Annotated in this window: 195 protein-coding genes and 2 pseudogenes (2 of these 197 running past the window's edge); 81 read left to right on the forward strand and 116 right to left on the reverse strand. The window is 64.7% G+C overall.

Going from position 1 to position 230,123, the window contains the following annotated elements:
• The 12 genes from E1N52_RS02740 to E1N52_RS02795 all read right to left on the reverse strand — a co-directional run.
• Positions 1-860: the 5' portion of an NAD(P)/FAD-dependent oxidoreductase gene (locus E1N52_RS02740; protein WP_133179967.1), read on the reverse strand. Its footprint begins 430 nt before the window's first position; only the first 860 of its 1,290 coding nucleotides appear in the window; its start codon is at positions 858-860; its stop codon lies beyond the left edge, outside the window.
• Positions 857-1,873 (reverse strand): 4-hydroxyproline epimerase, encoded by a 1,017-nt coding sequence (locus E1N52_RS02745; RefSeq protein WP_133179969.1) that lies wholly within the window; start codon positions 1,871-1,873, stop codon positions 857-859. Before E1N52_RS02745 ends, E1N52_RS02740 begins: the two co-directional genes overlap by 4 nt.
• Positions 1,874-1,929: 56 nt before the next feature.
• Positions 1,930-2,808 (reverse strand): dihydrodipicolinate synthase family protein, encoded by an 879-nt coding sequence (locus E1N52_RS02750; protein WP_133179971.1) that lies wholly within the window; start codon positions 2,806-2,808, stop codon positions 1,930-1,932.
• A 34-nt stretch (positions 2,809-2,842) separates the two neighbouring features.
• On the reverse strand, positions 2,843-3,508 hold the full coding sequence (locus tag E1N52_RS02755; RefSeq protein ID WP_133179973.1) for an amino acid ABC transporter permease: 666 nt from the start codon (positions 3,506-3,508) through the stop codon (positions 2,843-2,845).
• 10 nt (positions 3,509-3,518) lie between these two features.
• The gene (locus E1N52_RS02760; RefSeq protein WP_133179975.1) at positions 3,519-4,190 is read right to left on the reverse strand and encodes an amino acid ABC transporter permease; all 672 of its coding nucleotides are present in this window, start codon (positions 4,188-4,190) and stop codon (positions 3,519-3,521) included.
• Between the two features lie 8 nt (positions 4,191-4,198).
• The gene (locus E1N52_RS02765) at positions 4,199-5,032 is read right to left on the reverse strand and encodes an amino acid ABC transporter ATP-binding protein (protein WP_133179977.1); all 834 of its coding nucleotides are present in this window, start codon (positions 5,030-5,032) and stop codon (positions 4,199-4,201) included.
• A 363-nt stretch (positions 5,033-5,395) separates the two neighbouring features.
• Entirely contained in the window at positions 5,396-6,229 is an 834-nt protein-coding gene (locus E1N52_RS02770; protein WP_133179978.1) for a substrate-binding periplasmic protein, read from the reverse strand.
• Positions 6,230-6,344: 115 nt separating this feature from the next.
• Entirely contained in the window at positions 6,345-6,695 is a 351-nt protein-coding gene (locus E1N52_RS02775; RefSeq protein ID WP_246088955.1) for a hypothetical protein, read from the reverse strand.
• A 172-nt stretch (positions 6,696-6,867) separates the two neighbouring features.
• Entirely contained in the window at positions 6,868-8,088 is a 1,221-nt protein-coding gene (locus tag E1N52_RS02780) for an aminotransferase-like domain-containing protein (protein ID WP_133179980.1), read from the reverse strand.
• Between the two features lie 192 nt (positions 8,089-8,280).
• A complete protein-coding gene (locus tag E1N52_RS02785; RefSeq protein WP_133179982.1) occupies positions 8,281-9,453 on the reverse strand; it encodes an NAD(P)/FAD-dependent oxidoreductase in 1,173 nt (390 codons plus the stop codon).
• A gap of 106 nt (positions 9,454-9,559) precedes the next feature.
• Entirely contained in the window at positions 9,560-11,059 is a 1,500-nt protein-coding gene (gene amaB, locus E1N52_RS02790) for an L-piperidine-6-carboxylate dehydrogenase (RefSeq protein ID WP_133179984.1), read from the reverse strand.
• A 250-nt stretch (positions 11,060-11,309) separates the two neighbouring features.
• Positions 11,310-12,461, reverse strand: a complete 1,152-nt coding sequence (locus tag E1N52_RS02795; protein WP_133179986.1) for a branched-chain amino acid ABC transporter substrate-binding protein — start codon at positions 12,459-12,461, stop codon at positions 11,310-11,312.
• A 474-nt stretch (positions 12,462-12,935) separates the two neighbouring features.
• Here E1N52_RS02795 and E1N52_RS02800 point away from each other — a divergent pair, with 474 nt between their 5' ends.
• The gene (locus E1N52_RS02800) at positions 12,936-13,559 is read left to right on the forward strand and encodes a helix-turn-helix domain-containing protein (RefSeq protein WP_133179988.1); all 624 of its coding nucleotides are present in this window, start codon (positions 12,936-12,938) and stop codon (positions 13,557-13,559) included.
• Positions 13,560-13,569: 10 nt separating this feature from the next.
• Here the strand turns inward: E1N52_RS02800 and E1N52_RS02805 are convergent, their stop codons facing one another.
• The gene (locus tag E1N52_RS02805; protein WP_133179990.1) at positions 13,570-14,595 is read right to left on the reverse strand and encodes a DUF1338 domain-containing protein; all 1,026 of its coding nucleotides are present in this window, start codon (positions 14,593-14,595) and stop codon (positions 13,570-13,572) included.
• Positions 14,596-14,750: 155 nt separating this feature from the next.
• Here E1N52_RS02805 and E1N52_RS02810 point away from each other — a divergent pair, with 155 nt between their 5' ends.
• The 4 genes from E1N52_RS02810 (at position 14,751) to E1N52_RS02825 (ending at position 19,137) form a co-directional block, all read left to right on the forward strand.
• Positions 14,751-15,662, forward strand: a complete 912-nt coding sequence (locus E1N52_RS02810) for a LysR family transcriptional regulator (protein WP_133179991.1) — start codon at positions 14,751-14,753, stop codon at positions 15,660-15,662.
• Positions 15,663-15,764: 102 nt separating this feature from the next.
• Positions 15,765-17,006 (forward strand): NAD(P)/FAD-dependent oxidoreductase, encoded by a 1,242-nt coding sequence (locus tag E1N52_RS02815; RefSeq protein WP_133179993.1) that lies wholly within the window; start codon positions 15,765-15,767, stop codon positions 17,004-17,006.
• A gap of 60 nt (positions 17,007-17,066) precedes the next feature.
• A complete protein-coding gene (gene lhpI / locus E1N52_RS02820; protein WP_133179995.1) occupies positions 17,067-17,975 on the forward strand; it encodes a bifunctional Delta(1)-pyrroline-2-carboxylate/Delta(1)-piperideine-2-carboxylate reductase in 909 nt (302 codons plus the stop codon).
• A 73-nt stretch (positions 17,976-18,048) separates the two neighbouring features.
• Positions 18,049-19,137 (forward strand): asparaginase, encoded by a 1,089-nt coding sequence (locus E1N52_RS02825; protein ID WP_133179997.1) that lies wholly within the window; start codon positions 18,049-18,051, stop codon positions 19,135-19,137.
• 42 nt (positions 19,138-19,179) lie between these two features.
• Here the strand turns inward: E1N52_RS02825 and E1N52_RS02830 are convergent, their stop codons facing one another.
• Together E1N52_RS02830 and gltA are read right to left on the reverse strand one after the other, a co-directional pair.
• Positions 19,180-21,459: an amylo-alpha-1,6-glucosidase gene (locus tag E1N52_RS02830; RefSeq protein WP_133179999.1), complete on the reverse strand. Its 2,280-nt coding sequence runs from the start codon at positions 21,457-21,459 to the stop codon at positions 19,180-19,182.
• A gap of 249 nt (positions 21,460-21,708) precedes the next feature.
• Complete coding sequence (gltA, locus tag E1N52_RS02835; protein WP_133180001.1) at positions 21,709-23,010, reverse strand: citrate synthase; 1,302 nt, start codon at positions 23,008-23,010, stop codon at positions 21,709-21,711.
• A gap of 373 nt (positions 23,011-23,383) precedes the next feature.
• Between gltA and E1N52_RS02840 the strand changes: the two genes are divergently transcribed.
• Entirely contained in the window at positions 23,384-23,785 is a 402-nt protein-coding gene (locus tag E1N52_RS02840) for a hypothetical protein (protein ID WP_133180003.1), read from the forward strand.
• Between the two features lie 86 nt (positions 23,786-23,871).
• On the opposite strand, the gene E1N52_RS02845 is transcribed toward E1N52_RS02840, so the two are convergent.
• The 3 genes from E1N52_RS02845 to E1N52_RS02855 all read right to left on the reverse strand — a co-directional run bounded on the left by E1N52_RS02845 (position 23,872) and on the right by E1N52_RS02855 (position 26,959).
• The gene (locus E1N52_RS02845) at positions 23,872-24,657 is read right to left on the reverse strand and encodes an alpha/beta fold hydrolase (RefSeq protein WP_133180527.1); all 786 of its coding nucleotides are present in this window, start codon (positions 24,655-24,657) and stop codon (positions 23,872-23,874) included.
• A 235-nt stretch (positions 24,658-24,892) separates the two neighbouring features.
• Complete coding sequence (gene mreB / locus E1N52_RS02850; protein ID WP_133180005.1) at positions 24,893-25,948, reverse strand: rod shape-determining protein; 1,056 nt, start codon at positions 25,946-25,948, stop codon at positions 24,893-24,895.
• A gap of 360 nt (positions 25,949-26,308) precedes the next feature.
• Positions 26,309-26,959, reverse strand: a complete 651-nt coding sequence (locus tag E1N52_RS02855) for an alpha/beta hydrolase (protein WP_133180007.1) — start codon at positions 26,957-26,959, stop codon at positions 26,309-26,311.
• 276 nt (positions 26,960-27,235) lie between these two features.
• Here E1N52_RS02855 and E1N52_RS02860 point away from each other — a divergent pair, with 276 nt between their 5' ends.
• Together E1N52_RS02860 and E1N52_RS02865 are read left to right on the forward strand one after the other, a co-directional pair.
• Positions 27,236-28,807, forward strand: coding sequence for a DHA2 family efflux MFS transporter permease subunit (locus tag E1N52_RS02860; protein WP_133180009.1), 1,572 nt, complete (start codon positions 27,236-27,238; stop codon positions 28,805-28,807).
• A 108-nt stretch (positions 28,808-28,915) separates the two neighbouring features.
• A complete protein-coding gene (locus tag E1N52_RS02865) occupies positions 28,916-29,842 on the forward strand; it encodes a glutaminase (RefSeq protein WP_133180011.1) in 927 nt (308 codons plus the stop codon).
• Between the two features lie 56 nt (positions 29,843-29,898).
• On the opposite strand, the gene yfcF is transcribed toward E1N52_RS02865, so the two are convergent.
• The 4 genes from yfcF to E1N52_RS02885 form a co-directional block, all read right to left on the reverse strand.
• Entirely contained in the window at positions 29,899-30,531 is a 633-nt protein-coding gene (gene yfcF, locus E1N52_RS02870; protein WP_133180013.1) for a glutathione transferase, read from the reverse strand.
• Between the two features lie 92 nt (positions 30,532-30,623).
• On the reverse strand, positions 30,624-31,181 hold the full coding sequence (locus tag E1N52_RS02875) for a hypothetical protein (protein WP_133180015.1): 558 nt from the start codon (positions 31,179-31,181) through the stop codon (positions 30,624-30,626).
• Between the two features lie 132 nt (positions 31,182-31,313).
• Positions 31,314-31,970: a helix-turn-helix transcriptional regulator gene (locus E1N52_RS02880; protein ID WP_133180016.1), complete on the reverse strand. Its 657-nt coding sequence runs from the start codon at positions 31,968-31,970 to the stop codon at positions 31,314-31,316.
• A gap of 18 nt (positions 31,971-31,988) precedes the next feature.
• Positions 31,989-32,894: a S1C family serine protease gene (locus tag E1N52_RS02885; protein WP_133180529.1), complete on the reverse strand. Its 906-nt coding sequence runs from the start codon at positions 32,892-32,894 to the stop codon at positions 31,989-31,991.
• Between the two features lie 148 nt (positions 32,895-33,042).
• Between E1N52_RS02885 and E1N52_RS02890 the strand changes: the two genes are divergently transcribed.
• On the forward strand, positions 33,043-33,975 hold the full coding sequence (locus E1N52_RS02890; protein ID WP_133180018.1) for a hypothetical protein: 933 nt from the start codon (positions 33,043-33,045) through the stop codon (positions 33,973-33,975).
• A 59-nt stretch (positions 33,976-34,034) separates the two neighbouring features.
• On the opposite strand, the gene E1N52_RS02895 is transcribed toward E1N52_RS02890, so the two are convergent.
• A complete protein-coding gene (locus E1N52_RS02895) occupies positions 34,035-35,705 on the reverse strand; it encodes a thiamine pyrophosphate-binding protein (RefSeq protein ID WP_133180020.1) in 1,671 nt (556 codons plus the stop codon).
• 451 nt (positions 35,706-36,156) lie between these two features.
• Here E1N52_RS02895 and E1N52_RS02900 point away from each other — a divergent pair, with 451 nt between their 5' ends.
• From E1N52_RS02900 to E1N52_RS43970, 3 genes are all read left to right on the forward strand, one after another.
• Positions 36,157-36,582, forward strand: coding sequence for a tripartite tricarboxylate transporter TctB family protein (locus tag E1N52_RS02900; RefSeq protein ID WP_133180531.1), 426 nt, complete (start codon positions 36,157-36,159; stop codon positions 36,580-36,582).
• 8 nt (positions 36,583-36,590) lie between these two features.
• A complete protein-coding gene (locus E1N52_RS02905) occupies positions 36,591-38,150 on the forward strand; it encodes a tripartite tricarboxylate transporter permease (RefSeq protein ID WP_133180022.1) in 1,560 nt (519 codons plus the stop codon).
• 174 nt (positions 38,151-38,324) lie between these two features.
• Positions 38,325-38,483 carry a hypothetical protein gene (locus E1N52_RS43970; protein ID WP_165979322.1) on the forward strand — a complete coding sequence of 53 codons (159 nt, stop codon included), beginning with the start codon at positions 38,325-38,327 and terminating at the stop codon, positions 38,481-38,483.
• 116 nt (positions 38,484-38,599) lie between these two features.
• Here E1N52_RS43970 and E1N52_RS02910 read toward each other — a convergent pair whose 3' ends face one another.
• The 10 genes from E1N52_RS02910 to E1N52_RS02955 form a co-directional block, all read right to left on the reverse strand.
• Complete coding sequence (locus E1N52_RS02910; protein WP_133180023.1) at positions 38,600-39,595, reverse strand: Bug family tripartite tricarboxylate transporter substrate binding protein; 996 nt, start codon at positions 39,593-39,595, stop codon at positions 38,600-38,602.
• A 98-nt stretch (positions 39,596-39,693) separates the two neighbouring features.
• Entirely contained in the window at positions 39,694-41,424 is a 1,731-nt protein-coding gene (locus E1N52_RS02915; protein ID WP_133180025.1) for an L-aspartate oxidase, read from the reverse strand.
• Entirely contained in the window at positions 41,421-42,035 is a 615-nt protein-coding gene (locus E1N52_RS02920) for a fumarate hydratase C-terminal domain-containing protein (protein WP_133180027.1), read from the reverse strand. Before E1N52_RS02920 ends, E1N52_RS02915 begins: the two co-directional genes overlap by 4 nt.
• 1 nt (position 42,036) lies before the next feature.
• Positions 42,037-42,912 carry a fumarate hydratase gene (locus E1N52_RS02925; RefSeq protein ID WP_133180029.1) on the reverse strand — a complete coding sequence of 292 codons (876 nt, stop codon included), beginning with the start codon at positions 42,910-42,912 and terminating at the stop codon, positions 42,037-42,039.
• 64 nt (positions 42,913-42,976) lie between these two features.
• Complete coding sequence (sdhC, locus tag E1N52_RS02930; protein WP_133180533.1) at positions 42,977-43,330, reverse strand: succinate dehydrogenase, cytochrome b556 subunit; 354 nt, start codon at positions 43,328-43,330, stop codon at positions 42,977-42,979.
• On the reverse strand, positions 43,330-43,677 hold the full coding sequence (locus E1N52_RS02935; protein ID WP_133180031.1) for a succinate dehydrogenase/fumarate reductase transmembrane subunit: 348 nt from the start codon (positions 43,675-43,677) through the stop codon (positions 43,330-43,332). Before E1N52_RS02935 ends, sdhC begins: the two co-directional genes overlap by 1 nt.
• A complete protein-coding gene (locus E1N52_RS02940) occupies positions 43,677-44,393 on the reverse strand; it encodes a succinate dehydrogenase/fumarate reductase iron-sulfur subunit (protein WP_133180033.1) in 717 nt (238 codons plus the stop codon). The genes E1N52_RS02935 and E1N52_RS02940 overlap by 1 nt, the downstream gene beginning before the upstream one ends.
• Positions 44,394-44,508: 115 nt before the next feature.
• Entirely contained in the window at positions 44,509-45,783 is a 1,275-nt protein-coding gene (gene dctA, locus E1N52_RS02945) for a C4-dicarboxylate transporter DctA (RefSeq protein WP_133180035.1), read from the reverse strand.
• Positions 45,784-45,949: 166 nt separating this feature from the next.
• A complete protein-coding gene (locus E1N52_RS02950; RefSeq protein ID WP_133180037.1) occupies positions 45,950-46,231 on the reverse strand; it encodes a UxaA family hydrolase in 282 nt (93 codons plus the stop codon).
• 59 nt (positions 46,232-46,290) lie between these two features.
• Positions 46,291-46,983, reverse strand: a complete 693-nt coding sequence (locus tag E1N52_RS02955; RefSeq protein ID WP_165979323.1) for a sulfite exporter TauE/SafE family protein — start codon at positions 46,981-46,983, stop codon at positions 46,291-46,293.
• Between E1N52_RS02955 and E1N52_RS02960 the strand changes: the two genes are divergently transcribed.
• A complete protein-coding gene (locus E1N52_RS02960; protein ID WP_246088934.1) occupies positions 46,970-48,181 on the forward strand; it encodes a LysR family transcriptional regulator in 1,212 nt (403 codons plus the stop codon). The genes E1N52_RS02955 and E1N52_RS02960 overlap by 14 nt on opposite strands.
• 25 nt (positions 48,182-48,206) lie before the next feature.
• On the opposite strand, the gene E1N52_RS02965 is transcribed toward E1N52_RS02960, so the two are convergent.
• From E1N52_RS02965 to E1N52_RS02985, 5 genes are all read right to left on the reverse strand, one after another.
• The gene (locus E1N52_RS02965; protein ID WP_133180041.1) at positions 48,207-49,208 is read right to left on the reverse strand and encodes an Ldh family oxidoreductase; all 1,002 of its coding nucleotides are present in this window, start codon (positions 49,206-49,208) and stop codon (positions 48,207-48,209) included.
• Between the two features lies 1 nt (position 49,209).
• Entirely contained in the window at positions 49,210-50,184 is a 975-nt protein-coding gene (locus E1N52_RS02970; protein ID WP_281282594.1) for a hydroxyacid dehydrogenase, read from the reverse strand.
• Positions 50,181-51,521, reverse strand: coding sequence for a C4-dicarboxylate transporter DctA (dctA, locus tag E1N52_RS02975; RefSeq protein WP_133180043.1), 1,341 nt, complete (start codon positions 51,519-51,521; stop codon positions 50,181-50,183). Before dctA (E1N52_RS02975) ends, E1N52_RS02970 begins: the two co-directional genes overlap by 4 nt.
• A 197-nt stretch (positions 51,522-51,718) precedes the next feature.
• Positions 51,719-52,894, reverse strand: a complete 1,176-nt coding sequence (locus tag E1N52_RS02980) for a UxaA family hydrolase (RefSeq protein ID WP_133180045.1) — start codon at positions 52,892-52,894, stop codon at positions 51,719-51,721.
• A 50-nt stretch (positions 52,895-52,944) separates the two neighbouring features.
• On the reverse strand, positions 52,945-53,295 hold the full coding sequence (locus E1N52_RS02985) for a UxaA family hydrolase (RefSeq protein ID WP_281282595.1): 351 nt from the start codon (positions 53,293-53,295) through the stop codon (positions 52,945-52,947).
• 167 nt (positions 53,296-53,462) lie between these two features.
• On the opposite strand from E1N52_RS02985, the gene E1N52_RS02990 reads away from it, so the two are divergent.
• Positions 53,463-54,248: a GntR family transcriptional regulator gene (locus tag E1N52_RS02990; protein ID WP_133180047.1), complete on the forward strand. Its 786-nt coding sequence runs from the start codon at positions 53,463-53,465 to the stop codon at positions 54,246-54,248.
• A gap of 55 nt (positions 54,249-54,303) precedes the next feature.
• On the opposite strand, the gene E1N52_RS45240 is transcribed toward E1N52_RS02990, so the two are convergent.
• The 3 genes from E1N52_RS45240 to E1N52_RS03005 form a co-directional block, all read right to left on the reverse strand.
• Positions 54,304-55,854 carry a methyl-accepting chemotaxis protein gene (locus E1N52_RS45240; protein ID WP_165979324.1) on the reverse strand — a complete coding sequence of 517 codons (1,551 nt, stop codon included), beginning with the start codon at positions 55,852-55,854 and terminating at the stop codon, positions 54,304-54,306.
• 277 nt (positions 55,855-56,131) lie between these two features.
• A complete protein-coding gene (locus E1N52_RS03000; protein ID WP_425467993.1) occupies positions 56,132-56,764 on the reverse strand; it encodes an outer membrane lipoprotein in 633 nt (210 codons plus the stop codon).
• Positions 56,765-56,986: 222 nt separating this feature from the next.
• Positions 56,987-57,286, reverse strand: a complete 300-nt coding sequence (locus E1N52_RS03005) for a hypothetical protein (RefSeq protein WP_133180053.1) — start codon at positions 57,284-57,286, stop codon at positions 56,987-56,989.
• Positions 57,287-57,535: 249 nt separating this feature from the next.
• Between E1N52_RS03005 and E1N52_RS03010 the strand changes: the two genes are divergently transcribed.
• The gene (locus E1N52_RS03010) at positions 57,536-57,724 is read left to right on the forward strand and encodes a hypothetical protein (protein ID WP_133180055.1); all 189 of its coding nucleotides are present in this window, start codon (positions 57,536-57,538) and stop codon (positions 57,722-57,724) included.
• A gap of 62 nt (positions 57,725-57,786) precedes the next feature.
• On the opposite strand, the gene E1N52_RS03015 is transcribed toward E1N52_RS03010, so the two are convergent.
• The 9 genes from E1N52_RS03015 to E1N52_RS03055 all read right to left on the reverse strand — a co-directional run bounded on the left by E1N52_RS03015 (position 57,787) and on the right by E1N52_RS03055 (position 67,237).
• The gene (locus tag E1N52_RS03015; RefSeq protein WP_133180057.1) at positions 57,787-58,782 is read right to left on the reverse strand and encodes an alpha/beta fold hydrolase; all 996 of its coding nucleotides are present in this window, start codon (positions 58,780-58,782) and stop codon (positions 57,787-57,789) included.
• An 88-nt stretch (positions 58,783-58,870) separates the two neighbouring features.
• On the reverse strand, positions 58,871-59,500 hold the full coding sequence (locus tag E1N52_RS03020) for a nucleotidyltransferase family protein (RefSeq protein WP_133180059.1): 630 nt from the start codon (positions 59,498-59,500) through the stop codon (positions 58,871-58,873).
• Positions 59,497-60,603: an XdhC family protein gene (locus E1N52_RS03025; protein WP_133180061.1), complete on the reverse strand. Its 1,107-nt coding sequence runs from the start codon at positions 60,601-60,603 to the stop codon at positions 59,497-59,499. Before E1N52_RS03025 ends, E1N52_RS03020 begins: the two co-directional genes overlap by 4 nt.
• On the reverse strand, positions 60,600-61,802 hold the full coding sequence (locus E1N52_RS03030) for a vWA domain-containing protein (protein WP_133180063.1): 1,203 nt from the start codon (positions 61,800-61,802) through the stop codon (positions 60,600-60,602). The genes E1N52_RS03025 and E1N52_RS03030 overlap by 4 nt, the downstream gene beginning before the upstream one ends.
• Positions 61,796-62,692, reverse strand: coding sequence for an AAA family ATPase (locus E1N52_RS03035; protein ID WP_133180064.1), 897 nt, complete (start codon positions 62,690-62,692; stop codon positions 61,796-61,798). The genes E1N52_RS03030 and E1N52_RS03035 overlap by 7 nt, the downstream gene beginning before the upstream one ends.
• A gap of 8 nt (positions 62,693-62,700) precedes the next feature.
• Positions 62,701-63,348, reverse strand: coding sequence for an SRPBCC family protein (locus E1N52_RS03040; RefSeq protein WP_133180066.1), 648 nt, complete (start codon positions 63,346-63,348; stop codon positions 62,701-62,703).
• 29 nt (positions 63,349-63,377) lie between these two features.
• The gene (locus tag E1N52_RS03045) at positions 63,378-65,792 is read right to left on the reverse strand and encodes an aerobic carbon-monoxide dehydrogenase large subunit (protein WP_133180068.1); all 2,415 of its coding nucleotides are present in this window, start codon (positions 65,790-65,792) and stop codon (positions 63,378-63,380) included.
• A 17-nt stretch (positions 65,793-65,809) separates the two neighbouring features.
• A complete protein-coding gene (locus E1N52_RS03050; protein WP_133180070.1) occupies positions 65,810-66,340 on the reverse strand; it encodes a (2Fe-2S)-binding protein in 531 nt (176 codons plus the stop codon).
• Positions 66,341-66,358: 18 nt separating this feature from the next.
• Positions 66,359-67,237, reverse strand: coding sequence for an FAD binding domain-containing protein (locus E1N52_RS03055; RefSeq protein ID WP_133180072.1), 879 nt, complete (start codon positions 67,235-67,237; stop codon positions 66,359-66,361).
• A 204-nt stretch (positions 67,238-67,441) separates the two neighbouring features.
• Between E1N52_RS03055 and E1N52_RS03060 the strand changes: the two genes are divergently transcribed.
• The 4 genes from E1N52_RS03060 to E1N52_RS03075 all read left to right on the forward strand — a co-directional run bounded on the left by E1N52_RS03060 (position 67,442) and on the right by E1N52_RS03075 (position 72,300).
• Positions 67,442-68,257 carry a PAS domain-containing transcriptional regulator gene (locus tag E1N52_RS03060; protein ID WP_133180074.1) on the forward strand — a complete coding sequence of 272 codons (816 nt, stop codon included), beginning with the start codon at positions 67,442-67,444 and terminating at the stop codon, positions 68,255-68,257.
• A gap of 75 nt (positions 68,258-68,332) precedes the next feature.
• Complete coding sequence (locus E1N52_RS03065) at positions 68,333-68,875, forward strand: hypothetical protein (RefSeq protein ID WP_133180076.1); 543 nt, start codon at positions 68,333-68,335, stop codon at positions 68,873-68,875.
• 142 nt (positions 68,876-69,017) lie between these two features.
• A complete protein-coding gene (locus tag E1N52_RS03070) occupies positions 69,018-70,697 on the forward strand; it encodes an AMP-binding protein (protein WP_133180078.1) in 1,680 nt (559 codons plus the stop codon).
• Between the two features lie 4 nt (positions 70,698-70,701).
• Entirely contained in the window at positions 70,702-72,300 is a 1,599-nt protein-coding gene (locus tag E1N52_RS03075) for an MFS transporter (protein ID WP_246088935.1), read from the forward strand.
• Positions 72,301-72,319: 19 nt separating this feature from the next.
• Here E1N52_RS03075 and E1N52_RS03080 read toward each other — a convergent pair whose 3' ends face one another.
• Positions 72,320-74,548, reverse strand: coding sequence for an SLC26A/SulP transporter family protein (locus E1N52_RS03080; RefSeq protein WP_133180080.1), 2,229 nt, complete (start codon positions 74,546-74,548; stop codon positions 72,320-72,322).
• A 186-nt stretch (positions 74,549-74,734) separates the two neighbouring features.
• On the opposite strand from E1N52_RS03080, the gene E1N52_RS03085 reads away from it, so the two are divergent.
• Complete coding sequence (locus E1N52_RS03085; protein WP_133180082.1) at positions 74,735-78,049, forward strand: adenylate/guanylate cyclase domain-containing protein; 3,315 nt, start codon at positions 74,735-74,737, stop codon at positions 78,047-78,049.
• Positions 78,050-78,107: 58 nt separating this feature from the next.
• On the opposite strand, the gene E1N52_RS03090 is transcribed toward E1N52_RS03085, so the two are convergent.
• The gene (locus E1N52_RS03090; RefSeq protein ID WP_165979325.1) at positions 78,108-78,902 is read right to left on the reverse strand and encodes a DUF899 domain-containing protein; all 795 of its coding nucleotides are present in this window, start codon (positions 78,900-78,902) and stop codon (positions 78,108-78,110) included.
• A gap of 390 nt (positions 78,903-79,292) precedes the next feature.
• On the opposite strand from E1N52_RS03090, the gene E1N52_RS03095 reads away from it, so the two are divergent.
• From E1N52_RS03095 to E1N52_RS03120, 6 genes are read left to right on the forward strand one after another with little or no spacing between them, the layout of a single operon-like run.
• Complete coding sequence (locus E1N52_RS03095; protein WP_133180084.1) at positions 79,293-79,604, forward strand: BufA1 family periplasmic bufferin-type metallophore; 312 nt, start codon at positions 79,293-79,295, stop codon at positions 79,602-79,604.
• A gap of 43 nt (positions 79,605-79,647) precedes the next feature.
• Positions 79,648-80,577, forward strand: coding sequence for an MNIO family bufferin maturase (gene bufB / locus E1N52_RS03100; protein ID WP_133180543.1), 930 nt, complete (start codon positions 79,648-79,650; stop codon positions 80,575-80,577).
• Positions 80,567-81,346 carry an HvfC/BufC N-terminal domain-containing protein gene (locus E1N52_RS03105; RefSeq protein ID WP_133180086.1) on the forward strand — a complete coding sequence of 260 codons (780 nt, stop codon included), beginning with the start codon at positions 80,567-80,569 and terminating at the stop codon, positions 81,344-81,346. Before bufB ends, E1N52_RS03105 begins: the two co-directional genes overlap by 11 nt.
• A gap of 5 nt (positions 81,347-81,351) precedes the next feature.
• Entirely contained in the window at positions 81,352-81,855 is a 504-nt protein-coding gene (locus E1N52_RS03110) for a DoxX family protein (RefSeq protein ID WP_133180088.1), read from the forward strand.
• Positions 81,852-82,493, forward strand: a complete 642-nt coding sequence (locus E1N52_RS03115) for a DUF1109 domain-containing protein (RefSeq protein WP_133180090.1) — start codon at positions 81,852-81,854, stop codon at positions 82,491-82,493. The genes E1N52_RS03110 and E1N52_RS03115 overlap by 4 nt, the downstream gene beginning before the upstream one ends.
• 52 nt (positions 82,494-82,545) lie before the next feature.
• Positions 82,546-84,624: an NAD(P)/FAD-dependent oxidoreductase gene (locus E1N52_RS03120; protein ID WP_133180092.1), complete on the forward strand. Its 2,079-nt coding sequence runs from the start codon at positions 82,546-82,548 to the stop codon at positions 84,622-84,624.
• Between the two features lie 51 nt (positions 84,625-84,675).
• Here the strand turns inward: E1N52_RS03120 and E1N52_RS03125 are convergent, their stop codons facing one another.
• Positions 84,676-85,593: an AraC family transcriptional regulator gene (locus E1N52_RS03125; RefSeq protein WP_133180093.1), complete on the reverse strand. Its 918-nt coding sequence runs from the start codon at positions 85,591-85,593 to the stop codon at positions 84,676-84,678.
• A gap of 101 nt (positions 85,594-85,694) precedes the next feature.
• Here E1N52_RS03125 and E1N52_RS03130 point away from each other — a divergent pair, with 101 nt between their 5' ends.
• The 3 genes and pseudogenes from E1N52_RS03130 to E1N52_RS45510 all read left to right on the forward strand — a co-directional run bounded on the left by E1N52_RS03130 (position 85,695) and on the right by E1N52_RS45510 (position 87,651).
• Positions 85,695-86,444, forward strand: coding sequence for an SDR family oxidoreductase (locus E1N52_RS03130; protein WP_133180095.1), 750 nt, complete (start codon positions 85,695-85,697; stop codon positions 86,442-86,444).
• Between the two features lie 19 nt (positions 86,445-86,463).
• Positions 86,464-87,222 (forward strand): annotated as a pseudogene (locus E1N52_RS03135) (SDR family oxidoreductase).
• Positions 87,223-87,291: 69 nt separating this feature from the next.
• A complete protein-coding gene (locus E1N52_RS45510) occupies positions 87,292-87,651 on the forward strand; it encodes a type 2 periplasmic-binding domain-containing protein (RefSeq protein WP_133180545.1) in 360 nt (119 codons plus the stop codon).
• A 65-nt stretch (positions 87,652-87,716) separates the two neighbouring features.
• Here the strand turns inward: E1N52_RS45510 and E1N52_RS03145 are convergent, their stop codons facing one another.
• Together E1N52_RS03145 and E1N52_RS03150 are read right to left on the reverse strand one after the other, a co-directional pair.
• Positions 87,717-88,331 (reverse strand): carboxymuconolactone decarboxylase family protein, encoded by a 615-nt coding sequence (locus E1N52_RS03145; protein ID WP_133180097.1) that lies wholly within the window; start codon positions 88,329-88,331, stop codon positions 87,717-87,719.
• Between the two features lie 338 nt (positions 88,332-88,669).
• Positions 88,670-89,254, reverse strand: coding sequence for a TetR/AcrR family transcriptional regulator (locus E1N52_RS03150; protein ID WP_133180099.1), 585 nt, complete (start codon positions 89,252-89,254; stop codon positions 88,670-88,672).
• 51 nt (positions 89,255-89,305) lie between these two features.
• Between E1N52_RS03150 and E1N52_RS03155 the strand changes: the two genes are divergently transcribed.
• A complete protein-coding gene (locus E1N52_RS03155) occupies positions 89,306-90,061 on the forward strand; it encodes an SDR family NAD(P)-dependent oxidoreductase (RefSeq protein ID WP_133180101.1) in 756 nt (251 codons plus the stop codon).
• A 164-nt stretch (positions 90,062-90,225) separates the two neighbouring features.
• On the opposite strand, the gene E1N52_RS03160 is transcribed toward E1N52_RS03155, so the two are convergent.
• Positions 90,226-91,125: a LysR family transcriptional regulator gene (locus E1N52_RS03160; RefSeq protein ID WP_133180103.1), complete on the reverse strand. Its 900-nt coding sequence runs from the start codon at positions 91,123-91,125 to the stop codon at positions 90,226-90,228.
• A gap of 312 nt (positions 91,126-91,437) precedes the next feature.
• On the opposite strand from E1N52_RS03160, the gene E1N52_RS03165 reads away from it, so the two are divergent.
• From E1N52_RS03165 to E1N52_RS03185, 4 genes are all read left to right on the forward strand, one after another.
• The gene (locus E1N52_RS03165; RefSeq protein WP_133180104.1) at positions 91,438-92,223 is read left to right on the forward strand and encodes an SDR family oxidoreductase; all 786 of its coding nucleotides are present in this window, start codon (positions 91,438-91,440) and stop codon (positions 92,221-92,223) included.
• A gap of 749 nt (positions 92,224-92,972) precedes the next feature.
• Positions 92,973-93,698 carry a PadR family transcriptional regulator gene (locus E1N52_RS03175; RefSeq protein ID WP_133180106.1) on the forward strand — a complete coding sequence of 242 codons (726 nt, stop codon included), beginning with the start codon at positions 92,973-92,975 and terminating at the stop codon, positions 93,696-93,698.
• A gap of 62 nt (positions 93,699-93,760) precedes the next feature.
• Positions 93,761-94,570 carry a siderophore-interacting protein gene (locus E1N52_RS03180; RefSeq protein ID WP_133180107.1) on the forward strand — a complete coding sequence of 270 codons (810 nt, stop codon included), beginning with the start codon at positions 93,761-93,763 and terminating at the stop codon, positions 94,568-94,570.
• A 61-nt stretch (positions 94,571-94,631) separates the two neighbouring features.
• Positions 94,632-95,909, forward strand: coding sequence for an MFS transporter (locus tag E1N52_RS03185; RefSeq protein ID WP_133180109.1), 1,278 nt, complete (start codon positions 94,632-94,634; stop codon positions 95,907-95,909).
• A gap of 194 nt (positions 95,910-96,103) precedes the next feature.
• On the opposite strand, the gene E1N52_RS03190 is transcribed toward E1N52_RS03185, so the two are convergent.
• The gene (locus E1N52_RS03190; RefSeq protein WP_069266003.1) at positions 96,104-97,258 is read right to left on the reverse strand and encodes a porin; all 1,155 of its coding nucleotides are present in this window, start codon (positions 97,256-97,258) and stop codon (positions 96,104-96,106) included.
• Positions 97,259-97,852: 594 nt separating this feature from the next.
• On the opposite strand from E1N52_RS03190, the gene dbpA reads away from it, so the two are divergent.
• The 6 genes from dbpA to E1N52_RS03220 all read left to right on the forward strand — a co-directional run bounded on the left by dbpA (position 97,853) and on the right by E1N52_RS03220 (position 105,323).
• On the forward strand, positions 97,853-99,259 hold the full coding sequence (dbpA, locus tag E1N52_RS03195) for an ATP-dependent RNA helicase DbpA (RefSeq protein WP_133180111.1): 1,407 nt from the start codon (positions 97,853-97,855) through the stop codon (positions 99,257-99,259).
• A 95-nt stretch (positions 99,260-99,354) separates the two neighbouring features.
• Positions 99,355-100,005 (forward strand): DsbA family oxidoreductase, encoded by a 651-nt coding sequence (locus E1N52_RS03200; protein WP_133180113.1) that lies wholly within the window; start codon positions 99,355-99,357, stop codon positions 100,003-100,005.
• Positions 100,006-100,168: 163 nt separating this feature from the next.
• Positions 100,169-100,879, forward strand: coding sequence for a DUF3348 domain-containing protein (locus E1N52_RS03205; protein ID WP_133180114.1), 711 nt, complete (start codon positions 100,169-100,171; stop codon positions 100,877-100,879).
• A 22-nt stretch (positions 100,880-100,901) separates the two neighbouring features.
• Entirely contained in the window at positions 100,902-104,042 is a 3,141-nt protein-coding gene (locus E1N52_RS03210; protein WP_133180116.1) for a DUF802 domain-containing protein, read from the forward strand.
• Positions 104,039-104,686 carry an OmpA family protein gene (locus E1N52_RS03215; protein WP_133180118.1) on the forward strand — a complete coding sequence of 216 codons (648 nt, stop codon included), beginning with the start codon at positions 104,039-104,041 and terminating at the stop codon, positions 104,684-104,686. The genes E1N52_RS03210 and E1N52_RS03215 overlap by 4 nt, the downstream gene beginning before the upstream one ends.
• Positions 104,676-105,323 carry a DUF2894 domain-containing protein gene (locus tag E1N52_RS03220; protein ID WP_133180119.1) on the forward strand — a complete coding sequence of 216 codons (648 nt, stop codon included), beginning with the start codon at positions 104,676-104,678 and terminating at the stop codon, positions 105,321-105,323. The genes E1N52_RS03215 and E1N52_RS03220 overlap by 11 nt, the downstream gene beginning before the upstream one ends.
• 5 nt (positions 105,324-105,328) lie before the next feature.
• Here E1N52_RS03220 and E1N52_RS03225 read toward each other — a convergent pair whose 3' ends face one another.
• The 3 genes from E1N52_RS03225 to E1N52_RS03235 all read right to left on the reverse strand — a co-directional run bounded on the left by E1N52_RS03225 (position 105,329) and on the right by E1N52_RS03235 (position 108,638).
• Complete coding sequence (locus E1N52_RS03225) at positions 105,329-106,450, reverse strand: 3-deoxy-7-phosphoheptulonate synthase (protein ID WP_133180121.1); 1,122 nt, start codon at positions 106,448-106,450, stop codon at positions 105,329-105,331.
• A gap of 180 nt (positions 106,451-106,630) precedes the next feature.
• On the reverse strand, positions 106,631-107,638 hold the full coding sequence (locus E1N52_RS03230; protein ID WP_133180123.1) for a sterol desaturase family protein: 1,008 nt from the start codon (positions 107,636-107,638) through the stop codon (positions 106,631-106,633).
• A 13-nt stretch (positions 107,639-107,651) separates the two neighbouring features.
• Positions 107,652-108,638, reverse strand: coding sequence for a YVTN family beta-propeller repeat protein (locus tag E1N52_RS03235; protein WP_133180125.1), 987 nt, complete (start codon positions 108,636-108,638; stop codon positions 107,652-107,654).
• Positions 108,639-108,875: 237 nt separating this feature from the next.
• Here E1N52_RS03235 and E1N52_RS03240 point away from each other — a divergent pair, with 237 nt between their 5' ends.
• Together E1N52_RS03240 and zwf are read left to right on the forward strand one after the other, a co-directional pair.
• Complete coding sequence (locus E1N52_RS03240; protein ID WP_133180127.1) at positions 108,876-110,201, forward strand: Nramp family divalent metal transporter; 1,326 nt, start codon at positions 108,876-108,878, stop codon at positions 110,199-110,201.
• Positions 110,202-110,429: 228 nt separating this feature from the next.
• Positions 110,430-111,905 carry a glucose-6-phosphate dehydrogenase gene (gene zwf / locus E1N52_RS03245; RefSeq protein WP_133180129.1) on the forward strand — a complete coding sequence of 492 codons (1,476 nt, stop codon included), beginning with the start codon at positions 110,430-110,432 and terminating at the stop codon, positions 111,903-111,905.
• Between the two features lie 57 nt (positions 111,906-111,962).
• On the opposite strand, the gene E1N52_RS43975 is transcribed toward zwf, so the two are convergent.
• On the reverse strand, positions 111,963-112,112 hold the full coding sequence (locus tag E1N52_RS43975; RefSeq protein WP_165979326.1) for a hypothetical protein: 150 nt from the start codon (positions 112,110-112,112) through the stop codon (positions 111,963-111,965).
• A 77-nt stretch (positions 112,113-112,189) separates the two neighbouring features.
• Positions 112,190-112,606 (reverse strand): MarR family winged helix-turn-helix transcriptional regulator, encoded by a 417-nt coding sequence (locus E1N52_RS03250; protein ID WP_133180547.1) that lies wholly within the window; start codon positions 112,604-112,606, stop codon positions 112,190-112,192.
• A gap of 203 nt (positions 112,607-112,809) precedes the next feature.
• On the opposite strand from E1N52_RS03250, the gene E1N52_RS03255 reads away from it, so the two are divergent.
• Together E1N52_RS03255 and E1N52_RS03260 are read left to right on the forward strand one after the other, a co-directional pair.
• Complete coding sequence (locus E1N52_RS03255) at positions 112,810-113,874, forward strand: alcohol dehydrogenase (protein ID WP_133180548.1); 1,065 nt, start codon at positions 112,810-112,812, stop codon at positions 113,872-113,874.
• 327 nt (positions 113,875-114,201) lie between these two features.
• A complete protein-coding gene (locus E1N52_RS03260) occupies positions 114,202-116,337 on the forward strand; it encodes a tetratricopeptide repeat protein (protein ID WP_133180131.1) in 2,136 nt (711 codons plus the stop codon).
• A gap of 43 nt (positions 116,338-116,380) precedes the next feature.
• On the opposite strand, the gene E1N52_RS03265 is transcribed toward E1N52_RS03260, so the two are convergent.
• The 4 genes from E1N52_RS03265 to E1N52_RS03280 all read right to left on the reverse strand — a co-directional run bounded on the left by E1N52_RS03265 (position 116,381) and on the right by E1N52_RS03280 (position 118,023).
• Positions 116,381-116,599: a hypothetical protein gene (locus E1N52_RS03265; RefSeq protein ID WP_133180133.1), complete on the reverse strand. Its 219-nt coding sequence runs from the start codon at positions 116,597-116,599 to the stop codon at positions 116,381-116,383.
• A gap of 141 nt (positions 116,600-116,740) precedes the next feature.
• Positions 116,741-117,022 (reverse strand): hypothetical protein, encoded by a 282-nt coding sequence (locus E1N52_RS03270; protein ID WP_133180134.1) that lies wholly within the window; start codon positions 117,020-117,022, stop codon positions 116,741-116,743.
• Positions 117,003-117,521: a DUF2778 domain-containing protein gene (locus E1N52_RS03275; RefSeq protein WP_133180136.1), complete on the reverse strand. Its 519-nt coding sequence runs from the start codon at positions 117,519-117,521 to the stop codon at positions 117,003-117,005. Before E1N52_RS03275 ends, E1N52_RS03270 begins: the two co-directional genes overlap by 20 nt.
• Before the next feature lie 19 nt (positions 117,522-117,540).
• Entirely contained in the window at positions 117,541-118,023 is a 483-nt protein-coding gene (locus E1N52_RS03280) for an Hcp family type VI secretion system effector (RefSeq protein ID WP_133180138.1), read from the reverse strand.
• A gap of 312 nt (positions 118,024-118,335) precedes the next feature.
• Between E1N52_RS03280 and E1N52_RS03285 the strand changes: the two genes are divergently transcribed.
• The 4 genes and pseudogenes from E1N52_RS03285 to E1N52_RS03300 all read left to right on the forward strand — a co-directional run bounded on the left by E1N52_RS03285 (position 118,336) and on the right by E1N52_RS03300 (position 123,229).
• Positions 118,336-118,683 (forward strand): DUF1330 domain-containing protein, encoded by a 348-nt coding sequence (locus E1N52_RS03285; RefSeq protein WP_133180140.1) that lies wholly within the window; start codon positions 118,336-118,338, stop codon positions 118,681-118,683.
• Between the two features lie 157 nt (positions 118,684-118,840).
• Positions 118,841-119,302: a hypothetical protein gene (locus E1N52_RS03290; RefSeq protein ID WP_133180142.1), complete on the forward strand. Its 462-nt coding sequence runs from the start codon at positions 118,841-118,843 to the stop codon at positions 119,300-119,302.
• Between the two features lie 78 nt (positions 119,303-119,380).
• Entirely contained in the window at positions 119,381-121,513 is a 2,133-nt protein-coding gene (locus E1N52_RS03295; RefSeq protein ID WP_133180144.1) for a phosphocholine-specific phospholipase C, read from the forward strand.
• A gap of 273 nt (positions 121,514-121,786) precedes the next feature.
• A pseudogene (locus tag E1N52_RS03300) lies at positions 121,787-123,229 on the forward strand (NAD-dependent succinate-semialdehyde dehydrogenase).
• A gap of 35 nt (positions 123,230-123,264) precedes the next feature.
• On the opposite strand, the gene E1N52_RS03305 reads toward E1N52_RS03300, so the two are convergent.
• Entirely contained in the window at positions 123,265-123,663 is a 399-nt protein-coding gene (locus tag E1N52_RS03305; protein WP_133180146.1) for a GFA family protein, read from the reverse strand.
• A 223-nt stretch (positions 123,664-123,886) separates the two neighbouring features.
• Here E1N52_RS03305 and E1N52_RS03310 point away from each other — a divergent pair, with 223 nt between their 5' ends.
• Together E1N52_RS03310 and E1N52_RS03315 are read left to right on the forward strand one after the other, a co-directional pair.
• Entirely contained in the window at positions 123,887-124,945 is a 1,059-nt protein-coding gene (locus E1N52_RS03310) for a catalase family peroxidase (RefSeq protein WP_246088936.1), read from the forward strand.
• On the forward strand, positions 124,942-125,487 hold the full coding sequence (locus E1N52_RS03315) for a cytochrome b (RefSeq protein WP_133180148.1): 546 nt from the start codon (positions 124,942-124,944) through the stop codon (positions 125,485-125,487). The genes E1N52_RS03310 and E1N52_RS03315 overlap by 4 nt, the downstream gene beginning before the upstream one ends.
• A gap of 47 nt (positions 125,488-125,534) precedes the next feature.
• Here E1N52_RS03315 and kdgT read toward each other — a convergent pair whose 3' ends face one another.
• Positions 125,535-126,551: a 2-keto-3-deoxygluconate transporter gene (gene kdgT, locus E1N52_RS03320; RefSeq protein ID WP_133180150.1), complete on the reverse strand. Its 1,017-nt coding sequence runs from the start codon at positions 126,549-126,551 to the stop codon at positions 125,535-125,537.
• A 288-nt stretch (positions 126,552-126,839) separates the two neighbouring features.
• Between kdgT and kduI the strand changes: the two genes are divergently transcribed.
• The 3 genes from kduI (at position 126,840) to kdgR (ending at position 129,439) form a co-directional block, all read left to right on the forward strand.
• Positions 126,840-127,676, forward strand: coding sequence for a 5-dehydro-4-deoxy-D-glucuronate isomerase (gene kduI, locus E1N52_RS03325; protein WP_133180152.1), 837 nt, complete (start codon positions 126,840-126,842; stop codon positions 127,674-127,676).
• A 43-nt stretch (positions 127,677-127,719) separates the two neighbouring features.
• Positions 127,720-128,490: a 2-dehydro-3-deoxy-D-gluconate 5-dehydrogenase KduD gene (gene kduD / locus E1N52_RS03330; protein ID WP_133180154.1), complete on the forward strand. Its 771-nt coding sequence runs from the start codon at positions 127,720-127,722 to the stop codon at positions 128,488-128,490.
• Between the two features lie 127 nt (positions 128,491-128,617).
• Positions 128,618-129,439: a DNA-binding transcriptional regulator KdgR gene (gene kdgR / locus E1N52_RS03335; protein WP_246088937.1), complete on the forward strand. Its 822-nt coding sequence runs from the start codon at positions 128,618-128,620 to the stop codon at positions 129,437-129,439.
• Here kdgR and E1N52_RS03340 read toward each other — a convergent pair.
• The 3 genes from E1N52_RS03340 to E1N52_RS03350 are packed head-to-tail and all read right to left on the reverse strand — an operon-like array spanning position 129,436 to position 133,679.
• Positions 129,436-130,944 carry an efflux transporter outer membrane subunit gene (locus E1N52_RS03340; protein ID WP_133180158.1) on the reverse strand — a complete coding sequence of 503 codons (1,509 nt, stop codon included), beginning with the start codon at positions 130,942-130,944 and terminating at the stop codon, positions 129,436-129,438. The genes kdgR and E1N52_RS03340 overlap by 4 nt on opposite strands.
• Before the next feature lie 16 nt (positions 130,945-130,960).
• Entirely contained in the window at positions 130,961-132,607 is a 1,647-nt protein-coding gene (locus E1N52_RS03345) for an MDR family MFS transporter (RefSeq protein ID WP_133180160.1), read from the reverse strand.
• A complete protein-coding gene (locus tag E1N52_RS03350; protein WP_133180162.1) occupies positions 132,543-133,679 on the reverse strand; it encodes an HlyD family secretion protein in 1,137 nt (378 codons plus the stop codon). The genes E1N52_RS03345 and E1N52_RS03350 overlap by 65 nt, the downstream gene beginning before the upstream one ends.
• A 95-nt stretch (positions 133,680-133,774) precedes the next feature.
• On the opposite strand from E1N52_RS03350, the gene E1N52_RS03355 reads away from it, so the two are divergent.
• The 4 genes from E1N52_RS03355 (at position 133,775) to E1N52_RS03370 (ending at position 136,617) form a co-directional block, all read left to right on the forward strand.
• Positions 133,775-134,497 carry a CerR family C-terminal domain-containing protein gene (locus tag E1N52_RS03355; RefSeq protein ID WP_133180164.1) on the forward strand — a complete coding sequence of 241 codons (723 nt, stop codon included), beginning with the start codon at positions 133,775-133,777 and terminating at the stop codon, positions 134,495-134,497.
• Between the two features lie 112 nt (positions 134,498-134,609).
• Positions 134,610-135,245 carry a LysE family translocator gene (locus tag E1N52_RS03360; RefSeq protein ID WP_133180166.1) on the forward strand — a complete coding sequence of 212 codons (636 nt, stop codon included), beginning with the start codon at positions 134,610-134,612 and terminating at the stop codon, positions 135,243-135,245.
• A gap of 101 nt (positions 135,246-135,346) precedes the next feature.
• Positions 135,347-135,910, forward strand: a complete 564-nt coding sequence (locus E1N52_RS03365; protein ID WP_133180168.1) for a TetR/AcrR family transcriptional regulator — start codon at positions 135,347-135,349, stop codon at positions 135,908-135,910.
• Between the two features lie 281 nt (positions 135,911-136,191).
• The gene (locus E1N52_RS03370; RefSeq protein ID WP_133180170.1) at positions 136,192-136,617 is read left to right on the forward strand and encodes an organic hydroperoxide resistance protein; all 426 of its coding nucleotides are present in this window, start codon (positions 136,192-136,194) and stop codon (positions 136,615-136,617) included.
• A gap of 86 nt (positions 136,618-136,703) precedes the next feature.
• On the opposite strand, the gene recD is transcribed toward E1N52_RS03370, so the two are convergent.
• The 9 genes from recD to E1N52_RS03415 form a co-directional block, all read right to left on the reverse strand.
• Positions 136,704-138,929: an exodeoxyribonuclease V subunit alpha gene (gene recD, locus E1N52_RS03375; RefSeq protein ID WP_133180171.1), complete on the reverse strand. Its 2,226-nt coding sequence runs from the start codon at positions 138,927-138,929 to the stop codon at positions 136,704-136,706.
• A complete protein-coding gene (gene recB / locus E1N52_RS03380) occupies positions 138,926-142,762 on the reverse strand; it encodes an exodeoxyribonuclease V subunit beta (RefSeq protein WP_133180173.1) in 3,837 nt (1,278 codons plus the stop codon). Before recB ends, recD begins: the two co-directional genes overlap by 4 nt.
• Positions 142,759-146,343 carry an exodeoxyribonuclease V subunit gamma gene (gene recC / locus E1N52_RS03385; protein ID WP_246088938.1) on the reverse strand — a complete coding sequence of 1,195 codons (3,585 nt, stop codon included), beginning with the start codon at positions 146,341-146,343 and terminating at the stop codon, positions 142,759-142,761. Before recC ends, recB begins: the two co-directional genes overlap by 4 nt.
• 253 nt (positions 146,344-146,596) lie before the next feature.
• Positions 146,597-147,673, reverse strand: coding sequence for a sn-glycerol-3-phosphate import ATP-binding protein UgpC (locus tag E1N52_RS03390; RefSeq protein ID WP_133180175.1), 1,077 nt, complete (start codon positions 147,671-147,673; stop codon positions 146,597-146,599).
• 25 nt (positions 147,674-147,698) lie between these two features.
• The gene (gene ugpE, locus E1N52_RS03395; RefSeq protein WP_133180177.1) at positions 147,699-148,544 is read right to left on the reverse strand and encodes a sn-glycerol-3-phosphate ABC transporter permease UgpE; all 846 of its coding nucleotides are present in this window, start codon (positions 148,542-148,544) and stop codon (positions 147,699-147,701) included.
• Positions 148,544-149,425 (reverse strand): sn-glycerol-3-phosphate ABC transporter permease UgpA, encoded by an 882-nt coding sequence (gene ugpA, locus E1N52_RS03400; RefSeq protein WP_133180179.1) that lies wholly within the window; start codon positions 149,423-149,425, stop codon positions 148,544-148,546. The genes ugpE and ugpA overlap by 1 nt, the downstream gene beginning before the upstream one ends.
• Positions 149,426-149,736: 311 nt before the next feature.
• Positions 149,737-150,978, reverse strand: a complete 1,242-nt coding sequence (locus E1N52_RS03405; RefSeq protein ID WP_133180181.1) for an NAD(P)/FAD-dependent oxidoreductase — start codon at positions 150,976-150,978, stop codon at positions 149,737-149,739.
• 163 nt (positions 150,979-151,141) lie between these two features.
• Positions 151,142-152,050, reverse strand: coding sequence for a glutamate/aspartate ABC transporter substrate-binding protein (locus E1N52_RS03410; protein ID WP_133180183.1), 909 nt, complete (start codon positions 152,048-152,050; stop codon positions 151,142-151,144).
• A 203-nt stretch (positions 152,051-152,253) separates the two neighbouring features.
• Complete coding sequence (locus E1N52_RS03415) at positions 152,254-153,561, reverse strand: MFS transporter (RefSeq protein WP_133180184.1); 1,308 nt, start codon at positions 153,559-153,561, stop codon at positions 152,254-152,256.
• Between the two features lie 202 nt (positions 153,562-153,763).
• Between E1N52_RS03415 and E1N52_RS03420 the strand changes: the two genes are divergently transcribed.
• Complete coding sequence (locus E1N52_RS03420) at positions 153,764-154,288, forward strand: nucleoside 2-deoxyribosyltransferase (protein ID WP_133180186.1); 525 nt, start codon at positions 153,764-153,766, stop codon at positions 154,286-154,288.
• A gap of 37 nt (positions 154,289-154,325) precedes the next feature.
• Here the strand turns inward: E1N52_RS03420 and E1N52_RS03425 are convergent, their stop codons facing one another.
• The 4 genes from E1N52_RS03425 to E1N52_RS43980 all read right to left on the reverse strand — a co-directional run bounded on the left by E1N52_RS03425 (position 154,326) and on the right by E1N52_RS43980 (position 159,439).
• Positions 154,326-155,999 carry a S10 family peptidase gene (locus E1N52_RS03425; protein ID WP_133180188.1) on the reverse strand — a complete coding sequence of 558 codons (1,674 nt, stop codon included), beginning with the start codon at positions 155,997-155,999 and terminating at the stop codon, positions 154,326-154,328.
• 127 nt (positions 156,000-156,126) lie between these two features.
• Positions 156,127-157,776, reverse strand: a complete 1,650-nt coding sequence (locus E1N52_RS03430; protein ID WP_133180190.1) for a S53 family peptidase — start codon at positions 157,774-157,776, stop codon at positions 156,127-156,129.
• A 364-nt stretch (positions 157,777-158,140) separates the two neighbouring features.
• On the reverse strand, positions 158,141-159,031 hold the full coding sequence (galU, locus tag E1N52_RS03435) for a UTP--glucose-1-phosphate uridylyltransferase GalU (protein WP_133180192.1): 891 nt from the start codon (positions 159,029-159,031) through the stop codon (positions 158,141-158,143).
• A 264-nt stretch (positions 159,032-159,295) separates the two neighbouring features.
• Positions 159,296-159,439: a hypothetical protein gene (locus E1N52_RS43980; RefSeq protein WP_165979327.1), complete on the reverse strand. Its 144-nt coding sequence runs from the start codon at positions 159,437-159,439 to the stop codon at positions 159,296-159,298.
• A gap of 198 nt (positions 159,440-159,637) precedes the next feature.
• Between E1N52_RS43980 and E1N52_RS03440 the strand changes: the two genes are divergently transcribed.
• Positions 159,638-160,822, forward strand: a complete 1,185-nt coding sequence (locus tag E1N52_RS03440; protein WP_133180194.1) for an acyltransferase family protein — start codon at positions 159,638-159,640, stop codon at positions 160,820-160,822.
• Positions 160,823-161,420: 598 nt separating this feature from the next.
• On the opposite strand, the gene E1N52_RS03445 is transcribed toward E1N52_RS03440, so the two are convergent.
• Genes E1N52_RS03445 through E1N52_RS03455 form a run of 3 tightly spaced genes read right to left on the reverse strand, consistent with a single transcriptional unit; the run spans position 161,421 to position 167,572 of the window.
• A complete protein-coding gene (locus E1N52_RS03445) occupies positions 161,421-163,907 on the reverse strand; it encodes a glycosyltransferase family 4 protein (protein WP_133180196.1) in 2,487 nt (828 codons plus the stop codon).
• Positions 163,904-165,370: a flippase gene (locus E1N52_RS03450; protein ID WP_133180197.1), complete on the reverse strand. Its 1,467-nt coding sequence runs from the start codon at positions 165,368-165,370 to the stop codon at positions 163,904-163,906. The genes E1N52_RS03445 and E1N52_RS03450 overlap by 4 nt, the downstream gene beginning before the upstream one ends.
• Before the next feature lie 30 nt (positions 165,371-165,400).
• The gene (locus tag E1N52_RS03455) at positions 165,401-167,572 is read right to left on the reverse strand and encodes an NHL repeat-containing protein (RefSeq protein ID WP_133180554.1); all 2,172 of its coding nucleotides are present in this window, start codon (positions 167,570-167,572) and stop codon (positions 165,401-165,403) included.
• Positions 167,573-167,971: 399 nt separating this feature from the next.
• Here E1N52_RS03455 and E1N52_RS03460 point away from each other — a divergent pair, with 399 nt between their 5' ends.
• The 3 genes from E1N52_RS03460 to E1N52_RS03470 are packed head-to-tail and all read left to right on the forward strand — an operon-like array spanning position 167,972 to position 171,090.
• On the forward strand, positions 167,972-169,066 hold the full coding sequence (locus E1N52_RS03460) for an acyltransferase family protein (protein WP_133180199.1): 1,095 nt from the start codon (positions 167,972-167,974) through the stop codon (positions 169,064-169,066).
• 37 nt (positions 169,067-169,103) lie between these two features.
• Positions 169,104-170,147: a GDP-mannose 4,6-dehydratase gene (gmd, locus tag E1N52_RS03465; protein ID WP_028203130.1), complete on the forward strand. Its 1,044-nt coding sequence runs from the start codon at positions 169,104-169,106 to the stop codon at positions 170,145-170,147.
• Positions 170,134-171,090 carry a GDP-mannose 4,6-dehydratase gene (locus E1N52_RS03470; RefSeq protein WP_133180201.1) on the forward strand — a complete coding sequence of 319 codons (957 nt, stop codon included), beginning with the start codon at positions 170,134-170,136 and terminating at the stop codon, positions 171,088-171,090. The genes gmd and E1N52_RS03470 overlap by 14 nt, the downstream gene beginning before the upstream one ends.
• Before the next feature lie 79 nt (positions 171,091-171,169).
• On the opposite strand, the gene E1N52_RS03475 is transcribed toward E1N52_RS03470, so the two are convergent.
• From E1N52_RS03475 to E1N52_RS03520, 10 genes are all read right to left on the reverse strand, one after another.
• Positions 171,170-172,327, reverse strand: coding sequence for a glycosyltransferase family 4 protein (locus E1N52_RS03475; protein ID WP_069266043.1), 1,158 nt, complete (start codon positions 172,325-172,327; stop codon positions 171,170-171,172).
• A 31-nt stretch (positions 172,328-172,358) separates the two neighbouring features.
• Complete coding sequence (locus tag E1N52_RS03480; protein ID WP_133180203.1) at positions 172,359-173,579, reverse strand: glycosyltransferase family 4 protein; 1,221 nt, start codon at positions 173,577-173,579, stop codon at positions 172,359-172,361.
• Positions 173,576-175,057, reverse strand: a complete 1,482-nt coding sequence (locus E1N52_RS03485; protein ID WP_133180205.1) for a glucose-6-phosphate isomerase — start codon at positions 175,055-175,057, stop codon at positions 173,576-173,578. The genes E1N52_RS03480 and E1N52_RS03485 overlap by 4 nt, the downstream gene beginning before the upstream one ends.
• A gap of 2 nt (positions 175,058-175,059) precedes the next feature.
• Positions 175,060-176,205 carry a glycosyltransferase gene (locus E1N52_RS03490; protein WP_133180207.1) on the reverse strand — a complete coding sequence of 382 codons (1,146 nt, stop codon included), beginning with the start codon at positions 176,203-176,205 and terminating at the stop codon, positions 175,060-175,062.
• A gap of 34 nt (positions 176,206-176,239) precedes the next feature.
• Positions 176,240-177,166 (reverse strand): glycosyltransferase family 2 protein, encoded by a 927-nt coding sequence (locus E1N52_RS03495; protein WP_133180209.1) that lies wholly within the window; start codon positions 177,164-177,166, stop codon positions 176,240-176,242.
• Positions 177,167-177,206: 40 nt separating this feature from the next.
• Complete coding sequence (locus E1N52_RS03500; protein WP_133180211.1) at positions 177,207-179,453, reverse strand: polysaccharide biosynthesis tyrosine autokinase; 2,247 nt, start codon at positions 179,451-179,453, stop codon at positions 177,207-177,209.
• Between the two features lie 60 nt (positions 179,454-179,513).
• On the reverse strand, positions 179,514-180,689 hold the full coding sequence (locus E1N52_RS03505; RefSeq protein WP_133180213.1) for a polysaccharide biosynthesis/export family protein: 1,176 nt from the start codon (positions 180,687-180,689) through the stop codon (positions 179,514-179,516).
• Positions 180,686-181,135 carry an arsenate reductase/protein-tyrosine-phosphatase family protein gene (locus tag E1N52_RS03510; protein ID WP_133180215.1) on the reverse strand — a complete coding sequence of 150 codons (450 nt, stop codon included), beginning with the start codon at positions 181,133-181,135 and terminating at the stop codon, positions 180,686-180,688. Before E1N52_RS03510 ends, E1N52_RS03505 begins: the two co-directional genes overlap by 4 nt.
• Before the next feature lie 53 nt (positions 181,136-181,188).
• On the reverse strand, positions 181,189-182,604 hold the full coding sequence (locus E1N52_RS03515) for a UDP-glucose dehydrogenase family protein (RefSeq protein ID WP_133180217.1): 1,416 nt from the start codon (positions 182,602-182,604) through the stop codon (positions 181,189-181,191).
• 77 nt (positions 182,605-182,681) lie between these two features.
• A complete protein-coding gene (locus tag E1N52_RS03520; RefSeq protein ID WP_133180219.1) occupies positions 182,682-184,061 on the reverse strand; it encodes an undecaprenyl-phosphate glucose phosphotransferase in 1,380 nt (459 codons plus the stop codon).
• 499 nt (positions 184,062-184,560) lie between these two features.
• Here E1N52_RS03520 and E1N52_RS03525 point away from each other — a divergent pair, with 499 nt between their 5' ends.
• Positions 184,561-186,081, forward strand: coding sequence for a mannose-1-phosphate guanylyltransferase/mannose-6-phosphate isomerase (locus E1N52_RS03525; RefSeq protein WP_133180221.1), 1,521 nt, complete (start codon positions 184,561-184,563; stop codon positions 186,079-186,081).
• A 59-nt stretch (positions 186,082-186,140) separates the two neighbouring features.
• Here the strand turns inward: E1N52_RS03525 and E1N52_RS03530 are convergent, their stop codons facing one another.
• Complete coding sequence (locus tag E1N52_RS03530; RefSeq protein WP_133180222.1) at positions 186,141-187,379, reverse strand: transposase; 1,239 nt, start codon at positions 187,377-187,379, stop codon at positions 186,141-186,143.
• Between the two features lie 659 nt (positions 187,380-188,038).
• On the opposite strand from E1N52_RS03530, the gene E1N52_RS03535 reads away from it, so the two are divergent.
• Positions 188,039-188,521 (forward strand): YjjA family protein, encoded by a 483-nt coding sequence (locus E1N52_RS03535; protein ID WP_133180224.1) that lies wholly within the window; start codon positions 188,039-188,041, stop codon positions 188,519-188,521.
• Between the two features lie 93 nt (positions 188,522-188,614).
• Positions 188,615-189,151: a hypothetical protein gene (locus E1N52_RS03540; RefSeq protein WP_246088939.1), complete on the forward strand. Its 537-nt coding sequence runs from the start codon at positions 188,615-188,617 to the stop codon at positions 189,149-189,151.
• 4 nt (positions 189,152-189,155) lie between these two features.
• On the opposite strand, the gene E1N52_RS03545 is transcribed toward E1N52_RS03540, so the two are convergent.
• The 3 genes from E1N52_RS03545 to E1N52_RS03555 form a co-directional block, all read right to left on the reverse strand.
• Complete coding sequence (locus tag E1N52_RS03545) at positions 189,156-189,758, reverse strand: DUF4337 domain-containing protein (RefSeq protein ID WP_133180225.1); 603 nt, start codon at positions 189,756-189,758, stop codon at positions 189,156-189,158.
• Between the two features lie 91 nt (positions 189,759-189,849).
• The gene (locus E1N52_RS03550; protein ID WP_133180227.1) at positions 189,850-190,248 is read right to left on the reverse strand and encodes a hypothetical protein; all 399 of its coding nucleotides are present in this window, start codon (positions 190,246-190,248) and stop codon (positions 189,850-189,852) included.
• A gap of 330 nt (positions 190,249-190,578) precedes the next feature.
• On the reverse strand, positions 190,579-192,111 hold the full coding sequence (locus tag E1N52_RS03555; RefSeq protein ID WP_342777826.1) for a DUF6538 domain-containing protein: 1,533 nt from the start codon (positions 192,109-192,111) through the stop codon (positions 190,579-190,581).
• A 439-nt stretch (positions 192,112-192,550) separates the two neighbouring features.
• Here E1N52_RS03555 and E1N52_RS03560 point away from each other — a divergent pair, with 439 nt between their 5' ends.
• Positions 192,551-193,762 carry a helix-turn-helix transcriptional regulator gene (locus tag E1N52_RS03560; protein WP_133180231.1) on the forward strand — a complete coding sequence of 404 codons (1,212 nt, stop codon included), beginning with the start codon at positions 192,551-192,553 and terminating at the stop codon, positions 193,760-193,762.
• A gap of 96 nt (positions 193,763-193,858) precedes the next feature.
• Here the strand turns inward: E1N52_RS03560 and E1N52_RS03565 are convergent, their stop codons facing one another.
• The 5 genes from E1N52_RS03565 to E1N52_RS03585 form a co-directional block, all read right to left on the reverse strand.
• On the reverse strand, positions 193,859-194,560 hold the full coding sequence (locus E1N52_RS03565) for an ABC transporter ATP-binding protein (RefSeq protein WP_133180233.1): 702 nt from the start codon (positions 194,558-194,560) through the stop codon (positions 193,859-193,861).
• Entirely contained in the window at positions 194,560-195,330 is a 771-nt protein-coding gene (gene livG, locus E1N52_RS03570) for a high-affinity branched-chain amino acid ABC transporter ATP-binding protein LivG (RefSeq protein WP_133180235.1), read from the reverse strand. The genes E1N52_RS03565 and livG overlap by 1 nt, the downstream gene beginning before the upstream one ends.
• Positions 195,327-196,598, reverse strand: a complete 1,272-nt coding sequence (locus E1N52_RS03575; RefSeq protein ID WP_133180237.1) for a high-affinity branched-chain amino acid ABC transporter permease LivM — start codon at positions 196,596-196,598, stop codon at positions 195,327-195,329. Before E1N52_RS03575 ends, livG begins: the two co-directional genes overlap by 4 nt.
• A gap of 7 nt (positions 196,599-196,605) precedes the next feature.
• Positions 196,606-197,532 carry a high-affinity branched-chain amino acid ABC transporter permease LivH gene (gene livH / locus E1N52_RS03580; RefSeq protein ID WP_069266061.1) on the reverse strand — a complete coding sequence of 309 codons (927 nt, stop codon included), beginning with the start codon at positions 197,530-197,532 and terminating at the stop codon, positions 196,606-196,608.
• A gap of 148 nt (positions 197,533-197,680) precedes the next feature.
• Entirely contained in the window at positions 197,681-198,796 is a 1,116-nt protein-coding gene (locus E1N52_RS03585; protein ID WP_133180239.1) for a branched-chain amino acid ABC transporter substrate-binding protein, read from the reverse strand.
• Positions 198,797-199,809: 1,013 nt separating this feature from the next.
• On the opposite strand from E1N52_RS03585, the gene E1N52_RS03590 reads away from it, so the two are divergent.
• The 3 genes from E1N52_RS03590 to E1N52_RS03600 all read left to right on the forward strand — a co-directional run bounded on the left by E1N52_RS03590 (position 199,810) and on the right by E1N52_RS03600 (position 202,653).
• Positions 199,810-200,799 carry an ABC transporter substrate-binding protein gene (locus tag E1N52_RS03590; protein ID WP_133180241.1) on the forward strand — a complete coding sequence of 330 codons (990 nt, stop codon included), beginning with the start codon at positions 199,810-199,812 and terminating at the stop codon, positions 200,797-200,799.
• Positions 200,800-200,960: 161 nt separating this feature from the next.
• On the forward strand, positions 200,961-201,857 hold the full coding sequence (locus E1N52_RS03595; RefSeq protein WP_133180243.1) for an ABC transporter permease: 897 nt from the start codon (positions 200,961-200,963) through the stop codon (positions 201,855-201,857).
• Between the two features lies 1 nt (position 201,858).
• The gene (locus tag E1N52_RS03600) at positions 201,859-202,653 is read left to right on the forward strand and encodes an ABC transporter ATP-binding protein (protein WP_133180245.1); all 795 of its coding nucleotides are present in this window, start codon (positions 201,859-201,861) and stop codon (positions 202,651-202,653) included.
• A 105-nt stretch (positions 202,654-202,758) separates the two neighbouring features.
• Here E1N52_RS03600 and E1N52_RS03605 read toward each other — a convergent pair whose 3' ends face one another.
• Positions 202,759-203,160: a PaaI family thioesterase gene (locus E1N52_RS03605; RefSeq protein WP_133180246.1), complete on the reverse strand. Its 402-nt coding sequence runs from the start codon at positions 203,158-203,160 to the stop codon at positions 202,759-202,761.
• 212 nt (positions 203,161-203,372) lie between these two features.
• On the opposite strand from E1N52_RS03605, the gene E1N52_RS03610 reads away from it, so the two are divergent.
• Positions 203,373-204,650: a pyridoxal-phosphate-dependent aminotransferase family protein gene (locus E1N52_RS03610; protein WP_133180248.1), complete on the forward strand. Its 1,278-nt coding sequence runs from the start codon at positions 203,373-203,375 to the stop codon at positions 204,648-204,650.
• Positions 204,651-204,681: 31 nt separating this feature from the next.
• Here E1N52_RS03610 and E1N52_RS03615 read toward each other — a convergent pair whose 3' ends face one another.
• Positions 204,682-205,428 carry a class I SAM-dependent DNA methyltransferase gene (locus tag E1N52_RS03615; protein WP_133180250.1) on the reverse strand — a complete coding sequence of 249 codons (747 nt, stop codon included), beginning with the start codon at positions 205,426-205,428 and terminating at the stop codon, positions 204,682-204,684.
• A 224-nt stretch (positions 205,429-205,652) separates the two neighbouring features.
• Between E1N52_RS03615 and E1N52_RS03620 the strand changes: the two genes are divergently transcribed.
• The 6 genes from E1N52_RS03620 to E1N52_RS03645 all read left to right on the forward strand — a co-directional run bounded on the left by E1N52_RS03620 (position 205,653) and on the right by E1N52_RS03645 (position 211,930).
• Complete coding sequence (locus E1N52_RS03620) at positions 205,653-206,339, forward strand: HAD family hydrolase (RefSeq protein WP_133180252.1); 687 nt, start codon at positions 205,653-205,655, stop codon at positions 206,337-206,339.
• A gap of 173 nt (positions 206,340-206,512) precedes the next feature.
• Positions 206,513-206,977: a MarR family winged helix-turn-helix transcriptional regulator gene (locus E1N52_RS03625; RefSeq protein WP_069266182.1), complete on the forward strand. Its 465-nt coding sequence runs from the start codon at positions 206,513-206,515 to the stop codon at positions 206,975-206,977.
• 17 nt (positions 206,978-206,994) lie between these two features.
• On the forward strand, positions 206,995-209,133 hold the full coding sequence (locus E1N52_RS03630; protein WP_133180254.1) for an FUSC family protein: 2,139 nt from the start codon (positions 206,995-206,997) through the stop codon (positions 209,131-209,133).
• 37 nt (positions 209,134-209,170) lie between these two features.
• Positions 209,171-209,380, forward strand: a complete 210-nt coding sequence (locus E1N52_RS03635) for a DUF1656 domain-containing protein (protein WP_027818583.1) — start codon at positions 209,171-209,173, stop codon at positions 209,378-209,380.
• 7 nt (positions 209,381-209,387) lie between these two features.
• Positions 209,388-210,368 carry an efflux RND transporter periplasmic adaptor subunit gene (locus E1N52_RS03640; protein WP_133180557.1) on the forward strand — a complete coding sequence of 327 codons (981 nt, stop codon included), beginning with the start codon at positions 209,388-209,390 and terminating at the stop codon, positions 210,366-210,368.
• On the forward strand, positions 210,365-211,930 hold the full coding sequence (locus E1N52_RS03645) for an efflux transporter outer membrane subunit (protein WP_133180256.1): 1,566 nt from the start codon (positions 210,365-210,367) through the stop codon (positions 211,928-211,930). The genes E1N52_RS03640 and E1N52_RS03645 overlap by 4 nt, the downstream gene beginning before the upstream one ends.
• A 13-nt stretch (positions 211,931-211,943) precedes the next feature.
• Here E1N52_RS03645 and pbpC read toward each other — a convergent pair whose 3' ends face one another.
• The 3 genes from pbpC to E1N52_RS03660 all read right to left on the reverse strand — a co-directional run bounded on the left by pbpC (position 211,944) and on the right by E1N52_RS03660 (position 221,411).
• Positions 211,944-214,220 (reverse strand): penicillin-binding protein 1C, encoded by a 2,277-nt coding sequence (pbpC, locus tag E1N52_RS03650; RefSeq protein ID WP_133180258.1) that lies wholly within the window; start codon positions 214,218-214,220, stop codon positions 211,944-211,946.
• Positions 214,217-220,255 (reverse strand): alpha-2-macroglobulin family protein, encoded by a 6,039-nt coding sequence (locus tag E1N52_RS03655; RefSeq protein WP_133180260.1) that lies wholly within the window; start codon positions 220,253-220,255, stop codon positions 214,217-214,219. The genes pbpC and E1N52_RS03655 overlap by 4 nt, the downstream gene beginning before the upstream one ends.
• Before the next feature lie 367 nt (positions 220,256-220,622).
• Positions 220,623-221,411: an SDR family NAD(P)-dependent oxidoreductase gene (locus tag E1N52_RS03660; RefSeq protein WP_133180261.1), complete on the reverse strand. Its 789-nt coding sequence runs from the start codon at positions 221,409-221,411 to the stop codon at positions 220,623-220,625.
• A 110-nt stretch (positions 221,412-221,521) separates the two neighbouring features.
• Between E1N52_RS03660 and E1N52_RS03665 the strand changes: the two genes are divergently transcribed.
• Positions 221,522-222,079: a TetR/AcrR family transcriptional regulator gene (locus E1N52_RS03665; RefSeq protein ID WP_133180263.1), complete on the forward strand. Its 558-nt coding sequence runs from the start codon at positions 221,522-221,524 to the stop codon at positions 222,077-222,079.
• Between the two features lie 129 nt (positions 222,080-222,208).
• On the opposite strand, the gene E1N52_RS03670 is transcribed toward E1N52_RS03665, so the two are convergent.
• Positions 222,209-222,544 carry a DUF4148 domain-containing protein gene (locus tag E1N52_RS03670; RefSeq protein WP_133180265.1) on the reverse strand — a complete coding sequence of 112 codons (336 nt, stop codon included), beginning with the start codon at positions 222,542-222,544 and terminating at the stop codon, positions 222,209-222,211.
• A gap of 250 nt (positions 222,545-222,794) precedes the next feature.
• Here E1N52_RS03670 and E1N52_RS03675 point away from each other — a divergent pair, with 250 nt between their 5' ends.
• Positions 222,795-224,189: a selenium-binding family protein gene (locus tag E1N52_RS03675; protein ID WP_133180267.1), complete on the forward strand. Its 1,395-nt coding sequence runs from the start codon at positions 222,795-222,797 to the stop codon at positions 224,187-224,189.
• Between the two features lie 14 nt (positions 224,190-224,203).
• On the forward strand, positions 224,204-224,845 hold the full coding sequence (locus tag E1N52_RS03680; RefSeq protein WP_133180269.1) for a hypothetical protein: 642 nt from the start codon (positions 224,204-224,206) through the stop codon (positions 224,843-224,845).
• A 9-nt stretch (positions 224,846-224,854) separates the two neighbouring features.
• Here E1N52_RS03680 and E1N52_RS03685 read toward each other — a convergent pair whose 3' ends face one another.
• Positions 224,855-225,715, reverse strand: a complete 861-nt coding sequence (locus E1N52_RS03685) for an oxidoreductase (RefSeq protein WP_133180271.1) — start codon at positions 225,713-225,715, stop codon at positions 224,855-224,857.
• Between the two features lie 271 nt (positions 225,716-225,986).
• Between E1N52_RS03685 and E1N52_RS03690 the strand changes: the two genes are divergently transcribed.
• Positions 225,987-226,844, forward strand: coding sequence for an NADPH-dependent oxidoreductase (locus E1N52_RS03690; RefSeq protein ID WP_133180273.1), 858 nt, complete (start codon positions 225,987-225,989; stop codon positions 226,842-226,844).
• Positions 226,845-226,909: 65 nt separating this feature from the next.
• Complete coding sequence (locus E1N52_RS03695; protein WP_133180275.1) at positions 226,910-227,821, forward strand: ketopantoate reductase family protein; 912 nt, start codon at positions 226,910-226,912, stop codon at positions 227,819-227,821.
• 20 nt (positions 227,822-227,841) lie between these two features.
• Here E1N52_RS03695 and E1N52_RS03700 read toward each other — a convergent pair whose 3' ends face one another.
• The 3 genes from E1N52_RS03700 to boxB all read right to left on the reverse strand — a co-directional run.
• Positions 227,842-228,291, reverse strand: coding sequence for a PaaI family thioesterase (locus E1N52_RS03700; protein WP_133180277.1), 450 nt, complete (start codon positions 228,289-228,291; stop codon positions 227,842-227,844).
• 151 nt (positions 228,292-228,442) lie between these two features.
• On the reverse strand, positions 228,443-229,702 hold the full coding sequence (gene boxA / locus E1N52_RS03705) for a benzoyl-CoA 2,3-epoxidase subunit BoxA (RefSeq protein WP_133180279.1): 1,260 nt from the start codon (positions 229,700-229,702) through the stop codon (positions 228,443-228,445).
• Positions 229,703-229,754: 52 nt separating this feature from the next.
• Positions 229,755-230,123, reverse strand: the end of a protein-coding gene (gene boxB, locus E1N52_RS03710) for a benzoyl-CoA 2,3-epoxidase subunit BoxB (protein ID WP_133180281.1). 1,059 nt of this gene lie beyond the right edge of the window; the window shows 369 of its 1,428 coding nt (coding positions 1,060-1,428); the start codon falls outside the window, past its right edge; the stop codon is at positions 229,755-229,757.

Below are 230,123 nucleotides of genomic sequence, written 5' to 3' on the forward strand. Positions count from 1 at the left end.
CCCTCGAGCGGCACACTCACACCGAGAGCACCGAAAAAGCGCCGCGCGCCCGTTCCGGCGGCGACCACCACGTGCCGGGCTGCCACGCGTTCGCCGTTTGCGAGCGTGACGCCGGTCGCCCTGCCGTTCGCCTCGTCGATACGGCTCGCTTCCGTTCTGATCCGGCGCCCGCCTCGTGCAATGAAACTGTCGGTGAGCGCGGCGATGAATCCCATGGTGTCGCGCACGGAACGCCAGTCTTCGAAGAGCAGCCCATGAGAAAACTTGCCCGCGAGCGCCGGTTCGAGGTCGCCGATTTCTTTGGCGTTCAACCGCTGCGCCTTGAAGCCGAGTGACTCGCGCAACGCCAGATGCGGCTGCTCGTGCTCGATGCCTTTCGGGTCGTCGAATACTTCGAGAATGGGTCGCTCGCCCATGAGCGCCTTGTCGTCGCATGCGTCGAGCAGCGGTGCGTAATCCGCGTAGACATCGTGCGTCAGTGTCGCCATGGCGTTGGCGATATCGACGATCTTCGCGTGTCGCGCACACATGAGAAAGCGCACGAACCAGGGGATGATGCCGGGCAACGCGCTCGGCCGCAGCGCCAACGGTCCCTTCTGATCCATGAGCCAGCCGGGAACCTTTATGAGAATGCCGGGCTTGGAGAGCGGAATGACTTCGCTCACCGCCATCTGCCCGCAGCTCCATTTCGCGGTACTGTTGCCCGGTACTTCGGGATCGACGAGCGTGACCGCATAGCCGCTGCGCTGCAAATACAGCGCACAGCACACGCCAACGATACCGCCGCCAATGACGACGGCCGACTCGCGCGGCGCGGCGTCCCGTTCAATCGCTGCAGAATCGAGAGGTACGGCGCTCACCTGGCGAACTCCTGAAGGTCGAAGCCCAATGCATACGGCTGCTCGTCGTCCACGTAGTGTTCCGAGCGGCCGGTGATCCACGCGCGCCCTTCGACGCTGGGGCGGACGGCGTCAAGGCCGCTGTCGAGCCGCGTCGTCGATTCGACGCGCCCGATGAAACAGCTGCCAATCAGGCTTTGATGCGTAAAAGCCTGCCCTTCTTCGAGCAGTCCGCGCGCATACCGTTGTGCAACGCGCGCAGAGGTGCCGGTCCCGCAGGGCGAACGGTCAACCAGACTCTCGCCGGCAATGACCACGGCGCGTGCGTCCGCTTCATCCGAAAGCGGTGCGCCCGTCCACATGCAGTGCTTCACACCGCGAATGAGCGGATTGTCCGGATGAACGACTTGCATGGTTTCATTCAGCAGCGCCTGCATTTCACGGCCCCATTCGAGCAACTGCTGCGGAGTGAAATGCTCGCATCCTGGAAAATTCTGCTGCACTTCCACGATCGGATAGAAGTTGCCGCCATAGGCAATGTCGAGCACGAGCTTGCCCAGCTTCGGATGCACGACTTCCACGTCGCGATGGAGCAGGAAACTCGGCACATTCGTAAAACGCACCGACGTCACGCGGTTTCCGTCCCGCTCGTAGCGCGCGCTCAGCTGCCCGGCGGGCACGTCGACGACCACCGTACCCGGCGTTTTCGGCTGCACCAGACCGGCTTCCAGCGCGAACGAGATCGAGCCGATGGACGCATGTCCGCACATCGGAAGGCACCCCGAGGTCTCGATGAACAGCAGGCTCATATCGGCATTGGCGGACACTGGGGGATACAGCAGCGTGCCCGACATGTGCGAGTGGCCGCGCGGCTCCAGCATGAGCGCACGGCGAATCCAGTCGTATCGCTTGACAAAGTCCTCGCGCCGCTCGGCCATCGTGCGCCCGTCGAGCGGCGGCGCGCCATCGATGACCATGCGTACCGGCATGCCTTCCGTGTGACCTTCGATGCACTTGAAGCTATGTCGCGTCATTCTCGATTTTCCACCGGAACGTGTGAGCCGGCGCCGCCATGGCGCCGGCGCGAGGGTTAGGCCTGAGCGGCTTCGAAAACCGCGCGGAACGCGGCCTTTTCTTCGTCGGTCAGCGGCATCAGCGGCATGCGCGCGGCGCCCACCTTGAAGCCGGCCAGTTCACAGCCGTACTTCACCTTCTGCACGAACTTGCCAGCTTCCATCGTGGCCATGACTGGGAAAAGCGAGCGCATGACGTTTTGTGCACCGCGGATATCACCGGCCTCGAACTTATTGTAGAAGTCGACAACCGGCTTGACGAAACAATTCGCCGGCCCGCAAATCCAGCTCGTGGCGCCCCACAGGAAGAAGTCCAGCGCCTGATCGTCCGAGCCGCACGAGAGCTGGTAGTGATTCTTATACTTCTCGCCGATTTCGATCGCGCGCAGCAGATTGCCACTGCTCTCCTTGATGCCGACGACGCGCGGGTGATCCTTGAATGCATCGAGCACGCCGAAACCGACTTCCACGTTCGTGCGTACCGGATAGTTATAGAGAATCACGTTGACGTCCGGCACGGCTTCCAGAATCGCTGCGTAGTGGCCAATCAATTCTTCTTGCGACGGCAGCGCATAGTACGGCGGCGCAATCAGCACGTTCGTGTAGCCGGCGTCGCGGACCAGTCGCGTCTGCTCGATGACTTCGCGCGTGGACGACCCGTTCGCGCCGCCGATGAGCGTCCCGCGTTCGCCCACGACTTCGCGCACCGTCTTGAGGATGGCGCGGCGCTCGTCGTGCGTCAGGGCGTAATATTCGCCCGTCGAACCGAGCGGCACGAAGCCGTTCACCCCGGCCTTCAGCTGAAACTCGAGGATGTTCGCGAGGGTGTCGTGGTCGACGGCACCGGACGCATTGAACGGCGTAACGAGCGCCGGCAGGATACCTTTCATCTGCATTTGAATCTCCGCTTCACGAAAGCATGGTTGGGGATTAGTAGGCAAAGCGCCTGAGAAACTTTGTCTCGACCACGCCGACCAGACGCGTCAGCGGGAAAGCGACAAGGAAATAGATCATGGCAACCGTGGTCAGGAATTCGACTGGCCGTGCCGTGCTGGTCGAAATGTTCTGCCCGACGAACATCAGATCGGCGACACCGACAGACGAAATCAGCGCGCTCTCCTTGAACAGACTCACGACGTTCGAGAGCAACGGCGGAATGGCGCGCAGCAGCGCTTGCGGAAAGATCACATAGAGAATCTTGGCCTGCGGCGTGAGACTGAGCGCAATGCACGCGTCGTGCTGCTCCGAGGAAATCGACTTCAGCGCGCCGCGGAACGTCTCGCTCGTGATGGCCGCCATATACAGCGTCAGCGAAATGACGACAGAGAGATATGGCGGAATCGGAATCCTGAAGACAACCGGGAAACAAAAGAACACCCAGAAGAGCTGAATGAGGAGCGGCGTTCCGCGAAAGAATTCGACATAGAGCGTCGTAGCCGCTTTCATCCACCGCGACGGGGACATGCGCAACAGGCTCAACACGAAACCGGCAAGGCTACCGATCACGGCGCAACTGCTCGTGAATGCGAGCGTCAGCCCCAACCCTTTGAGCAGGACCAGCCAGTACGGCAGCACCGAGGCGAAATCGAGGTTCATGGTCTTCTCCTTAGCGCTGATGGGCCAGTTCCTGCCGACGCTCGATCACATGAACGAGTCGCGCAATCGGCAGAGACAGCGCAAAGTAAATGAGCGCCACGACCGTATAGGTTTCGAGCGGACGATAGGCTTGCGTCGCCAGACTCTTGCCCACGTACATGAGATCCGCCACCGCCACGATTGCGACGAGCGCGCTTTGCTGCAGGCTCCCAATGCCGTTGGTCATGAGAACGGGCATCGCACTGCGAAGCGCTTGCGGCAGGACCACATAGAAGGTGCGTTGCCACGGCTTCAGGCCGAGCGCGACGCATGCGTCGAGGTGTTCTTTCGGCACCGCCTGCACCCCTGCCCTGTACGCCTCAGCGTTGAAAGCGGTGAGATTCAGCCCAAGTGCAAGGATGCCCATCACGATGGGGTCAATGAACACATCGACCATCATCGGAATGCAGTAGAAGAACCACACGATTTGCAGCAGCGCGGGCGTGCAGCGAAAGAATTCGATGAAAAGCTGCGCCGGCCAGCGCACGATCGCCCAACGGCTCATGACCAGCAGGCATAGGAGAAAGCCGAGCACGAGGCCCATGATGTTGGACGCGAGGGCAAGCTCTACGGTCACCCGCAGCCCGTCGAGCAGGGACCCGAGGCTCCCCTGCAGAAAGTGGAAATCGAACTGGTAGTTCATGGCCGGCCTCAGTCGAGATGCAAGACTTTCTCGAGAAACTCGCGCGTGCGCGCTTCTTTCGGACACTTGAACATCTCGTCCGGCGCACCCTGCTCCACGATCTTCCCGCCCGCGCAGAACACCACGCGTGTGGCGATATCGCGGGCGAAGTGCATGTCGTGCGTCACGATGATCATCGCCATTTTCTGCTCCGCGAGCTGGAGCATCACGTTCTGGACTTCAATGACCATTTCCGGATCGAGCGCCGAGGTCACTTCGTCGAAGAGCATCAGCTTCGGCTCCAGCATGAGCGCCCGCGCAATGGCGACGCGCTGTTTCTGGCCGCCGGAGAGCTGACTCGGATAAGCGTGGAGTTTGCTCTCGAGGCCCAGACGCGCCAGATACATGCGAGCACGCTCAGTAGCCTGGGCTTTCGAGAGGCCGCCAACTTTCACCGGCGCGAGGATGAGGTTGCCCAGCACGGAAAGATGCGGAAACAGCGTGTAGTGCTGAAAAACCATGCCAATCTGCTTTTGCAGCTTCGCGTCGATGCGCTTCGATCGTCCGGAATCCTGACCGTAGATGTACGGCTTGCCCTGAAAGCCGATTTGTCCGCCCTGGATGCCTTCGAGGCCCATCATCACGCGCAGAAGCGAACTCTTGCCGCTGCCGCTCGGGCCAATGATCACCAGCCTGTCGTCAGCGCGCATGTCGAGGCTCATGCGGTCCATGACCACGAGGTTTTCGCCGTAGCGCTTATAGACGTTCTCGAATTGGACGAACTCGCCCGTCGTCGACGGCGAAAAGTTCAGGACGGTCGGGGCAATGTCGGGTTGGGCAGCCATGGTTCGCATTGACAACATGAAATCTCTCCAGCGGGGCGCGTGAGCAAGCGCGCGAGATGTGAATCGAATCTGCTTTGTCGGTCGGTCCAGAGCGGCTGGCACAGTCACCTCCTCGCCTGGGACACACAATCTTGCGTATCTATTTGTGTGCAACGTTGTACACATAGTAGAAGCCCAAAATTCCACCGTCAATGAGAGATGCGGGATTTCCAGGGAAAACACGGGGACCGTGAAGCCAGACGCATGCGGTGGGCATCGAAATGCAAAAAAGGCCGCCGTGCGCGAACGCGCACGGCGGCCTTCCAGCAGGGAAATGTTTCGGAACGTGCGGCGAAAACCACACGTCGCGCGCGAGCACCGCGCGGCATCAAATCGATGTGCTTACTTGTTGGTCACGAGCATCGACTGGACGGAGGTCTTGATGAGACGGTTGACCGCCCCCGACTTGACCTGCGCGTTCAGAAAGTCGTTGAGAACGGCGAGATCGGCTTTCGACGTTTCCTTGCGCACGGCGAACGAGACCGCTTGCTGCGCCAGCGGCGGATTGGGCTGAATCGCAACCGCCCACTCCGGGTGCTCTTCGGTCAGCAGCATGTTGGTGATGTTCGCGTCCGCGAGCAGATCCGCGCGCTTCGACATCAAGGCGAGACGCGTCTCGTCGTTGCCAGGCAGCCGCATGATTTGCGCTTGCTTGATGGCGGCAGAGATCGCCTTGTCCTGGGAGGTGCCCGACATGACTGCAATCGTTATCCCGGGTTTGTCGATCTCGGCAACGCTGTGCGCGCCCTTCGGAATCTTCGGGTTGTTCTTGTTGTAGATCAGCGAGACGTTGTAGTCGGTGGCGGGCACGGAGAACGAGACCGCCTTCTCGCGCTCAGGCGTGTCGTTCAGCGCAAGCGAGAGGTCCCATTTGTCGGATTGCAGACCCGCGACGATGTTGTCCCACGACGTGTCGACGAACTCGACCTTGACCTTGAGGACGTTCTGTCCGAAGTCACGGCACAGGTCCGAGAAAAAGCCGCTGTACTGGCCAGTTTTCGCGTCGCGCATCACGTACGGGGGCGCAACCGCAGCGCCGCAGCGCAGCACACCTGCTTTCTTCACGCTTTGCCACGCGCTCGCGTCCTCTGCGCGAGACGACGCGCTCGCGAGCACGCAGCTCGCTGCAACCAGGCCGACGAAAGCTTGACGGGTAATGCGAGACAGCCGAACCATGATGACCTCTCCAATAAGGGTAATCCCGTATATGCACAATGCCGACGCCACACAACTCTGCATGCTTTTTTGTGTGCAACGTTGTATGCATATTAGGAAGCCAATATTTGGGCTGTCAACCAGGCGATTGCCCTGGCGCTCCGCGCGCGTCGCTGCGTGTGGCGGCACGCTCCGGCCGCCAGAACGCGAACACGAGCAGCCCGACCGGCGCCTGTGCGGCCGCGACGAACGCTGCGCAGCCCGCCCAGCTCCAGTGATGCCATGCGGGAATCGGCAACACAGAGCCGAGGCTGCCGTCGAAGTAATAGCAGGAGAGGTAGATTCCGATCGCCGTGGTCCGGGCCCCGGCGGCGGCATGGGAAATGAACGCGTTGCGCGCGCGAGCAGGCATGGAGCCGCGCATCTGGCCGACCGTGGTATCGCTTGTCGCAGCCGAGCGCGGCGTCGCCGTCGCCCCGACCTTCACGATGGCGCTGCAACGCTCGGGCGTAGCCTACGTGCCGTTGAGCGGTGCGCCTGCGCTCGACCAGACTGTCTCGTGGATCGAGCCGTTCACTTCGACTTGCGTGAAGCGCTTCGTCGAACTTGCGCAGTCGGTTGCGCAACAGGAAACGCGCGGATTTGGAACCGCGCGAACTTCAAACAGGTGCCGACGTCATGTCCGCCGTGCGCGTGGCATACGTGGCCCGCTTCAAACGCGCCACGCCTTCGCGAATCTCATCGACGTTCGGCGCGGCAAACGAAAGGCGCAGCGACGCGGTGTCGGGCTCGTCAGCGAAGAACGCCTTGCCGGGAACGAAAATCACCTTGTTGGCAATCGCGTTCGGCAAGAGCGCATCGATCGCGACACCCGGAATGCGCGCCCACACGAACATGCCGCCTTCGGGTTGATGAAACGCGATTTCGTCGCCGAATTGCACGCGCAAGCCGTCGCATAGCGCTTCGCATTTGCGCTGATACGCTTGCGTGATGTGCGGAAGGTGCCGCTCGAGCGAGCCCGCCTCCAGGTAGTGCGCGGCGATTGCCTGGGTCCACGGCGTACTGCACAGGTCCACGGTCTGCTTGGCGATCACGCAGCGCCGCGCGATTTCAGCGGGCGCGATGGCCCAGCCTACGCGCAAGCCAGGCGCGACGACTTTCGAAAGACTCGAGAAGTGCACGACCCAATCGCGCGCGCCCTGCACCTCGCTTGCCAACGCCAGCATCGACGGCACCGCGTTGCCTGCGAACCGCAGATCGCCGTACGGATCGTCTTCGACGATCACGAAGCGGTACTGAACGGCGAGACGCAGGAGCGCAAGGCGCCGCTCGCGCGTGAGCGTGGCCCCGGTGGGATTCGCGAAGGTCGGCACCGTGTACAGCAGCTTGGGCCGGACAATCGCGCCCGAAGCGAGCCGCGCGGCGAGTACGTCCACGTCGAGCCCGTCGCCGTCGACGGGCACCGTCACGACATGCGCCTGCTGGAGCCTGAGCGCCTGCAGCGTGGCCGGGTAGGCGGGCTGCTCGGTCAAGGCCGTGTCGCCCGGATTGAGCAGCACGCGCAACAACAGGTCGAGGCCTTGCTGCGACCCCGTGGTGACCAGCATCTCTTCGGGCGCGCAGGTCACACCGCGGCGCGCCATCAGCGCGAGCAGTTGCGTCTTCAATTCGGGCAAACCGTCGGTCGGGCCATATTGAAGGCAGCGCGTGGAAGCCTGCCATGCCTGAGCCGCTGCCGCCTGCAGTCCATCGGCATCGAACAGGTCGCTGGCTGGATAGCCGCCAGCGAAGGAAATCATGCCTGGCTCTCCCAGGTACTTGAACAGCTCGCGAATGGGCGAACCAGCGGGATGCTGAAAGGGCGCGGTGAAATCGTACATGGCGGACATGGAGTCGATGGCGGTTAAGCGCGGCAACGGACAAGCTTCGATTGTGGTCAGCCCTCACGGGCACATCAAACGAAATCTAATCACCACATCATGCGGTTTGCTCATCAAGCAGTCGCGCAATAAAAAAGCCCGCTGAAATCGCGGGCTCTTCATTGTGCATTGTGCGGCCTGACTACCCCGCCGTCACACGACGTTCTTTTCGACGATCGGCCGGTTTTCCATTACGCGCGACCAGTCGAGCGAAGACAGATCGAGCGTCTCATACCTGCCGTTGAGGATCAGCTCGCTCACGCCGCGTCCGGTTGCCGGCCCCTGCTGAAGACCGTGCCCGCTGAAACCATTGGCAAACACGCAATTGTCGATGGCCGGGTGGTAACCAATGATGGCGTTCTGGTCGAGCACGTTGTACTCGTAATAACCGGACCAGCAGTTCTCCACGCGCAGCGCCTCGAAGCCCGGCACGCGGTGCGCAAGCGTGGGCCAGATCACGTCGTCGAAGATAGCGTGATCGACTTCGTCGAGCGGCAGATCGTTCGGGTCGTTCTCCGCGCTCGGCGACGTTCCCGTGATGTACGTATTGCCCTCGGGGCGGAAATACACGCCGGACGGATCGATCAGCAACGGGCACGCGGCGAGCCGCGCGGGCGACGAGACGTTGAAAATGCTGCGGCGGCGCGCATACACCGGAATGTCGATGTCCATCATTTCCGCGAGCTTGCGCGCCCACGCCCCGGCTGCGTTCACCAGCGTGTCGCACGCATGGCGTTCGCCGTCGCTCGCGATCACGTGCGTGACCTTGCGGCCACTGCGCACGACGCCGGTCACATCGGCCGGCACATAGCGCGCGCCGAGCGACTGCGCCTTCTTGCGCAGCGCCTGCACGAGGCCGTAGCCATCGAACCAGCCCTCGCCGCTGCGGCCATACGCGCCGCTTGCGAGATCCTCGACGTTGAGCCACGGAAACTTCGCGTGGAGCGCGTCGCGCGACATGAGTTCGATGTCCGCGCCAAGACGCGTTTGCAGCTCGTGATTCTCGCGCAGCGTCGCATCGCCCGCTTCCGTGGCGAGGAAGAGATAACCGCCCTCGTGCAGATCGATTGACGGGCGGCTGCCGTTCACTTCGAGCCGCTCGCCAATGCCGCGCAGAAACTCGATGCCGAATAGCGACATCTGGATCGACAACGGCGTGGAAAACTGCTGCCGGATCGACGCGGCCGAAAGCGCCGACGACGAGCGCGCATAACTCGGGTCGCGCTCGAACACGGTCACGGAAACCGTTGGGTCGGCTGCACGCAGAAAGTAAGCAATAGAACTACCGATTACCCCGCCGCCAACGATAACGACTTGAGAACTCACGACTTGCTCCAGATTGCGGAAAACTGCGGCGCGCATTGATTGGGTTTGCGCGAATCGATCCATTGACCGGGCGCACGATGCACCCGGTCACGTACCTCAAACGCGCTTATTCGACGTTGAAATCGATGCCCTGTGCGAGCGGCAGCGCCGACGAATAGTTGACCGTATTGGTCGCACGGCGCATATAAGCCTTCCACGAGTCGGAGCCCGACTCGCGCCCGCCACCCGTTTCCTTTTCGCCGCCGAACGCGCCGCCGATCTCCGCACCGCTCGGCCCGATGTTCACGTTCGCAATGCCGCAATCGCTGCCCGCGGCCGACGTGAAGCGCTCGCTCTCGCGCAGGTCCGTCGTGAATACGCACGACGAAAGGCCATGGTGGGCGGCGTTGTTCGCATCGATCGCGTCGCCGAAGTCGCTGTACTTGAGGACGTAAAGAATCGGCGCGAAGGTTTCCTTCAGGACAACTTCGGTTTGCGACGGCATCTCGACGATCGCCGGGCGCACGTAGAAGCCCTTTTCGTTGCCCGCCACCGTGTGGCGCTCACCGCCGAATACCTTGCCGCCCTCGCGCTTCGCCTGCTCGAGCGCCGACTGCATGCGGGCGAACGACTGCTCGTCAATGAGCGGCCCCATCAGCGTGCCCTGCTCCAGCGGATTGCCGATCACCACCTTGCCGTAGAGCGTCTTCAGGCGCTCGACTGCCTTGTCGTACACGCTCTCGTGCACGAAGAGGCGGCGCAGCGACGTGCAGCGCTGGCCGGCCGTGCCGACCGCCGAGAACAGAATGCCGCGCAGCGCGAGTTCGAGATCGGCGGTAGCGGAGACGATGCCTGCGTTGTTGCCGCCCAGTTCGAGCAGCGAGCGGCCAAAACGGCGCGCGACCTCGACGCCGACGGTGCGGCCCATTTCGGTGCTGCCCGTTGCGCTGACGATGTTCGAGCGCGGATCCGCCACGAGCTTCGCCCCCACTTCGCGGCCGCCGACCACGAGGCTCGTGAGGCCTTCGGGCGCGTCGCCGAATTCCTTCAACACATCCTGCATGATCTTGTTGACGGCCACCGCGGTGAGCGGCGTCTTTTCCGACGGCTTCCAGACCACGGCGTTGCCGCACACGAGTGCGAGCGCGGCGTTCCACGACCACACGGCGACCGGGAAATTGAACGCGGAAATCACGGTACACACGCCCATCGGATGCCACGATTCGGCCATGCGGTGGCCGGGACGCTCCGATGCAATGGTCAGACCGTAAAGCTGACGCGAGAGGCCAACCGCAAAGTCGCAGATGTCGATCATTTCCTGCACTTCGCCCAAGCCTTCCTGGAAGATCTTGCCGGTTTCCAGCGAGACGAGGCTGCCGAGCGCGCGCTTCTGTTCGCGCAGCTTGTTGCCCAGCAGGCGCACGAGTTCGCCGCGGCGCGGCGCGGGCACGTTGCGCCAGGTCTTGAACGCCTCCTGCGCCTTCGCGAGCACGGCGTCGACGTCGGCCGCCGACTGGCTCGCGACGCGGCCGATCAGCTCGCCGTTGATCGGCGAATGCACGACGATGTCGCCCGCTTCCGCGAGCTGGGAGATACCGAGATCCGAGAGGATGGAGGAGGCTTTCATAGGTAGAATCCCTTAAAAATTTCCGATACGAAACATTGCTACTTTAGGAAACTATACACGCGCAATTTTGCGGCGACAACACGAAAATCCACGGGAATTTCGCCATGCCGCGTGTACCGCTTCCGCCCGGCTTTCCGCCATGAAAATGGCATGTGCCCGCGCTGCGGGCACACCTTTGCTTTCCTATTGGAAACAATGCATCGGGCGCCGACAGAGGCGGCGCCCTTCAAGGTAGCAGAGGCGAGTGATATCACTCAGCGGTTCGCGTCGTGACCGGCACCCACGCCACGTTCTTGACCTGATACAGGGTCGAACTCGGGCTCTTCAGGTCGCCCTGAGCATTGAATGCGATCTTGCCCGTAATGCCGTCGTAGCTTGTGGCCTTGAGCGCGGCGTTGAACTGCGCCGGATTCGCCGAGCCCGCCTTCTCCATCGCCGTGATCGCGACCCACGCCGCGTCGTAGGCGAACGGCGCGTAGGCGAGCATGTCGATGCCGTACTTCTGCTTGAACTTCGCCTCGAAGCCCTTACCCTTGGGCAGCGTGCCGAGCGGCTGGCCGTACTCCCACACCGAAGCGCCATCGGCGGAATCACCGGCGAGCTTGATGAAGTTCGCGTCCATCACGCCGCCGCCTGCGAGGAATTGCGCCTTCAGGCCAAGCTGGCGCATGCGCTTGACGATCATGGCGGCCTGCGCGTCGAGGCCGCCGAAGAACACGAGATCCGGATTGGTGCGCTTGATGCTCGTGAGCTGAGCGCTGAAATCCACTGCCTTGTCGTTCGTGAACTCGCGCGCGACGATCGTGCCGCCGCTCGCCTTCACGGCCTTCTCGAACTCGTCGGCTTCGCCCTGGCCGAAGGCCGTGCGGTCGTCGATGATGGCAATGCGCTTCGCCTTCGTCACCGTCGCCGCATAGTTGCCCGCGTTGCCGGCGTTTTGCGAGTCGGTTGCGATCACGCGGTAGATGGTCGGCGCGCCGCCCTGCGTGATGGCCGGATTGGTGGCGGCCGGCGTGATCATCGGAATGCCCGCCTTCGCGTAGATCTTCGAGGCCGGCAGCGTCGTGCCCGAATTGAAGTGGCCGATCACGACGGCCACATTGTCGTCCACGAGTTGCTGCGCGACCTGCACGCCGATGCGCGGATCGCTCTGGTCATCCTGCGAGTCGATCACGAACTTGACCGGCTTGCCGCCGATGGTGGGACGCGCGGCGTTGGCTTCGTCCACGGCCATACGCACGCCGTTCTCGATGTCCTTGCCATACGCTGCGCCGCCGCCCGTGAGCGGGCTGGCCACGCCGATCTTCACGACCATTTCCTGCGCGCTCACCGCGCCGGCAACCAACATCAACGACGCTGCGATCGCGCAGCCACGACGAGAAGCGAGGAAACGAGGATACATGCGATATTCCTTCGGTATCTGGAGCCGGCACGTGATGCGTTCGAATGGTCGCGCGGACCTTCGGCGCACTGGATTCATCCCGCGATGCTGAGCGGCGGGACGTAAGCGGATTGTCGGCAGCCGTTTCGGTGGCATCAAACGAAATCTAATCACCACGTAATGCGCTTTTCTCATCAAGCCCGTGCACGCGGGGAATACGGCAACGCGTGACGCGCCCTCGCAGGCATTGGGAGATACCCGATAGCGCCAATACGCCCGCTTGTGCGTGGGTGTCATGCGAATGCGGGTTGTGCACGCGCCATGCCTTGCGCCGTCTGGGTTTGCGTCAGAAATCATCAACTTTCGAGCGGTCGATTTACTTAGCCATGCTTGTTAATCGCCACATGACGTATCAAACGTCGCGCGATACGCAAATGTTATTATCGGAAACATAGAGTACGATACGAACCACCAGCGAACACCCCGAGTTCCCGAATGGAAACCTCGTCCCTCAAGCCCGCCGAGAACGCTTCGGCGGAGCTGGGCAAGCGCGTCAAGGCGGCCCGGCTGAAGCACGACTACACGCTCGAGGCCGCCAGCCGCGTGTGCGGCGTGTCGCGCTCCACGCTCTCGAAGGTGGAAAACGGCGTCATGTCGCCGACGTTCGACGTGCTGCAGAAGATCGTTCACGGCCTGAAGATCGACCTCGGCGAACTGTTCGGCTCGGCGCCCAGGCCGCGCGCGAGCGGACGCCGCGCGCTCACCCGCAAGGGCGGCGGGCAGCAGCATTCGGCAGGCTGCTATCAGATGGAGTTGCTGGCTACGGAACTCGCCCACAAGGCGATGTACCCGTTTCGCATTCGCGTGACGGCGCACTCGCTCGACGAGTTCACGGAATGGGGCCGGCATGAAGGCGAAGAATTTCTCTTCATATTGAGCGGCTCGGTTTGCCTCTACTCCGAGCTCTACGCACCGACGCATCTCGAAGCCGGCGACAGCCTCTATTTCGACAGCCGCACGGGGCATGCGGCCGTCTCCACGAGCGAAGAGGACGCGGAAGTCCTCTGGCTCATCAACGAACCACACCCGGACACGCAAGACGGCGCGCCGGGCGTGTGACACGCCACGTTCAAGCAGCGTTCGCGGTCATCTTGAAGATGCCGGTGGCATTGCCCGCATCGAAGCGCAAATCCGTCTGCCAGCGCCGCGTGACCTGATCGAACGTGCGCTTGCGCGTGATGAACTCGTAGAACGAACCCGGCACCTCGCGCGTCACGCGCTGGCCGTCCGCCGCGCGGAACTCGCGCATTACGGTGTCGGCGCGATACGCCGTCTGAAACACGCGGCCCGAGCGCGAGGTCTCGACGTTGGGCTTCATCGGGCGCCCCTTGGCCTTCTCGTCGTCCGAAAGCTTGAATACGTCTTCCACGCGGTCGGTCGCGTGATTGAAGGCGTTGCCTTCCGTTGCGATCCACGCCATTTCCGCCGATTCTTGCAGCAATGTCTCGTAGTCCGAAATAGACGGCACTTCGTGCTGTCGCGCGAACGCGCCGACGATCACGGGCAGCAGTTGCAGCGCCGCGTCGAGCGGCAGCGAACCGTCGCGTTCGAGTTCGGAGAGCTGCGCCATGGCCAGCGGCGTGAGCGGATCTTTCGACGCACCCACCACGTTCGTCACGGCTTGCTGGAACGCCGCCGAAAAGCGCTCGGGGTGCAGCTCGCTCACGAAGAACTGCGCGATTTCGTCGGGTGCGTCTTCGTGGGCGTAGGCGCGTCCCGTCATGCCGAGCTTGTCCAGCGGATAGCGGCCATTCAGGCGAAAGCCGAGCGGACGCAGAATACGCGTGAAGGCCGCTTCACCGGGCGGCAGCGCGCCGCTCTGCGCCCAGCGCACCGTGCGCAGCGCGCCATGGTCGAAGTACACCGCACCGCCCCGCGCCACCGTGTCGTTCGTGTACGTGCGGCCGTTGGGCGAGCGCTCCAGCAGGTCTTCGAACAGCGCCATGTTCATCGCCTGGGCGAGTTCGGCGCGCGTAACGGTGCCGCTTTCCCAGTCGCCGAGCATCGACGGAAAGGTCAGCGTTGCAAAGAGGGTTTCAGTTTTCTCGCGGCCCAGCAGCGCGGACAACAAGCGTTCTACGTTCGAATTGCGCATCACCAATCTCACAGGAAACGACCGCCTCGCAGCGGTCATCAAACGGGGCTCTGGCCATTGGCTTCGGCCAACTATACGTAAAACGCATTATTCGAATGGTTGCGCACTGCGTAAAGCGAGATTAAATTGTCACTTGATGAGTTTCTGGAATCACCATGCGCAAGTTCAAGATCCCGAATATCGGCGCGCTCACGGCTTTCGAAGCCGCGGCGCGGCACGAGAGCTTCACTCACGCCGCCAGGGAGCTGTTCCTCACCGAAAGCGCGGTCTCGCGCCAGATCGCCACGCTCGAATCGAATCTCGGCGTGCGCCTGTTCGTGCGCGCCAAACAGCGGGTCGTGCTCACGCGCGCGGGCCGGCTCTATAGCACTCAGGTGCGCCGTGCGCTCGAAAACCTCGATCGCGACACGCTCTCCATCATCGCGCACGGCAGCGGCGGCGGTTATCTGGAACTCGCCGTGCTGCCGACCTTCGCCTCCGAATGGCTGATTCCGCGCCTCAAGGACTTCTACGACCGCACGCCGGACGTGCGCGTGAACATGGGCGTGCGCACCGAGACGTTTTCGTTCGAGGAATCGCATTTCGAAGCCGCGATCCACTACGGCAAGCCGACCTGGCCCGGCACCTCGTCCGACTTTCTGTTCGGCGAGGAAGTGGTGCCTGTCTGTTCTCCGTCGCTGCTTGCGCGCCCTGTCAAGAAGGCGCATGAACTGCTCGCCTACCCGCTGCTGCACTCCACGACGCGCCCCGATGCATGGACGCGCTGGTTCTCCGACCTCGGCGTGGAAGACAACGCCACCATGCACGGCGTGCGCTACGAACTGCACACGATGCTGATCGCAGCGGCCGCCGCCGGCCTCGGCGTGGCGCTCGTGCCGAAGTTCTTCGTTGAAGGCCAGCTCGAGCGGTTCGGCGTCGTCATTCCGTTCGAAGCCCCGGCCATTGCCGATGGCGGCTACTACTTCGTCTATCCCACCGAACTCAGCCACGGCAAGCCACTCGAGATGTTCCGCGCGTGGCTGCTCGAGCAGGCGGGTGCCTACAACGCCTCGCAAGAGCAACGCTGATCGGCGGGTCGAGCACGCGTGATATACGATCAGAAAAAAGTTTCCTATAGGAAATAGTTAGGTTAGCATCGGACGAAATCACTTCTTCGTCGCGAGACTGACATGGAAGACGTCGTCGTCATCGGTGCCGGCATCATCGGGGTCTGCGCCGCGCTCAACCTGGCGCAGCGCGGCATGCGCGTGCATATCGTCGACAGCGCACCGCCCGGTTCGGGCTGTTCGTTCGGCAACGCGGGCCTGATCGCGGTCGATCACGTCGCGCCGCTCGCGAGCCCCGAGACGATGGCCGGCCTGCCCCGCATGCTGCTGCGCCGCGACAGCCCGCTGCGCCTGCACAAACGCAGCCTGCCGCGCATGGCGCCGTGGGTGCTGGAGTTCGCCGCGCAGGCGCAGCGCCCGCGCTTTCGGCGCAACACGCGTGCGCTCGCGAGTCTCGTGACCGGTGCGGCGCAAGCCTGGCGTCGTCTGCTCGATCAGCACATTGCCGACGATCTCTTTCGCGACATCGGCTCGCTCTACGTGTTCGAGCAACCCGTTGCGCACGCAACGGAACGCGCGCAACTCGATCTGCTCGACCGGCACGGCGTGCGCTACGAAACTCTCACAGCCGAGCAGGTGCGGCGCGACTATCTGCCGTCGCTCACGCCGCATATCAGCCATGCGCGCTACTTTCCCGGCATGGCCTCAGTCACGAATCCGCAGCAGGTCGTCGAGCGCATTTTCGGGGCCGTGATCGCGGCGGGCGCGAAATTCACGAGCGCTGCCGTCGATGCATTGCGCGCCCTGCCCGATGGCCGTATCGGCGTCACGCTGAACGGCGCGACGCATCCTGCCGCCAAAGTGCTGATCGCCGCCGGCTCGCGCAGCGCCGAACTCGCACAGCAACTGGGCGCCAGGATTCCGCTGACCAACGAGCGCGGCTATCACGTCCAGCTCGGCGCGCCCTCGCAAGACACGCTGCGCGTGCCCGTGAGCTTCGTCGAGCGCGGCTTCACCTGTAACCCAATGGCGCAAGGCATCCGGCTTGCCGGCACTGTCGAGTTAGGCGCGCGCGGCGCACCCGACTGGCGCCGCGCCGACATGCTCGCCACGCAATTCCAGACGCTCTTTCCCGGCGCACGCGCGGCGCAGGTCGCAAGCCGCTGGTACGGCGAGCGCCCCACGCTGCCCGACTATCTGCCGATGATCGGCGAGATGCGCGGCGCGCGGAATGTGTTCGTCGCGACCGGCCATCAGCATCTGGGCCTCACGCTCGGGCCGTTCAGCGGCGAACTCGTCGCACAATTGATGGTGCGCGACACGCCCGCCGTCGATCTCGCGCCGTTTCGCATCGACCGCTTTTGAGGCCCGCGGCCGGACTCACGCCGCCACACCCACGCAGCATTCATCAGGAGAGAAGATTCGATGGAGTCCATCGCGATTTACGACGCAACCGCCACGGCGCGCCTGCTCGACTTCGGCGTGCTGCTCGACGCCCTCGCCACGGCCGCGCAGGACCACGACGCGGGCCGCATTCACGCGCCCGTGCGCACCGGCGTGCCGCTCAAGGGCAACGGCGTCATGCTCTCGATGCCCGCCAGCGCCGACGATATCGCCATCCACAAGCTCGTGAGCGTGTGCCCGGCCAACACGGCGCTCGGCATGCCGACCATCTTCGGCGCGGTGACGGTGTGCAATGGTGCGACGGGACAGCCGGAGTTCATTCTCGACGGCCCGACCGTGACCGGGCGGCGCACCGCGGCGCTCTCCATGCTGGGTGTGCGCCTCTTTCACCCCGGCGCGCCGCACGCGTTTCTGGTGATCGGTACCGGACAGCAGGCGCGTTTTCATGCCGAGGCGATCGGCGCGCTTTATCCGGCGGCAACGCTTTACGTGAAAGGCCGAACCGAAGCGTCCGAACAGGCATTCCGCGCCCACTTCGCGCAGTCCGGCGTGGAAGTGATGCCCGCGCACGGTGCGGTACCGCAAGCAGTCGACGTGGTCATCGCCGCGACGACGAGCAAGACGCCCGTGTACGACGACGCGGCGCGAAACGACCGGCTCGTGATCGGCGTGGGCGCCTTCACGCCGGACGCGGCCGAGATCGCCCAGGACACGGTGCGTGCGAGCCGCGTGTTCGTCGACGATTTTGCAGCCGCGCGCGAAGAAGCCGGCGACCTGCTGCAGGCTGGCGTCGACTGGGCGAACGTGCGCACGATCGGCTCCGCCGTGGCGGACGGCGCGGCGCATGATGGCAGTCCGGTGCTGCTGAAGACGGTCGGCAGTGGCGCGTGGGATCTCGCCGCGTGCCGCGTGGCCCGGCAAATGCGCTGACCCGCACGCGCGGATTAGAATCGCACATCGATCGCGCAGCACGATCCCATCCGAGACCCAAGGCAAACGCACCATGACGACGAGCGCCCCCCAACCCGCCGTGAAGGTACTGCGCGGCGATGTCATCGAAACGACGCATATCGCCCACATTGCTGTGGTCGACGCCGAGGGCCGCTTGCTCTACACCCTCGGCGACCCGCATCGCATGACGCTCGTGCGCTCGGCGGCCAAGCCCGCGCAGGCGCTCGCCGTGGTCGAAACCGGCGCGCTCGAGCGCTTTGGCTTCGACGACGCCGATCTCGCGCTCATGTGCGCCTCGCATAGCAGCGAGGACCGCCATATCGAGCGTACGCGCGCGATGCTCGCGAAGGTCTCCGCCACGGAATCGGACCTGCGCTGCGGCGGCCATGTGCCGATCTCGGACGCCGTCTACAAGGCGTGGATCAAGCGCGACTTCACGCCTGGCGCCGTGTGCAGCAACTGCTCGGGCAAGCACGCGGGCATGCTCGCGGGCGCCCGCGCGATCGGCGCGGCGCTGGCCGATTACCATCTGCCTTCGCACCCCTTGCAGCAACACGTGAAACGGGTCGTGGCCGAGGTTTGCGATCTTCCCGAGACGGGCGTCGAGTGGGGCATCGACGGCTGCAATCTGCCCACGCCCGCCTTCCCGCTCGACCGGCTCGCCCGCCTGTTCGTGAAGCTCGCCGATGCGCAGGACCGTGCGGGCTTCACGGGCTCAGCGGGCTCGACCGCGGCCGACTCGCGCTCGCAGGCGCTCGCCCACATCTATCGCGCGATGACGTCGTATCCGGAACTCGTGGCGGGCGAAGGCCGTTTCTGCACGGCGCTCATGAGTGCGTTCGAAGGCGCGCTCGTCGGCAAGCTGGGTGCGGCGGGCAGTTATGCGATTGGTGTGCGCGCAAGCGCGGCGACCGCACCGCACACGGGCGGCCCGGCACTGGGTATCGCGGTGAAGATCGAAGATGGCGATCTGACCGCGCTTTATGCCACCGTCGTGGAAGTGCTCAGGCAACTGGGCATCGGCACGACGGAACAGCTCGCACAACTGAGTAAATTTGATGCCCCGCGCATCGTCAACACGATGAGCGTCGAGACGGGTTACGTCGCGCCGCAGTTCACGCTAGAGCGCGCCGCTTCGTAACCAGCGCAAATGGGCGCGGGCTTTGAAAGCCCGCGCCCAGACTCACAGCAACGCCACGACCTTCACGTCGCTGCGATCGGCCGATGCCACGACCTTGCCGTCCACACGGCGGAACATGAGCGTCACCGTATGCTTGCCAACGCGCAGATCGCCCACTTCCAGCCAGTCGATGCCTTCCGGCAGCATGGGCTGCTCGACACGCACCTCGTTGCGCGCCGCGTCGATCGTCACGCCAAGACACGCTTCGAGCATCATGAACGGCGAACCCGCGGCCCAGGCTTGCGGCAGACAGGCCACCGGATAGGCGGTCGGCGGCTCGCCGCGCCGGCGCGGGAACCCGCAGAACAGTTCGGGCAGACGCATGTCGAACGTCACCGCGGCTTCGAACAGCGCCTGCAAGAGGCGCACCGCTGCCGCCTTGCGGCCATAGCGCGCGAGACCGCGTGCGCACAGCGCGTTGTCGTGCGGCCAGACCGAGCCGTTGTGGTACGCCATCGGGTTGAACCGCGCCTGGCCCGCCGCGAGCGTACGCACGCCCCAGCCCGTGTGAAACAGCGCCGATTCGAGCACTTCAGCCACGGCGCGGCCGCGCTCCTCCTCGGGCAGCCCGAAGGCGAGCAGATGTCCCGCGTTCGACGCGAGCACGCGGCACAGATCGCCGTGGCCATCGAGCGCGATGCCGTAGAACTCCGACTCCGGCATCCAGAACTTCTCTTCCACGCAGCGGCGGATTTTGGTGGCGCGCGCGGCGTAGCGCGCCGCGTCCTCCACCTGGCCGCGATGCGTGGCGAAACGCGACATCGTTTCGAACGCCGCGCTCGCGTACGCCTGCACTTCGACGAGCGCGATCGGGCCATCGGGGAAACGGCCGTCCGCATGGAATACGGAGTCGTGGCTGTCCTTCCAGCCCTGGTTCGCGAGCCCGCCTTCCGATTCGCGCCGGTAGTCGAGCAGACCGAGTTTGTTGCGGTCGCATACACCTGCGACCCAGGCCGCCGCGCGTTCCAGCGCCGGCCACAACTCGTCGATCAGCGAGGTGTCGCCCGTGCGTTCGACATAAGCGCCCGCCAGCACGACGAAGAGCGGCGTGGTGTCCACCCCGCCGTAGTAGAGCGCGAACGGCACTTCGCCCGTGGCGGCCATCTCGCTCTTGCGCATTTCGTGCATGATCTTGCCGACCGCCGCGTCGCGGAACGCCGAGTCCTCGCGCGCCTGATGCTCCGCGAGAAAACGCAGCACGCCGCGCGCGAGCGCGGGCGTGAGCCACAGCGTCTGCAGCGAGGTGATGACCGCGTCGCGGCCGAACGGCGTGGAGAACCACGGAATGCCCGCATACGGGTACGGGCCGGTCGGCAGGTCGGTGGTGAGCAGACCGAGGTCGGCGATCGAGCGGTTGATCCACGCATTGAAGAGCGGATTGCTCGAACGCAAGTGCGCCGCCGCGCGGCGGCGTTCGCGCATCACGATATGCGAATCGACCAGCGCGGCGCGCTGGGCGGCGCGGCCCACGCGCTGCTCCTGCGAATCAGCGAGGCAATGCGGGGGCTGGAAGATGCCCGCGCTCTGCGTGCCAGGCGCAGCGCCGGGCATGGCCTCGACTTCGATCGCCACCGTGAGATAGATCGAGACGCAGGCCTGCGCGGGCAGATCGACCGTGAAATCGGCGCGATCGGCGAGGAGTTTGTTCGGCGTAGGCGAGAACTCGATACGCACGCGCCGCGCAACCTTGTCGAGGCCGATGTATTCGAGCCGCACTTCGCCGTCTTCGACACGCGGCGGCATGAGCGTACCGCGTTTTTCGCGCTTGAGGCCGCGCACTTCGAACATGTCGCGGAAGTCGCTTGCGAACGAGATGGAAAGCGGCACCACGGCATCTTCCGTGCCGTAGTTCGTGAGTTCGATGGCCTCGGTCATCATCGTGCCGGAGAGCACGCGCTCGCGCTGCACGTGAATCACGCCTTCGGGCGTGGTGGTGCCGCCGAGCGGCGGCAGCGGACGATTGGTCAGGTGGGCCGTGAACACGGCGTTGTCGCTGCTCACGCTGCCCGAGAGCAGCGAGGGCACGCGCCCGCCGAACGTGAGACGCAGCGACGAGAGCACGCGCGTGTCGTTGACGAAGAGGCCGTCGTCGATGCCGGTGATGTCGCCGAGCGGATCGTTGACGATGAAGGTGCCGCCCGACTTCAGCACATGCTGGTCGGCGCTTGCGACCTCCGGTGTTTCGGGCGCGATGAACGCGCCGTCGGTTTCTCGCGTGTCCTGGTCGGGATGATCCACGCCGCTTGAGCGCGTGACGCCACCGAGTGTTTCAGGATCCTGCATTGCGTGCCTCCTGGGTCCCATGCAAAGGGTTACGGTACGGTTCGCTTGCGGTTGATTGTAGTGGCTTCGGCGCACGCGTTGGGCGAAAGCGCGAAGAACGGGCCGAAAGATACGCGCGAAATCGGTGGCAAATCGCGGCGAGAGCAAGGATCGTGCGCGGAAAAAATTGCGGGCGCCGGCACGACGTAACGTGCGGGCGCCCGTGGAGGCGATGCGTGCGCGCGCCGGAAGCGGCGCGCGTCTTGAGGATCAGCGTTGCGAAATCGGCTTCGCGACGCGCGGCGTTTCGCCGATGAAGAGCTGACGCGGACGGCCGATCTTCTGCTCGGGGTCGGCGATCATCTCATTCCACTGCGCGATCCAGCCCACCGTACGCGCCATCGCGAAGATGCAGGTGAACATCGAGGTCGGGATGCCCAGCGCGCGCTGCACGATACCCGAGTAGAAGTCGACGTTCGGGTACAGCTTGCGCGACACGAAGTATTCGTCTTCCAGCGCGATCTTTTCGAGCTGCATGGCGAGCTTGAAGAGCGGATCGTCGTGCAGGCCCAGTTCGTTGAGCACTTCGTAGCACGTTTCGCGCATGAGCTTCGCACGCGGATCGTAGTTCTTGTACACGCGATGGCCGAAGCCCATCAGCTTCACGCCCGAGTTCTTGTCCTTCACCTGCTCGATGAACTTCGGGATGTTATCGACCGAGCCGATCTCTTCCAGCATGTTCAGCGCGGCTTCGTTCGCACCGCCGTGCGCCGGGCCCCACAGACAGGCGATACCGGCCGCGATACACGCGAACGGGTTCGCGCCCGACGAGCCGGCCAGACGCACCGTCGAGGTCGAAGCGTTCTGTTCGTGGTCGGCGTGCAGGATGAGAATGCGGTCGAGCGCGCGCACGAGCACGTCGTTGACCTTGTACTCTTCGCTCGGCGCGGAGAACATCATGCGCATGAAGTTCGCGCTGTACGAGAGGTCGTTCTGCGGATACACGAACGGCTGGCCGATCGAATACTTGTACGCCATGGCGACGAGCGTCGGCAGCTTCGCGATCATGCGGATCGCCGACACCTCGCGATGCTCCGCGTTGTTGATGTCGAGCGAGTCGTGATAGAACGCGGACAGCGCGCCGACCGCCGCCACCAGAATCGCCATCGGATGTGCGTCACGGCGGAACCCCCGGAAAAAGAAGTGCATCTGCTCGTGAACCATCGTGTGGTTCTTCACCGAGGCCACGAATTCGTCCTTCTGCTGCTGCGTGGGCAGCTCGCCCTTGAGCAGGAGGTAGCAGCTTTCGAGGAAGTCGGCGTTTTGCGCGAGGTTGTCGATCGGGTAGCCGCGGTAGAGCAGTTCGCCCTTGTCGCCGTCGATGTACGTGATCGCCGAGTTGCACGACGCCGTCGACATGAAGCCCGGGTCATACGTGAACATGCCGGTTTGGCCGTACAGCTTGCGGATGTCGATCACGTCCGGGCCCTGGGTGCCCTTGTAGACCGGCAACTGCACGCCTTCAGCGTGGCCGGGGATGGTGAGCGTGGCGTGTGTCTTCGAGTCGATCATTTTCTGTCCTTGAATTGCTGTCACATCGCAATACTTCGCGCAAACCTCGCGCAACAGGACGCAGCCGCCGGAAAGGCCGGCATCGCTGCGACCGCTTGCCGCATTCTACGGCGCGGCGCAGCATCGATTGATAGTGCAGCCAGCAACAATCCCTCTTCAAGCTCGCAACACTGCCAAGCTTGCGGCTTCCTTAACGTCGATTCCTGCAACAATATTTTGCTCTTGCAATGCAGCATGCGACACCTGACCTCTGCCATACTGCTTGACATGCAAGGGTTTTCCATTACTTGCATTTTGTAATCTAGCCCGCTTTCAGTTAGCGGGCTTTTTTCACCGCCACACGCGCTTAAAGCAAAACGTAAGGAAGCAACAGATGAACATCTCGGTCGACACCCTGTTCGCAGAAGACGAACAAGCAGAGGGCGCCATTGTCACGGCACTCAATCACCAGGACATCGTGGTCGCACTCTCGGCCGCGCTCGCCAACGAACGCGTTGCTGTGCTGCACATGCTGTATCCGCGCACCGACGCGCGCACGCACCGCAGCCTCGATCACCTCGTGGACGCGCTCAACGGCCACGGCCTGCACCAGGTCGCCCGCCTCGTTTCGCAGGAAGCGCACTACCTCGTATTCAAGGATCCGGTGAAGGCATGGAAGGCCTTCCACGAAATCCGCAACGATTCGCTCGCGATCGGCGTGCACCTCTACTACGCGGGCCTCGTGGGCGAAGCTGCCGAGCACAAGCTCGACGCACACGCGCACGGCCGCGACTAAGCGAGAGTCGTTCGGACTGCGATATTTCTCGCAGCAACAAAAAGGGCGGCCACATCGCGTGGCCGCCCTTTTTGCATCAGCGTGCGTCAGCGCCCGTGGCCGCTCACGAATCGATCGATCAACTCGTTGAACGCCGCGGGCCGCGCCAGATTCATCCCATGCGATGCGCCCGCCACACTCGCGCGGCGCACATCGGGCAGCCATGCGTCGAGTGCGGCCACGGCCCGGTGAAACACCTCCGGACTCAGTTCGCCGTCGATCAGCAGCACGGGGCAGCCCACCTCGGCGGCGTGCTCGCGCGTGTATGCAGGCAGCGGATCCTGAAACTGCGGCCCTAGCGTGTGCGCGTTGTCGGTGGCCATGCGGCGAAACCCATGCGTGCTCTTCGCCCAGAAGCCGGGCCGGCTCACCGAATCGACGAACAACTCCAGCCCCGCGTCCACCTGGCCCGACTCGATCAGCGCCACGGCGCGGGCGCGCAGCGCATTGACGTTCTCGGGCAGCGTGGCGAGCGTCTGGCCCGGCTGCTGGACCGGCCCGCCCGGATCGGCGAGCGTGAGCGTGCGCACGTGCTGCGGATGGCGCCGCGCGAACTGGAATGACACGAGGCCGCCGCGCGAATGCCCGATCACGTGCGCCGGGCCGGCGCCCAGGGCATCGACGAACGCCGCAAGCTCATCCGCATGCTGCCGCCAGCTGAACGGCACGCCGCGCGCCGCCTCCGCGGCGGGCCAGTAGTGCGTGAGACTCACCGAGACACAGCGATACTGCTGCGCGAGGCCGGCCAGCTGCGGCTGCCAGTAGCGGTAGTCGCAAAGCGAGCCGTGCACGAAGAGAAGGAGTTCGCCTTCGCCCCGTTCAACATAGGGCATAGGCAGGCCGCCGGGCAGTTCGATGAACGTACCGGGGGCCGGAAAAGCGGCTGGATTCACGGCTGGACGATGTGGGGCAACGGGACAGCGGCGCATTGCAATGGACTGCGGCCTATGGGCGGTCCATCGCGGCGCACGCCGGCAAAGTGGCGTATTGTCCCACGGCCGCGGCGCGAACACCCGGCACGCCGGCGCCCTCCCGAGGCGGCGTTGCCTCGTGCGCCGGCTTGCGCCGTTATTCGACCATTTCGAAAGCGTGCTCGCTCACGAGCGAGGCCGCCGCGCCCGCACCGCGTACCGCGCAGGTGAGCGGCTCGTCGGCCACTCGCACGGTCACGCCAAGTTCGGCGGCGAGGCACTGGTCGAGCTTCCCGAGCAGCGAGCCGCCGCCCGTGAGCACGATGCCGCTGTCGGCGATATCGGTGACGAGTTCGGCGGGCGCCGTTTCGAGCACCTGCCGCACCGCGTTGATCACCACGCGCAGCGGCGCGGCCAGCGCGTCCACCACGTCGTGGCTCGTGATCTCGACCGTGCGCGGCAGACCGTCTTCCATGCTGCGGCCCGTGGCGCGTATGCGTTCGATGGGTTCGCCGTAGAGCGCGCAGCCAATCGTCTTTTTCACGTGTTCTGCGGTCTGATCGCCCAGCACGACGCCATAGAGCGTGCGCACATGATCGACGATGGCGCGGTCGAACTGGTCGCCGCCCACGCGCACCGAACCGCTGCACGCCACGCCGCCCAGCGCGACGATGCCCACTTCCGTCGTGCCGCCGCCGATATCGACGACCATCGAGCCCGTTGCCGCGTGCACCGGCAAACCCGCACCGAGTGCCGAAGCCAGCGACTCGCCGATCAGGTTCACGCTAGCAGCGCCTGCCGCGAAGGCCGCCTCGCGAATCGCGCGGCGCTCGACGCGCGTCGCGCCGGCCGGCACGCACACCGTGAATGCCGCACGGCGGCCGAGCAGACGGCGCGGCTGCGCCATCGCCACGAAGCGGCGCATCATGTGTTCGGCAGCGGAGAAATTGGCGATCACGCCGTGCGAGAGCGGCCGCACCGTCTCCATATTGGCCGGCGCGCGGCCGAGCAGATCCTTCGCCTCTCGGCCCACCGCGGCCACCGTCGTCTCGCTCGCGCCCGCGCGTCGCTCGAAGCAGACCACGGAGGGCTGGTTCAGCACGATGCCTTTGTCGGCGGTATAGATCAGCGTGTTGGCCGTACCGAGATCGAGCGCCACGTCCTGGCGGAACAGCCTTTTGGAAAAAATGGAATGCGGCTTGGCTCGGGCCATATTGGTCTGAAGTTCGGTTCTTTTTGGCGACCCGGCAGACGAAGCGCCGCCGGATGGCATTCCCGATGGCGGCCTCATCCAGGCAACGCGAACTAGCCGCGCGCCGGGCGGAACGGGCCTACGCGGCCCACAGGGTCGCGGCGACTCCCCGTAATAACGGCCGCGACCGGCGCGAACTTTAGCCGGTCGAAAAACAACTGCATAGCTTATCCGGAAAATATGGCCGAAATACGACACTGCGGGCTTATGCGACTGCCAATTTGTACCGATTTAGCCCGCTGATGTGGCCGGATCGCTGCCGTTTGACGCTGATTAACGGGGCCCGAACTTGCCCCGCCAGCTATCGGATAAGCCCCACGATTAGCCGCGCGCGAACGCGCGCACCAGGGCGTCGCGCCCGAGCATGACGCCCTGCGGCGTGATCGTGTGGCCGACGCCCGGCAGCGCGAAAGCGGTGACCGCGAAGCCCGCGTCGCTGAACGCGGCGGCGGCGCGCTCCAGTTCGCTCGCCGGAATCACTTCGTCGTCCTCGCCGTGCACGAGCGTGAGCACCGTGCGGCTTTTCGCGACGACGGGCGTGACGAGCCGCCCTGCATACGCGACCACGGCCGCCGCGCCCGCCGTCTGGGTGGCCACGTGGTAGAGCGACATGATCGAGCCTTGCGAGAAGCCCACCAGCGCGAGCGCGTCGTGACCGAGCCCCCAGTGGGCGAGTTCGGCGGCGAGCCGTCGCTCGAACACCTGCGAGGCGGCGACGACGCGCGCTTCGCGATTGCTCTCGCTGATGTCGCGCAGGCTGAACCACTGGCGTCCGCCGAAGCCGCCGTCGAACGGTTCGCTGCCGTCGAGCGACGTGAACGCGACGCCCGGCAGCGCGTCGCGCCACACGTCGGCGAGCGGCGTGAGGTCCTGTGCGTTGCTGCCTACGCCGTGCAGCAGCACGACAAGCGCGCGTGCGGCGCCATCGGCCGGCGCCAGACGCCAGCCCCCTTCGAATGCTTCCCAGCTCATGGTCGAACCTCCCCTGTACTGACGATCGTATTGTGTGTCCAGCGCACGCTTTTTGCGCGGCGCGCGGCAGGCGCAAGGATACGCTCGCGGCGCAACGTGTGTACGAAAGACTCCATTTCCCGACGTTACGTAAAGTCGCATCGGCAGCACCATCGCGCGCGAAAGCCTTTCGCAAGCCCCATGACCCTGCGCCGCATGGGGATGCTCCGCGGCTGGCGATGACGAAAGGCGATTACAGGTATCCTGTGCCGCAAACCGAATACGCGGAGAACACGCTTGAACCAGCCCGCCGCATCATCGGCGCCGCCTGCGCCGCCGCCGCCGCTCGAAGGCGGCAAGCTGATCCTCGCGACCATCGCCGTCGCGCTCGCGACCTTCATGAACGTCCTCGACACGTCGATCGCCAACGTCGCGATTCCGACCATCTCCGGCGACCTCGGCGTTTCCGTGGACGAAGGCACCTGGGTCATCACGGTGTTCGCGGCGGCCAACGCCGTATCGATTCCGCTGACCGGCTGGCTCACGCAGCGTTTCGGCCAGGTGCGCCTCTTCGTCGCCTCGATTCTCTCGTTTGTGCTGGCGTCGTGGCTGTGCGGCATCGCGCCGACCTTGCCGATCCTGCTCCTCGCCCGCGTGCTGCAAGGCGCCGTGGCCGGCCCGCTCATTCCGCTTTCCCAGGCCGTGCTGCTCGGATCCTGGCCGAAAGACAAATCGTCCACCGCGCTTGCCTTCTGGGCGATGACTACGACCGTCGGCCCGATCGCGGGACCGGCGCTCGGCGGCTGGATCACCGATAGCTACAACTGGTCGTGGATCTTTTACATCAACATTCCGGTGGGCCTCTTCGCGGGTTTCGTCACGTGGACGATCTATCGCAACCGCGAGTCGCCCACGCGCAAGCCGCCCATCGACGTCGTGGGCCTCGGTCTGCTCATCACCTGGGTTGCCTCGCTGCAGATCATGCTCGACAAGGGCAAGGACCTCGACTGGTTCAACTCGCCGTTGATCGTGACGCTCGGCCTCCTCGCGCTCGTCAGTTTTGCGTTTTTCCTCGTGTGGGAGCTGACCGAGGAGCACCCGATCGTCGATTTGCGTTTGTTCGGACAACGTAACTTTCTCGGCGGCACGATTGCGATTTCGGTGGCGTACGCGGTGTTCTTCGGCAATCTGGTGCTGCTGCCGCAATGGATGCAGGAGTACCTCAACTATCGCTCGGTGGACGCAGGCCTCGTGACCGCGCCGCTCGGCGTGTTCGCGGTGATCCTGGCCCCGGTGGTGGGGCGCCTGTTGCCGCGCTCCGACGCGCGCATCATCGCGACGATCGCGTTCGTGATGTTCGCGGGGGTGTTCTACATGCGTTCGCAGTACGTGATCGAAATCGACACCTTCCATCTCGTGCTGCCCACGCTGCTGCAAGGCATCCCCATGGCGCTCTTCTTCGTGCCGCTCACGGCGATCATTCTCGCCGGGCAGCCGCCGAGCCGCGTGCCCGCGGCGGCGGGCCTCTCGAACTTCGTGCGCGTGTTCTGCGGCGCGGTGGGCACCTCGATCGCGACGAACGCCTGGAACAACCGCACGATCCTGCATCACGCGCGGCTCACGGAGCAGGCTTCGATCAACAACCCGACCTTCGTGCAGGCGATCGATCAGACCCAGAAGGTGCTGAATATGAGCGAGCCGTCCGCACGCGCGCTGTTCGACTTCCAGCTCACCACGCAGGCCGCCATGATGGGGCTGAACGACATCTTCTATATCTCGGCGATCATCTTTCTCGTGATCATTCCGCTCATCTGGATCACGAAGTCGACGAAGGGTGGCGGAGGCGGCGGCGCAGCGGGGGCGCACTGACCCGCGTGGTTGAGGCAAAGCGAGCAATGAAGCCGTCGCGGTAAGCGCGAGCCGCTACAATCGCGGTCACCGCGGCGGGCGCTCCGCCGCGACTGCCCTGCACCGCCCATGAATCACACGTTCGACTACACGCCCATCCTCGACGCCATCCATCGCGACCTGCAGCCGTATATCGGCACGGGCCGCGTCGCCGACTACATTCCCGAACTCGCCACGGTGCGCGCCGATCACTTCGGCATGGCCATCGTAACGGTGGACGGCCAGGTGTACCGCACCGGCGACGCCGATGTGCGCTTTTCCATCCAGAGCATTTCGAAGCTGTTCGCCTGCACGCTCGCGTTCCAGCTGCTCGGCGACGCGCTCTGGCAGCGCGTGGGCCGCGAGCCTTCGGGCACGGCGTTCAACTCGCTCGTGCAGCTCGAATTCGAGGCGGGCAAGCCGCGCAACCCGTTCATCAACGCGGGCGCGCTCGTCGTGACCGACGTGCTGTGCCGCCGCTTCGTGCAGGCGGAAACCGCGCTCGTCGATTTCATGCGGCGGCTTTCGGGCGAGCCCGGCATCGGCTACGACCTGCGCGTTGCGCAGTCGGAACTCGCGCACGCCGAGCGCAATCGCGCGATGGCGCATTTCATCGCGAGCTTCGGCAACCTGGAGATGCCCGCCGATGCCGTGATCGACGCGTATTGCCGCCAATGCGCAATCTCGATGAGCTGCGTGGAACTGGCGCGCGCCGCGCTCTTTCTGGCGAACGGCGGCGTTTCGCCCGCGAGCGGCGAAACGGTGCTCGACGCGAGTTCGGCCAAACGCCTTTCTGCGCTGATGCTGACCTGCGGCACTTACGACGCGGCCGGAGACTTCGTGTACCGCGTGGGCTTGCCTGCGAAGAGCGGCGTGGGCGGCGGGATCATCGCGGTGCTGCCCGGCGAGTTTGCGGTGTGCGTGTGGTCGCCGGGCCTCGACGCAACGGGGAATTCGCTGGTGGGCTCGCTGGCGCTGGAGTGGTTGACGACGCGCACCGGGCGCTCGATTTTCTGAGGCTTGGGCGAGCGCAATCCGGTCAGCATCCGCAAGCCCAGCACGGCGACGCAGCCTCAGAGCGGCGGCCGCTCGAGCGTGAGCCAGCGCTGCACGGAAGGCCTCTGCCACTGCGAGAGGGCGTACTGCGCCAGCCGATGCGGCACCGGATCGCCGTTCAGGACCAGCCGGTTCAGCATCAACGCCAGGTCCACGTCGGCGATGGACCACTTGCCGAAAAGATGCTTCTCGCCTTGCGCGAGCAGCGCTTCGGCCATCGCGAAGAGCTTCTCTGCCGCGAGTTGCGCCGCGCCGGAAAGCGGCGCCGTGGTCGGGCCGTAAAACACGACCTCGGTCGAGCGCTCCTGGCGGATTGGCATGAGATCGCTGCGCAGCCACGCCTGCACCTGACGCGCGCGGGCGCGCTGTTGCCGGTCCGCCGGATAAAGCGCCACGCCGGGGAAGGTTTCTTCCAGATACTCCGTGATCGCCGAGGACTCCGAGAGCGCGAAGCCATCGTGGATCAAGGTCGGCACGCGCCGCGTGAGCGACTTCGCCGCGAATTCCGGCTTCTGGTTTTCGCTCTTGCCGAGATCGACGGTTGAAAGCTCGAACGCGAGCGCCTTCTCGTGCAGTGCGACGAAGACGGACATCGCGTAGGGACTGGCGTATTGGGCGTCGGCGTAGAGATGGAGAGTTGGGGTGGTCACAGTCGGCTCCGTTGTTGGCGCCGACGATAGTAGCAAGCACGACAGGTGTCGTGCTCAACCACCGGCAGGCTGATCGAGTCAGCCCGCCCCGCTCACGCCGTCGCCGAGACCAGCCCCGTGGTCTTGCCACTCGCGACCATCAACTGCGCCAGCGAAGTCTGCACGCTCGCCAGTTGCGACGCGATCTGGCTGACCTGGCTCGCGTCCGATTGCGACGCCGAACTCAGCGCGCTCTGCGCATTCTGGATCTGCGCCTTGATCTGGCTGATCTCACCCGAGTCCGAGCCTTGCGCCGCGGCGCTGGAAGTCTGCGACGACACCTGCGCGAGCTGCGCCTGAAGCGACGCGATGAGCGCGTTCAATTCGTCGACTTCGCTCGATGACGAACTGCTGGACGATGCCGCGCCGCCTCCACCGCCGCCGCGCGCCTTCGAAGATGCCGAAGTGCTCTGAGTCGAAGTCGAAGTCGAGGTCGACGTAGTGCCGCTGCTGGATGCGCTCGTGGACGAACTCGTCGTGCTGTTGCCGTTGGAATTCGACGATTGCGCGCCCGAGGAAGCGCCGTTGCCGGCGCCGCCCGTCGAAGTCTGCGCGCCGCTGCCGTAGGCAGTCGTCGTTGTCGTAGTCGCGGAAATGGGTTGAATCTGCATGGAATCTCTCTCGCCGCAAGTCAGGGGCAGCGTAGCTGCCGAATAACGCCCTATCCGTGTGTTATCGGCAAGCCTGAAGGTTTCTTGAGCGCTGCCCGTGCCGCTTTTATCGCGGAGGCGGTCGTGGCACGTCTACACCATGATGTATCCGTGCCGCATACCGAGCATTACCGCTTCGGTCCGATTGGTCGCGCCGAGTTTGCCGAAGATGGAAGAGAGATGGGATTTCACCGTGTTGTCCGAGATGTCGAGTTGCCGGGCGATCTCCTTGTTGCCGAGACCGTCGGCGAGCATCGCCAGCACTTCTATCTCCCGTATCGACAAGGCTTCGAACGGGCCGCCGGATGCCGTCTGGCGCAACGGCTTTCGTCCGGCCAGCAGCCTTGCGAGGATATCGGGCGACAGCACGCATAAGCCGGCGGCGGCGGCTTCGATGGCCGCGACGATTTCGGCGGGCATCACGTTGCGCGACAGGATCGCTGTCGCCTCGGCGGGCAGTTCCTCGAGGAACCCGTCGCTATCCGCATCGTCCAGCAGCAGGACCAGCGCCGGCGGCGCGCGGCCAGGTTCGAATAGCGTCTTGAGCGCGTCGCTCGCCTCCGGCTCGTTGTCGGCCACGACGACATCGGGCGCCGTACCGGCGAGCGTTTCGGCGTCGGCTGCGCTACCCAGGAACGCGAGTGCTGGCTCCGCCTCGACAATCGCCTGCAGGCTCGCACGTACCTGCGGCGAGGCCGCGATGATCGCGACTCGCACCGGCCCCATGTATTCCATCGTTCCGTCCGACATTTCGCCGCGTCCCGGGCCTCACCTGCACGAGTGCCGCTGGGGCCGTTCGCCCACGGTTACCGTGCACGCGTGGCGCTCGCCGCCCCGGATCAACGTGACTGGCAACGGCTGCCCGACGCCCGTCGAGCCCAGCGCGGCGTGCAGGTCGCCCATGTCGCGGCAAGGTTTGCCGTCCAGTTCGATCAGCACATCGCCTATGAGCACGCCTGCCTGTTCCGCAGGGCCGCCCGCCGCAAGCGAACTGATCAGCAATCCGCTATTGAACGACAGGTTCATTTTGTCCACCCACGCGCTCGACAGACTGACCTGCTGCGCGCCGACGCCAAGGTAGCCCCGCGAGACACGCCCTTTGGCCAACAGTTCGTCGGTGACGCGCTCGACCGTCATCGCGGGAATCACCATGCCCGCGCCGCGCATCAGCGCCGACGTGCAGATGCCCACGACCTGGCCGCGCATATCCGCGAGGGCCGCGCCCGAGAAACCTGGGCGCAGACCGCCGTCCAGCCGCACGAAGGCGTCGAGCTGCCCACCTCTCCAGGTGCGCCAGGGACCGCCTGTGCTGCCGATCACGCCAAAATCCGCGCTGATGCCGAGTGCGTCCGCACGCGCGACGGCGAGCGCCAGATGGCCCGGCTTGAGTGAGCCGGCATCGCCGGACTCGACCGGGTCCAGGTCCACGCCGTCGAGCTTCAGCACGGCAAGGTCGGTGCCCGGATCGAGGCCCGCGAGGACTGCGGCAACCGTACGGCCGTCGGTCAATGTGAGTTCGATGCCCTCCTCGCGTCTGATCGTGTGCGCAGCCGTCACGACGACGCCTTGGCGCCAGATTACCCCACTCGACGGCATGCGATGCCGGCCATGGACCGCCACGACGCCCTGTCCGACTCGCCCGACAATGTCGGCCAGCGTGTCCGATAGCGCCATTAACGGATTTGCACTCGAAGATGTCGTTTCCATTTCAAGTCTCCTGCTGATTGTGGGTTCACAATGACAGAAGGACAGGCGGCGCGCACCACCCAAATGGGTAGTCACAGAGATGCAGTTCACACGGAGTCAAAGCGGGAGGAAGGCCATGAGTACGCTTGCCAAATCCACATCGGGCAACCGTCGCGCGCGCCAGTGGTGGATGGCCGTGATGACCGCGGCGCTCTGCTTCATGGGCCAGGGCGCGTTCGCGCAAGCGGACGACCGGGCGGCGAGCCTGCGCGAAAAGTATCAGTCTCTCACGCAACAGCTCGCGGAAAACCAGTTTCAGCGACCGCTGTACCTCGAATCACTCGAATTGCCATCGGCACTCAAAGGCGACATTTACGGCGTGGTCAACTTCCCGTTCGCGACGGTCAACGACACGCTCAACCACCCGACACAAGGGCCTGCCAACTGGTGCGACGTGCTGATCCTGCACTTGAACATCAAGTACTGCCATGCCTCGACTAGCGCGAGCGGTACGGTTCTCGCGGTGAATATCGGCAAGAAAACCGAGGAAACGCTTTCTTCTTCGTACCGCGTGCAATTCACCTGGCACCAGGCAGTGAGTAGCCCTGATTATTTTCGCGTGGAGCTATCCGCAGCCACGGGTCCGTTGAGCACGAAAGACTACCGGATCGTGCTGGAGGCCATACCCGTGGGTAACGATCGCACCTTTATTCATCTGACTTACGCCTACGGTTACGGCACGGCGGGACGGCTTGCCATGAAGGCCTATCTGGCGACGATAGGCAGCGATAAAGTCGGCTTTTCCACGACCCACGATCCGTCGACGAACGAAACGCGATACATCGGCGGCGTACGCGGTCTGGTCGAACGCAACACGATGCGCTATTACCTCGCCATTCAAGCGTATCTCGATGCGCTTTCCAGCCCGCCCGACGCCCGCCTCGACAAACGCCTCACTGAGTGGTTCGATGCGACCGAACAGTATCCGCGCCAGTTGCACGAGGTCAGCCGCGCCGACTACATGCAAATGAAGCACAACGAATATCAACGCCAGCAGACCGCGCAGTAGTCCGCGTCTTAGTCCGCAAAGCGCGCTGGCGTTTTAGGTGCGTTTGCGAACATCCCGACTCAGCGCCCGGACGATGCAGCTTCTGGCGCGCGGCGTTTGAACGACGGCGCAGCAACACCTTCGATCATGATGTTCACGCACGCAGGCAGCTTCGCGTTCTGCGCAGCCTGCGCCCGGTCGATCGCGTCTTTCATGTCGTCCACATGTTCGACGAGCGCGCCCGCTCCGCCGAAAGCTTCGGTCACGCGATCGTAGCGTGCGGGCAGCAGTTCGCAGCCAATCAGCCGCTCGGGGCCATAACTGCGCAACTGGATCTGATACTCGGCGTTCCAGCGCGCGTCATTGCCGACCACGGCCACGAAGGGCAATCCGTAGCGCACGGCGGTATCCATTTCTGCCGCATGAAAGCCGAACGTGCCATCCCCCATGACGGAGACGATGGGCGCATCAGGGTAAGCAACGCGCGCGGCCAGCGCGAACGGAAGCGCGGCGCCGATCGCCCCGGCGACGCCGTTGATCACGCGATTGGGCGCACGCAGGCAGGCTTGCGCCCACTGCCCGAATTCGCCGCCATCGGAGACGAAAACCGCATCGGGATGGCTGTCGAGCAATGCCTGGAACGGCGTGAGCGCCTGAACAGGATGAACACGCTTTTCGAGCGACGATGACGCCGTGCGCCATTGCTCGGGCCGCCATGCCATTGCGCCCTGCACGTCGCGCGTCCAACGTTCGTCGCACTTGTGAGCATTGCGGGAAGCCGTAGCCAGCATCTCGAGCGCGGGGAAGCTATCCGCCACTGCCGTGCCGATCAAGCGCTCACCCAGCGCGCGACGCGTGCGTGCAATCTCTTGCGGTTCCGGGTCGATCTGGAGAAACATGCTACCCGGCGCGAACGCGGGCGATTTCCCGAACGCCAGCGTGAAATCCATCCGCTTGCCTATCAGCATGACGCGGTCAGCCTGCGCCAGAACTTCGGCGAACGCCCCCAGAGCCGGATCGTTGATGCCTCGCGGGCTCTCCATGCCGATGACCGGGACACCGAGCGCCGCCGCAAGCGTGTCCGTGCGCTCACGGCCCGCGCGGGTCATGCACGCCGGCCCCACGAGGATCAGCGGGCGCGACGCATCGGCGAGACTCGAAACGAGGCGCCTCGCCGTTGCATCGTCAAGCATCTGCCTCGCCGGCAAAAAGCTTTCGGCATTCATTTCACCGGGCACGTGCGCTGCGCCCTCCAATACGTCCACCGGAAGGCTCAGGTGAACGGGGCCGGGCCGCCCCGACTGCGCAGTGCGTATCGCGTGGGCCAACTCATCGACCAGGGTGTCGGGATGCTGCGCGGTGGCGGCCATCTTCACGAGCGGCGCCGCGACGTCCGCCTGGCGCATCTCCTGAAATGCGCCCATGCCCAACTGGTCGTGCGGTGCATGCCCGGAGAGCAGCAGAACGGGCGATTCCGCCATCTGCGCCGTATAGAGCGCCGAAACCGCGTTGGCGTGACCGGGACCGCCCGTCACCAATGCCACGCCGACCTTGCCGGTCAAGCGGGCATAGGCGTCCGCCATGTGCACGGCCGCGGCCTCGTGGCGCGTGTGGAACAACTCGATACCCGCGCCGATGCAAGCGTCGAACACCGGCATGATGTGGTTCCCCGACAAGGTGAAGACATGCTTCACCCCTGCTTTGGACAACGCCTTTACCAGCGCGTCAGCGCCGCGGCATGCAATCGACATTGCGATATCTCCTGTTCAAGACGGATTGATTCACGCATTAAATGGGTGTCGAGTGAATTATTCGCGTCATGTACCAGAGCGAAAAGTCAGTAATTCTTGAAGTCACCGAAAGCATTGCTTCGTCTCGCGCACGTTGCGCCGACACCCATGTTTTCCCTGATGGCAATCCGAAGGCTAACACATTACATTGCGACTCATACATATGAGTTGTATGACTGTGTCAGACAGGCGACGCTCACGGCGGGCCGCGTGCGCGCGCCGGTGGCACAGCAAACTTCGATTCGTAGTGCTACCTTTCGCCCGGCCACACACGGGCCGGGCAACGTTGCCGGACCTCGCTCTCCAGACTTCATGCGCCGGGCTGCGCTGCGGATGTCAATCGCTCAGGCGGCGGAGGTATGCGTTGAACCTCAGACTTTCTTTCAGCAAGGATTACTACGCCGGCGCACTGATGGTCGTGATCGGCGCGAGCGCCGCGTACGCCGGCATGTCCTATGACGTGGGATCGCTGACGAGCATGGGTGCCGGTTTCTTTCCCGTAGCCGTGGGCACGCTTCTGGCTATCGTCGGCATTCTGGTTGCGCTCTCGGCGAAGGATCTGCCCAAACCCGCTTCGAACACAACGGACGCGCATTCGCGGCTGCCCGACCTGCGTGGCGCCGTTTGCATTATCGCGGGCACACTCGCCTTCATCCTGCTCGGCAAATACGGCGGTCTGATTCCCGCCACGTTCGCGATCGTCTTCATCTCCGCGCTCGGAGACCGAACCAATACCCTGTTTCGCGCAGCCGCGTTGTCGATCGTCATGTGCGCGATCGCCCTCGTTGTCTTCTCATGGGCGCTAAAACTTCAGCTGGCGCCATTTGCCTGGGGATAGTGAGCAACATGATCGAACAATCCTTGCACGACCTCTTTTACGGCTTCTCGGTTGCGCTTCAAGGCACCAACCTGATGTGGTCGTTCTTTGGCGTCCTCGTGGGCAACATGGTGGGCGTGTTGCCGGGCATGGGCGCGCTCTCGGCGATCTCCATCCTGTTGCCGCTCACCTATGTCATGCACCCTGTACCGGCGATCCTGATGCTCGCCGGTATTTTCTACGGCTCCCAATACGGTGGCGCGATCGGCGCCATTCTGCTCAATCTGCCTTCTCACCCTCCGCATGCGATCACCTGCCTCGACGGGTATCCCATGGCAAAGGCCGGCAGAGGCGGCGCGGCGCTCGGCATCACGATGCTGAGTTCGTTCTTCGCGGCATCGACCGGCATCATCCTGATGATTTTCGCTTCTCCATTGCTCACGGCAATGGCATTCAAGTTCGGCCCCTCGGAGATCTTCTCCGTCATGCTACTGGGTCTGCTCGCCGGCTCGACGATGTCGAGAGGGTCGGCGCTCAAAGGCATCGCCATGACGCTCTTCGGCCTGCTTTGCGGCATGGCCGGCACCGACGTCAATACGGGCACGTTCCGCTTCACATTTGGCCTGACCGACATGAACGACGGGCTCGAACTGGTTGCGATCGCCATGGGGCTCTTTGGCGTGGCCGATTTCCTCTGCAACGTCAACAGAATGCAGGTGTCGAGCAAGTCGCTCAGCGTGCGTTTCAAGGACATGCGCCCCACGCGTGATGAACTCAAGGCCACCTTCTGGCCAATGACACGAGGAACGGCCGTGGGCGCGCTGTTCGGCGCCATGCCGGGAACCGGCCCGACGATCACGACGTTCGTGGCCTATGCGCTCGAGCGCAAGCTCTCGAAGAATCCTCAGGCGTTCGGCACAGGAGTGATTGCCGGTGTCGCGGCGCCCGAAGCGTCTTCGCACTCGAAAACGCAGGTCGATTTCATTCCGACGATGAGCCTCGGCATACCCGGCGATCCGGTGATGGCGCTGATTCTCGGCGCGCTCATTATTCAGGGCATCACACCTGGCCCCCAGTTGATCTCCGAGCACCCCGATATCTTCTGGGGACTCATTGCGAGCTTCTGGATCGGCAATATTCTTCTCGTTTTGCTCAATGTGCCGATGATCGGCGTGTGGGTCAAATTGCTCAGATTGCCTTATCGGTATCTCTTTCCATCTGCGATGTTCTTTATTGCCGTTGGCGTGTTCAGCACCCAGAACAGCCTGTTCGAGGTTTGGCAAGTTCTGGCGTTCGGCCTGATCGGTACCGTATTCAACTACCTTGGCTTTTCAGTCGCGCCTATCCTGCTTGGCTTCGTCCTCGGACCGATGATCGAGGAGAACTTTCGCCGCGCGCTGCTCATTTCGCACGGCAATATGTCGATTTTCATCGAGCGGCCCATCAGCTGCGGATTCCTCGCCGCATCGCTGTTGCTCGTCGTGATGGTCACGTTGTCGGCACAACGAAACCGCCGCCGCGCGAACAAGACGGAACGTGTGCGCCGGGGTGGCGCACGCGCCGAAATGCCTCGGGCAAGCAGCGATTAATCGGGGCGGAATATAGGCCGCCCGGCTGCGAGCTGCCCGGGCGGCCTCGTCAATTCAGTCAGCGTAAAACCACTCGAGATTCTGTTGTAAGCAGGCCATAGCATCTGTCGTGTGCGATCACCTGCTCGCGCCAACGCTAGTACAATACGGGTTACTACCTAACTGAAAACCCGGTTGAACGTGAATACGCCCTCCTCGCCCGTTCGCACTTCCCCCGATACCTTCCAACGCATTCAACGCCAGATCGCCGCTGCCGCGCGGTGGATGCTCGAGTTGCACGACGACATCAGCGATCTGAAAGCGGCCGTCAATCGCCGTCCGATTCAGTCCTGACCTCGGCACGGCCGCCGTGCTTGCGATACGGGGCCGAGAATCAGCCGACGAAATGAAAAGCCCGCCAGGATATCGCATCCGGCGGGCTTAACAGCAACGAGAATCAACGATCGACTTCAGTTCGCGGTGATATGGCTCGTGCTGACGACCTTTTGCCATTTCGCCGATTCCGTGGCGATCCTGGCCTGAAGTTGAGCAGGTGTGTCGCCAACCGGGTCCATACCGAGCACGGCCAGGTGCTGGCGCGTGTCGGGCTGTGCGAGCACCTTCACCGTATCCTGCTGAATTTTGTTGATGACGTTCGCAGGCGTGCCGGCGGGCGCCACGAGTGCGAACCAGCCTGTCACATTGAATCCGGGCAATCCGGCTTCGCTCACGGTCGGAATATCGGGCCACGCGGCTGAACGGTGTTCGCCGGTCACGGCGAGCACCTTGATCGTCTTGCCCTTCATGAAGGGCATGGCCGCGGCGATATTGGGCAACACGACCTGCACGCGGTCCGCCATCAGATCGTTCAGCGCGAGCACTTCGCCCTTATAGGGCACGTGAACCATCGGAATGCCCGCCGCGCCCGAAAACGCTTCGTCGGCCATGTGCACCTGACTGCCGATACCAGCCGAACCGAAGTTCAGCTTGGGATGTTGTGTTTTCCCGTACGCGATCAGCTCTTTGACATTCGAAATGGGCAGCGAGGGCGCAACGGCAACGACCATCGGATTGCTCGCCACCGTCGTGATATAGCTGAAGTCCTTGGCCGTGTAAGGCAGCTTTTTGTAGATGTACTGATTGACGGTGAACATGCTCCCCGACGCCAGCATCAATGTGTAGCCGTCAGGCGCGGACTTCGCTTCGACTTCGGCGGCGATCATGCCGCCCGCGCCGGGGCGATTGTCGATCACCACGGACTGCTTCCATAGCGTCCCCAATCCCTGGCCGATCGTACGGGCCAGCACATCGGTCGAACCGCCGGCAGAGAAGGGAACGATGATGCGGATCGGCTGGGACGGCCACGCGTCTTCTGCATGAGCGGCCGACTGCGCTTGCAGGACAGCGGTAAATGCGGCAGCGAGCACGAGCCCGCGCCGAAGCGTGCGAACGATATTGGGGGGCATTGCGTTGTCTCCGTTTGAAATAGTGTGGATCGGCCGTGGCTCGATTCAAGGCTCGCAGCGAAGCAGTTTCCGGAAATGCGCTTGCCACGCGGCACCCCTTATTGCGCCATCTGCTCGCAAAGAATCGTTTCTCCCGGCCTTACCCGGCTAAATGTCACTGGCTCCTGTTTGATCTCGACCTCTCCTCCACGTTTGCGAATCGTCGTGTAAGCGGACATCTCCAGATTGCCGGCCTCCGGATAGTCTTCACGGAAATGCGCGCCCCGCGAATTCTCGCGGGATATGGCTGCCTCGGTGATGATTCGGCTAACCGAAATCAGATTCTTCAGGTTCAGCCAGTCGTGCCACTGCGCGTTGAATGCGCGATCGCCATCCACAACGCCGGTGAGCATCAACCGTTCATGCAGTTCGCCCAGGACCTTGCGTGCCCGCAGGAGCCCGTCGCGATCGCGAATGATGCCGACATGCGTCCACATGCAGTCGTAGAGCGCTTCCCGAATGCTCTCGAGGCCTTTTCCATTCTTGGAGAAGGGAACTTCGGCCTCCTTGATGGCGCCTTCGATGGCAAGCGCATCGGGTTCGCGATACTCGCCTTGCGCCTTGACCCACTTCGCCATGTTGTCGCCTGCAATGCCGCCGAACACCGTGGAATTCGCCACACCGTTGCCACCCAGGCGGTTCGCTCCGTGCACGCCACCCGTGTCCTCTCCCGCGGCGAAGAGGCCACTCAGCTCGGTGCTGCAGTCGGTATCGAACGTCACGCCGCCCATCATGTAATGCGCGGTCGGCACCACTTCGACGAGCCCGCCCGCGAGATCGAACCCGCAGTCCGCGCAACGTTCCACCATGCCCTTGAACTGCTTGCGCACTTTGTCCGGGCCGAGGTGGCTCATCTGGATGTACACGCCGCCATTGGGCGACGTGCGCCCCGCACGCATTTCCGAATAGATGCCGCGCGAAACGATGTCGCGCGTGGCACGTTCGCCGCGCTTGTCGTAGTGATCCATGAACCGCTCTTTCGAGCCGTTCAACAAGTGGCCGCCTGCACCGCGGAGTCCTTCTTCGAGCACGGTTCCGGTCATCCGCGTGTGACTGCCGGCAAGCAGACCCGTAGGATGGAACTGCACCATTTCCATATCGCGCAGCGTGAGGCCCGCGCGCAGCGCCATCGCGAGACCGTCGCAGCTCTTGTCCCCCGACGGCGTATGGAACTTGTACATCGTCGGGCCGCCGCCCGTTGCGAGCAGCACCGCCCTCGCCTGCACGAATACGAACCTGCCCGTGCGCATGTCGATCATCAACACGCCCGCGACATGCTTGCCGTCGGGCGTCTTGATCAACTCGATGGCCCGGTGCTCCTCGAGGCGATGAATGCCGCGGCTCCACACCTGCTCGGCCAGGCGGTTGATGATCTCGATGCCGGTCAGGTCGCCCTTGTGGACCGTTCTGTCGAACGTCTGACCCGCGAACGCTTTCTGGTGAATCGAGCCATCCGGGTTACGGTCGAAAAAACAACCAAGCTCGTTTTCGAGTTCGCGCACGCGCTCGACTGCGGTGCTCACCAACGCCCAGGCGAGGTCCTGGTTGGACAACCATTTGCTTCCTTCGATCGTGTCCATGAAGTGACGCTCGACCGAATCGCCAGGCGCCAGCGCGACGTTATAGCCGCCCTGCACCATACGCGTGCAGCCGCATTTCCCGAGCAGCCCCTTCACGGCAACCGTAATCGAGAGGTCCGGCGCCTGCTTGTGCGCGTGCAGCGCGGCAAAGAGACCGGCGCCGCCCGAGCCGAGAATCAGGATATCCGTCTTGACGCGCTCGATATTCATTTTGTCGGTACTCCCAAGCTTTCAAGAACTTCGGCCCGTCGCGAGGCGGTGTCGCTCTTGACTTCGTCGTACAGGCTGCCGCCGTGGCTGTCCATGGCCACCAGCAGCGGCCCGAAGCCCTTGATCCTGAATTTCCAGAGCGACTCCGGGTTGAGGTCATCGAGATCGACAGCTTCGATCTTCTCGATCCATGTCGTTTCGAGCGCCGCCGTGCCGCCGATAATGGCCAGGTAGACGCCGCCAAGATCCTCGAACGCCGACTTCGATCCTTCGCGCAAGCCGCCTTTTCCAACGATCATGCGCACGCCGTACTGCTCCATCAGCGGGCGCGTGAAGCGCTCCATGCGGTCCGACGTGGTCGTGCCGATGCAGACCGGTTGATAGCCCGCCGGGAATTCGCTGCTTGGCGCGACCTTGCGCACGTTGGGCGCGGTGTGAATGACGGCGTGCCCGCGAAGGTCGAATTCCGTCGTACGCCCCTTGTCGAACAGATGGATCTGCGTGGCATCGCGGATGCCGAACAATGTGTGATGCAGTGTCACCGTATCGTTCACGCGCAGCTTGCGGATCTGCGACTCGTCGACAGGCGTATGGAGGTCGTAGTGAGCCATGTCAGAACCCGTAAGTGAGACCGCTTGTGGTAAGCATCGCCTTCGCACGCCGCGCCGAATGACATTGCATGTTGACCGCAATGGGATTCATCGTGATGTGCGTCGACGCCAGTTCGATATGCACCGCAAACGCCGTGCTATCGCCCCCCAGGCCCTGCGGCCCCACACCGAGACGGTTCACCGCCTGCGTCAGTTCGCGTTCGAGCGCGGCGCCCTCGGGGTCGGCGCACGTGGTGCCCAGCGCGCGCGTCGCGGCACGCTTGGCTAGCGCAATGGACAGATCGGACGTGCCGCCGAGACCCACGCCCACGATCGTCGGCGGACACGTCTTGCCGCCTGCCGAGATCACACAGTCGACGACAAACGTCTTGATCGCATCGATCCCTTCAGCAGGCACGGCCATCTTCAGGAAAGAGTTGTTCTCCGAGCCGCTGCCTTTCGGCACCATCTCGATGGTTGCGGTCTCGTTCTCGTCCGTGAAATCGACATGAATGACGGGAACCTCGATGCCGCACGACGTGTGATTGTTCTTGCGCGTGAGCGGATGCACGACCGACGAGCGCAGCGGGTGCTCCCTCGTAGCGCGCTCGCACCCTTTGCGAATGGCCGCCTTCAGTTCGAAGCCGTCGAACTCGACATTGCGGCCGAGCGCGACGTTGTAAATGGGGATGCCGGTGTCCTGACAAAGCAGGTTCTCCGTATCCTCGGCGACACGAATATTGGTCCGCATCGTTTCGAGCACCCGCTGCGCGACCGGCGACGTTTCGCTAGCGGAAAGTCTTGCAATGCCATCTTTCACGTCGGGCGGGAGCAACTTGAGGGCGCGGATATACAGTTCCTTCGAGGCTTCCTCGACGACGTCGAGATCGAGTTTCATGGCCGTCTCTTCCGGATTGGTAAAAAAGTTGTGGGGCTGCGGCGCGGTTTGCAGTTACATGTGGCTAATGGATGAGCGCGAGCAGGTAAGCCAGGCCCGTACAGGTACTTGCGCCCAAACCAAAGGCGAGCCAGTTCTTTCTCAAGCCGGTCCATGGCAGAAACTCGATCAGCAAGAGGCGGATCCCCCCCATCATGTGAAGCGAGAGCAGAACCACGAGCCCCCATTCGCCAAACTTGAACAGTGGCTGGTCAGTCAAACGAAGAAAGCTGTCGAGAGAAGCCTCGCCCGTAATGGCGTGGCCGAGTGCCCAGAAGTGAACCGGCAGGAACAGAGCCAGCGCCAGACCGGAAATACGATGCACCAGGAAGGCCCACCAGGCAGGATGCGTGCGGGCGCGATAGTCGTTCTTTCGCATCACGATACGACTCCATAAACGGCGCGCAAACCCATCAGCGCGAGGCCGGCGGAAAATGCGAAACAGGCGACCTGGGCAGGCTTTCCGCGCCAGTGCAGCCACTCCTCTGCCACTCTGAGCAAGCCGATAGGCACATGGATCGCACACGCGATCACGAATACCGTATAGAAGGCGCCAAACAGCAGATTTCCGCGCGTGCGGCCGAGAATGGCCGATGCACTCAAGCCGCTATGGACGGCGTAGATGATGACGCCGAGATGAACGAACACGCAGAGCGCGAGCACAGTCGCACTCATGCGCTGCCAGTACCAAAGACGAGCCTGGGTGCGAGGAGATAAGCCTTGCATTACAGGTCTCCTTCGCGCGCGGCCTTCATCGTCATCCGCTTGAGGCCGGCAATGCCGGCAGTTGGCGAGAGATGCTTGGGACAGCGCTCCGTGCACGTGGCCTGGGTGTGACACGAGTGGCAGCCCGCGTCGCCAGCCACCGCGCGCAGACGTTCGAGTGTTTGCGTGTCGCGTTCGTCGTTGACGAGCGTCCACGCACGGTTCAGCGCGGCGGGCCCCAGATAATCGGGACGCCACGTCACGACGTCGCAGGACGAATAGCACACGCCGCAACCGATACATTCGATCCCGGCGTCCGCCGCCTTTCGTTGCGCGCTCTCGGGACTCACCTTGGCGAAATCGTCGTGACGCGAGCGGCTTCCCGAAAACTGCCCTTTTGCCCGGCTCCACTTGTCGAAGAAGTCGCTCATGTCGGTCACGAGGTCCTTGATGACAGGCAGATTCGATAACGGCGCAATCTCCAGTTCGTCGTTCACCGCGACTTTCGACACGTGCGTGCGGCACGTCCAGCGCGCCTTGCCGTTGACGTTCATCGCGCAGGACCCACACATGCCCACGCGGCACGCAAACCGGTATGCAAGATCGGGCTGCAGTTGCCGCTGAATGAACGTCACGACGTCCAGTACCGTTTGACTTTCGTAACGCGGTACGTCGTAAGTGACGTGCTCCCCGGTAGCACTTCTCCAGACTCTGACTCGAAGTTTGTCGGTATTCACGATGCCTCTCGAATGGCTGCTGACGCAGTACGATTGAACGGAATTCGTACATCGATTGTTCAGCAATTCTTCATCAAGAAAAATCGAATAATTCTGGCGTTCAGCTAAAGGATTCCTATGCCTCGCCGCGGACGCGCCGAAGCTTCAGCACGGTGGCCATTTGAGCGTTGTCGCGCTCCTTTTCGAGTCCGGAAACCACGAGCGTGGCGACCGCGTTGCCGATCATGTTGGTGACGGCGCGCACTTCGGAAATGAATCGGTCCACGCCGAGAATGAGGGCCGCGCCTTCAATGGGAATCTGCTTGAATGCCGTGAGCGTGGCGAGCAGCGTGACGAACCCTGCGCCCGATACACCGGCTGCGCCCTTCGAACTGATCATCGAAAGGACCATCAGCCCGATCTGATCGCCCCACGACAGCGGCACGTTATAGGCCTGGGCGATGAACATCGCGCAAATCACCTGAGCCACGCAGGTCCCGTCGAGATTGAACGAGTAGCCCATCGGCATCACGATACCGACAACCTGTTTCGGGCACCCCATGCCTTCGAGCTTGCGGATCAACTGCGGGAACACCGATTCGGACGACGTCGTGGCAAGCACGAGCAGAATCTCGCCCTTCAAATAATTGACCAGTCGCAGCAGGCTGAAACCGCTCATCCGGCAGATGGTGCCCAGCACGACCACGAGGAAAAAGATCGTCGCCACATAGATCGTGATGAGCAGCATGCCGAGCGAATTCAACGCCGACAGTCCGTATTTCCCGACAGCAAAGCCCATCGCCCCCAACGCGCCGAGCGGTGCGAGCTTCATGATGAAGCCGACGATCTTGAAGAGCACCTCGGACACGGCGTCAAAAAAAGTCAGGACCGGCTTGCCTTTGTCTCCTATGTACGACAAGCCCACCGCGAACAAGCAGGCAATCACAACGATCTGAAGCATGTCGCCCGAAGCGAACGGACTCAGGAAACTCGACGGGATGATGTTGAGGAAAAACCCCGTGAGGCCGCCGCCGTGATGCACTTCCGTTTGATATTGCGCCAGCACATGCACATCGGCTGCGCCGGGCTGGATATTCATGCCGACACCGGGCCCGATCAGGTTCACCATCAACATACCGATCAGCAAAGCCAGCGTGGTCACCACCTCGAAGTAAATAATGGTCTTGCCCGCGATCCGGCCGAGCGTGCGCATTTCGCCGATCTGCGAGGCGCCGCATACGATCGTGGTGAAGATCAACGGCGGCGTAATCATCTTGATCAGCCGGATGAACGCATCGGATAACGGCTTCAGGGACTGGGCAAACGTTGGGAAGAAATGTCCGACGGCGACCCCGATCAGGATCGCGATCAGCACCTGGACATAAATGTGCCTGCAAAAACGACGCAACATGGTGTCTCCTTGATCTCGCCTCACGCCGCGTGCACGCAACGTTGGCGAGAAAGATGCCGGGCCGCGCAGACCCAGCACTCTGACCAGTTGTGGCAACGAGCTGGAGATCGCCTCTGCCGGGCGAATATTTCCAGGCCGTCTCATGCATTCAATTTTGATTGCCGCTTTACCAGCGCTTCGTCTTGATGTTGTGGACGTGTGCGTGCTCGCCCGCCTTGATGGGCGCCACGACCTTGCCGATATCGACGCCGTACTTGTAGACGGTGTCGCCCACGGCCATGTCCTTGAGCGCCACCTTGTGACCGATCGGAATGTCCTGCTGCGCGACGATCGCGACGACCTTGTCGTCATCCATGATCCAGGCGTTCAACGCCAGGCCCGCCTTGATGCCCTCGACCACGGCAACTCCAACCGTGTCTTCGCGCTCATGCAATACCGCGTGAATCATCGTCTACTCCTTCTTCAAGTTGAATCGGATGTATGGGTCGGCATTGGCAAGCAAGCGGCCTAGCCGAACAAAACCGGTACGGAACGAATGATTAAATTGACAGCCGCGACGATAAGAACAATCCAGAGAAGCGTGAGAACGCGGGACGCCGAAATGGCGCTGCGCAGCCTCGCGCCCGCGAACAATCCCACCGCGCCACAAGGCAACAGAAAGCTGGCGAGCGGGAGGACAGCCGGGTTTCGATAGAGTCCGGAAACGGAGAAGAGAACGAGCCGGGCGACCGCCGTGGCCGTAGTGAGCGTGCTGATCGTGGCGCGCCGCTGGTCGGGGTCGCGCAGACGGCCGGCCAGATAAATCGTGTACACCGGGCCGCCGGTACCGAATACGGCCGTCAGGCATCCGCCAAAGAAGCCCAGCGGCAGGGCCCAGCGTCCGCCAATCTCGCGAAATTCGCCGCGCGACGTGACCTTCCAGAGCGAGTAAGTCAACAGACACACGCCAAGAATGAGTTCGAGCGGCTTTTCCGGCACGGAAACCAGTACGCTCACGCCCAGCAGAAGCCCGATGCACAGCCACGGCCCGAGCCTTTTGAGTTCCGCTGTCTGAACAGACTGAAGATTGCGCATGCCTACGAGCATCCCGGCGAGTAGATCCAGCACGAGCATCACGGGCGTCGCGGTGCGCAGGGGAACCAGTTGTGTGAGCAACGGGATGGCAACAATCGAGGAGCCAAAACCCGTGAGCCCGTACACCAGATACGCCACCGCCACGACACCGCCGGCCACTGCGATCGAACTGACACCGATTCCGATGGCGCCGGCGACAATTTGCGCATTCAACCAGGCTGTCATTGATGAAGGGTCCCGGAGCGACTTTCAGCGTTGTGGGGGTATGCGGGCGATGTGCGAGCTGCACCGCTCCAGAAATTTTGGCCGCGATGCTGCGTCCATTGTCGCCTGCGGCTTGCTAAAGATAAACGCAGTAATGGTTTTCCTGAGACCAGGAAATACTTTAGGTTGCGTAAAATTTCGGGGATCGAAGCGAGCATGTCTTCTCCGCGAAACGCGAGCAATGCCATCCATTCGCACCCTCAAAATATTTCTCTCCGTCGCACGATGTGGCACCTTTGCCGCCGCCGGCAACAAGGTTGGCCTCACCGCTGCCGCCATCGGCCTGCAGATTCGCGCGCTCGAAAGCGACCTCAATGTTCAGCTTTTTGACCGCAACGCCCGCGCTGCCGTGCTGAATCCCGTTGGCCGCGCACTCATTCCGGAGATCGAAGAAATCGTTCGCCGCTACGAGCTTCTCGAAGTCGCCGCCAGCGGCGACGAAATGTCGGGAACGGTCGTGATCGGCGCACTCGTCTCCGCGCTGATGGGTGCGTTCGCGGATGCCTTATGGTCGATACGTCAACACCACCCTCGCCTCGATGTGCATCTGCTCGCAGGCATGTCCAGCGATTTCGCGCATCAGGTCGAAGTCGGTGAACTCGATGCGGCCGTCGTCACGCAATCTCCGCATCCGCTCGCATCCACACTCCTTTGGACACCTCTGTATTCGGAACCGATGATTCTCATCATGCCGACTGCCCCGCACTTCGACTTGCCGCAGCAGCAGGATGAGATCCTCCGCATCGCGCCGTTCATGCGCTTCGACCGCAGCACATGGACCGGACACCTCGTGCAGAATGTGCTCGACCAATGCAAGGTCGAAGTCAACGAGGCGATGGAACTGAACTCCGTCGAAGCGATCGTCGCACTGGTGCGTCAGGGCTTCGGTATTTCGATCGTTCCCAAACTCGCCAACGTCGATTTCGACAACGATCGCGCGATCCGCGTCATGTCGCTCGATGGCGTCGACGTGCGGCGCCACGTTGGCTTGCTCGAACGCGCGAGGCACAGCCGTACCGCATTCACCGACGCGATCAAGAGTTACTTCACGGCGTCATGACCTAAACAACGATCGCTGCACGCTCTCACGCCGCCAACGCTCGCAACTGATTGAGCAGCGCGTCGGGAATATCGATGCCGTCGCGCGCTGCGATATCGGCAAGATCGGCCCGCCGTTGCCCCGGCAACCGTACATCCGCGTCCTGCAGCATCACTTCGATCAACGCCTCGACGCGCGAAAGATAGGCGGCATTGCCCGCCAGCGCACCCGGATCGATCGCCCAGAACAGATGGCCCACGCGCGACTTCTCGCCGTCTTCGGTCAAGAACGAGCCCGCCTCGTAGCCGAAGTTCGCCCCGGCCAGCGCGGCCGCAAGCAATTCGACCATGAGCGCGAGCATCGCCCCTTTCGTCCCGCCGAACGGAAGCATCATGCCTTCCAGCGCGGCCTTCGCATCGGTCGTCGGCCGGCCGTCGCGCGAGGTCGCCCAGCCCTCGGGAATCGGCTTGCCTTCGCGGGCGGCCACCATGATCTTGCCGCGCGCGACATTGGACAGCGACAGATCGATCATCAACGGCGCGCCGTCGCGGCGCGGAAACACGGCCGCCACGGGATTGGTGCCGAACACGGCATGCCGCCCTCCCCACGCCGGCATCGCAGCGGGCGTGTTGCTGAACGCGAGCCCCACCATGCCGGCCGCGCCGACCGGCTCCAGATGCCAGGCACCCGCGCCGAGGTGATGGCTGCGCTTCACGCTCACGACCGCGCTGCCGTGTTCCCGCGCACGGCTCACGAGCGTTTCGACGGCCAGTTCGCAAGCCGGAAACGCCATGCCGTCTGCGGCATCGATCAACACCGCTGCATTGCGCGATTCGACGACTGACGGGCTTGCTTTCGCATCGACGCGGCCGTTGCGCAACTGCGCGACATACATCGGCAAACGGGCGACGCCGTGCGAAGACAAACCACGGTCGTCGGCATAGACGAGCGCACGCGCGGTGGCCTGCGCAGTGCGCGGCGTGGCGCCCGCGGCAAGCATCGTGCGCGTGGCAAGGTCGTGAAGATCACCGGACGAGATCCGCGTCATATCAGAGTTCCTTCGTTTTCGTTGAGTCATGCTCGCCCGCGAGCAACGCATCCGTCACGCGCGATGCGACCAGCGTGCTGACACGCTCGTTCGACTGCACAGTCAAACCCGCGATATGCGGCGTGAGGATCAGGTTGGGCACGCCCGCAAGCGGCGAACCTGCCTTGAGCGGTTCGTCGGCGAACACGTCGAGCGCGGCGCCGCCAAGGCGGCCTTGCGTCAGTGCTTCGGCCAGTGCGCTTTCGTCGATCACGCCGCCGCGCGACGTATTGATCAGGACTGCGTGTTGTTTGAGCAGCTTCAGTTGCGCCGGGCCGAGCAGATTATGCGTGCTCTCGACGAGCGGCACGTGGACGGTCACGACATCGGCGGCGCGCAGCGCGTCGTCGAACGACATGCCCCGGGCGCCCGACTCCTGCCAGCAGGCCGCATCCGCGGGAATCTGCGGATCGAAGCCCACGACCTGCATGCCGATGCCGCGCGCCAGTTGCGCGACGAGGCGCCCGATGCCGCCAAAACCGATCACGGCCATCGTGCCGCCCGCCGCTTCGCGTCCGTTCGAGAGCGCGGTGCGCGGCCACTGTCCCTGTGCGACGGCCGCGCTCGACAGGTACGCGCCGCGCAGCAGCATCAGCGACGTGGCGATCACATACTCGGCTACGGCCGCCGCGTTGGCACCCGTCGCAGGGAACACCTGCACGCCGCGTTCCCTGCATGCGCCGAGCGCGATATTGTCGAGCCCGACGCCGAGCCGCCCGACCACCGACAAGCGCGGCGCGTCGTCCAGCAGCGCGGCGGTGACCTGTGTCCGGTTGCGCACGATCAGCGCATCGGCGTCCGCCAGCAGGCTGCGCAATCGGTCGGGTTCGTCGACGAGCGACGCTTCTGCGTGGACGTCGAAACGACTGCGAAGCGAATCTACCGCAGACGCATCCATGAACTCGCTGATGACGATTTTCTTGCGATCTGTTTTCAATTTGAGCGTTCCTGTGCGTAAGCGGGCGGCTTTCTTTCGTTGACGCTCTCAACTGGTTTGGATTCCGTATCACTCACACCATGAACGGCGCGTGGTGCGGCCAGCACCTTGCGCGCCGCTTCGGCGTCGAACACCCCCTCCCAGCGCGCGACCACGATCGTCGCCACCGCGTTGCCGATCATGTTGACGATCGCGCGAATCTCGTTGAGCACGCGGTCAATGCCGATGATCAGCGTGATGCCGGCAACAGGAATGATGTTGTGGGTGGAGAGCGTGGCCGTGAGCGCCACCAGCGCCGCGCCCGCAACGCCCGCGCCGCCCTTCGACGTCAGCAGCAGGATGGCGAGCAGGCCGAGCTGCTGCAGTAGTGACAGATGCGTGTTGGTGGCCTGTGCGATGAAGAGCGACGTCATCGTGAGATAGATGGCCGCGCCGTCGAGATTGAACGAATAGCCTGTCGGCAGCACGAGACCGACGACGGGCTTCGGGCAGCCGAGGCGCTCGAGTTTGTCCATCAGGCGCGGCAGGACCGATTCCGTGGTCGACGTGCCGAGCACGATGAGCAATTCCTCGCGCAGATAGTTGAGCAGCGGCCACAAGCCGACGCCGGCCCAACGGCAGATCGTGCCGAGCACCAGGACGATGAACAGAATGCTGGTGAGATAGAAACAGACGATCAGCAGACCGAGCTGCTGGAGCGTCCCGATGCCATACTTGCCCACCGTGAACGCCATGGCGCCGAACGCACCGAGCGGCGCAAGCCGCATGATCATCTCGACGATACGCATGAGCGCCTCGCCGCTCTGCTCGATCACGCGCGACAGGAACCGGCTGTTGCGCGACATGATCGACAATGCGACGCCGAACAGCACCGAGAACAGCAGCACCTGCAACAGGTTGCCGTGCGCGAACGCACCGACTACCGAGTTCGGCACGATCTCTTCGAGGATGCTTTGCGACGCCGCCGCATGCGCTTCGCTGACGTAGTGGCTCACGGCCTGTGGGTCGAGCGTAGCCGGATCGATGTTGAGTCCTTCACCCGGATGCAGCACGTTCGCCACCACGAGACCGATCACCAGCGCGAGCGTTGTCACGGCTTCGAAGTACACGATCGTCTTGACGCCCACTCGCCCGACATGTTTGAGATTTTCCATCCGTGCGATACCAAGCGACACGGTGCAGAAAATCACCAGCGTGATGAGCATCTTGATCAGGCGAATGAACGTGTCGCCCAACGGTTTCATTTCAACGCCGAAGTGCGGCCAGAAATAGCCAACGAGAATACCGGCCGCAAGTCCGATCAGGACCTGGGCATAGAGATGTCTGAGCACGCGCAAGGTGGTGTCTCCTCCACTCGCTGCTGCCTGGTGATACAGCTACGCGCACCGCGGGCGGACGTCAGTGGTCCACGTTTTGCGGCCATACCTGCAAGGCCTTTTGCGCAGCGGCGCGCGCAACTGTGATGGAACTGCGGGGGAACTGCGTTCGCAAAGCCCGCCGCTCAGGCGGGCTTGCGCGGTGTTGCTTGCGCGGATCAGGCGCTTTCGAACAGGCGCGTGAGCACGAACTCGCGATGGCCCAGCGTTTCCGCCGCGGTCCAGCGGCCGTTCGCCGTTGCGAGCATCGATTCGAGCAGCTTGTCGCCGGCCTGATCGAGGTTCTGCTCGCGCTGCAGCAGGCCCGACACATCGACGTCGACGTGCTCGCTCATCGTGCGCACCGTACGCGGATTCGCGCAGATCTTGATGACCGGCACGATCGGATTGCCGATCACGTTGCCCTGCCCCGTCGGGAAGAAGTGCACGGCAAAGCCCGAAGCCGCACACAGCGTCACCATCTCCGCCGCCGCCGAGGACGAATCCATGAACCACAGGCCCGAATGCGTCGGCTCCTCGGCCTTGTCGAGCACGCCGTCCACACGGCACTTCTTGCCGATCTTCTGGATGTTGCCGAGCGCCTTTTCCTCGATCGTGGTCAGGCCGCCAGCGATGTTGCCCTTCGTCGGCTGCGACTCGGAGAGGTCGTCGGTCTTCCAGCGGTTGATCATGTCCTGGTAGCGATCGAACATGAACTGGAAGCGCTCGCGCACCTGGTCGTTCGCGCAGCGCGCCGCGACGATCTGCTCGCCGCCGGTCAGCTCCGACGTCTCGCCGAACACGAGCGTCGTGCCGAGTCCGTAGAGCTTGTCGAACGCATTGCCGACCGTCGGGTTCGCGCCGCAGCCAGACGTCGTATCCGACTCGCCGCACTTGGTCGACACCCACAGATCGGAGATCGGGCACTCCTCGCGCTCGAGCGTCGTCGCCCACTGCACCATTTCCTTCGCGGCCTTCGAGGCGCGCATGATCGTGTCATGGTCGCCGTGCAGTTCGATGCCGAAGCCCATCACCGGCTTGCCCGACTTCGCGATGCCGTCGACCACGCGCTTGGTCCAGCCTTCCTCGATGCCGATGACGATCACGCCGGCGACATTCGGGTTGCAGCCCGCGCCGATCAGCGTGCGGAAATGCAGATCGAGGTCGGCGCCGAACTGCAGGCGGCCGTACGGATGCGGCAGCGCCATGGTGCCCTTGATGTTGTGCTCGACCGCTTGCGCGGCGGCGTTCGACAGGTCGTCGACGGGCAGGATGATGACGTGGTTGCGCACGCCGACGCGGCCGTTCGAGCGGCGATAGCCGCGGAAAATGGTGTTCTGGTCAATCACGCTCATGGTGTCTCTCTCTGAATGGGAGGGGTTCGACTGGCTGGTTTGCCTGCGCCTTACCAGCGCTTCGTCTTGATGTTGTGAACGTGAGCGTGCTCACCCGCCTTGATGGGCGCCACGACCTTGCCGATATCCACGCCGTACTTGTAGACGGTGTCGCCCACGGCCATGTCCTTGAGCGCCACCTTGTGACCGATCGGAATGTCCTGCTTCGCCGGGACCGTGACGATTTCGTCCTCGTCCATGATCCACGCGTTCAGCTGCGTGCCCGCCTTGATGCCCTCGACGACCGCGACACCAACCGTGTCCTTCGCCTCGTGCAGCACGATGTGGATCGTCCTGCGCGCCGGATCGGCATGGGCCGCCGTTGAATCAGCCTGCTGTGCTGCTTGAGCTGCCTGGCTCATCTGAGTGTCTCCAGTTTTGTTCACGGGGGGTCTGGCGCGTGGCCATGCTGCGCATCATAGACAGCTCATTCATCCATGTCAACCATATCATCTATATGTGTTGGATCAGCCAGATGAAGTAAAATCGCGTCAAAGTCCGGAACGTACAAGGAAGGGGGAACACCGCCATGAACACGCTGAAGAACGGCGCCGCCCACGCGGCGGGCGCGGCAAGCACGCCCGTCATCGGGGGAACGCGATACAAGGAAGTGAAAAACGGGATCCTCGCCGCGTTGTCGGCGAAGGAATGGAAAGGCGGCGAGGCGATACCGTCAGAGAAGCGCCTGTCCGAGCGTTTTGGCGTGTCGATCGGGACGCTGCGCAAGGCGATCGACGAACTCGTGGCGGACAACATTCTGGTGCGCCATCAGGGACTCGGCACGTTCGTCGCGCAACACCAGCGCGATCGCTATTTCTTCCGATTTTTCCGGGTCGTGCGCCAGGACGGCGAGAAGAGCTACCCCACGGTGAGTCTCGTGTCGTTCACGAAGGCCAAGGCGACGCGGGAAGTCGCCGCGATTCTCGGCATCGAACCGAACGCGCGGGTTTTCTCGTTCGTGAACCGGCTGGCGCTGCATGGCGAGACGGTCATGATCGACAGCATCACCGTTGCAGAGGAGCGTTTCGCGGGACTGACCGAAGCCGCGTTGCGCGAGCGGCCCAGCACGCTTTACAACTTCTACCAGGACGCGTTCCACATCAACGTGGTCGGCACCGAAGAACGGCTGCGCGTCGCGACGGCCAACGAGATCGAGAGTGAGCTACTCGAAGTGGCGCCAGGCACGCCGTTGCTCGAAGTTCGGCGCATCGCGTACTCGTATCATCAGGAACCCGTCGAGCTTCGCATCTCGCACGTGAACACGGCGCGCTACGAATACGTCGGTCCTTCCGCTTCACACGAAGAGCCGCTCTAAAGGCCCAGGTCTTTCACACTCCCGCTGCGCTCGCCCATTGGACGAACGCAGCGGATCAGGCGGCGACGTGAAACACGCTCACCGTTCTTTCGAGCAGCCTCGCCTGATCCTGCATGGATTGCGCCGCCGCCGACGCCTGCTCCACGAGCGCCGCGTTTTGCTGCGTCGCTTCGTCGATCTGGCTGATCGCACGGTTGACTTGCTCGATGCCCTCCGTCTGCTCGTGGGTGGCGGCCGAAATCTCGGCCATGATGCCGGTCACGCGCCCCACGCTCTCGACGATTTCCGACATCGTCGAACCGGCGCGCGCCACCAGTGCGCTGCCCGTATCGACTCTCGAAACCGAGTCGTCGATCAGCGCCTTGATTTCCTTGGCGGCAGCCGCGGAGCGCTGCGCGAGACTGCGAACCTCGGAGGCCACCACAGCGAAGCCGCGCCCCTGCTCGCCGGCGCGCGCCGCCTCGACGGCCGCGTTAAGCGCAAGAATGTTGGTCTGGAAGGCGATACCGTCGATCACGCCGATGATGTCGACGATCTTGCGCGACGACTCGTTGATTGACTTCATCGTGTCCACGACTTCGGAGACCACCGCGCCGCCCCGGCCTGCCGCTTCCGACGCGGACGCCGCGAGGTCGTTCGCATGCTGGGCGTTCGAGGCGCTCTGCTGCACCGTCGACGTGAGTTCTTCCATGGACGCAGCCGTCTCCTGCAGCGACGCGGCCTGCTGCTCCGTACGCGACGACAGATCGAGATTGCCCGCAGCAATCTGCTTCGAAGCCGTGCTGACCGACGCGGTCGACGCCAGCACGGTGCCGATCACGCCAACGAGGCTCTCCTGCATGCGCTTCGCCGCCGAGGCAAGCATGCCGATTTCGTTGTGGCCGTGTTCGCCGATGCGCGCAGTCAGGTCGCCCTGGGCGACGCGGTCCAGGTGCTCGCCCAACACTTGCAATGGCTTCTGAACGACGCGCGACAGCGCACGGCGCGCGGCCACCGCGACCAGCACGGTAACAGCGAGGCACACCGCAATCATGATCTGGAGGAACGACGTCGTGTCATTCGCGGCCTCTTTTGCGGCATGGCCGCGTTTGGTGGCGCGCTTGACGAACTTGTCCATCTCGTCGTTGAACGCGCGCGAAGCCGCGATGCTTTCGATCGCGCTGATGTGATTGAAGGTGGCCATGTCGTTGGCCGCGAGCGCCTTCTGTTCATTGCGCACGCAATCGTTCAGCGCGTTGTAGGTTTCGACGATGCGTTGGGCGAGTGCCTGGTCGTCCGGGTCGGAGCGTGGAATCTTCGCGAACGCCTCGATGCGCGCCTGGCCCTGTGCCAGCCGGGCGTCGACGGTCTCCGTCAAATTCTTGGCCGCCGCGGTTTGGCCGATCTGCGCTGCACTCTGTGCGGCCGAGATCGACACACGGGCGCGTTGCGTGGCGGCAAACGCCTCGGTCACCTCGGTCACTTCGACGGTCGCCTGGCTCATCGCCTCGACAGAGGCAGCAGTCTCACGCACCCCCTTGAGCGCCATGAGGTTACTGACTCCGATCAAGACGACCAGCAGCGTCAGCACTGCGGTCAGGATAGTACTGATCCGAAATTTGCCCACTTCTGTCCCCAAATGTCAGCTTTCTTGTGACTGCGGGTAGTCGCGCGGTGGGTGATACCGCTGCGACTACGACCGGCATATCGGCATGAAGCTCACGACACTTGAGGATCTTTTGCGGACCTGACAGAAGTGAAAACTGGCACCTGCCCAAGAAAGGATTCTGTCAACTTGCGCAACATCGCCGCTAGGACAAGCCACGATTTGGCGCTCGCCAACTCTCCTGATCGATGCCAGGAAAATACTCAGGACACCTTTAGGTATGCAACAGCGGCCGGAATCAGTAGCGCGCGAGCTGGCTGCCGTTGACCTGCACGCGGTCGCCGGGGCGCAGGTCGCCGGGCGTCGGCACGTTGAACGCGCGGGTTGAGCCGTCGCTGAGTTGCACGTCGATCTGGAATCCTGCGGGCTGGCCCATCTGCTGGCCGATCTGGTTGCCTGCATAGGCGCCGCCGAGCGCGCCGATGACGGTCGCGGCGTCGCGGCCGTGACCACCGCCGACCTGATTGCCGAGCACGCCGCCAACCAGCGCACCGACCACGGTTCCGGCGATCCCCGAAGCACCCGTGGCGTTGCTCAACGGCCGGATGCCCGAGATCGTGCCGTACTGCGTGCCGTATTGGTTGCCATTTTGGTTGCCGTATTGCGGGTTGTACTGCGCGCCGTACTGACCGTTGTTTTGCGTGTCATACGGCTGTTGCGGCGCAGGCGGCGGCGCGTAGGCGGGTTGCTGCACGGTGCCCGGTTGCGCGTAAGCGGGCTGACTATATGCAGATGCCGCAGGTGCCGCATATTGGCCCTGGTAACTTTGCTGCGCGCCGTAAGGCGAGTAGCCCGGCGCAACGCACGCGGACAACGAAAGACTTGCCGCAGCGACAAGCGCGGCGGTGAGGGCGGACCTGGTAGAGAGCATGGACGTCACGGTGGGTTCGCATTGCCGCCGCTGCGGGCACGACAAGCATGAGGAGAATGGCGATTGATTGCGCGGCAGTATACGGAAAGCCCGCCCGGACGTCCGCTGCGCGCGGGTAACAACGTGTAAAGTTCGTTGCCGGGTGAATGGCGGCGCGCCGCGCGCGGCGGCGGCAGCATCCACCCGTTGGAGTCAATCAGGCGCCTGATTCCCCGAAAACGATCAATGCAGGGTGTGGACGATGCCGATGGCCTCGTCATCCGCCTCATCGGACGCGGCTTGATCAATGATCGCGCACCGGAAATCGAACTTGACGCGCAGGATCGCCGATTCGACACGTGCGTCGCCGCGATAGCCCCTCAGGCGAGTATCGATCGCCTCCTCGACGGCGAGAATCGCCTTCTCGATGCTCTCCGGATCCTCGCTATCGAATCCGACCTCGACCTCGATGCTCTCCAGCAGGTTCAACGCGGTTGCAATGTCTTCGGAAGCGACGAACAGCGTCTCGGCGTTCTCTCTCATGTACCCTCCCCGTTGGATTGTCCAGCTCTACAGACAGCTGCGAGTTGCACGCCTATCGTTGCACATCCGGAACAAACCTGCCGGCGACGAAGGCCGATGTTGGGTTCGAAACAACGGTGGGGTTGCCGTCCATCGTGAAGCGAATAGAATCGAAGGTTCCAGCCGATAGCGTAGAGGCAATCGGCCCGCCGATCGGCGCGGGTTTGACCTGCTAGACTGGAAGTTCCCCCACAACCCATGGAGGGAAACATGACGACTGTCTACGTGGTGAAGACCGGTGAGCAGTACCTCTGCTGCGCAGAGGACGGCGATATCGGCATGGCGCCGGAAATTGCCGGGGCCAAGTCCTTTCTCTCACACGAGGAAGCGGAAAAGGCGGCCAACGAGCACGCGGACCCCGGATACGAAATCGTGGCCGTCAGCGTCGCCATACACTAACTCGAAGCTTGCCGCTGGGCGCCCAACGAGCGTGGGCACTGGCGGCGAAGGCTCTTCAACATCTACTTACTGGAACTTGCCAGTGAGCGAACCGATCCGGCGAGGAAATCCAGGATGACCTCGTTCACCTCGTCCGGACGCTCTTGCTGCACCCAATGACCCGCTTTCGCGATGAGAGGCTTCTTCCAGAGGTTGGGAACGTTGACTTCCAGGGCGTCGTAGTCCTTCGCTGCCATCTTCACGACGCCGTCTAACTCTCCCGCGAGAAAGAGCGTCGGCTGCATGATCCGGGCGCCGTCGAGGAAGCTGGTCAGCGCCCAGTTTCGATCGATATTCCGATACCAGTTGATGGGCCCGCGAAACCCGCTTCGCTCGAACTGATCGACGAAATATTGCAGATCCGTGTCGGTCAGCCATGGCGGAAGCTCGTCGGGTATCGTGAGGTTGTCCACGAGTCGAGTCGATTTGGGAAAGATCGCGAAATTGGCCGGCTGTCCTTTCACCACCGGGTCTCCCGACGCCGTGTACAGAATGCCGAGCATCGAACGGCGGACATCTTCTTCCAGTTCGCGCTCGGCGCGCCCCGGCAACTGAAAATAGTCCTGATAGAAGTGGCACTCCTGCGTGAGCTGCGCAAAGCGCACCGATGGACGCACTGGGCGTCTCGGCATGTAAGGAACGCTCAGCAGGCCGAGAACGGGAAACAGGTCGGGACGCAGCAACGCGGCGTAAGCGGCGACGGCTGCACCCCAGTCATGCCCGATCAGGATCGCCTGCTCTTCGCCGAGCGCCTTGACGAGGCCGACCAGGTCGCCGACCAGATTCAGAATATCGTAAGCCTCGATCGATTCCGGGGCATCGGTGAGCCCGTATCCGCGCTGGTCCGGCGCAACCGCGCGATAGCCTGCGGCCGCGAGCGCGTCTATCTGCCAGCGCCACACGTACCATGACTCCGGCCAGCCGTGACAGAGCAGCACGAGCGGGCCCGAGCCTTTCTCGACATAGTGCATGCGGATGCCGTTCACATACGCGAACTTCTCTTGCAGCCCGTTGATCATGGAGTCGACCTCGTCTCGAACGATGGGGAAACGCGTGGCGCTCATTATGCTTGAACCACACCCGTCGTTTTGAGAGTGAGCCGGGACATCAAGGATCGACGCGTGCCGTGCGGCCCTCCACGCGCGCAATAACGCTCAGGTAATCGGCGGGGGTATCCATGTCGATGCAAAAGCGATCGTGCGCCGCCTCGTGGAGAAACACCTCGCCGCCACGCTCGGCGATCAGCTTGCGGCAGCCCGGATTCACGCGGCCACCCACGACCTCGGGGCAATAGCTCGAAGCAAACACGACAGGATTGCCGCGTGCGCCGTCGAACATCGGCACGAGGATCGAACCGTACGGCATCGTCGCGTAGGCCTCGATCAGCTCGCGATAGTCGGCCGCTTCAAGGAGCACCTGATCGGCGAGGCAGATCATCACGGCGTCGCACGGCGCCTGCAGCGCGGCAACGCCGCTCGCGACCGACGTCATCTGTCCTTCACGGAAGCTCGGGTTGCTCTGGAAGCGCACGTCGAGGCCGTCGAGCGCTTCGAACACCGCCCGGCCATTGAATCCGGTCACGACGACAACCTCCTCGGGTCGTGCCGCAACGATCGCGCGCACGACGCGCCGCACGGCAGGCTCGCCGCCCACCGGCAGCAACAGCTTGTGACGCCCCTCCATGCGCGCGGACAGGCCCGCCGCGAGCACGACTGCCGAAAACGTCACGCCGCTCATCGCCCCTCCCCGGGGAGATCGTCCGGGCGAGCGGCAGCACCGGGGGCGGCGTGCAGATAGCGCTCGGGGTCGCGCTCGAACTCGGACTTGCAGCAGTCGCAGCAGAAGTACACCTTGCGTCCGCCATAGTCGACAACGTGTTTCGCCTTCGCAATCTCGACGCTCATACCGCACACGGGGTTCACGTAGCACCCCGCCTGCGCCTCTGCCACGGGCGCGCCGAGCGCCTCGCACGGCGGCAATGGCGGTACGGTTTCCGTGGCGATCGCGGCCCGCGGCGCCACGGCCTGCGTGCGCGCCGCCGCCTCGGCCGCTTCGTCTATCTCGTGCCGCAGCGCGACGAGTCCCGCCACGGCGCCCAGTGCAATCTCCTGCGGCGTGTGGGCATGGATCGCCGGCCCCGCCGGTGCGTGCAGCGCCGCGAGCCGGGCTTCGTCGATGCCGCGCAGGCGCATCGCTGCGCGCAGCCGCTCGGCCTTCCTGTGACTCGCGATCAGCAGCACCGCCGCCGCCGCGCTGCGCAGCGCGGCTTCGAGCGCATCCTCGTCGCGCTCGCCTTGGGTGGCGATCAGCACGAACGACGTACCGGCGCGATCCAGCGCGGCGGCGTCGAAGCCCGGCTGCCCGGCGCGCGCCACGTCGGCCGCGAGGCTCGCGCGAAAGCCGACGCGCCGTGCGAGCACACACGCTTCCTGCGCCGCGGGCGTGGCGCCGAGCACAGCCACGAGTGGCGCGGGCACGGTGGGCTGGATGAAAAGCTCCAGCGCGCCGTTGCTAGCACACGGCATCGCATGTGCCTCGACTTCGGCCTCGGCTGGCGCCGGCTCGTTGCTGATCCGCACACGCCGTGGCTGCCCCGTGCGGATCGACTCTCGCGCGGCCTCGATGACGATCGTCCGCGAGCAGCCCCCGCCGACCCAGCCATGCAGCGCGCCACTGGCCTCCACCAGCGCCTGGGCGCCGACGTGCGTCGAGGTTGGCGGCGCCGCACGGATCACGGTGACGACCGCGAACGGTGAGCCCGCATCGATCAGCCGCTGCTCGAGCTGCAGCAGATCCGCGGCGTCCGGAAGGGTCTCGCTCGATTCGGCATGGACATTCATTGCAACGCCTCGAGAATTTGAGGAAAGATCCGTTCGAGACCCGCGAGGTCGCGGGCCCCGGCAAACAGGTCGAGATGCGGCAACGCGGCCTGCATGCCCGCGCTGACTGGCACAAATCCCGGACGATCGGCGAGCGGGTTGAGCCAGACAAGCGAATGGCAGCGCCGCCGGATCGCGGCCAACGATTCGCCGAGCTGTGCCACGTCTCCCGCGTCGTAGCCGTCGCTGACGATCACGACCGCGGTACGCGAATGCAGCAAACGCGGCGCGTAGTGCGCATTGAAGCCGGCGAGGCTCTCGCCGATCCGCGTCCCGCCGGCCCAGCCCTCCGAGATGAGGTGCAGGCGCTCCTGGGCGCGCCGCGGATCGGGGTCGCGCAAGGCTTCGTCGACGCAAACGAGCCGCGTATGGAAGACGAAGCTGTGGACGTCGGGCAAACGCCCGCTCAGCACGCGCGCGAGCCGCAGGAAAAAGAAGCTGTAGAGGCTCATCGAGCGGCTCACGTCGAGCAGCAAAACGATGCGCGGACGCTGCCGGCGCTTGCGCCGCCAGCCGAGTTCGACCGGCAGCCCGCCGCGCGACACGCTGCGGCGCAGGGTCCAGTGCAGATCGAGCGTGCGCCCGAGGCTTGCGCGTTGCTCGCGGCGCATCTCGATGCCGCGCAGGCGCTGGGCGAAGCGGCGAATCGCGGCGTCGATGGCGAAGAGTTCGTCGCGATCGTTCAGGTGGCGCAAATCCGCGTGCGCCAGCGACTCGCTCAGCGTGGCACCTTCGTTCGCGGCTGCCCCCTCCTGTGCCGCGCCGTTGCCGCTGCCTGCGAGCGAAATCGGCGTGCCGTCGCTCGCATCGGACGGCCCGCTGGCCGCGTCGTCACGCGCAAGCGGCCCGGCGCCGCCGGCACGGGTTTCGGCGAGCTTGCGCCGGTTCGGCGCGAGGAAGTACGCGTCGAACAGTTCGTCGAAGCGCCGCCATTCCTGCGCGCGCGAGCACAGCAGCGCACGCAGGCTCCAGCGCAGCACGTCGCGCTCTGTCTGGCCCATGCGTTGCACCACCTCGAGCATTGCAGCAACGTCCGCGCTCGTCACACCGAACGCGTTCGCGCGCAGCCAGCCCGCGAAGCCCGCATAGCGCGCGACAAGGCGATCGGCGAGATCGTGCGGCGCCGCGCGAGGCACCGTACTGTCGATGCCGGTCAGCATGACGCCACCAGTTTTTCAACGACGGGGCGCGTGAGGCTGGCCTGATCCTCGCGCGTCTTCACGAGCGCGGCGAGCGAATCCATCACGCGGTCTACGCCGTCTTCGTCGAGCGCGCTCACGCCAAGGCGCAGCAGCGCGGCCACCCAGTCGAGCGTTTCCGCGAGGCCGGGCTTGCGGCGCAGCGCCATCTCGCGCACCGCATGAACGAACTCGACAATCTGGGCCGCGAGCGCCTCTGGCACCTCGGGTACCTGGGTCCGCACGATCATGAGTTCGCGCTGGAACGAAGGGTAATCGACGTACTGGTAGAGGCAGCGGCGGCGCAGCGCGTCGGAGATCTCGCGCGTGCCGTTCGAAGTGAGGATCACATAGGGCCGCTCGGTCGCGCGGATCACGCCAAGCTCGGGAATCGAAAGCTGGAAATCCGACAGCAGCTCGAGCAGGTAGGCCTCGAACGCCTCGTCGGTACGGTCGATTTCGTCGATCAGCAGCACGGGCGCGGGAGAGGTCGTAATAGCTTCGAGCAGCGGGCGCTTGAGCAGATAGCGCTCGGAGAAAATGTCTTGCTCCTTGTCGCGCAGCGGCCGCGTGTCCTGCTCGAAGAGCTTGATTGCCAGCAGCTGGTGGACGTAGTTCCACTCGTAAAGCGCCGCGTGCGCGTCGAGCCCTTCGTAGCATTGCAGGCGGATCAGCGGCGCGTCGAGCAGGCGCGCGAGCGCCTTCGCGACCTCGGTCTTGCCTACGCCCGCCTCGCCCTCCAGCAGCAGCGGTCGGCGCATTTCCATCGTGAGCAGCAGCGCAGCCGCGAAGCTGCGCTCGACGATGAAGCGGTGGCCCGCCAGCTTCGCCTGCAATGCGAGGACGTCCGGCATGCGATCGGTTTGCGCCATGGCGTGCCTCAGCGGCCTTGCGCTTTGTGGGTGAAGAGCCCGCGCAGCCAGTCGCGAATGATGGCCCAGACAAACGCAATGCCGTTCAGCTCGGTGGCTTGCGCAGGCTGCGCGGCGGCCGCCCCGGTCGCCCTGGAAGGCGGCGCCGATACCGGCTCGTCGGCCGCACTCGCAGCGGCGTCCGGCGCGGCTTGCGGCGGCGCCATGGCACTCAGTCGCGCCGAGAAGTTCGCGACGAACTGCTTGAGCAACTGCTCCGACACCGGCCCCATGAGCCGCCCGCCCAGCGCGGCGGCCTTGCCGCTCATCGTCACCTCGCTCTTGCCGGCCAGCGTGCAGGTCTCGCCCGTGGGCTGCACGCTGGCCGTGAGATCCATCGTGGCCGCCGAGCTGCCGGTCGAATCCGTTCCCTTGCCGAGCAGATGCAGGCTGCGCGCCGCGGCGTCGAGCGCAAGCACTTCGATGTCGCCCTTGAACGACATCGTCGCCGGCCCGAGCCGCACGGTGATGGTTCCTTTGTAGTGCGTATCGTCTACGCGCTCGGTGATCTTCGCGCCCGGCATGCAGCCGGCCACCGTCTCGATGTCCTGCATCAGCGCCCAGGCGCGCTCCGCGCTCGCGTCGAGTGGAAATGCCTTGTCGAGTACGACTTTCATTCCGGACTCCTCATTCGTGCGCGCTTCGATCAGGCGGGCCGCGTCAATCCAAGCTCGCGGCATTGCTGCCACACGCGATACGCGTTGTGCGGCATGTTCATGTGCGTAACGCCGAGATGCGCGAAGGCATCGACCACCGCCGACGTAAAGCACGGAATCGAGCCCACGTGCGGGGATTCGGCCACGCCCTTTGCACCGATCGGGTGATGCGGCGAAGGCGTCACCGTGAAGTCCGTTTCCCAATGCGGCGTTTCCACGGCCGTCGGCACGAAGTAGTCGAGCAGTGTCGCGCCGAGCAGATTGCCCGCTTCGTCATACGGCAGCTCCTGGCCGAGCGCAACGGCGAAGCCTTCGGTCAGGCCGCCGTGAATCTGCCCCTCGATGATCATCGGGTTGATCCGCGTGCCGCAGTCGTCGAGCGCGTAAAAGCGGCGCACGCGGATCTCGCCGGTATAGCGGTTGATGTCGAGCACACAGACGTAGGCGCCGAACGGGAACGTGAAGTTGGGCGGATCGTAATAATCGACGGCCTCGAGGCCCATCTCCAGCCCCTCGGGAACGTTGTTATAGGCGGCCCACGCCACCTCCCTCACGGTCTTGAACTGGTCGGGCGAGCCCTTCAGCACGAAGCGGTCAAGATCGAACTCGACGTCGTCCGGGCTCGCTTCGAGCAGATGCGCGGCGATCCGGCGCGCCTTTTCGCGAATCTTGCGCGAGGCGCGCGCCACGGCGGCGCCCGCAACGGGCGTCGAACGCGAACCATAGGTGCCGAGGCCGTAGGGTGCCGTGGCGGTATCGCCCTCTTCGACCGTGATTTTCGAGGCCGGAATGCCCGCCTCCGATGCAATGATCTGCGCGTAGGTGGTCTGGTGTCCCTGGCCCTGCGTGATCGTGCCCATGCGCGCGATGGCCGAGCCGTCCGGATGCACGCGAATCTCGCATGAATCGAACATGCCCACGCCCAGGATGTCGCACATCTTCGAAGGCCCGGCGCCGACGATCTCGGTGAAGTTCACCACGCCGATGCCCATGAGCCACTCCGCATCCGGATCAGCGCGGCGCTGCGCCTGTTCCTTGCGCAGCGCGTTGTAATCGACGGCGGCCAGCACCTTTTTCAGCCCCGTTTCGTAGTCGCCCGAATCGTATTCGAGGCCAAGCGGCGTGGTGTACGGGAACTGGTCGCGGCCGATAAAGTTGCGCAAGCGGATCTCCGCCTTGTCGATGCCGAGCTTCTGCGCGAGCACATCCACCATCCGCTCGATCAGATAGACGGCCTCGGTCACACGAAACGAGCAGCGGTAGGCGACGCCGCCCGGAAACTTGTTCGTGTACACACCGTCGACGCTCACGAACGCATTGGGGATCGCATACGAGCCCGTGCACACATGGAACATGCCGGCGGGCCACTTGGTCGGATCGGCACACGCGTCGAACGCGCCGTGGTCGGCCACCACATTCACGCGCAGCGCCTTGATGCGGCCGTCCTTGTCGGCGGCCAGCTCGCCGGTCATGTGATAGTCGCGTGCGAACGCGGTGCTGGAGAGATTCTCGTTGCGCGACTCGATCCACTTGACCGGCCGCCCGAGCACAATGGACGCCACGATCGACGTCACATAGCCCGGATACACGCCGACCTTGTTGCCGAAGCCGCCGCCGATGTCGGGCGAAATGATGCGGATATTCGACTCCGGAATCGACGACAGCAGCCCGACCACGGTACGCACGACGTGCGGCGCCTGCGACGTGATGTAGACCGTGAGATCGCCGCGCACCTTGTCGAACGACGCGACGCAGCCGCAGGTTTCGAGCGGGCACGGATGCACGCGCGGATACACGATATCCTGCTTGACCGTGACTTCCGCATTCTCGAACATGCGGTCCGTCTTGTCGCGGTCGCCCATCGTCCACGTGAAAATATGATTAGGATGCCTGCGCGCGCCGTGCGCGCCGCTGTCCTTGTCGCGGATGTCCTCACGAATCACGGGCGCGTCGGGTTCGAGCGCCTTCATCGGATCGACGAGCGCGGGCAGCTCCTCGTACTCGACTTCAACGAGTTCGGCCGCATCGGCGGCGACGTAGCGGTCGTCGGCCACCACGAACGCGACTTCCTGATTCTGGAAGCAGACCTTTTCGTCGGCGAGCACCGCCTGCACGTCGCCCGCGAGCGTCGGCATCCAGTGCAGTTTGAGGGGTTTGAGGTCATCCGCCGTGAGCACGGCGTGCACCCCGGGATGCGCGAGCGCGCGCGACTTGTCGATGCGCTTCACGCGCGCATGGGCGTAGGGACTGCGCACCATCACGCCGAACAGCATGCCCGGCATCTTGATGTCGTCCACGTAGTTGCCCTTGCCCTGGATAAAGCGCGGGTCCTCGCGGCGCTTGCGCGAGCAGCCCATGCCTTCGAGCGCAGCGAGACGTTCGAGATTGGCGTCGGGATTGTTCATGACGTGTCTCCCGGCGCTCATTGCGCGTGTGCCGCGCCCGCTTCGATGAGCGGATGCGAGGTTTCGACCGCTTCGCCGCGCAGCTTGCGCGCCGCGTATTGCACGGCCTTCACGATGTTCTGATAACCCGTGCAGCGGCACAGGTTCCCCGCCATCCAGTAGCGGATTTCCGCTTCCGAGGGATCGGGGTTCTCCTGAAGCAGGCGGTACGCGCGCATCAGCATGCCCGGCGTGCAGAAGCCGCATTGCAGCCCGTGCTCCTGCATGAAACCTTCCTGCAGCGCATGCAGCGCGCCGCCTTCGGCAAGCCCTTCGACCGTGCGGACTTCAGCGCCCTGCGCCTGCACGGTGAGCAGCGTGCACGACTTCACGGACATGCCGTTGAAATCGACGGTGCAGGCGCCGCAATGCGACGTCTCGCAACCGATATGCGGTCCCGTGTGCTGGCACTTTTCGCGCAGCGTGTGAATCAGCAGTTCGCGCGGTTCGACGACGACGTCGACCTCGCTGCCGTTGAGGCTGAACGACACCATGGTTTTGCTGGCCATTACGCGTTCTCCGTGAGGTCAGGGGCGTGCTGCGTTCGCTGCCCGTTCGTATGCGGTATTGAGCGCCCTGCGGGTCATCTCGCCCGTCATCGCGCGCTTGTAATCGGCGTCGCCGCGCAGATCCTCCACCGGGTTGCACGCCGCCATCGCGAGCCGCGCCGCTTCGTCGAGCGAGCGTGCGTCGAACGGCTTGCCGATGAGGGCCTGCTCGGCGTCCACCGCGCGAATCACCGTGTCGCCGACATTCGTCAGAGCAATGCGCACGTGATCGACCTGGCCGCCGTCAAGGCGCAACGTGACGGCCGCCGCCGCGGTCGCGAAGTCGCCAGTCTTGCGTTTGAGCTTCGCGTAGCAATAGCCGGTGCCGGGCGGCGGCACGGGAATGCGGATGCCGGTCATGATCTCGCCCGGTTCGAGCAGCGTCGCATAGGTGCCGACGAAAAAGCCGTCCGCGCTCACCACCCGCTCGCCCGCCGCGCCTTGCAGCACGAACGAAGCGTCGAGCGCGATCATCAGCGCGGGATGGTCGTTGCCAGGATCGCCGTGCGAAAGATCGCCGCCCAGCGTGCCGCGATAGCGAACCTGCGGGTCGGCGATCTGCCGCGCACCCTCGACGATGAGCGGACAGCGCGCTTGCAGCAGCGTCGACCAGATCAGCTCGTTTTCGGTCGTCATCGCGCCGATCCACAGCGTGCCATTTTCCTCGCGGATGCCCTTGAGTTCGGCCAGCCTGCCGAGATCGATCAGATGATCGGGCTGGGCAAAGCGCAGTTTCATCATCGGCAGCAGGCTGTGTCCGCCCGCGAGCAGCTTCGCCGTTTCGCCGTGAGTGCCGAGCAAGGCGAACGCCTCGGACAAGGTTTGTGGAGCGTGGTATTCGAATGGGCGGGGAATCACACTAGTCTCCTTATTGGCATCGTCCTGAAAGTCAGGATTTCACAATGCAACGCAGCAATTCAACGGGTTTTCTCGAACGGCGGCATGGTTGCGCCGGGTGCCGGAAAACTTGCGTGAAAAGGGGAAAGGACATAAAACGGAGGCAGCGTCCCGCCGCCGCAGACGCCGCGCACAACGCCGCGGCAGCATCGGGGAGAACCCTGGATGAAACCGTTCGAGCACGCCATGCCGACCACCGACGCGCGCCGCGCCGAGACTTTTCAGCACCGCCTCGAGCAGTTCAATCCGGGCGTGGTGTGGCTCGACGCGCAGGGGCGCGTCAGCGCGTTCAACGACGTCGCGCTGCAGATTCTCGGACCCGCGGGCGAGCAGTCGCTGGGCGTGGCCCAGGACAAGCTGTTCGGCATCGACGTCGTGCAGCTGCACCCGGCAAAAAGCCGCGACAAGCTACGCTTCCTGCTGCAGTCGCGCGACGCCGGCGGCTGCCCCGTGAAGTCGCCTCCGCCGGTCGCGATGATGATCAACATTCCCGACCGCATTCTCATGCTCAAGGTGTCCCGCATGTCGGACATGAACGGCGCGTGCGGCACCTGCATGATTTTTTACGATCTCACCGACCTGACGACCGAACCGTCGGCTGAGCCCACGGCGGAGGCGCTTGCCGGCGCGCCCACGCCTCCCCGGCGGCTCTTCAAGATTCCGGTGTACCGCAAGAACCGCGTGATCCTGATCGACCTGAAGGACGTCGTGCGTTTTCAGGGCGACGGCCACTACACGACGATCGTCACGAAGGACGATCGCTACCTCTCCAACCTGTCGCTCGCTGACCTCGAACTGCGGCTCGACAGCAATACGTTTTTGCGCGTGCATCGCAGCCACATCGTCAACCTGCCGTTCGCGGTCGAAATCGTCAAAGCCGACGACAGCGTGAACCTCGTGATGGACGACGGCGAACGCAGCGTCGTGCCGGTGAGCCGCTCACGCGCCGCGCAACTGAAAGAGTGGCTCGGCGTGGTCTGAAGACTGGCGCCGATCGCTTTACTTCAACCGGCCGGTCTCCTTCGTCCTAGAATTCCTGTCAGGGGGCGAGGCGACATGAAGCGCGAAGTGGTCACAGGGCTGCTGTGCGGCGCACTACTCGCCGGCTGCGTGACGGCCGGCGTCGAGGTCAGGCCCGAACAGATGGCGAACTTCAGGTACGGCGTGACGACGCTACAGGATGTGATCGTCGCGCTCGGCCCGGCGTCGGTCGAGACCGCGCTGGACGACGGCTCGACGTTGCTCGTCTATACCTACGTGACATCGCGTCCGCACCCGGAAAGCTATATCCCGTTCATCGGTTCGCTGGTCGCCGGCGCCGACACACACTCGTCCGCGGCCGTGTTTCTGTTCGATTCGCACGGTCTCCTCAAAAGCGCGAACAGCACGGGCTCGAACGTCGGTACGGGCATGACCGCCGCCCACAGCGCGCAGCCCAGAGCGTCCGCGCCAGTCTCCGATGCGCCCGTTGTTGGCCGGGGCGTCCCGCCGCCCGCCGTTCAGACCGCCCAGCCGACGCCGGAAGAAGACGTCGCGCCCGCGTCGCAAATGCCCGGCGAACCTCTGGAAATCAACGTTCAGCCGGGTCCCGTCGAATAGCCGCCGCTCTCCGTGCGGGAATGCGTATCTGATCGTGCGCGTACGTGCGCTACAGCACACTTGGGAAGTCGCAGCGAGAATACGCTAGGAGTCCAAAATTAGAAGCAGCGAACGCCGAAGCAGTCCCGCAGCGGAGGACGAAATGTCGAACTTGCCCTGGCTTTCGCAATATCCCGCTGGCGTCGCGGCGGACATCGACCTCGACGACTGCCCCTCGATGGCCGCCCTGCTGGAACAGGCCGTCGCACGCTTCGGCGACAGGATCGCCTTTCACCAGTTCGGCGTGAATCTCACCTATCGCGAACTGGACGCCTACTCCGCGCGCCTTGCCGCCTACTTTCAGAAAAACCTGCAACTGAAACCCGGCGACCGCATCGCGCTGATGTTGCCAAACTCCCTGCAACACCCCATCGCGATGTTTGCCGCACTGCGCGCCGGGCTCACCGTGGTCAACGTCAACCCGCTCTACACCGCGCCGGAACTGGCGAGTCTGATCAAGGATTCCGGTGCGCGTGCGATCGTGGTCATGGAGGTGTCCGCCGCTACGCTGCAGCAGGCACTTGCCCTTGTCCCCATCGAGCACGTAATCGTCGCGCGCGTGGCGGAAATGCAGAGCTTCCCGAGATCCATCCTTGTCGACTACATCGTTCGAAAAAAGAAAAAACTCGTCCCGGACTGGACGATTCCAGGTGCGATCGCCTTCAGGACCGCCATGACCGCGCGCCCGGCCGCGGACTTCACGAAGACCGCGCTGAACCGCGAGACGCGGGCATTCCTGCAATACACCGGCGGCACGACCGGCGACCCCAAAGGGGCCGTATTGACGCACGGCAACGTAGTCGCGGACGTGCTGATATTTGCGGCGTGGGTCAGGCCGGTGTTCCGGACAAGTGGCGAAATCACACTCGTCGCGCTGCCCCTGTACCACGTGGCAGCCCTGGTGTGCCAATGCCTCGTCTCGTTTCATCTGGGCACCCGCTGCGTGCTGGTGATGAACCCGCGCGATATTCCCTCCCTCGTGAAGGACTTTGCCACGCACCGGCCAACCGTGTTTGGCGGCCTCAACACGCTATTTACCGCGCTGATGAACAACGAAGCCTTTGGCGCGCTCGACTTCTCCACGCTGCGCAGTACCTTCGGAGGCGGTACCGCGACGCAGCCCGCAGTCGCCGAACGCTGGCAGAAACTCACCGGCACCCCGGTGGTGGAAGCCTACGGGCTTTCGGAGGCCGCAGGCGCGGTGACGGCCAACCCCGTCACGCAGACTGCCTTCGAAGGCACGATCGGCGTGCCGCTGCCTTCCATGCGCATTGAAATCCGCGACGAAGGCGGCGCGGCCTTACGCGCCGGCATGCCGGGCGAAATCTTCGTTGCAGGGCCAGTCATCATGCAAGGCTACTTCAACCGGCCGGAGGAAACGGCGCATGCGATCGGCAGCGATGGATTTTTCGCGACCGGCGATATCGGGATCATGGACGAGCGCGGTGTGATCAGGATTGTCGACCGCAAGCGGGACATGATTCTGGTCTCCGGTTTCAACGTCTATCCAAACGAAGTGGAGGGCGTGCTCTTCCGGCATCCCGGCATTCTGGAGGTCGCGGTCGTTGGTGTGGCGGATTCACAATCGGGCGAGACGCCAGTCGCCTTCGTGGTGAAAAAGGAACCCGGGCTGACCGAGTCGGACGTGATCGAGTTCGCGCGCACGAGCCTCACCGCCTACAAGGTGCCCAAGCAGGTGGTCTTCGTGAACGACCTGCCGAAAACGCCGGTTGGAAAAGTGCTGCGCCGACAGTTGCGAGACCGGCTGGTGAGTCAAATCTGACCTATTGCGCCGCCGAAAAACCATTCGAAAAGCGACGTCGTTTAGTCATTGCGCGACATCACAATTTGATGTCGCTTCCAGCGCGTCACCATGTCGCCTTCGTTCTAGGTGCGGCATTTATGGTCGCATTAACTGTGCAAATCATCACCGTGCGATTTCAGCGTTAAACCGCCCGCCTCGAATGGCTGCGCCATTCAGGGTGATACGCACACCTTATTCAATGCACAGGGACGGCCAGATAATGAAAGCGTATCAGCCAACAGTAGACCCAAAGACGCTTCGCAAGGTGATCATTGCCGCTGCGGTAGGCAATTTTGTCGAATGGTTCGACTTTGCCGTTTACGGATTTCTCGCGACACTGCTGACTCGCCAGTTCTTTCCGAATGGCGACCCGGCAATCGCGTTGATGAAGACCTTCGCAGTGTTCGCCGTCGCGTTTGCCTTCAGGCCGCTCGGCGGCGTGTTCTTCGGCGTGGTGGGAGACCGGGTAGGCCGCAAGAAAACGCTCGCAATGACCATTCTGATCATGGCGGGTGCAACAACGGTCATCGGCTTTCTGCCGACCTATGCATCGGTCGGCATGCTCGCACCCTTGCTGCTCGCGATAGTTCGCTGCGTGCAGGGTTTTTCCGCCGGCGGAGAGTACGCAGGCGCCTGCGCGTATCTGATGGAACATGCGCCGAAGCACCAGCGCGCGCGATACGGAAGCTTTCTTCCGGTTTCCACGTTCCTGTCGTTCGCGAGCGCCGCTGTTGTGGCATCCGGACTGGACGCCATGCTGTCGGCGGAGGCGATGAGCAACTGGGGCTGGCGAATCCCGTTCATCGCTGCGGCGCCTATCGGCCTCGTCGGACTGTATCTGCGCACGCGCCTTGGCGAAACCCCTTCGTTTGTCGCAGTCGAACACGATCACGACCTCGCTCACGCCCCGCTGCGCGAAACGCTCAGGACACAGGCAAGCGCGATTGTGCGCCTGGGCGCGTTTGTTTCCGTGACTGCGCTCTCCTTCTATACGTTCACAACCTACTTCGCCACGTATCTGCAGGTCGTCGGCCATCTGAGCCGGGCCAGCGCGTTATTGGTGACGGTCATCGCACTCGTATTCGCCGCGGCCATCTGCCCGCTCGCCGGCCTCTACTCGGACGCAGTGGGAAGACGCAAAACCGTTTTCACGGCATGCGCCGTCCTGATCGCCGCCGTCTACCCTTCTTTCGCGCTCGGAGGGTCAGGGGACTTTCGTTCCGCGATTGCCGGCGCTTGCATGCTTGCGCTCGGCGCGGTCCTGTCGGGTGTGGTCACGGCCGCACTGCTCTCCGAAATCTTTCCGACCCGGACGCGTTATACCGCTTCGGCGATCACCTACAACCTCGCCTACACGATCTTTGGCGGCACCGCACCGCTCGTCGCCACGTGGCTGATCGAGTCAACGGGTAACAGCATCTCCCCCGCTTACTACCTGATCGCCGTCTCACTGCTGGCGCTGGTTGGCGGGTTGTCCTTGCCGGAAACGTCGCGGATTTCGCTCGACGATCACCCGCACGAAGGCGTGACGGAACGCGTTGCTGCGCGCGGTCTGCAAGACGCGCCGCACAATTCGATCTGACACGATCCCTCCCCGCCGCTCAGTAGGCCGCGCGCAGCGCCTCCGTGGCAAGGGCGAGGCGCGACGCAATGACTTTCACCAGAAAGCGATGAAATTGCTGAGCGGCGGCGGCGTCGTCCCGCTCGAGCGCAACGAGCGCGGCCAGCGACAGCCTGCGCACCCGCGTCGGCACTTCGGCGAACACGTCCGCGCTGCGCGGCTGCTGCGTGTACACGGCCATCTCCCCGATCACCGTGCCCGGGAGGCAAGCGCGCACGCGCACTGACCGCCCGTTGCCGAGCGGCAGCGAAACGGCAAGGCGCCCGCGCTCGATGATGTACAGCGCGTCGCCCGGGTCCCCGCGATGAAACAGCGCCTGGCCCGCTTGCAGATCCTGCACTTCGAGCCGGATGGAGAGCGTGTTCAGCGCGCTCGCCGTGAAATGCGGCGAGAGCAGCGCGTTGAGGTCGTCACCGGGCTTCGGCGCGAGCGCGCTTGACGCGAGCAGTTGGTCTTCTACCCATTCGAGGCCCGCATCGAGCGTGTCGAATTCGCGAATGCGCAGATTGAGCGTGCCGGTTTTCGTCAGCAGATCGCGCGAGCGCGGCGGCAGCGCGGTCAAGATCAGGTCCGCATCCATCGCCGCGCAGAGCTGCCGCAGCTTGACGAAGCTGATCGATACCGAAGCGTCGATGCCCTGGGTCGCCGCGAAATCAAGTACGACGAATCGAACCTGTACCGGATCGCGCGCGGCGAGGCGCTCCCGTATGCGCTGGAGGATCGAATTTGCCGTGCCGAAAAAGAGAAACCCTTGCAGGCACATGCCGCACACCTGCGCGCCGTGGCCGCGCAACGCTTCGGTCTCCTCGATGTTGCGCTCGACATTCGAGGTCCGCGTGCGAAGGTCGAACGCCATGCGGATGCAGCTCACGCGGCCATAGAGCAGCGTGAACATCACGCACGCGGCAATCACGCCCACGCCCACGCCGATGAGCACGCCCCAGCCCGCGATCGTGCAGAGAATCACGGGCACGAGCAAATACTCGTACCAGGCGAGCTTCGCCCAGGCGCCGACCACCCAGTGCACGATGAGGCGCAGCCCCATGAAAAGCTGGAGGCCGACGAGCACCGGCACGGGAAAGAGCGCGACGAAGCCGGGCGACGCAGCCAGCACGAAGAGGCACGCGAGCGAGGCGAACACGCCCGCCATCCGGCTCGTCGCGCCGACGCGCGCGTTGAGCATCGAGCGATTGAACGACTGATAGCCGACCATGCCGCCCAGCAGCCCGCTCGCGAGGTTGGCGAGGCCCGCGGCCCGCATCTCGCGATTGAGATCGACTTCCTCGCCCGTCGCGGCGCCGATGGCCGTCGAATTCATCAGGATCGTGACTGCCGAAACCGACGTGACCACGAGGCTCTCCGGAAGGTGCGCGGCGATCGCCGTCCAGTCGATGCCGCCCTGCCCGAACTGCGCGCTCAGATGCAGCTCCGGTAGCCCCGTGAGCCGCAGCGCCGCGCGCGGCAGCAGCAGCCCCATGCCGCGCGCTTCGTCGATCGACAGGCCCGCGGCGCGCAGCAGCACGTAGAAGAGCACGATGCCGAAGGCCAGCGTGAGCGGCAGCGCGGCAACGTGCTTCCAGGTGCGCATCAGGATCGTGGCCAGCACGCCGACGACGAGCGCAGGAAGCCATGCGAGCCAGTGCAGATGCGTCAACAGCGCGAGCGTGCGCCATTGCAGGGACTCGCCCGTCATGACGCGAAATGCGCCGGCGAGCAGCAGATAGCCCGTGCCGGCGAGGAAACCGCCGAGGACCGGATAGGGCAGGAACTGCAGCGACCGGCTGCGCTTCGAAGAACCGATCGCATAGAGCACGATGCCGGTCACGATCGAACACAGCGCGATGGCGATTAGCACGGTGAGCAGGAGCGTTTGCGGGGAGCCGCCGTCCGCACGCACACTGCTCGCCACGCCTGCCGCCACGCCCGCGAGAAACGCCGCCGCATTGCTGTCGGGGCCGCCGATATTCAGGCGCATCGAACTCGTCAAGGCAATCACGAGCGCCGTGACGACACAGCTGACGAGCGCGGTGGGCACGCCGAGCATGGCGTAGCGGGCAAGATCGGCGCTGAAAATCATCGTGCCGAGGCTCATCGCGTAGCACAGCATGACGAGCGCCGATATCGCGCCGGCCGCCAGATCGCCGGGCAGCGCCGCGACGCGCGAGCGCAGCGGGACGTCGGCGGCGGTAACGGTCTTGCCCGGCTTCACGTGTATTCCCGGTGGAATGCGCGAGGCGCGATGGGGAGCGATCCAGTATCCGTCTGCGATCGAAAGGCTGTCAAACGCCGTACGCGGCCCGTAGCGCGCGCCTACACTGGAAATTCACCGGCACGATGCCCGACGGGCTCGGGGCGGTTCGCATCAGGCAACCGGCATGGGATGCAGGCGGCGAACATGGATATTCAGCAATGGCTGCACGCCCTGGGACTCGAGCAATACGCGCAAGCGTTCGCGGCAAACGATATCGATCTCTCGCTGCTCGCGCAGCTGACCGACGCGGACCTGAGGGAACTCGGGGTGCAGTCGCTCGGCCACCGCAAACGCATCCTCGCCGCCGCCGCGCAAAACTCCCCGGCAGCGGTTCTTCCGGTGGCGCAAGCGCCGAACGCGCCCAACGCCCTGGAGATCCCCACGGACGAACGCAGGCAGGTCACCGTCCTGTTCGCCGATCTCTGCGGCTTTACGGCACTCTCGCGTACGCTCGATCCGGAGGAAGTGCGCGCGCTGATCGGCCGCTTCACGGCGCTCGTCGACGGCATCGTGATCGCCTGGGGCGGCACGACCGACAGGCATATCGGCGACGCGGTGATGGCGCTGTTCGGCGCGCCCCGCGCGCACGAGACGGACACGCTGCGCGCGGCTCGCGCGGCGCTCGATATCCATGAGGCGCTGACGGCGCTGAGCGCGCAGGCGGCACGCACGTTGCAGGCCCATATCGGCATCGCGAGCGGCGAAGTCGTCGCCGGCGCGCTCGGCTGCGTGGATGCGCGCGACTACACCGTGACCGGCAGTCCGGTGAACCTGGGCGCGCGGCTCCAGGTCGCGGCGGCGGCCGGCGAGACCTGGCTTTCCGATGACGTGGCGCGCGCGCTTGGCGAGGCCGCCGTCTGCGACGCGCTCGGCGAGCAGCGCTTCAAGGGCATCGACACGCCGGTGCGCGCCTGGCGGCTGCGCGCGATTTCGAGCGACCCGGCGAGCGAATCGGCGAAGGCAAGCCAGAGCTTTTTCGTCGGACGCCAGGCGGAGCTCGAACAGTTTCACGGCATCGTTCACGCGTGCGTTGCGAGGCGGGCCGGCCATATCGTCCATGTGCGCGGCGAAGCGGGCATCGGCAAGACGCGTCTCGTCGACGAGATGCGCCGCTACGCGCAGTCGCAAGGCTTCGAGATCCATCGGGGCCTCGTGCTCGATTTCGGCGTGGGCAAGGGGCAGGATCCCGTGCACACGATCGCCGCCAGCCTGCTCGGTCTGCCGCCTGGCGCATCGAGCGACGCGCGGCGCGACGCTGCTGCGCGTCTCGCCGATGAGGGCATCGTCAAGGCCGAGCAGCATGCGTTTCTCCACGACCTCCTCGACCTGCCGCTCCCGGACGAGTGGCGAACCCTCTACGACGCCATGGACCACGGCGCGCGCAAGCGCGGCAAGCAGGCGCTCGCCGCGCGACTGACCGACGACGCCTGCACGCGGGCTGCCACGCTGATCGTCGTCGAAGACCTGCATTGGGCCGAGCCCGAAGTGCTCGACTATCTTTCGGCCTTCGCTTCGGGCATCGCGAACGGCCCGGGCCTGCTCGTGACAACCTCGCGCGTGGAAGGCGATCCGATCGATGCGGCATGGCGCGCGCGCTGCCGGGGCACCCCGTTCGCGACGATCGACCTCGGGCCATTGCGCCAGGACGAGGCACTGAGCCTCGCGGGCAACTTCATCGACGCGACGCAGCGTGTAGCGCTCGCCTGCATCGAGCGCGCGGGCGGCAACCCGCTGTTCCTCGAGCAGCTGTTGCGCAACGCCGAGGAAGGCAGCGGCAACGCCGTGCCCGGCTCGATCCGCAGCCTCGTGCTCGCGCGGATGGACCGGCTCGCACCGCGCGACCGCCTGGCCTTCCAGGCGGCGGCCGTGATCGGGCAGCGCTTCGGCATTGCGTTGTTGCGGCGGCTCATCGACGATCCCGGCTATGTTTGCGACGGCCTGCTCGCCAATGCGCTCGTGCTGCCCGAGGGCGAAGAGTTCCTGTTTGCCCATGCGCTGATCCAGGAGAGCGCCTATTCGACGCTGCTGCGCGCGCGCCGGCGCGAGCTGCACCGCTGCGCGGCCGACTGGTTCGCGCATGGCGACCCCACGCTGCACGCCCAGCATCTCGACCGCGCCGAGGACGAACGCGCGCCACAGGCCTACCTGGCCGCCGCGCTCGCGCAGCGCACGGCCCACCTGCTCGAGGCCGCGCTGCGCCTCGCCGAGCGGGGCCTCGAGATCGCGCAGACAGAGACGGACCGCCACGCCCTGAGCTGTTGCAAGGGCGAACTGCAGCGCGACCTCGGCGATATCGCGGGATCGATCGCGACCTGGCGCGCGGCGCTCGCGGCTGCTCCCGACGACGCCAGTCTGTGCCGCTGCCAGCTCGGGCTCGCGGAAGGCTTGCGTGTGAGCGAAGGTCTCGACGAAGCGCTGGACCTGCTCGAGGCCGCGCAGCGGATCGCGGAGCGTGACGACCTCGTGGCCGAACTCGCGAGCCTTCACTATCTGCGAGGCAACATCTATTTTCCGCTCGGAAAAATCGATGCCTGCAGCACCGAACACGAACGCGGGCTCGACTATGCGCGACGCCTCGGCCTGCCGGAGGCCGAGGCGCGGGCGCTCGGCGGCCTCGCCGATGCTGCGTACGCGCAAGGGCGGATGCGGACCGCGTTCCGCCATTTCAGCGACTGCGTGGCGTTGAGCCGCGAGCACGGGTGCGGCCGGATCGAAGTCGCCAATCGTTCGATGCAGGGCTTCAGCCGCATTTATCTGAACGACCCGCGGCAGGCGCGCGAAGACGCTGTTGCCGCCGTGCGCGCCGCCGAGTTGATCGGACAGCCGCGTGCGCAATTGCTGGGAGAGACGCTCGGCGTGTTCGCCTGCTACGAGCTAGGCGATATGCAGGCTATGCAGGTCCATCTGGAGCAGGAAAAGCGCGTGATCCGGCAATTGGGCGCGCGCCGCTTCGAAGCGCAGAACCTGGAAATGCAGGGACGTATATGGCTCGCCGATGGAAGCCGCGACGAAGCCGTCAGAGCGCTGCGCGAGGCGCTCGCGATCTCGCGCGAGGTGGGCACACAGTTCTGCGCGCCGAAGACGCTCGGCGCCCTCGCCCGCGCGATCGACGAGCATGACGAGCGCACGCGACTCCTCGCAGAAGGCGCGGACCTCCTGCGCCTCGGCGCGGTCGGCCACAACCATCTCTGGTTCTACCGCGACGCGATCGAAGCGATGCTGGCGGCCCGCGATGCGGACGGCGTGCTGCGCTATGCGAGCGCACTGGAGGACTACACGCGGCGCGAACCGCTGCCCTGGGCCGAGCTGTTTGCGGCGCGCGCACGCGTGCTCGCGCGCGCCCTGCAAGCGCCCGTGGACGAAGCCGCGCGATGCGAGCTCGCGCGCGTGCGAACCGTGCTGTTGCAGGCTGGCTTTCAGGAGTACCTGGCTGCCGTCGATGCAGCGCTTGCCGCGTGAGGCTTGAGGCAAATGTCTCGACGCGGCAAGCGCGACGGCCAGGCCGGACAGGTCCGGCTCAAGGCGTTCCGTTCGTGTCCTGCTTGCGGAACGCAGCCTCGCCTGCGTCCGACACCTCGACCCACTTCTTGTCGGGCGGCGCGTCTTCGACGTAGCTGTCGTGCCAGTTCCACCACTTATAGGTTGGGGTCTGCGGATAGCCCTCGGGCGAGTCCTCCCAGACCTCCTGGCGGCCCAGCGGCGTGATGTCGAGGTAGTTCCAGGTACCCCCCATCTGTTCATCGCCGCGGTTGTTGATGAAGTAGGTGCGCAAAACGCGCTCGTCGTCGCGGTAGAACACGTTCGTGCCGTGCCACTCGTCCACGCCGAAGTCGGCGTCGAAGCTGTCCGTGATGGTGAACCACGGCATCTCCCAGCCCATGCGCGCCTTCAGTCGCGCGATGTCGGCCTGAGGCGCGCGCGAGACGAAGACGAGGGTGGTGTCGCGGGCGTTCAAGTGGGCGACGTGGGCCACCTGGTCGGCCACCATGGAGCAGCCCCGGCAGGCATGCTCGGGCCAGCCGAACACGCCCGGTTCGAAGAAAGCCCGATAGACGATCAGTTGACGCCGACCGTCGAACAGGTCCAGCAGGCTGACCTTGCCCGCGGGCCCTTCGAATGCGTAGGCCTTCTCCACCGCCATCCAGGGCATTCGGCGGCGCTCGGCGCCCAGGGCGTCTCGAGCGCGGGTCAGCGCCTTTTCTTTCACCAGCAACTGCTCGCGCGCCGCCTCCCAAGCCTGCAATGAGACGACCGGTGGTGTGTGCATGGCGGGCTGTCCGCCTTTCCTTCCGTTCTCGGCTGATGGACTCATGACTTTGCGACCTCCTGAATTGGGCAAATTCCTGCGGCGCGATTGGGCCGATTGGGCCCGCTACGCGTCGCTCGTTGGGTGACGTAAATAGTTTGGTCCTTGGGAATCGCAGGTCGGGAGTAACAAGTGTGGCGGTATTTCGATGGAGTGCCATCGCCGCTGCTCCCGCGGGCTGGCCTGTCCCCAGATAGCGCCTGTCGTCATTCATTCGCGTCTGCAGCTTTAAGGCATTCCGATCGGCTCATGGCAGAGCTTGCGAGCATCCTGCTCCCCCTCCCTTCAAAGCGTCACGCAAAAAAAATCAATCGGTGTAACCGGCGTCCAGCATCGCGCGAATTAGCTGGTGTATCCGCGACGGATACCTCTCATCTCACTCACTGGAGAACGTCCATGTCCGCAAAGACCACTGTTAGTACCGCCCTGCTCGCAGGTGCCGTTGCCAGCCTGCTGGCGTCAGTCGCGCATGCCGCACCGCTCACGAAGGAAGAAATGAACGCCGCCGTGGCCGCTCACAAGGAGAAGTGCTTCGGCGTCGCGCTGAAGGGGCAAAACGACTGCGCCGCCGGTCCCGGCACCACCTGTCAGGGAACCTCGACGGTCGACTTCCAGGGCAACTCGTGGAAGTTCGTTCAGGGTGGCACCTGCGCGAGCATCGTCGTGCCGGGCGGTGGCCACGGCTCGCTTACGCCGATCAAGTCCTGATCGCTACGACCACGAAAGAAAGGGGACGGCCATGAACACTTCCATGCAAACAGCAGTGAGGTCCGGCCGTCCCCTTCGCGCGGCGCCCGGCGCGGCTGCGCTCGTGGGCACGAGCTTCAAGCATGAGCATCGCGCGGCGATTCTCGAAGACGGACTGCAGGACGGCTTCTTCGAGGTGCACGCCGAGAACTACATGGGCGCAGGCGGTCCGCCGCACCGCGCATTGAGCGCGATCCGCGAGCGCTATCCGGTCTCGCTGCACGGTGTGTGCATGTCGATCGGCGGACCGGACAGGCTCGACGCCGGCCACCTCGCGCGCTTTGGCGAGCTGGTCGCGCGCTACGAACCCGCACTCGTTTCGGAACACCTCGCGTGGTCTTCGCACGGCGGCACGTTCTTCAACGATCTGCTGCCACTGCCTTACACGAAGGCGACACTCGATAAGGTGTGCGAACACATCGATCAGATGCAGGCAGCCATTGGACGTCCGATGCTGCTCGAGAATCCGTCGACGTACGTGGCATTCGCCTCGTCGACGATGAGCGAAACGGAATTCATCCGTGCGGTCGCGCAGCGCACGGGCTGCGGGCTGCTGCTCGACGTCAACAACGTTTTTGTTTCGGCGACCAATCACGGTTATCCGGCACACGCGTACCTCGCGGACTTTCCTCTCGAATACGTCGGCGAGATTCACCTGGCCGGCTACAGCGAGCAGCACGACGACGAGCACGCGCCACTGCTCATCGACAGCCACGACCGCGCCGTCGCCGATCCGGTCTGGGCGCTCTACCGCAACGTGATCGCGCGCACCGGGCGCATACCGACACTGATCGAATGGGACAGCCAGTTGCCTGCGTGGCCCGAACTGCGCGCACAAGCATTGGCGGCCCGGCGCAACGCCTCCGATTTTTTTCGCAACAATATATCGGAGTCCGATACATACCTCATGAAGCGAGCCAGCCATGAAGCCTGAGCAATCCGCGAGCGACTATGCGACGGCCTTCGCGCCGGGACTGACGAACCCCGGCCTCGCCGCACCGAACGGTGTCGTGGCGGCGCACGGCAAGGGTGTCGTGAAGCGCTACAACGTCTATCGCAACAACGTCACGGTCAGCCTCATCGATGCGCTGGCCGCGATCTATCCCGCCGTGCAGCGCATTACGGGCGTCGAGTTCTTCCGCGCGATGGCGCGCTGTCACGTGCGCGCCACGCCACCGGCTTCGCCGCTCCTGTTCGAGTACGGACGCGATTTTCCGTCGTTCATCGAAACCTGGGAGTACGCGCGTGACATGCCGTGGCTTGCGGATACGGCACGCATCGAGCGCGCGTGGCTCGACGCCTATCACGCCGGGGACGCCGCACCGCTTGCGGCCGACGCATTCGCGGGCATCGATGCGGATTCGCTCGCGCAGATGCGCTTTGTCCCGCATCCGGCCGCGCGCATCGTGCGTTCGCGCTACCCGGCCGTCGCGATCTTCGCGATGAACCGGACGCCCGGCCCCGTCACCCCGCTGCATTCGAGCGATGCGGAAGACGCGCTCGTCACCCGGCCCGATTACGACGTGATTGTCTCGCGCCTGCCCGCGGGTGGCGCTGCGTTTCTACTCGCACTCATCGAGGGCATGCCGCTCGGCGCCGCCGCGCAGGCAGCCTTCGAGGAGAGCGGCGCCTTTGACCTGCCGGCCAGCCTGGCCGCAATGATTTCGGCCGGCGTGTTCGCCGCCGTTCAACCAGGAGCGTAACCATCATGCAAACTCGACAGGACTCCAGACCGTCTTTCGCGGGCAACGTCGCGCACGCGATCGGCTGCGCCCGGCGCTTCATCGAACGGCTCGCACAACCGTCGTTCGTGCAGCTCGTGCTGCGCATTGCGCTGGCCGTGCCTTTCTGGAAATCGGGCATTCTCAAGTGGCACGGTTTCCTGCAGCTCAACGACACGGCCATCGATCTCTTCACCGACGAATTCAAGCTCCATCTGCCCGGCGGCCCTTATCCGTTTCCGGCGCCGGCCGTCTTCGCGTTCCTCTCCGCGTGCGGCGAGGTCGGTTTCCCGGTGCTGCTCGTGCTCGGGTTCGGCACGCGCTTCGCGGCCGCGGGATTGCTGCTGATGACCTGCATCATCGAGCTGACGGTGCCGGACGGCTGGCCGATCCACATCACGTGGGCCGCCATGGCGCTCGGCATCGCCGCCTGGGGCCCCGGCGTGATATCGATCGACTACCTGCTCGGAGACCGCGCGTACCGGTCATGAAAACACAAGAGCTGGTCACCCGGCTCGCGAGCGACGTGTCGCCCATCGAGCGCAACGCCGTCCCAAGGCTGCTCACGCGAGCACTGCTGCACGGCCTCGCCGGCAGCGCGGCCCTGCTGGTTGCGCTGTACGGCGTGCGCAGCGACATGCCCGAGCTGATCCTCACGTCGATGTTCTGGGTGCGCCTCGCGTTCCCGCTCGCGATCATCGCCGCGGCCGTGGCGCTCGCCGAGCGGCTGGGCCGCCCCGGCGCGCGCCTCAGGCTCGCGGGGCTCGCGGCGGCGCTGCCGGTGGCCTCCATGCTGCTCGCCGCCGGCAGCGTTCTGCTGGCGGCGCCGCCGGGCTACCGGCTCGAGTTGATGCTCGGCACGACATGGCGCACGGCGACGGCGAACGTCGTGCTGCTCTCGCTGCCCTCGCTCGCTGCAATATTGCGCGCGATGAAGCAGCTCGCGCCGACGCGCCTCGCCCTGGCCGGCGCAGGCGCGGGTCTGCTGGCCGGCGCGCAGGGATTGCTCGTCTACACGCTCTATTGCTCGGAGATGGCGGTCCCGTTCTGGGGAGTCTGGTACGTGCTCGCCATCGTCATCACGACCGCAGTCGGCTCGGCCGTCGCGCCGCATTGTCTGCGCTGGTGAGATTCGCGTCGACGCCGCATGCGCCGTGATGGTTCGTTCGAAAGGGTGCCGTATGTTCTGGAACGCCTTCAAACCACTGGTCCGCTTCGCGCCCAAACTACGCGCGCTTTGCATGCCGTGGCTGCTTCTTGCCACTCGCGTCTGGTTTGGGCAGGTCGTGCTCGTGCATCAGATCATGACCATGGCGCAAGGCAATCCAAGCGGCACAACCGCCGCCGGACTGCATGCGCCGTCCAGCGTGGAGGCAGCGCTGCACGGTATCGTGCCGCTCCTGCTCACTGCTGGCCTGCTGACCCGGCCCATCGCGCTTGTGTTGCTCGTTGGCGGCTACGGATCGATCGCCCTCGGTCCGGGCGGCACAACGCTTGTTTTGCTCGCCTGGCTGGTCGTGCTGGGTCCGGGAACACTCTCCCTCGACGCGATGTTGGCGCGAGGCCTGGCGTGGGCGCCGCTTGGCCCGGCCCGACAGGTCAGGACATGCTATGAGCTGATCGAGCGATATGTGTCACCTGTGCTTTTGCTCGTCTCGCGCGCAGGCATCGCGGCGTCGCTCAGTCTCGCTTCCGCATTGACGCCCGCCCTTTTCGGGCAAGCCGCCCATCAAGGGCTGGCGGCACTGTTCACCTACCCCACATGGGTCGCTGCGCTGCTCGCATTCTGCATCGCCTTCGGCTGCATGACGCGGCCGGCGATGTTCATCTATGCCGCCATGGTTCCACTCGCTGGCATCGCCATGTCCATGGACGACCGGTTGGCCATGCTTCTCCTGCTGCTTATGTTTGTCGCCACGGGGCCCGGCGTCATCTCGGTGGATCATTGGCTCGCCCGCTGGGTGCTCGACCGCCCGGAGAAAGAAGAAGGCACGCTGGACGAGTGTCCGCATGTCGTTGTGGTCGGCGGCGGCTTCGGCGGGATCGAGACCGTTCGCGGCCTGCGCAATTCGCGCTGCCGGATCACCCTCATCGACCAGCGGAATCATCATCTGTTTCAACCGCTGCTCTATCAGATCGCGACAGCAGCGTTGTCGCCCGGCGAAATCGCGACGCCGATCCGAAGCCTCTTTCGCGGGCAGCGAAACGTCCAGGTCCGTCTGGGAAGCGTCACAGGCATCGACACCGCCGCCCGCGAAGTGCTGATCGGCGCAGCCAGCCTCAAATTCGACTATCTCGTACTCGCGACCGGCGCGCGTCACAGTTACTTCGGCAACGATCACTGGGCGCCTTACGCGCCAGGGCTCAAGAGCATCGAGGACGCGACCTCGATCAGGAGCCGTCTGCTGCGTGCATTTGAAGAAGCGGAAACGGCCGCCGACGAAGCAACGCGTGCCGCGTGGCTGACGTTCATCATCGTCGGCGGAGGACCGACGGGTATCGAGCTGGCCGGCGCCATCGCGGAACTGGCGCATCACGGGATGGATCAGGAATATCGCACGATCGATCCGTCGACCTCGCGCGTCATCCTGGTTCATGCCGGCCCCCGCGTTCTGCCGACGTTCCCGCCTTCCCTGTCTGCCGCTGCGGAACGCTCCCTTCGCAAGCTGGGGGTCACGATCTACCTCGATACCAGGGTGCTGGGCGTCGATCAGGAGGGCGCCGACCTCGGCAAGGATCGCATTGCATCCCGAACCATCTTGTGGGCTGCCGGAGTGGCAGCGTCTCCGGTCGCCAGATGGCTAAACCAGCCAGAGGACGCGGCCGGACGAATCAAGGTGAACGACGACCTCTCCGTTCCGGCCGCTGAAGGCATCTATGCGATTGGCGACGCCGCTGCGAGTCTGGGCTGGAACGGAGCAGCGGTGCCGGGGTTGGCGCCTGCCGCCAAACAGCAGGGAAGATATGCCGCGCGCGTGATCGACGCACAGCTCGCGGGTCGCCGTCCTCCGCCGCCGTTTCGATACAGACATTTCGGCAGCCTGGCAACGATCGGGCGTCAGGCCGCGGTGGCGGAAATCGGCCCCATCCGGATGTGGGGCGCGCCGGCGTGGTGGTTCTGGGGCGCCGCACACATCGCGTTTCTCACCGGAGGGCCGAACAGGGCGAAGGTCATGCTGGATTGGCTCTGGGCCTATGTCACCTACCGGCGCAGCACGCGACTCATTACCGATCCGGCTTCCGACAGGCGGCCGGGTTGATGTTCGGAGTGCGCGCGCCCAAAGCCCCGTCGGCAACCCGCTTGCGCCTGCTTACGCGCCATCCGGGGCCAACTGCTCCTCACGCGCGTACTGCGTAGGCGGCCGGCCGACGTGCCGCGTAAAGGCAACGCTGAACGTGCTGGCCGAACTGTAGCCGACGAGTTGCGCAATCTCGGCGATGCGTCCGTGATTACGACGCAACAGATCCTTCGCGAGCGCCATGCGCCAGGTCAGCAGGTATTCCATCGGCGCGACGCCGACCGCGCGGCTGAAGCGCTCGAAAAAGGTCGAACGCGAGAGCGCGGCCTCCTTCGCGAGCGCGGCAACCGTCCATGGCTTCGTCGGGTGCTCGTGCATCTCCCGGATCGCAGCCGCGAGACGGCTGTCGGAGAGCCCGCGCACGAGACCTGGTGGCGCGTACGTTCCCGCCGTGGATCGCAGTGCTTCGATGAGCAGCACTTCGAGCAGGCGAGAGAGCACGACATCGCGCGCAGGCCGTTGCTCTCTCGATTCCTCGCGCACGAGTTGCACGAGTGTAGCCAGCCGCTCCTGGCCGCGGACATGCACGAGTTGTGGCAGCAGCGAAACCAGCAGGGACGAATCCGGCGACCCGAAGCTGCAGTGGCCCGCCACCATGCGCGAGTCGATGGGATGGTCCGGCGCGCCGATTCTGAATTCATTGTTGCCCAGCGCGACGGGCGTCACAGGCTCGACGTCCGGCGGCGGAGGCACGAGGCTGCTCATCTCGATGCCATAGCTCGCGGGAATCAGGACGAAGTCGCCGGCCACGAGTTCGAGCGGCGCGTGATCGTCGATCGTGATGCAGCACCCGCCGTCGAGGATAACGCAATAGAAAGGCTCGCCCGCACCCGAACGACTGATGCGCCAGGGGCCGGCGCCGAGGACGAGTTTGGAGTAGCGCGCACTCGGCTGCAGCAGCGTCACGACTTCAGCCAACGGATCGATCATGGCCGGACTCCTGCAAACGAAATTCGGATCTTTGATTGTAGCAAGTACGGTCTGCGCGATCTATCGTATGGACACACGCAAACTTTGCCAAAGGAGATTCCATGCAAACCGTGCTGATCACTGGCTGTTCGTCCGGATTCGGGCTCGAGATCGCCCGCTACTTCCTGGCCCGTGACTGGCGGGTCGTCGCCACGATGCGCACGCCGCGTGACGACGTGCTGCCGCCTTCGGAACACCTGCGCGTGCTGGCGCTCGACGTCACGAAGCCGGAAAGCATACGTGAGGCCGTCATGGCCGCGGGCCCCATCGACGTCCTCGTCAACAATGCGGGTTATGGCGCGGCTTCCCCGGCTGAACTTGTTCCGATCGAGGCCGTGCGCGAGGTCTTCGAGACCAACACGTTCGGCACGATCGCGGTGACGCAAGCCGTGCTGCCCCAGTTCCGCGAGCGCAAGGCCGGCGTCGTCGTGAACGTTACGTCGAGTGTGACGCTGAAGGCGCTGCCGCTGATTGGCGCGTACCGCGCGAGCAAGGCGGCGGTGAACGCTTTCACCGAGTCGATGGCGCTGGAACTCGAGCCGTTCGGCGTGCGGGTGCGCCTCGTGCTGCCGGGCCGCTCACTGGAGACGCGCTTTGGAGATAACGCGCGTGCCCACATCCACGGCTTCAACAACGAAGCCTACGCCGGTCTCGTCAAGGAAGTCCTCGCGCATCTGGAAGACACGGCGTCCCCGCTCACCCGGGCACAGGACGTCGCCGAGGCCGTCTGGCGCGCGGCGACCGACCCATCGTCGCCGATGCGTATTCCCGCCGGCGCCGATGCCGAAGCATGGGCAGCTGAGGTGAGCTAATCAACATCAGGAGATTTGCATGCAAGACAATGTCATCGCCCTCGTCACCGGGGCCAACCAGGGCATCGGTCTTCAGATCGCGAAGGATCTCGCGTCACATGGCCTCACGGTGCTCGTCGGGTCGCGCAATCTCGAACGCGGTGAGGCTGCGGCGAGAGAGGTTGGGCCAAACGCACATGCGCTCCAGCTCGACGTGACGGATCAGGCTTCGATCGCTGCCGCCGCCGAGCGCATTCGCGACGAGCATGGCCGCCTCGACGTGCTCGTCAACAACGCCGCGATTTCAAGCACGCACCGGCAACCCGGCCAGTCCGTGGAGGACTTCGCGAAGACCACCCGCCCGAGCAATGTCTCTATCGATGAAATGCGCGCGGTGTGGGACACCAACGTGTTCGGCGTGCTCGCCGTTTATCAGGCGATGCTGCCGCTCCTGCGCAAATCGACGGCCGCTTGCATCCTCAACGTGTCGAGTGGCGTTGGGTCGCTCACGACGAACTCGGACCCTGCGTTCCCGTGGCGTTCGATCTTCGGTCCGGTCTAGCCCGCGTCCAAGACGGCGCTCAACGCCTTGACCGTTGCCATGGCGATCGAGCTCGAGCCGGAGGGAATCAGGGTCAACGCTGTCTCGCCGGGCTACACCCGCACGAACCTCAACGGCTATACGGGCACAGAGACCGTCGAGGAAGGCGCCCGCGAAGCGGTGCGCGTCATTCTGCTGGGACCGAACGGCCCGTCGGGGACATTCACCCGCTGGGAAAATCAGACGATTCCGTGGTGAGCGACTGGGCGCCGAAAGCGAAAGGTTGTCTTCGCACTCGGTCCGACACTTCCCGGATTTCGTTGGCCGCTGGACGGGCCCAATGGCCGGGAAGTCTCTGAGCTGCCTCCGTCGCAATTTCGGGTCAATGTCGCCGAAGCAATGGCGCTCGCAGTACTTGACGTTGCGGGCGTTGGCGCGCTGCCTTTATGGACATGGACGGCGTTGCCGTGGCTGCACGACGGCACGCTGACCCGTGTGCTGCCGACCTACCAGCTGAGTGAGATGCAGGTCCATGGGCTCTACACTTCTCGCGAGCATCTGGATGCGAAAAGCAGGAACTGGATAGACTCTTTCCTGTCACAGCAGCCCTCTCGGGCGGCCTCTTCTATCTGTTGGGGTGAGCGCAAAGTCACGATAGAGGGAGGGGATCGCTTTTTTCGAACCTGACAGGCGTATAACTGTGCCGCTGCGGCCCACGGACGTAGGGGAAACGCCCTTTGCTTTGCTGCCTGTCACTCCGGAAAGCGTGAAAGGCGAGGACCATCACCGGACTGATAACGCGCCATATTCAATTGCATCGCGAGAAAGCCGTAATAGCCCGCGATGGCGGCAATGTCGACAGCGCCCTTCTTGCCGAAACGTTGCTCCACTCGATTGAATGTCGCGTCTGAGACACGCTTGTTTTTTAAAAGCTCGGTTGTGAAATCATAGACGGCCTCCTCGTCGACGCTCATTCCCGTCGGACGTCGCCCATCCTCGATGGCGTCAGCAGTGCCCTTCGAGACTCCTGCCTTTAATGCAATTGGGTAATGCAGGGACCACTCATAGTCCTGCGACCATTCGCGCGCAGTGACAAGAATAACGAGCTCGCTCAGGGTGTTGCCAATCGACGAATGATAGCGAAGGTAATCGCCCATCGAACGAGCCAGGTTCATAACATCGGGACTGTACATCATCGGCTCAAACGGGCCGAACACCGGCACTTTTCGGGCCTTCATGAATTCATCGCTCGCTTTCTTCTGCTCGGCGGTGTACTGGTCGGGTGGTATCGTTGGAAGTCGCTGCTGCGCGAAGGTCTGGGTCGTCAGGAGCATAGCCAAAGTCATTACCGTTAAACGAGAAATCATTGGAGCCTCCAAAGAAGCAGCATGCTTCTGATATTCAAGCGACGAGGAGGCCTGTTTGCCCGGTCATCCGGACAGTCCGGCGCCCCCGGACATGCGAGGAAATGCGCCTCACGCCCGTTATAGTCTATTGATCCGGCACGTTGCACTATTGGACTTTGGTCCAATGCCAGGCTCGGAAGATTGCGATCGAATTTCCGTGCGCCAGTATCGGACGCCGCAACGGGGCAGCTACGGCCGACTGCGTCGGGCGGCAATCGGCCAGGAAGTGTCTCTCGCGCGCACCTGAATGCCCACATCCGGTCGTCCGGTCGGGGCGACAACGCGGACTGATGCGAATATTAGGTGTCCAGACACGCCTGAATGGCCGCCCCAAGCATTCCAACGATTTTCTCCGGTTTGGCACCCTCGATGGCGGGTGAACCCAGGGCTGCACGAAGTACAGCGAAGCCCATTACGCAAGCCGTGATCATCGCCGCTCGAGCCTGTGCGTCCCTGCCGCCGATCCGCCTGGCCAACGGTTTCACGAAGTCATCGTGCAGGGATTCCGAAAGAATCGGTGCTGCACGCGGACTGCCCACGGATCGCAGCAGAAATGCGAACTCGTCAAATATCTCGCCTTCCGGCTTGCGGATTGGCGCGAGCAAATGCCGCGCGATCTGCTCTCCAAGCGTGTCGATCGGCCCAATGAACGCAGGCTCGAGGCTGAATGCCTCGTTGGCGACAGCCTTGAACAGCGCCTCTTTCGAGCCAAAGAGGCGCGACACCATGGCCGGGTCCACGCCCGCCATCGACGTGATCTCGCGAACCCCAACGGCGTCGTAGCTAGCACGCGTAAAGGCGTACTTCGCGGCCTGCAGGATCCGTTCACGACTCTCTGTGGCCGACAGTCGTTCACGCCCAGATTTATCAACACTCGTTGACATTTGCCAATCTCCTTCCTATTATCAACGGGTGTTGATAATACAGGATCCACCATGAACTCAACGGTTTCTTCGCTGCACGGTCGTGTCGTTGCAGTCACGGGCGCAACCAGCGGAATTGGACGGGAAACGGCGGTGCGCCTCGCCCAGGCAGGTGCTTTCGTAGTGGCGATCGGGCGGGACGTGGATCGCGCGGCGTCGCTCAGGCAGGCGCTCGGCGCATCAGGATGCTGTTTCGTTGCAGACTTCGCGCAACCGCAAGAAATTGAGCGCGTAATGAAGGAGATTGCAGCCCGCCATCGGCATCTGCATGGCCTCGTGGTCAATGCGGGTGTCTCACTGCAAGCTGGTCTCGACGATCTCGATGTCGCCTCGTACGACCGAATGATGGACATCAACGTCAAAGGTGCCACATTCAGCTTTGCACGTGCGCTGCCGCTGCTGGCGCCGGGTGCGTCGTGCGTGTTCGTCGGATCGGTCGCCGGAAGCAAAGGCCAGCCCGGCGACGCGCTCTACGCGGGCAGCAAGGGCTTTATCCGCGCATTCGCCCGCAACCTCGGAACATCGCCCGAGCTGGCGCAGAGGGGAATCCGCGTGAATGTCGTTTCTCCAGGGCCGATCGAGACGCCGCTCACGGCAGCCGCCACGGCGAATCGCGCCATCCGGGATTACGTCGAAGGACTAATTCCTATGCATCGATGGGGACGTGCAGCTGAAGTCGCCAGCGCCATCCTTTTCCTGCTCTCGGATGAATCCAGCTTTACGACTGGCGCGGAAATCACGGTAGACGGCGGCATGGCCCACGTTTAGGTCCTCGCCGCCTTCGGCGCTTTGGGTGCTACATGTTGGCGAGACCGATCTTGATTCCACGCCGTGGGGCAAGCTCACGCGTTCGGGTTGCTGGCTGCAGAAGACCGCTGGCTACATTAGCCGCGCCGAACTGGAAGTCGATGGTGCGGTCTTCGCATAACCGCTCACATTGACGCAAAGAGCGTAGTCACCCAGTCGACGAATACCCTGACTTTCGCGCTATATCTCCGACTTGGCGGATACACAACGTACACCTCAAGAGGATCAGGCCGCCAATCGGAGAGTATCGGCACCAATCGCCTTTGCTTGACGTGTGGACGCGTCACAAAGTCCAGCGTATGAACGATGCCCAAACCGGCAAGCGCCGTAGCGAGGTGTGCGTTGCTTTCGCTGACGAGCACGACATTACGCACACTTTCGAGCGTCATTCGTTCGTCGCCTCGACGGAAAGCAAGCTGCTGCGTAAGCCCGGTACTTGCCGAGAAATACCCGACTACAGGCATGCTTTTATCTACAATTTCACCCGGATGTTTCGGCGTGCCGTGCTTTGCCAGATAGCCCGGACTCGCACAGGTAGTCCATGCGAGCGCGCCGATCCGATGGGTCACCAAATCCGGATCATTCGACGTGCTTCGAATTGCACAATCGATGTTCTCGGCGACGAGATTCGAGGTGCGGTCCGTGACGCTTAGTTGTACCTGAATGTCGGGGTACCGCTCGCGAAACATGGGTAGTGCGGGAATAAGAATGCCGCTGGCGACCGACCCGCCAGTATCGACTCTCAGCGCACCACGCGGGTTAGCCTGAGCACGGCCAAGCGTCGCTTCTATGTCATCGAGTTCGATCAGCAGGTGCCGGGTACGCTCATAGTAAGCGGCACCATCCGTCGTCACGCTGACGTTCCTCGTAGTGCGCTCAAGCAACTTCACACCGAGATGGGCCTCCAGCATTTTGATCCACTTGCTCACGGTAGCGTTTGGCATCTGCAACGAGAGCGCTGCCCGTCCGAAACCGCCTGTTTCAACGACGCGAGCAAAGATACGAATGGCCTGCAAGTGATCCATGAACTCATCTCTCCGATTGCTTCTGAACGTGAACAGAATTCTCATCTAACGCAGATTTATATTCTATTCCGCTCGGAATATGCGTGTCGGTCACGGCTAACTATGCCCGCGTGAGCCGCGCCGAAGCTCACCTTCACAGGCGAAGCTCAGCGCAATTGCGCACACAGCGCCTGATGTTGGAGTCATCGCGCCAATCCGGCGCAACGCACAAAGATTATCCACATCTGTGAATAAAATAACCACAGATCGCATCTTTATCTGTCTGTACGTCTTCACTAAGCTGAAGTCCTCGTCAAGGTCAAAAGGAGACCCATGGTGACTACTTCTCTCTACTCCAACATCCATTCAACGAAACACGCCGGCAAAGTTGCGCTCGTCACTGGTGGCAGCACAGGTATCGGTCTGGCCACTGCCAGGCGTCTCGCTCTCGAGGGCGCCACCGTATTCATCACCGGACGACGCGAGGCGGAACTGGAAGCGGCCGTGTCGGAAATTGGCCATCGCGCACGTGCGATCCGTGGCGACATCTCTTCGGCAGCCGACCTCGAACGCATAGTCAAGATCGTGTCGGACGCTCACCAGAAAATCGACATCCTCTTTGCCAACGCTGGTGGCGGCGAGTTCGTGCCCCTCGGGCAGATCACCGAAGCGCAATTCGACAAATACGTCGGCATTAACATGAAGGGCACATTGCTCACCGTGCAAAGCGCACTGCCGTTCATGCCCGCGGGCAGCGCTATCGTAATCACAGGGTCGATGGCAGCAGTAAAAGGCATTCCTGCATTCGGTGTCTATGCCGCCACCAAGGCGGCCCTGCGGTCGTTCGCACGCACCTGGGCAACCGACCTGAAAGGCCGTGACATCCGCGTCAACGTCGTTGCCCCCGGAGTCATCATCACACCGGCTTACAAATCCGAGCTCGGGATGAGTGATGAGCAGATTGATGCGTATTGCAAGGATGTTTCCGTGACGACTCCGCTTGGCCGGGTTGGCACCACAGACGAGATCGCAAAGGCGGTTTCCTTCCTTGCCTCCGATGATGCCAGTTTCGTAACCGGTATCGAGTTGTTCGTTGACGGCGGACTCGGACAGGTCTGATCTTTCGGTGCCGGGCTCACCCGGATGTGAGCGCGGCATCGGAAGAACGCACACCATGGGCTCCGATGTTGCAGCCAGACCGCTCGCTTGATTGAGCGCCAACGCGATGGCGCACGAACGCGAGCAACCTCCTCCACAGTGGACAACCACAGACACGGTTTCCTCAGGCAGTGCCTCGACAAAGGAGCGAACAGCCTGCGCATGCTCAGCCGTAAACGCATGAGGGGGCTTTTCCCGCGCCCGCGTTGATAGGCCCGTGCTGAGAAAATCTACGTCGGCGAAACTACGCAAAGACTTGGCGCGTCCCGACGGTGGGACGTCGCTTCTCGCCAAGGTTCGTCGCGATACTTCTCGCTCCTCTGCGTTTTTGACCGCCCAATCGATGTCGACGAACGATGTCGACGTACGCCACGCTTCAGCTATTGGCGTCTTCAATCCCAGGGCCAACCGGCACGCGTTCGTTTTTGTGCCAAATATCAATCCAATACAGTTGCGCACCCTTCGATTCGCATCGAATTCGGTCAAAAAGCGCCGTGTGCCCATTCGCCGATTAGCGGCTCGATCGCTTCTGGACCTAATTTCTGTCGCACCCCATCCGCCGGCAAAGGTTATTAGCGCAGCGCACAGCGCATTTGCCGCTCCCGCAGACTTTGTTGTGCACCCATGCCCCAAATATTCTCTTTGACAAACGCTCTTACGATATATATCTTAAGACATGTTTTAAGACACTCACGAGACAAGGAGGCCCTATGCGCCACCATCCGCACTTTGGTCACACCGGCCATCACGGCCACTCCGCGCGCGATCCGCGCGACTTCTTCGGGGGCCGCCACCCGGCCATGCAGGCGCTTCACGCGCTGCGCCACGCGATGGGCCGCCATCGCGGCGGCGAAGGTCCCGGCGACTTTGGCGACCGCTTCGGCGAAGGTTTCGGCCGCGGTTTCGGCGACGGCGACGGTTTTGGCCGTGGCCGCAAGTTCACGTCCGAAGACCTGCAACTCATGCTGCTCGTGCTGCTCGCCGAGCGCCCGAGCCACGGCTACGAACTCATCAAGGCGCTCGACGCGCGCTCGAACGGCTTCTACAGCCCGAGTCCCGGCATGGTCTATCCGGCCCTCACGTACCTCGAAGAACTGGGCTATGTGAGCGTGACGCTGGAAGGCAACCGCAAGCGCTACGAGCTTTCGCCCGAAGGCCGCACGTACCTCGAGACCAACCGCGAACGCGCGGACCTGATCCTCGCGAAGCTCACGCACTTCGGCCGCAAGATGGAAGTCATGCGCCGCGCAATGGCCGGCGAAGATCCGGCCGAAGGCAGCGGCTGGGTGCGCGAGCTGATCGAGGCGCGCCGCGCGCTCAAGCGCGCGCTTCTGCGCCGCACCGACGTCGCGCCGGAGGAGCAGCGCCGCATCGCCGCGATTCTTGCGCGCGCCACCGAGGAAATCGAAAACGGCAGCGACAACAGCGACGTTTGACACACCGCTTCTACGCGCCACGCGGCGGCCCACGCCGCGCCACCCCAACATCGGAGCCATACATGCAGAACCCGTCCCAACTCGAAGTCGTCCGTGTGCGTCACCCGCTGAAGTTCCGACTGTTGCGCGTGGCGCGCGTCACGGCACTCTCGCCCGCGCTCGTGCGCGTCACGCTCACGGGCGATCTGAGCGACTTCGCCTCCGCGTCGTTCGACGATCACGTCAAGGTGTTCTTTCCCGCCGCCGGTGAGGAAAAGCCAGTACTGCCAACTTTTGGCCCTGACGGCATCGTGTTCCCCGAAGGCGTCGAGCGCCCCGCCGCGCGCGACTACACGCCGCGCCGTTTCGATACGGAAAGCAACGAGCTCGATCTGGAATTCGCGCTGCACGAAGCCGGCCCGGCCACGGCATGGGCGACACAGGCGCAGCCCGGCCAGTATCTCGGCGTGGGCGGTCCCCGCGGCTCGATGGTGATTCCCACGGGCTTCGACTGGCATCTGCTGGTCGGCGACGAAACGGCGCTGCCCGCCATTCAGCGCCGCCTCACGGAGCTGCCGGCTGGCGCGCGTGTAGCCGTGGTCGTCGAAGTGGCGAATCGCGCGGCCCGCATCGAGCTGCCCACCGAAGCCGATCTTTACGCCACGTGGTGCTATCGCGACGAAAGCGAGTCGGAGCATCCGCTCGTGGACGGCGTATCCGAAGTGTGGCTGCCACCGGGCGATGGCTATGTCTGGGCCGCCGGCGAAGCCTCGGCGATCCGCGCGGTGCGCGCGCATCTGTGCAACGAGCGCGGCGTCGACAAGAAGCGCATTCGCGCTTCCGCCTACTGGCGCCGCGGTGCGCAAGGGGCCCACGAAACGATCGACGACTGATCGATCACACTGGCGCGGCAACACTGCCGCGCCTTTTTACTTTCAGGCTTCAAGCCCATACATGACCACTTCCCTCACACCGCTGCGCGAACGCACCCTGCTCTGGCTGCTGGCGCTCACGCAGTTCACCGTCATCATGGATTTCATGGTGATGATGCCGCTCGGTCCGCAGATCATGCACGCGTTCGCGATCACGCCCGCAGCGTTCGCGACGGCCGTTTCCGCCTATTCGCTCTGTTCGGGTCTGTCAGGACTCCTTGCTGCGACGTATATCGACCGTTTCGATCGCCGCCGCCTGCTGCAAGTGGCCTACGCGCTGTTCGCGCTCTCCAATCTCGCCTGCGCGCTCGCCACGAACTTTCATCTGCTGCTCGCCGCGCGTGCGTTCGCAGGCCTCACCGGTGGCGTGCTCGGCTCGATCGTGATGGCGATCGTCAGCGACGTGATTCCCGCCGCGCGGCGCGGTGCGGCCACAGGCGTCATCATGACGGCGTTCTCCATCGCCGCCATCGCGGGCGTGCCGGCCGGCGTACTGCTCGGCGCGCACTACGGCTGGAGCGCGCCGTTCATGCTGCTCGTCGTGCTTTCGGTTGCAATCTGGCTCGCGGGCTCGCGCGTCGTGCCCTCGCTCACCGAGCATCTCGGCCAGCGAACGCCGCTCTCGCAAGTGCTGCCGAACCTTTGGCGACTGCTCACACTGCCGCGCCACCTGAAGGCCTTTGCGCTGACCTTCACGATGATGGCCGGCCACATGCTCGTGATCCCGTTCATCGCGCCGATGCTCGTCGGCAATCACGGCATCGCGCCGCAGCAGCTTTCGTGGCTCTATATGGCGGGCGGCGCGGCGACGTTCGTGACCTCGCGCGCGGTGGGCCGTCTCGCGGACCGCTACGGCAAGCGCCGCATGTTCCGCGTGATGGCGCTCGTTTCGCTCGTGCCGGTGCTGTTCGTCACCCATCTGCCCACGCTGCCTTTCCTCGCGCTCGTAGCGTTCTTCGCCCTGTTCATGATCTCGATGTCGGGCCGTATGGTGCCGATGCAGGCCTTGCTCACGACGATTCCCGAGCCCGCGCGGCGCGGCGCGTTCCTGAGCGCCAACAGCGCGGTGCAGGCGCTCGGCACGGGCATCGGCGCGTGGCTTGGCGGCCAGTGGCTCACGAATGGCGCGCACGGCGCGATCATCGGCTTCGGGCAGAACGGCTGGATCGCCGCGGCGCTCACGTGCGTGGCGGTGTTGTGGGTTTCGCGCGTGCGTGGGGCGTCGGAAGACGTGTCGAATGACGTGGCCGTGCCTGCGAGCGCAGCGCCTGCGGCTGCGGCTGCGGCTGCGAAATCCTGAGCCACAAAAGAAAACCGGTTCGCAGCCGTGACGCGCCTCATGAGCGCGCCACGCACCGCGAACCGGTCGTGCTTCAGGTAGAAAGCGGGTGAACCCGCGGGCCTCGGATAGATGGCCCACGTGCAGCGCGGGACCCGACCGGCCGATCGGGTGCTCGCGCTGCGTCGCTCCACGAGGGAGCGAGCAATTGATGCTTAGAAGCGGTGACGCAGACCCACCGTTGCGGCGACCTGGTTCTGCGAGGTCGACGGCGACAGCGTGTTGATCATCGCGACGTTCGCGCCGGCGTCGCCGAGTTCGCCCGAAGCGTGCTGGTACACGGCGCCAGCGTAGACGTCGGTGCGCTTCGAGAGCGAGTAGTCAGCCGTCAGCGAGACGGTGTGCCACTTCGGATCGCCCGAACCGTTCGAACCCGTGACCTTGCCGTCCGTGAACGTGTACGACGCGTTCAGGGCGAGAGCCGGCGTCAGTGCGTAGGCGCCGTTCAGCTCGAAGTTGTCGAGGTGCAGGTTCGTGCCCGTGGGGATCGAGAACGTCGTGCCGCCCTGACCGCCAGCGATCAGGTTCTGGTACTGCGTGTGCGTCCACACGAAGCCAACCGTTGCCGGGCCGTAGTTGTAGTTCGCGCCTGCGCCGAACGTGCGTTGCGTTTGAGCCGACAGGTTGAAGTTGTTGCCGTTCGATGCCGAGCTCGCGCCGTTCGTGTTACCGGTGCGCGTGTTGTTGATCTGCAGGTAGGCAGCCGAGAAGTTCAGCGGGCCGTTGCCGTACGATGCGCCTGCGCTCCATGCGCGGTTGTTCGCGAACTGGCCGGCGTCATTGCTGAAGCCGTACAGGCCGCCAAACTTGAAGCCCTGGTAGTTGACGCTCTGGTACTTGACCGAGTTCTTGATCGAGAACGAGTGGTCGAGGTTGTCGTTGTCGAACGGGTGAGCCGCGAGGTTGTTGCCGTAGCCGCTGCCGGTTGCCGAGAGCGGTGCCAGGTAGTCGACCATCGAGTCATACTGGCGGCCGAGCGTCAGCGTACCGAAGCGGTCGCTCTGCAGACCGACGAACGCCTGGCGGTTGAACATCGTGCCGCTCTCGGTGTCCTTGCCGTTGTTCAGGTTGAAGCCGTTTTCCAACGTGAAGATCGCATGCAGACCGCCGCCCAGGTCTTCGCTGCCCTTCAGGCCGAAGTACGTGTCGCCGACGGTGCCGCTACCCTGGTTCCATGCGGCGTGGCCGCCTGCATTGTTCGCGTAGACGATACCCGCATCCAGTGCGCCGTAGAGAGTAACGCTGCTTTGTGCGTGAGCGGAGGCTGCGAATGCGCCGAGGACGCCCGCGATAATCAAAGTATTCTTCATGACTTTCCTTATGACATTCAGACCGCGCTGAAGCGGCTCCGGGTATTGGAGCCACACCGGCAATCCCGGGCGAAGTCTACGTGTCAAAGGCTTTAAATCGCCTTGGCAAACGCTGTAACAGTTATTTGCTGAATCTGGAAATATCGGAATAATAATCCGTAAGTCCTTGTGGCAAATGGGAAATACGGGGTAATACCTAGACCAGCCCGAAAAGGCCGTGTGGCAAGCACGCGACGCCTGTATCAGCGCAGAAATTCGATTATTGTGGAAAGTGGACTAATTAGAGGCGATTTGCAGCGATTAAAATTTCGCCGCCGATGAAACTTTATGACCATGATCTTAGTCTTATCGCGCGCGGACATTATTGCTATATACGGCGATTATTATTGCGCGAAATCGCGATTATCAAACCGATGATTTTCGGCGTCCTTTGAGGCGCTCGTCGGCGCCCCTCGCGCGGCACGCGCGCGGGCGCGGGCGCGCGCATCCGTTAAAATCCCGGAACGCTCGCGCGCATCGCGCGCGCCACCCGCATCGACGCCACTTCTACCGAACGGCCGCGTCGCCCTCACCCGTCCGGCGCGAGACCCCGTCATGACAAACAAAGCCACTCCTACGCAAGCCCAGCCCTTTAGCGAGCTGCCGCTCGCGCCCGCCATGCTCGAGAACCTCACGCGCCTCGGCTACGTCGACATGACGCCGATCCAGGCCGCGAGCCTGCCCATCGCTTTCGCGGGCCACGACCTGATCGCCCAGGCCAAGACCGGCAGCGGCAAGACAGCGGCCTTCTCGCTCGCGCTGCTCTCGCGCCTCGACCCGCGCCGTCAGGACGTGCAGGCCATGATCCTCTGCCCCACGCGCGAGCTGGCCGATCAGGTCACGCAGGAAATCCGCCGCCTCGCGCGCGCGGAAGAGAACATCAAGGTGCTGACGCTGTGCGGCGGCACGCCCATGCGTCCGCAGGCGGCGAGCCTCGAACACGGCGCGCATATCGTCGTGGGCACGCCGGGCCGCATCATGGACCACCTGGAGCGCGGCAATCTCGCGCTCGGCGCGCTCAATACGCTCGTGCTCGACGAAGCCGACCGCATGCTCGACATGGGCTTTTTCGACGACATCGCCACCGTGGCGCGCCAATGCCCCAAGGAGCGCCAGACGCTGCTCTTCTCGGCGACCTATCCGGAAGGCATTACGAAGCTGAGCCAGCAATTCCTTCGGAACCCGAAGGAAGTCAAGTTCGAAGAGCATCACGACGACAGCAAGATCCGCCAGCGCTTCTATGAAGTCACGGAAGACGAGCGTCTGCACGCCGTGGGCATGCTGCTCAACCACTTCCGCCCCGTGAGCACGCTCGCGTTCTGCAACACCAAGCAGCAATGCCGCGACCTGCTCGACGTGCTGCGCGCGCAGGGCTTTCACGCGCTCGCGCTGCACGGCGAGCTCGACCAGCGCGAGCGCGATCAGGTGCTGATCCAGTTCGCCAACCGCAGCTGCTCGGTGCTCGTGGCAACCGACGTGGCCGCGCGCGGCCTCGACATCGCGCAGCTCGAAGCCGTGATCAACGTGGACGTGACGCCCGACCCGGAGGTATACGTGCACCGCATCGGCCGCACGGGCCGCGCCGACCAGGACGGCTGGGCGCTCAGCCTCGCGAGCATGGACGAGATGGGCCGCGTGGGCGGCATCGAACAGGCGCTCAAGCGCGAAGTCGAATGGAGCCCGCTCGCGGAACTGAAGCCCGCCAGCAACGAGCCGCTGTTGCCGCCGATGGAAACGCTGCAGATCCTGGGCGGCCGCAAGGAAAAGATCCGCCCCGGCGACGTGCTCGGCGCGCTCACTGGCGAAGCCGGCTTCAGCGGCTCGCAGATCGGCAAGATCAACGTGACCGACTTTTCGACCTATGTGGCCGTGGAGCGCAGCATCGCGCGCGACGCGCTGCGCAAGCTCAACGCGGGCAAGGTCAAGGGCAAGAAGGTCAAAGCCCGTATGATGGACGAATGAACTGACGAATCATCCGCGCCGGGTGCGCACGCTGCTTGCGCACCCGCGCTGCACCGCGCCTCAGTTGCCCGGCGTTCAACCGGATCAGGAAAGCCATGAAACAACCGCTCAGAATCGATTTCGTCTCCGACATCGCGTGCCCGTGGTGCGCAATCGGCCTCTCGTCGCTGAACCTCGCGCTCGAACGGCTGCGCGACACCGTCGACGCACAGATCGTCGTGCACCCCTTCGAACTGAATCCGCAGATGGGCCCGGGCGGCGAATCCGTGCTCGAGTATCTCGGCAAGAAGTACGGCCGCACGCCAGAGCAGATCGCCGAGACGCAGGCCATGATCCGCGAGCGCGGCGCGAGCGTCGGCTTCGCGTTCGGCCCGCGCGAGCGCATCTACAACACCTTCGACGCGCATCGTCTGCTGCACTGGGCCGGCATCGAAGGCAAGCAGTTGCCGCTCAAGCTCGCGCTGCTGCGTGCGTATCACGGCGAGGGCAAGGATACGAGCGACCACGCGGTGCTCGTCGCGGCGGCGCAGTCCGTGGGGCTCGACGCGGATCAAGCGCGCGCAGTCCTGGAAAGCGGCCAGTACGCCGACGAGGTGCGCGCCGAAGAGCACGAATACCAGGCGGCCGGTATCCAGTCCGTGCCGGCGATCATCTTCAACCAACAGTATCTGGTCAGCGGCGGCCAGCCCGTCGAAACCTTCGAGCAGGCGATCCAGCAGATCCTGGCCGAGAGCGCCAAAGCCTGAACGGCCCAAATGACTGAATCCCCCGTGTGGCGCGGCCTCGCGCCCGCGGGCGCCCCGCTTTTACGGCCCGCTGCGCCATCATTCAGACGCCCGGCAGACGGCCGATGCCGGCCGCCGCCCTCGCGGGCGTGTAAACTAGCGGGTTTTTTGCCCAGGTGGAAAAGTGCTAGCCCCGCAACGCCTCGCGTTGAGCGGCCCGACGCTCGTGCGCTTACTTGCCCGCTTCGGCGACGCCGACGTGCCCGAATCCCGGCAATCGATCTCGGACCAACTGAGCCAGTGGCTCGGCTGGACGGACGCCATCGCGCTTTCAACGGCGCTGAGCGTCCAGACGACGGGCGGCGAGCCAGCCACGCGCGTGGGCGCCAGTGCCGAACAAAGCCAGAGCGAGCGCGTGCGCGCGGCGCTGAGAAAGGCCATTTCGGGCGAAGGCGCGCCTGCGCGGCGTGACGGACGGCGCACGCAGGCCGCCAGCCAGCCTGCCGATGTGGAACCCGATTTCCAGGATTTCCGCCAGCGCTACCTCGCCCTGCAGCAGGCGATGGAGACTGACATCGCCACGCTGCGCGCCCGTCTGCGCGCCACGCTGGCCGCGCGTGCGCCTGCGCTCGCGCGCCTCGCGACAGTGGACGCCGTGATGGAGCAGGCACTCGGCGCGCGTGAGCGCAGCCTGCTCGCGGGCGTGCCCGCGCTGCTCGGCGCGCATTTCGAGCGGCAGCGCGCAGCGGCCGCGGCGGAATCCGCCGGAGAAAGCGCCGCGCCACACGCCTGGCTCGCCGGCTTTCGCAAAGATATGCAGAGCGTGTTGCTCGCCGAACTTGAGATTCGGTTTCAACCGGTGGAGGGGCTGCTTGCCGCCCTTCGCACCAGCTAACCCAAACGCTATGTCCCGCGCTATGTCCCGTTTTCGCATTGAACCTGTTGTCTTCGTCGTGGGTCTCGCCGCCGTGTGCTGGATCGGCGCCGGCTACGCGGTCACGAACCCGCTTGCGAGCGCCGTCACGCTACTGATCGGCGCGTGCTATGTCACGGGCGCCTGGGAGCTTTATCGCTTTCAGCAGGCCACGACTACGCTCGCCCAGGCCATCGCGCAACTGAACACACCGCCCGCGCGCCTCGCGGGCTGGCTCGACACGCTGCATCCGGGCCTGCGCAACGCCGTGCGCGCGCGTATCGAAGGCGAGCGCGTGGCCCTGCCGGGCCCGGCGCTCGCGCCCTACCTCACGGGCCTGCTCGTGCTGCTCGGCATGCTCGGCACGCTGCTCGGCATGGTCGTCACGCTCAAGGGCACGGGCGCGGCGCTCGAAAGCGCCACCGACCTCGACGCCATCCGCGCCTCGCTCGCTGCGCCTGTGAACGGCCTCGGCTTCGCGTTCGGCACCTCGATTGCGGGTGTGGCCACCTCCGCCATGCTCGGCCTGCTCTCCGCGCTTTGCCGCCGTGAGCGCATCGAAGCCGGGCTGCAGCTCGACGCGAAGATCGCGACGACACTTCGCGCCTTCTCGCCGGCCCATCAGCGCGAAGCCTCGTTCAAGCTGCTGCAGCGCCAGGCCGATGCCATGCCCGCGCTGGTCGACAAGCTCGGCGCGCTGATGACGCTGATCGAACGCCAGGGCGCCGCGCAGCACGAACAGCAGATCGCGACCCAACAGGCCTTTGCCGCAAACGCCGAAGCCGCCTGGAGCCGCCTCGCGGCTTCCGTGGGCCAGTCGCTCAAGTCGAGCGCCGCCGAAAGCGCACGCGCCGCGGGCGCGGCGCTGCAGCCCGTCGTCGAAGCGACCATGGCGGGCCTCGCGCGCGAATCGGCGTCGATGCAGGGCGCGCTCACGCAGGCGGTGCAGCAACAGCTCGAAGGGCTCTCGCGTGGCTTCGAGGCGTCGACGACAAACGTGGCCGACATCTGGAACCGCGCGCTCGCGCAGCACCGCCAGACCAATGAGGCGCTTGCCGCCGACCTGGGCGGCGCGCTGGAACGCTTCAACGCGAGCTTCGAGCAACGTGCCTCGGGCCTGCTCGACGGCGTGTCGACGCGCTTCGAAAGCGCATCGGGAACGATGTCGCAGGCATGGCAAGCGGCGCTCGAACAGCAAGAACGCGTCGGCGAAAAGCTCGCCGACGGCAACCAGCAGGCGCTCGCCACGGCAGCGGCAGCGTTCGAGCAGCATTCGGCGTCGCTGCTGCGCGCGGTCGATGCATCCCACGCGGACCTGCAGACGAAGCTCGGCGCGCGCGACGAAGCACGCCTCGCGAGCTGGGCCGAAGCGCTCGCGGCGGTGGCCGCCACGTTGCGCACGGAGTGGGAAGCGACGAGCGCGGTTTCGGCACAACGTCAGCAGGAAATTTGCGCCACGCTCGCACAAACCGCGAACGATATCGCCGCGCAAGCGCAGCAGCACGCCAGCAAGACGATCGCCGAGATCGATCGTCTGGTCGATGCTGCCTCGGAAGCACCGAAGACCGCAGCAAACCTGCATGCGGAAATTTCCGCGCGCGACGATCAGCGCATCGAAACGTGGACCGCATCGCTCGCGACGATGGCCGCTGCGCTGCGCAAGGAATGGGAAGAGACGAGCGCGGCAACCGCCCAGCGTCAGCAGGAAATCTGCGCCACGCTCGCGCAAACCGCGAACGATATCGCCGCGCAATCGCAGCAACACGCCAGCAAGACGATCGCCGAAATCGACCGCCTGGTCGATGCCGCTTCGGAAGCGCCGAAAGCCGCAGCAAACCTGCACGCGGAAATTTCCGCGCGCGACGATCAGCGCATCGAAACCTGGACCGCATCGCTCGCGACGATGGCGGCCGGGCTGCGCAATGAGTGGGAAGAGACGAGCACGGCAACCGCCCAGCGTCAGCAGGAAATCTGCGCCACGCTCGCACAGACCGCGAACGAAATCGCTACGCAATCGCAGCAGCAGGCGAGCAAGACGATCGCCGAAATCGATCGTCTGGTCGATGCCGCCTCGGAAGCGCCGAAGGCCGCCGCGAACCTGCACGCGGAAATTTCCGCGCGCGACGATCAGCGCCTCGAAACGTGGACCGCATCGCTCGCGACGATGGCCGCCACGTTGCGCACGGAGTGGCAAGAAACGAGCGCGGCAACCGCCCAGCGTCAGCAGGAAATCTGCGCCACGCTCGCGCAGACCGCGAACGAAATCGCTACGCAATCGCAGCAGCACGCCAGCAAGACGATCGCCGAGATCGATCGTCTGGTCGATGCCGCTGCCGAAGCGCCGAAGGCCGCCGCGAACCTGCACACGGAAATCTCCTCGCGCGACGAGCAACGCCTCGAAGCTTGGAGCGCGTCGCTTGCCGCGATGTCGGCTGCATTGCGCACGGAATGGGAAGCCACGAGCGCGGCAACCGCGCAGCGCCAGCAGGAAATCTGCGCAACGCTCGCCCAGGCCGCCAGCGACATCACCACGCAATCGCAGGCCCATAACGCCAGCACGATCGCCGAAATCGGCAGCCTCGTGCAGGCCGCGTCGGCCGCGCCGCAGGCCGCAGCCGAAGTCATCGCCGAGCTGCGCCAGAAACTCTCGGACAGCATGGTCCGCGACACCGCGATGCTCGACGAACGCAACCGCCTGCTCGCCACGCTCGAAACGCTGCTCGACGCCGTGAACCGCGCCTCGACCGAGCAGCGCTCGGCGATCGACGCACTCGTCTCCACGTCGTCGGATCTGCTCGAGCGCGTGGGCGGCCAATTCAGCGCGAACGTCGAAGCCGGCAGCGGCAAGCTCGGCGCGATCGCCGCGCAGGTCAGCGGCAGCGCCGTGGAAGTGGCGAGCCTCGGCGACGCGTTCGGCGCGGCCGTGAGCGTGTTCGGCGAATCGAACGACAAGCTCGTGGCGCATCTGGAGCGCATCGAGGCCGCGCTCGACAAGTCGCTCGCGCGCAGCGACGACCAGCTCGCCTACTACGTGGCGCAGGCGCGTGAGGTCATCGACCTGAGCATGCTGTCGCAGAAGCAGATCGTCGAGAACCTGCAGCAACTCGCGAGCCAGCGCGCCGCAGCCGGAGTGGATGCGGCATGAACGACGAAATCGACGGCGGCGCGGCCCCCGCTGCGCCGGTCTGGCCCGCGTTCGCCGACCTGATGTCGGTACTGCTGGGCGCGTTCCTGCTGATCCTCGTCGGTGTGGTCGGCATGCAGCTCGAACTGTCGAGCCGGCTCGCCAACGAGGTGAAGCAGCGCAAGGCCGAAACCGAACGCCGCAAGACGCTCGAAGAAGCGCTCGCGGGCCCGCTCGCGGCAGGCCGCGTGACGCTCGTGAATGGACGCATCGGCATTAGCGGCAGCGTGCTGTTCGCGCTGAACTCGGACCAGTTGACGCCGCAAGGCCACGATCTGCTCAAGAGCCTCGCCGGGCCGCTCACGGCGTACCTGAAGAGCCGCGACGAAATCCTGATGGTGAGCGGATTCGCCGACGACCAGCAGGTGCACGCAGGCAACCGCCGCTTCGCCGACAACTGGGAGCTTTCGGCCGAACGCGCGCTGACGGTCACGCGTTCGTTCATCGACGCGGGCGTTCCCGCGTCGTCGGTGTTCGCGGCCGCGTTCGGCTCCGAGCAGCCGGTGAGCGCCAATTCGGATGAAGCCGGCCGCGCGAAGAACCGCCGCGTGGAGATCGCGCCGGTGCCGCGGCCGACCGTCGGCGAGGGCAAGCATGGTCAATGATGCGGGCCTGCAGGTCGAACGAACCGCCGAGCCCGACGCCCGCGCCCTGCTCGATGCCTGGCGCGCCCGCGGCGCGGACCAGCTCGACCCGGTGCGCTTTCACCTCATCGAGGCGCTCGAACGCCGCGCCGCTGCACACGCGGGCGAAGCGCGTCGGCTCATCGACGCGCGACTCGCACAACTACTTAAAGCCTTTTCAGACGACCTCGCGCGCGAGGCATCGAAAATTACGCACGGGCTCGAAGCAGATACGCAGAGAAGCGAACTGGGCCGCCTCGTCGATTCACTCGCGCGCGCGGAACCCGCGCAACCGGCGACGCGCGTGCGGCACGAGCCGGACCCGGAGCTGGTCGAATACTTCCGGCAAACGTGGTCGCGCGTGCGATCAGAAAAGCAGTTGCGGCAGTCGCTGGACCAGGTGCCCAGAAACGCGGGGCCGCTCAATTCGAGCAGCCTCGTGCATCGCGCGCTCTCGCTGATGCGAGAAGTGTCGCCGGGCTATCTGCAGCAGTTTCTCGCCTATGCCGATGCGCTGTCGTGGCTCGAGCAGTTGAATGCGAGTGTGGGGGTGGCGGCGCCGGTGAAGGAGGCGCCGCGGGCTACGTCTGCGAAGAAAGGCTCGCGCAAGGGGCGTTAGCGCCCTCAGCCCGCCTTGCGGCGCTCGCGCACGGCCTGGGCCAGCCCGTCGAGCACGGGCGCCGTCTGCGCCCAGCTGATGCACGCGTCGGTGATCGACACGCCGCGCTTGAGCGGCACGCCCGGCTTCTGGTCCTGACGCCCCTCTTCGAGATGGCTCTCGATCATCACGCCGACAATGCGCTTGTCGCCGCCCGCCAGCTGCTCGCCGATATCGCGCGCCACGTCGATCTGGCGCTGATGCGCCTTGTTCGAGTTCGCGTGCGAGCAGTCGATCATGACCTGCTCGCGCAGCCCCGCCTTCGCCAGCGAAGCGCAGCACGCCGCCACGGAAGCCGCATCGTAATTCGGCCCGCTCTTGCCGCCGCGCAGGATCACGTGGCAGTCGTCGTTGCCGCGCGTTTCGAAGATCGCGGCCATGCCCATCTTCGTCATGCCCATGAACGCATGGCTCGCGCGCGCCGCGACGATGGCGTCGGCGGCCACCTGCACGCCGCCGTCGGTGCCGTTCTTGAAGCCGATCGGGCATGAGAGGCCCGAGGCGAGCTGCCGGTGGCTCTGGCTTTCGGTCGTGCGCGCGCCGATCGCGCCCCACGCCACGAGGTCGGCAATAAACTGCGGGCTCAGCAGATCGAGGAATTCCGTGGCCGTGGGCAGGCCGAGCGCGTTGATGTCGAGCAGCAGCTGACGTGCGGCGCGCAGGCCCTCGTTGATGCGGAAGCTGCCGTCCAGACGCGGGTCGTTGATGTAGCCCTTCCAACCCACCGTGGTGCGCGGCTTCTCGAAGTACACGCGCATGACGATCAGCAGGTCGTCCTCGAGCGTATCGGCCTTCGCCTTGAGCAGCTTCGCGTATTCGATCGCCTGGTCGTGGTCGTGGATCGAGCACGGGCCCACCACCACCACGAGCCGGTCGTCGCGCTGCGCGAGCACTTCGGCGATCTCGCTGCGGCTCGTTTCGACGAGCGTTTGCGTCTCCTGCGGCACCGGCAGTTCGTCGAGCAGCAGCGCGGGCGAGATGAGCGGACGCACCGCGCCGATGCGCGTGTCGTCGATGCGGGTCGTGTCCTGGGTGGCGTCGGCCACGCCGACTTCCTGGTCGTGCTGCGGATTGTCGATACGGCTCAAGATGTTCTCCAACTGCGCTTTTGACGCGCGCATCATGCATGTGTGGGGGATGAATGCGCGATTATCGCATCCGGCGCGCCGTCGGTATCCCGAAACAGCATCGCGAGACGTCATCCTGAAACGCAACGAGGCGGCCCGAAGACCGCCTCGCACGAGGAACCGCAACGAACGACGCGAAGATTAGCGCGCCGCGCCGCCCATCGGATACCCCTTGCCCGCAAGGCGCCGCGCGATGCGCACGAGCGCAAGCCATTGCTGCGCGAACAGGCCTTCGCCATAGTCCGCGCCCCGGCCGTGCGGCACGGGCAGCTGATCGCGAATGCCGGTCGGCTCATGCTCCTTGTTCCACGACGCCGTGCGGAACATCACGTCCCACCATGGAAACAGCACGCCGAAGTTGCAGCCGTAGCGCGTGCCTTCGTGGCCATAGCCGATTGCATGATGGCGGCGATGAAACGCCGGGCTCACCACGATGCGCTCGAGCAGCCAGCCAAAGTCGAGCCGCGCGTTCACGTGCTGCACGCTTTGCATGAAGTTGCTCACGGCCACGAGCACGACGAACTGCGAGGGCGGCACGCCGATAAAGAGCGAGATACCCGCAAAGAACGCGGCCTGAATGATGTCGTCGATGAAATGGTTGCGATCGTCGCACCACAGCGACATCTGCTGCTGGCTGTGATGCACGGCGTGCAGTTCCCACCACACGCCGAAGCGATGCTGCCAGCGGTGATACCAGTAGCCCGCGAAGTCGAGCACGACGAGATAGATCAGGAACGACACGATCGGCTTGTCGGTCACGCCGGGCCAGAGGCTGTCCACGTCGATGTTCGGCACGCTGTAGATCGCCATCAGGCTCTGCCAGTGATTGAACAATGGCGTGAGCAGAAAGAAGAACGCGATATTCAGAATGCCGAGTTTCGCAATCCACGTGTACCAGACGTCGGCGCGCAGCGCGCGGCGATTGCCCCAGTCCTCAGCGGGCCGCAGCGCTTCGAGCGGGCGCAGCAACACATACGAGGCACAGATCTGAAGCACGCCGACGATCACCCAGTAGAGCGCGTCATAGGTGTCCTCGTCGTAGCCCATCAGGCCGACCTTGTAGAAGATCGGCTGCACCACGTCCACGTAGACGAGCGTCTGCAGCCACGAAACGAGGTTGTCGGCCTGCGAAATCAGCGTATCGAGCATCGAGATTCCTCAATCAATCCGGGTTCGGCGCGTACACGGGCGCGCTGTTCGCGAAGTAGATACCGTGCGGCGAGCGGCCCACCGCGATCGTATCGATCAGTTTGCGCGTATTCAGGTCGATGATGCCGACGTGCTTCGCGAAACGGAACGTCACCCAAAGGTAACGCTTGTCAGCCGAAAGCTCCATGTCGTCGGGACCGGGGCGCAGGCCCGTGATGTCGGCGACTTTCGTGAGCGTGGTGTAGTCGAGAATGCTGATCGTGCTCTCCACGCGATTCGACACGGCGATATGTTTGCCATCGTCCAGATTGCGGAAGTTATGCGCGCCGCGGCCGGTCTGGATCTTTTTCACGACCGTGCGGTTGTGCCAGTCCACCACGGCCACGTTGTCCTCACCCGTCATGCCGACGAGCAGGTACTTGTCGCCCGGGGTCATCCACAGGCCCGCAGGCGTGTTGCCCACGTGCAGCTTCCAGAGCACCGTTTGCGTCGGCAGATCGATCGCGGCCACTTCGCCCGTGTCCTGCAGCGTGACGAACGCCGTTTTGTTGTCGGAGGCGAACGTGATGTGGCTCGGCGTTTTCGCGAGCGGAATGCGCTTGGCGATCGTGAGGTTCTTGCCGTCGTAGTGATAGACGTCCACACGGTCGAGTCGCAGGCCCGCGGTCACGAACCATTTATGGTCGGGCGAAAAGCCGAGCTGGTACGGATCTTCGATCCCTTCCAGGCGGCTCTGCACCTGCCCCGTATGCGGGTCGAGGAACAGCAGGTCGTTCGACACCGAATCGGCGACGATGAGCGACTTGCCGTCGGGCGTGATCATCAGGTGGTGCGGTTCCTTGCCCGTGGGCTCGGTGCCGACCACGGTGCGGCTTGCCTGGTCGATGAGCGAGAGCTTCGCTTCGCCCGAGTCGAGCACGATGACCTTGTCGTCGGCGTGGGCGAGTGCGCCCCATGCGAGGCCGCCCATCAGCAGCGCAGTCGCGAACGGTTTTTTCATACGGACCGGTGTAAACGAAAAGATCGGGAATTCAGGCATTTCGTAAGGGAAAGAGAGCAGCGAAGGCGCGCCGCGCCGGTTTGTGCTGAGATATCGCCAAGGCAGGCGCGCGGATTGCCTGCTTAACGCGTGAGGGCCCGATTCCGATGACGCACTTTCAACGTATTCACACATGCTCGATGCGTGCCACAGGGCGATGGGCTGCGCCATCAGACCCCGGCGCGCGTGAGAAGTTGCATGGATCATCGCGCCCGCGATGACGAGGTGCAGCGCGCCCCCGACGGCCTCACCCGCAACACGGCCGCCGCGGTGCGCGAAGCGCTCGAAGGACGCCGCCGCGGCGTCGCCCTTCTGCTGCCGCTCGCTGGTCCGGCCGTGGTCATCTCGGTGGCCTATATCGACCCCGGCAATATCGCGACCAACATCCAGGCCGGCGCGCGCTACGGCTACGCGCTGCTCTGGGTCGTGCTGCTCGCCAACGTGATCGCCATGCTGTTTCAGGGGCTCTCCGCGAAGCTCGGCATCGCCACGGGGCGCAATCTCGCCGAACTGTGCCGTGACAGCCTGCCCACGCCGCTCGTGTGGCTCATGTGGGGCGTGAGCGAAATCGCGGCCATGGCCACCGATCTCGCCGAATTCCTCGGCGGCGCGATCGGCCTTGCGCTGCTCTTTCATCTGCCGCTGATCGCGGGCATGGCAGTGACGGCCGTCGTGACCTATGCGCTGCTGTTTCTCGAGCGCGCGGGCTTCCGGCCGCTCGAACTGCTGATCGGCGCGCTCGTGGGCGTGATCGGCATTTGCTATGTACTGGAGCTTTTCATTACGCCGATCGAGTGGCAAAGCCTGCTGCGCCACCTCGCCACGCCACGCCTGCCCGACGCGCAAGCCGTGACGATCGCGGTAGGCATCATCGGCGCAACGGTCATGCCGCACGCGCTCTTTCTGCATTCGGGGCTCACCCAGGCGCGTGTGCTCGCACGCAACGACGCCGAGCGCAAACGCCTCGTGAAGTTTTCTAACGTCGAGGTCGTGGTCGCGCTTTCGGTGGCCGGGCTCATCAACATGGCGATGGTGGTGATGGCCTCCGGCGCGTTCCACCAGGGCTACGCGGATGTCGCCGAAATCGAGACCGCCTACCGCACGCTTGCGCCGCTGCTGGGTGCGGCGGCCGCCAGCATCTTCCTCATCTCGCTGATCGCCTCGGGCATTTCGAGTTCGGTGGTCGGCACCCTCGCGGGGCAGATGATCATGCAAGGCTTCGTGAACTTTCGTATTCCGCTGTGGCTGCGCCGCGCGGTGACGATGGTGCCGAGCTTTGTCGTGGTGGCGCTGGGCGTGAACGCCACCGACGCGCTCGTCATGAGTCAGGTCGTGTTGAGCCTCGCCCTGCCTTTCCCGATGGCCGCGCTCGTGTGGTTCACGTGTCGCGGCGACGTGATGGGGCCTCATCGTAACCGCGCGCTCACGGCTGCGGCAGCCGTCGCGGGCGCGGCCGCGGTACTCTCGCTCAATATCGTGCTGGTGCTCACGACCATCGGCGTGGCGGTGCCGGGGCTCGGGTGAGGATCGGCTCGATGCCATACGATGAATGCATGAACGGCCGGTCGGTTTATCGACGACAGGCGTCTCGCGCGACGCCTCGTTCGCGCCATGCGTGCAAACTCGCGCGAAACCATGCACCATTAGCGTTTTCGCCGCGCCCCGCTCTTGCGCCGGGTGCGGGTTCTGCAACCGCGCGCTAGCGGTCGTGCTCAACAACGTTGCCCGAGCGCGCGTCACCTCCGACCTGCCATGACGAATCAGCCTGCCCAAGCCTTGCCCGAACAGCCCGTCGACATGATCATTTTCGGCGGCGGAGGCGACCTGGCCGCGCGCAAACTGCTGCCCGCGCTCTACATGGCGCACCTGCACGGCAACCTGCCGCCGGAAACGCGCATCATCGCCGTGGGCCGCAAGAACTGGACGATCGACGACTATCGCAAGTTCATGGAAGAGCAATCGCGTCCGTTCATCGACGCGAAAGCGTTCGACGCGCAAGCGTGGGACCGCTATCTGAACCTGTTCCAGTACGTGATCATCGACGTGAACGATCCCGGCAACTACGCGAACCTGAAGGCGGCGTCGCGCGAGCATGCCCTGCGCGTGTTCTATCTCTCGACTTCGCCGGAACTGTTCACGACGATCTGCGACAACCTCACGGCGGGTGGTCTGATCGACGGCAGCTCGCGCGTGGTGCTCGAAAAGCCGCTCGGCCACGATCTCGCCTCGGCGAAGGAGATCAACGAGTCGGTGGGCCGGCATTTCTCCGAATCGCAGATCTACCGGATCGACCACTATCTGGGCAAGGAAACGGTGCAGAACCTGATGGTGCTGCGCTTCGGCAACCCGATCTTCGGGCCGCTGTGGCAGGCGCCGTATATCCGCAGCGTGCAGATCACGGTGGCGGAAACGGTGGGCGTGGGCAGCCGCGCGGGCTTCTACGATCACACGGGCGCGCTGCGCGACATGGTGCAGAACCACCTGCTGCAACTGCTGTGCATCGTGGCGATGGAGCCGCCCGTCTCGCTCGACCCGGACGCCGTGCGCGACGAAAAGCTCAAGGTGCTGCGCTCGCTGCGCCCCATGTCGCTCGCCGATATCGCACGCGACACCGTGCGCGGCCAGTACGCGGCGGGCGCCGTGGACGGCCAGCCGGTGAAGGGTTATCTGCAGGAAGACAACGTGCCGGCCGACAGCAAGGCGGAAACGTTCGTCGCACTGCGCGCGCACATCAACAACTGGCGCTGGGCCAACGTGCCGTTCTTCCTGCGCACGGGCAAGCGCATGCAGAAGCGCCAGTCGGAAATCGTGATCGAATTCGCGGACCTGCCGTTCTCGATCTTCCCGAGCGGCCCGCGCAATTACGGCAACCGTCTCGTGATCCAGCTTCAGCCGGAAGAGTCGATCCAGCTGCAGATGCTCGCGAAGGAGCCGGGCAGCGGCATGAACATGCTGCCCGTGAGCCTGAATCTCGACCTGCAGCAGGCCATTCCCGAGCGCCGCGCGGAAGCCTACGAGCGCTTGCTGATCGACGTGATTCGCGGCCGCCTCACGCACTTCATGCGCCGCGACGAACTGGAAGCCGCATGGACGTGGGTCGAGCCGATTCTCGACGGCTGGAAGGAACTGAACGACCGCCCGCGCACTTACACGGCGGGCACGTTCGGGCCGGCGGCATCGTCGGCGCTGCTCGCGCGCGAAAGCATGTCGTGGGCCGAAGAGATGTAATGTGAAGGACCGCGAGCGCCGCGCTTCATGCGGGGCGCTCGCAGCATGCTTTTGGCTTTACTGGTCGCCCGAATCCGGACGAAAGAGATCGAAGCCGGCGAACACGATCACGCCGCTGAGCGCAATCAACGGCACCGAATGGCGCCCGAAAAAAAGAACCGCGGCCGCAAGCCAGGTTGAAATACAGAAAGCGCCGATGCGCCGCATGATGCCACTCCCTACTCGTTAATGCCCTTCTGAAGCGTTGCTGCGCATAACGCGTGCCGCGCGATTTCAGCCCAACATCAGCCCAGCGTCGCGCGCGCCGTGCGCAGACGCGACACCGTATCCACGAACGCCTCGCCGCCGAGCGTGCGCTTCAGGCGGCTCGCGACCGTCGCGCTCGCCGCATTGAGCGCCTCGCGGATCGCGATGGCCTGCGCCGTGGGCACGATCGCCACTTCGCGGCCGTCGCCATCCGTACGCTGGCGCTCGACGTAGCCGCGCGCCTCCAGGCCGTCGAGCACGCGCGTGGCCGTGGGGCGCGCGATGGAGAGCAGATCGGCCAGTTCGCGCTGAGGCAAACCGGGACGCTCCAGCACGGCGCGCAGCATGAAACCCTGCGGCGGCGTGAGTTCGAAGCACTCGAAGGCTTGCGCCCATTCGCGCTCGAGGCGCCGCGCGAGCGCCGTGGTGTTGAAGTAAAGGCAATGATCGAACATGGCCACAGAATACCCCAATATAGTTAGCTATGCAACGATCTACGCCGAAAGCGCATGTCTGCCCGCTGACAAATCAAGCGCGCAGCAGCACAAAATAGAACGACCGGACGAATTTGGATCGCATCGGCTATGATGCAAAGACGCCGCAATCGTCTGGCCGGGCATGGCCGCCGTACACAACACTCACGGAGACATCGATGCAAATGCGCTGTTACTGCGTTATCCATCATGGCAAGCCGCTCGAGCTGGTCGAGCGCGACGTGCCCGAGCCCAAAGGCACCGAGGTCTTGCTGCGCGTGAAGGCCGCTGGCCTGTGCCACTCCGATCTGCACATCTGGGAGGGCTATTACGACCTGGGCGGCGGCAAGAAACTCTCGCTCGCCGATCGCGGCATCAAGCTGCCGCTCACGCCGAGCCATGAAATCTGCGGCGAGGTCGTGGCACTTGGCCCCGACGCGCAAGCCGCGTCGGAAGCGCTCGCGAAGGGCACGTCGGCAGTCGTGCATCCGTGGATCGGCTGCGGCGCATGCGCGGCCTGCAATCGCGGCGAAGAGAACATCTGCTCGAAGCCGCAGTCGCTTGGCGTGCTGCGCGACGGCGGCTTTGCGGATTACGTGATCGTGCCGCATCCGCGCTACCTCGTGGATCTCGCCGGCCTCGATCCCGTGAAGGCCGCGCCGCTCGCCTGCGCGGGCGTGACGACGTATTCGGCGGTGAAGAAGTTCGGCGCGCGTATCCACGAAGGCCCCGTGGTCGTGATCGGCGCGGGCGGGCTTGGCATGATGGCGCTCGAAGTGCTCAAGGCGATGGGCGCACAAGGCGCGATCGTCGTGGACGTGGACCCCGCCAAGCGCGAAGCCGCGCTTGCGGCGGGCGCGCTCGCTGCCATCGATGCGCGCGCGGACGACGCCGTGCAACAGATCATCGCAGCAACGGGCGGCGGCGCACGCGCGGTGCTCGATCTCGTGGGCGCGACACCCACCGTCAAGCTCGCACTCGACTCCTGCGGGCGCGGCGGTCACGTGGTGATCGTCGGGCTCATGGGCGGCGACCTCACGCTCTCGCTGCCCATCATCCCGATGCGGCCGCTGAGGATCGAGGGCAGCTACGTGGGCACGCTGCCCGAGCTGCGCGAACTCGTGACGCTGATGCGCGAAGGCAAGATGCAGCCCTCGCCCGTCTCCACGCGGCCGCTCACGGAAATCAACGAGGCGTTCGAAGCGCTCGTGCAAGGCAAGGTGGTCGGGCGGCAGATACTGGTGCCCTGATGCGTTTCATCGCGCGCGGCCTGGTTCGGCGCGCGCGATAGAAAATCATTCGGAATTCGAATCAATCGGAGAGATCGACCCACGGCGTCGATAACCCTCCTGCGCGCGCAAGCGCCCGAAACGTCCCCTTGCGGTCTACCCCGGGCGCTCGCTCCATTTTGCAAGCCATCTGCAAGCTTTTGCGGGCCAGATGCACCTATCGCCCGAATAAGCGCACCGGATGCGCTCAATTCGCGCCGTTGACTGCGCACGAGCTGTCGTAATCTCGACACTGCCGCATAGTCCGTGTCGCCCACGCGCCGCGCCCCGTCTCTTACGATTTTCACTGTGACCATTTCGACGCCCTTCGCGCCCGCCCTCGACGACATCCTGCGTGAAGCCAATGCGCACTGCGAAGCGCACCGCTTTGCCGACGCGCTCGCATTGCTCGAACCGCATGTCGGCGGCCAGCACGGGGCAACGGACGACGCCGCGCTCGCGCCGGCGCTCAATCTCGCGGCCCTGAGCGCAATGGGCACGGGCGACGCGGCGCGCGCCCAGGCGTTGTGGCAGCGCTGCCTCGCGGCAAAGCCCGACTTCGCGCAGGCATACAACGGTCTCGCCGCACTCTTTGCGGCGCTCGGCGTCCTCGACCAAGCCCAGGCGCTCTATGAACGGTTGCTGAGCCTCACGCCCGCCGATGCCGACGCGCGCAGCAACCTGGGCGTCGTCCTCCAGCGCCAGGCGCGCCACGCAGAAGCCGAAGCCGCTTTTCGCGCCGTGCTCGCTGACTGCCCCACTCACGCCGACGCCCACTACAACCTCGGCCTCCTGCTGCAAGGACAAGGCCGCCACGCAGAAGCCGAAAGCGCGCTTCGTGCCGCCATCGCTGCGAATGCGCGCCATGCGAAGGCGTACAACGCGCTGGGCACACTACTGCGGGACAAGTCGCGCGGCGACGAAGCCGCCGAGGCCTTTCGCCAGTCCCTGCTGATCCACCCGCAGTATCCGGAGGCGCTCAACAATCTCGCCACGCTGCTCAAGGCATCCGGCAAGCTCACCGAAGCGGAACTCGCGGTGCGCCTCGCGCTGCAGATTCGCCCCAATTTTGTCGATGCGCTGAACAACCTCGGTTGCGTGCTCACCGACCTCAAGCGCGTGCCCGAGGCGGAGGCGGCTTTCCGCCAGACGCTCGCACTCGCGCCGAACCACGCCGAAGCGCAGTACAACCTCGGCGTCGCGCTGCATACGCTCGAGCGGATGCCCGAGGCCGAAGCGGCGTATCGCGAGACGCTGCGCCGCCTGCCGGGCCGCGTCGAGGCTTATAACAATCTCGCCTGTGTGCTGATGGCGCTCGGCCGCCGCGCCGAAGCGCTCGATGTGCTGCACGAAGCCATTGCCGTGCGGCCCGATTTCGCCGAGGCGCACTTCAATATCGCGAGCCTGCACAAGGAATACGGCCGGCTCGACGAAGCGGAAGCCGGCTACCGCCGCGCGCTCGACGCGAACCCGGAATACGGCGACGCGAAATTCCGCCTCGCCACGCTGCTCATCAGCATGGGCCGCTTCGAAGAAGGCTTCGCGCGCTACGAATGCCGCTACACCATGCCCGGCTTCGTGCATCACGCGACGCAACGTCTGCTGCAGTGTCCCGGCTGGCAGGGCGAGCCGCTCGCCGGCAAATCGCTGCTGCTGTGGCAGGAAGACGGCCTCGGCGACATGCTGCAATTCGGTCGCTATGCGCGCGTACTCAAGGCACAGGGCGCGGCGCACGTCGCGTTCGCCTGCCAGCCGCCCCTGCAGCGGCTCTTTCGCGGCGTGGAAGGCATCGACATCGTGCTCGACCATGAAGCCGGCGCGGCCGCATCCGGCCAGTTCGACTGCTGGGTGAGCCCGATCAGCGTGCCTCACCGCCTGGGCACGACGCTGGAGACAATCCCCGCGCCGCTCGTCTACACGCCCGAGCCGGCGCTCGTCGAGCACTGGGGCGAGCGCCTCGCCGCGCTCTCGCCGGGCCCGCGCATCGGCATCATCTGGAAGGGCAACCCGAAGCATTTCAACGACGCGCACCGCTCGCTGCCCTCGCTTGCCGCGCTCGCTCCGCTCTGGAACCTGCCGGGCGTGCAGTTCGTGAGCCTGCAAAAAGGTCAGGGAGAAGACGAAGCGCAGAATCCGCCTGCAAGCCTGCCGCTGCTGCATCTGGGCACCGACGTGCGCGATTTCGTCGATACCGCGGCGATCATCGCGCAGCTCGATCTCGTGATTTGCGTGGATACGTCCACGGCGCATCTGGCGGCGTCGCTCGGCAAGCCGTGCTGGGTGCTGCTGCCGCAGTACGACCTGGACTGGCGCTGGATGCACGAGCGCGAAGACTCGCCGTGGTATCCGGGCACGATGCGCCTGTTCCGCCAGCGCATGAACGAAGCATGGAGCGCCGTTGTGGAGCGCGTGCGCGTGGCGTGTGCGGAGCGCTTCGGCGTTTGAGTATTCGCGGAGCTTAGGGGGATGAGAGAGGCGCTCGCGCGCCTCAATCCCAGATGTTGCGGAACGCCACTGCGGTGATCACCGGCACGCACATGACGAGCGGAATGGCGAAGTACGGAATCTCCAGATCGACGACCCACTTGTAGACGATCCAGCCGATACCCAGCGCGAGCGTAAGCACGCCCACGAGCGCGGTGAGGGTGTTCAGCAGCCACTTGGGCGGCTGCTTGCGCGCGGGTTTATTCTCGGGTGACGGGTTCATGGCGGCGGCGAAAGGCGAAAACGTCTCGATCCGGAGGGCGAATGACGGGTATTTTACTCTCAGAGATGCCCGGCGATTGACCCACGCCACAATAGACATTTGCATGGACATCGCCGCTCGAACCTGAGCGGATCGTCACGGTTAGCCTCGGGCCGTCATGCCCCGGCGCTTTGTCCAGTAGTAGCGCCAGATTTTGACGATCGTCGCATATAGAAAAAGCGTAACGACGAGTTCTGCAATTAGCATCACTGGAATGTAGAGATCGTCCGGATCCCGGATACCCATGCGGTTTGAAACAGATAGCCACACGGAAAGCTGGCGCTCAGGCATCCGCAGCGGATACGTATGGACATAGCGAACGGAAAGCAAAAACAAACTGACGAACAATGTCACTTTGGCGAGCCTACGGGCAAGTGTCGCCATATGCTATTACCTCGATGGTTCCATAAGCGCGAAGCCCCGAGTTACGAGCCGAGACGGCAGGTGTGTGCAACAGAGCCTGCCGGATCCTCGCGAAATCGGCATAACTCGGCAAAGTGATGCAGCCTAACGAGATACCGCGGCCTCCAGCCGGATGCAAGCGGAAGTGCCCGCGCTCTATGCCTTTAACCCAGGTGAAATCGTCAATCTTGTCGTCGTCTCGGTAAAGCGCGAACCACTCTGAATGATGAGAAGGGATACCAGTGACGGTATTCCACGCATCTTTGGTCCAGGTCCAGGCCTGCGACCCGACTCCACCTTTAGGCCGGTCCACTATCCAGTATCGACCGGAAGGGATCGGACCGTTGTCCGGAATTGCCGTACACCCTCCCCGGTTACGATATATACCGTTACCCGAGAATGCACTAAACGTTCCGACTCCGCAAATCGCCAAAGGCGAGAAAGGCGCGTCGTTCACGAGGAACTTCCCTTGCAGGGCCATTTGACGCCTCTCCCAATAATCAGCGCTCAGTCCATGCGTCGGTGTGTTTTATGTTTCCGTCCGTGTAGTGCCACGTGATGCGATCGTACATCATGGAAACACATTCAACGTGATTCAGCGCCGATGCTTGTGCTAGCTTGATATTAACCATACCGGGATTGACACCAGTGATTTTCACGCCCTCCAGGAGCATGATGAAATACACCTCTTCCTTGCCGGCGTCATTTATGCGATACCACTTTATTTCCGCTGATTTCAGCGTTTGCCCTCTAGATACTGCTTTATAAAGATAAGGGCTGGAGGCATCAAATTCCTTCTCGATCACCATCGGCGCATGCGTGCGCGCACCGGTTACTTTTCCGGCGATGCTGTCCACGGGAAGGTTGACTCCGTGACTGAAGCTGATGATTTCGATACTCCCTTCACGACTTTCAACCGTCGACGAGCCCCTGATATCTGCGCCACCATCATCTTTAAGCCATAAATGAGCAGGAATTGGCATATCGAAATACTCCCTGGAAAAGCGAATGAGCCTCGCGCCACAACCGGGCCATTTGAACAGCCATGCGCGATTAGAACGGCGAACCCACACTTCTACCCGAGGGAAGTCTCCTGTGCAATGAAGATGCAATGGGAATTAGGTAAATCGCGCCTTAGCCCGATACAGGTCAAGAAAAAAACCTTTCGAGACAGGATTAATCGAGAGGAGGGGCCACCGCACCCGCGGTCTTTACCTCCCAGGTAATCGATTCCCTGCCCGTCGCGCCCTATTCTCGCAAGCGTCGACCCACCCTTCACGCTCACGAGACCTGCCATGACCGCCTACGCCATTGCCCATCTGCGCGACGTCGAACCTTGCCCCGCCATCGTCGAATATCTGGAGAAGATCGACGCCACGCTCGCCCCCTTCGGCGGCCGCTTCATCATTCACGGAGGACGCGTGGAGCGGCTCGAGGGCAAGTTTTCCGGCGACCTCATCATGATCGAATTCGCGAGCCGCGAGATCGCGCGCGCGTGGTATCGCTCGAGCGCCTATCAGGCGATCCTGCCGCTGCGCGCGGAGCACTCGCGCGGCGAAGTCTTCTTGATCGATCAGGTCGAGATGCCGCATCGCGCGACCGACGTGCTGCGTCCCGCTCACGAAAACGGCTCCGCAGAGTGAAAGCATTTCGTTAGCTGAAGATCGGCAGCGATTGGTTTTCGCACAGCACGTTTGCAAAGGAAATTCATCGCATGCAAACGTTTTCGTGCGTTTCACAATTCTTTCTTCAACGACGGCGAAACTGTGCGCGACCCATCCCCACAGAACGGATGCGCACATGAGAATACGCCTTCAAAAACGCGTGTCGACGACCCTGTCGACCGCGGTGCTCGTTGTACTCGCAACCATCATGCTCGATGCATGCGGCCCGGGCGACAGCTCGTCGGCCGCTTCGTCGACGCCGGATACCTCGGAAAGCCAGAGCGCCGCAACGCAATCGCCATTGGCGAATAGCGCGCGGATCATGCCGTTGCCGACGCCCGACACGAACACGGCGGCGAACACGTTGGCAAACGCGTCGACGAACACCTCGACGAACCCGAGCGCCATACCCGCTTATGGCGCGAACGCGGCAACCGCCGCGAACACCGCGAGCGACCCCGTGCAAGGCGCACAGGCGAGCCTCGCCGCCGACAGCGACCAGGTCACGCCAGTCTTGAGCTACGCGCCAGGAGACAGCGCGCAGACCCAGGCCAGCAACGGCAACGATCCCAGCAGTCCCGCAACATCCAGCCATTGAAGCATTGCACCTGCGTGCCCTTGTGCGAGTACGCCGTAGGGCACGACACTCCAACCCCAAGCAGAAAGGTGAGCAACAATGACGTCAAACAGCCGTCGCCGTTTCCTGCAGACCGTCGCGCAATCGGGCGCCGCCGCCGCAGCGATGACCGTTCTTCCCGAGTCGATCCGCAATGCGCTGGCCATTCCGGCCAATTCGCGCACGGGCACGATCCGCGATGTCGAGCACATCGTCGTGTTCATGCAGGAGAACCGTTCGTTCGACCATTACTTCGGCCATATGCGCGGCGTGCGCGGCTATAACGACCGCCTGCCCATTCCGCTGCCGGGCGGCCTGCCGGTGTGGTATCAGCCTTCGAAGGAAGACGCCACGAAGCCCGTGCTGCCGTTCCACCTCGACACGTTCAAGACGAGCGCGCAATGTGTGGGCGACCTCGACCACTCGTGGTATCCCACGCAGTATGCGATCAATAACGGTCTGTACAACCAGTGGCCGCAGTACAAGACCGACATGACGATGGGCTATTACCTGCGCGCGGACATTCCGTTCCACTACGCGCTGGCCGACGCCTTCACGGTGTGCGACAACTACTTCTGCTCGCTGCCTGGCCCGACGCACCCGAACCGCTCGTATCTGATGACCGGCATGGTCGATCCGACCGGCACGATGGGCGGCCCGCTGCTCGACAACAACGACTACGTGGATGGCGACGTGCCGCCCACGTACCAGGAGCTTTCGTGGACGACCTACCCCGAGCGCCTGCAGGCCGCCGGTATCTCCTGGCAGATCTACCAGCAGGGCACGAACGGCAGCGACCCGCTGAACGGCAACTACGGCACGAACATCCTGCAGAACTTCGCGAACTTCATCAACGCGCAGCCCGGCTCGGCGCTCTACCAGCGCGCGCAAACGGTGCGCACCATCGCGGATCTGAAAAACGACGTACTCCAGAACAATTTGCCGCAAGTCTCGTGGCTGCTGCCGCCGGCGGCATTCTCGGAGCACCCGAAGTACACGCCGGCCTATGGCGCGGAATACACCTCGCAGATCATCGAAGCGCTGACTTCGAATCCCGATGTGTGGAGCAAGACCGTGCTCTTCATCATGTATGACGAGAACGACGGCTTCTTCGACCATATCGTGCCGCCGCAGCCGCCCACGACGTCCACGCAGGGCAAGTCGACGGTGAGCGTGGACGGCGAAATTCACAACGTGATCAACCCGGCGGGCCGCGGCGGCAAGTACACCGCCGACGGCCTGCCCTATGGCCTCGGACCGCGCGTGCCGATGACGGTCGTCTCGCCGTGGACCAAGGGCGGCTTCGTCTGCTCGCAGGTGTTCGACCACACTTCGGTGATCCGCTTCATCGAGGCGCGTTTCGGCGTGCATGAGCCCAACATCACGGCGTGGCGCCGCGCGGTGTGCGGCGACCTCACCACGTGCTTCGATTTCCGCACGCCCGACGCCACGATGCCCACGCTGCCCGACACGAGCAACTACATGGCGCTCGCCGACAACCAGTGCTCGGCCAACTCGGCGCCCACGGTGCCGGCCACGCCGCTGCCGATCGATGCGCAGGAGCCCGGCGTGCGCTACGCGCGCGCGTTGCCCTACGAGCTTCATGTGAACGCGAAGCCCGAAGCGCAGAACAACACGCTTTCGATTACGTTCGCGAACAAGGGCCGCCAGGGCGCGCACTTCTACGTGTACGGCACGAACCGCAGCGACGGCCCGTGGCGCTATACGGTCGAAGCGGGCAAGTCGCTCGACGACACGTGGGATCTCACCGTGACGAACGGCGTCTATGCATTCGAGGTGCATGGCCCGAACGGCTTCCTGCGCCGCTTTGCGGGTACGGCCGCGCAATCGGGTCCGGGTAAATCGGGCCGCGCACCGGCGCCTGCCGTGACGGCGCACTACGACGTGGCCAACGGCAACCTGTTCCTCAGGTTCTCGAACGCGGGCACGAGCGTCGCGCACCTGAACGTGACCGACAACGCCTATGGCGCGCACGAGCGCAATGTCGTCGTGCCGGCCGGCGCGCAAATCGACGAAGTCTGGGTTCTCGCCGCGAGCCATCACTGGTACGACCTCACGGTCACGAGCCGCGACGACGCGACGTACGCCTGGCGCTTCGCGGGACACATCGAGAACGGCCGGCCGAGCATCAGCGACCCCGCGGCCGTCGCGCCGGTCACGAAACTGAGCTGAGCCCAGAGCAAGACGCGGTTTTACGATTTCTTTTCTGTTTCTCTATTTGCGGCGCCTTCGGGCGCCGCTTTTTTTGCGTATTTGCGCAGAAATTCCGTTCCGTCTCACAGTGTGGGTAAAAAGGGGCAGCGCACCCTTCTCAATGGCACGCCCTGCAGCATCGGCGATCCAGTGGCACAATGGGCGCTCCGCATTTTCCGGCGCCCGCCCGCGCGCATTGCCGTGCGCGCGGCGAGAGCCTGTCGTTGAACCGTTGAAAAGGATCGTCCCATCATGAGTTCCAGCGTGAAGCCCTATCCCGACACCCAGATCTACATCGACGGCGCATGGCGCGCCGGCGCGAAGACGATCGCTGTGATCGACCCCGCGACCGAAGCGGAAATCGGCCGCCTGAGCCTCGCAAGCGAACAGGATCTTTCGGATGCGGCCACCGCAGCCGAGCGTGCCTTCCGCGAATGGCGCAAGGTCTCGCCGCTCGAGCGCAGCAAGCTCATGCGCCGCGCCGCGCAACTGCTGCGCGACCGCGCAGACGACATCGCCGCGATCATGACGCGCGAGCAGGGCAAGCCGTTTGGCGAAGCGAAGCTCGAAACGCTTGCAGGCGGAGACACGATCGACTGGTTCGCCGAAGAAGGCCGCCGCACCTATGGCCGCGTGATTCCCTCGCGCTCGGACGCCGTTCGCCAGATCGTCACGCGCGAGCCGGTGGGTCCGGTCGCCGCGTTCACGCCCTGGAACTTCCCGCTCAACCAGGCCGTGCGCAAGGTGTCGGCCGCGCTCGCCTCGGGCTGTACCGTCGTGCTCAAGGGACCGGAAGAAACGCCGGCCAGCTGCGCCGAACTCGTGAAGGTATTCGCTGATGCGGGCCTGCCCGCAGGCGTGCTGAACCTCGTGTTCGGCGTGCCTTCGGAAGTGTCGTCGTACCTGATCGCGCATCCGGCGATCCGCAAGATCTCGTTCACGGGCTCGACGCCGGTGGGCAAGCTGCTCGCCTCGAAGGCCGGCGAGTACATGAAGCGCGCCACGATGTAACTGGGCGGCCACGCCCCCGCCATCGTGTTCGCCGACGCCGACGTGCCGCGCGCCGCCAAGCTGCTCGCGAGCGCGAAGTTCCGCAACGCGGGCCAGGTATGCATCTCGCCCACGCGCTTCATGGTGGAAGACGCCGCGTATGACGAGTTCGTCGAGCATTTCGTCGCGACGACGCGCGCGATCAAGGTAGGCAACGGTCTCGAAGACGGCGTGCAGATGGGCCCGCTCGCGAACGACCGCCGCCTCGCCGCCATGGAACGCCTCGTGGCCGACGCGCGCGAACAGGGCGCGAAGGTGCTGACGGGCGGCGAGCGCGTGGGCCGCGAAGGCTACTTCTTCGCACCGACCGTGCTCACCGACGTGCCGCTCTCCGCGCGCATCATGAACGAAGAGCCGTTCGGCCCGATCGCGCCGATCTCGCGTTTCTCGAGCTACAAGGACGCGATCGTCGAAGCGAACCGTCTTCCGTACGGTCTCGCCGCGTATGCCTACACGCGTTCGAGCGCGACTTCGGCCGCTCTCTCCGACGACGTGGAAACCGGCATGCTGTCGATCAACCACCACGGCCTCGCCCTGCCGGAAACGCCGTTCGGTGGCGTGAAGGACTCGGGTTACGGCTCGGAAGGCGGCAGCGAAGCGATGGAAGCCTATCTCGTCACGAAGTTCGTGACCGAGCATCGTTGACCGATTTACGCTGAAAACGCGCGCGCTTCTCCGGCTTACGGCCCGGGAAGCGCACGCGGATATTGCGGCAAGCCGTCAGCGAGCTGCACCCAGGCCAGCTTTTGCGAGGTCCAGCTGTGATTGTCGGGCGGCGCGTCGTCGGGACGATCGAGTGTGCCTGTCGCGATGTCGATCTCGCCCGCGAACGCGGCATGCCGGTAAGTGAGCGGCGTGCCGCAGTCGGCGCAGAACGCGCGCTCGACACCCGGACTCGACGCATGCGTTTTCGTTGCGCCCGCAACGAGCCGGAACGCGCTCCACGGCACACTGAGCCAGCCGACGAACGGCGCACCTGTTGCACGCCGGCAATCCACGCAATGGCATACCGTGCTGCCAACCGGCGCAGCCGAAATCTGGTAGCGGACCTTGCCGCATAAACAGCCGCCAGTCAGCATCGCTCTCTCCTTCGCGCGTCTGTTTCGCTCAACGCTTTCAGCGCTGTAAACCCACGCGCCCGCGCATCGTTGCACGATTTCGATTTGGGCATGGAATAAACCGCAGTGAGGTGTTGTTGACGCCAGTAACGGCCCTCGGGCCATCGACTGGATCTATCATGCACACACTCGCACACTTTTCGCTTTCGTTTGCGTTGCAGCGCGCGTGCAGAGGAGCCCGCCCGTGAACCGCGCCTCGATCTGCGTGCCATGCCGGCTCGCGGCCATTGCGGCCGTGGTGGGTTGCGCTGGCGCGGCATTTGCGTGGACGGCCGGCTGGCTCACGCCGAAGCGCATCACCGCGCCGCATATCATCAATACGTTCGAGTCGAACTACGGCATCCATACGGGGTATCGGCGCAATCACGCCAAGGGGCTTTGCGTGGAAGGCTGGTTCGAAAGCAACGGCAATGGCGCGCAAGTCTCGCGCGCGGCGGTGTTCGCGCCAGGCCGCACGCCCGTGATCGGACGCTTCGCCATTCCCGGCAGCAACCCTGCCGCGCCGGACGCGAGCACGCCAGTGCGCAGCATGGCGCTGCTGTTCCAGCTGCAGGACGGCGAGCAGTGGCGCACCGGCATGAATTCCGTACCTATCTTCGTCGTTCGCACCCCGAAGCAGTTCTATACCCAGCTGGTCGCCTCGAAACCGGACCCGGCGACGGGCAAGCCCGACCCCGCGAAGCTCGACGCCTTCTTCCAGGCGAACCCGGAAACGCTGCCGTTCCGCCAGTGGCTGAAGGCGCACCCGCCCTCCTCCAGTTTCGCGAACACGGCGTTCTACAGCGTCAACGCGTTCATCGCGACAGACGCCGCCGGCAACCAGCATGCCGTGCGCTGGCAGACCGTGCCGGAAGTCGCGTATGCACCGCAAACGCCGGCTGAAAAAGCCAATCCGAACTTCCTCGCCGACGACTTCTCCACGCGTTTCGCCGGGGGACCGCTACGCTGGCATCTGGTGCTCACGGTCGCAGCCCCCGGCGACCCCACGAACGATGCCACGCAGTCATGGCCCGCTGACCGCCAGCAGATCGACGCCGGCACGCTGGTATTGCAGCGCGCCGAACCGCAAGCCAACGGCATGTGCCGCGACGTGAACTACGATCCGACCATCCTGCCCAACGGCCTCAAACCCTCGGACGACCCCTTGCTCGCCGCCCGTTCGGCAGCGTATGCCGTTTCGTTCAATCGACGCACGCGTGAAGAAGCCAACCTCACGCAAACGCATGGAGACGCGCAGCCATGAAACAACCGGGCCAACACTTCAGCGCACTCCAGCGCCTACTGCATTGGTCGATGGCAGTCCTGATCGTTACGATGCTGTTCGTTGGCGTGGGAATGGTGTCGACCGTCTCGCGGATGCATGACACGCTGCTCGCGCTCCACCGGCCGCTGGGTATCGCGCTGCTCGCGCTCGTGCTGCTACGCCTGGCCGTGCGGCTCACGCGCGGCGCGCCGCCCTTGCCCGCCGATCTGCCCATCTGGCAGCGCCTTGGCGCGCACGCCTCGCATCTCGTGCTCTATGCGCTGATGATCGCGATGCCGCTGATCGGCTGGTCGATGCTATCGGCGGGCGGCTATCCCATCGTGATGTTCGGCGGCGTGCACCTGCCGCCGATCGTGCCGCATAACGTCACGCTCTACGCATGGCTGCGCGCCGCGCATACGTGGCTTGCCATGGCGCTCTACGCGACCGTGCTGCTGCATCTGGGCGCCGCGCTCTTTCACGCGCTCATTCGACGCGACGGCGTGCTCGCCAGCATGGCGCGCGGCGAGGCACGCAGTTGACGCGAGGTTCCCGCGCGTGCAAAGCGCACGGAAACCTCGCCGGTGAATCAAACGTGCGCGTCGCGCCCGGCCACGGGCGGCACGGGCGGTTCCATGAGTTCCTGGAGCAGCGCCTCGCGCGCGCTGCGGCGGCGCACCCATAGCGCCGTGAGCATCGGCACGAGGATCGCGGTCACGAGGCAGGCCGTGGCGACCATCGCCGTTGCCGCCGGCACGAGCGGCTTGAAACGCGGAATCATCTCGCCGATGATGGCCGGATTCGCCACCGCCGCGCCCGCCGTGGACGAAGCCGCGAGCCCCGCCGCACCGTTGCCGCCCGCAATCAGGCGATCGGCAAGAATCAGCGGAATGCCGGTCACGACGATCACGCCAAGCCCCAGCACCACGCCCGGAATGCCGCTCGTGACGATCACATTGAGATCGATGCCGTTGCCGAGCGCAAAGCCAAAGAACGGGATGAGCGGATGCACGCAGCGGCCGAACAGTTCGCGCAGGTCGCTATCGAGATTGCCCAAAGCAAACCCGATCAGAAACGGCAGCACGGCGCCCACGAAAAGCCGCGGCTCGAAAAAGGCCACGCCGGTCGCGCCGAGAATGATCATGCTGACGAGCGGCCCCGACTCGACCGACATCAGCACGAACGCGCCCGCCTCTTCCTTCGTGCCGTATTGCTGCATCACGGCCGCGTAGAGACCGCCGTTGGTCATGTCCATCGAGGTCGTGATGGCAAGCACCGAGAGCCCGGCGAAGAGCCCGGTTTTCACGCCGTCAACGGGGATGAAGTGCGCGGCGACCAGCGTGGCGACCCAGGCCACGATCATCTTCGTGACGAGCAGCGTGCCGGATTTGCGCAGCACCGTGCCGGTCGCGCGCAGGTCGATGGTCGCGCCCATGCAGAAGAACCACACCGCGAGAATGGGGACGGTGCCGGTGATCAATCCATTGGTGAACGAACCAAAGTACTTGCCCGCGCCCGGCGCGAACGTATGAACACAGGCGCCGAGCAGCAGCGGCACCAGCATCAGGCCGCCTGGTATGCGGTCTATGGCCTTCTTCAGCTTCATGCCTCCTCCGTGGACTTTGCATCCGGTTGCCGGATCGGCACGTTGGCGCGTCCGGCTTTTTTCTCGCGGTGCTCCCTTTCCGGAAACAGGATAGCAGCGTGAAAGGAACGCTGTTCCGATTTTTGCGCCGAAAGTCATCAACGTTTACCCGCTAATGATTCACTATTTGGGCAGCCTGCTTGCCAAACACGCTATGGCGTCGCAACATTTCCGGACCGACGTTCCGAAAATGTGAATCTGCTCTATAGTCCACGAGACGGGGCACCGCCCATCCGACGGAGACATGGCATGGAAGTCAGACAAAGCCTCAACAGCGAATACGCGAAGACGCTCGACACGACGGGACTGCGCCGCGAGTTCCTCATCGAACGCGTGTTCGAGCCCGATGCGCTGACGCTCACCTACAGCCACGTGGACCGCATCATCGTGGGCGGCGCGATGCCCGCCACGCGCGCGGTCGAGGTGAGCGCCGCGCTCGGCAAGTCGATCGGCGTGAGCTATCTGCTGGAGCGGCGCGAACTGGGTGCGATCAATATCGGCGGCGACGGCTGGGTAGACGTGGACGGCGCACGTCACGCGGTACGCAACGAGGAAGCAATCTATATCGGCAAGGGCACGCAGGCCGTCGCATTCGGCAGCGACGATCCGGCGCGGCCCGCGAAGTTCTACCTCAACTGCGCGCCCGCGCACGCGGCATATCCCACGCGCACCATTTCGTTATCCGAAGCATCTCCGCAAACGCTCGGCGAAGCCGCCACGAGCAACCGGCGCACGATCTACAAGTTCATCGTGCCGGAGGTGCTGCCCACCTGCCAGCTTTCGATGGGCATGACCAAACTCGAACCCGGCAGCCTCTGGAACACCATGCCGTGCCACACGCACGAACGGCGCATGGAGGTGTACTTCTATTTCAACGTCGCCGACGACGCAGCCGTCTTCCACATGATGGGCGAGCCGCACGAAACGCGGCACATTCTCGTGCACAACGAACAGGCCGTGATCTCGCCGAGCTGGTCGATCCACTCGGGCGTCGGCACGCGCGCCTATACGTTCATCTGGGGCATGGTCGGGGAGAACCAGGTGTTCGGCGACATGGACCATCTCGCCGTGCGCGATCTGCGCTGATCCCCACACCGGCATAGACCTACGACACGAGGGCCGCGCACTCATGGCATCCAGCACGTTCAATCCGTTCGATCTCAGCGGCAAGATCGCCATCGTCACCGGCAGCAACACGGGCCTCGGCGCGGGCATGGCGCTCGCGCTCGCGCAGGCGGGTTGCGACATCGTCGGCGTTTGCAGGGGCGAGCCCGGCGACACGCCCGCGCGTGTCGAGGCCCTCGGGCGCCGCTTCATCGACGTGCGTGCCGATCTCGCATCGATCGCGCCCGTGGAGGACATCGTGCGTGCGGCCGTCGAAGCTTGTGGACGGATCGACATCCTCGTGAACAATGCCGGCGTGATCCGCCGGGAAGACGCCCTCGCCTTCGGCGAGGAGGACTGGGACGCCGTCATGGACGTCAATCTCAAGAGCGTGTTCTTTCTCGCTCAGGCGGCCGCGCGCCAGTTCGTCGCGCAGGGCGGCGGCGGCAAGATCATCAATATCGCGTCGATGCTGTCGTTCCAGGGCGGCATCCGCGTGGCCTCCTACACAGCCTCGAAAAGCGGCGTGCTGGGCCTCACCCGTCTGCTCGCCAACGAATGGGCCGCTCACGGCATCAACGTCAATGCGATCGCGCCCGGTTATATGGCGACTGCCAACACGGCCGCATTGCGCGACGACGCCCAGCGCAACGGCGAGATCCTCAACCGCATTCCCGCGGCGCGCTGGGGCGAACCTGATGATCTCGCAGGCCCCGTGGTGTTTCTCGCCTCAGCGGCAGCGGATTACGTCCATGGCCACACGCTCGCGGTGGACGGCGGCTGGCTTGCGCGCTAGCACACGCGGCGCGCACGGGACGCGGTATGCTCCCGTCAGAGATTCACATGGACCAGCAACAATGGCAGCAAACGCGGAAAAAACGGCAAATTCGGCTAAGGGGCAGCGCAGCGCACAGGAGCACGCAATGAACGAAACGGACGGCGGCACGGAGAAAGGCGAATCGGTCTCGTCGATCGGCCGCGTGTTTGCGATCCTCGGCGCGCTGGGCGAGAACGGGCCGATCGGCATCAGCGAGCTTTCGCAGCGCCTCGCGCTTTCCAAAACCACCGTGCACCGCGTACTGCAAACGCTGAAGGCCCTAGGCTACGTCGCGCAGGAAGTCGAAACCGACCGTTATCGTCTGACGATCCGGCTATTCGAACTCGGCGCGAAGGCGCTCGAAAGCGTCGACCTCGTGCGCGAGGCCGACATCGAGATGCGGCGCATTGCGCAAGCCACGCGTGAAGCGGTTCATCTCGGCGCGTTCGACGAGGACGCGATCATCTACATCCACAAGATCGACTGCGATTACGGCCTGCGCATGCAGTCGCGCATCGGGCGGCGCAATCCGCTGCACAGCACCGCGATCGGCAAGGTGCTGCTCGCGTTCATGCCGGCCGCCGACGCACAGGAAACGCTTTCGCATGTGGAATTCAGGAAGTCGACGCAAAAAACGCTCACTTCCGCCGACGCGGTCCTGAGCATTCTTCCGCACGTGCGCGAGCAAGGCTACGGCGAAGACAACGAAGAGCAGGAAGATGGACTGCAGTGCCTGGCCGTGCCGGTGTTCGACCGTTTCGGGCATGTGATCGCCGGCCTCTCGATCTCGTTTCCGACCATGCGCTGTGGCGCCGACACGAAAGCGCACTACGTCGCCCTGCTCAAGCGCGCGGGCGCGGCGATCTCGGCGCGGCTCGGCTATCGCGAGCCGGCCGCGCACGAGCATGCGCCTGCCGAACCCACTTAACCCGGCGTGGCGGCTGTTGCTGCCGTTGCCGTCGCGGTCGTCTGCCAGCCGAGACCCAGGCTCTTTTGCAGCGACACGAAGTCCTTCAGCAAATCGGCCTGACCCGACACCACATTCTGCTGCGCGGCGAATTCCGTGCGCTGCGTGTCGAGCAGATCGACGAGGCTCGATGCCCCCGCGCGGTAGCGCTGGCGCATGAGCGTCGCGGAACGCTCGGCTGAAACCTGCACCTTCTGCAAGGTCACCAGATGCTCGCGCTGATAGCCATAGCGCGAGAGCGACGCGTTCGCGTCCTGCAGCGCCGCGAGCACGGCCTTTTCGTAGTGGGCTTCGGCTTCGTCGCGCGAAGCTTCCGCGCCGCGCACCGCGCCCAGCGTGCGCCCGAAGTCGAACACGTTCCACTGCAGATACGGCGCCCCCACCCAGCTGAAATTGTTCTTGCGGAACAAGTGCCCCGGCTCCGCGGCTGTAAAGCCGAGGTCGCCGAACAGCGTGAGCTTGGGCAGGAAGTCGGCCACGTGCTCGCCGATCTGCGCGTTGCTCGAAGCGAGGCGGCGCTCCGCCGCGCGTATATCGGGACGCTGCGCGAGCATCGTGGTGGGATCGCTCACGGGCACGCTTGCGGGCATCGTGGGCAGCGGTTGTGCCGTTGCCAGTTCCGCATCCAGCGCGCCAGGCGCCTTGCCGGTGAGCACCGCCAGTTGATCGAGCGATATTTCCACTTGCGCCGCGAGCGGCGTAATCGTGGAGCGCGTGTTTTCCACCTGCGTGGTGAGCCGCTCCACGTCCACCTCGGCCGCCGTGCCGCCCGCGCGGCGCTGCTCGGTGAGCGTGAGCATCTCCTGCTGCAGTTGCGCCGTGCGCTGCGCGATGGCGAGCCGCTGCTGCTCGTCGCGCAGGTCGATGTAGGCCTGTGCGACTTCGGCGGCGAGCGATACCTGGGTGTCCGCAAGATCGGCGTCCACGGCATCGGCCTCGTCGCTCGCCGCTTCCACGGCGCGGCGCGTGCCGCCGAACAGGTCGATTTCCCACGAGGCATCGAAGCCCGCCGTGTAGAACGTGATTGGACCGCCGCCGGAAGAGCTGCCCTGACTCGAGCTGCTGCTCGACGACGTCAAAGCGCTCAGGTTTGGCTCGCTCATACGGATCGCCGCCGCGCTCGCGCCGACCTTCGGCAGCTCGGCGGCGCGTTGCTGCTGCAGTTGCGCACGCGAGGCGCGCAAACGCGCCTGCGCCGCACGCACATCGGGATTGTGGGCGAGCGCCGCTTCGATCAGCGTGTTCAGTTGCGGGTCGTTCAGCGCGAGCCACCATTGGCTCGGCGCACGCGCAGGCGTCACGCCTTGCGCGGGCGTACGCAGGAACGACGCGGCGTTCGCCGCTTCCGGCGCAACGGCCGGTGCGCCGCGATAGTCGGGGCCCACGGTGCAGGCGGCCAGCGCGCAGGCAGCGGCGAACGCGCTCAGCGCGGCATAGGGAAATCGGGAGTAACGGATTGCCGTCATGAGTCAGTGATAATCTTCAGTGGCCGCCAGACGGCGCTTGTGCGCCAGGCTGCGGCTTCTTGAGCAGGAGCGCGAGCGGCACGCACGCTGCCAGTGCGATGCCGAGCACCCAGAATGTTTCGGAGTACGTGATGACCATCGATTGCTGCGCGATTTGCGCCGCGATCTGGCCGAGCGCCTGCATTTGCGAGTGCGCCATGTCGCCCGTCTGCGTGAACCAGCTGGCCGCGCTCCCGGCCACACGCTCCTGGCCGATGATCGAATTGGCGCTGAGCGATTCGCGCAGCACGGCCGTATGGAACGCCTCGCGCCGGTCGATGAGCGTGCCGATGATCGCAAGCCCCACCGAGCCGCCCAGATTGCGCGCCATGTTGTAGAGCCCGGCCGCGTCGCCGGAATCTTCGCGCGACACCGCCGCCATCGACGCCTGGTTCAGCGGCATCATCGCGAGCATTTGCGCCACGCCGCGAACGAGCTGCGACCAGACGAAATCGTGACCGACGCTCTGCGCGGTGAGCGAAATGTCGAGCATGCAGCTCAGCGTGAAGAGCAGCAGCCCGGACACCACCAGGATGCGAAAATCCACCTTGCCCAGCAGGCGCGGCAGAATCGGCATCACGAGGAACGCGGGCACCCCGGAAAGCAGCATGATCGCGCCGGACTGCTGCGCGTTGTAGCCGGCAACGAGGCTTAGAAACTGCGGCAGCAGGTACGAAATGCCGTAAAGCCCAGCGCCCACCGCGAACACGATGATGATGACGCTCGCATAGCGCGGATTGCGCATGAGCGACAGACGCAGAATCGGCTTTTTCGCGGTGAACTGCGAAAGCGCGATGAGCGCCATGCCCGCGAGCGAGACCCACGTGAGCGTGACGATGAGGCTCGACTCGAACCAGCGTTCGCGCTGGCCCTCTTCGAGCACGACGGTCAGCGAACTCAGGCCCACTGCCAGCCCGACAATGCCGAGCCAGTCCGCCTTGAGAAAGGCTTCCCAGTGCGGCCGGTCGGGTTCGAGCCCGACGAGAAGCAGCGTGATGAGCGCGAGACACACTGGCAAATTGATGAAGAAGCACCAGCTCCAGCTGATGTTCTCCGCGAGCCAGCCGCCCACCACGGGCCCGAGCAGCGGGCCGAGCAGCACGATCAGGCCGAACACCGTCATGCCCACGGGCAGCTGCGAAAGCGGCAGGCGCGTGCGGATGATGGTCTGGCCGGTCGGGATCATCGCTCCGCCCGTGAAGCCCTGGCCAATGCGCCCGGCGATCATCATGCCGAGCGTATTCGACCAGCCGCACATCATCGAAAAGGCGATGAAGAGCGCGGAGTTCGCGAGCAGGAAATTTCGCAGTCCGAACACCCGCGTGAGCCACGCGGCGAGCGGAATCATCACGATCTCGGACATCAGATAGCCCGTGGAGATCCACGTGCCCTCGGTGCCCGTTGCGCCAATTTGGCCCTGGATCTGCGGCAGCGCCGAGTTCGTGATGGAAATGTCGAGCGTGGCCATCAATGCGCCCAGCGCACCGGCCGCGACGGCGATCCAGTCGGCCGCGCTCGCGCGCTCGCCGTGCGGATGCGGCACCGCTGCGCGAGCCGTATTAGCCACGGTGGTTCTCTTGGTCGATACGGCGGTCGTCCTCACGCGCGGAGCGCGTGTCGACATCGACCGTCACCGACATGCCCGGCAGCAGTACGCTGCGCGTTTCAGGCCCGGTTTCGAGGCGGATGCGCACCGGCACGCGCTGCACGATCTTCGTGAAGTTGCCGGTGGCGTTCTCGGGCGGCAAGAGCGCGAACTGCGCGCCCGTACCCGGCGAGAAGCTGTCCACCACGCCGTGCAGCGTGTGGCCGGGCAGCGCGTCGACGTGCAGCTCCACGGGCTGGCCCGCGCGCATACGGCCGATCTGCGTTTCCTTGAAGTTCGCCGTGAGGTAGGTGCGCTGCACCGGCACGACGGTCAGCATGCGCGTGCCCGGCTGCACGTACTGGCCCACGCGCACGGAGCGGTCGCCCACCCGGCCCGCCAGCGCGCTTTTCACCACGGTGTTGTCGAGGTCGAGCTGCGACTGCGCGGCGTTCGCACGCGCCGCCTCGAGCTGCGCGCGCGCCTGCGAGAGCTGCGCGTTCAGCGCCGAGATTTGCGAGCGCGCGGACGTGACCGCGGCTGCGTCGGCGGCGAGCGTGGCCTGCGCCTTGTCGCGTTCGCTCTTGAGTTCGGCAAGCCGTTCGGTCGTTTCCGCACCCGTGGCGGCGAGCGGCGCGTAGCGCGCCACTTCGTCGTTCGCGTGGCGCAGACTGACCTGGGCGACTTCCTGCTGCGCCTGTGCCTGAGCGACGTTCGCCTTCTGCTGCTCGATCTGCGCCTGCGCATGCTCGATGTCCGCCGTGCGTGCATCGACGGTGGCCTGCGCCTGGTCGAGCGCCACCTGGTACTGGCGCGAGTCGAGCTTCACGAGCGGATCGCCCGCCTTGACGGCCTGGTTGTCCGCCACGTAGACGTCCGTCACATAGCCGCTCACCTTCGGGGCGATCGTCACGCTGTCGGCCTGCAGATAGGCGTCGTCAGTGGATTCGATGAAGCGCCCGACGACCCACCAGTGGCCCAGCCACACCGCTGCCGCGACGAGCGCCGCCAGTCCCAGCAGGATCAGAATGGTTCGTTTCGCGCCGCTGCGCGCAGGTGCAGCGGCGGCGTCCGGCACGTCGCGTCCGGGCGTGCCTGCAGTCGTAGACATGTTCTTGTTTCTCAATTTATTCCAGTCGGCAAAATTATTCCACCTGGAAAAACTGTGTCAAGTGTTATATTTCGCAGGGATACGAAAGGAAATGCATGAGCGAAGGTAAGAAACTGCGACGTTCGCCCGAAGGAGGCTATGCGCGTGGCGACGAGACACGTCGCAAGATCATCGAGGCGGCCATCAGCCTGTTCGGGCAGCACGGCTTCGACGGCGCCTCCACGCGCGACATCGCCGCGCGCGCGGGCGTGAACGCGCCGGCGCTGCAGTATTACTTCGAGAACAAGGAAGGCCTCTACCGCGCTTGCGCGGAGTCGATTGCCGACGAATCGTGGCAATCGTTCGAGCCGGCCGTGCAGCGCGCGCGCGAAGCGCTCGCGCGCAACGCGGACACTGAAACGCTGATCGACGCCTTCCTCGACATCCAGTCGGCCGTGGCCGACCGTTCCTTCGTCAAGCAGCACGGGCCGGACCAGCGTCTATTCTTCGCGCGCGAACAGGGCGGCGGCGAACCGGAGATCGGTTCGGAAATCCTGCGTGAGCGCGTGCGCTCGCCGCTGAACACCATCAACGTGGAACTGCTCGAACGCATTACCGGCATGCCGGCCCACGATCCGCTCACCGTGGTGCGCATGTTCAGCCTGTATGGGCAATTTCTGCTTTTCTTCATCGCACGACGCTCCACGCTCTCGATGCTCGGCTGGGACGACATCGACAGAGCGAAGGCCGATTTTCTGAAAGAGAGCATCGCGGAACAGACGCGCGTGCTGCTGCGCCACTGGAATCGCGAGCGCGACAAGCACAATCGCTCAAGATAACTAAGCACTATTCAGGCGGCCGGCACGATCCCGCGACGCAGGTGGGGAATCCTCGCGGCGCATCTGCGCGCATGTTAGTGTTCGAGGTTCCCTCCCGCATGGAGCCGCCAGCATGTCTCCCCTCGCCGCCGTTGCCAGCATTCTCCTCGCTGTCCTGATCGGGGCCATGAGCCCCGGCCCGAGCTTCGTGCTCGTCGCACGCAACTCGATCGGTCTCTCGCGCCGCGACGGCGTCGCCACCGCGCTCGGCATGGGCACGGGTGCGATCTGCTTCGCGGGCATCGCACTCGCCGGGCTCTACACCGTGCTCGCCACCGTTGCCTGGCTGTACGCCGCGCTCAAGATCGCAGGCGGCGCCTATCTGCTCTACATCGCTTCGCGCATCTGGCGCGGCGCGGGCTCGCCTATCACGGTGAGCAGGACGGCCGCACCCGGCGAGCGCCCCGGCAAGTCGTACTGGAGCGGCCTCACCACCCAGCTGAGCAACCCGAAAACGGCCATTGCTTACGGCGGCATCTTCGTCGCGCTGCTGCCGCATAACCCGCCGCTGTGGTGCTACTTCGCGCTGCCGCCGCTCGTCTTCGCGATCGAAACCGGCTGGTACACGGTCGTCGCGCTGTGCTTTTCGAGCCAGCGTCCGCGCGATCTCTATCTGCGCGCCAAGAGCTGGATCGACCGCGTTGCGGCCGGTGCGATCGGGGCGCTGGGCCTGCGCCTCATTTTCAGCGCAGGGCATCGCGGGATCTGACGTCGCCCCGCCGGACGCGGCCAGGCGGTCGCGCCCGGTACATCTGAAAATATTGGGTGAGGCGCTTGACAATCTATCTTCCAGTAGATAAATTAGAGTCCATGGATACGAAGCTGACAGTACGGGAGCAGGTTCTCGACCACGCCATCACCCTCATGATGCTGCGCGGCTACAACGGGTTCAGCTACCGCGACCTGTCAGAGCTGGTGGGCGTGAAAACGTCGAGCATCCACTATTACTTCCCGTCGAAAGACGACCTGGTGCTCGAAGCGGTGAGCCAGTACAGCGGCGAAGTCATGGCGGGCTTGCAGTCGATCGACGCGGCGCTGCCGGCGCGCGAAAAGCTCGCGACGTACACGCGGCTCTTCGGCAAAACGCTCGGCGACGGCAACCAGATCTGCCTGTGCGGCATGCTGGCCGCCGACATCGAGTCGCTGCCTGAAACCGTGCGCCACGCTGTGCAAGCGTTTTTCCGCGCCAATGAAAGCTGGCTGGCCGAGGTGCTGGCGCAAGGTGCGAAAGAAGGCACGCTGGTCGTGCGCGGCAAGCCGGAAAGCTCGGCCCGCACGTTGTTCGCGGCTTTGCAGGGCAGCGTCCTGGCGAGCCGGTTGTTCCATACGAAGTCGCGCCTCGAAGATGTCGAAGCCATGTGGTGCGCGGCTTAGCAAGTATTCTTGCGCGTATTCGGGGCGGCTAGCCGCCTCTTTTATTGGCCCGTGATTTCTATCTTCTGATAGATAGCTAGAAAGAGGAGCATCATGAACGTGTTTCGACGATCGGAAATCTATCTGGTAATAGATAGAATGCAGAACCTGACGATCGGAAATTCGCAAGCGCTGCTCTTCTGCTGGACCCTGGTGCACATGGCTGTCGCGTTGCACCACTAAATTGAATGCCGTACTCCGCCGTACCTTCAACGAACCGTCTTTGCTCAAAGGAGCCTGTCATGTCGATCGAAAAAGTCCTCTACCGCGCCGAAGCCAACGTCACCGGCGGTCGCGATGGCCGCGCCGTCATTCCCGCCAGCAACCTGGACCTCAAGCTCACCACGCCGCGCGAACTCGGCGGCGCGGGCGGCGACGGCACGAACCCCGAGCAGCTTTTCGCCGCGGGCTACAGCGCATGCTTCATCGGCGCGATGAAGTTCGTCTCGGCGCGCGACAAGATTTCCCTGCCCGCCGACGTCTCGATCACCGGCAATGTCGGCATCGGCCAGATTCCGAATGGCTTCGGCATTGAAGTCGAACTGAAGATTTCGCTGCCCGGCATGGATCGCGCGGCCGCTCAGGCACTCGTCGACAAGGCACATATCGTCTGCCCGTACTCGAACGCCACGCGCGGCAACATCGACGTGACGCTCACGATCGTCTAAACCGCGAGCCGCATCAGCATGAGTCGAGGGCCGCCATGAGCGGCCCTCGGCTTTTTTGACCGCCGCTCACGCAGGTTCACTCAGGTTCACGCAGCCTGAGCGTCGCGCGCGAGTCCCGCCATGAGGCCGCTTGCGCGCTGCACTTTGGCGAGCACTGCGCGATCGAGCACCGAGCGCCCCTCGGGCACCGCGAGCGTGAGAAACGAGCGCGCACGCGTAATGCCGGTGTAGACGAGTTCGCGCGTAAGAATGGGGCTGTACGTATCGGGCAGCACGAGCGCGGCGTGGGTGAACTCCGAGCCCTGCGATTTGTGGACGGTGAGCGCGAACACCGTCTCCACGCCCTGCAATCGGCTCGGCGACACCCACTTCACGCCGCCCGAGCCGTCGCCGGTCGGGAACGCCACGCGCAACACGGGCGGCTCCCCCGCCGCAACGGGCAGTTCCAGCGCGATGCCGATATCGCCGTTCATGAGCCCAAGCTCGTAGTCGTTGTGCATGACGAGCACGGGCCGGCCCGCGTACCAGTCGCCGTGCGGGTCGATGAGCCCTTCTTCGTGCAGCAGGCGCGCGACGCGGCGATTCAGGCCTTCGACGCCCCACGAACCGCGCCGCAGCGCGCACAGCAGCTGAAACGCGCCGTGCGCCTTAAGTACGCCAGCCGCCCAGTCGGAAAGCGCCTCGGGCGTCGCACCGGGTTCGGGCCGGGTCGTTCGCATCGTTTCCAGGTAGTGGCGGTAGCCCTGGCGCTGCGCGTGCGCGGCGCGTTGTTCGCCTACGCGGCCATCGACGATCAGCGAGCGCAGCGGGCCGTCATCGTCTGCGGGACACACGAGGCGCGCGAGGTCCTCGTAACCGCGCGACCAGATCTTCGCGACACCCACCGCATCGCCCAGGTTGACGAGTTCGGCCAGCGCGCCAATGCCGCTCTCAGATGCGAAACGATGGCTCTCGCGCAGCATCGCGATGGCCTGGTCGAGCGGCAGGCCGTGCGCGTCGAGCATGGCCGCGTCGATGCGCTCGCCAGTGGCGGCTTCGAGCCACGTCCGCGACGCCTGCGTGTAGTGCCCTTCACGCGCGCGATCGCACAGTTCGCCCAGCACCGCGCCAGCCTCGACCGAAGCGAGCTGGTCCTTGTCGCCGAGCAGGATGAGCCGGGCGGAAGGTGGCAACGCGTCGAGGACAGCGGCCATCATCTCGAGGTCGACCATCGAGGCCTCGTCGATCACGAGCACGTCCACGGGCAGCGGATTCGCGGCGTCGTGCCTGAAGCGCCGGCTGCCGGGCCGCGTGCCGAGCACGCGATGCAGCGTGGTCACGACGGTCGGAATCGCATTGCGCAGCGCGACGGCGTCGACATGCGCCTGCAGCGCATCGAACGGTAGCCGCTCCACCGCGCCTGCAATCGATTCGTTCAAACGCGCCGCGGCCTTGCCGGTGGGCGCGGCAAGCCGGATGCGCAAGGGCCGCGCGGCACGCGCTCCCTGCCCTGCACGGCCGAGTGCGAGTGTCTGCAGGAGTGCCAACAATCTCACGACCGTGGTCGTCTTGCCCGTACCCGGTCCGCCCGTGACGATGCTGAACGCGCTGCGCGCGGCGAGCGCGCAGGCGAGCTTCTGCCAGTCGGCGGCGCGCGCAGTTTGACCGGCATGTGCTTCGCCGTTGCGTGGCGCAAACAGCGCGTCGAGCGCCGCGCGTGCGATGTCGAGCGGCAACGCGGCTTCGAGCTGTGCAGCGCGTGTGAGCCGGCGCTCGATGCCTTCGCGCACGTCCTGCTCGTATTGCCAGTAGCGCCGCAAGTAGAGCCGCGTGCCCGTTAGCACGAGCGGCGCATTGCCTTGTGCAGTGTCGGCAATCGCCGTCTCTTCGCTCACGAGATCGGGCACCGTGAGCGCCGCGCGCCACTGCGCGAGTGTCACGCCCGCGAGCACTTCGGCAGGCGGCTGCGCCGGCACGGCGGCCAGCATTTGCGGCCCGTCGGGTGGCAGGGAAAGCGCGAACGCCGGATCTTCCAGCGTGGCCTTCAGGTCAAGACACACATGACCGCGCCCAAGCTGATGGCTCGCAAGCGCAGCGGCCAGCAGCAACAACGGCGGACTGTGCGGCGTTTCCGTCCACAAAAAGCGCGCGAAGGCGGCATCGAGCGTACGGAGCCAGCCGCGCTCGACCCAATTGTCGAGCACGCCGAGCATCTGCACGGCCGTTTCGCGCGCGCCGCCCGCCCTCGGTTCAGGTGCTGCGTCCAGCATGTCCAGATTCTCGAACAGATCGCCGGTGAGGCCGTCCTGCCCTTTCGTGCGGCGCCTCGTCATGCCACATCCTCCAGCGCGTTGCGACGCGCGAACAGCGCGTCGAGTCGTTCGATCAGCTCGCGTGGCGGCCGCTCGCAATGCAGCCCCTGCCCCGGCGCGCGGCCGCCGCGCAGGAACAGATACACAGCGCCGCCCACATGGCGGTCATAGTCGTAATCGGGCAGGCGCGACTTGAGCAGCCGGTGCAGCGCGAACAGATACAGCACGTATTGCAGTTCGTAACGCGAATGCAGGATCTGCGCGCGCATTTTTGCAGGCGTGTAGGACGCATCGTCGGGGCCGAGCCAGTTCGACTTGTAGTCAGCCACGTAATAGCGGCCTTCGTGTTCGAACACGAGATCCATGAAGCCCTTGAGCATGCCGTTGAGCGTGGCGGCGTCGAGCGCGGGGCGCGCCTCGCCGTCCAGCGTGAATTCGGTGACGAGCGCATCGATTGCGAGCGTATCGACGGCATGCGCCGTGACCCAGAACTCCAGTTCGGCCATATACGCGCCGGGTTCGAACGCCGCGAACGCCACAGGTGCCACGCTTTCGCCTTCGATGTCCGGCAGACGCAGCGGCGTGCGCACGAGTTCCAGCATCCACGCCGTGAGCGTCTCGATCCACTGCGACCAGCCGCGCACGCTACAGCGGCGCGCGACCATGTCGCGCACGCGCGCTTCGTCCTGCGCGATTTCGGCGAAGCCTTCGTTGGCGGCCCATTCCATCAACTCGTGCAGAAAGGTGCCCGCGTCGGCGCCGCGCTCGAACCCGTGCATCGGCGCAAGCGCGGGCGCAATGAGCGCCTGGTCTGCGCTTGCGAATGCCTCATCGTCTTCAGGCGGCACGCTCGCGTCGAGCAGTTCGAGGAACACGTCCTCGCTGCGCGTGTCGGGCGCGCCGCGCGCATCGTCCGCTTCGACGGGAACCCCCGAACCGATCTGCGTTTCGAGCGTCTTCAGGCTCGAATAGCTCGCGATCCACCAGCGTTCGCGCTCGCGATGCGCGAGCGTGCGCGCCTCGCCGCGCACGGCGCCGGTGTCGCGCAGCGCGAGCACGTCGCGATGCACTTTGGGGGCGGGCGCCACGGCGATATCGGCGCAGGGTCCGCGCAACGCGTCGAGAAACGCTTCGGCTTCCTCAGCGGGCACGGCCGCGCCGCCGGCCAGCAGATAACCAAACGCGCTCGCCTCGACGCCCTGCACCGGTCCATAGCCGACCCACGTTGCGTAACGCGCGCGCGTCAGTGCGACGTAAAGCTTGCGCAGATCTTCGCCGAGGCGCTCGCGATCCGCCTGGCGTAGCACGCGCGCGTCGGCCTCGAGGGTGACGCGCAATTCGCCTTCGTCGTCGTGCCACTTGAACGGCACGTCGTCGGGCTTGACGGCGCGGTGCGCGCACGCGAACGGCAAAAACACGAGCGGATATTCCAGGCCCTTCGACTTATGGATCGTGACCACCTGTACGAGTCCCGCATCGCTTTCCAGGCGCAACTGGCGTGCATCGCCCCCGCCGCCCGCGCTTTCGTCTTCGCGCTGCTCGTCGAGATAGCGGATCAGCGCATGCTCGCCATCGAGCTGCGTGCTCGCCTGTTGCAGCAGTTCGGCGAGATGCAGCAGGTTGGTGAGCGCGCGCTCGCCATTGAGCCCCGCGCCTGCGGCCTCGCCAAGCAAGCGCTGCGGCACGTGAAAGTCGTTGAACAAGCGGCGCAACATGGGCAGCACGCCCTTCCTGCGCCAGCACTCGCGGTACTCGCGGAACTGCAGCACGCGTGACTCCCACGCGATTTCGTCGTGCCCGAGCCGGTCGAGTTCGGCCCATTCGAGCCCGAGCGTGGGCGTAGCGAGCGCCGTGCGCACGAGGCGCCCGTCGTCAGGCTCGGCACAGGCCGCGAGCCAGAAGCGCAGTTCTTCGGCCTGCGGCGTCTGGTACACCGAGTCGCGATCCGAGAGATAGACGCTGCGCACGCCACGCGCGGCCAGCGCTTCGCGTATCGCCTGCGCCTCGCTGCGGTTGTTGACGAGCACCGCCATGTCGGCGGGCTGCAACGGCCGCATGCCGCGTTCGCCCGAAAAACCTGCTGCCTGCTCCTGGCCGAGATTGAGCAGACGCACCATCTCGGTCGCGCAGCTGCCGGCCATGCCAGCGAGATACGCGCCCTTGCTGAGCGGCTTGCCATCTGTGGAAGGCGGCATCCACCAGATGTTGAGCGCGGGCAGCGCCGCACCGGCCGCAACCAGCTTCTCGGGGCGTCCATGCGCATCGGCAGCCACGAACGGCAGCGCGTTTTCGCGTCCATCAGGGCTGCGAAACAAAAACGCCCCGCTGCCCTCGGGCCGCGATTCCGCCGCCTCGAAGCAGCGGTTCACCGCCTCGACCATCGCGCGCGTGGAGCGGAAGTTCTTCTTGAGCGTGTACAGCCGCCCTTCGCAGGCACGGCGCGCGCGCAGGTAGGTGTAGATGTCCGCGCCGCGAAACGCGTAGATTGCCTGCTTCGGATCGCCGATCAACACGATTGCCGTCCCGGTGTCGTGTTCGGCGATACGATAGACCGCGTCGAAGATCTGGTACTGAACCGGATCGGTGTCCTGAAACTCGTCGATCAGCGCGACCGGATACTGCTTGCGGATGATTTCCGCGAGACGCGGGCCGTTCTCGCGCTGCAGCGCGGCGCGCAGCCGCGTGAGCAGATCGTCGAAGCCCATTTGCGAACGGCGCGCCTCTTCTTCCTCGAAGCGCTTCGCCACCCAGCGCGCCGCGTGGCACAGCAGGTCCTGTTTCGCCTCGGGCGGCGCAGCGAGCGACTCGCGCAAGCTTTCCATCGCGACGAAGGCCGCATGCTCGGGCGGCTCGCCCTTCACCCAGATTTCGGCAAGGCCCGCAGGCGTGAGGCGCGTCCAGACAGCCGCCTTGACGTCGAAGCCCGGATGCGCGGACTCGGGATCGTTGGCCCAGTCACGCAGCTTGCCGATCCATGTTTCGCTGTGCTTCGAATTGAGCTTTCTGGCGTCGAACTGCTTTGCTGCGCGCGCCGCGTTGAGCAACGCCTCGACCTCGTCGATCCAGACGCGCCATGGCGCCTTCAGCGCTTCGAGTTCGTCGCGTGCGCGCTTGCGGGCTTCTGCGAGCGCCGCGTCGGGGTCGCATGCATCGGGCAAGAGATCGGCGTGCGCGAGCAGCCCGCGTATTGCACTGTGCAGTTCGTCTGGATTCCTGAACCATGCCCTCACTTCGGCAGCGCTCGCCGCATCGAGGGGCGCCATGAAGGTGCGCCAGTAGTCGCGCACGACTTCGTCACGCAATTCCGTCTGGTCGGTTTCGAGCGTCTGCGAAAAGAGGCTGTCGCTGTCGAATGCATGTTCGCTCAGCATGCGGTTGCACCAGCCGTGGATCGTCGAGACCGCGGCCTCGTCCATCCATTCGGCCGCAAGTTGCAGGCGGCGCGCGCACGCAGGCCACTGCTCCGGCGAGTAATCCTCGCGCAGATCGTGCAACAGGTCCTCTCCCGGCTCGCGCTCGGACACGTCTTCCGGCTCGACGCGGAAGCATTCGGCGGCTTCGATGAGGCGCGCGCGAATGCGCTCGCGCAGTTCCTTCGTCGCCGCGTCGGTAAACGTCACGACGAGAATTTCGGGTGGCGTGAGCGCACGGCCCGCCGTGCGCGCCTCGTCATCGAAATCCGCTTCGTCGCTTGCTGCGTTGAGCGCGCCGTGCCCCAGCACGAGCCGCACGTACAGCATGGCGATCGTGAAGGTCTTGCCCGTGCCCGCGCTCGCTTCTATCAGGCGGCTGCCGTATAGCGGAAAACGCAGCGGGTCCAGCACTTGTGCATCGATGTTCCCGAGCGGATTCATGCGGTCTCTCCTGCCTCGCTCGAGGCACGCTTCGCGCGCGACGACGCGAGCGGCGCGCGGCTTACCGGCAGCAGCAGCGTCATGGCGAGCGTAATGAAATCGTCGTGGGCAATGAGCGCGTCGAAATCGGGGAACGCGCGGCGCAAATACGCATTCGTCTCGCGCTCGCCGGGCGTGCGGTCATTGCCCTCATAGGCCGCGCGCGCGGCTTCCCACGCTTCGGCTGGCACCATCGCACGCGTGCCGTCGAATGGATCGGGCAATTTGCGCAGCCACGCAAACGCGGTCTTCACCGCGAGCGGCAAGGGCCGGCGCGCACCGTCGTCCCATGCAGCAAGCAACGCGAGCAGATAGTCACGCGCAACCTGTGCGTCGAGCGGCGCGAACTCCACCACGCCCACCTTGCTCACGATCACCGTGGTCACCGGCCCGGCCGCGATCTGTGCAGCCACGTGCGCAACCCAATAGGGCACGAGACGGTCGCTGCGATAGCGGTGGTCCTTCACGAGCGTGCCCGGCTCCAGAATCACACGGCCAAGTGCGCCGTCCGGGCCCGCACGTAAATCGTCGAGCCAGTCGTCGAGCGAAACGATGCGGCCTTCCGGCGTCGCATCGAGACGAATTTCATATTGATGCTCGAGCGGCTCGGGCCAGCGCGCGAGCGCCTTGCGATATTCGGCGAACAGCTCGGGCATGGGCGCGAGCAGTTCTTCGCCGATCACCTCGCCAAAGCCGCCCGTCGCGAGATCGCCGCTGCGATGCATGCGCTCGAGGCGCGCGAGCGCGGCCGGTTCGAGATCGTCTTCGCCGCGCTCCATCGCGAGGACCTGCGCGTGGATCAGTTCGCCCTGGAGTTGCCACGCCTGCAACGCATCGACTTCGAAGGGCTCGTGATTTTCGCTCGCCGAATCTTCGCTTTCGAAGGCCACGCGCAGACGCTGGCGGAAGAAGCTGCGAACGGGCTCGCGCAGGAAGTCGCCAAGCTCGCGAATCGACAGCGGCTCGTCGCGTTCAGTCGGCGCGAGGACTTCGGCGTTCGCTCCAGCCGCAGGCCGCACCTTTGCTGGCTTGCCCCACTCGTGCGCATACGTGTAGAGCGTCGCCTCTTCCGGGCGCGGCGGAAAATAGTCCGGGCTGAACGGCTGCAGGCGATGCTCGATGGTCAACGCATCGAGCAGCGCATCGCCATCGTTGTCTTCGTCGCCTTCGAGCCGCCAGCCGGCCTTCAGATGATCGCGCAACTGTCCGACCAGCACCGAAGGCGGACGCGGCGTGTTGTCGGTCACGCTGCGCCCGATCCACGAAACGTGCAGATGGTCGCGCGCCGAGAGCAGCGCTTCGAGGAACAGATAGCGGTCGTCTTCGCGGCGCGAGCGGTCGCCGGGGCGATAGTCGCGGCGCATGAGGTCGAAGTCGAGCGGCGTGCGGCTGCGCGGATAGTCGCCGTCGTTCATGCCGAGCAGGCACACGCGCCGGAACGGAATCGCCCGCATCGGCATGAGCGTGGCGAAGGTCACCGCACCCGCGAAAAAGCGCTGCGAGAGGCCGCCGCCTTCGAGCGCTGCGAGCCAGTTCTCCGCGACGATGGCGAGCGGCAAGGTCTGCGTGAGCGCGGCTTCATCGCAGGCCTCGCGCCACGTTTCGAGCGCGCCGTCGAGGCGGTCGAGCGTGTAGGCGTCTTCGTCCTGCGCCGCGAAAAAGGCCGCCTTCAACGCGCGCAGACGCTCGCACCACACTTCCACTGTGGCCGGCTCGCGCAGCGTGCGCCACGCGTGGTCGAGCGCATCCACGAGGCGCGTGAGCGGGCCCAGCAACGCGGCGTCGAGTCCGCCGATTTCGCTGTACGGCTCGATGCCGCGCCAGGCACCCGCACGCTCGCCCGCGGCGTAGCCCAGCAGCATGCGCCGCAGACCGAACGCCCAGCTATTGGGTGCGCTGAGTTCGTCGGCCTGGGGGAGCCCGAGGCTCGCACGCTGGCCCGCATGCAAGCCCCAGCGGATATTCGCGCCGTCGATCCAGTTGCGCAATGTGGGCACGTCTTCGGCGTCGATGCCAAAGCGCGCGCGCACGGCCGGCACTTCGAGCAGGTCGAGCACGTCGCTCACCGTCACGCGCGAGTACGGCAGCGAAAGCAGCATTTCCAGCGCGCCGATGAGCGGATCGAACGCGCGCTGCGCGCGGTCGGCCACGCTGAACGGAATGCTGCGCGGGTCGTTGCCGTCGAGCAGGCCGAACACGGCCTGGATATGCGGCGCGTAGACTTCGATGTCGGGCACCATCACGATTACGTCGCGCGGACGCAGCGTGGGGTCCGCCGCAAACGCGGCGAGCAGGCGGTCGTGCAGGATCTCCACTTCGCGCTGCGCGCTGTGCGCAACGTGAAAGCGAATCGATTCGTCCTCCTGTACATCGACAGGTTCCCAGTGCTCGCGCGTCTCGCCAAGCGGACGCAGATCGCGAATGTCGTCTTGCAACTGCGAGAGCAGCGTGAGCGCGTCTTCGCCATCGAACAGATCGATACGCTGGCCAATACGCGTGAAATGCGGCGTGTAAGTCTCGCGCGCTTCGTCGCTATCGTATTCGTCGAGCAGGCCGATGAAGTCGCGCCCCTGCTTGCCCCAGGCCGCGAGCAACGGCTGGGAATGCAGATGCAGCTGCGCCTCGTCGAGCCGGTCGGGCGCGCCCGCGCGGCGGCGCTGCCGCGCGTGGCGTGCGCGCAGCAGGTCCTGATCGGCGACGATGTCGGCCCAGTAGTGCATGCACGGGTTGTGCACGCACATCAGCACCTGACACCAGCGCGCGAGCGCCGCGAGGACTTCCACGGACTGGCGTGCAAGGCTCGAAATGCCGAACACCACCAGCCGGCGCGGCAAGCCCTTCGGCCGTGCGTCGCCCTCCTGCCATGACTGCGCGCGCGCCATGAACGCTTCGTGCACGGCGGCGCGCCCCGTGTCACGCAAGCCGATGCCGTCTTGCGCCTGCGCGCTCACGTCCGCGAGCAGCGCGCGCCAGAGCGCCGCCTGCCAGCGCGCCTCCTCGGGCAACGGCGTGCGCGCGTTGCGCGCATCGATCAGCACGTCATCGTTCGCGGCCCACGCAGCGAGCCAGTCCGCGCGATAGACCTGGTACTGGTCAAGCAAATCCGCCACGCGCTGCGCGAGCTGGAAGCACTTGCGCTGGTCTTCGTCGTTGGCCATGAAGCGCTTGAGCGGCTCGTACCCCGGCTCGTCGAGCAGCGCCGGCAGCATGCGCATGAGGCGCCAGACGAGGCGCGACTTGTCGAACGGCGAGACCGCGGGCACCGCGTCGTTGCCGAGCTCGGCGCGATACACCTGCCACAGGAAACGCGACGGCAGCGACATTTCGAACGCCGCCGCAATCCCGCAGCCGCCCTCCTCGGGATCGGCGGCAAACGCGAGCTTGAGCCACTGCGCGATGCCGTTGCTCTGCACGAGGAACATTTCCTTTTCGAGCGGCGCGACCGGGTTCTGGCCGATCCAGCTCACGATCAGGTCGCGCATGCGCTCGGGCTGATTGCCGTGAACGAGCATCAGCCCAGTGGGCAGTTCGCGCGCGCTCAAGCGAGGCTCCGGCGCGCCTGACACGCGTTACGCGCGGGTTGTGCAGATGGGGCGAGGAAGCGGAGAAAAGGAATTGCGGCCATGTCGCCTGTTCGTGTTTGGTGCCTGTACATACCGGTACGCGCCGGTATTTGCCGATACGAATGGCGCAGGCGGCATAGCGCCCGCGCGATGCGACAGTTTACGACAATCGAGGCCGCGGCGAGTGCCGCTTTCGCGCGTAGGCCGCGGTATTGGCACCGGCAGGCGCGGCCTAGCCCAAACGCTTGCCCGTAGCCGGATCGAAGAAATGCAGGCGCGCCGGCGGCAGGTGCACCGCCAGCCGTTCGCCGGGCGTGGGCCGCGTTTCGTGCGGCAGGCGCACCACCACGTCCGCACTGCCCCAGCGGCCGTGCGCGAGATTGTCCGCGCCGAGCAATTCACAGGTCTCGACTTCGAGCGTGACCGGCTCGTTGGCGCCGCGCGCGTGCATATGCTCGGGCCGCACGCCCAGCACGCATTCCGCGCCCTTCGGCAGCCAGGCCGGCGCATCGCCAAGCGGCAGATGGGGCCCGTTGCCCGCGATTTCGAAGCGCCGGCCGTCGTCGCTCACGCGCCCGCGCAGCAGGTTCATGGCCGGCGAGCCGATGAAGCTCGCCACGAACATCGAAGCGGGCCGGTCGTACACTTCGCTCGGCGTGCCGATCTGTTCCGCGCGCCCGCCGTTGAGCACCATCACGCGCTGCGCAAGCGTCATCGCCTCGATCTGGTCGTGCGTGACGTACAGGCTCGTCGTACGCAGGCGCGCATGCAGACGCTGGATTTCAAGGCGCATCTGCACGCGCAGCTTCGCGTCGAGGTTCGAGAGCGGCTCGTCGAACAGGAACACCGAAGGCTCGCGCACGATCGCGCGGCCCATCGCCACGCGCTGGCGCTGGCCGCCCGATAGCTCGCGCGGCTTGCGCTCGAGCAGCTTCCCAAGTTCGAGAATCTCGGCGGCCGCCGCCACGCGCGAGTCGATCGTCGCGCGGTCGAGCCCTTGCAGCTTGAGGCTGTAGCCCATGTTGCGCGCGACCGTCATGTGCGGATAGAGCGCGTAGTTCTGGAACACCATGGCGATGTCGCGATCCTTGGGCTCCACGCGATTGACCACCGTCTCGCCGATGGCGATCTCGCCCGACGTGATCGTTTCCAGCCCCGCGACCATGCGCAGCAGCGTGGACTTACCGCAGCCCGACGGGCCGACGAGCACCATGAATTCGCCGTCCGCCACCTGCACGTCGATGCCGTGCAACACCTGTTGCGCGCCGTCGTACGACTTCGTGACGCCCCGTATGCTCAATGCCGCCATGCCGTCCCCCGAATTGCATTCATGCTTATTTCTCCACGTCCACGAGGCCGCGCACGAACCAGCGCTGCATGGCCAGCACCACCACGAGCGGCGGCAGCATGGCGATCATCGTCGCGCACATCACGAGATGCCATTGCGTCGCCGCGTCACCGCTCGAAATCATGCTCTTGATGCCCACCACGGCGGTCGTCATCGAAGCCGTGCTCGACATGAGAATCGGCCACAGATACTGGTTCCAGCCGTAAATGAACGTGATGACGAACAGCGACGCGATGTTCGTTTTGGAAAGCGGCAGCACCACGTCCCAGAAGAAACGCAGCGGCCCCGCGCCGTCGATACGCGCAGCCTCGATCAGCTCGTTCGGCAGCGTGAGGAAGAACTGGCGGAACAGAAACGTGGCCGTGGCCGAGGCGATCAGCGGCAGCGTGAGGCCCGCGTAAGTGTTCGTGAGATGCAGCGTGGCCGCGACCTGCACCGTGGGGAAAATGCGCACTTCCACGGGCAGCATGAGCGTCACGAAGATCAGCCAGAACGCGAGGCGCCGGAATGGAAAGCGGAAAAACACGATCGCATAGGCCGAGATGATCGATATGGCGATCTTGCCCACCGAAATCACGAGCGCCGTGATGACGCTGTTCATGAGCATCACGCCGAACGGGCTCGCCGCGCTGCCCGTGCCCACGTTCCACACCGTGGCCATGTTCGCGAACAGATGGGTGCTCGGCACGAGCGAGAGCGGCACCGAGAAGACTTCTTTCTCGTTCATCGTGGCGGCGCAAAATGCCACGTACACGGGAAAGGCCACCACCGCCACGCCGAGCAGCAGCATGACGTGGCAGAACAGGTTGAAGTATTTGCGGTTCTCGACCATCAGTACTGCACCCGTCGTTCGATAAAGCGGAACTGGAAGATCGTGAGCGCGGTCACGATCACCATCAGCACGACCGATTGCGCGCCCGAGCTGCCGATGTCGAGGCCCCGAAAGCCTTCGTCGAAGATCTTGTAGACGAGCGTGCGCGTGGCCTGGCCAGGCCCGCCGCCCGTTGCCGCATCGATCACGGGGAAGGTGTCGAACAGCGCGTAGACCACGTTCACCACGAGCAGAAAGAAGCTCGTGGGCGAGAGCAGCGGGAACGCAATGCCGAAGAAGCGCCGCACGGGGCCCGCGCCGTCGATGGCGGCCGCCTCGAACAGCGATTGCGGAATCGACTGCAGGCCCGCGTAGAAGAACAGGAAGTTATAGCTGATCTGCTGCCAGACCGATGCGATCACAACGAGCGTCATGGCCTGGCCGGGGTTGAGCGCATGATTCCACGTCACGCCGAAACGTGCGAGCGCAAAGGTCACCAGGCCGATGCTCGGGTTGAACAGAAAACCCCACAACACGGCGGCAATGACGGGCGCGACCGCATACGGCCAGATGAGAAACGTTTGATAAAAGCGCTTGCCGCGCGTCACATGGTGCGCCATGGCTGCCAGCAGCAGAGAAATGGCGAGGCCGCCGAACGTGACGAGCGCCGTAAACACGAGCGTCGTCTGGACCGAGGCCAGATAGAGCGGATCACGCAGGAGCCGCGTGAAATTGGCGAAGCCGACGAAGACGGACGACGTGCCGAAGGCGTCCTGGGCCTGGGTCGACTGCAGGAGCGCCACCCCGGCCGGCCATAGGAAAAAGATCACGGTCACCGCAAGCTGCGGGCCGACGAGCAGGTACGGCAGCAGGCTCGCCCCAAAACGGGAGCGTTGTTCCATTGCGTCACTCTCCTCGAGTGGCGGCGTTCGGACGGTCGCGAACACCGGTTGGCGCGGCTTGTTTATCGAATTGAGCCGCCTCTTGGGCGGCGCCGCGTTCGCATTCTAGCCGAGACTCGTGACAATACGGGTCAAAGCGCGGGGCAAAGCACGGGACTGGACGCCGCGCTCGGGCGCCGGGAGCGGGATTGACGCGGGGAGATATGGGGCGAAAGGGCTGCGCGGAGGGTCGATCCGGCGCGCAGCGTCTTCCGGTCGGTGAAAACAGCGGGGACGTCGCCGCCCCCTGGCTTCATTGTTCGACTCGCCGCTCAGGCAAGCGCCGCCGCGGTGAATTTGCCCATGTCCGTGGCCGGATCGCGCAGCGCATCGAGGTCGAGCTTCACGCCCTTGCCCACGAGCTTCTTGCCGCACAGGAAATCGGGCATCGAATTGACGGCGTCGACCGCGAGCAGCACGCGGTCCTTCAGGTAGTACACCGCGAAGCGCCGCGCTGCCGGGTCGCCGCGCACGATGGCTTCGTCATAGCCCTCGAGCAGGCCCACCGTCTGCAGCTTGAGGTCGTACTGATCGGACCAGAACCACGGTGCGTCGCACGCGGGGCGCGGCTTGCCGACGATCGCAGAGGCCGCGAGCTTCGCCTGCTCCACCGCGTTGTGCACGCTTTCCAGGCGCCCCGCGCGGCCATAGTGAGCAAGCGGCCGGTGCGCGCAGTCGCCGATCGCAAAGACGTCCGGATCGCTCGTGCGCGCGTCGTCGTCCACCTGAATGCCGTTGGCGCACGTGATGCCCGCCGCCTTCGCGAGCGCCTCGTTCGGCAGGATGCCGATGCCGACCAGCGCGAGCGTGGCGGGGACGATCTCGCCGTCTGCAAGCTTCACGCCGGTGAGCTTGCCGCCCTCGCCCACGAGCGCCTCGATCTTCGCGTTCAGGCGCAGTTCCACGCCCTGCGCGCGATGCTCGTTCGCATAGAACGTGGAAATGGTCTCGCCCGTCACGCGGCCCAGCACGCGCGGCGCGGCTTCGAGCACGGTGACTTCGTGGCCGAGCTGGCGCGCCGCCGCGGCCGCTTCGAGGCCGATATAACCGGCGCCGATCACCACGAGCTTTTCGCCCGGCTTCACGCGCTCGCGCAGCACGTCGGCGTCGGCGAGCGAGCGCAGCGCGATCACGCCCGCGAGATCGTGGCCCGGCACCGTCAACGCGCGCGGCGTCGAGCCGGTGGCGAAAATCAGCTTGTCGTATTGAAGCTGGCTGCCGTCGGCGAGCGTGAGCGTGCGGCTCGCGCGGTCGAGCGCTTGCGCGCTCGCGCCGAGCTTGAGTTCAATGCGCTGCTCGTCGTAGAACGCGCGCGGTTTGAGCCATAAGCGCTCGACGTCGGCCTCGCCCTTCAAATAGGCCTTGCTGAGCGGCGGCCGGTGATAAGGGGGCACCGGTTCTTCGCCGACCAGTACGACGCGGCCGCCAAATCCATATTGCCGCAGCAGCGCCGCGGCGTTGCCGCCCGCATGCCCTGCCCCAACGATCACCACCGTGCTGCCGTCTTCTTGCATGTCCGCTCCCGCTTTTCCCGCTTTCTACACGTTAATTGATTCATTGCGCGCATCGGCGGCCACGACTCATACGCGCGCCTGAACGCTTGCGCCAGTGAGCCGCCTGCGCCGTCTGCCGCGCCAGGAACGTGATCATCTCACGGTTCGCACTTGCATACGGCAATCAGTCGAAGGCGTGGTCGTTCGGCGTGGCATAGAGCGCGCGCAGTTGTTCGCTCATCGGAAACGCGAAATTCACGCCCTTGGGCGGCACCGGCTTCTCGAACCACTTCGCGTACATCGCATTGATTTCGCCGCTCTTCATGAGCGCCGCCATCGTGTCGTTCACGAGTTGCCGGAACTCGGGGTCGCCGTTGCGCATCATGAACGCATAGGCCTCCGACGATTGCGCCGTGCCCACGATCACCCATTCGGAAGGCTTCGCCGTGAGCGAGCGCGTGCCGGCGAGCAGCACGTCGTCCATCATGTAGGCCACTGCGCGGCCCGACTCGAGCGTGGCGCGCCCCTCGCCGTAATCGCGTGCGCTGATGATGCGCATGTTCATCTGCTTGTCGATGTTCATGCGCCGCAAGATGCGCTCGGACGTCGTGCCCTGGTTCGTGAGTACCGTCTTGCCCGTGAGATCGGCAAAGTCGTGAATGCCGGAGTCCTTGCGCGTGAGCAGGCGCGTGGTTGCGACGAAGAACGTATCGGAGAAACTCACCTGGGCCTGGCGCGCCTTCAGGTTCGTCGTGACGCCGCACTCCAGGTCCACCGTGCCGTTCTGCACGAGCGGAATGCGGTTTTGCGAAGTGACGGGAATGAAACGCACCTGCAGGTTCGGGCGCTTCGTTCTGACCTTGACTGCGTCGACCACCTTGTCGCAGATGTCCTGCGAAAAGCCGATCACCTGGTTGTCGTCAATCACGTAGGAGAACGGCACCGACGTCTCGCGATAACCAATGGCGATGATGTTCGCCGAGCGGATCTTCTCCAGCGTAGGCTGCGCGACCTGGGCGGCAGCCGGCTGCACCAGACAGAGGTACGGCACGATGGCCCAGCCAGCCAGCGACAGCAGCTTCAGTCGGTTCATGGGTCGGTCCTCGTCGTCACGCTTCGTCTCTCGGCGTTGTTTCGCGCAGTCGAAGCATCCATTTGTCGCCACAATCGATCATCGCGCAACATGCGGGAACTACCAGGCGTTTCCCGGGATGTTAAGCCAATGATGAAAAAAAGCAGCGGACGTGGCCGCTGCTTTTCATCGCTCGTGCTGCGCAATCGTCACGGCGAATGCGATCAGCCGTTGACGAGCTTCTTCGGCTGCAGCAGCGCCAGCACCGCGCCCAGCACCATGGCCGCCGAAACGCAGTACATGCCCGCGTTCGTGCTTTGCGTCACGTCCTTCATCCAGCCGATGATCGACGGGCTCACGAAGCCCGCGAGATTCCCGATCGAGTTGATCATGCCGATGGCCGCCGCAGCCGAGCCGCCCGCGAGAATCGCGCTCGGCCAGGTCCAGAACACGGGCATCGTGGCGAGCATGCCGGCCGCGCCCACCGAAAGCGCGAGCATGGCGAGCGGCACGTTGTGACCGAACACGGTGCTGAAATACAGGCCGATTGCCGATGCCAGCGAAGCGATGGCGAAGTGCCAGCGGCGCTCGCCCGTGCGGTCGGCGCTCTTCGCGACGAACAGCATGCTGAACACGGCGCACGCGTACGGAATGGCGGTGAGCAGGCCCACGTCGAGCGCGCTCTTCACGCCGCTCGCCTTGATGAGCGTGGGCAGATAGAAGCTGATGCCGTAAAGGCCCATCATGCAGCAGAAGTAAATCACGGCCATGAGCCACACGCGGCCATTGGCGAACACCGAGCCGATCGACGCGTGGCCCTTGCCCGCCTGGTCCTGCGCGATATTGCGTTCGAGCACGGCCTTCTCGTCGTCCGAGAGCCAGTTCGCCGCGCGAATGCCGTTGGGCAGATAGAAGAGCGTAATCACGCCCAGCACGAGCGAGGGCACTGCTTCGATCAGGAAGAGCCACTGCCAGCCCGCCCAGCCGTTCGTGCCGGTGAAGGCCGAGAGAATCCAGCCCGAAAGCGGGCCGCCCAGCACGCCCGCGATCGGGATGCCGATCATGAAGAGCGCATTCATGCGGCTGCGGCGCGCGGCCGGAAACCAGTAGGTGAGATAGAGCACGATACCGGGGAAGAATCCCGCTTCGGCCACGCCCAGCAGGAAGCGCACGAAATAGAACTGTGTGGGCGTTTTCACGAACAGCGTGGCCGCCGAAAGCACGGCCCACGTAATCATGATGCGCGCGATCCACACACGCGCGCCCACGCGGTGCATGAGGATATTGCTCGGGACTTCGAAGAAAAAGTAGCCGATAAAGAAAATGCCCGCGCCGAGACCGTAGACGGTTTCGCTGAACCGCAGGTCGCTGAGCATCTGGAGCTTGGCGAAGCCTACGTTGACACGGTCGAGATACGCGGCCACATAGCAGAGGAAAAGAAACGGCAACAGACGCAACGTCGCCTTCGAATAGGCGCGCGTCTCGATATTTTGTAATGCGGCCTTCGAGTGGCCACCGGCGATTGTATTCATGGTCTCCAACATGGTGTAAAGCCAGTGCCACGCAATGGCGCACGGCACGATGCAAAGTGCATGATCGTAGCGAGAGGCAACAAATGTTGTCAATCGTCTGTAAGCAACAGGAAGACGGACGAACCCTCACTGGCCCGGGACCAGGCGCTAGAATCGTCGAACCGGGGTCTCGACGAACCCCTTGCATGGAGGACCGCGCGCCATGAATTCGACCCTGCTGCCCCGCCGCCCGCGCGTGTATCTCGCCGGCTTCGACGTCTTCCGGCGCGACGCGCTCGAGCATGGCGCACGCCTCGTCGCCGCGTGCGCGGAATTTGGCTTCGAGGGCGTCTATCCGCTCGACGCGCAAGCGCCCGCGGACCTCGACGGCCCCCGCCAGGCCGCGTGGATCTATCGCGCGAACGTCGAATCGATCCGCGCCGCCGATATCGTGATGGCAAACGTCAATGACTTTCGCGGCCCCGGCGAGCCCGACTCCGGCACCGCCTTCGAGATCGGCTATGCAGCCGCGCTAGGCAAGGAAATCTGGGCCTACTCGTCCGACGAAGGCACGCTCATCGAACGCGTGCCTTCCGTGCCCGACGCGCAGGGGCGCGTGTGCGAACGCGGCTATCTGGTGGAAGATTTCGGCCTGGCCAAGAACCTGATGATCGCGTGCGCGGCGCGCCTCGTGCAGGGCGACGCACGCGCGTGTCTCGAAGCCATGGCGCAGGGGCGCACGCAATAACCACCTGCAAGCGCGTGCGCCGGCGCCAGCGAAAAGATCAATGATGCATGGTGCTCATCGTGCTCATGCGCTGGAGCGCGCGAATACGCGCCACCGCGGGGCGGTCCGTCACGGCGACCTGATAGAGCTTCGCGAGATCGGCCTTGAGCGCCGTGCGTGAGCCGGCGTCGAGATACACCATGTGCCCCGAGGGATAGAAGCGCGCGCTCAGGTTGTCGCGCACCTTCTGGTCGAGCAGCGGCATCTTCTGCAGGTCGATCACCGTCTGGTAGAACGGCGTGACGAAGTCGTAGTAGCCGTTCGCCGAGAGCACGCGCAAATCCGGATTCAAAGCCATTACCGCCGCGAGATCGCCGGCCGTGTAGAGCACGATATTGCCCTGCGCGTCCACGCCCTTTTGCGCGCCCGTCGGATCGATATGGCCGAAGTTCCAGTTCTTGAACGCCTGGTCGTTCAGGTCCGTGAACGACGAGTTCGTGCGGAACTTGAGTTGCTCGTTCAGGTAGCTGTTCCACATCGCCGTGTAGACGCCGCTCACCGCCGTCATGGTGGGATCGTTGCCGCCCGAGTTGGGGTCGATGTTGCCGGCAATGCCCGTGTCGATGGCGGTCACGCGGCCGTCGTACGAGCCGAGCGCCACGCCCTTGTCCTTCAGGAGCGAAGTGAGAAACAGCGAATTGCCGCGGCTGTCGTACGAGGCGATGTCGAGATTCCACGACTCCAGCGTTTGCGTATCGATGCCCGTGTATTGCGACAAGGTCTTGAGCGTAGCCGGAATGCTCTTGTCGTTCGGATCGGGAAACTTAGAGAGCGCCTGAAGATAATCGGTGCGCGCGAATTGCGCGACCTGGGCGGCGAACGCCTCCAGGTCCTTAGGCGCGGGCGTCACGCCAAGGCGCTTGTGGTACCACGCGTCGGCGGCCGCCGTGGGCAGCGCGCCCACCGGATTGCCGGCTTGCGTGTAATCGAGAATCGACGACTGCAGCGTGATGCCGTTCAGATCCACGCCATCCTCGTGCAGCCGGTAGGCCAGCACGCAACTGCGCGCCGTGCCATACGACTCGCCATAGAGAAACTTCGGCGAATTCCAGCGATCGTTCGCCGAGAGGTAGCGCTTGATGAACTGCTTGAGCGAATCCGCGTCCTGATCCACGCCCCAGAAGTCGCGATTGTGATGCGGCGCAATCGCGGCCGAATAGCCCGTGCCCACCGGATTGATGAAGATGAGGTCGCTCTTGTCGAGCAGACTGTCCGGATTGTCTTCAAGTGCATAGGGCGCGGGCGGCGTGAAGCCCGGCATCGAGGTCTTGATGCGCTTGGGCGCGAACGAGCCGAGCAGCACGAACACCGAAGATGAGCCGGGCCCGCCGTTATAGAAGAACGTGACGGGACGGTCCTGCGCCTGCACACCGTCCTTCGTGAACGCCACGTAGAAGATCTTGGCGTTGGGCTGCGAGCTGCTCGGATCGACGGTCACGAGGTGACCCGCCGTTGCCGTATAGGCAATGACTTCCTTGCCGATCTGAATGGCGTGATGCGTGATCGCGGCGTTTTCGGTCATGTCGGTGACGAAGTCGTCGGGACCGTTGCCGTAAGCGGTGGGATCGAAGCACGGCTGGTCGGCCTGGGAGCGATGCTTGCCGTTGCCGCTCGCGGGGCTGGCCCCTTGAGCGCCGCCGTTGCCCTTGGTGGACTGCGCTTCGTCGTTCATGTCGTCTCCACTTTCTGTGTGTTCGCGTTTGAGACAGTGAATGCAACTTCGAATGCAAGGCTCTCATGCAACCCGTCGCGCGCGCCGCTTACCGCTCGTGCCCAGCTTGCAGCGCGCCGCGCTCATCCTACGCCGAGCCGAGCGCGGCTGCCACCTTGCTGCCCACCGGCGTGCCAAGGCCCGTGCAGGCGTCCCAGCCCGGCGCCGCCGAGAAGTCGCCATTGCTGCCGCTGGTCACGTCGTTGAAAGCCCCGGGTTGCGCATAGAGCTTGGCGTTCGCGAAGCCCACGGGCGTGCCGCGCGCCGCGTTGATCCGCGCGATCAGCGCAGCCCACAGCGGCGCGACGGCGCTCGTGCCGCCCACCACCGTATCCGCACCCGCCACGTGCACTTCGTAGCCCGTGGCGGGATCGGCGTCGGCGGCCACGTCGGGCACGCCGCGCCGCACCAGCGCGCCCGCCCCGCCGCTGCTACGCACCACGCGCAGGCCTTTTTGCCAATCCGGCAGCGCGAACGTCGCGCTCACGCCGCCGCCGGTCGCGCCGTTGTCGCCTTCGCTCCACACGGTTTCCTGCGAGATGCGTCCGTTCGACGCCGCGATGTGCGTGCCGCCGCAGCCGAGCGCATACGGGCTCGACGCCGGAAAATCGACATGATCGGCGCCGTCGCTCACGCCGTCCGACGAACCGCTGTCGCCCGAAGCCGCGCACACGGTCACGCCGAGCGCGACGGCCGTTTGCAGCGCGTCGTTCAGCGCGCCGAGCGATTGCTGCGACCACGCCGACTCCGGCGCGCCCCAGCTGATCGAGATGACCGAGGGCTTACGCTGGCTGTCGTGCAGGGCGGCGCTCACCGCATCCACGAAACCCGCTTCGCTGTTCGGCGCGAAATAGACGGCGATGAGCGCTCCCGGGGCGAGCGCACCGGCAATTTCCACATCGAGCGTGACTTCGGCGTCGGGGCCGTTGGGGTCGCCGGTCGGCGCGTTCGTCGCCTGATCGACGGAAACGTCCTCCACGCGCGGCGCGCTCACGCCCAACTCGTTGAAATACGCGGTGAGGTCCGCCGTGTCATATCCGCCGCCCATTTCGATGACGGCAATGCATTGGCCGCTGCCGTCGCCAGCGGGAAAGCTGTAAAGATCCGCGAGCTGCAAAGGCGTGAACGATTTCGTCACCGCACGCGCGGCGCGGATGGGCGGGCGGATGGGTGCGCCCGGCACGGCCGCCGCAGCTTCCGCCGCGCTCGTCGGCTCATCGGCCAGATTCGTCGGCACGATGCGAAAGTGCGGCTGCACCTTCGCGCGATTATCGAGCCCGACCACGGCGGTAACGACCTCGTGCATGTCTTCCGGCAAATGCAGAGGGCCGTTCGGCTGGTGAAAGTGATGTGTGGTTTTGCCGACCTGATGCTCGAAACGCTGCAAGTCGATGCCGAAGGCGGCGTTGTACTGCTGCACCGTGCCCGAGAGCACGACGCGGCGGGCCGAGGCATCGGCCTGATCCACGGCGAGTCCATGCGCGCTCGCGAACTGCTCGACACGCTCGATGTCGGCAGCGCTGGCACCAAAGCGCCGCTCGTATTCCTCGCGCGAAATCGGCTGCGCGGCGGGATCGTTTTCGGCGAGCCGGTCCACCAGCTCGTGAAATTCCGCCGACGCCTGACGCCGCAGGATCAGCACGATCTTGAAGCGCTCCGTCGGGTCGCAAGCGCCGACGCACTGCGCGCCGGCGGGCGCGGGATGTTCACTGCCTGCCACGGGAAGCTGCCTGGTCATGGCCGGTTTCTCCTCCATGAAGCGCGTGCCTGGATTCTGGCTCTCGGACACGCGTTGAATTACGGGAGTTCCGCGCGTCAACCCGGCCCGGAATGCCGTACAAAATCGTTGGGATATTCACGCAGCATGGCCGCCGCACGAGCGGCCAGCAACGCGGTGCGAACACAAGCGAGGCGCTGTGCGCATTCGGCATGCCCGCCAGAATCGTTATACACCGGAGACGATTGCAAAGCTCTCCCGGCGACGCGGGAAAGCCAGGTCGCGCAGATCCTCGTGAAGGAACTGCGCGACGCGCGAAAAGCGCGCGGGCTCAGCGCCCGCGCGCTTGAAGTACCCCGTAGCGTGGTTGTGCCGCTGTGGAGTTTTATGCCGCCGCGGCTAGCGCCGCCGGCAGATGCGTTTGCAGATACGCTTCGAACTCGTCCTTGACCTCGGGATGGCGCAGCGCAAACTCCACCGTTGCCTTGAGATAACCGAGCTTGCTGCCGCAGTCGAAACGCGTGCCCATATAGCGGTACGCGAGCACCTGTTCTTCGGTGAGCAGCGACTGCAATGCATCGGTAAGCTGAAGTTCGCCGCCTGCGCCCGGCTTCAGCGCGCGCAGATGTTCGAAGATCGTGGGCATCAGCACGTAGCGGCCCACCACGCCGAGATTCGACGGCGCGACTTCCGGCGCCGGCTTTTCGACGATGCCCGACAGCTTGAACACATCCTCTTCCCACTCGCGGCCATCGACGATGCCGTACGACGCGCTGTCTTCACGCGCGATCGATTCAACGCCCACCACCGAGCTGTGATAGTGATTGAACGTGTTCACGAGCTGCTTCATGACCGGCGTGGGGCTATAGAGCAGATCGTCCGCGAGAATCACGGCGAACGGCGAGCCGCCCACGAGTTTTTCCGCGCACAGCACAGCGTGGCCCAGACCGAGCGCTTCGGCCTGGCGCACGTAGAAGCAGTCCACATTGGCCGGCTTGATGCTGCGAACGACGTCGAGCAGCTTTTGCTTGTTGCGGGCTTCGAGTTCGCATTCGATCTCGTACGACTTGTCGAAATGGTCTTCGATCGCGCGCTTGCTGCGGCCGGTCACGAAGATCATTTCGGTAATCCCCGCAGCGATCGCCTCTTCAACCGCGTACTGAATGAGCGGCTTGTCGACGATCGGCAGCATTTCCTTTGGGCTCGCCTTGGTGGCGGGCAAGAAGCGCGTCCCAAGGCCTGCAACAGGAAATACCGCTTTGGTTACTTTCAGCATGATGTCCATTCCCAGATCGTTCGTTTGAGTCTCGGTCTCGCAGCGAGGCAAGCCGACTTCCCCGAGGTTCTGCCGTGGCAGATTCTTGTATTGAATAAGATTGTTTAGCGCCTTTTAAGGAATAAAAAAAGGCCAATAAATTCGAATTACGCTTTCCAGCATAACACCGGAAATTATTGCCATTCATACCGGATAGCTTGGGATAGATCGGCATGAATTTCCTGATCCGGCTTGTGTCAATGACGCGTTTCGTTCGGGCGCAGTCTACTCCGCTTCGTCGACGGGCGGCAAGGCGCCGGAGCGCGTGCGAGCGCGCCGGATAGGCTCATTGCGCAACGCTTCGCGATACGCGGACACCCCCACGAGTATCAACAGCACGGCCACGCCGGCCAGCAAGTGCAGGTTCATCGGATTCTCCAGCGACCATAGTCGATCACACTCAAACTAGCATCCCAAATTCGATAAATAAACCGCTTTGTTTTTCAATCCATTTATTTCTCCATTTCTCTTTCCACGCGAATACATTTTGAAAATCTTTTGCTTACTTCCCTCGCGCGCGCGCCTCTAAGATCGCCGGGTACTCTCCCCAAGGACCGGCCGACACCGATGAGCGATCCCGTACTCCAAACCGCCATGCCGCCTGCATCCGCCCTGCCCGCCGCCGCTGCCCCTGCAGCGCGGCCCGTGGCCGCCGCCCGCGAGCTTGCCGGCGAGCATCTGATCGAAGCCCTGCGCGGCTTTGCGGCCCTGCTGGTGGCCTATTTCCATTGCCGCCAGGTCACCTGGATCGGCATGGGCGCGTTCCACCAGTTGCACGCCAGTCTCGCGAGCCCCGGAACCCTTGCCGCGTGGCTGACGTTCCCCATTGCGTGGGGATCGGCGGGCGTGCCGATTTTTTTCGTCATCAGCGGCTATTGCATTCACCGTAGCGGCGCGGCGCGGCTCTTTTCGAACCCCGATTTCCAGCTCGATGCGCGGCAGTTCTGGCTGCGGCGTTTCGTGCGTATCTATCCGGTGTTGCTCGCTGCGTTGCTGCTCACGCTGGCTGTGGATTCGGTCAGCCTCTCGCTGCTTCCGGTGAGCCACAAGATCAACGAGATCGGGGTGCGCGATTTCTTCGTGAACCTGTTCTCGTTGCAAGGCGTGGCCGGTAAGACGTATGGGTCGAATGGCGCGCTCTGGACTCTTTCGCTCGAAGTGCAGTTCTATCTGCTGTATCCGCTGCTCTTTGCTGCGCGCCGCCGGTTTGGGCTGAATGTCGTGCTGGCTGCCGTGGCCCTCATCAATGTCGTTTCCGCGTTGACGCTGGAGCGGCATGACATCATCGTGTTCACGTCGTACTGGTTCTCGTGGATGCTTGGCGCATGGATCGCCGAAGTGCGGTTGCGTGGGTCTTCCGGGTTTCGCTTTGCTTATCCTGCTGCGGCGCTTTTTGCTGTTGCCGGTTGTGTGGCGTTTCACTTCGGGCAGTTTGGGGCGTTTCAGCTTTGGGCCTGTGCGTTTGCCTGCTATCTCGTTAAGGCGCTTTCGCGGCCTGCGCCTGCTTCCCCTGGTTTTCTGCAGTTGCTGTTCTCCAGGATCGGTGATTTCAGCTACTCGCTCTATCTCATTCATTTGCCGCTTTTTGTGTTACTTGGGTCGCTGTTGTTTCGCTCTGAGTTGCAGACTTCGATTTGGCCTTCTTTTGGGTTTACGCTGGCTGTGATTCCCGTTGCCTGGGTGTTCTATCGGCTATTCGAGAAGCCTGCGCTTCATGCTGCTGCTCGGCTTAGGAAGCGGGTTGTTGTTTGAGGTTCTTTGTTGGCCTTTCCTTGTTTTCGCATCGGTATGCAAGTGTTGCCCCTGTGCGGGGCGGCACCTACTTTCTTTGCGGCGGCAAAGAAAGTAGGCAAAGAAAGCCGCTCAAACCGCTAATGCCTGCCACGGTTCACAGCTCGACTTAAATGGTGAATGGCTCCGGAGCGTCTGTCGCCTCGCACCACCAAACTTAGTGACAAGGCAGTCATTCATCCCGCTGCTCGCTACGCGCGCTGCGGTCGGGTCTGCACGGGAAACCGAAAGGCATTTCAGGCTTCGCGATAATGCACGCGCCCCAACGGGGTTGGGTTATGCCCATCGGCGCGCGGAGCGCCGCCGGAAGGATGAGCGCCTTGTCACTACCTTTGAAGGTGCGAGGCGACAGACGCTCCGGAGCCATTCACCATTTACGGCGCGATGTGAACTGTGGCAGGCACTAGCGGTTTGAGCGGCTTTCTTTGCCTACTTTCTTTGCCGCTGCAAAGAAAGTAGGTGCCGCCCCGCACAGGGGCAACGCCTGCATACCGACGCGAAAACAAGAAAAGGCCAAAGCGGCCAGAAGCCGCGAAAAAAGGCCTAAAAAAGCAAAAACCTACTTACCCCGAGCAACAACCCCATCCAACACCCGCTCGACAGCATCAACATACTGCTGCTTCCCAAACCGCTCCCGAGCAGTAGCAAGCCCTTGCGCAGCAAGCCCATCCCGCAACACTGCGTCATCGTGCAGCTTGCCGATGGTAGCAGCCAGCTCCTTCGCATCACCTGGCGTACAGAGCAAACCGCTCTTGCCGTGCTCGACGATCTCAGTCACACCACCATCACGAGAGGCAACGACCGGCCTTTGCGCCAGCATCCCCTCAACAACTACACGCCCAAACGGCTCAGGCGTAATAGACGTATGCGCGATCACATCAACGGCCCGCATGCACGCCGCAATGTCATGCCGGAAGCCGAGAAAATGCACACGCTCCTGCAACCCGTTCGCTTCGACGAATGCGTGCAGTTCTGCGGCATAAGCATCCTCACCGAACAGCGGCGCGCCCACAAACACAGCATGCGCACGCGGCTCGTCGAGCAACGCTTCGAGCAGCACATGCTGGCCTTTCCAGCGCGCAAGCCGGCTGAAAGCACCAACCAGGAACGCGTCTTCGGGCAACCCGATCTGCGCACGCAACTGCGCCTGCGGCACACGCGCGAGCGCACGAAACGGCGATTCATCCACGCCGTTGTGCACCACGTCGATGCGCTTCGCGTCGAAGCGCGTGAGTTGCGCAAACACCTTCGCCGATGCATGCGAGTTCGCGATCACATGCGCAAGTCCCAGCTTCGCGCAGCCCTTGATCACGGCGCGCTGCACGCGGCCGAAATGCTCGTCGCTCACGATGTCACGCAAATGCCAGACCACCGGCTTGCGTGCGAGTTTGCCCGCGATCACGCCGATCACCATCGCGCGCTGCGTGTTGGCGTAAAGCACGTCGGCTTCGCGCGCGCGGCGGCGCGTCTCGCGCACGAGCGCGGCGATGCCCGCTAGCACACCCAGACGCGGCGCCGTGCCGCCATCGCGGCGCACCTTGTTCAACGCGCCCGAATCGAGCACCTCAACACGCGCGCCCGCTTTGTCGAGCGCCTCCCTGAAGGGACCGTCGTTGAAGAGCAGCACGTCGATACGCGAGCGCAAACCCTTCACCACTTCCAGCAGCGATAGCTCGGCGCCGCCCAGCACGCCGCTCTGGTCGATGGCGAGCACGCGTGGCGCGTCCGCCGCGTCCGCATCGATCTCGAACGGGGCCGCGCCGTGTGCCGAGCCTGCCTGCGCAATCGCCGGCACTGCCTTCGCCACACGCGCAAAGAATTGCTCGCGGAAATGCCGTGAAGAGAAACGTTCGGCGTTCGCGCGGCAATCTTCAGCGCGGAATCGGCCAGGATCGCTTTCGAACGATTCGACGGCGTCGATGATCGCGTCTGCGTTCTGCTCTTCGAAGAACAGGCCCGTCGGGCGCGAACCCGTGTCGCGCACCGTTTCGAGCGCGCCGCCCTTGCCATAGGCAATCACGGGCGTGCCGCAAGCCTGCGCCTCGACCACCGAAATGCCGAAGTCTTCTTCCGCTGCGAACACGAACGCCTTGGCGCGGCGCATCCGGTCATGCAGTACGGCGAACGGCTGATAGCCCAGCACTTCCACGTTGGGCGTCGCCTTCGCGCGAACCTTGTGCATGTCGGGGCCGTCGCCGATCACCACGAGGCGTCGCTCGGGCATTCGCGCGAACGCCTCGACGATCAGGTCGATCTTCTTGTACGGCACGAGCCGCGAAGCGGTCAGATAGAAGTCTTCCTTCGTCGTTTCCAGCTCGAACGCGTCGATGTCCACGGGCGGATAGACCACCTCGGCCTGGCGCTGGTACACCTTCTGGATGCGCCGCGCGATGAACTCCGAGTTGGCGACGAACTGGTCCACCGAATTCGCCGTGCGCACGTCCCAGTTGCGGATGTAGTGCAGGATCAGGCGCGCGAGCATCGACTTCGGCCCGCGCGTGAGGCTCGACTCCTGCAGATACTGATGCTGGAGATCCCACGCATAGCGGATCGGCGAATGCACGTAGCTGATATGAAATTGATCCGGTCCCGTGAGCACGCCCTTGGCCACTGCGTGGCTGCTCGAAATCACCACGTCGTAGCCCGACACGTCGAGCTGCTCGATGGCGAGCGGCATGAACGGCAGGTACGCGCGATAACGCTTGCGCGCGCCGGGCAGCTTCTGGATGAACGAGGTCGTGGCGCGCTTGCCGCGCAGGAACGTGCGGTCCTTCGAATCGACAAAGTCGACGACCGAGAACAGGTCCGCATCCGGAAAGCAGGCCAGGATCTGCTCGAGCACCCGCTCCGCGCCCGCGTAGGTCACGAGCCAGTCGTGCACGATGGCCACGCGCGGCGCACGGCCTGCGGCGAGGGCTGGGCGCAGTGGCCGCAGCGGCATGACGGCGCCCGTTTCGGGGCGGCGCGGTTTGGTGGCGTCGCGCCGTTGAATGGGCGCGGCGGCGCTTTCGGACGGCGCCGCTTCGTCGATCAGTTCGTGACTCATGCGCTTTTCCGTGAATTCAGTCGAAAGAGAAGGGAACGGGCGTAGCCGCGCAGCATCGGCGTGGTCGCAACGGACCACACCACGTTGGCAAGCGCGAGCACGACACCGGCGCCGATTGCGTACAGCGCGTCCGGCAGCCACCACGCGAAAGCGAGCGCGGCAGCGAGGAAACTCAGGTGTGCAAACATATCGACGATGATCGTGCGGCTATGAATGCGCGAAAGCCACAGCAGCACGACGTAGTCGAACAGTGCGCGAAACAGCACGGCGGCCGCCGCGCCCGGCAAGCCGAAGCGCGAAATGCCGAGCCACAGCAGACCTGCAAAAAGCGGCAGTTCCACGAGCCCGACGCGCGCGGCGACGGCAGGATTGTTTTGCGACTGGATAAGAATGCGCGTGACGCCCGCCTGCCCGACGAGCCACACGGCGATGATCAGCACGCGCCCAACCGGCGCGCCATGCTCGGCGATCACGGGCCCGACCCACGCATGCAGGAAGGGCTGGAGCACCACGATCGCGCCAATGGCGATCGGCGTGAACACGGCATTGAGAAACTGCAGCGACTGCGCGGCAATTTCATCGGCATGTTCACGGCCCAGCGCCGAGAGGCGCGGAAACAGCGTGCGCACGAGCGCATTGGGCACCATGTTCAGGCGCGTGACGAGGTTCTGCGGCACGGTGTAGTACGTGACGAAGCGCGCACCAAGGCCCGCGCCCAGCATCATGCGGTCGAGCGAATCCGCGACCATCGTCGTGATGCTCGCGACCAGCATCCAGCCGCCGAAATTGAAGAGCGCCTTCGAGGTATCGAGGCGCGGCCCGCGCACCTTGCGAATACCGAGCACGCGCAGCGCCGAGCGGCCGAGCAGGATGGCGGCGGCGAGACGCGCGAACACCGCGGCGGCCAGCACGGTCTGCAGATTCGGTTCGTACGCCCAGGCAGCGGCAAGCGGCAGCAGCTGGAACAGGAACGTGCCGAGCGTCTGGTTCGTGTTGTAGATGCCGAAGCGCTCTGCGCCGTTGATCGCACCCGCGAACACCCAAGAGACATTCGCGACCGGAATCGCCACGGCGAGCCAGGGCAGCGCGAGATAGACTTCGTGCCGCAATTCGGGCGTGACGTGCGTGAAGTACGCGGTATAGAGCGCGCCGCCCGAATAGATCAGCAGGCCGCCGATCGCGCCGGTCGTGAAATTCAGCCAGAACGCGCTCCAGAACACGCGCTCGCAGGCGTCGGCATCTTTCGACGCATACGCCTTCGAGATCTGGTTCTGCGCGGCCATGCTCATGCCGAGATCGAGCACGCTGAAGTAGCCGATCAAGGTCCAGACGAGCGCGATCACGCCGTAGCGCTCCACGCCGAGCAGACGGATATACGAAGGCACCGTGACCAGCGACACGAAGGTCGGCAGCACGAGACCGAACAGATTGATTGCGACGTTGCGCAGAATTCCTTTATCCATTGGGTATCCAGTTGCGTGGCCCGTAACGGGTCAGGCCGGTTTCCAGCGGTACATGAGCACCTTGCCGCGCGCGTCTTCCTCGACGAACACGAGGTATTCGCCGTTTGCCTGGCGATGCGCGGTGATCCCGAACGGCACGTCGACCCAGCCCGAGGTGTTGCCCACTTCGGCGCCCGGGCCGAAGGTGCCGATCTCCTTCGCGCTGTCCTTGTCGTACACGTGGACGTTGCCCGCGGGCTCGACCACGAACACGTACTGGCCTTCCACCGTGAGCCCCGCGGGCGTGACGGGCGGTTTCGCTTTCGGGTCCCACGGCAGGCGCAGCATGTAGTGCTGCTCGGGGTGACCGCTCGACCACTTGTCGTAGCGCACCAGCACACGCCCCGCTTCCTTCCAGAAGCCGGGATCGTGCGGCGCATCGGCCGTGTAACCCGTCACGTAGAGCGTGTCGGTCTGCGGCTCGTAGATCGCGCGATGCACCTCGGTGAACGGCGCGGGGACCGCGTACTTGTCGAGCTTGTCGTACGAGTAGATCGGGTTGCCCTTCGCGTCGAGCCCGCCGAAGCGGAAGCGCCAGATGCCCTTGTCGTCGCGCGCGCGCCAGATGTCGCCGCGGGTGTCGATCCACCAGCCCCAGCCGCCGGCCAGATGATCGCGGCCCGGATTGCGCGTGAATTCGTCGGCGTCGAAGGCACCGTTGCCGTTCGCATCGCGCCAGATCCAGTCGCCGCCAGGCTGCGGCGCGTTCGGCACGTTCTGCACCCCGCGGCCGCGGCCCGCGATGAAGCCCGAGGGAATCGCGGTCTCGCCGTCGCGCTGCGCGTCGAAGCGGTAGATCTTCAGGTGGTCCGCGTACATGTCCGTGAGGAACAGGAACGTGTGCCCGTTCAACGCGCGCGCGGTCGGCAGGCCCGGCCACTGGTCGGTGTGAAAAACCGGATCGTCGGGATAGCGGAATCGATTGGACAGGAATCCGACATATTTCCAGTCCTGCCCCGGCGGCTTCGACAAGTCGAGTTCGAAGCGCTTGTTGCCGGTATACACGCTGTTGGGACGCTGCGGGTCCACCCACGCGCCGTCCACGAACAGCAGGCCTTCCAGGTTCCACAAGCGCTTGCCGGCAGGCGTATAGGCCTCCAGCGTCGCGCCAAGACCCGCGCCGATGTTGTCTTCGTGCTGCGGCCCGACGCCGTTGGTCGAGACGTAGATGTTCCCGCGCGCATCCGTGCCAACGCCCGTCAGGCCGTTGAAGCGGCCCGGACCCGGCCGCCCCGCGACGCCTGAGAAGATGCCGCCGCGCTCGCCGAGCGTCGCGCTTTGCGTCCACGACTTGCCGTTGCGCGTGAAAATGAGAATCTGCTGACGCGGCCCGTTATCGGCGATCAGCAGGCGCTGCTGCGGATCGAACGCGAGATCCACCGGCACCGAATCGTCGGGCAGTGCGAGCGTGTCGTCGAGGCGCTTGCCGTCCGCTGAGTAATGCTCGACGCGCGGGTGCGCGGCGCCCTTACCCGCTTCGGCGCCCGTCAGCACCCACACCGACCCGTCGGCTGCAAGCGCGATGCGGCCCGGCGCCTGCACGTCCCATTGCCCCTTGCGCTGCATCGAATTCGCGTCGTACACCTCGATGCGGTTCATCGGCGTGTTGCTCACATAGAGCGTCGAATCTGTTGCCGCGAGTCCGCCAATGTCGGCATGCGTGCCGGTGGGCACTTCGTTGATCTTCAGGAACGACGCGGAAAGCTGCGCATGCGGATTGAGCGGATCGGGCGAAGCCTGAAACGCGGCGGCGCGCTTGGGCTCATCGAGTGGCCGGCGCGTGATGCCGTACCACTGGCTGCCCTTCGCAGGCCAGATGCCGCTGCCGACGAGGTGCCCCTTCTCGTTGCCCACGCCGACCGCCGCATACAGATAGCGATGATTCACGGCCACGGCGTTGCCGCCGGCGCCGCCCCAACCATGCGTGCCGCCGGCAAAGCCGAGCGGCTTGCCGTCCTGGTACGCGCTGATCTCGGCGCCGCTCTCGTCCCACGGCGCGTTGGTGAACACCTTGCCTTCGGGCGTGACGGCGATGGCCGTGACGTTGATCTGCATCCACGTGCCTTGGCCGTTGCCAAAGCTATTGCCGATCCACGAGGTCGTCACGTTGAGTTGCGGCGCGGCGATGGTCTGAACCGACGACGTGCAGATAAACGTGCACATCGCGGCCAATGCCAACGTCCTGCGCAAGCGGCGATCGGGATTCGATAACGGCAAGGCAATTCCTCCGGTCTGATGACGGCAATCTGCCAGGATCATGCCGTACAAACCGTGTGAAAAATCGCCTCTAAAAAAGGGAAAATAATTCAAAAAAATTCAGTATTTATGACCCATTTCTGAGTGAGCCGGAAATAAATTCCAGAACGCGGGCGCTATGTCTGCAGGCCTTATGCAGCCTGGCACAGCCCGGTTTTCCGAATGTCATGCGGATTTCATATCGCGCAAATTCCGGCATTTAAATTCAAAAATCCGGAATCAATATATTTCGGCTTTTTGAACATTTAATTCTTTCTAGAATGAATCGCGAAGCAATCGCGCATGCATGAACCCACCGGAGAACCGATGACCGTTAGCCGCCTAGTCACTCAACAAGGCCCCGCCGAACATTCCCACCGCATCGTCCAGCTGGACGGTCTGCGTGCCTTCGCCGTGCTCGCCGTGTTCGCGCAGCACGCGTTGCGCGCGCCGCTGTGGATTGGCGTCGACCTGTTCTTCGTGCTGAGCGGCTTTCTCATCACCGGCATCCTGCTCGAGCGCAAGGCGCGCGGGCAATCGTATTTCAGCTACTTCTATGCGCGCCGGGTGCGCCGTATCCTGCCGCCCTACGTACTGCTGCTCATCGTTTCGTCGCTGCTGTTCGGCTTCGGCTGGGCGCACTACTGGCCGTGGTACGCATTCTTCGCCACCAATATCGGCGACGCGCTCGGCCAGAGCGGGCACGACAGCCTCAACATTCTCTGGTCGCTCGCCGTAGAAGAGCAGTTCTACATCGTGTGGCCCTTCGTCGTGCTGCTCCTGCCGCAACGGCTCATGGCTGTGGTGGCCGCCGCGCTCATCTTTCTCGTACCCGTGCTGCGCGCCGTCGCGACGCCGTGGTTCGACTCGTACTGGCCGATCTACTACCTCACGCCGTTCCGCATGGACCTGCTGGCCGCCGGCGCGCTGCTCGCCGTGCTCGTGCGCCGCGACCGCAATGCGCTCGAGCCCTTCAAATGGCCCGCCGCCGTGCTTTTCTTCGCGGCGCTCGGCGTGCTGGCCTGGCTGCACCTGCACTACCCGCGTTTTCGCGGCATGAACACGCCGCTCTCCAACGCGATGCTCTATAGCGTTTCGCTCGTGCTCTGCACCTCCATCGTCGTGTTTGCGCTGCAATCGAAAGGCATCGTGCGGCGCCTGCTGTCCAACCCGGTGCTCGTCTATATCGGCACGATCAGCTACACGATCTACCTCATTCACCTCACGATTCTCTATGCCGTGTGGCCGCTCCATTACGGCCGCATCCAGAGCGCCGCGATTGCGCTCGTCCTCACGCTCGCTTATGCAAGCGCGAGCTGGTTTCTCTTCGAGCGCCGCCTCACGCGCGGTCCGCGCCGCCGCCCAGCGGCTGAGCCGGTCGACCTCACCGCGCGCGTGAGCCAGTCGAGCCCGCAGTCGTAATTCCTGAATCCCGTTCGATACTTCAAAGGCACATCACATGAACGAACGTCGCAAAGCGATCATCACCGGTGTTTCCGGCCAGGACGGCGCCTACCTCACGCGCCTTCTCCTCGACAAGGGCTACAACGTCACCGGCACCTATCGCCGCACCAGCTCCGTCAATTTCTGGCGCATGAACGAACTGGGGATCCTCGATCATCCGTCGCTCGAGCTCGTCGAGCACGACCTCACGGACGCGGGCTCGACCCTGCGCCTCGTCGAACGCGCCCAGGCGCAGGAGGTCTACAACCTCGCAGCCCAGAGCTTCGTGGGCGTGTCGTTCGACCAGCCCGCCACGACCGCCGAAGTGACCGGCATCGGCGTGCTGAACATGCTCGAAGCGATTCGCGTCGTGAATCCGAAGACGCGCTTCTACCAGGCTTCGACCTCCGAAATGTTCGGCAAGGTCCAGGCCATTCCGCAATGCGAGGACACGCCGTTCTATCCGCGCAGCCCCTATGGCGTGGCCAAGCTGTTCGCACACTGGTCCACCGTCAACTACCGCGAGTCCTACGACATCTTCGCGACGAGCGGCATTCTCTTCAACCACGAGTCGCCGCTGCGCGGGCGCGAATTCGTCACGCGCAAGATCACCGACAGCGTCGCCAAGATCAAGCTCGGCAAGCTGAACATGCTCGAACTCGGCAACCTCGACGCCAAGCGCGACTGGGGCTACGCCTCCGAATACGTCGAAGGCATGTGGCGCATGCTGCAGGCCGACGAGCCCGATACCTACGTGCTCGCCACGGGCCGCACCGAAACCGTGCGCGACTTCGTAAAGATGGCCTTCGCCGCCGCCGGTTTCCAGCTCGAATGGTCGGGCAAGGGCGAGCGCGAAACCGGCATCTGCGTCGCCACGGGCCGCACGCTCGTGCGCGTGAGCCCGCGCTACTACCGCCCCGCCGAAGTCGATCTGCTCATCGGCGACGCGACCAAGGCGCAGGAAAAGCTCGGCTGGAAGCCGCAGACTTCGCTCGAGCAGCTCTGCCAGATGATGGTCACGGCCGACCTTGCGCGCAACGAACGCCATGACACATTCTGATCCCGCTAGCCGTCCGCGCGCGCTCATCACGGGCATTGGCGGCTTTACGGGCCGCTATATGGCCGCCCGCCTCGCGGCGGACGGCTACCGCGTGTGGGGCACCGTGCGGACGGGCGAATCGCTGGACGCGGAAGCCTTTCCGTTCGGCGCCACCGCAATCGAAGCCGACTTGCTCGATCGCGCCGCGATTGCCCATGCGCTCGAGTCCGTTCAGCCCGACGTGGTCGTGCATCTCGCCGCAGTGGCCCACGTGGCCGACAGCGACGTTGCACGCACCTACGTCGTGAACGTGGTCGGCACACGCAATCTGCTCGAGGCACTCGCGCAGCAGAAGCACGTGCCGCGCGCCGTCTTGCTCGCCAGCAGCGCGAACGTCTACGGCAACGCCACGAACGGCGTGATCGACGAACAGGTCGATCCCCAGCCCGCGAACGACTACGCGGTCAGCAAGCTCGCGATGGAATACGTTGCGAGGCGCTTTCAGGCGCAATTGCCGATCATCATCGCGCGCCCGTTCAACTACACGGGCGTGGGCCAGTCGCCGGACTTCCTGATCCCGAAGATCGTCGACCACTACGCACGCGGCGAAAAGCAGATTTCGCTTGGCAACCTGCACGTGGCCCGCGACTTCTCCGATGTGCGCGACGTGGTGAACGCCTATGCGCGGCTCGTCGAAGTCGCGCCGCGCGGCACCACCGTCAACGTCTGCTCGGGCAGCGGCCAGACGCTAGGCGCGCTGCTCGACATGCTCGCGCGCATCGCCGGCTACGAGATCGAGGTGCACATCGATCCGCGTTTCGTGCGCGCCAACGAAGTGCGTCAGCTGATCGGGTCGAATGCGAAGCTGCGCTCCATCGTAGGCGACAGCTCGCGCAAGCACCTCGAAGAAACCTTGCGCTGGATGTACGAAGAGGCCCGCGAACGCGTGCTCGAAACGCAATAGCGCTGCTTGCTGACGCTTGTTCTACAAATAAACCGCCGCTCTCCCGAGCGGCGGTTTTCGTTTGGTCGATCGACTCGCTTCAGTGAGCGGCGATGGCTTCCGCGTACACACCGGCCACGCGCTTCGCGATCACGGCGTTGTCGAAGTGCTCGCGCGCATACGCCTTGCATGCCTCTTCATCCGGCAGCTTGATGCGGCCCGAGAGCGCGCCGTCGATGCCATCGGCGATCGCGTTCGCGCCCGTGCTCGGCAGCACGAGATCTTGCGAAAGACCCGCCACCGCCTCCGGCAGACCGCCCACGGGCGTCACCAGAACCGGCGTACCCGCGGAAAGCGACTCCACCGTAATCAGGCCGAAGCCCTCCAGCGCAACCGTCGGCACCACGCTCAGCGTAGCCGCGCGATAGAGCGATGGCAGGTGCGCGTCGGGCACGAAACCGAGCAGCTTCACGTTGTCGGCCAACCCCGCTTCGTCGATACGCTGCTGAAGTTCGGATTCCAGACGGCCGCGCCCCGCGATCAGCAGGAGCACGTCCGGGTGGCGCTGCTTCACCATCTTGATCGCGTCGATCAGATCTTCGAGGCCCATGCGGCGCACGAGGCGGCGCACGGCCAGAATGATCGGGCGGCCTTGCGGCAACTGGAGCTTCAGGCGCGCTTCCGCCGTCGTGCAGGCCGGGTCGAAATGCGCCGTATCCACGCAGCCCGGCACGATGCGCACGCGCTCGGGCGAAATCGCGTAGCGGCGCGTGAGAATGTCGCCAAACGCCTTCGACAGCACGATGAGCCGCGAGGATCGCTCGTACACCGACTGCTCCAGCGAGTGCTTGATGCGCTGGCTCAGCGTGGCCGCGCCTTCCACGAAGCTTTCGTCGGCCCACGGTCCCTGGAAGTGCGAAACCTGCGGAATGCCGCGCGTGACGTCGAGCCCGGGGAAGGTGTAGAGCGCGAAGTGCGAGGAAATCACGTCGGGACGGTGGCGGCGAATCTCGCTGCGCAGCGCACGGCGCGCGTCCATGAGGCGAAACGGCAGCGAGCGCGAAGCGGAGCCGAAGCCGTGAATCGCGCCGCCGCTATCCTGGGCCACCTTGGGCGAGCCGGCCACGACGCCGCGCACGCGCACGCCCGCACCGGGCAGCGCGCCGACGAGCGAGTAGTACATGCGATCGAGGCCGCCTGCGCGCTCGGGAAACCAGTGCATGCCGATCTGCAGCGATTGAATGGATTGTGTGGTCATCGCGTGTCCTTATTCTGCATGTATGCGGTTATCAGGGGGTTTCTGCGCGCTGGAGCGATTGACCGCCCGGCAGCGTCGCAGCGGCGAACGCGGGTTCTTCGCGGCGCACGGCCGCGCTCGCGTCGCCGGCCAGTTGCCGGTAGAGCGCGATGTACTGCGCGGCCATGCGCGCCCAGCCGAACTGCGTGGCCAGTTCCGCCGCGGCCTCGCCCATCGCGAGGCGGCGCGGCGTGTCGCTGGCGAGCGTCTTCACGGCGTTGGCGAGCGCCGGCACGTCGTCGGGGTCTTCGAGCACGATGCCGCAATCGGGCGTGATGATTTCCGCGCCGCCTGCCGTGCGCGCGGTGACGACGGGCAAGCCCGCGGCCATCGCTTCGAGCAGCGAAAGACTCATTGCTTCGTAGCGCGAAGGAAATACGTAGGTATCGACAGAGCGCATGAGCGTGGGCATCTCGCGCACGAGGCCGAGAAAATGCACCCGCGATTCGATGCCCAGCTCGCGTGCGAGTTCGGGATACGGGCTGCCCGGCAGGTAGCCCGCCACGGCCAGATGCACGTTTTCGGGCATCTGCTTCATGGCGTGCAGCACCGTGCCGAGGTTCTTGCGCGGCGTGCGCAGATCGCCCACGAAGAGCAGCAGGAACGCGTCCGCGGGCAGCGAGAACTTCGCGCGGTCTGCGCTCGCGGCCGAGAAGCCGCGCGTGTCCACGCCGTTGTAGATCACGTCGAGCCGCTCCACGGGGTTGCCGCCCGACGCGCGAATTTCGTCGGCGACCTTGCGCGAAACGGCCGCGATCACGCGCGAGCGCCGGTACGCCCAGCGCTCGAGCACCGCATTGGCGCGCGTGTAGACGAACTGATACGCGGACCACACGCCGCGCGTGAGACCGAACGGGTAGTACTTGCTGCGCGCCCAGCCGCCGTGCACGAAGTGCGCGGTGTTGACGTCGGCGTGCGCCCAGGTGATGAAGCCGTTCACATGAAGCACATCGTAAGCGCGCCGGTTGCGGCGCAGCCACAGCGCGCTCTTCACCGCGAATACCTGCTGGCGCAGCAGGTTGGTGGGCCAGGCGCGCGAAGGTTGCACATTCACCCATTTCACCTTGGGGTGGGCAAGCAGCTCGGGCGCGACATGCGAGGCGACCAGCGTCACCTCGAACCCCTCGTCGAGCGCGGCGCGCGCGATTTCATGATTGACGCGGCCCTGGCCGTCATTGTGGCGCACGACATGCGTGACGATTGCGACTCTCAATCGGAGACCTCCGTGGTAGGGGCATGGCGTTGCAGCTTCGCCCAATGCCCCGCGCTGAGAATGGAAAACACGCTAGAAAAGAGCAGCAGGCCGCCGGTGCCGACGAGCGAGTTGGTGAACACGAGCATGGCGAAGATCGATATTGCGAGGCTCAGGCACGCGCACACGTAGCGGTCCTCGGGAAAACGCATCGACACGCGCACCGCGCGCACGAGCAGCCACAGCACGCCCGACATGTAGAGCAGCGTGCCGGGCCAGCCGAGCACGAACGGAATGTTCATCACGCCGCTGTCGAAGCTGCCGTACTGGCCGAGCTGGCCGTTGTTGCTCGAGAGCTTGGTCGATGCGCCGGTGGCGCCGAGGCCCTCGCCCGTCACGTCGGTGAAGGCCTTTTTCGCGAAGTCGGCATAGAACTGGTTACGCGCCTCGTAGCTCTGGTCGTCCTTCAGGTTCACGAGCGTATTCAGACGCTGCTGCATGCGGTCCGCCACGGGACCGAACGTGAGCAGCGGCACACATACGCCCGCCAGCACGACCGCGCTGACGATGATGCGAATGCGCACCTTGTTGCTCGACTTCATCAGCTGGATCACCATGGCGATCGCCCAGCCGCCCCAGGTGGAGCGCACGAGCGAGAGCGCGAACGAGAAGAACCCGAACGCCGCCGCGATCCAGCGCACACGATGCTTCGCGGCCATCACGAACACCATCGCGCCCATCATCGCGAATGCGAACGGGCCCGACGAGTTCATCGTGCTGAACACACGCACGCCGAGCGGCACAGGGTCGCCCTGCGAGTTCATGTCCGAGCCGATCATCCACATCGCATCCCACGGCGGCATGATGAAGAACTGCACGAGACCGTACGCGCCCATCACGAGCATGCCGTAGATGAAGGTATTGATGATGGTCTTGCTGCACTCGGGATACTGGCGCGTGAGCACCATGATGTGAAAGCCGATCAGGAACGGATAGATCCAGTTGGCAAGGTCATAAACAGCCGCGGCCGGGCCGCTCCCCACCACGCCCACCACGAACCCATAGCCGATGCCGAGCAGCGCGAGCAGGAGCGGCAGACCGCGCCGCTGCCCGAGGATCGGGTAGTAGCGCAGCAGCGAAATGCCACTGATCATCGTGACGGCGAGCGGCGCGACCTGAATGAGGCTGGTGGGCGTGAAGCCGCCCTTGCCGTAGTCGGCGAGACGCCGCACTTCGGGGCTCAGGAACCACAGCCACCACATGAAGCCGATATAGCGCACCGGGTTCACGAAGTAGAGCCAGAATCCCACCGCGATCGAGAGCACGGGAAACGCCAGCGTGAGCACGGTGCCCTGGTGCGCGCCGATCAGGAGCACCGTGAATACCCACAAGGCGAGCGGCGGCAGCGTATCGCGGCCGAGCAGGCTGCGCAGGCCGCCGCGGCGGCGGCCTTGCTGGCTCGCCGGCGCGGGTGCGGGGATAGCGGTCGTGACGTCCATGATCACATCCCGCGCGCAGCGACGCCCCGGCCTTGGGGTTCGCTCGTGATCGACTCGCCGTTGAGCGCGTCGCGCTCGTGCAGCATCTCGCGCGTGAGCTGCGCGTGCTGCCGTGCGAAGTGCTCAGTCGTGAGGTCGCGCGTGTGCAGCTGCTCGCAAGCTTCACGCGCCTGGGCGAGCGCCCGCGCCGGGTCGGCCACGAGCGCATTCGCCGCGTCGCGCAGCTGCTGGGCGTTGAACGGCTCGACGTACGAGGCGGCCTTGTCGTCGAAGTAGTCTTCGAGCGCGCCCACTTTCGTCGCGATCATCGGCTTGCCGAGCGCCGCGGCTTCCAGCATCACCGTGATGCCCGAGGCGTGCGTGTTGGGACGCAGCGGCACGACGATGATGTCCGCCCAGTCATACAGCGCATGCTGTTGCTTGATGCCGGAAACGCGCACGATTTCGACGTTGTCCGCGCGCGCCGATGCCGGCATGCGCCGACGCGTGGCAATCCGCACCTGGTAGCGCGAATCGTTGCCGAGCGCGCTGACGAGCGTGGTCCAGTCGCGGTCGCGGTCGTTGCCGATCGCGGCCACGCGCACGGGCGTATGCGGCGTCCATTCCGAAGGCGGACGCAGCGGAAAATCGTTGGTATTGAGCCCGTAGAGCACGTGGCGCGCCTCGCGCCCGAAATACTCGCCGCACAGCGCGGCATTCTCGCTCGCGAGCGTGGTGAGCAGATCGGCGCGCTTGAGCAGCCGCTTGTAGATCGCACGGCGCAGCGCGCCGTAGCCCGGCCAGCGGTCGAGCAGCCACACGCTTTGCGCCAGTAGCAGCGGGCGCGCGCCGCCCTTCTTCGCGGTCATCAGCAGCACCAGCGCCACGGCCAGATGCTCCTGCTCGGTATGCGTCCAGATGACGTCCGATTGCAGAATGGCGCGGCGATTACGCCAGGCGTGAATGAAGTCGAAACCGGCCGCGGCCTTCAGCGCGCGCCGCATGAAGCGCATGGGCGTGCTTTCGCTCGCGTCCTGCGCGTAATTGAGGGCGAATTCCGCAGATTCCGCGTGATGGTAGCCGTACAGGCTGCCGATGTTCTCGCCTTTGCGATAGCGGCGCGGATCGGCGCCATAGAAAAGGTGGACGTGGACTTGCGTACCGCTCATTCGGGGTCCTCCGTGTAGTCGTTGGCCGCGCCGCTCAAACGTGCGCGCGGCGCGCCTCTCGTGCACCGCCGCGCACCGCGCGCCAGCGTGCGAACGCCGCGCCCGCGGAATCGCCGCGCACGGCGCTCAGGCCCGTGTGCACGAGGCCCGGATACACGCGCGTGCCGACGAGCGCGTACCACCACCAGGCGGTTTCGCGGCGCAGCGGCGTGAGATGGCCGAGCAGGATCAGATGCAGGTTGTAGGCGGCGTTGCGGATCGAGGCGAGCGTCTGCGCGTTGCGCGGGTCTTCGCCCGGGCGCGGCGCGGGGTAATGGTCGACGGCCACGAGCGGGTCGTACACGAGCTTCCAGCCCGAGCGCTTCACGCTCATGCTGAACGCCATGTCGTTATGCGTTTGCGCGCCGGTACCGCGCAGGCGGCGGTCGAAGCGCAGGTCGCCGATCGCCGCGCGCCGATAGCTCATGTTCGCGCCCTTGAGCAGATCGACTTCGCGCGCGCCGCCCGCGCCCAGATGATGGTTGCCGATGATGCGGCCCGAGGGCTGCAGCTTGCCCACGAGCGTGCGCTCGCCGTCGATCATGCGGCCGCCTTCGTGCACCCAGTCGCGCCCGCCCAGCGCGCCGAGCTTCGGGTCGGCCTCGAAGGCCGCCGCGATGCGCGCGACCCAATCGGCGCGCGGCGCGGCGTCGTCGTCGGTAATGGCGATCACGTCGCCCGTCGCGGCATCGATGCCGCGATTGAGCGCCGCCACCTGCCCCGGTTCCTCGACGATGGCCACTTCCACGTTCAGCACGCGGGGCGTGACGTGTTCGGCGAGGCACGCGTGCGTCGCCTCGTCGTCGGCGCGCGCCACCACGACGATCTCGTCAGGCGCGCGCTGCTGGCGCAGCAGCGCCGAAAGACAGCGCGACAGATCGTCAGGACGCCGATAGGTCGGCACGAGCACGGTCACTTTCATCGCGAGTTCTCCTTTGCTGTGCTTGATGGGGCCGTTTGCGTCATGCGCTCAGGTACTCGCGCACGTTCGCGTAGCCATAGGCGTAGTTGCCGCGCGTGTTCGCCGGCACGCCGTTGAACACCCCACCCTGCACACGCACACCGGCGTTGCGCAGTCGCTTGAGCGCCTCGGCGATTTCGCCTTCGGTGTGCATGCCCGAACGCAGCACGAGGAACGTCGAGCCCGCATGGCCGCCGATGATGGCGGCGTCGGTCACGGCGAGCACCGGCGGCGTGTCGATGAGCAGCACGTCGTAGCGGTTCGACAGGCCTTCGAGGTACTGGCCCAGACGCGGCGACATCAGCAGCTCGGAAGGATTGGGCGGACGACGGCCGCACGACATGAAGTGCAGGTTGTCCACTTCGGTCGCGCGAATCGCCTCGTCCAGCGAAATCTGCCCCGAGAGCAGCTCGGAAAAGCCGTTTTCCTGCGGGCCGCCCAGATGGCGTTCGAGCGCGCCACGGCGCATGTCGCCGTCGATCATCAGCACGCGCTTGCCCGAATGGGCGAGCAGCACGGCAAGGTTCGCGGTGAGGAAGCTCTTGCCGACGCCCGGCACCGAACCCGTCAGCATGACGACGCGATTGCGCGCGTCCATCACGCTGAACTGCAGCGAGGTGCGCAGGCTACGCAGGCTTTCGACCGTGAGGTCCTTCGGGCGCGAGTTCGCGAGCACTTCACGCAGACGCGTACCGCCGCGCACCGGGGCGCGCTTTTCGAGCGCCAGCTGCTCCGGCGAAAGCGGCACGAGGCCGTACACCGGCAGCTGGAACGAGCGCTCGATCTGGTCCGGATCGACGATGCCCTTGAACATGTTGCGGCGCATGAGCACAAAGCCCGTGCCGAGAATGATGCCGAGCAGCGACGCCGCCGAGATGATCAGCAGCTTCTTGGGCTTCGACGGGTTGCCGGGGCGCAGGGCCGGATCGACGATATGCACGTTGCCGCCCGTGCCCACGCGCTGCACCGAAAGCTCCTGAATGCGGTTGAGCAGCAGCACGTAGATGTCCTCGGCCACCTTCGCGTCGCGCTGCAGCTGCACGGCCTTCACTTCCGTGGCCGGCAGGTCGCGGAACTTCGTGTCGTACTTCGCGCGCTCGCCCTGCAGTTGCGCGAGCTGCTGGCGCGCCGCGATCAGCACCGGGTGCTGGTCGCCGAAGCGCTGCTGGAGCGAGGCGATCTGCAGTTGCAGCGCCGAGATTTGCTGCTCGTACTGCACGCTGCCGTCGAGATAGATCTTCGCTTCGTCGCTCGCGTTGATCGAACCCGACTTGCTCTGGTAAGCCGTGAGCGCCGCTTCGGCGTTCTCGAGGTCCGACTTCAGGCGCGGCTGTTCGCTGCGCAGGAAGTCGAGCATCTTGCTCGCGTCGGCTTGCTTCGTCGCCACGTGTTCGCGCAGGTACGACTGCGCCACCGCGTTCGCGATCGCAGCCGCGTGCTCGGGGTCGTTGTCTTCGAGTGAGATGTCGATAATGCCCGTCTGCTTGCCCTGCTCCTGCACCTGGATCGCGTTCTGGAAACCGCTGATCGCGTCGAGGTCGTTCAGGCGCACGACCTTGAAGCGGGTGCCCGGACGCGCAACGAGCTTGTTCACGAGCAGCTTCACGCCGCCGCCCTGCTCGACCTGGCCGACGGTGCCTTCGAGCAGGCGCGCGCCGTCCGGCGTCGAAACCACGTAACGGTCGTTGTCGAGCGCGGTGAGCGTCAGCTTCTTGCCTTCGAGCTCGGGCGTAACCTCGATCGAGTCGATGTTGATGACTTCGCCGCCCCACGCGAAGTTGCTGAGCCAGTTGCTCAAGCCGAACCACGGACGCGCGGGCGTGCCCGGCGTCGCAAGACGCGCGGACAGGCTGCCGATCAGGGGCAGCATGACCGGCGTGACGGTGGTGTTCAGCTTGAACTGCTTCACCACCGGCTCGACCACGCTGCGGCTCTTGATCATCTGGATTTCGGCGTCGGTGGGCAGACTGCCCGTCGACGATCCAGAGCTGATGTTCGCGCCGGTTTGCGTTTGCGTGAGAGCCTGCGACGTGTAGTCGGAAGGCTCCACGCGAACCTGGGTGTCGGCCGTATAGACCGGCTTGGCGATGAAGCAGTAGAACACGGCCATGGCGATCACCGCCGCCGCGATCGCGATGAGCCAGCCGATGTCGTCGATGATGACGCGCAGCAACTGGCCGAGGACGACGTCCTCTTCCTCGGTGCGGGCCGCCGGGGCCGCCTGGCTATTGGCTTGTATGGTCACGATTCAATCCCGTTGTTTAGGTGTTGCTCCTGCATCCTCTTTCGAAGCTCTTCGATCACGCTTTTACTTCGCGATCTGCTTCAGATAGAAGACGGTCTGGATGGTCGGCAGCACCTGCTGCAACACACGGTTGAAGGTCGTCGAAGCGGCCGTGCCCACGTACACCACATCCAGCGGCTTGAGCTGGAACTGCGACGAAAGCATGATCGCGTCGGGCTTGGTCATGTCGAGACGGTAGATCTCGGGCTGCGTTGGGTTGTCCTTCATGCCGCGCATCACGAAGATCTGGCGCGGGTTCGCGTCGGTATCGAGAATGCCGCCCGCCTGGGTGAGCGCGTCGGCGATCGTGAGGTCGCCGCGAATCAGGTTCGTCTGCAGCGGCGTCTTCACTTCGCCCATCACGAAAATTCTGCTATCCGAACGATCCGGAATATTGATGACGTCGCCGTCCTGCAGCAGCACGTTCTGAGTCGAATCGCCGCCGTCGAGCATGCGGTTCGCATCGAGGATGTACAGCTTGCCGTTGCGCGTGAGGCGCACGCGGTTGATGTCGGCGTTGTCGGTCGTGCCACCCGAGCGCGTGATGGCGTCCACCAGCGTGAGCGGCACGTCGCTCATCGAGAGCGGGCCCGGCGTCTTCACGTCGCCCGTGATCTGCACCTTCTGGCTGCGGTACGCGAGCACGCGCACGTCCACCTGCGGGTTCTTCACATAGGGGCCGAGGCCGGACGCGAGCTGGTCGCGGATCTGGCCGGGCGTCTTGCCCGCGGCCATGATGCGGCCCACGAACGGGAAGAAGATCGTGCCGTCCTTCGCCACGGTCTGTCCGTACGGGTCGGCCTGGCCCGGCAGCGCGTTGGTATAGGGCTGCGTGAGCGCCTGACCCACCGTCTGCGTCGTGTTGCCGCCCGTGGAGAACGTCGAGCCCTGCGGCGTCGACAGCTCGGGGTGATCGAACACGGTCACGCCAAGAATGTCCTGCGGCGCGATGTGATACGTGTAGTCGGCAGCGCTCGAGAACTTCGAGGGCGGCAGCGGCGCCTTCGGCTGGGCTGCGGCCGCTTGCGCCTGCTGCAGCACGACTTGCTGCGTGATGAGCGTCACGTTGAATTGCTGCTGCGGCTGGTTGTTCGGCTGTTCTTTCAGGCTCGACGTGTCGAGATAATTGCCGGGCGCCGTCGCGCACGCGGAAACGAAGACGCTCAACGCGACCACCGCCGTCAGTTTCAGTTTTGTCATTGGCATATTCGGCTCAACCATCCCTTAACCATACGATCCATCAATTCAAGACTCTGGCGATACGCGGACTCATGGAGTCCATGCGGATCGCTGACATCAGAGTTCTCCCAATTACCGAGCGCGTACACCTTGCCGCGCGCGGTGGGTTCAATGCGCTCGACCGCGGCGACCTGGCGGCGCTCGGTCACGAGCACGAGGTCTGCGGAGCGCACGAGGCGGCTGGTGAGGCGGCGCGACTGATGCCCGCCCACCTTCACGCCGCGCTCGGCAAGGAGCCACTGCATCACGGGGTCCATGTCGTCGCCGTCGCGCGCACGCAGGCCCGCCGATTGAAACGATTCCGGCCGTGAGCCTGTCTGTTCGCTCAGACGCTCGCGAAAGAGCTGCTCCGCCGCCGGCGAGCGGCAGACGTTGGCGTGGCAGACGATGAGCACGTTCTTGATCATGATCGCGTGACTCCCTTCCTTTACATGACGCTATGCACGAAGCCCGGCACCGCTCAGGCCACTGCCTGCGTTGCGGCGCTTTCGGCGCGTGCGCGGCTTGCCTGCGTCGCGCTGGCACGCCCCACGGCGTGGTACTCGATGCCGAGTTCCTGCAGCGCGGACGGCTCGTAGAGATTGCGGCCGTCGAACACGATCGGCATCTTCAGTTGCGACTTGAGCGTTTCGAAATCGGGCGCCTTGAAGACCTTCCATTCGGTGGCGACAACGACAGCATCCGCTTCGCTCGCGGCTTCCATCGCGTCGTTCACGAACGACAGCCGCGCCTGATGTTCCGGCGCGTGCGCGAGATCGAGCGCGAGTACACGCTTCGCCTCGGCGGTCGCGACCGGGTCGTAGGCCTTGACCGTGGCGCCGCGCGCGAGCAGTTCGGCGATGAGCGTGCGGCTCGGCGCCTCGCGCATGTCGTCGGTGTTCGGCTTGAACGCGAGCCCCCAGACGCCGAACGTGCGGCCCGTGAGGTCGGAGCCGAAGCGCGTGACGATCTTCTGTGCGAGCACCTGCTTCTGCGCTTCATTGACGGACTCCACGGCACGCAGGATCTGCAGCGGCTCGCCGAAATCCTCGGCAGTGCGCATGAGCGCCTTCACATCTTTCGGGAAGCACGAGCCGCCATAGCCGCAGCCCGCATAGAGAAAGTCGTAGCCGATGCGCGGGTCCGAACCCACGCCGCGGCGCACGGCCTCGATATCGGCGCCGACGCGGTCGGCGAGATTCGCGAGTTCGTTCATGAACGAAATGCGCGTGGCGAGCATGGCGTTGGCCGCGTACTTGGTGAATTCGGCCGAGTGCACGTCCATGTAGAGCGTGCGCTCGTGATTGCGGTTGAACGGCGCATAGAGGCGCTTCATGACCTCTTTCGCGCGCTCGCCGGGCACGTCGTCGTTGCAACCCAGCACGATGCGGTCGGGCCGCGCGAAGTCCTCGACTGCCGCGCCTTCCTTGAGGAACTCGGGGTTCGAGACCACCGAGAACATGTGGCTCTCGCCACGCTTACGCAATTCGGAGGCGATCGCGTCGTGCACGAGCGCGGCCGTGCCGACCGGCACCGTGGACTTGTCCACCACCACCTTGAAACCGGTCATGTGGCGGCCGATGTTGCGCGCGGCCGACAGCACGTATTGCAGGTCGGCGGAGCCGTCTTCGTCGGGCGGCGTGCCGACGGCGATGAACTGCACGTCGCCGTGCGCGACCGCCGCTTCCACGTCGGTCGAGAACTTCAGCCTGCGCGCGCGCACGTTGCGCTCGATGATTTCCTTCAGGCCCGGCTCGTGAATCGGCACGATGCCCTGATTGAGCAGGTCGATCTTGCGTCCGTCGACGTCGAGGCAAAACACGTCGTTGCCAATGTCGGCAAGACAGGCGCCCGTCACGAGACCCACATAACCGCTGCCAATGATCGTCAGATTCATGCCCACCTCAAAAGTGATTGATTCTTCATGTCACGCGAAACGTTGCGCACATCTGCATTGCGCGCACTCGCTTCGCCTCAATATGCGTTCTGGCCTGCGAAGCCCTTCCACATGGTCATCGCCACGATGCGCAGGTCGAGCGCGAAGCTCCAGTGCTGCATGTAGTGCAGATCGAAGCGCACGCGGTCGCGCATCTTTTCCACGCGATCGGTTTCGCCGCGAAAGCCGTTGACCTGTGCCCAGCCCGTAATGCCGGGCTTGATGCGATAGCGCGCCATGTAGCCGCGCACGAGGTCCTTGTAGATGTCGTCGTGCGCAAGCGCGTGCGGACGCGGACCCACCACCGACATCTCGCCCTTGAGCACGTTGATGAACTGCGGCAGCTCGTCGAGGCTCGTGCGGCGCAGGAACGCGCCCACGCGCGTCACGCGCGGATCGTTGCGGCGCGCCTGGGTGATCTGGCCCGCGACTTCCGCATGGACCTTCATCGAGCGGAACTTGTAGATTTCGAACTCGTTGCCATCCAGCCCCTTGCGGTGCTGCTTGAAGAACACCGGGCCCTTCGACGTGAGCTTCACGGCAAGCGAAATGACCGCCAGCAGCGGCGCCAGCGCGACCAGCACGCCACCCGCGAACACGATGTCGAACACGCGCTTGGGCAGCACGCGCAGATCCGTGACCGGCGACGCCGCGAGATTGATGGCGGGCACGCCGAGCAGATCGACCACGGGCTGGCTGAAGAACGAGAGGCTGCGCACATCCGGAATGAAGCGGATGTTCACGAAGTCGTTGCGCAAGGCCGTGACGATGCGGTGGATCGTGCGCTCCTTGGTGATCGGCAAGGCGAGCCACAGCTCGCGCACCTCGTTCTTGCGCACGAACTCGAGCATGGCCTGGAGGTTGCGTTCCACGGGCACGCCGTCGATTGCGGCGTCACCATCGGCGTCGCTGTCCTCGTCGAACACGAGCGCCGGGTGAAAGCCCGCTTCCGGGTGAAAGCGCATGTGCTCGATCAGGAAGCGCCCATAGCGCGGGCCGCCCACCACCGCCACGGCCTTCTGGTTGTAGCCCTCGCGGCGAATGCCACGCAGCACCATGTGCACGAGCGCCTTCGAAACGATCAGCAGCGCCACAGAGGCGACGACCCAGTACGCGAGCCACAGCCGCGAGAGCGAATCGGCGCGGTGCAGGCTGAAGCTCAGCAGGATGCCCGTGCCCTCCACGGCGAGCCAGGCGGCGCACACGCGGGCAAAGAGGACGTACAGCGACTTGCCGCGCCACGACTTGTAGATCCCGAACGCCGGGAACATCCAGATCGCGAGCACGCAGTTGAACGCGAGCGCCACGCTCTCCGCGTCGGTGAGCGGCACAAGCTGGCCACGGTGCAAGGCGGCCGCGAGCAGCGCTCCAGCGGCGATGGCGGCAACGTCGAAAATTCTGGCTAGAACGCTGAGCATGTCCGGCACCTCGGGTTTAAAAAATGAATCGCGGCCACGCACTGCAAATCATGGCCGGTCGCTTCAAAAGTTTCTGGGACTGCGTCGCCGCAAAGAAACGTCTGGCGTCGCGAATTCTGATCCGAATAAACCCTAATAAGGCGCGATAAAAATTCCGGCCGCAAGCCTCAAAAGTATCTCCAATTGTTTCGTCCCTTTCGGGTCAATTTTTCGCGACTTTTGTCGGCAAAGATTGCCAAAATGCACACCTGTATTGGCTCACAACCCCATTCACCCCGGCAGATTTTTCCTGCCAGGACGCCTGATTTTGGGTTCTGACAAGAAAATTCGGAGGCCGGAGACAGAATTTTTATTGAATTTTTTATCTGAATTCCGGTGTGACGGAAGCGTGATTTAAATTTAATTCGAATATTTTCCGTTTTCTTCTTTACGACTCTATTTATGACGATTTTAAGCATGCTACAAATCGCATCACCGATACCTTTTACAGGAGAGCGAGATGACGGATACGGGTTCCGCTACGGCATCGGCGAAAGCGTCCCAGACGCGTGCCGAAACGCGCAGTGCATTGCAGGTGTGCCCTGTGGTGCTAGCGGGCGGCGCGGGCTCGCGGTTGTGGCCTCTGTCGCGCGAGCAATATCCGAAGCAGATGATCAACCTCGTTGGCGAGCAGTCGCTGCTGGCCAACACCGCGGGCCGCCTCGATGCGCTCGCCGAGCGCGTGACGCTCGCAGAGGAGTTGCTGATCGTCTGCAATGAAGAACATCGATTCACTACCGCCGACCAGGTTCGCGCCGCGGGCAAGCATGCGCGTCTGATTCTCGAGCCCGTGGGCCGCGATACGGCGCCCGCGCTCACGATCGCCGCGATGTCGGTAGTAGCGAAGCAGGAAGACGGCATTCTCGTGGTGATGCCGGCCGACCATGCACTCGCCGACCTCGAAGCGTTCCAGAACACAGTGGCCGAAGGCGTGCGTCATGCGGCGAACGGCCAGATCGTGACGATGGGCATCGTGCCCACGCATCCCGAAGTGGGTTATGGCTACATTCACGTGGGCGAGCCGCTTGCGAACGCCGAACCCAACGGCGCGCGGCGTCTGAACGGCTTCGTCGAAAAGCCCTATTTCGAGCTGGCGCAGCAATACGTTGCTTCGCAGCGCTACTGGTGGAACAGCGGCATTTTCATCGTGCGCGCATCGACCTGGCTCAAGGCAATTCGCCATTTCCATCCGGCTATCTACTCCGCATGCGCGGAATCGATCGAGCACGGCAAGGCCGACGGCGACTTCTTCCGCGTGGATAGCGAAGCGTTCGCACGTTCGCCTTCGAACTCGATCGACTACGCCGTAATGGAACCGCTCGCCGGCGACCCGACGGTCGCAAGCGGCGTGGTCGTGCCGCTCACGGCCGGCTGGACCGACCTCGGTTCGTGGGACACCGTCTGGCAGGTTTCGCCCAAGGACGACGAAGGCAACGTCGCACACGGCCGCGTGATGTTCGAAGGCGCCAGCGACACCTTCGCGCATTCGGATGGCCGTCTCGTCGCCTGCCTCGGCACGAAGGATCTCGTGGTCGTGGAGACGCCGGACGCCCTGCTCGTCGCTGACCGCTCGCGCGCCCAGGACGTCAAGAAGATCGTGCAGCGCCTGAAGCAGGAACGCCGCACCGAAGCCGTGGCGCACCGCCTCGTGCATCGTCCGTGGGGTCACTACGACAGCGTGGACAGCGGCGAGCGCTTCCAGGTCAAGCGGATCGTGGTCGAACCCGGCGCACGCCTCTCGCTGCAGATGCATCACCATCGCGCCGAGCATTGGGTCGTCGTACGCGGCACGGCGCTCGTCACGCGCGGGGAAGAACGCTTCATCGTTTCGGAAAACGAGTCAGCGTACATCCCGCTTGGCGTGTCGCATCGACTGGAAAATCCGGGCAAGATGCCGCTCGAAATCATCGAGGTGCAGTCGGGCTCGTATCTCGGTGAAGACGATATCGTGCGTCTCGACGATCAGTACGGCAGGCAGTGAAGAAAGCAGTAGCGGCCATGCAGGAAGGCCGCGCGCATGACGCGCGCGGCCTTGCAAGATTAGCGCGAGAGTGTGCGGTAGCGCGTTCCGTTGATGCCGACCGTGCGCCGTTCGGCGGTGCCGGACGACCCCGTAGTGGCTTCACGAGCTTCGCTGCCCGTAAGCAATGCGCCCGTTGCGGTGTAACGCTGTACCGGGGGTTGCAGCGGTGCGAGCCGCACGCCGCCCGGCACAGCCGGCGGCAATGCGCGCGCGGCGGCGGCACCATTGGACGGATCGCCGCGCGTCACACTTGCGCCCTCGATGGACGCGTGCGGTGTGGCGCCCGGCAACACCGTTTGCGAACCGCTCTGTGCAGCGCCCTTCGACGCGGCATGCTTGCCGAAATGCGAACCCGGCCACGAAGCGCCGGACGCGGACTCAGCAATGCCTTCGCGATCGAGCCATTCACGCGCCCAGTCGAACGCGAAATTCCTGGCGGATTCGCGATCCTGGAACGGCGGCCCGATCAGGCCCGAGCGCTCGATGCGCTTGCCATCCTTGAGAATTTCCACGGCCCCGCGGAACATGCGGTTGCGCACAGGCTGAACGGTGAGGCTCATCGTATAGCCGCGCCATTCCGCGACCTGCACCACGCCGCCCGCCGGGTGCGCGCTGCGATGCGACGCGTCGCGCGGCATCGGGCGAGTCGCAACCGGCTTGCTCACGCGCGAAGGCGAGAAAGGTGCAAACGGCCCATCGCTTTGCGAACGCGTCGCACTCGCAACGGTCGTTGCACTCGTTGCAGCAGATACAACTGGCGCGCTGAACGAATCGGGCAATACCGGTTCGCCGCCAGCGAGCTGTCGCATCATGCTTTCCATGGGATCGGCAAGCGGCGCGTCGGCGAGCGCGGCGGGCGCCTGCCAGGCTTCGGGGCTCTTCCAGAACACGGCCGGCTGGCCGTCGTCCTCGGCGACTTCCTCGACTGCGACTGCAACGGGTTGCGCATCGGCCTGCGCTGGCTGGGGCACATAGACGAACTTGCGCCCGCGCTGCGAGAGCAGCTCGACCAGTTCGATCAGCGTGCCGCTGCCATGCCATTCCTCGAAACGACGACGGCAGGTAGGCCCGGACGGATAACGCGCGGGCAGACGCGACCACGACTCACCGGTGGTGAGAATCCAGAGGACGGCATTGGCCACGACACGTGGCTCGGCGCGAGGGCGGCCGCGCCGGTTGAGTCTAATAGGAGGTTCATCTGACACGAGCGAAGACACCTGCATCCACTCGTCGTCGCTCAGTTCTTCGAAATTCATGCTGTTCTCCACGCAGCCGGACCGGGGCTGCAGTGACGGAGCACTGGCTTGCGGATCTTGTTGTCCGCGTTGGCTAGCTCGGTTGCACCATATGCTTATCTGACGTGTTCATTTGCGTCGCGACGCGCACTCTGGCAGTGCGTTCTTTCACTGTATTGACGCAATACACGTGGTCTCACTCGTGCAAGGGAGAATTTGTGCAGGAAGCATACCACCTGAAACCAGCCGATGAGGAGGGCCGTAATAAGTGTTACGGTTAGAAACAATCTCCACCTTGAATCATGAGGAAGATCGCCGAAAAAGGCCTGAAAACGCAGTGTTTTACAGCGCAGATACACTTGTAACAGGTTCATTCGTTGCGTAGCCGGCACACGATCCGCGCCCAGCTCGATTCCTAACGCATGCATACCACTTAAGACACATCCACCTCGACGTGACCCCAGGTTTGCTCCTGCAGCGCTATCGTTGTGCCCGCAACAAATGACATGGCGATGAAATCATCAGACGCATCATGAAACATTCACGGCGAGACCCGGCGGTCGCACTTCACACAGGTTGCACCGCTGCTAACCGAACGCTCGTGCGGCGTCACGTAGCGATGCCGGGAAAACGAATCCGTCTATAGTGAGGGCGCACTGAACCACCACGGAGATTCGTGTATGCAAACCTCTGTTTCGGGCGTCGCCACGCCGCGCGTCGCCACTGCGCTGCTGGCCACCCTGACCCTGGCACTGCTCGCCCCCTGGGGCGCCGCACAGGCGCAGCTCGGCAACCTGCTCAACCAGGGCGGCAGCAACAGCGGTTCGGCACAGGGGGCGCTCGGCAATCTGGGCGGCCTCGGCAACTCGCTTTCGGCACCCTCGCTCACCTCGAACAGTCTCGGCAATGTCACCGGCGTGCTGCAGTACTGCATCAAGAACAATTACCTGAATGCCGACGCCGCAAGCAACGTGAAGGACTCGCTGCTCAGCAAGCTGCCCGGCGGCGCGAACACTTCGGATAGCGGCTATACGCAGGGCACGAGCGGCATCCTCACGGCCGGCAACGGACAGAAGCTCGACCTCACGGGCGGCGGCCTCAAGGAGGAGGCCACGAAGCAGGTCTGCGACAAGATTCTGAGCCAGGCGAAGTCGATGCTCTAGCCGCACCGATCCAGCATGCAGATGTGCGCGGGCGCACGGCCCGCGCAATTTATGTGCCGTAAGCTTTGAACACGAACGAAGTCCGGCTGTCGAATGGAATCAACCGGTCTTCTCTCGGCATTGCTGCTCGTAGCTATGACCAAGCACCACACTTCCGTGATATTCGCGTTCCCGGCCACTACGCTGCGAAACGCGCTGAGCGGCCTTGCCGCTTTTGCCGCCCTGCTGGTCCCGGTGGCCGCGCATGCGCAAGCCACGCAATCCGCCACGCGCGACCAGCAGTTCGACTGCAAGTCCGATCCCCACACGTTCATTTCGTCGCTGATTGACGAAAAATCCATCGAGCCCGAGCCGAGCCGCGTCGAAGCGAATTCGGTCAACGCGTTCAGCCCCGTGCGCGGCACCCGCCTGAGCGCGTTCGGCTTCCCGATTTACGTGGTGCTCGGCTACGACCGCGACGACACGCTCTTCAAGCGCGGCGCGGGCAAGGAGATCTCTTCACCGCTTTATGGCGTGGTCGTGTCCGCGCCCGCGGAGAAGGTGCGCTCGCGCGTGCGCGAAGCCAACAGCGACGCCACCGTGCAATCGGTGGTGCCGCTGCTGCTCACGGCGATCGTCTGCGGCGGATGAACGCTCAACCGCCGAAGAACGCCAACGCGCCCAGCCCCACCCCGACGATTGCGACGCCCACCGACGTATTGAGCAGCCAGCGCCGACGCGTGAGCAGCGTAATCGCCGTGAGCGCGATCGAGATCTGGATGAGTGTCGTGGCCTGAGCCCAGCGATGATGGCCGTGCAGCACGTGCTCGCTGAGCGCATCGTCCTGCTCGACGATTTTTTCGAGCGCCTCCGCCTTGGCGCGGATCGGCTCCTTCTGCTGGCGATAGCGGTCGGCGTCGGCGGCAAAGCGCTTTTGCGCGGCATCCGAATTCGGCGCGAGCGCGGAGAGTTGCGCGCCCAGCTCCGCGAGATTCTGCTTCTCGCCCTTCGCCTGGTAGTAAGCCCATTGATTCGCGGCTTCGGTCTTGCGAATCGCCGCTTCGTTCTTGTAGTAGAGCGCCTGGTTCTCGCTGTTGCCGCTCTGGTAGGCGAAGATCGCTCCAATCGAAGCGAGGATGGCCGTCATCACCGCCATGCGGCCCGGAAACGGATCGCCCTCGCCGTGCCCGCCATGGCCCTCCGCGGCGTGTTCGACCGCGTGGTCGTGCGGCCCATGCACTTCGTACTCTTCAGACATCCAAAGAAATTCCCATTCCCAGTAAAATCAAGCACTTATCGCGCGTATTTGCTACCCCGGTTACGGGTTAGTGTTACAGAAAGATAGTGTATCAGGAGGCCCCGCCGTACTTCTCTGCGCGTACCTTCTTAAGGTGTTGCTCTAGTTCGTAGTCGGCCTGTTCCTCGTCGCGGTACGCCCGGAGGTCTACATCCTCAGTATCGCCATGCTGGCGCGGCGTACCGTCGGCCCGGTAATCTCTCCGGTATTCTCGCTCCCACTTCCATAGGGCTCGCAGATACTTCCACCGCTGCGCACTCATCTTGCCCTCGTAGTCGATAGCGTCGCAATAATCCTCGCGCCGTGGTTTGCGGTAGTACTTCGGCCCGGTGTGCGCTTGCGCATATATGAGCGGCAGTACTTTTTCGTATCCCTCTCGCTGGGTTATCTCCCAAGCCTCATCAGGCGTTAAGCCTTGTGTCACCCAATACTGCGCGACCATCTCCTGCATCCCTATCGCACCGTAACTGAGTACCCGGTACGAGGGGTCCAACGTCCGCTGCAATTCGACCCGCCACCACCGCTGCTGCTCCCGGGTGCGAACAGTGATTCTCGTCTCCCGCACCATCCGGGCCATCTCTCTAGCGCTTGCCGCGCTGGCCGCGGAGTCCGCCCCGGTACCTTTTGATGGCTCTCACGGCTCATTGATGAGTACGGCCCGGTCAAGCTGCACGGGCCGGTTTGCCTTGTGCTAGTGGTGGCCTCCCGCCTATACAGCACCGCCGCGCGGTACGCCCGATTCCGTGCCGAACGCCACCGCAGCGCGCCACGCCGCGCCCGATCAAGGAAGCTTAAGGCCCGGAACGCTGATTCGTGCCATCGCAGACACGAGCGGGGCCAAGGGGTACGTAATCGAACCGTAACTACGGCCAACTGAGCCGCCAGCATGGCCGGTTATCGCGTCCGACACTTCCTCTGTAATCCCGGCGTCTCTCGCTAGGTCTTTCCAGAGATGGCGGAACGAGTGCATCGGGGCTATACGCGGATCGATAACGCCGCACGTACCACGGAGGTACATACCCCACCACTTGCCCCACGAAGCGCCCTCGCGGCCTTCCCTGTCCGGTCGTACGTCGAACAACCTATCCGCACCCTTGCGGCTCGCTACGTACTCCAGAAAACCCCGTTCCAGTATTGCGGCGTGTATCGGTATCCGGCGGACGCTCGGCACGTTCTTAACGTCCTGCCCTTCCCCGGCTGCTGTGAGTCGCACGACCCATGCTGTAGCGGTCCCGTTTCCGTCGCGGTACGTTTCCTCGTACACATCGGACGGGCTTAGCTGGGCTAGTTCCTCCAACCGCGCGCCGTGCAACAGGGCTAGCAATGGCAACCAATACGCGGCTTCTCCGCAGCCGGATACAGGTCTTGCAGCTTCGGTAAACACTGGCGAGCTAAATACCTTCTGCAGCATAGAAAGGTCATACGGGATACGTGCGGCTTTCGCGTTCTGGCGCGCGCCTACCTTTATTCCTAGTGCCGCGTTGGTATCGGCCTTAAGGTTATTCACGGCCCATGCGAGCAACGTAGACAACATGGTTAGCTGCTGATCGGTATTTACGGGCGTCTGTCCCGCTGCGCGGAGAGCGTTCTTAAACGCAACGACGTTTGCGCGGGTTATGTCTCTAACGGGTATGCGGCCTACGAGGTCATAGAACCGGCCCACCACTTTGTTAGCAATGCCGATTGTTCGCTTCTCCGGGTTACGGTCTTTGGCCCATAGCTCGACCAGTTCGGCTAGATGGCCTTCGGATGCGTTGCGCTGGACGGTGGCGGGTTTGCGGACCTTCGGTAATGCCGTGGCAGCGGGAACCGGTTGCGGGGCTGCTGTAGGGGCTGTGCGCGCTTCTCCGTTCTGTAGACGTGCCATAAAGGAGGCGAATTCCAGATACCTCGCCTCGCGGGCGTCGTGTGCGGCTTCCTGTGCGTCTAGTGGCTCGTGGAACTCTTCGGCAGAGGCTTCCTGTACCTGTTCCGCCCGCTCCACTTCCGCCCGCGTTACGGGCTTGTATGTGGGCTTACCGCGTAGCGCTTCGAACTCTCTATCGATGAATACGGACGCTTCCCGCACAAGCCGCTCTGCGTCTCTGCGGTCGCTAGTGCCCAAGGCGCGCACTATCTCTGCCTTGCCGTTGAAATGCTGGCGAAGGTCAACGGGAATCTTCCGGCGCACGTAATAGCGCGCGCCTCGGCGTAGTAGGTGATTGGTCGGCACGTCCATGTCCCTAAGTGTAGGTCGGTGGAAGTAACCGGAGGCACAGATACCAATCGCGTTAGTGTTACAGCCGGGGCCTTGCTGGATAAGGCTTTGAGCCATGTTTGATTACTAGAGGGAGAACCAAAGACTCTCCGCTTTCTCTGATTTTCACTGACTTGTCGTCCCGCCGCTCTTTCGTTTGCGCTGCGATCGCAGCGAAGTGCACGGCGCGCGCCGCCTTTTCCCCGTGCGGCACGCCTGTGTGGGAGGCTCAATTATCGTGTGCGCGGCGCGCTTGTCCAGTACCCGGAATGCATCGGTTGTAACGAAACCCGAAATCCTTCCGGACGAAAGCGAATCGTAGGTTTTATCGACTATTCATTCAGAATAGGTATCCCGGGATGCTGCAGCGCATCCCCTCCCGCCTGCCGTTTGCAAACGTGGATTTGCGCCCTGAGCGCCCCGCGCGCCGTTGCAGCGCCACATGGCCCTGTATGCAACGTCGCGCGGCATGCCCTGAGGCCTTCTGCCGTTAATAAATTCCAGCCTGGAGACCATCATGGGGCCCACACCGGCCGCGCACGCTGCGGCCATCGATACGGCTGCACACAGCGCGCGCGTGCGGCACTGTGAGCCGGATGAAACCGGCGGCCTGATCGACGCGATCTACGATGCCGGCTTCGACGCGCAACGCTGGCCGGAGGTCTGTGCGCGCATTGCGCAACGCATCGGCGCGCAACACGTCAATCTCACCATGCTGCCGCCCGAAAGCACGTTCTCGCTCGCCGAGTGGGACGGCATCGACGCTTCGTTTGCGCATTCGTATGCACAGCACTACGGCGACTTCGATCCGATCGTGCCGCAGGCGCGCCGCTGGGCCGCCGGCACGCTCGTCACCGACACGATGATCCACCCGCAGGGAAGTCTGCAACGCAGCGCCTTCGTGCAGGAATGGGTGCGGCCCCAGCGCTTCTACACGGTGGCCTTCGCGAACGTGCTGCGCGAAGGCGATATGGCCGCCGTGCTCGGCGCGCTGCGCCACGAAACGCGCTTCTATAGCGAAGATGAACTGGACGCGCTGCGCACGCTGCTGCCGCATCTGCGCAATGCCTTGCGCGTGCAGCGGCACACGGCCCGCACCCTCGCCTCACACGACAAAAGCGCCCATGCGCCCGCGGACGCACTCGATGCGCTCGCGCATGGCGTGCTGATCGTCGACGCCGATGCGCACATCGTGTTCGCGAATCGCGCCGCCGCGACGCAGCTCGCACGCGCAAACGGGCTGCGCACCGAGCACGCCGCACTCTGCGCCGCCACGGCTGCCGCCACGCAGCAGTTGCGCTCGCTGATCGCGCGTGCGGCCGGGCGCGACGCGCGCGGCCGCACGGGCGGCGCGATGCTGATCGCCCGCCAGCCGCCCGACGAGCCGCTCCAGGCGCTCATTTCGCCGCTGGGCGAGCACCGTCACGCCGACTACTTCGCCCAAGGCGCGCGCACCGGCACCGCCATGCTCATCGTGATCGATCCGCAGTCGTCACGGCGCGGCGTGGAGACGCGTCTCATCGCGCTGTTCGGACTCACGCCCGCGGAAGCGCGCGTGGCCTGCGAGGTCGGCAAGGGCCTCAACCCGAAAGACGTGGCAGAAGCGCTGCAGGTGCTGCCCTCGACGGTGCGCACGCATCTGCACCACGTGTTCGCGAAAACCACCACGCGCCGCCAGGCCGAGCTGATGCGTTTGATCGCGCAGCTTGCGATTGCACGCGGCGATTGATTCAACATTCGGTTGACGCAAAAAGAAGCGGCCCGCGCATCCCACGTTCCATGAACGCGGATGGCGCGGGCCGCAGCGCGGTCTTGTCCGCGACGATCAACCGCCCAGGTAGGCGCGCTTGATGTTGTCGTTGGCGAGCAGATTGTCGGCGCTATCGGCGAGCACGACGCGTCCGGTTTCCAGCACATAGCCGCGATCGGCGACATGCAGCGCCTTGTTCGCGTTCTGCTCGACGAGGAACACCGTCACGCCCTCCTCGCGAATCGTCCGGATGATGTCGAAGATCTGCGCGATCACGAGCGGCGCGAGACCGAGCGTGGGCTCGTCGAGCAGCAGCAAACGCGGCTTGCTCATGAGCGCACGGCCGATGGCGAGCATCTGCTGCTCGCCGCCCGACATCGTGCCCGCGCGCTGCTTCGCACGCTGGTTCAGGCGCGGAAACAGCTTGAACACATGCTCGATACCCGCATCGATCTCGTGCTGCGAGGCGAAGAAGCCGCCCATCTGCAGATTTTCGAGCACCGTGAGGCTCGGGAACACGCGGCGGCCTTCCGGCGAAATCGCCATGCCCTTGCGCATGATCTCGTGCGTGGGCGTGCGCGTGATGTCTTCGCCTTCGAACGTCACTTTCCCCGCGGAAGCGCGCGGCGTGCCGCACACGGTCATCATGAGCGTGGTCTTGCCGGCGCCGTTGCTGCCGATCAGCGTGACGATCTCGCCCTTGTTCACTTCGATCGACACGCCCGCCAGCGCTTCGACCGCGCCGTAGTGGGTATGGACCTTTTCCAGCTTCAGCATCAGTCCTCTCCGAGATAGGCCTTGATCACGCGCGGGTCGTTGCGCACTTCGTCGGGTTTGCCGATCATGATCGGCTTGCCGTGCTCCATCACCAGAATGCGGTCCGACACGCCCATCACGAGGCTCATGTCGTGCTCGATCAGGAGTACGGAGATTCCGAATTCGTTGCGCAGGCCGTCCACCATCTGCTGCAGCTCGACCTTTTCCTGCGGGTTCAAGCCTGCCGCGGGTTCGTCGAGCATCAGTAGACGCGGATCGGTGATCATGCAGCGCGCGATTTCGAGCCGGCGCTGATGGCCGTACGACAGCGTGCCCGCCTCGCGGTTCGCCACCTGCTTCAGGCCCACGCGCTCGAGCCAGTACGCGGCACGCTCGAGCGCGGCGCGTTCGGCGCGGCGATAGGCGGGCGTCGCGAACAGGCCGCTCAGCATGTTGCGGTTCACCTTCAGGTGCTGCGCGACCATGAGGTTTTCCAGCACCGTCAACTGCTTGAAGAGGCGAATATTCTGGAACGTGCGCACGAGGCCGCGGCGCGCGACCTGGTGGCTCGGCTGGCCGGTGATGGCATGGCCTTCGAGCACGATGTCGCCCGCGGTGGGCTTGTAGAAGCCGCCCACGCAGTTGAACACCGTCGTCTTGCCCGCGCCGTTCGGCCCGATGATCGCGAACACTTCGTTCGGACGCACGTCGAAGTCGATGCCGTCCACGGCCAGCAGACCGCCGAAGCGCATCTGCAGGCCGGCTACTTTCAACAACGCTTGTGCGCTCATTGCGGCAACTCCACGTGCGGACGGCTCGCGGGCAACAGGCCCTGCGGACGCCACATCATCATCAGCACCATCACCAGACCGAAGATCAGCATGCGGTACTCGGCAAAGCCGCGCGCCACTTCGGGCAGCGCCGTGAGCAGGATCGCGGCGAGCACGACGCCCAGCTGCGAGCCCATGCCGCCCAGCACCACCACGGCAAGAATGAGCGCCGACTCGATGAAGGTGAACGACTCGGGCGTGACGAGCCCCTGGCGCGCCGCAAAAAACGCACCGGCGAGGCCCGCGAACGACGCCCCCAGCGTGAACGCCGAGAGCTTGATGCGCGTGGGATTCAGACCCAGCGAGCGGCACGCGATTTCGTCTTCGCGCAGCGCTTCCCAGGCGCGGCCCATCGGCATGCGCAACAGACGGCTCGTGACGAACAGCGTGAACGCCACCAGCACGAGCGCGAGCAGGTACAGGAAGATCACCATGTGCTCGCCGCTGTACTCGATGCCGATCAGCTCGTTGAATGTCTTCGCGCCTTCCACACTCGCGTGGCGGGCCATTTCGAAGCCGAACACGGTGGGCTTGGGAATGCTGGAAATGCCGTCCGGGCCGCCCGTGATGCTCGTGAGGTTATTGAGCAGGAGGCGGATGATCTCACCGAAGCCGAGCGTGACGATGGCGAGATAGTCGCCGCGCAGACGCAGCACCGGGAAGCCGAGCACGAAGCCGAACGTGGCTGCGGCAAGCGCGGCGAGCGGCAGGCATTCCCAGAACGTGAAGCCGAAGTACTGGTTGAGCAGCGCATACGTATAGCCGCCCACCGCATAGAAGCCCACGTAGCCGAGGTCGAGCAGACCCGCGAAGCCCACGACGATATTGAGCCCGAGGCCGAGAATCACGTAGATGAGCGCGAGCGTCGCCACGTCGATCGAACCGCGCGAACCGAGGAACGGGAACACCGCACCGAATGCGAGGAGCACCCAGATCGCCACGCGCTGCTGACGCGCGCCGAGCGCAGGAGCCCTGGGCAAGCGCACGTGACTCGTGGCGCGCACGAACATCGGCTTGACGAGCTGGAACACGAACACCACGGCGGCCGCGATCCACACCGGGCGCCAGTGCTGCTGCAGCACGACCTGATAGCCATCCAGCGTGAGTTGCAGGCCGAGAATGGGCGCCGTGAGGATGATGGTCGCCACGGCGGCGGCAAGCGCCCCCTTCACCGTTTGCGACGAAGATTGACCAGGCGCGGCCACGCGAACCGAAACAGTTTGACTCATGGCGACCTCACACCTTTTCGACGTCCGGCTTGCCGAGCAGGCCGGTGGGACGGAAGAGCAGCACGAGCACGAGCAGGCCGAAGGCCACTACGTCCTTGTACTCCGCAGGCATGTAGCCCGAGGCGAAGGTTTCGGCGAGACCGAGCAGCACGCCGCCGAGCATCGCGCCCGGAATGCTGCCGATGCCGCCTAGCACCGCGGCCGTGAACGCCTTGATGCCCGCAATGAAGCCGATATACGGATTGAGCTTGCCGATCGTGAGACCGATCAGCACGCCGCCCACTGCCGCGAGCATGGCGCCGAGCACGAACGTGAACGAGATCACGCGGTTCGTATCGATGCCGAGCAGGTTTGCCATCTTCATGTCTTCCGCGCAGGCGCGGCACGCGCGGCCCATACGCGAGCGCGAGATGAAGAGCGTGAGCGCGATCATCAGCACGAGCGTCACGCCGACGATCAGCATGCGCGAGTACGGAACCGTCACTTCGAAGTTGCCGCCCATGTTGAAGTCGAGCGCGCCGGAAATGAGCATCGGCACGGACACGTCGCGCGCGCCCTGCCCGATCTGCACGTAGTTCTGCAGAAAGATGGACATGCCGATGGCGGAGATGAGCGGCACGAGGCGCGGCCCGCCGCGCAGCGGCCGGTACGCCACGCGCTCGACCGCGAAACCGTAGAGCCCGGTGACCACCACCGAGACGATGAGCGCCGCGCCCAGCACGAGCGGCAGCGGATAACCCGCCGAGGTGCCGATGGCCGTGAGCGTGACGAGGCCCACATAGGCGCCGATCATGTAGATCTCGCCGTGAGCGAAGTTGATCATGCCGATGATGCCGTAGACCATCGTGTAGCCGATGGCGATCAGTGCATAGATCGCACCCAGCGTGAGCCCGTTGACGAGCTGCTGGGTGAACTGAGGAAGAAAATCATTCATGCGTAAGCCCCGCGGCCGTGAAGCCGATGAGAGACCTGTGGAGAGACCTTTGGAACCGTACCAACCCTTTTTTAGTTGCGCGCACAACCGCTATGAAAACGCCCCGCCGCAAGACAAGGCGGGGCGTTAGCAGCGTGCAGCGCCGGGATCAGTTCGCGGCGGTCTTGGTGGCGTCCTTGTGCCACGTGTAGACGACGAAGCGGAACGACTTCAGGTCGCCCTGTGCGTCGTATTCGACCTTGCCGATCGGCGTGTTGAACGCGTTCTTGTGCAGGTAGGCCGCGACCTTGGTCGGGTCCGTGCTCTTCGCGCCGGCAATGCCGTCGGCGATCACTTCGACTGCCGCGTACGAAGGCATCTGGAACGGGCCGTTTGCGTCGCGCTTGGCGTCGGCGAAAGCCTTCACGAGCTTGGCGTTGGCGGGGTCCGAAGCGAAGTCGGCCGGCAGCGTGACGAGCATGCCTTCCGAAGCCGGGCCGGCGATGGCCGTCACGTCCTTGTTGCCCACGCCTTCCGGACCCATGAACGTGGCCTTCACGCCCTGTTCACGCGACTGGCGCATGAGCAGGCCCATTTCCGGGTGATAGCCGCCGAAGTACACGAAGTCCACGCCCTGCGACTTGAGCTTCGTGACGACTGCGGAGTAGTCCGAATCGCCGGCGTTGATGCCTTCGAACACGACGACAGGAATGTGCGCCTTGTCGAGCGCGGCCTTGACCGACGTGGCGATGCCCTGGCCGTACGACTGCTTGTCGTGCAGGATCGCGACCTTCTTCGGCTTGACCTTGTTGATGATGTAGGCGGCGGCAGCCGGACCTTGCTGGTCGTCGCGGCCGATGGTGCGGAAGATGAACTGGCGCTTCTTGCCTTCGGTCAGCTGCGGCGCGGTGGCCGACGGCGTGACCATCACGACGCCTTCGTTCTCGTAGATGTCCGAAGCGGGAATCGTCGAGCCCGAGCAGACGTGGCCGACCACGTACTGGATATGCTGCGAAACGATCTTGTTGGCGACGGCGACAGCCTGCTTCGGCTCGCACGAGTCATCCATCAGGACGGCTTCGAGCTTGTTGCCGTTCACACCGCCGGCGGCGTTGATCTGCTCGATCGCAGTCAGCGCGCCCGCCTTGACCATGTCGCCGTACTGGGCGACCGGGCCGCTGAACGGGCCGGCAATGGCGATCTTCACGGTGTCGGCGTTTGCGCTTGCACCAAATGCGAGCAGCGCGGCGGCCACGGAAACAGAGGTAAGGCGGGACAACATCATCAGGAGCTCCTCGATTGTTTTCGGGTCAACCGGTCAGACGGAATGACCTGCGCAAACGAACAGCGCCCCAATGATCTTCAATGGGGAACAACCACGACGAGCACCAGAGAAAAAAGACGTGACGGGGCCCGGCGTGTATCAGCGCCCTGGTAGGCGGCTGAGTTCGGAGAGACTGCTGAGTTACAGACTCTGTTGCGCAAGCGATCCGCCTGCCCCGTTCGCTGCAATTCATACCGGAAAGGTGGACCGGCCTGAATCAGCGACCCGCGGATGCTATCAATAATCCCTTTTCACCGCAACCAAGGGTTTTTTCGGATATCGAGTTGAGTTTTGACATCGGTCAATTGAGGGGAGTGCTGGAAAGCACTTGAAAAGGCTCGGGAAAATAGCCTTTCAGGTGGGAGGCGGGCCACGCTCCCAGCTGAGATGACCGGCTGGTGCGGGTGTATGGAATTGCCGGCTTTTTTGATTTTTACGCAGCCTCGAATGTTATTTCGTTTTTCGATGGAATCTGATCGACGAATCGTAACTTATTTGAATATACGAGATTAACTTTTTGACGCACAAAATCGCCGATTGCATTATATTTATACCGGGAATACCCTAAATGCAGAATGCGCCAAATCATTGATTCGAAATGATAAATATTACAAAAGCATTAAAATGAAATCTTTGCGTTCGGCCGATTCCCGTATCTACCCCACATCACCGCCATCTTTTTTGCCTTCCAATACGAAGCCGAGAAGACTCTCGTCAAAGCGACGACTTTCCCCATAATCGGATCGTGCAGTTTCGAATTAATCCGCGCGACACCGTGGCGCGCCCGCCTCACTGGCCTTCCACCGCGTTCCAGCCCCGCAATAGACGGTGGTATCCTCGCTCCCTCGCCGCGCCCGCATGCACCACTACGGCGCATGCCGCGTGCTCTCGCGCCACGCGTGAAGCCGGCGACGCCGCACCGAGCAGATCCGAAAAAACCGCAAGAACCCAGCACTCGGGGGAGATCAAACAGAATGAAGACCTTCAAACAGGCAGCCGCTGCCGCCACCCTTTCCCTGATCGCCGGCGCCGCCGCGCTCGCGCTGACTTCAGGCGCAGCATGCGCCGCCGAAACCGCGACCGTTGAAGTGCTGTCGATCGTCGAGCACCCCGCGCTCGACGCGATCCGCGACGGCGTGCGCGACGAACTCAAGGCCGCGGGCTACGACGCCGGCAAGAACCTCAAGTGGGAATACCAGAGCGCGCAGGGCAACACGGGCACCGCCGCGCAGATCGCCCGCAAATTCGTGGGCGACAACCCAAGCGCGATCGTCGCCATCGCGACGCCTTCGGCACAAGCCGTTGTGGCCGCAACGAAGTCCGTGCCCGTGGTCTACTCGGGGGTAACCGATCCGGTGGCCGCGCAGCTCGTCAAGACGTGGACGCCTAGCGGCACGAACGTGACCGGCGTGTCCGACAAGCTGCCGCTCGACAAGCAGGTCGCGCTCATCAAGCGCGTCGTGCCCAACGCGAAGACGGTCGGCATGGTCTACAACCCCGGCGAAGCGAATTCGGTCGTCGTCGTGAAGGCGCTCAAGGAACTGCTCGCGCAACAGGGCATGACGCTCAAGGAAGCCGCCGCACCGCGCACCGTGGACATCGGCCCCGCAGCGAAGAGCCTGATCGGCAAGGTCGACGTGATCTACACGAACACCGACAACAACGTCGTTTCGGCCTACGAAGCGCTCGTGAAGGTCGCCAACGACGCGAAGATCCCGCTCGTCGCCTCCGATACGGACAGCGTGAAGCGCGGCGCCATCGCGGCGCTCGGTATCGACTACAGCGACCTCGGCCACCAGACGGGCAAGGTCGTCGTGCGTATTCTCAAGGGCGAGAAGCCCGGCGCGATCGCCTCGGAAACCAGCAGCAAGCTGCAACTGTTCGTGAATCCGGCTGCCGCGCAAAAGCAGGGCGTGACGCTCTCGGCTGACCTGCTCAAGGACGCGACCACGGTCGTGAAGTAAGGCGCAGGCGTGGGCGCCGGCATGGCGCATCGCACGCAGCCGCACTGCCTGGCCCGATAAAGGCCACTTACGCGCGCAACGGCGCGCCGCCCCATCCGGGCGGTGCGCCGCGCGTCGACTCCGGCGCACCGCTGCCGCAGACCGCAACAGGATTCTTCCCCATGTCCCTCTACTCGCTTCTGGGCGCGCTCGAGATCGGCCTGATCTTCAGTCTCGTGGCCCTCGGGGTGCTGATCTCGTTTCGCATCCTCAACTTCCCCGACCTCACCGTCGACGGCAGCTTCCCGCTGGGTGGCGCCGTGGCCGCCACGCTGATCGCGGCCGGTCACGATCCGTTTCTCGCCACCGCCTGTGCGGTCGTTGCGGGCGCCATCGCAGGCTTCATCACCGGCTGGCTCAACGTGCGCCTGAAGATCATGGATCTGCTCGCGAGCATCCTGATGATGATCGCGCTCTATTCGATCAACCTGCGCGTGATGGGCGCGCCGAACGTGCCGCTCATTTCCGAATCGACGGTATTCACGATCATCCAGCCCGCCTGGCTGCCCGACTACGTGCTGCGTCCGCTCGCGCTCCTCGTCGTCGTGATGGCCGCGAAGTTCGGCGTGGACTGGTTCTTCTCGTCGCAATACGGCCTCGCGCTGCGCGCCACGGGCGCGAACCCGCGCATGGCGCGCGCGCAGGGCATCGCCACGGGCCGCGCGACACTCGCCGGCATGGCGCTCTCCAACGCGCTCGTCGCGTTGGCCGGCGCGCTCTTCGCGCAAACCCAGGGCGGCTCGGACATTTCGATGGGCATCGGCACCATCGTGATCGGGCTCGCGGCCGTGATCATCGGCGAGAGCGTTCTGCCCGCGCGCCGGCTCATGCTCACGACGCTTGCCGCCGTGCTCGGCGCGATCCTTTATCGCTTCTTCATTGCGCTTGCGCTCAACAGCGATTTCATCGGCCTCAAGGCGCAGGACCTGAATCTCGTCACCGCCGTACTCGTGACGATCGCGCTCGTGCTGCCCGCCACGCGCAAGAAGCTGTTTGGCCGCAAGAACGGGAGGGCATGAGATGCTCAGCGCCAAAGACCTCAAACTGACTTTCAACCCCGGCACGCCGATTGAAACACGCGCGCTGCGCGGCCTCACGCTCGAAATCCCGAGTGGCCAGTTCGTGGCCGTAATCGGCTCGAACGGCGCGGGCAAGTCCACCTTCCTCAACGCGATCAGCGGCGACCAGAGGGTGGACAGCGGCACGATCACCATCGACGGCCAGGACGTCACGAAGAAGCAGGCATGGGACCGCGCGCATCTCGTCGCACGCGTGTTCCAGGACCCGATGGCCGGCACCTGCGAGGCGCTCACCATCGAAGAAAACATGGCGCTTGCAATGGCGCGCGGCAAGCGCCGCGGCTTCGGCCCCGCGCTGAAAAAGCAGGATCGCGAGCTGTTCCGCGCGAAGCTGCGCCTTCTGAATCTGGGCCTGGAAAATCGCCTGACCGATCGCATCGGCCTGCTTTCGGGCGGCCAGCGTCAGGCGGTGAGTCTGCTGATGGCGTCGCTGCAGCCCTCGCGCATCCTGCTGCTCGACGAGCACACGGCGGCGCTCGATCCGAAAACGGCCGCGTTCGTGCTGGAGCTGACCGCACGCATCGTGGAAGAGGCGAAGCTCACGACCATGATGGTGACGCATAGCATGCGCCAGGCGCTCGACTACGGACAACGCACAGTGATGCTGCACCAGGGGCAGGTTGTGCTCGACGTCTCGGGCGATGCGCGCCGCGGCCTCGACGTGCCGGACCTGCTGCGCATGTTCGAGCAGACCCGACACGAGAAGCTCGACGACGACGCGCTGCTGCTGGGATAAGTGTCCGCGCTCAGCGTTAAAAAGCCCGCCCTTCAGTCGAAGTGGCGGGCTTTTGCTTTTCAGTGAAATTATTTCGGATTCCGATTCAACTGGAAGACGCTTCGATCACGCCTTCTTCGGATACGAATACTTGAACGTCCCCTGCGCACTCGCGATCAGCAGGCGGTCGTCCACCCACGCCTCGGCGCGCGCAAAGAAGATCGAGCGGCCGCCGCGTTCCAGAAAGCCCTTCGCGCGCACGAACTGGCCAAGCCCCTTGTCGAGATAGTTGGTCGTGAGCGAGAGCGTGAAGCCATGACGCGGCGGCTCGCCAACCGGTGCGAAGAGCCCCGCGTAGCCGGCAGCGGCGTCGAGCAGCGTGGCAATCGCGCCGCCTTGCAGCACGCCCTGGCGATTGAGCTTGGAGGCGTCGATGGGCATCACCAGCTCCGCGTAGCCCTCGCGCCACTGCGCGACGCTCACGCCGAGCGTTTCAAGAAACGGATTGTCCACGGCGAATTGCGACATACGCTGTCTTCCTTGCATTATCTGGCGATGCGATTGATTATAGGGTGGCTGCCGCAATGCCGCAGCGGGCCGCAGCACCGCCCATACGACTGTTCAGCGAAATTCCGCGCAACTGTACATGGCCAGCGCTGCCGCGCCGCACAACACTGCCTGAGGGCGCACCGATCGCGCCTCCCACGCAACCCCCTTCCAGGTAAAACCAGGTACTCAAGATGAACGACAACGCGCTCCACCCCGACCCGCTGGCCACTTCGCGCACAGCGGCGGCAGCGGCCGAGGCCGCGCCCGTGCCTTGCCCCACTGTCGAAACGCTCGACCGCATCCTGCCCGAGGAGCCGCTCCTCATGATGGGTGCGGGCCCCGTGCCGATTCCCGACGCCGTGGCCAAGGCCAATACCGTCGTCATCAATCACCTCGGCGACACCATGGCACGCGTCATTCACCAGGTGAAGACGATGGCGCGCTACGTGTTCCAGACGCGTTCGAACTGGGTGCTCGGCGTGGCCGGCCCCGGCTCCGCGGCGATGGAAATGGCGATCTCGAACCTCGCGTGGCCCGGCACCCGCGTGCTCTCCATCGTCAACGGCTTCTTTAGCCAGCGCATGGCCGAAATGGCGGGCCGCGTGGGCGCCGAGGTCACCACGCTCGACGTGGCGAACGGCGAGATCGCCTCGCTCGAAGCCGTGGCGCAAGCCATCGAGCGCACGCGCCCTGCCGTCGTCACGATCGTGCACGGCGAAACCTCCAATACGGTATGGAACCGCGAGCTTAAGGAAATCGTGCAGCTCGCCAAGGCTGCCGGCGCGCTCGTGGTGGTGGACGCCGTCTGCACGCTGAGCACCATGCCGCTGGACATGGACGCCTGGGGCATCGACGTCGTCATCACGGGCGGCCAGAAAGGCCTCTCTTCGATCCCGGGCGTCTCGCTGATTGCCTTTTCGGACGCCGCCTGGGAGCGCGTGCGTACGCGCACCGCGCCGAACACGCACTGGTGCCTCGACGCCATGCTCGCCGAAAACTTCTGGCACAACGCCGGCTATCACTACACCGCGCCCGTCTCGGGCGTGCTGGCGCTGCACGAAGCGCTGCGTCTCGTGTGCACGGAAACGCTCGAAAAACGCTTTGCGCGCCACCTGCGCTGCTCGCTCGCGCTGCAAAGCGGCGTGAGCGCGCTGGGTCTCGCGCTTTATACGCCGCAAGCGTGCCGCCTGAATTCCGTGGTCGGCATCGGGCTGCCCGAAGGCGTCACCGCGCGCGAGGTATGCAATCACATCTCGCAGCAATATCAGGTGGAGATTGCCGGATCGTTCGGTCTCCCGATCGTTCGCATCGGGCAGATGGGCGAGCAATGCCGCGAGCACAACCTCTTTCGCACCGTCCACGCGCTTGGCCGCACGATGAGCGATCTCGGCGTGAAGGTCGATTTGCCCGCCGGGGTCGCCGCGCTCGAAGAGTCGCTTTCGGCCGGCTCGCGCGAAGCACGGCGCTGAGCGCTTGCGGCGCCTGGCGCCGCTCAGCCACTCAAACGCGCCGTGCGCGCACGCAGATGAACGCCGGGGCCTGCGCCAGTTCCGCGTGCAGCGCCGGCGACACCGCCTTCATTTCCGGTTGTGGCATGGGCTCGAGCACGCGGTCGATGGCCCAGCCTGCTTCCATGAGCGCGTTGAAAATATCGGCAAGCGGGCGCCTGAACGCCTCCACCCACGGCTTCGGCTCGCCGAAGCCGCCCCAATGCAGGCCGAACCGCGTCGTTTCGAAGTAGGTGCGAGAACCGCGCGTACGCGTGTCGATCCAGTCGCGCATGGGATGGGACATCGAAAACACCAGCAGCGCGCCGGGGCGCGCCACGCGGTGAAACTCCCGAAATGTCGGCGCGAGGTGCTCGACGTAGTCGAGGGCAAGCGAGCACACGATGCGGTCGACCGAAGCATTCGGGAGCCATTCGAGCGGCCGCCCGAGGTCGCCCTGCGCGACGTCGACCGCGAGGCCTGCGCAACGCGCCTTCGCCAGTTCGACCATCGCGGGCGTGACGTCGAACGCCTGCACGCGTGCGCCCTCGCCCGCCAGCTCCGCGCTCACGATGCCGGGCCCGCAGCCCGCGTCGAGCACGTCGAGTCCAGCCACTGATCCAAGCAGCGAGCGTGTGGCGGGCCGCTCGTAGAGCGCGTTGTGCGGCTTGACGGGGGCCTGCTCGGCGTAGCGGTCGGCGAATTGCGTGTAGCTGGCGCGGCCGGGGAGTTCGCTGGGGGTCTTTTCGTCGGTGGACATGAAGGCAGTTGGGTAGCGATTTGAGTACGCTATTGTCCATCGTTTCAAACGGGCCGACCAACGCAGCACCTTGCACGGCGGCCTGCTCCGGCCCGCCGCTGCGATTTGCCCGCGAAAAACGCAAGCAAACGCGCCCCCGGTTATCATCGCGCTCTTGCGTGCGCGATCCCGATGCGCGACGCATGACGCAACCGCAGGTAACTGAAAGCAACCGCAGGCAAACGATGTCCCCCATCCCCTTCGACGCCATCCTCTTCGACTGCGACGGCGTGCTCGTCGACTCAGAACGCATTACGCACGTGGTGCTCACGCAGATGCTGGGCGAACTCGGCTGGACGCTCACGGTGGACGAAGCCATGCGCATCTTCGTCGGTAAGGCCGTGAAAGACGAGGCCGCGCGCATCGAGGCGCATACGGGCTTCGCGATTACCGACGCCTGGCTCGAAGGCTTTCGCGCGCGCCGCAACGAAGCGCTGGAGCGCGATCTCGTCGAAATTCCGGGCGCGCCCGCGGCCGTACGCGCGGTGCACGCGGCAATGAATGGGCGCATCGCCGTCGCCTCGGGTGCGGACCGGCGCAAGGTCGAACTGCAGCTGCGCAAGGTGAACCTGCTCGACTGCTTCGAAGGGCATATCTACAGCGGCCACGAAACGCCGCGCAGCAAGCCGCATCCGGATGTCTATCTGGCGGCAGCGGCCGGTCTCGGCGTGGACCCCGCCCGCTGCGCCGTGATCGAGGACACGGTCACGGGCGCGCGCGCCGGCCTCACCGCGGGCGCCACCGTGTTCGGCTACAGCCCGCCCGAGCCCGGCCACAGCAGCGCGCAAGCGCTGCTCGAGGCGGGCGTCGCGCACGTTTTCACCGACATGGTGCAGCTTCCCGCCCTGCTTTCCCGCTGGTCAAATAGTTAAGCGCGTATAAAACAACGCCAAAAAACCCGCGCGCCGCGCGCATTGTTGGCCGTACGCATCACCACGCATCAGATAGAAAGCAGGCTGCCGACGAGTCGCATACCATCCGATTCGTGGCGCTGCGAAAGAAAAAGATAGTTTGCTATCGAATCGCTTTGGGCTATGATCCGCCGATGTCGAATCTTCATACTTTACGCCTTGCGGTCAGCAGCACGCTCGTCGTGGCGGCACGCAAATGGCGGCGCACGACACACGGCGCCCTCACCGCATACAACGTCTCCGAGGCGTGCGCCGCGCCGCTTCTCACCGCCGGGCGCCTTGGCGAAGCCGTGCGCCAGGTAACGCTTGCGGAGCACGTGGGCATCGAAGGTCCGTCGCTCGTGCGCCTGCTCGACCAGCTCTGCGCCGCGGGCCTCGTGCGCCGCGACGAAGACCCCGACGACCGCCGCGCAAAAACGATCTCGCTCACGAGCGAAGGCCGCGCCGTGACCGAGCGCATGGAAGACGAACTGCGTTCGCTGCGCGCCCGCGTGCTCAAGGGCGTGAGCCGCGCCGACCTCGAAGCGACGCTGCGCGTGCTCAACGCGTTCAACGCAGTTCCCCCCGCAGACCAGGCTGACCGGCCCTTACACGACTGAAAGCAGAAAGCGGACTCATGACCTACCCCTCCATCCGCGACTGGCTCTTTTCGGTCAAGACCTTCGCCGCGTCGATGCTGGCGCTCTATATCGCGCTCAAATTCCAACTGCCGCGCCCTTATTGGGCGATGGCCAGCGTGTACATCGTCTCGAACCCGTTCGTGGGCGCCACGCGCTCGAAGGCGCTGTACCGCGCGCTCGGCACCGCCCTCGGCGCGGCGGCCGCCATCGCGCTCGTGCCGCCCTTCGTCGAAACGCCGCTGCTCTTCAGCGCGATCGTCGCGACCTGGACGGGCACGCTGCTCTATCTGGCGATCTCCGACCGCACCGCGCGCAGTTACGTGTTCATGCTCGCGGGCTACACGATGCCGCTCATCGCGCTGCCCACCGTAAGCGATCCCACCACGGTGTTCGACGTGGCGATCGCACGTACGCAGGAAATTACGGTCGGCATCATTTGCGCGAGCGTGGTGGGCAGCAACTTCCTGCCTAGCCGCCTTGCGCCCACGCTGATCGAGCGCGCCGACGCATGGTTCCGTGACGCCGCCTGGTACGGCAGCGAAACGCTCTCGGGCCATATTGCGGGCAAGGCGCTTTCGGCGTGCCGTCAACGTCTCGCCGCCACGGTCAACCAGCTCGAATTCCTGCTGAGCCAGTTGAGCTACGACCACACGCATCCCGAGATCCTCGAGCGCGCCGAGTCGCTGCGCGGGCGCATGCAGCTCTTTCTGCCGATGATCTCCGCGCTCGCCGACCCGCTCGTCGCACTGCGCCGCGATCTGCACGTGTGGCCGGAGGGCCTCGACAGCCTGCTCGCCGACGCGGCGCGCTGGTTCGACGAACCGCTGCCCACACGCGCCGCCGAAATGCACGACGACGCGGGCGACGCGACCGCGGAGAATCTGCGCAAGCGCATCGCGACGCTGCAGCCCGCGCGCGACGCGCTCTCGAGCTGGGAGGGCGCGCTGCTCTCGAACGCGCTCTGGCGGCTTGGTCAGGTGATCGACGTGTGGCAGGACTGCCGCGCACTGCGCGCGCTTATCGCACACGAAGCGAAAATCGGCACGTGGCGGCCGCGCTATCGCCACTGGCGCCTTGGCGGCACCGAACGCTTCTACGATCGCGGCCTCATGGTGTTCTCGTGCCTCGTCCCGGTGAGCGCGATTCTCGTGGCCTGCTGGCTATGGGTCAGCTCGGGCTGGCATGACGGCGCGGGCGCGGTGACGCTTGCGGCCGTGGCCTGCTGCTTCTTTGCGGCATCCGACGAGCCCGCGCCACTGGTGTTCCGCTTCTTCCTCGCCACCGCCGCGAGCGTGGTATTCGCGGGCCTCTATCTGTTCGTCGCGCTGCCCAAGGTCCACGACTTCGCGATGCTCGTGCTGCTGTTCGCGGGCCCGTTCATCCTGATCGGCACGCTCATTCCGCGCCCGGCCTTCAACATGGTGACGATGCTCGTGGCCGTGAACACGGCCACCTTCATCAGCGTGCAGAGTGCTTACGAGTCGGACTTCTTTGTCTTTCTGAACAGCAATATTGCCGGCGTCGCGGGCCTCCTGTTCGCCTATTTGTGGACGCGCGTCACGCGCCCGTTCGGCGCCGAACTCGCGGCGCGGCGCCTACTGCGCTCGAGCTGGAGCGATGTCGCGCTGTCGGCATCGCCCACGCCTATCGCAGACCAGCGCAATCTCACCTCGCGCATGGTCGATCGCCTCATGCAGCTCATTCCACGTCTCGCAGCTTCCGACGAGCACCGCCATCCGTCGATCGAGAGCTTCCGCGACCTGCGTATCGCGCTGAATTCGCTCGATTTGCGCCGCTCGCGCCACAAGCTCGACGGCGACGTGCCCGACGCGATCGACCGCGTGCTCGCGGGCGTCAGCGACCACTATGCGCGCTGCGCGCGTGCGAGCGAGCGTCAGGACGCGCCATCCGCGCTGCTCTCCAGCATCGACGACGCCATGCGCCGCGTCGCGGCCCGTGCGCGCGCGCAACTGCCACCCGCAACGCTTGCCGATGCCGATGCGCAGCCCGCGCCGCGCGCGCTTGTCTCGCAGCGCTGGCTGCGCGACACGCTGCACGCGCTGGTAGGCCTGCGCATCGCGCTCTATCCGGCTCTTGCGGCGCAATCGCCATCCAATCCGGAGGCCGCGGTATGAGTGTGCGTCCCTCTTATCCTTTTTCGAAACCCGCATCATGATCGGCGAAATCGATATCTTTGGCGTGTTCGTGCCCGCCGTGCTCGTGCTGATGCTGATCGCGTACCTCATCAATGTCGTGATCGGCAAGGTGCTCACGCGCGTCGGCTTCTATCGGCTCGTGTGGCATCGTTCCATTTTCGATCTCGGCATCTATGTCTTCGTGCTGGCTGCCGTCATCATCGTGTCGCATCGCTTCGTGAATTAACGTGAACGTGAAAAAAACCTGGTTCTCCGCAGGACAGATCCTGCTGACGCTCATCGTCGTCGTGGTCGCCGCCCTCGTGCTGTGGCGCATCGTCAACTACTACATGTTCTCGCCGTGGACGCGTGACGGCCGCGTGCGCGCCGACGTGATCCAGGTCGCGCCCGACGTGGGCGGCCTCATCACCCGTGTCGACGTCGTCGACAACCAGCAGGTCAAGCAAGGCCAGGTGCTGTTCGTGATCGACCAGGCGCGCTACTCGCTCGCGCTGCGCCTCGCCGAGGCCACGCTCGAGCAGCGCAAGGCCACGCTTGCGCAGGCCAAGCGCGAGTACGCGCGCAATATCGCGCTCGGCAATCTCGTGGCGGCGGAAACGCTCGAGGAAAGCCGCACGCGCGTCGATCAGGGCGAAGCCGCGGCCGCCGACGCTCAGGTTCAGGTCGACACCGCAAAGCTCAATCTTCAGCGCACGACGATCGTGAGCCCCGTGGACGGCTATCTGAACGACCGCGCGCCGCGTGTTGGCGAGTACGTGACGGCCGGCCGCGCGGTGGTCGCCGTCGTGGACATGCATTCGTTCCGCGTCGATGGCTACTTCGAGGAAACACGCCTGCATGGCATTCAAATCGGCCAACCGGTGGAGATCACGGTGATGGGCGAGACGCGCCCGCTGCGTGGTCATGTGCAAAGCATCGTGGCAGCGATCGAGGACCGCGACCGCCAGGCGGCGCCGAACCTGCTGCCCAACGTGAATCCGGCGTTCAGCTGGGTGCGTCTCGCGCAGCGTATTCCGGTGCGCGTGGCGCTCGATGAAGTGCCCGCCGATTTCCGCATGATCGCGGGCCGCACGGCAACCGTGGCCGTGCGCACCGAAACGGGCAACGACCGCCAGGCCGCGCACGCGAACAATGCAAGCGGCGCCGTCGCTTCGCAGCCCGCTACGGGTGCGAGCGCGCCTGCCGCTTCCCAGGCTGCCGGAGCTTCGCAATGACACGCCGTAGTTTCTGGCGCCGCCGCTTGTCGCCCAACGTCTGGCCCAACGTCTGGCCCAACCTCGCGCTCGCGCCGCTCACGCTCGCGCTGGGCGCGTGCATCACGCTCGGCCCCAACTATCACGTACCGCAGGAAGCCGTGGTCAATTCGCCGCTCGCGCAAGGCCCGATCGACGGCGCGGACCGTGCGCCCGTCTCGCAACTGGGCGTGCCCGCCAACTGGTGGCAGCTCTACGACGACCCCACGCTCAACGAACTCGTACAGGAAGCGCTGAAGTCGAACACGGACCTGCGCGTGGCGGCGGCGAATCTCGCGCGCTCACGCGCGGCCGTCGACATCGCCAATGCACAGGGCGGCTTCTCGGGCGCCGCGCATGCCACCGCCGAGCGCGCGCAGGTGTCGGGCGAGCAGTACCTCCTGTTCGAAAAGGTGCCTGTCGCGACGCTGGGCGATCTTGGCGTCAACATCTCGTACGAGTTCGACCTGTTCGGCAAGCTCAGGCGCGGCGTGGAAGCCGCGCGCGCCGACGACGCGGCCGTGGAAGCCGCGGCCGATCTCGCGCGCATCACCGTGGTCGCCAACGTGGCGCAGGCTTACGTCGAATCGTGCTCGGCTGCCGAGGAACTGGAGATCGCGCAGGAATCGCTCAAGCTGCAGAATGAGCGCGTGGCGCTCACGAAGCGCCTGCGCGACGCGGGCCGCGGCAACCAGCCCGACGTGACGCGCGGGCAGACCCAGGCCAACACGATCGCCGCCGATATCCCGCGCTTCGAGGGACGCCGCCGCGTGGCCCAGTATCAACTCGCCATGCTGCTCGCACGCGCGCCCAAGGACCTGCCGCCCGCCGCGCTCGCGTGCAAACGCCTGCCCAGGCTCAAGCAGCCGATTCCCGTCGGTGACGGCGCCGCGCTCCTCAAGCGCCGCCCCGACGTGCGCGAGGCGGAACGCCAGCTCGCTGCATCGACGGCGCGCATTGGCGTGGCGATCGCCGAGATGTACCCCGACGTCACGTTCGGCGCTGGCGTGGGCACGATCGGCCTGACTAGCGACCTGTTCACCCCCGCGACCAATGCCTGGTCATTCGGACCCCTGATCAGCTGGACCTTCCCGGTCAACGGCCAGCGCGACCGCGTGCGCGCCGCAGAGGCCGCGACGGGCGGCGCGCTCGCGCACTTCGACGGCGTGGTGCTCAACGCGCTGCGCGAGACGCAGTCGAGCCTCGCGACCTATGCCGCCGACGACCAGCGCGCCGATGCATTGCGCACGGCCTACACGTCCGCGCAGCAGTCGGCGGACGAAACGCATCGTCTCTATGCAGCGGGACGCGAACCGTTCCTCTCCGACCTCGACGCCACGCGCACGCTCACCAGCGTGCACGCACAGGTCGCCGCGGCCGAAGGCGAAGTCGCGCTCGACCAGGTGCGCTTGTTCCTCGCGCTGGGCGGCGGCTGGGAAGGCAATCAGCAAACGCTGCAGCAGCAGGGGGCACAAGGCACCCAACCGGCATCAGCGACATCAGCGGCACCCGCGGCAACCGCCGCGACTGCGCCCGCGAATTAAGCTCGCCTCTCCCTCAGCGCGCCACGCCGCCTTGCGCGGCGTCGGCGCGCATCGACTTCTGCGGCTTCGCAATCGCGCCGCGTACCTCGAAGCGCACGGTATCTGTCACCTGCCCGCTCGCATCGACGAGTTCGAGCGTGTGCTTGCCCGGCCAAGGCAGCCACGCGACACGCGCGGCGCCACCCAACGCCTTGCCGTCCAACCGCCAGTTCACGCGCGCGGTCGAGCCCGTGGCACGCTCGAACCAGACGCGCTGACGCTGCGCGGGAATGTCGGGATCGAGCGCGAAAATGGTGCCGTCCACGGGGCTGCCGATTTGCGCGGGTCCACGCGCGAGATCGGCCGCATTCGATGCCAGGCCCACGAGCGGCGTAGACGTGCCCGCGATGAACCACTCGTTGCGGGAAGGCTCCACGGCATTGGCGAACTGCACGCGCATGCGCTCGACGCCAGGCGGCGCGGCAGGCGCGACACTCGGCACGCGCCGATGCAGATAGCCGACGATTGCGGCCCACACCGGCGCCGCGCCCGTGACGCCCGACACGTCCCACATGGGCGAGCCATCCGCGTTGCCAACCCACACGCCCACCGTATAGCGCGACGTAAAGCCCACGGTCCAGTTGTCGCGCATGTCCTTGCTCGTGCCCGTCTTGACCGCGGAAAACATACGCGTATCCAGCGGACTGTCGAAATCGAAGGTCCGCGTGCGCGCATTGTTGTCGGCGAGGACGTCGGTGACGATGAACGCGGACTCGCGGCTGAATACCCGTTTCGACTCGCTCTTCTGTGTGGGCTGCGCAGGCGCAGGCAACTCGGCGATCGGGCTCACGACGCCGCCGTTGGCCAGTGCGCGATACGCATTCGTGAGCGTGACGAGGCTCACATCCGCGCTGCCCAGCGCGAGACTGAAGCCGTAGTAGTCGCCCGCCTGCGTGAGCGGCAGGCCGAGCGCCGTGAGTGTCTTCGCGAATCGATGCGGCGTCACCATCACGAGTGTGCGCACGGCCGGTACATTCAGCGACGAGCCGAGCGCGGTGCGCACGCTCACCCAGCCCTTGAAGCCCTTGTCGTAGTTCTGCGGCATGTAGAGGCCGCCGCCCGCCGCGAGATCGAGCGGGGCGTCGTCGAGCAGTGAAGCGGTCGTCACGCGGCGTTCGTCGATGGCCTCGGCGTAAAGAAAGGGCTTGAGCGTCGAGCCCGCCTGGCGCAATGCGAGCGCCGCATCGACCTCGCGCGCCTTCGACAGGCCGCCTGACGACCCGACCCACGCGAGCACGTCGCCCGTTGCGTTATCGAGCACGATGACCGCGCCGTCCTGCACGTTGCGCGGATGCGCCCGCGCATTGAGTTCGATGAGCGTGCGCGTGAGCGTGTCGCGCGCATAGCGTTGCAGGTTCGCGTCGAGCGTCGAGCGCACGCGCGTGCCGGGCGCGGGATGCACGGCGTTGGCGATCTGGCGCGCGAAGTGTGGCGCAAGCTGCGGCGAGTTTTCGCTGCGAGCGTCGAACGAGGGATCGTCGGCGGCGATGGCTGGGCGCGCGAAGGCCATCTGCACGAAAGCATCGAGATTCGGGCAGCCGCTATCGACGTTCGCCGCGTGCATGTCGCGCAGGATGCGGCACGCGCGCGTGGCGACTTTCGTATAAGGCGCATTGGGCGCGCGGATCAGCGCGGCGGCGACGGCCGATTCGCGTTCGTCGAGGCCCGACGGCGCCTTGCCGAACAGCGTTTGCGAAAGCGCGGCAAGACCCACGGTCTCGCCGCGAAACGGCACGAGGTTCAAATACGCCTCGAGAATCTGGTCCTTGCGCCAGGTGCGTTCGAGCCGCAGTGCGTCCACGGCCTGCACGGCCTTTTGCGCGAGCGAACGCTGGCCCGAGTGCTTCGGGTCATCGTCGAGCAGGCCCGTGAGCTGCATCGTGACCGTGGATGCCCCGCGCGTGCGGGTGCTCCACAGGTTCGCCCAGGCGGCGGCAGTCGCACCGCGCCAGTCCACGCCGCTGTGCTCGTAGAATCGTTTGTCCTCCGAAACGACGATCGCCTCGCGCAGCGCCGGCGAAACGTCGACGAGCGCGACCCAGTCGCCGCGCCTCGCCGTGTGTTCCACTCGCGTGCGCTGCAACGGCGTACCGTCGCGCGCCAGCAGGACCCAGTCGGAGCTTTTCCACTCGCCGCGCACGTCATCGAAAGTCGGCAGTGCGAACGCGGGCAGCGGCAGCAGCGCGAGGCACAGTGCGGCGACGCCGAGTGCGCCCGCCGCGCGATGCCGTAGCGCGAATGGCCCGCTCATGGCGCCGCCTTCACGACCACCGGCGCATTTGGCGCGACGCCGAACGTCGCCGGCGCATAGAGCGCCTCCACGCGCGTGGGCGGCAACCCGAAGGTGCCGACGTTATTGAGCCGCACCGTGTACTCCACCGAGACCTTGCCCTTCGGCAGAAACTCGTAGTACGCACGATAACCGTCGAAGCCGCGCTCGATGAACGCGGGCCACGGACCGTTCTCGTCCTGCTTCTCGCCCTGCGTCGCCACGGCCGAATCGCGCCCGAGCCCGGAGCCGAGGATCGTCGCGCCCGCGGGAATCGGGTCGTTCACGACGACCCACGTCATGTCGGTTTGTGCGTCGATGTCGAGCCGCACGCGTACGACGTCGCCGCGCGTGTACACGCCCTTCACGGCGGCGTCCACTGGCGTGATGGTCTTCGTGATGCGATAGCCCGCCGCGAACGGCGCTCGCAACGCCACTGCCGCGAGGCTTTCCACCGTGGCCCACGGCTTGCCGCTTCCTTCCTGCGTCAGCGTGAGCGTCGCGGCCGCGTTCTGCTTTGGCCATGCGAGCAGCGTGCTGCGCGCGGGCGCGTTTCGCGTCGCCGCCGTCGCCCCGCTGGCGCCCGATGCCGCTTGCGCCGCCGATTGAGCCGCCGCATTCCAGCCAACGCTGCGCGACGTATCGCCGAGCTGGATCTTCGTCGCGCCCGTCACCGGATCGTGCTCGAACACGCGTGAGAAGCGCTCGACCGCGAGCGAACCATACGCGTTCGCCGTCGTCGTGCTCCATGCGCCGTTGCGTTGAAGTGCGAGCAGGCCCGCCACGATCCGTGGCATTTCGTCCTTCCACGCGGGGTTGTCGACGAAGGCCAGCGCAAGGCGCGCCGCGTTGACCTCCGTGCCCGTCATGAGCCACCACAAATCGTCTTCGGCGGCCGTGGAGAAGGTCAGTTGCGTGCCCTGCCACGTGAGACGCGCGCGCAGGATCTGCTCGAGCTGCGCCAGTTTCTCCACGCGATCCGGCACATCGTGCATGCGTGCGAGACTTTCCGCATAGTCGATCACCGCCGACGTGGGCCACTGGTTCGGCGCGATCTCGATCGAGCCGAACTGGCGTGCGTTCGCCGCGCCGTAGCGCGACAGCGCATCGATGGCGGCGAGCTTGCGTAGATCGAGATCGCGGCGCGGCGACCACGAATTGCGCTCGATGCGGCCTTCCACGAAGCGTGTGAGGCCGTCCACCATCTTGCTGCGCAAGGCGTCGGGAAGCGCGAAGCGCGGGTCGAGCTTCGACGCCTCGTCACTCACCGTGAGCAGATACGCCGTGAGTGCGGTGCTGCCGCGGCTCGCGCTGTCGTCGGCGGGCGGGAAGTAGTTCGCGAGGCCGTCGCGGTCCAGATACACCGGCAGGCGCGCAAGCTCCGCCTGCCAGCGAGCGGGGTCGCGCAGGCCAATCGCTATCGATGTTTGCTGCTCGAGGCAGGAATACGGATAGCGCGTGAACCAGCGGCGCACGCCGGGCAAGCCGTCCGCGAGCTTCGGCTGCAGCGACACCGCAATGCCGCCACGCACTACGCCTGCACGCGTCATGCCCGCGTTGGCCGGCGGCGCAACGGGTATCGAAAGCGTGCCGTCTACCTGCGCGAGCGTGGCCTGCTGCACCGTCACGGGTATCGCCGCGCTCACCTGCTGCGCGAGCTTCACCGCGTCCGCCGCATGCGCGCCGCCCTGCTCCGCCGCGCTCACGTTCCACGCGAGCTCGGGCCGCTCCGCTTCGGCGAGATCGTCGGGAACCGCGACTGTCCACGCAATCTCACGCGACGAATTGGGTGCGAGGTCCACGGTCTGCACGGCAAGCGCGAGCGGCGGCACGTTCGGCGTGACCAACACTTTCATCGCGCGCCCGGTCGTATTGCGAAGCGTGAATTGCGCGCGGAAGGTATCGCCCTCGCGCACCTGTGGAGGCAGACCCGAGATCAGCTGCAGGTCCTGCGTGCTCTCGATGGTCGCGCTACCCGTGCCGAAGCGCGCCACCCCGCTCGCCGCAATCGCGACAATGCGAAAACGCGTGATCGAGTCGTTCAGCGGCACACTCACTTGCGCCTCGCCCTTCGCATCGAGCGTGACACGCGGGTTCCAGTAGAGCAGCGTGTCGAAGAGTTCGCGCGTCGCGCCATGCCCGCCGCCGCCGCCCGCCGGCACCGCCTTGCGCCCGAAGTGCCGCCGCCCGACGATCTCCATTTGCGCCGTCGCCGTCTCCACGCCGTAGGCGCGTTGCTGCAGCATGGCGTCGAGCAGATCCCAGCTACGGTTGGGCATGAGTTCGAGCAACGCTTCGTCCACGGCTGCCACGGCGATCTGCGTACCCGCGGGCACCGGCTGACCGCCCGGAAGCTGCACGCGCAACTGCACGTGCGACGTTGCGCGTACCGCGTAGCGTTTCGCGTCGGGCGTCACGCTCACCGCGAGGCGGTGCGCCGCATCGCCCACGCGGATTTGCGCGAGCCCGTAACGGAAAGCCGGTTTCGAAAGATCGACGAGCGGCGTCGGCGCCTCGTACTGGCGCCCTTCGTACCAGAACGCACGGGCCCATTCGAGCGGCGCTTTCCACCCCCAGGTGAAGAACGAATACCACGGCACTTCGTGAATGCGCCCACGCAGCGCGAGCACCGAAACGTAGACGTTGGGCCCCCACGTATCGCTCACCTTCAATTCAACGGTCGGATCGCGCCCGTCGAGTTGCACCACATGCGTTTCGATGATGCCCTCACGCTCCACGGCCACGAGCGCTGTCGCAAAGCGAAACGGCATGCGCACCTGGAAGCGCGCGGTCTCGCCGGGTTCGTAGCTCGTCTTTTCGGGCAACACGTCGATGCGGTCCGTGTTCTCGCTGCCGAACCAGAGTTCGTCCTCGCGCGTGACCCATACCGAGGTCGTTGCCGTGGAGGCGTGGCCGTCGCCGTCGCGCGCCGTGGCCACGAGCTGGATATTGCCCGCTTCTTTGAGTTTAGCGTCGCAGGTGAGCAAGCCGTGATCGTCGCTCGTACCGCTGCACAGCGTGCCGAGATCGCGCGTTTCCGTGTGATTGTCGTAGGCGTAGAAGCCGCCCACCATGCGTTTGCGCGAAGTCGTCGTGATCTTCGCCACGCCGCGCACTTCGAGCTTCACGCCCGCGTGCGGCTTGCCCTGTAGATCAAGCGCGAGTGCGGTGACCGGTACGGTCCTGCCCACGGAGACCCAATGCCCCGACTTGATGCCCGCCACCACGGCAGCGGGCCAGAGCGTGGCCGCGCCGCTGATGGTCTGCACTTCGCCGTTCGGGTCCGCGAAGGTCGCTTCGAGCGCGAGGCGCTTGGGCGCATCCACGGCGGGCAGGTTCTTCAGCACGAGCGTGCCCGCACCGTTGCGGTCGAGCGTGAGCGGCTCCTTGTCGGCCACGAGCTTCGCGACTTCGTTGTCTTCCTGCGGGCCGCTATCCTCGTCTTCGGACGTGTTGTCGGCCGGGCTCGCGCTCACATACGGCGCAAAACTGAAATCGCTGTACGTGCTGGCGAACGACGGCGTCGTGTCCTTCACGAGCGCCGAGATCTGCACGGGCAGATTCGAAGCCGCGCCGCCCGACACGTAATCGATCTGCACCGCCACGCTCGCCTGCGTGGCGGCGACGAGCGGCGACGTTTTCTCGTTCTGCACCGCAATCGTGCCCTTGAGCACCGGCAAGCGGAACGCTTCCACGCGGAAGCTACCGCTGTCGTAGCTCAAATGAACGGCGTCCGCGCTGTTGTCGGATTCGTCGTTGCCGTCGCCCGCCGCGCTTGCGTTGGCATCTCCGTCGTCGAGCGAGACATCGTATTCGCCGAGCTTCGCTTCGGGCGGCAACACGAAAGTCGAATCCGCCGTATGGTCGGCGGCCCATTTAAGCGGCAGATGCCAGGTCTGCCCGCTGCCGGCATGGCGTATCGTCACGCGCGTGGGGTACTGCTGCGGTAGCGCGAAGCCATGCATCGTCTGGGCGCGGATGAAATGTTTCATCGACACCGTCTCGCCCGCGCGCAGCAGCGTGCGGTCGAACACGGTATGCGCGCGCACCGTGGGCTCCACGTTCGTGTCGGTCGGTACGTTGAAGCGCCACGACTCGATGCCGCGATTCCAGTCCGATTGCACGAAGGCCATGTCGGGGCCCGTTTTCGGGTCGTCGATGCGCGCCGAAACGAACAGCCCGCTATAGCTGTTTTCGCCGCAGTCGCGACGATTCGAGAGTGGTCCGTCTATCGTCAGTAGTCCATGGGAATCCGTCTTTCCCGTGGCGAGCATCTCGCCGTTGCAATCCGATACGTGCACGTCGGCGCCTGCTACCGGTTCGCCCTTGTCGAGCGACGTGACCCACACCACGCTATTCTCGCGGCCTTGCTTGAAGTGCACGCCCAGATTGGTGACGAGCACGGTCGTGCGCACGTACATGGGCGCCGGCTTGCCGAGCAAGGAGGCGCCGAGCGAAGGCGAGGCGAGTTCGATCACGTAGAAGCCCGGCTTCGGCACGGGAATGCCCACCACTTCGAACGGCCGCAACGCTTTCGGATCGGCTTTGGGCAGTGTGAGCGTCTGTACGCCGGGTTGGCCCTCTAGCAACGAGAGCGAGCGCACGTCGATGATGCGCTCCTTCGCGTCGTCGTCCCCCTCGCCCGTCGTGCGCGGAATCACCACGGGCGACTTCGCGCGCGCGAGCAACCCGGGCATCAGCTTGTCGATCGACGTCTCGCTCATGCCGAAATTGTCGAACTGGTCGACGAGGCGCATCCAGCGGCGCATGTCGGTATCGGACTGCACCGCGAGCTTCGCGAACTTGGCCTCGCCCGCGTTGAGCCCCTGCACGTGCAGGTCGGCTTCGACGTTGCGCAGCGTGACCGGCACGAGCGGCGGCGTGTCGGGCTCCGCGTAGCGCTCGATGATGCCGAAGGTCGAGGACGGAAATTTCGCGAGCGGCGGCATCGGCGCGGTCGTCGTATGCAGCGGGAAAAGATCGGCGTTCGCAAGCGCACGGCCGCTTACGTCCTTGAGGCCGGCGGGTGCGGTGATCGTGAGCGTCGCACGCTCGGGCAAGGGCGCGGAGAATGAGATCGAACTGACTTCGTTGTTCCTGTCATCGGGGCGGAAAGTCGGCGCGACTCCCCCCTTCGGCCCTTGCAGACGGAACTTCTGCGCATCGGCACGCGTGATCGGCGCGCTCAGGTCGATGCGCAGAGGCCGCAGCGGCGTGCATGGCGCCTTCGCATTCTCGCGCTCGCAACTCATGCTCGCGGTGAACGGCGTACGTACCGTGAAATCGAAGCGGCGCTCCACTTCGTTGGGCGTGCCGTTCGGTCCGAGCACGCCCTTCCCGTACACGAGCTGCATCTTTGCGCTGGATGGCAGCGTTTGCTGGCAGTTGAGCGTCAGCACGCTCGCGCTGTCTTTTTCGAGGCGGAAATGCTTGAGCAGCGCCGCGCGCGTGGACGCATCGACAGGCTGCACCGGAATGCGGTTGCCGAGTCCACCAGACTCGCACCACACGTGTTCGCGCACGGAAGCCGGTGTGGCGGGGCCATTGAGCTTCAGCACGAATGCCTGGTTTTCCTCTATTTCGCCGCCATAGGGACGCACGCTCACCGGGAACGGGCCGCCCGTGGAGAACGTGAAGCGACGAACGCCAGTGACGGCGTTGCCGGCCTGCGATTTAAGGCCGTCTACGAGCACGACGCTGCATTGCACGTCGGGCGGCAGATCGGCTGCGAGATCATAAGCCCACGTTTTCCCGTCGATCCACCGACCCTGGCCCGCGCTGGCCGCCGCATTGCTGCATTGCAGGCGCGCGGGGTCCTTTGCATCGGGCGCGCCGAACGCCACCATGGCCTCGTCGAACTTCACCACCACCTGGCGCACCTGCGCCACGGTCCCCTGCGGCGATACGCTCACCGCGCGCGCGGCATAGGCGCGCCACGCCCACGCCATGCATAAGCCCAGCACCAGGGCAAGCGCCAACGTCCACCACCCGCCAGTTGTTCGTGTTATTCGTTGCATCGACCGGTCCTCGTTTGCGCGCGCGCCGCGTGGCCATTGCCTGGCGGCGTGCGGTGAATGGTACAGGGCGCCGCGCGCTCGCGCGCCGGGAATGGCCGGCCACGCGCGCACGCGGGCGGCTCGCGTCGAACGCGAGCGCGAGCGCGAGCGCCGGTGCGCAGCATGGCGCGAATCGGCAACTCGCGATATCGGAAACCGCTGAATTTGCGAACGGGCTAAGGCGAAGCGAGGACTGCTGGGAAGATGCTAGCCGGGCTTGCGGATGCGAGCCGGTGAGAGTGGGTGTGAAGGTGCGCTGTGACGGCGGCCGCGCCTCGCGGCTCGCCATGGAACGCGAGCGGCCACTGGCCGCCCGCAATACATCGGACTACATGGCTTCGCGATACCGCGCCGCCGGCTGCGATTGCCCGAAGTTCGCGAACATCGCGGAGCGGGCGGCTTCGTAATCGTCCCACTGCTGCGCGTCGGGCAGAGGCGGAATCGTCACCGTTTCGCGCCGGTCGAAGCCCACAAGCGCCGCGTCGACGAGATCGTCCACTTCCATCACGGCCGGCAGTGCATTCACGTCCTTGCCGGAACGCTCCCAGATTTCGGTACGCGTGGCGCCAGGCACGACGGCTTGCACGTACACGCCCTTCGCGCCGAGTTCCAGATTCAACGACTGCGAGAAATACAGCACGAACGCCTTCGTCGCGCCATACACGCTCGAACGAAACTCGGGTGCGAGGCCAATGACGGAGCCGACATTCACGATCGCCCCCTTGCCTTCGCGCGCAAAACGCGGCGCAACCGCTGCGGCGAGGCGCGCAACCGCCGTGACGTTCAGACCGATGAGGCCGGCCACGGCGTCCGTGCCCTGCTCGACGAACGTGCCCGGCAGGCTCGCACCCGCGTTATTGATGAGCACACCGATGCGTGCGTCATCAGTAAGGCGCGCCTCCAACAGCGCAAGATCGGCGTGCGAGGCCAGATCGGCGCGAACGACATCCACGTTCACACCATCGCGCTCGCGCAGGCGCGCAGCAAGGTCTTCCATGCGGGCGCGATCGCGCGCCACCAGCACGAGGTCATGACCGCGCTTTGCGAAACGGTCGGCGTAGACGGCGCCGATACCCGTGGACGCGCCAGTGATCAAGACAGCAGGTTTAGCAGACATCGAAACTTCTCCTTGGGAATTCCGTTTTCATGATGAACATCATGTAAACCGAATAATGATTACCATCATGTATAATGTCAAGCGTCGAGTGATGGATAGCGGACGGAACAATGAGGGTCAGTCGCGAACAGGTGGAATTGAATCGCCAGCAAATCCTGCAAGCCGCCGGCCGGCTCTTTCGCGAGCACGGCTACGATGCGGTGACCGTGGCAGACGTGATGAGCGCTGCCGGGCTGACGCACGGCGGCTTCTACGGCTATTTCAAGTCGAAGGACGAGTTGATCGCGCAAACGCTCGCCCACGTCTTTGCCCAGGGCGAAGGCGGCGATTCCGATCTGGTGCGTTATGCTGCGCGCTACCTCAGTGCCGAACATCGCGACAACGTGGCCGACGGCTGCCCGACCGCGGCGCTCGCCGCCGAAACCGCGCGGCAACCGCCCGAAGCGCGCGCCGTCATGGCGGCCGGTCTGGAGCGTCAAATCGAGCGCCTGAGCGCAGGCATGAATGGCGTCGGCGCCGCAGCGGCGCGCCAGGCGGCGATCGGCGGCTGGGCCGCGATGGTGGGTGCGGTGGTACTTGCGCGGCTGTGCGACGAGCCCGCGCTTTCGAACGAGATCCTCGAGTCCACGCGCAAGTGGATTGGCGAGCGTGAGGCGCCGCGTAACTAAAACTAAGAGCGGCCGATATGTGCGCCGTGTGAGCAGCCAGGAAATAAATCAGCCCGCGATGGCGCTTTCGTGCCGTCGCGGGCTAATCATCTTCATGCGGCATGAATCGGCTTCCTGCCGCCGTCAAACTCAATGTGCGTTATACACCGGCGGCGAATAGCTGCTGACCGCGCCATCGGTACGTGCACCGCTTTCCGACGAGCCGCTAGTGGCCGGACCATAGCCGGTTGCCTCCGCAACGGCCCCACCGGTTTGTGCGTTCACTCGTGCCTGGGCTTGTTGCAGATTCGCGGGGTAATACAGGTCGTTCACCGAGGGACGATAACCCGCGGCTTCGAGCTGCTTCAGCTGACTACGCACCTGGGCACGCGTCACAGGACCATTGGTGCCTTGCGACTGTGCAAATGAAATGGCCGGCACTGCAAGCACGGCAGCGATCGCAACGGCCTTGATGAGCGTTCTCATGACTAACCTCCAGTAACTTGAAATCGGCGCAGCGGCTTGTCTGCATCCGTTGAGTACAAGTCTAGGAACGTTGGCCTTGCGAATAAATGCTGCAAAAGCGAATTTACTATTCTCGCAGCGCAGATAATCGGCTTTCATTGCTCGAATGCATAAGCTTCTATCCGGATGGAATATGGAACACGTGTGCAACGCACTGTCCCACTCTGATGCATGATAGGAACTCTTCCGAATCTTCGATGAGGGGGCAGCAATGGCGACGTGGCAACCGGATCCGACCTTCTACCCGTCTGCGCGCATGGCAAGCGACGCCCCGCCGGAAACACTGGCGTACGTCGCCAGCTTCGACCCCACACGCAAAGTGCCCGATTCTCTCGACGTGGTCGATCTGGACCCCCGCTCGCCGGAATTCGGGCGCATCGTGCATCGGCTGGCAATGCCCAACGTCGGCGACGAGCTCCACCATTTCGGCTGGAATGCCTGCAGTTCGTGCCTGTGCCCCAACGCCCCCCACGCGCATACCGAGCGCCGCTATCTCATCGTGCCCGGCCTGCGCTCCTCGCGCATTCATATTGTCGACACCAGGCCGGACGCGCGCCGCCCGCATATCGCGCGCGTGCACGAGCCCGAGAGCGTCGCGCAGCGCGCGGGCTACACGCGCCCGCACACCGTGCATTGCGGGCCGGATGGCATTTACGTGACGTCGCTTGCGAACGCACAGGGCGAGGCGCCCGGCGGCGTCTTCCTGATGGACCACGAGAGTTTCGATATTCTCGGCCAGTGGGAAATCGACCGCGGCCCGCAACAGCTTGCCTACGACGGCTGGTGGCACCTCGGCTACGACACGCTCGTGACAAGCGAGTGGGGACTGCCCGCGACCTTCGAGAACGGCCTCGTGCCCGAGGTCCTGCTCGGCGGCCAGTATGGCCATCGCCTGCACTTCTGGGATCTGCATACGCGCCAGCACAAGCAGGTGCTCGACTTCGGCGCGGAAAACCAGCTCGTGTTCGAGCTGCGCCCCGCGCACAACCCCACGCGCCCCTACGGTTTCGTGAACTCCGTGATCAGCCTGAAAGACCTCTCAGCCTCGATCTGGCAGTGGTATCTCGACGGCGACCAGTGGGCCGCACGCAAGATCATCGAAATTCCGGCCGAGCCGGCGGATCCCGAGCATCTGCCGCCCATGCTCAAGGGATTTGCAGCGGTGCCGCCGCTCGTCACCGATATCGCGCTCTCGCTCGACGACCGCTTCCTCTACGCGGCGTGCTGGGGAACGGGCGATTTGCGCCAATACGATGTGTCGGACCCTGAGAATGCGCACCTGACGGGTTGCGTGCGCATCGGCGGCATCGCAGCGCGCGCGGCGCATCCGTTTGCGCCCGGGCGCGCGCTGAACGGCGGCCCGCAAATGGTCGAAGTGAGCCGCGACGGCCGGCGCGTCTATTTCAGCAACTCGCTTTATGGCGCGATCGACGGGCAGTTCTATCCCGAAGGCATCGACGGCTGGATGGTGAAGCTGGACGCCGCGCCCGAAGGCGGCCTCGAATTCGACGAGCGCTTCTTTGTCGAATGGCCGAAGTCGCACCGGCCGCACCAGATCCGGCTCGAAGGCGGCGACTGCTCATCTGATTCGTACTGCTACCCATAAGCGCGGAGCGTGATATGGAGGAAGTCTTCGGCGCGCACTGGGGCGCCTGGGCAGCCGTGGTGGGCAGTGGCGTCTTTCACGGCGTGAATCCGGCGATGGGTTGGCTCTTCGCAACCGCGCTCGGATTGCAGCGTGGAAGCCGCGCGGCGCTGCTGCTCGCGTTGCCGCCCATCGCGCTCGGTCACGCCGCGTCCATTCTGCTGTTCACGAGTTCCACCGCGGCGCTCGGCGCGCATCTGCCGGGCGCGGCGCTGCACGCGTGCCTGGGCGCGCTGCTGATCGCATGGGCCGCGTGGCAGTACGCGTACGGGCACCGGCACCGAGTGCGCGTGGGGATGACGGTGGGCTTTGCCGGGCTTGCCGCGTGGTCTGCGTTGATGGCCACGTTGCACGGCGCGGGACTCATGCTGATGCCCGCCATGCTGCCGCTGTGCGGTGGGGCGGGCGGCGCAGCGGGCCTTGCGAACCCGCTTGCGCTTTCGTTTGCGTTCACCGCCCTGCATACCGTCACGACGCTCGCCACCACGGCCGTCATCGCGCTGCTCGCCTACGAGTATCTCGGTCTTGGCGTGCTGCGGCGAGGCTGGATCAACTTCGACTGGCTCTGGCGCGGCGCGCTCGTCGCAACCGGTACGTTGATGATCGCGACGGCGTGAGCCGCCGGGTCAACTCCCCGCCGGATAGTCCGTGCCGAGGCTCAACTCGCGCCACGCTTCGATATCGGCAAGCGCCGCGCGCAAGCGGTTCGCCACCGCATCCACGCCGAATGCGCCCAGCACGAGATGCCGCGGCGGTTTTTCTGTTTCGGTGATACGTATCATCGCCTGCGCCGCGCGCACGGGATCGCCCGGCTGATGCCCGCTGCCTTGCGCCGTGCGCTGCATGCGCGCGCCCGCCGTTTCGGCATAGTCATCGATACGGTTCGCCGTCTGCACGAGCGATCGGCCTGCCCAGTCCGTGCGAAACGGCCCCGGCTCCACGCAGGTCACCTTGATGCCGAGCGGGCCGACTTCCGCCAGCAGCGAATCGGAGAACCCCTCCACGGCGTGTTTCGAAGCCGCGTAGTAGCCAGAACCCGGAAAACCCGCGAGCCCCGCCACCGACGTAATATTGATGACGTGGCCCTTGCGGCGCGCGCGCATGCCCGGCAGCGCCGCGCGCGTGAGCGCGAACAGGCCGAATGTGTTGGCATCGAACTGCGCGCGGATCTCGCGCTCCTCGCCCTCCTCGATCGAACTCTGATAGCCGTAGCCCGCGTTGTTGACGAGCACGTCGATCGCGCCGAACTGCTTTTGCGCGGCCGCGACGGCGGCGTCGATTTGCGCGGCGTCGGTCACGTCGAGCGAGACGGGCAGCAGGCGATCGCCGGCCTCGGGCGCGAGATCGTCGAGTGATGCCTTGTTGCGCGCGGTCGCGACACAGCGCCAGCCGCGCGCGAGCACCGCACGGGCAAGCTCGCGGCCAAAGCCGGTCGAACAGCCGGTCACGAACCAGACCGGCGACGCATTCGGGGAATCAACGGACATGGGAAGGCCTCCCGGAAGAAGGGGCAGACGAGGCTGCCGAAGACAGGGGAAAGCGGAAGATGGCGCCGCGGCGCGAAGCAGGTCACTTTCGAACGCATGCGCAGCCTCTGATGATACCGGTCACGCAAGAACTCTGCTGGCGCGCTCGTGGGTCCGTGGGCCCGCGCCGATGAACGCCTGCGCCGATCGCCCGTCCCATGTACCATACGGCGCCTGGTGCCCCGAATATCAGCGCCACGAATCAACTTTCATTTGCCGGAGAAGAAACCCGATGTCCACCGTCACCACGCCCGCACGACCCGCTGCCGATTTCGCCGATGCCGTGCGCGCCCTCGAAGCGCGCTATGGCACGCCGTGGTCCGCGCCGCTGCCGGCCTGGAACGATACGCTCGACACGCTGCTCGCGCACCGCTCGGTGCGCAACTACGCGGACCGCCCGCTGCCCGACGGCACGCTCGAAACGCTGATCGCGGCGGCGCAATCGGCCTCGACCTCGTCGAACCTGCAAACGTGGAGCGTGGTCGCCATCGAAAGCCCCGAGCGCAAAGCGCGCCTCGCCGAGCTAGCGGGCGGCCAGTCGCACGTTCGCGCAGCGCCGCTCTTTCTCGTGTGGCTCGCGGACCTCTCACGCCTCGAAGCGGCCGGCGAGCGTACCGGGGCGAGCGTCGAAGGTCTGCACTACATGGAGACGCTGGTCGTCGGCATGATCGACGCGGCGCTCGCCGCGCAAAACGCCGTGGTCGCGCTCGAATCGCTCGGCATAAGCGCCGTGTATATCGGCGGCATCCGCAATCAGCCTGAGCAGGTGGCCGCGGAACTGGGTCTGCCGCCGCGCGTGCTCCCCGTATTCGGCATGTGCGTGGGCTATCCCGACGAAACACGCCCCGCGGATGTGAAGCCGCGCTTGCCGCAGGAGGTGGTGCTCCATCGCGAGCAATACGATGCGCCTTCGCAAGCGGCCGCAATTGCCCAGTACGACGAAGTCATGGGCGGCTTCCAGACTGCCCAGGGATTGAGCGCGGCGGGCTGGACGGTGCGCTCGCTCGCGCGCTGGCGCAGCCGCGAGTCGCTGCACGGCCGCGACCGCTTGCGCGATGCACTCAACGCGCTCGGCTTCGAGCTGCGCTGAACGCACCGGCACGCCGCGGAACATTTCAGGCAACGAAGCACGCACGCCACACAGGAGAAACGCAAATGAAAGTCGCCGTCATGGGCGCAGGCGCAGTAGGCTGCTTTTACGGCGGCATGCTCGCTCGCGCGGGACACGATGTGGTCTTGATCGGCCGGCCCCAGCATGTCGAGGCCATTACGCGCGACGGGCTGCGCCTCGAAGCGCAGCAGTTCGACGAGCGCATCGGCGCGCCGCACCTCACGGCCAGCACCGAAGCCGCCGCCGTGGCGGGAGCGGACCTCGTGCTGTTCTGCGTGAAGTCGACCGATACCGAAAACGCGGGCGCCGCGATCAAACCGCATCTAGGCGCCGACACGCTCGTGCTCACGCTGCAGAACGGCGCGGATAACGCTGAGCGTCTGCGCACGGTGATCCCGCAGGACGTGGCGGCGGCCGTCGTCTATGTCGCCACGGAGATGGCGGGGCCCGGCCACGTACGCCATCACGGCCGAGGCGAGCTGGTGATCGAGCCTTCGCGCACGAGCGACGCCGTTGCGCGCACGCTCATCGACGCGGGCGTGCCCACGGAAATCTCGCCCAATGTGCGCGGCGCGCTCTGGGCGAAGCTGATCGTGAACTGCGCGTACAACGCGCTCTCGGCGATCACGCAATTGCCTTATGGGCGTCTCGTGAAGGGTGCGGGCGTGAGCGACACGATGCGCGACATCGTGGGCGAATGTATCGCCGTCGCGCAGGCAGACGGCGTGACGCTGCCGCCGGACATGGACAGCGCCGTGACACGCATCGCGCAGACGATGCCGGGCCAATACTCGTCCACGGCGCAAGATCTCGCGCGCGGCAAGCTCAGCGAGATCGATCACCTCAATGGCTATGTCGTGCAACGCGGCGCAGCGCTTGGCGTGCCCACGCCTGCGAATCGCATGCTGCAAACGCTCGTGCGGCTCATCGAGGACAAGGCGCGCTCGGCGATCTAGTTCGCTCCGGTCTCATTGAGTCAGCGGTCGAACACGAGCAAGGTGGAGGTGGCGGACGCGTAGAGCTTGCCCTGCGCATCCGTGATGCTGGCCTCAGTGAAGGCCGCGCGGCGGCCGATACTGAGCACGCGCCCTTCTGCGCGCACGGTGCCGGTGTCGGCGGTCATGGGCCGGTGGTACGCGACCTTCAGCTCCAGCGTGGTGTAGCCCTGAGTCGCGCTGAGGCGCGAATGCGCCGCGCACCCGCACGCGGAATCGAGCAGCGTGGCCGCGTAACCGCCGTGCACCGTGCCGATGGGGTTGTACACGTGCAGACCGGGCGTGCCTTCGAACACGACGCGGCCCTCCTCGACTTCGACCAGCCTGAAGCCAAGCGTTTCGCCAATGGCCGGGCCGCGGCTTCCATGCAGCAAGTGCTGCAACTGTTCGACGCCGGTCAGGCCGGCGGGCATTTCAGCAACGAGGTTCATCGAGGCGATCTCCGTCTGCGGCGCGCGTCTGTTCGCGACTGTGCACGCCTGTGCGATGCGCCATCGTAACCCTTTTCGAACGATCGTGCTTAAATTATCGCGAGCCTTTCACCTGTTTCGATTCAGGCCTCGCTTCACTGCGCCGGACGTTTCAATACGTCTCGAGATGCAGACGCCCTTCCCGCTTGAGTCGATCCCATAACGCCTCCCAAGCCATGCCGTGCTTTTCGGCGATCTCCTGGAGCGCCTGCAGCACGCCGTCTTCCATGCCCTTCAAGCCGCAGACATAGACATGCGTGTTGCCGTCCTTGAGCAGTTGCGCGACTTCCACGGCGCGCTCGCGCATGGCGTCCCGCACATAGCGCCGCGGCTGGCCCGGCGTGCGTGAGAAGGCGAGGTTCGTGTCGATGAAATCTTTCGGCAGATTCATCAGCGGTCCGAAATAAGGCAATTCCTGCTGCGTGCGTGCGCCGAAGAAGAGCATGAGCTTGCCGGTCGCGCCCTTGAGCCTGCGGCGGCGGCGATACTCGGTCATCGCACGCATGGGCGCGGAACCGGTGCCCGTGCAGATCATCAGCAGATGCGAATTCGGATGGTTCGGCATGAGGAAGGTATTGCCGAACGGCCCGATTACGGTCACCACGTCGCCCTTCTTCAGATCGCAGAGATAGTTCGAGCACACGCCATCGGTTGCGTTGCCGCTGTGATCGCGCGTCACGCGCTTCACCGTGAGCGAAACGTTGTTGTAGCCGGGGCGCTCGCCGTCGCGCGGGCTCGCAATCGAATACTGGCGCGCATGATGGGCCCGGCCTTCCGGGGTCGCGCCCGGAGGCAGGATGCCGATGGACTGGCCTTCCAGCACCGGGAACGGCATGGCGCCGAAGTCGAGCACGATGTGATGAATGTCGCTTTCGGTGGCGTCGTCGGTGAGGCGATAGTTGCCGACCACGGTCGCCGTAGTCGGCGCCTTGTGCGTGTAGAGCTGGACATAGGGACGCGCCGCCGACCACGGCGGCACGGTCGAGCCGCGCACCATGTCGGAGCCGCCGACAGGCGCATCGGCGGCATTCGGTGCCGCTTGCGCAACGCTCGCCCCATCGCTCAATTCCTGCGCAACGACTGGCGCCCCCACCGATGGATTCTGCGCGGGCAGTTCGTCCCACGTGTACTGCTCGTCAGTGCTGTATGCCTCGTCCTTGAGCACGTTGCGCCAGTTGTCGATCGCGCCGGTCGGGCACGGCGGCACACACGCCATACAGGCGTTGCAGACGTCGGCCTTCACCACATAGTTGGTGCCGTCGTGCGTGATCGCGTCAACAGGGCACGTTTCCTCGCACGTATTGCAGCGTATGCAGATTTCAGGATCGATCAGGTGTTGCCTGAGAATTTCCACGGGTAGCGGACCGTTCATGATTGTCTCCCACCGCGGCGCGCGAACGCGTGGCTGCGCGCCGCCGCTCCCCTCAGTTAAAGCGCACGTATTCGAAATCGATGGGCTGCCGATTGATGCCCATGGCCGGCGGCGCGATCCAGTTGGCGAACTTGCCCGGCTCGATCACGCGGCCCATGAGCGAGGCCACGTAGGCGCGGTCTTCCGCGGTGGGCAGCCATTTCGCTTCGTTCGCAGCCCATTCGGTCTCGCCGATCACGCGGCCGTCCGGCGACACGCGCACGCCCGCGAACGTGCCGATCTGGCGGTTGAAGGCCTTGTGCGGCACGGTGAGGCGAGCATCGATGCCCGCCTTTTCCAGCACCTTGTTCCAGCGGTTCACGCCCGCAATCGAGTCCTTGATGTAGTCGTCGCGCAGCACTTCGTTCATGGCGTTGAGCAT

This window comes from Paraburkholderia guartelaensis (assembly GCF_004353905.1).
Taxonomy (GTDB): domain Bacteria; phylum Pseudomonadota; class Gammaproteobacteria; order Burkholderiales; family Burkholderiaceae; genus Paraburkholderia; species Paraburkholderia guartelaensis.

Coding starts and splice junctions, on each gene's coding strand:
- E1N52_RS03285 (WP_133180140.1), top strand. CDS start 118,336: ATGACCGCCTACGCCATTGCCCATCTGCGCGACGTCGAACCTTGCCCC.
- E1N52_RS03590 (WP_133180241.1), top strand. CDS start 199,810: ATGAAGACCTTCAAACAGGCAGCCGCTGCCGCCACCCTTTCCCTGATC.
- E1N52_RS02890 (WP_133180018.1), top strand. CDS start 33,043: ATGAGTACGCTTGCCAAATCCACATCGGGCAACCGTCGCGCGCGCCAG.
- E1N52_RS03530 (WP_133180222.1), bottom strand. CDS start 187,379: ATGAATTTCGAAGAACTGAGCGACGACGAGTGGATGCAGGTGTCTTCG.
- E1N52_RS03155 (WP_133180101.1), top strand. CDS start 89,306: ATGAACTCAACGGTTTCTTCGCTGCACGGTCGTGTCGTTGCAGTCACG.
- E1N52_RS03610 (WP_133180248.1), top strand. CDS start 203,373: ATGAACGACAACGCGCTCCACCCCGACCCGCTGGCCACTTCGCGCACA.
- E1N52_RS03250 (WP_133180547.1), bottom strand. CDS start 112,606: ATGTTCGATCATTGCCTTTACTTCAACACCACGGCGCTCGCGCGGCGC.
- E1N52_RS03630 (WP_133180254.1), top strand. CDS start 206,995: ATGACCTACCCCTCCATCCGCGACTGGCTCTTTTCGGTCAAGACCTTC.
- E1N52_RS03595 (WP_133180243.1), top strand. CDS start 200,961: ATGTCCCTCTACTCGCTTCTGGGCGCGCTCGAGATCGGCCTGATCTTC.
- E1N52_RS03495 (WP_133180209.1), bottom strand. CDS start 177,166: ATGAAAGTGACCGTGCTCGTGCCGACCTATCGGCGTCCTGACGATCTG.
- kdgR (WP_246088937.1), top strand. CDS start 128,618: ATGAACGAAACGGACGGCGGCACGGAGAAAGGCGAATCGGTCTCGTCG.
- E1N52_RS02840 (WP_133180003.1), top strand. CDS start 23,384: ATGAACATCTCGGTCGACACCCTGTTCGCAGAAGACGAACAAGCAGAG.
- E1N52_RS02765 (WP_133179977.1), bottom strand. CDS start 5,032: ATGTTGTCAATGCGAACCATGGCTGCCCAACCCGACATTGCCCCGACC.
- E1N52_RS03370 (WP_133180170.1), top strand. CDS start 136,192: ATGTCGATCGAAAAAGTCCTCTACCGCGCCGAAGCCAACGTCACCGGC.
- mreB (WP_133180005.1), bottom strand. CDS start 25,948: ATGGCCCGAGCCAAGCCGCATTCCATTTTTTCCAAAAGGCTGTTCCGC.
- E1N52_RS02830 (WP_133179999.1), bottom strand. CDS start 21,459: ATGCAGGATCCTGAAACACTCGGTGGCGTCACGCGCTCAAGCGGCGTG.
- E1N52_RS03670 (WP_133180265.1), bottom strand. CDS start 222,544: ATGAGAACGCTCATCAAGGCCGTTGCGATCGCTGCCGTGCTTGCAGTG.
- E1N52_RS03105 (WP_133180086.1), top strand. CDS start 80,567: ATGAAGCCTGAGCAATCCGCGAGCGACTATGCGACGGCCTTCGCGCCG.
- E1N52_RS43975 (WP_165979326.1), bottom strand. CDS start 112,112: ATGCGGCGCATCGGCGCTTTCTGTATTTCAACCTGGCTTGCGGCCGCG.
- gmd (WP_028203130.1), top strand. CDS start 169,104: ATGAACGAACGTCGCAAAGCGATCATCACCGGTGTTTCCGGCCAGGAC.
- E1N52_RS03635 (WP_027818583.1), top strand. CDS start 209,171: ATGATCGGCGAAATCGATATCTTTGGCGTGTTCGTGCCCGCCGTGCTC.
- E1N52_RS03675 (WP_133180267.1), top strand. CDS start 222,795: ATGGCGACGTGGCAACCGGATCCGACCTTCTACCCGTCTGCGCGCATG.
- E1N52_RS03025 (WP_133180061.1), bottom strand. CDS start 60,603: ATGAATGTCCATGCCGAATCGAGCGAGACCCTTCCGGACGCCGCGGAT.
- E1N52_RS03160 (WP_133180103.1), bottom strand. CDS start 91,125: ATGGATCACTTGCAGGCCATTCGTATCTTTGCTCGCGTCGTTGAAACA.
- E1N52_RS03200 (WP_133180113.1), top strand. CDS start 99,355: ATGAAACAACCGCTCAGAATCGATTTCGTCTCCGACATCGCGTGCCCG.
- E1N52_RS03110 (WP_133180088.1), top strand. CDS start 81,352: ATGCAAACTCGACAGGACTCCAGACCGTCTTTCGCGGGCAACGTCGCG.
- E1N52_RS03555 (WP_342777826.1), bottom strand. CDS start 192,111: ATGGCTCAAAGCCTTATCCAGCAAGGCCCCGGCTGTAACACTAACGCG.
- E1N52_RS03020 (WP_133180059.1), bottom strand. CDS start 59,500: ATGAGCGGCGTGACGTTTTCGGCAGTCGTGCTCGCGGCGGGCCTGTCC.
- E1N52_RS03015 (WP_133180057.1), bottom strand. CDS start 58,782: ATGATCAACGGGCTGCAAGAGAAGTTCGCGTATGTGAACGGCATCCGC.
- E1N52_RS02745 (WP_133179969.1), bottom strand. CDS start 1,873: ATGACGCGACATAGCTTCAAGTGCATCGAAGGTCACACGGAAGGCATG.
- bufB (WP_133180543.1), top strand. CDS start 79,648: ATGCAAACAGCAGTGAGGTCCGGCCGTCCCCTTCGCGCGGCGCCCGGC.
- E1N52_RS03345 (WP_133180160.1), bottom strand. CDS start 132,607: ATGTCGACACGCGCTCCGCGCGTGAGGACGACCGCCGTATCGACCAAG.
- ugpE (WP_133180177.1), bottom strand. CDS start 148,544: ATGGTCGAGAACCGCAAATACTTCAACCTGTTCTGCCACGTCATGCTG.
- E1N52_RS02880 (WP_133180016.1), bottom strand. CDS start 31,970: ATGTCGGACGGAACGATGGAATACATGGGGCCGGTGCGAGTCGCGATC.
- E1N52_RS03115 (WP_133180090.1), top strand. CDS start 81,852: ATGAAAACACAAGAGCTGGTCACCCGGCTCGCGAGCGACGTGTCGCCC.
- livH (WP_069266061.1), bottom strand. CDS start 197,532: ATGAATGATTTTCTTCCTCAGTTCACCCAGCAGCTCGTCAACGGGCTC.
- E1N52_RS03490 (WP_133180207.1), bottom strand. CDS start 176,205: ATGAGCGGTACGCAAGTCCACGTCCACCTTTTCTATGGCGCCGATCCG.
- E1N52_RS02825 (WP_133179997.1), top strand. CDS start 18,049: ATGACGACGAGCGCCCCCCAACCCGCCGTGAAGGTACTGCGCGGCGAT.
- E1N52_RS03420 (WP_133180186.1), top strand. CDS start 153,764: ATGAATTCGACCCTGCTGCCCCGCCGCCCGCGCGTGTATCTCGCCGGC.
- E1N52_RS03520 (WP_133180219.1), bottom strand. CDS start 184,061: ATGCTCAGCGTTCTAGCCAGAATTTTCGACGTTGCCGCCATCGCCGCT.
- E1N52_RS03680 (WP_133180269.1), top strand. CDS start 224,204: ATGGAGGAAGTCTTCGGCGCGCACTGGGGCGCCTGGGCAGCCGTGGTG.
- E1N52_RS03540 (WP_246088939.1), top strand. CDS start 188,615: ATGGAATCAACCGGTCTTCTCTCGGCATTGCTGCTCGTAGCTATGACC.
- E1N52_RS03185 (WP_133180109.1), top strand. CDS start 94,632: ATGACCACTTCCCTCACACCGCTGCGCGAACGCACCCTGCTCTGGCTG.
- amaB (WP_133179984.1), bottom strand. CDS start 11,059: ATGAAAGCCTCCTCCATCCTCTCGGATCTCGGTATCTCCCAGCTCGCG.
- E1N52_RS03690 (WP_133180273.1), top strand. CDS start 225,987: ATGTCCACCGTCACCACGCCCGCACGACCCGCTGCCGATTTCGCCGAT.
- E1N52_RS02810 (WP_133179991.1), top strand. CDS start 14,751: ATGCGCAAGTTCAAGATCCCGAATATCGGCGCGCTCACGGCTTTCGAA.
- E1N52_RS03535 (WP_133180224.1), top strand. CDS start 188,039: ATGCAAACCTCTGTTTCGGGCGTCGCCACGCCGCGCGTCGCCACTGCG.
- E1N52_RS03070 (WP_133180078.1), top strand. CDS start 69,018: ATGTCGAACTTGCCCTGGCTTTCGCAATATCCCGCTGGCGTCGCGGCG.
- E1N52_RS03270 (WP_133180134.1), bottom strand. CDS start 117,022: ATGGCGACACTTGCCCGTAGGCTCGCCAAAGTGACATTGTTCGTCAGT.
- E1N52_RS03475 (WP_069266043.1), bottom strand. CDS start 172,327: ATGACCACACAATCCATTCAATCGCTGCAGATCGGCATGCACTGGTTT.
- E1N52_RS03405 (WP_133180181.1), bottom strand. CDS start 150,978: ATGCAAGAAGACGGCAGCACGGTGGTGATCGTTGGGGCAGGGCATGCG.
- E1N52_RS02865 (WP_133180011.1), top strand. CDS start 28,916: ATGAATCACACGTTCGACTACACGCCCATCCTCGACGCCATCCATCGC.
- E1N52_RS03095 (WP_133180084.1), top strand. CDS start 79,293: ATGTCCGCAAAGACCACTGTTAGTACCGCCCTGCTCGCAGGTGCCGTT.
- E1N52_RS02760 (WP_133179975.1), bottom strand. CDS start 4,190: ATGAACTACCAGTTCGATTTCCACTTTCTGCAGGGGAGCCTCGGGTCC.
- E1N52_RS03505 (WP_133180213.1), bottom strand. CDS start 180,689: ATGACAAAACTGAAACTGACGGCGGTGGTCGCGTTGAGCGTCTTCGTT.
- E1N52_RS02935 (WP_133180031.1), bottom strand. CDS start 43,677: ATGCAAGGCTTATCTCCTCGCACCCAGGCTCGTCTTTGGTACTGGCAG.
- E1N52_RS03445 (WP_133180196.1), bottom strand. CDS start 163,907: ATGAGTCACGAACTGATCGACGAAGCGGCGCCGTCCGAAAGCGCCGCC.
- E1N52_RS02750 (WP_133179971.1), bottom strand. CDS start 2,808: ATGCAGATGAAAGGTATCCTGCCGGCGCTCGTTACGCCGTTCAATGCG.
- E1N52_RS03215 (WP_133180118.1), top strand. CDS start 104,039: ATGAACGACGAAATCGACGGCGGCGCGGCCCCCGCTGCGCCGGTCTGG.
- E1N52_RS03425 (WP_133180188.1), bottom strand. CDS start 155,999: ATGAACGACGAAGCGCAGTCCACCAAGGGCAACGGCGGCGCTCAAGGG.
- E1N52_RS03410 (WP_133180183.1), bottom strand. CDS start 152,050: ATGAACCGACTGAAGCTGCTGTCGCTGGCTGGCTGGGCCATCGTGCCG.
- E1N52_RS03290 (WP_133180142.1), top strand. CDS start 118,841: ATGAGAATACGCCTTCAAAAACGCGTGTCGACGACCCTGTCGACCGCG.
- E1N52_RS03365 (WP_133180168.1), top strand. CDS start 135,347: ATGGATACGAAGCTGACAGTACGGGAGCAGGTTCTCGACCACGCCATC.
- E1N52_RS03000 (WP_425467993.1), bottom strand. CDS start 56,764: ATGCTCTCTACCAGGTCCGCCCTCACCGCCGCGCTTGTCGCTGCGGCA.
- E1N52_RS02895 (WP_133180020.1), bottom strand. CDS start 35,705: ATGTCGATTGCATGCCGCGGCGCTGACGCGCTGGTAAAGGCGTTGTCC.
- E1N52_RS03085 (WP_133180082.1), top strand. CDS start 74,735: ATGGATATTCAGCAATGGCTGCACGCCCTGGGACTCGAGCAATACGCG.
- zwf (WP_133180129.1), top strand. CDS start 110,430: ATGACGAATCAGCCTGCCCAAGCCTTGCCCGAACAGCCCGTCGACATG.
- E1N52_RS03190 (WP_069266003.1), bottom strand. CDS start 97,258: ATGAAGAATACTTTGATTATCGCGGGCGTCCTCGGCGCATTCGCAGCC.
- E1N52_RS03050 (WP_133180070.1), bottom strand. CDS start 66,340: ATGGCCAGCAAAACCATGGTGTCGTTCAGCCTCAACGGCAGCGAGGTC.
- E1N52_RS03460 (WP_133180199.1), top strand. CDS start 167,972: ATGACCGTTAGCCGCCTAGTCACTCAACAAGGCCCCGCCGAACATTCC.
- recD (WP_133180171.1), bottom strand. CDS start 138,929: ATGACGAGGCGCCGCACGAAAGGGCAGGACGGCCTCACCGGCGATCTG.
- E1N52_RS03665 (WP_133180263.1), top strand. CDS start 221,522: ATGAGGGTCAGTCGCGAACAGGTGGAATTGAATCGCCAGCAAATCCTG.
- kduD (WP_133180154.1), top strand. CDS start 127,720: ATGGCATCCAGCACGTTCAATCCGTTCGATCTCAGCGGCAAGATCGCC.
- E1N52_RS03575 (WP_133180237.1), bottom strand. CDS start 196,598: ATGAGTCAAACTGTTTCGGTTCGCGTGGCCGCGCCTGGTCAATCTTCG.
- E1N52_RS03620 (WP_133180252.1), top strand. CDS start 205,653: ATGTCCCCCATCCCCTTCGACGCCATCCTCTTCGACTGCGACGGCGTG.
- E1N52_RS03005 (WP_133180053.1), bottom strand. CDS start 57,286: ATGAGAGAGAACGCCGAGACGCTGTTCGTCGCTTCCGAAGACATTGCA.
- E1N52_RS03125 (WP_133180093.1), bottom strand. CDS start 85,593: ATGATCGATCCGTTGGCTGAAGTCGTGACGCTGCTGCAGCCGAGTGCG.
- E1N52_RS03695 (WP_133180275.1), top strand. CDS start 226,910: ATGAAAGTCGCCGTCATGGGCGCAGGCGCAGTAGGCTGCTTTTACGGC.
- recB (WP_133180173.1), bottom strand. CDS start 142,762: ATGAATCCGCTCGGGAACATCGATGCACAAGTGCTGGACCCGCTGCGT.
- E1N52_RS03355 (WP_133180164.1), top strand. CDS start 133,775: ATGAGCGAAGGTAAGAAACTGCGACGTTCGCCCGAAGGAGGCTATGCG.
- E1N52_RS03305 (WP_133180146.1), bottom strand. CDS start 123,663: ATGCTGACTGGCGGCTGTTTATGCGGCAAGGTCCGCTACCAGATTTCG.
- E1N52_RS02905 (WP_133180022.1), top strand. CDS start 36,591: ATGATCGAACAATCCTTGCACGACCTCTTTTACGGCTTCTCGGTTGCG.
- E1N52_RS02875 (WP_133180015.1), bottom strand. CDS start 31,181: ATGCAGATTCAACCCATTTCCGCGACTACGACAACGACGACTGCCTAC.
- E1N52_RS03360 (WP_133180166.1), top strand. CDS start 134,610: ATGTCTCCCCTCGCCGCCGTTGCCAGCATTCTCCTCGCTGTCCTGATC.
- E1N52_RS03040 (WP_133180066.1), bottom strand. CDS start 63,348: ATGAAAGTCGTACTCGACAAGGCATTTCCACTCGACGCGAGCGCGGAG.
- E1N52_RS03440 (WP_133180194.1), top strand. CDS start 159,638: ATGAGCGATCCCGTACTCCAAACCGCCATGCCGCCTGCATCCGCCCTG.
- E1N52_RS03585 (WP_133180239.1), bottom strand. CDS start 198,796: ATGATGTTGTCCCGCCTTACCTCTGTTTCCGTGGCCGCCGCGCTGCTC.
- E1N52_RS02915 (WP_133180025.1), bottom strand. CDS start 41,424: ATGAATATCGAGCGCGTCAAGACGGATATCCTGATTCTCGGCTCGGGC.
- E1N52_RS03390 (WP_133180175.1), bottom strand. CDS start 147,673: ATGGCGGCATTGAGCATACGGGGCGTCACGAAGTCGTACGACGGCGCG.
- E1N52_RS02910 (WP_133180023.1), bottom strand. CDS start 39,595: ATGCCCCCCAATATCGTTCGCACGCTTCGGCGCGGGCTCGTGCTCGCT.
- E1N52_RS02920 (WP_133180027.1), bottom strand. CDS start 42,035: ATGGCTCACTACGACCTCCATACGCCTGTCGACGAGTCGCAGATCCGC.
- E1N52_RS02815 (WP_133179993.1), top strand. CDS start 15,765: ATGGAAGACGTCGTCGTCATCGGTGCCGGCATCATCGGGGTCTGCGCC.
- E1N52_RS03175 (WP_133180106.1), top strand. CDS start 92,973: ATGCGCCACCATCCGCACTTTGGTCACACCGGCCATCACGGCCACTCC.
- E1N52_RS03560 (WP_133180231.1), top strand. CDS start 192,551: ATGGGGCCCACACCGGCCGCGCACGCTGCGGCCATCGATACGGCTGCA.
- E1N52_RS03470 (WP_133180201.1), top strand. CDS start 170,134: ATGACACATTCTGATCCCGCTAGCCGTCCGCGCGCGCTCATCACGGGC.
- E1N52_RS02965 (WP_133180041.1), bottom strand. CDS start 49,208: ATGACGCGGATCTCGTCCGGTGATCTTCACGACCTTGCCACGCGCACG.
- E1N52_RS03625 (WP_069266182.1), top strand. CDS start 206,513: ATGTCGAATCTTCATACTTTACGCCTTGCGGTCAGCAGCACGCTCGTC.
- E1N52_RS03130 (WP_133180095.1), top strand. CDS start 85,695: ATGCAAACCGTGCTGATCACTGGCTGTTCGTCCGGATTCGGGCTCGAG.
- E1N52_RS03340 (WP_133180158.1), bottom strand. CDS start 130,944: ATGACGGCAATCCGTTACTCCCGATTTCCCTATGCCGCGCTGAGCGCG.
- E1N52_RS03230 (WP_133180123.1), bottom strand. CDS start 107,638: ATGCTCGATACGCTGATTTCGCAGGCCGACAACCTCGTTTCGTGGCTG.
- E1N52_RS03315 (WP_133180148.1), top strand. CDS start 124,942: ATGAAACAACCGGGCCAACACTTCAGCGCACTCCAGCGCCTACTGCAT.
- E1N52_RS03350 (WP_133180162.1), bottom strand. CDS start 133,679: ATGTCTACGACTGCAGGCACGCCCGGACGCGACGTGCCGGACGCCGCC.
- E1N52_RS03235 (WP_133180125.1), bottom strand. CDS start 108,638: ATGAAAAAACCGTTCGCGACTGCGCTGCTGATGGGCGGCCTCGCATGG.
- E1N52_RS03550 (WP_133180227.1), bottom strand. CDS start 190,248: ATGCAGGAGATGGTCGCGCAGTATTGGGTGACACAAGGCTTAACGCCT.
- E1N52_RS03685 (WP_133180271.1), bottom strand. CDS start 225,715: ATGTCCGTTGATTCCCCGAATGCGTCGCCGGTCTGGTTCGTGACCGGC.
- dctA (WP_133180035.1), bottom strand. CDS start 45,783: ATGTTGCGTCGTTTTTGCAGGCACATTTATGTCCAGGTGCTGATCGCG.
- E1N52_RS03515 (WP_133180217.1), bottom strand. CDS start 182,604: ATGAATCTGACGATCATTGGCAGCGGTTATGTGGGTCTCGTGACGGGC.
- E1N52_RS02990 (WP_133180047.1), top strand. CDS start 53,463: ATGAACACGCTGAAGAACGGCGCCGCCCACGCGGCGGGCGCGGCAAGC.
- E1N52_RS03035 (WP_133180064.1), bottom strand. CDS start 62,692: ATGGCGCAAACCGATCGCATGCCGGACGTCCTCGCATTGCAGGCGAAG.
- E1N52_RS03565 (WP_133180233.1), bottom strand. CDS start 194,560: ATGCTGAAGCTGGAAAAGGTCCATACCCACTACGGCGCGGTCGAAGCG.
- E1N52_RS02980 (WP_133180045.1), bottom strand. CDS start 52,894: ATGAGCGTGATTGACCAGAACACCATTTTCCGCGGCTATCGCCGCTCG.
- E1N52_RS03150 (WP_133180099.1), bottom strand. CDS start 89,254: ATGTCAACGAGTGTTGATAAATCTGGGCGTGAACGACTGTCGGCCACA.
- E1N52_RS02950 (WP_133180037.1), bottom strand. CDS start 46,231: ATGATTCACGCGGTATTGCATGAGCGCGAAGACACGGTTGGAGTTGCC.
- E1N52_RS03645 (WP_133180256.1), top strand. CDS start 210,365: ATGACACGCCGTAGTTTCTGGCGCCGCCGCTTGTCGCCCAACGTCTGG.
- E1N52_RS02925 (WP_133180029.1), bottom strand. CDS start 42,912: ATGAAACTCGATCTCGACGTCGTCGAGGAAGCCTCGAAGGAACTGTAT.
- E1N52_RS03145 (WP_133180097.1), bottom strand. CDS start 88,331: ATGATTTCTCGTTTAACGGTAATGACTTTGGCTATGCTCCTGACGACC.
- E1N52_RS02795 (WP_133179986.1), bottom strand. CDS start 12,461: ATGTATCCTCGTTTCCTCGCTTCTCGTCGTGGCTGCGCGATCGCAGCG.
- E1N52_RS03275 (WP_133180136.1), bottom strand. CDS start 117,521: ATGGCCCTGCAAGGGAAGTTCCTCGTGAACGACGCGCCTTTCTCGCCT.
- E1N52_RS03210 (WP_133180116.1), top strand. CDS start 100,902: ATGTCCCGTTTTCGCATTGAACCTGTTGTCTTCGTCGTGGGTCTCGCC.
- E1N52_RS03455 (WP_133180554.1), bottom strand. CDS start 167,572: ATGTGCACGTTTATCTGCACGTCGTCGGTTCAGACCATCGCCGCGCCG.
- galU (WP_133180192.1), bottom strand. CDS start 159,031: ATGCTGAAAGTAACCAAAGCGGTATTTCCTGTTGCAGGCCTTGGGACG.
- E1N52_RS43980 (WP_165979327.1), bottom strand. CDS start 159,439: ATGAACCTGCACTTGCTGGCCGGCGTGGCCGTGCTGTTGATACTCGTG.
- E1N52_RS03545 (WP_133180225.1), bottom strand. CDS start 189,758: ATGTCTGAAGAGTACGAAGTGCATGGGCCGCACGACCACGCGGTCGAA.
- lhpI (WP_133179995.1), top strand. CDS start 17,067: ATGGAGTCCATCGCGATTTACGACGCAACCGCCACGGCGCGCCTGCTC.
- E1N52_RS02845 (WP_133180527.1), bottom strand. CDS start 24,657: ATGCCCTATGTTGAACGGGGCGAAGGCGAACTCCTTCTCTTCGTGCAC.
- E1N52_RS03180 (WP_133180107.1), top strand. CDS start 93,761: ATGCAGAACCCGTCCCAACTCGAAGTCGTCCGTGTGCGTCACCCGCTG.
- E1N52_RS03030 (WP_133180063.1), bottom strand. CDS start 61,802: ATGCTGACCGGCATCGACAGTACGGTGCCTCGCGCGGCGCCGCACGAT.
- E1N52_RS03065 (WP_133180076.1), top strand. CDS start 68,333: ATGAAGCGCGAAGTGGTCACAGGGCTGCTGTGCGGCGCACTACTCGCC.
- E1N52_RS03010 (WP_133180055.1), top strand. CDS start 57,536: ATGACGACTGTCTACGTGGTGAAGACCGGTGAGCAGTACCTCTGCTGC.
- E1N52_RS02800 (WP_133179988.1), top strand. CDS start 12,936: ATGGAAACCTCGTCCCTCAAGCCCGCCGAGAACGCTTCGGCGGAGCTG.
- E1N52_RS03090 (WP_165979325.1), bottom strand. CDS start 78,902: ATGAGTCCATCAGCCGAGAACGGAAGGAAAGGCGGACAGCCCGCCATG.
- E1N52_RS02770 (WP_133179978.1), bottom strand. CDS start 6,229: ATGGTTCGGCTGTCTCGCATTACCCGTCAAGCTTTCGTCGGCCTGGTT.
- dbpA (WP_133180111.1), top strand. CDS start 97,853: ATGACAAACAAAGCCACTCCTACGCAAGCCCAGCCCTTTAGCGAGCTG.
- E1N52_RS03240 (WP_133180127.1), top strand. CDS start 108,876: ATGGATCATCGCGCCCGCGATGACGAGGTGCAGCGCGCCCCCGACGGC.
- E1N52_RS03165 (WP_133180104.1), top strand. CDS start 91,438: ATGGTGACTACTTCTCTCTACTCCAACATCCATTCAACGAAACACGCC.
- E1N52_RS03660 (WP_133180261.1), bottom strand. CDS start 221,411: ATGTCTGCTAAACCTGCTGTCTTGATCACTGGCGCGTCCACGGGTATC.
- E1N52_RS03655 (WP_133180260.1), bottom strand. CDS start 220,255: ATGCAACGAATAACACGAACAACTGGCGGGTGGTGGACGTTGGCGCTT.
- E1N52_RS02855 (WP_133180007.1), bottom strand. CDS start 26,959: ATGAGCTGGGAAGCATTCGAAGGGGGCTGGCGTCTGGCGCCGGCCGAT.
- E1N52_RS03280 (WP_133180138.1), bottom strand. CDS start 118,023: ATGCCAATTCCTGCTCATTTATGGCTTAAAGATGATGGTGGCGCAGAT.
- E1N52_RS02885 (WP_133180529.1), bottom strand. CDS start 32,894: ATGGCGCTATCGGACACGCTGGCCGACATTGTCGGGCGAGTCGGACAG.
- E1N52_RS02985 (WP_281282595.1), bottom strand. CDS start 53,295: ATGAGCCAGGCAGCTCAAGCAGCACAGCAGGCTGATTCAACGGCGGCC.
- E1N52_RS03265 (WP_133180133.1), bottom strand. CDS start 116,599: ATGAACCCGTCACCCGAGAATAAACCCGCGCGCAAGCAGCCGCCCAAG.
- E1N52_RS02805 (WP_133179990.1), bottom strand. CDS start 14,595: ATGCGCAATTCGAACGTAGAACGCTTGTTGTCCGCGCTGCTGGGCCGC.
- E1N52_RS03220 (WP_133180119.1), top strand. CDS start 104,676: ATGGTCAATGATGCGGGCCTGCAGGTCGAACGAACCGCCGAGCCCGAC.
- E1N52_RS02900 (WP_133180531.1), top strand. CDS start 36,157: ATGGTCGTGATCGGCGCGAGCGCCGCGTACGCCGGCATGTCCTATGAC.
- E1N52_RS03615 (WP_133180250.1), bottom strand. CDS start 205,428: ATGTCCACCGACGAAAAGACCCCCAGCGAACTCCCCGGCCGCGCCAGC.
- sdhC (WP_133180533.1), bottom strand. CDS start 43,330: ATGCGAAAGAACGACTATCGCGCCCGCACGCATCCTGCCTGGTGGGCC.
- boxA (WP_133180279.1), bottom strand. CDS start 229,702: ATGAACGGTCCGCTACCCGTGGAAATTCTCAGGCAACACCTGATCGAT.
- E1N52_RS03295 (WP_133180144.1), top strand. CDS start 119,381: ATGACGTCAAACAGCCGTCGCCGTTTCCTGCAGACCGTCGCGCAATCG.
- livG (WP_133180235.1), bottom strand. CDS start 195,330: ATGAGCGCACAAGCGTTGTTGAAAGTAGCCGGCCTGCAGATGCGCTTC.
- E1N52_RS03485 (WP_133180205.1), bottom strand. CDS start 175,057: ATGGACGTCACGACCGCTATCCCCGCACCCGCGCCGGCGAGCCAGCAA.
- pbpC (WP_133180258.1), bottom strand. CDS start 214,220: ATGAGCGGGCCATTCGCGCTACGGCATCGCGCGGCGGGCGCACTCGGC.
- E1N52_RS03060 (WP_133180074.1), top strand. CDS start 67,442: ATGAAACCGTTCGAGCACGCCATGCCGACCACCGACGCGCGCCGCGCC.
- E1N52_RS03605 (WP_133180246.1), bottom strand. CDS start 203,160: ATGTCGCAATTCGCCGTGGACAATCCGTTTCTTGAAACGCTCGGCGTG.
- E1N52_RS03525 (WP_133180221.1), top strand. CDS start 184,561: ATGACGGATACGGGTTCCGCTACGGCATCGGCGAAAGCGTCCCAGACG.
- E1N52_RS03600 (WP_133180245.1), top strand. CDS start 201,859: ATGCTCAGCGCCAAAGACCTCAAACTGACTTTCAACCCCGGCACGCCG.
- E1N52_RS02780 (WP_133179980.1), bottom strand. CDS start 8,088: ATGTACGATTTCACCGCGCCCTTTCAGCATCCCGCTGGTTCGCCCATT.
- E1N52_RS03120 (WP_133180092.1), top strand. CDS start 82,546: ATGTTCTGGAACGCCTTCAAACCACTGGTCCGCTTCGCGCCCAAACTA.
- E1N52_RS03510 (WP_133180215.1), bottom strand. CDS start 181,135: ATGATCAAGAACGTGCTCATCGTCTGCCACGCCAACGTCTGCCGCTCG.
- E1N52_RS03450 (WP_133180197.1), bottom strand. CDS start 165,370: ATGGATAAAGGAATTCTGCGCAACGTCGCAATCAATCTGTTCGGTCTC.
- E1N52_RS03415 (WP_133180184.1), bottom strand. CDS start 153,561: ATGAATACAATCGCCGGTGGCCACTCGAAGGCCGCATTACAAAATATC.
- gltA (WP_133180001.1), bottom strand. CDS start 23,010: ATGATCGACTCGAAGACACACGCCACGCTCACCATCCCCGGCCACGCT.
- E1N52_RS03430 (WP_133180190.1), bottom strand. CDS start 157,776: ATGACCAGGCAGCTTCCCGTGGCAGGCAGTGAACATCCCGCGCCCGCC.
- kduI (WP_133180152.1), top strand. CDS start 126,840: ATGGAAGTCAGACAAAGCCTCAACAGCGAATACGCGAAGACGCTCGAC.
- ugpA (WP_133180179.1), bottom strand. CDS start 149,425: ATGGAACAACGCTCCCGTTTTGGGGCGAGCCTGCTGCCGTACCTGCTC.
- E1N52_RS03255 (WP_133180548.1), top strand. CDS start 112,810: ATGCGCTGTTACTGCGTTATCCATCATGGCAAGCCGCTCGAGCTGGTC.
- E1N52_RS03045 (WP_133180068.1), bottom strand. CDS start 65,792: ATGAACAATCCCGACGCCAATCTCGAACGTCTCGCTGCGCTCGAAGGC.
- E1N52_RS02755 (WP_133179973.1), bottom strand. CDS start 3,508: ATGAACCTCGATTTCGCCTCGGTGCTGCCGTACTGGCTGGTCCTGCTC.
- E1N52_RS03700 (WP_133180277.1), bottom strand. CDS start 228,291: ATGAACCTCGTTGCTGAAATGCCCGCCGGCCTGACCGGCGTCGAACAG.
- kdgT (WP_133180150.1), bottom strand. CDS start 126,551: ATGAAGCTGAAGAAGGCCATAGACCGCATACCAGGCGGCCTGATGCTG.